Below are 230,686 nucleotides of genomic sequence, written 5' to 3' on the forward strand. Positions count from 1 at the left end.
GTCAATGACATTGCGCAGCGGGAATCTGCTGCGCACGAGCGGCCTCGGCTGAGCGAAGTCGAGAAAGTCGCGCATCAAGGTCTCGATCCGGCGAACCTCGTCGATGACATAGCCGAGCATCTTCCCCTCGGTGGCACCGAGCTTGGAGCGATTGCGCACCACCTCCGTCGATGTCTTGATGATGCCGAGCGGGTTACGGACCTCGTGCGCGATCACCATCGCCGCCTGCCCGAGCGCCGAAAGCCGGTCGCGGCGGCGCAGTTCCATTTCGAGATCCTGCAGCTTGCCCAGCTGCTCGGCCATGCCGTTGAAGCCTGCGGCGAGCTGCGCGATCTCGCGACCGCCGCCGACCGTGACGCGCTGGCCGAAATCACCCGCTGCAATTGCCCTGACGCCGCGTGTCAAAGCACGCAACGGCCGCGCGAGCAGCTCCGACATCAATATGCCGACGACGATCGCTATGCAGCTTCCGAACAGGAATATGCCGAGGAACAGCCGCTCGCGGCTGAGCTGTTCGAAGAAGCCCGCATCGCTGCGCAGGCCGATGAAGCTGATCGCCGCGAGCTTGCCGTCTATGCCACGAAAGCCGGTATAAATGGCTCTGTAGGCGCCCCTTTCGGCGTTCGGATCGAAGATTTCTTCCTCGCCGGCATCGAGCCTCGCCAGGATCGCCTTGGGCACGACGATCTCCCGATCGCTCTGCGTCTGCACGATCGGTTCGAGCTCGCCGTCGAAATCGGAGAACAAGCGCACGTCGAGCGACGTGACCACCTTGATTCCGCCCAGGTAATTGTCGTCGAGCCATGAGCCCACGAGAAGGTTGGCGGATTGCCCGTTGATCTGAATAGACTGGACGGCGCCCGCCATGATCCAGCGCCGGCCGTCGGCAACGATCTTGAACAATCCCTGCCCCGTCTTCTCGGGCAGAGACCCGACCGACGAGAAACGGCGTGAGGAGAAGATGATTTCCCCGCCGGGTCGATAGACCGCCATGAGATCGTAGCCGACCGAGCTCAGCACACCGAATTCGCGCTCGACCGTATGCTGCATCTTGATGTCGTTCGGGCTCCGTTCCAGCCGGCTCCCGATGACACCGGCAACGCGCTGCGCCTCCTGCGCGGCTTCGGCGACCTCCAGCCCGAAGAAGCGCGAAGTCTCGCCCAGCCAATGCGCGACATTGTCCTCGAACGCATTGGAGATCAGCTTCGCCGCGACAAAGGCCGATGCCAGCATCGCCGGCACGATGACCAGCAGGAAGCCGATCACCAGCCTGAGCCTGAGCGTGGTCATCCGTGTAGGCACGACAAGCCCCGGAACGCCGTTCGGCCCCCTCCCCGTTCTGCCTTTCGTGATCTCGCGGCCGTCACGGCTGCCTCGTCCAGGTATCGTCGTCGCAGATCAGGCCGCCGAGGACGCAGCCGCGCACCACCAGTGAACTCGGCGCCGCCAGCTCCAGCGTCGTGCGGTAAGTCTTGCCATCGGCGGGATTATAGCCGCTGCCTGCCAACTTCCCATTCTCGCCCGGAGCAAAGCCGCTCAGAACCTGGATGCCGAGGAGCGAGCGAGCGCGCAGCTTCGCGTCAGGATTGAATTGGTCGAATCGCGGCTCCTTCAGCCAGACGATCCGACCGCACAGCGCGGCGCCGCAGCGGGCGATCGCGATCTCCGACTCCCCGTCGGAATCGCGCCAGCGGCCGACGACATCCGCCATCGAGTCGGCGCTGGCCGGCAGAGCCCCCATGAGCGCGGCGGCGACGAGCGCGATCCCCAAGCTACGGCTGCTCATTCTCATTCTCCCCGCCGAGCAGGACCACTCCGGCGATGATCAAGGCAATGCCAACGGCGCGCAGCAGATCGATCCGTTCGCCGAAGGCCGCCCAGGCGAACAAAGGCACGGTGATATAGACCAATCCGGTCATCGGAAAGGCACGGCTGAGCGGCATGTCGCGCAGGATCGCCATCCAGACCACGAAGGTTCCGAGATAGCCGACGACGGCAAGCCAGACGCCGGGAAGCTCCATGGACCGCGTCAGCATCGCAAGGCCGAAATCCGTGTCGCCGAGCCCGTCGGCTCCCCATTTGAAGGCGAGCTGCGTTCCCGTGTCGAGCCCGATGAAGGCCAGCCAGATTGCAAGCTGGCGCCAGCGCGAGGGCGCTTCGGCAGGTGTGAGGACACTCATGCGGCTTTCTTTCCGGCGTGTTCGGCAAGATCGGGATCGAAGCGGTCGAAGCCGAGCCAGGGGCTCAAGCGACGCAGCGCCCATTGCAGGGGCGCGCGGCGATGGCGGACATGGATGGCGGAGGGAACGAGCCGGCTGCCGAAACGCAGCTTGGATGCGTAGGCAGTCTGGCCACTCTGGAACAGGCGAATGCCGCGTTCGAGACAGAAGCGCACATTCGCCATCCAGCTCACGACATAGAGATTGTGCTCGCGTGCGAGCGGGTAGCGCATCCCGAGGAACTTATCGATGACGCGTTCGGTCTCGACCAGCAGCAGGTTGAACGCCGCAAGCTCGCCTCCGATCCAGTAGAGCGCGAAAACGGCCCGCTCGCCCAGGGCCTGCGAGATCCCGGCGAAATAGCCAGGCGGCAGGAGTTCGAGCTCGCCATAGTCCAGGCCGCTCTGCGCGCGCGTGGATTCGTAGAGGGCGTCGATCTCCTGCTCGAGCCCGGCGATGTCGGTGCGGAACTCGATCCGGACATCGCCTGCCTTGGCGAGCTTGCGCCTGATGTCCTTGCGCGTCGCCGCAGACAGCGATGCCAGATAGGTGGCTTCGTCCCGGAAAGGCAGGTCGAGCACGGCGACCGGCAGGCTGGCCAAGCGCGCGAAACCTGCCCGGGAGAGGAAGGCGCCGGCCTCCCGCTCCGGCTCCGGCGCCAGATCCTTCCAGACGACGAGATGCGCACCCTCAGTCGCGGCCTGCCGCTGCAGCGTTTCAGCCAGTTTCTGAAAGGTGTCAGCACGGCCGGCGGCATCCAGCCGTGGCGAAAAGCCGAGATGGCAGCGCTCGCCATAGGGAGAGCCGACGCAGAGAGCCTTGAGGACGACAAGTCCCGGCAGATGGCGGAACAGCGCATCCCCAAGCCCGCGCAACCGGCCTTGAAGGGGCGTATCGAGCCGGTAGTCCAGCCGGAAGAAGGGCGCGACCCCGACCACCTCACCTTGCGTCTCGACGACGATCGCCGCCATGCGCAGCCCGATTCCGGAAGAAGCTGCAGCCGCCTCGCAGGCGCTGTAATAGACGTGGCACTCCGCCTCGCCGGGCAGGCACGCATCCCAAGCCGCGGGATCGATTGCGGCCACGCTTCCAACGATCCGGGCGGCAGGCGCGCTCATTCCGCTGCGACGACGCGCAGCTCCGTCGCCCTCTCCCGGACTTCCGTCTTCGCGAGCCGTGCCGCAAGGGCCAGCGAGCGCTCGACGACGATGTCGCGCTGCTGGTCGATCGTCACGAGATGATAGCTGTCATCGAGAATCACGGCATCGACCAGGCCGCCGAGCCGACGCTGGATGTAGAACGCGTTCGACAGGCTGGCGATATCGTCCTCGCGCGCATGGACGAGCAATGCCGGGCAGGTGATTGCCGGCATCTCGCGTCGCGTCCGGTCGATCAGCGCCCACATCTCCCGGAGGGCACCTGACGGCGTGCCGAGCAGGCCGGCCTCGGAACTGTCGCCGCGCGTGATCGCGGTGGTGATCACGGCGCGCGTGCGCAGATCCTTGATGCCATAGGGCTCCCGCTCGACGAAGCTGTAGCGACGCCCGAAGGGCGTGTTGATCAGCCATTTCAGCAGGAAGGCGTAGCGCGGGATCGACCAGCCATCGTACCAGAGCGTCGGCGCGTAGAGAGCCAGGCCATCGACGGCATCGGGCCGCGCGGCGGCGACATGCATCGCCAGGACGGCGCCCATCGAAAGCCCACCGACAATGACGCGATCGCAGCTCAGGCGCATCCGGTCGAGCTCGTCCATGACGCTCCGGGCCCAATCGCGCCAGCCCGTGGCCAGCAGCTCGCTTTCCCCGGCACAATGACCGGCGAGCTGCGGGCAATGCACGGTGTGGCCGGCCTGAGCGAGCGCACGCGCCACCAGGCGCATCTCGATCGGGGTTCCGCTCAGACCGTGGATCAGAAGAAAGCCGGTCCGATCACCGGGATAGCGAAGGCTGAAATCGCGCGTCGTCACGTCTCGTTCCGTCAGACTGTTCGAGCGACGATGACCACGCCGCAGGTGATGAGGAAAGCACCGAGCCATTGCCGGGGACCGACGCGCTCGCCAAGCAGAACCGCGCTGGCGAAGGTGATGGCGAGGAAGTTGAGGCTGGCGATGGGAAAGGCGATCGAGAGCGGCACCTCGGCGAGGATCCGCAGCCAGATGAAGAACTCCGCCACATAGGTCAGCACGCCGGCCATCGCCCAGCCGGAGCGGCCAAGCGCGACGGTGAGCTCGCGCAGCCCCGCCCCCTGCGGCAACCGGTCGGCACCGAGCTTCAGGCAGAGCTGGCCGACGACGTCGCAGACAATCGACAGGATGAACCAGAGGACGATGGTCAAGGTCACGGCAACACCCGCGCAAAGCAGTCGATGAGTTCGGCATTCACCCGGGCATTGACGGCAAGCTCTTCCGGAGAAGGTCGCAGCGGCGGCGGGTGGTCGAAGAAGGCGAGCGTCGCGCGGAACGGATCGGAGAAGCGCGGCTCCGACCAGTCGCCGCAGACATCGATCCCGACGATGCGGCGCGCCTCCGCCAGGCGCTCGATCGCGGAAAGCAGGTGGGCGAGCGGCAGATCGCCCTGATCCCAGTTGGTCAGCGCCTCGCCCCGCCCGAGAACGTCCTTGTCGATGCTGAGCCAGATGGCCTTGGTCGGGATCGTGGCGACGAGGTCGTCGAGGAAATCAGCCCAATCCTCATCGGCCAGGTTGCGCCAATGCAGATGATTTCCTTCCTGCCGGAAACTCGCAGCGGTGCCGTACCGGCCCCAGACGCGGGAAGGCTCGTGCCGCCAAGGGTAGAGCGCGATCCGCTCCTCCGCGACCGCCCTGAGATTGGCGAACTGCCATTCCGGGCGCACGAGATCGCCGCTGCAGGGGCCGATGGTGATGACCTTGCGGACCTGGGGTAATTCCAGCGCCCGGTTGACCCAGGCGCCGCAATTGACCGTCGCCGGAAACCGCACCCAGTCGGGATGGTTGTCAAAATGGATAACCGTCACCGGCTCGGTGACTCTTCCGAGCAGCAGCGCCGCAAGGTGATGGAAGTCGCCGGAACCGTAGAAGTAGACCGGTGGTCCGCTCCCCTCCCTGTCCTCGGCGGCCAGCTGCGCGAGCAGGCTCGTGCGCGCTGCGTGGCTCGCCACGATGCGCAGGCGCGCGGCGAGATGCGCCGCGTCGATGCAGGAAGCTTCTCCCGCATCGATGCGGCGGCGCAGCGGCTCCTGGCGCGCGACGCTGCCATCGAGATCGATCACCTGCAGGCGCAAAAGCCGTCTCCGGTCGGTTCAGGCGCCAGCCACGCGGGCAAAGAGCTGATCCAGGAGGGCGATCGCCAGATCGATCTCTTCGTAGCTCATGGTCAGAGCCGGCGCGAGCGTGATGACGTTCTTGTAGTAGCCGCCGATATCGAGCACGAGGCCGTAGCGCCGGCCATCGACCACCAGATCAGCCTTCATGCCCTCGTCGCACATCAGATCGACGAGGCGCTTAGACGGCGTGTAGCTGTCATGCGGCTCGCAGATTTCGATGCGCAAGGCCATGCCGAGGCCGTCGACCTCGCCGACGATCTTGTGCCGGCGCTTCAGCTCCTGCAGCCCGTCGAGGAAATACGCGCCCTTGGCCATGACCATGGTCTCGTAGTCTTCCTCCTGCATCATCTTCATCGCCTCGAGCGCGACGGCGGTGCCGAGCGGGTTGGCGTTGAAGGTCGAATGCGTGGAGCCCGGCGGGAAGACGGTCGGGTTGATCAGCGCTTCCTTGGCCCAGATGCCGGAGAGCGGGTTCAGCCCGTTGGTGACGGCCTTGCCGAAGACGATCACATCGGGCTGGACGCCGAAATGCTCGATCGACCAGAGCTTGCCCGTCCGGTAGAAGCCCATCTGGATCTCGTCGACGACGAGCAGGATGTCGTGATCGTCGAGCACCTTCTTCAAGCCGGTGAAGAAGTTGGGGGGCGGAATGACGTAGCCGCCCGTGCCCTGAAGCGGCTCGACATAGAAGGCGGCATATTCGGCCTGGCCGACCTTGGGGTCCCAGACGCCGTTGTATTCGCTCTCGAAGAGCCGGGCGAACTGCTGCACGCAGTGCTCGCCATACTCTTCCTTGCTCATGCCCTTCGGCCCGCGGAAATGATAGGGGAACGGGATGAAGTGAGCGCGCTCGCCGAAATGGCCGAAGCGGCGGCGATAGCGGTAGGACGAGGTGATGGCGGAGGCGCCGAGCGTGCGGCCGTGATAGCCGCCCTCGAAGGCGAACATCAGGCTCTTGCCGTTCGAGGCGTTGCGCACGAGCTTGAGTGAATCCTCGACCGCCTGGGCACCGCCGACGTTGAAATGGACGCGCCCCTTGGCGCCGAACTTGCGCTGCGCATCCTTGGCGATCATCGCCGCAAGCTCGATCTTCTCGCGATGGAGATACTGGCTCGCGACCTGCGGCAGCGTGTCGATCTGGCGCTTCAGTGCATTGTTGAGGCGCGGATTGGCGTAGCCGAAATTGACGGCCGAGTACCACATCTGCAGGTCGAGGAAGCGGTTACCGACCGCATCGAGCATGAAGGAGCCTTCACAGCCCGAGAAGATCTTCGGGAACTGCGTGTAGTGGACGGTGTCACCATGCGAGCAGAATTCGGCCTCGAGCGCGAGCAGGCGGGCCTCCTCGGCGGCAACCGAGGCCAGGTTCACCGCAGCAGAAGCGGCTGCGGTGCGGCCGTGCTGGGGAAATCCGTCATCCATTGATCAAGTCCTTGATGTGATGGCTCGCTGCGGCCGGGACGACGCCAGTCAGCATGTCGTCCAGGATAGGGGCCGCTTCCGCGAGCCGGGAGAATGGGCGGTATTCCACCCCGGCCTGGTCGCAATGGGCGATCAGGCCGTTCTTGGCGAAGACGATGTCGGCGCGTTCGGCCAGGCAGAAATCGGACCGGCCGTCGCCGACCAGGATGGTGGCGGGCCGCCCCAAGCTGCGAGCCACGCTGCATTTGCAGGTACCGCTGATGCAGCTGCCGTCACGGGCCGCGTGCGGCGAGGTCAAGCGCCAGCGATCCGCTCCAACCGGTTCGAGGTGATTGGCGATGACCGGCAGCCCGGCGAGCCCGGCCCGGCGCAGCACGGCATGGATCGTACGGTCGAGCCCGTCCGAAACCACGGTCACCGGCACGCCGTGGCGCTGGCAGACCCTGACGAAGAAGGCAAATCCCCAGTCGATCGCGAAGCTCTCGACGAAGCTGTCGAAGACATCGGGCGCGGCGCGCAGCAGCGCGACCTGCCGCTCCATGCACTCCCGCGATCCGATTCGCCCCGCGACCCAGTCCTCCTCGATCGCTTCCCAACCCGGCTCGGCGAAGCGGGCCAGGACGCAGTCCGTCGTGTCCTTCTCTGAAATCGTTCCGTCGAAATCGACGATGGCCTGCCATTGCATCTGCGCGGAAGCTCCGTTTCGCGGGGATGCCGTTGGCAAAGGCCATGCCATCATTCAGCGCATTGATTTAATTTGATTTTCTTGCGAACAGACGCGTTGGACGGCCCTCAAAATTGAGGCCACCATCAAAATTTGGAGTATTCGCACATCCTCGCCGAAGACGTTCAGCGACGAAGAAGTGATACGCCAACTCCGCAGCGACCGTTTGGGAACTCCAGCCCTCATCCTGAGGAGCGCCCCCGCCATTGCGAGCGCAGCGAAGCAATCCAGGGGGACGTAGAGCTCTGCCGCCCCTGGATTGCTTCGTCGCTTCGCTCCTCGCAATGACGGCTCCTGCGATCCAACCCGATCGGAAAACGCTAGATGTCTCCTGAGCCTTCTGGAGCATCCTTCGAGACGCCATTCCTACCGGAATGGCTCCTCAGGATGAGGGCTCAGTGAATTCTCAAGCGGTCTCTCCGCTACCGACGGGCGCCCCAAAAACCCGCTCACTCCGCGCTCAGCGTTCGCCGCACGGCGTCGCGCCAGCCCCTGACCTTGCGCTCGCGCTGGCTCGCCGCCATGGCCGGCGAGAAGCGACGCTCCAGCCGCCACTGGTCGGCAAAGCGCTCGGGCTCGGGCAGCAGCCCGGCGTCGAGCCCGGCGAGATAGGCCGCGCCCAGCGCAGTGGTCTCCAGCACCGTCGGCCGGTCGACCGGCAGATCGAGGATGTCGGCGAGACGCTGCATCGTCCAGTCCGACGCGACCATGCCGCCATCGACCCTGAGCACCGAGCGACCACCCTGCCCGGCCTCCGGCCAGTCGGCATGCATCGCCTCGATCAGATCGAGCGTCTGGTAGCAGACGCTTTCCAGGGTAGCCCGCGCGAATTCGCGCGGCCCGGAGTTGCGGGTCAGCCCGAACATCGCCCCGCGCGCATGGGCGTCCCAGTGCGGCGCTCCCAGGCCCACGAAGGCCGGGACCAGATAAACGTCCTGCTCGGGATCGGCCGCCTCGGCCAGCGGGCCGGTATCGCTCGCCTTCTCGATGATGCCGAGCCCATCGCGCAGCCATTGCACGGCGGCGCCCGCAATGAAGATCGAGCCTTCGAGCGCGTAGGTCCGCTTGCCGCCGAGCTGATAGGCGACCGTGCTGAGCAGGCGATGCTTCGAGCGGACCGGCGTGTCGCCGGTGTTGAGCAGCGCGAAACAGCCGGTGCCGTAGGTCGACTTGACCATGCCCGGCGTGAAGCAGGCCTGGCCGATGGTCGCCGCCTGCTGGTCTCCGGCGATGCCGCGCACCGCGATCGGCTTTCCGAAGAGCTCCGGCACCGTATCGCCGAAATGCGTGGCGCAGTCGCGTACCTCCGGCAGAATAGCCGCCGGGATGTCGAAGAGACTGAGGAGTTCGGGGTCCCAGATGCCACGGCCGATGTCGAACAGCATGGTACGCGCCGCATTGGTGGCATCGGTCGCGTGTACCGCTCCGCCTGTCAGCCGCCAGAGCAGGAAGGAATCGATGGTGCCGAAGGCGAGTTCGCCCGCCTCCGCCCGCCTCCGCGCGCCCGGCACGTTGTCGAGCAGCCAGGCGATCTTGGTCGCCGAGAAATAGGGGTCGATGCGCAGGCCGGTGCGTTCGGCGACCCGTCCTTCATGGCCGGCGGCGGCGAGTTCGGCGCAGGCCTGTGCCGTGCGCCTGTCCTGCCACACGATGGCGCGGTGAATCGCCTTGCCTGTCCGCCGGTCCCAGATCAGCGTCGTCTCGCGCTGGTTGGTGATTCCGATCCCCGCGATGTCGCCAGCATTCAGCCCGGCCTTGGCAATCGCTGCGCGGGCCGTCGCCAGCACGCTCTCCCAGATGTCCTCAGGCTCGTGCTCGACCCAGCCTGATGCCGGGAAATGCTGCGGAAATTCCTGCTGGGCCGAGGAAATCACCGCGAGCGAGGCGTCGAACAGGATCGCCCGCGAGGAGGTCGTGCCCTGGTCGATGGCGAGGATGTGTCTGGCAGCCATGGCGAATCCCTTGCCCTTCATGCGTCTTGCCATTCAAGCGTCTTGGCCGACATGCCGGCCGGCGGACACTGGCCGATCAGCCGCTGCTCGCGCAAGACCGGCCGACGCCTCGGCAAGGTTCCTCTTGGCATGGGGCTTGCCCTGCAGTTACCTTGACGACGAAGCAACCGGCCGCGCGACGCTGCGGCCCCTGTCCAGCCCGGTGCTGGCAGGTCGAGGGATTGGAAACGGTGGCGGTCGAGGACCGGCAGCAACGGGACGCCGCGCATGTGGCGCCGCCGCATAGGCATACCACCGATCCGCCCCGGACCGGTGGCGTATCGGTTTCCGCTGCCTTCAAGAGCTACAACCCGGCCTTGGCCCATCAGCGGCCCACGACCTATGCGGCGCTGGATCTCGGCACCAACAACTGCCGGCTCCTGATTGCGCGCCCGGCGCAGCAGGGCTTTCGGGTGGTCGATGCGTTTTCCCGGATCGTCCGCCTCGGCGAAGGGCTCGCGGCCAGCAGCCGGCTGGCCGATGCGGCGATGGACCGGGCGGTCGAGGCGCTGAAGATCTGCCGCGGCAAGATGGCGAATCGCGGCGTCACCCGCGCCCGCCTCGTCACCACCGAAGCCTGCCGTGCGGCGACCAACGGACTGGATTTCATCCGCCGCGTCGCAGCCGAGGCCGAGCTCTCGCTCGAAATCATCGACCAGCGCACCGAGGCGGCGCTCGCCGTCTCCGGCTGCGCAGCGCTGACCGACCCGGCGGCGGAGAGCATCATCGTCTTCGACATCGGCGGCGGCTCGACCGAGATCGTCTGGCTCGGCGGGCGCAGCGAGGCGCGCGACCCGGCCGCCCGCATCCGCGAATGGGCCTCGCTGCCGATCGGCGTCGTCACCGTGGCGGAACGCTATGGCGGCGTCGAAGTCGGCCGCGAGCTCTTCGAGCAGATGGTGCAGGATTGCACGCAGGCGCTTGAACCTTTTGCAAAAAAGGCTGCTGCCGCCTGCGGTTCAAAGGGCTTCCATCTGCTCGGGACCTCCGGCACGGTGACGACCGTCGCCGGCATCCATCTCGACTTGCCCCGCTATGACCGCCGCGAGGTCGACGGGTTGTGGATGCACCAACACGATGTCGCCACCGTCATCGACCGCTTGATCGATATGGACTATGCCGCCCGGGCGGCCAATGCCTGCATCGGCCGCGAACGCGCGGATCTGGTGCTGGCCGGCTGCGCGATCTTCGAGGCGATCCATCGCGCCTTCCCGAGCGAGCGCGTCCGCATCGCCGATCGCGGACTGCGCGAGGGCATCCTGCTGCGCATGATGCACGAGGACCGCGCCTGGTGGCGGCGAAAATAGGTTCGAGACTATGAGCACCGGAAGTTCGGGTGGCAAAGGGGGCGGCAAGTCCAGCGCAGGCGCGCGCGACATGCGCGTCAAGGTGAAGAAGGCCGGCAAGCTCAAGCATTCCTCGCAGCTCTGGCTCGAGCGCCAGCTCAACGACCCCTATGTGAAGCGGGCCAAGGAACTGGGCTATCGCTCCCGCGCCGCCTTCAAGCTCGAGGAGATGGACGACCGCTACAAGTTCCTGAAACCCGGCCAGCGGCTGGTCGATCTCGGCTGCGCGCCGGGCGGCTGGTGCCAGATCGCCGCCAAGCGGATCGGGCTGGAGCAGGGCAAGGGCTACATCGTCGGCATCGATCTGCTCCCGGTCGATCCCATCCCCGGCGTCGACCTGATCCAACTCGACTTCATGGCCGAGGAGGCGCCTGCCCTGCTGACCGAGCGCCTCGGCGGCCGGGCCGACGGCGTGATGTCCGACATGGCGGCCAACACCACCGGCCACAAGAAGACCGATCACCTCAAGATCATCGCGCTGGCCGAAGCGGCGGTCGAGTTCGCGCATAGCGTGCTGGCGCCGGGCGGCTTCTTCCTCGCCAAGCTGTTCCAAGGCGGCGACAGCGCCGACCTCCTCGCGGGCTTAAAGCGCGACTTCACCACGGTCCGCAACGTCAAGCCGGCCGCGAGCCGCGCCGATTCCTCGGAACTCTACGTGCTGGCGACCGGCTATCGCCGGAAGGCAGGCCCGCCGGAAGAGAACGCGTTCGGCGAATGAGGCTGGCACGGCAAGGCGCCGTTAGAGCATTGCGCGAAAAAGTGGGTACCGGTTTTTCGCTTAAAGCAATGCTCTAAACTTTTAGAATCGATCACGTTTTTCGCATTTTGACGATTCCGTCAAAATGCGACGTGATCTAGGGCTGCCGCGCTGCTACGCCCTGTTCCTGAAGCAGTTTGACCGCTTGCCTGTCGAAGGAGACGAAGACGTCGCTTCCGGACCAGGCGCCCTCATAGGCGATGATGCCGTCGGCGAAATCACCCCCAGCTTCCAGGATGGCGAGCCCTGCCTCGACGGCAGGCCGATTGGTCGAAACGGTCCCGGCTGCGACGAGCGCACGGATCGCCGCGGCTATATCCCGGATCGGAAAGTCATAGAGCCTGCGCAACACCCAGACGAACTCGCACAGAACCGGCATGGTAACGGCGATCGTCTCCGCTTCGCGCAGGCAACGTTCCGCGGCGCGGGCCTGATCCGCATCGTCGCGAACGGTGGCCCTGACGAGGACATTCGTATCGACGGTGATCTTCACCGCTTGCCTGTCCAACCTGCCGCCACGGCTTCAGCGATCTCCTCATCGGTCGCGATCTTCGCGCTCTTGCCTTCCAGCAAGCCGATGAAGCGGTCGATCGGTTCACGCGCCGGCGCAGCACGCAGGGTCGCTCGCCCATCCGGCAGCAGGTCGAGCTCGATCTTCTCACCCGGCTTGATACCGAGATGGCGCAGCACTTCCTTGCGGAATGTGACCTGGCCCCGCTCCGTGACCGTCAGGATCGTCATGGTGCACCCTACCGCCGGCATATGCCGTTCTCGTCAAAATAATGCATATTTGCATTATATTCAATCACGATCAGACGCTACTCCAGCGGCTTCTGATCAGCGAGCGCCTCGGCCGTGACCTTGCGCGCGCTGACCGGAACATGGCCCGAAACTTCGGCGCCGGCATCGGGCGCAAGCTGCGCCATCCAGAGGACCGAGGACGCCGACACCAGCCCGACGATGGCGAAGGCCGGCCAGAAATCGCCGGCAGCGAGCGCCTTGCCGCCATTGAAGGTGTTGGCGGCCTCCAGCACGAAGGCGCCGATAGTCACGCCCATGCTGAGCGAGAGCTGCTGGGCGACGCTCGACAGGCTCGTCGCGCTCGACATCTCGCGATTGGAGACGTCGGCGTAGCTCAACGCGTTGATGCCGGTGAACTGCAGCGAGCGGAAGCAGCCGCCGACCAGCAGCACGGAGAGCATGATCGCATGCGGCGTGGTCGGGGTGAACAGGCCGGAGGCCGCGAGGAAGGCCGCGCCGACCACGGCATTGACGGCAAGCACGCGGCGGAAGCCGTAGCGCGCCAGGATGGTCCTCGCCAGCGTCTTCATGATCAGTGCGCCGGCCGCCGAAACGAAGGTGATCAGGCCTGACTGCAAGGCATCGAGCCCGAAGCCGAGCTGCAGCATCAGCGGCAGCAGGAAAGGGATCGCGCCGATGCCGGTGCGGAAGATCGAGCCGCCGACAACGCCGATCCGGAAGGTCGGGATCCGGAACAGCGACAGGTTGAGCACCGGATAGGGCACCCGGCGGGCGTGGAACCAATAGGCCGCCAGCGCCGCCGCGCCGGCCAGCACACAGCCATAGGAAACGAATGTAGGCACCAGATGCCGGCCGCCGGTCGCCAGGCCCAGCATCAGGCTGGCGAAGCCGAAGGAGGACAGCAGGAAGCCCTTCACATCCAGCGGCGCGACATCCTCCTCGCGAATATCCTCGAAGAACAGGCTCGACAGCACGATGCCGACGAAGCCGATGGGAATGTTGATGAAGAAGATCCAGCGCCAGTCGAAATAGGTGGTGATGAAGCCGCCGAGCGGCGGCCCGACCACCGGCCCGACCAGGGCGGGGACCGTCAGATAGGCCAGTGCGCCAACGATCTCCGACTTGCTGACGCTGCGCAGGATGACGAGGCGCCCGACCGGGACCATCATCGCCCCGCCCATGCCCTGAACGAAGCGCGCGCCGACGAAGGCGCCGAGCGAGCTCGATACGGCACAGAGGATCGAACCGAGCATGAAGACGCAGAGCGCCGAGCGGAAGATCGTGCGGGCGCCGAACCGATCGGCCATCCAGCCCGAGATCGGGATGAAGACGGCGAGGCTCACCAGATAGGAGGTCAGAGCGAGCTTCAGCGCGATCGGATCCTCGCCCAGCGACTTCGCGATCACCGGCAGCGAGGTCGCGATCACGGTCGAGTCGGTGTTCTCCATGAACAGCGCGCAGGCGACGATGAGAGGAAGCAGTTTGGCGCGTTGCAAGGCGGTAACCTTCCGCACTCACACGGATGTGAGCGGCGTTGAAATCATAAGCTAGGTTATTAATGCGAGGGTTTCGGCGTGAGGAGAGGCGAAGTTGCGATTTCCGGCGATTTGACGCGATTGCTACGCGCTTCCGCTATGCGCTGGTCTTATGACCCATGCTCCAACACAAATCCGCCATGCGCCCGCCGCACTCCTGCGCGCGATCGGGAGCCACCATCTTGGTGCCGTCCGGCCTAGCCCGGATCGGCGTGAGGGGCGCGCGTCGTAACCTCCGGAGAAGCTGACATGACCCCAATTTTGAATATTTCCGCTCTTTCGCGCCGATTGCCTGCAAGCGTGCGGCTAGCCGGACTAGCCGTCCTCGCAGGCCTGACCTACGGCGCGGCAATGGCCCCGCCGGCTGCGGCGGCGCCGATGCCGGATTGGCGCGCGAGCTGCGAATTCAAGGCCGCTCCCCAAGGCTATGGGGAGAGCATGCGCTATACCAACTGCATGCATCAAAACGAATGCCAGCGCATGGCGAATGCGGCCGGCACGACGATCTACACGGCGGGTTGCTTCGGCGTCGCGCCGGATGCGCCTGCGGCCCCCGCCGCTCCGGCGAGCGGACGCCGCTGAGCAACAATCGCCGGAAACGGCGCCCGCCATGCGCCGACGCCGTTTCCGCACTGCAAAAGAATCCCGCCCGACGGACTAGCGGAGCCGTCGGGCGCGTGCTAACGGGCCTCGTCAACTCGGCATCGGGCTTCTCGCCCTGCCCCCCTGGAAAGCCGGTTCCACCCGGCGTCGGAGTTGACGATGACGCTTTCTCTTGACGGTCTGATTCGCGACGGTTTCACCTTCGACGACGTGCTGCTGGAGCCCGGCCCGTCCGAGGTCATGCCGGCGGATGTCGATATCCGCACCAAGCTCACCAAATCGATCTCTCTCAACCTGCCGATCATCGCCTCGGCGATGGACACCGTGACGGAAGCGCGCATGGCGATCGCCATGGCGCAGGCCGGCGGGCTGGGCGTCATTCACCGCAACCTCGAAGCCGACCAGCAGGCGGCGCAGGTGCGGCTCGTCAAGAAATTCGAGTCGGGCATGATCGCCAACCCGATCACGATCCACCCCGACGAGACGCTGGCCGATGCGCTGGCGCTGATGAAGCAGAACGGCATCTCCGGCATCCCGGTCGTCGAGCGCGGCCCGCAGGGGCACAAGGGCAAGCTCGTCGGCATCCTGACCAACCGCGATGTCCGCTTCGCCGCCAACCCGGACCAGCCCGTTGCGGAGCTGATGACCAAGGAGCGGCTGATCACGGTGCGCGAGGGCGTGAGCCAGGAGGAGGCGCGGCGCCTGCTGCACCAGTTCCGCATCGAGAAGCTGCTCGTCGTCGATGATCACTACCGCTGCATCGGCCTGATCACCGTCAAGGACATGGAGAAGCAGGTCGCCCATCCGAACGCCGCGAAGGACGCGCAGGGGCGCCTGCTCGTCGCCGCAGCGACCACGACCGGCGACCTGGGCTTCGAGCGCTCGGAGATGCTGATCGATGCCGGTGTCGACCTCATCGTCGTCGATACGGCGCATGGCCACTCGTCGAAGGTGCTCGACGCGGTCAGCCGGGTGAAGAAGCTCTCCAACGCGGTGCAGGTCATCGCCGGCAACGTCGCCACGGCCGGCGGGGCGCAGGCCCTGATCGATGCCGGCGCCGACGCGATCAAGGTCGGCATCGGCCCGGGCTCGATCTGCACCACCCGCATCGTCGCGGGCGTCGGCGTGCCGCAGCTCACCGCGATCATGGATGCGGCCTCAGCCGGCTCGAAGGCCGGCGTCCCGATCATCGCCGATGGCGGCATCAAATATTCCGGCGATCTCGCCAAGGCGCTGGCCGCCGGCGCCTCCTGCGCCATGGTCGGCTCGCTGCTCGCCGGCACCGACGAGACGCCGGGCGAGACCTTCCTGTACCAGGGCCGCTCCTACAAGGCCTATCGCGGCATGGGCTCGGTCGGCGCGATGGCGCGCGGCTCGGCCGATCGCTACTTCCAGCAGGACATCAAGGATGCGCTGAAGCTCGTGCCGGAGGGCATCGAGGGCCAGGTCGCCTATAAGGGCCCGGTCTCGAGCGTGCTCCACCAGCTCGCCGGGGGCCTGCGCGCCGCCATGGGCTATGTCGGCGGCAAGGACCTCGCCGACTACCAGACCAAGGCGCGCTTCATCCGCATCACCAGCGCCGGCCTGCGCGAGAGCCACGTCCATGACGTGACGATCGTGCGCGAGAGCCCGAACTACCCGACCCGCTCTTGAGTCGGTGCTGGCTTCGTGCAGCACTGGCCTGAATCATCCGGGCCAGCGCTGAGACGAGGCGATTGCGATCATGACCCTAAAGCTCGTCTACCCCACGCTGGCCCTGATCCTCTGGATTTTCATCGTCGGCGTCATCCTGATGCTGCGCCGGAAGGAGGCCTTTACCTCCGGCGCCGTGCGGCCGGAAGATGTGACGGTCTCGACCGAGCGCTACCCCGTCCCGGCCCGGCTCGCCTCGGCGAATTTCTCGAACCAGTTCGAGACGCCGGTCGTCTATTTCGCGCTGATCATGCTTGCGATGGAAGTCGGTGCCACCGGCTATGCGATGGCGCTCCTGGCCTGGCTCTATGTCGCGACCCGCGTCATCCACACCTTCATCCATATCGGCCCCAACAGGCTGCCCGTGCGCGGCGCGGTCTACGGGATCGGCATCATCGCCCTGTTCGGCATGTGGCTCGGCATTCTGCTCGCTGTCATCTGACCGCCCCCGCGTCCGCCACCTCCCTGCCTGTCGTTAAGCATTTCAGGCGTTTGCGGAGCGTGCCGCGGCGAAAACGTTGAATCTTAACGAAACGTAAATTACACCCAAACAGCGGCGGACGGTGAACAAGCGTAGGTTGGAGTGACGCGATGTTGCGTGTCCGTGAGGTCCCCGTGCGGGCAGTGTCCCGCAGCGGCGAGGCTGGTTACGTCGGCTCTGTCAGCAAGGCTCCGGCCCGCTCGCGTGCCGGCCGCTGGGCTGCGGCGACCGTGCTCGGCATCGCCGTCGGCTGCGGCGGCATGGTGGTGACGGCTTCGCTGGTCCAGGCGGAGGACGACGCCGGCATCCGTTCGTTCTTCCTCGAGGAGGCGGCGCGCAGGGCTGCACGCGCGCCGACGCAGAGCGCCTCCTATGCCTCGACCCGCCCGACCGCCTATGCGCCCGCGAATGGCTGGCGCCTTCCCTTGCTGCAAATGCGGCCGGACGGACGCATCGCCCACCCGCCGATCGCGCTCAACCCCTTCAAGAAAAGCCCGACGAAGGTTGCAGCCCGCCCGCACAAGCCGACTGAGGCCGGCGCCGCCGTGGTTTCCGCGAACAATGCCCAGACCTTCTGCGTGCGGCTCTGCGACGGCTTCCATGCGCCGATCGGCCATCTGCGGTCAGCTAGCGACCTGAGCGCCCACGAAGCCCTCTGCAAGGCGATGAATCCCGGCATTCCGGTCAAGGTCTTCCGCGCCTCTGCCGGCTCGACCAGCATCGATGCCGCCGTCGCCGCAGACGGCCAGCGCTATGCGGCGCTGCCGATGGCCTATAGCCACGAGAAGGCATCCGACCCCGCCTGCCGACCGGCCATCGTCCAGGCCGGCGAGCGGCGCATCTCGCTGTTGCGCGACATCACGCTGCGCCCCGGCGACAGCGTTGTCCTCGACGGCAAGGTTTCGACCTTCACCGGCGGATCGAGCTGGCCCTACAGCCGGCGCGACTTCCGCGACTTTCGCACGGCGCCGGAGCTGAGCACGGGCCAGCGCCAGCAGATCGACGAACGGGTCGGCATTTCGCGCATGGAGGCGGAGGCGCGCAGCCTGCAGCGCCAGATGCGGGTGCGGGAGGCGTATCTGCAAGACGACACAGTGGCCAGCGACGCCGTGCTGCGCGGCTCGCTCGATCCCGCCACACGCGTCGCCGTGCGCCTGATCCCGATCACGGCTGCGTCACGCTGACGCCGCGGGATAGCTCAGGCGGAAGAGGTCCGGCTCGCACGGCGCGGAATCGTCCCGCCATTCCAATGCCATGGCTAAAAGATTAGAATTCATCAAAATATGAGCCAGCCTAGAATTCATCCAAGACGCTGATTTCAAAGGATGATTCCGTTGACAGCAGTGTCAGCGGCCCTTTAACCCTCGCCCGTCGGGCCTTGGCGCCCCCCAACCGACGGAGCGGAAGAATGATCAAGAAGAAGCACCTCCACGCCCTGGCGCTGTCATCCTGCCTGCTTGCCGCGCCGGCCTTCGCCCAGGAGGTCAACCTCTACTCCACGCGCGAGCCCGCTTTGCTCAACCCGGCGCTGGAAGCCTTCACCAAGGACACCGGCATCAAGGTCAATGCGGTCTTCCTGAAGGACGGCCTGCAGGAGCGCATCCGCGCCGAGGGTGCCAACAGCCCGGCCGACGTCATGCTCGTGGTCGATGTCGGCGAGATCAATGCCGCGGTCGATGCCGGCATCACCCAGCCGATCAAGTCTGAGGCCGTGGACAAGATCGTCCCGGCGCAGCTGCGGCCGGACAATAACTGGGTCACGCTGACCAAGCGCGCCCGCATCGTCGTCGTCTCGAAGGAGCGCGTCGCGCAGGACGCGATCACCTATGAAGAGCTCGCCGATCCGAAGTGGAAGGGCAAGTTCTGCATCCGCGCCGGCCAGCACCCCTACAACAACGCGTTCTTCGCGGCCTATATCGCCCATAATGGGCCGGAAAAGGCCGAAGCCTATCTCAAGGCGCTGCGTGCCAACGCCGCCCGCAAGCCCGGCGGCGGCGACCGCGACGTGGCGCGCGACATCCAGTCCGGTCTCTGCGACGTCGCCGTGATCAACACCTATTACATCGGCCTGATGAGCCAGGCGAAGAACGAGCAGAAGGGCTGGTACGACGCGATCAAGCCGCTCAAGACGACCTTCGCCAATGGCGGCACCCATGTGAACGTCTCGGCCGCGGCGCTGGCCAAGAACGCCCCGAACAAGGACAACGCCGTCAAGTTGATCGAGTACATGCTCGGCGAGAAGGCGCAGGCCCTCTACGCCAACGGCAATTTCGAGTTCCCGGTCAACACCGCCGTCACCGACTCCGCTGCGGTGAAGCTGCTCGGCACGGTCACGCCGGACAAGCTGCCGCTCTCCGAGGTCGCCAAGCAGCGCAAGGCCGCCGCCGATCTCGTCGACAAGGTCGGTTTCGACAATTGAGCCTGAGCGCTCCGCTCACCGCTTCGCGACGGCCGCCATTCACATGGCGGCCGTCGACGCGTTTTGCACTGGCGTCGCTCGTGGGTGCCGGGCTCGTTCTGGCGCCGCTCGCAGCGCTCGTCGCGACCGCCCTGTCCTCCTCGCAGGCCGCGGAGATCTGGCCGCATCTTGCCGCCAATGTGCTTCCGACAGCACTGGTCCAGACCGGTTTGCTGCTGGCTGGGGTTGGTATCGTCAGCGCCATTCTCGGTGTCGGGACAGCCTGGCTGGTCACGCAGTTCGAGTTCCCCGGCAGGCGGCATTTCGACTGGCTGCTCGTGCTGCCACTGGCGCTGCCTACCTATCTGACGGCCTATATCTACGTCGAATTCCTTGGCTTCCAGGGGCCGCTGCAGAGCGCGCTAAGGACGCTCACCGGCTGGCGCACCCTGCGGGACTACTGGTTCCCCGATCCGCGCAACCTGCCCGGCGCGATCGCGATCATGGCGATCGTCCTCTACCCTTATGTCTATCTCAGCACGCGCGCGCTCTTCAGCATCCAGGGCGCGACCATCGTCGAGGCGGCCCGCAATCTCGGCGCCACGCCCGGCCGGTTGTTCTGGCGCATCGGCCTGCCGCTCGCCCGGCCGGCGCTCGCCGCCGGGTTGACGCTCGTCCTGCTCGAGACGCTCAACGACATCGGCGCGACCGAATATCTCGGCGTCCGCTCGCTGACCCTCTCGATCTACACCACCTGGATCAACCGGGGCTCGCTGCCCGGGGCGGCGCAGATCGCCTGCGTGATGCTGCTCGTCGTCTTCCTGCTGATCTGGACGGAAGCCCTGCTGCGCGGCCAGCGTCGCTTCGCCCTGCCCGTGCGGCAGCCGCGCCCGCTCGGACGCCGGCCTCTGCGGCCTCGCGCAGCCCTCCTGGCGGCGATCGCCTGCGCCCTGCCCGTCCTGTTCGGCGCCATCCTGCCGATCGGCTACCTCGCCGCCGAGATCCTGCGACGCGGATTGCTCGCGCAGCTCGACCCTGCCTTGCTGCGGCTGCTCGGCAACGCCCTCGTGCTCGCCGGCATGGCTTCCGCAATCGTGCTGCTGCTGGGGCTCGGTATCGCCACGGCCAACCGCGCCGGCCGTGAAACCTGGCTGAAGCCCCTCGCCCGCCTCGCTTCGCTGGGCTACGCCGTGCCCGGCACCGTGCTCGCACTCGGGCTGCTGATCCCGGTCGCCGCGCTCGACAATGTGCTGGCGAGCGCGATCACGACCCTGTTCGGGATCAAACCCGGCCTACTGCTGATCGGCTCCGGCGCGGCGCTGGTCCTCGCCTATGTCGTGCGCTTCCTCACCATCGGCATCTCCGGCGTGGAGAGCGGCCTCAGCCGCGTCTCGCCGCGGATCGACGATGCCGCGCGCGCGCTCGGCGCCGGCCAGCCCGAGATCCTGCGCCGGATCCACTGGCCGCTGATGCGCCCGGCCGTGGCGGGCGCGGCGCTGCTCGTCTTCGTCGATTGCCTGAAGGAGCTGCCCGCGACGCTGCTGCTTCGCCCCCTCAACCTCGAAACGCTGGCGACGGTGGTCTATGGCCACGCCTCGCGCGGGGTCTTCGAGGATGGGGCGCTCGCCGCCCTGCTGATCATCCTCGCCGGCCTCTATCCTGCCATGCTTCTGGCCAAAACCGGCACAAATCGTGCGGGATAGCGGGTTTCCCGGCCTCGACAAGCCATCCACATCGGCTTACACCATGCGCCGCCAGGGGGCTGGCTGACTTTCGGCCGGTGCTGATTCGGAAGTCCATGACCAGACGCGCAGCGATCCTCGCCTTCAGCCTTGTTGCCCTGATCGGCCTGCTCGGATTGCAGCCGTGGGACCTTGCGCTCGGGCGGGTGCAGCGCAGCGCCGTTGCCGCCATCGCGGAGAAGACCGGCTTCGTCGTCAAGACCGTCGAGCGCGCCGAGATCGCGCTCCTGCCCTTTCCGCGCATCAGCCTGTCCCATGTCGGCTTCAGCCAGCGCGACGGCGCGCTTTCGGGCGAAGCGGTTCGCGTACGGGCGCATCTGCGCCTCCTGCCCCTGCTGATCGGCAGGCTCAGCTTCGACAGGATCGACCTCGTCGCGCCGCAGATCGACGTGGCGGTCGCGCCCGGCAGCGACGGCGTGACGGAGTGGCTTGCTGCACCGCTGGCCGAGATCGAGCGGCTGCGCAGCCAGAGCAAGATCGTGGTCCAGGGCGGCTCGCTCTTCCTGCGCGCGAACGGCGCGATCCAGAGCGTGGTCCGCGACCTCCATCTCGTCATCGAGGAGCGCAGCCTGAACGAGCCGCTGGAACTGTCCGGCTCCCTGACCTGGCGCGGCGTCCCGACCGATGTGAGCCTGCGCTGGCCAATGGTCGGCGGCAGCGCCAAGGCCGCGCTCTCGGCCAACTCTCCGCTCTTGAAGCTCAGGTTCGACGGCACGCGGTCCGGACCGGACGAGTCGGTCATCAACGGCCTTCTCGCCTTGTCCAGCCCGTCCGTTCCGGAGCTGCTGCGCTGGTTCGGCGAAGAATCGCGCCTGGCCGCGGCGCTCGGCGCCCTGACGCTGTCGGCCGACCTCCAGCTCAAGCCGCATGAGGCCTCCTTCAACAACGCCATCGCCAGCCTCGACGGCGAGCGCCTCGACGGCGTCCTCAAGCTCTCCGAAACCGGAGCCGGACGCTTCGCGCTCTCAGGCACGCTGGCAGGGGCGACGCTCGACATCGGCCGCCTCGTCAATCGCCTGCCGATCCCGTCGATCGACGCCGGCGATATCGGCCCGCTCGACCTCGATGGTTGGACCGGGCGGGAGATCGATCTCAGAATCTCGGTCGATGCCGCCAAGCTGAACGGCGCCCGCCTCAACGACGTCGCCAGCTATCTCCTGATCAAGAAGGGGCGCTTCGAGACCGGGTTGCTCCGGGCCAGCGCCTATGGCGGCAGCGTCAAGACGCGGCTCCTGGCGGTCAGCGCGCCAGCCGGGGTCGATGTGAAGCTCCAGGCCGGCCTCGAGCGCGTGAACCTCGGGCAGGCGTCCAGCGACCTGCCGCAATTGTCGCGGCTCAGCGGCAACGGCACCTTCCAACTCGCGCTCGACGGTGCCGGCCGGACCTTCGACGAATTGCTCGGCTCTCTGGTCGGACGTGCCAATCTATCGGTCAAGCAGGGCGAGCTCGGCGGCATTGCCTTCGTCGACCTGCTGCGCCGCGCCGAGCGGGCCCCCGCCCAGGCCTTGCGCGACTGGCGCCAGGGCAAGACGCCGTTCGAAAGCCTGACGGCCAATGCCGGCGTCGCCGGTGGGCTGCTGGTCCTGACCGACGCCCAGATGAGCGGGCAAGCCTATCGCTTCATCCTGAGCGGCAACGCCTCGCTGCGCACCCGCATCCTCGACATGGCCGCCTCGCTGGCGTCCCCGACCAGCGAGCTGAAGCTGCCCTTCAGCCTCAAGGGGCCAGTGGCCTCCCCGTTCTTCGAGCTCGAGACCGAGGCCTTCCTGAGCCCGGCCAGCGGCACTTCCTTCCCGTCTCTCCTGACGCGCTAGGCTGTGTTGACAGTTGGCGCTGCGCGTTGAGGAACCTCACCGTCATTCCGGACAAGCCGCGTCAGCGGCGTAGATCCGGAATCCATCGTAAGGCCGGCGCTCTATGATGGATCCCGGGGCAAGCCCGGGATGACGGCGTGTTTCCGCGTAAAATCAGCAGGCTCCAGATCGCCGCGCGTTCTATCAGGCACAAAGTGGCGATCTATCCCTTTGTTTAAGCATCGGATCGATCCGAAAAACGGATTCCACTTTTCGGTCCGATGCGCTGAGCGAAGCCGCTTCCGCCGTGCGCGGAAATCCGCTCTGATGCGGCGGCGGCCGCCTGACGGCCGGAGGGAGGAATCGGTGATGAGGCGATGGATCACGGGCGTTCTCGCCCTTGCAGGATGGGTTGCAGCGGGAATGGCCGACGCACAGGATCTGATGACCGAGAAGAAGGTCTTCGAGCTGCCGAGCTTCACGACCCAATCGGGGCGCACGCTGAAACAGGTCCGCGTCGGCTGGGAGAGCTACGGCACGCTCAACGCCGACAAGTCCAATGCCGTGCTGATCTGCCATTTCTTCTCGGGCAATTCGCACGCCGCCGGCAAATACGCGGCCTCGGATGCTGCGCCCGGCTATTGGGACGCGATCATCGGCCCGGGCAAGGCGATCGACACCGACAAGTATTTCGTCATCTCCTCCGACACGCTGGTGAACCTCAACACCGGCGACCCGAAGACGACCACCACCGGACCCGCCTCGGTCAATCCCGATACCGGCAAGCCCTACGCACTCGACTTCCCCGTCGTCACCGTCCGCGACTTCGTCGAAGTTCAGAAGGCTTTGGTCGAAAGCCTTGGGATCAAAAAACTTGCGCTGGTTGCCGGCCCCTCCATGGGTTCGCTCCAGACCTTCGAATGGGCCGCGAGCCATCCCGAGATGGTCGCCAAGGCGATGCCGGTGATCGGCGCGGCCGAGGCCGATGCGATGCTGATCGGCTGGCTCGATGTCTGGGCCGCGCCGATCCTGGTCGACCTCAACTGGAACAACGGCGATTATTACGGCAAGACGCCCCCGCTTGCCGGCCTCGCCAAGGCGCTGACCGCGGTGACGCTGCAGGCGAACCACCAGGAATGGGCGAACGCCACCTTCGGGCGCCGCCCCGCCAAGGAAGGCGACGAACCGGGCAAGGCGCTCGCCAACAAGTTCCAGGTCCAGAGCGTGCTCGACAATGCCGGCGCGGCCCGGGCGAAAGTCTCCGACGCCAACCACTTCCTCTACCTGATCAAGGCCAATCAGCTCTTCACGGCCGGCGGCACCTCGCTCGCCGACGGCATGGCGAAGATCAGGGCGCCGATGCTCTACATCACCCAGCCGAAGGACCTCGTCTTCACGCCGGACGCGGTGGAACGCACGCTGAAGGCGGCGAAGGATGCCGGGCGCGACATCACCCATGTCACCATCGATGGCGTCCGCGGTCATCTCGACGGGGTGATATCGATGAAGCAGGCGGAAGGCGCGATCCGGGCCTTCCTGGCGAAGTAGGAGCCGGTCTCGTCAAGACGGCGCGCGGTTCCGGCCTATCCCGCGAACCGCTCGCGATAGGCTTGCGGCGTCGTGCCGAGCCGCCTGAGGAACGCGCGCCGCAGCGTTTCCTCGGAGCCGAAGCCGCAGCGGCCGGCGACGCGGGCGACGGAGTGCCCCTGATCCAGCAGGTGGCGCGCCGTCTCGATCCTGATCTCCTCCACGGCACGGGCCGGGGTCCTGCCCGTTGCCGTCCGGTAGTGGCGGGCGAAACTGCGCAGGCTCATATTCGCCCGGGCGGCCAGCCGCTCGAGCGACAGGTCGGTGCGGAGGTTCTCGACAATCCAGGCATGCAGGCTGTCGAAGCGCTCGTCCCGCCCCTGCAGGGCGAGCGTGGTGCTGAACTGGGACTGCCCGCCCGGGCGCTTCAGGAAGACAACGAGCTGGCGCGCCACCGCCAGCGCCGTTTCGCGGCCGAGATCGGCTTCGACCAGAGCGAGAGCAAGATCGATCCCCGCCGTCACCCCGGCCGAGGTCCAGACATTGCCGTCGCGGATGAAGATCGGATCCGGATCGAGGCGGACATCGGGAAAGCGCGCCGCGAACTCGGCGCAGCGCCCCCAATGGGTGACGGCGCGCCTGCCATCCAGCAATCCGGCTGTCGCCAGCAGAAACGCGCCACTGCAGACGGAAGCGACGCGCCGTGCCGCACCGGCCCGCTCGCTGAGCCATCCGACAAGGACCGGGCTGTCGCATGCGGCCTGGACGCCATAGCCGCCTGCGACGATCAGCGTGTCGACGGGTTCGTCAGCTCCGGAAAGCCGCTCCGTCACCAGCGCGAGACCCGCCGAGGTCGTCACATTGGGCTCGGCCGCCACCACCCGTGTCTCATAAGGCAAGCCCGTTCTCGCCATGGCGGCGGCGAGATCGTTGGCCGTGGCGAAGACCTGCAACGGTGCGGTGACGTCGAGAAGTTGCCCCTTCGGGAAAGTCAGGATCTCGATGCGGCGCGGCGTCTTTGGCATGAAGCGAGGGGTGTTTGACAGAACGGCCAAAGGCTGGTCCGCTACCGTCCTCCTGTCAATCAGGAGTCTCGCCATGTCATTTCGCTTCGGCCTTCTCGTCTTTCCCGGCGTTCAGCAGCTCGATCTCACGGCGCCTTACGAGGTCTTCGCCTCGCTGCCCGGAACCCGCGTCGATCTCATCTGGAAAACGCTGGCGCCGGTGCAGTCGGCGACCGGCCTGCCTCTGACACCGACGACGACGCTGGCGGACTGCCCGCCCCTCGATGTGCTCTGCATTCCGGGCGGAGGCGGCATCAACGCACTCCTTAACGACGAGGCGGTGCTCGACTTCCTGCGCCAACGGGCGCCGCAGGTGCGTTACCTCACCTCCGTCTGCACTGGCTCCCTGGTTCTCGGCGCCGCCGGCCTGCTCTCCGGCAAGCGCGCCACCACCCATTGGAACGCGCATGACTTCCTCGGCCATCTCGGCGCGATCCCCGTCAAAGAGCGCGTCGTGCAGGACGGGAACCTCATCACGGCCGGCGGCGTCACCTCCGGCATCGATTTCGGCCTGACCGTCGTGGCGGCCTTGACCAGCCAGGCCGAAGCCGAGACGATCCAGCTCGCGCTGGAATATGCCCCCTCGCCGCCGTTCCGATCCGGCACGCCGGAGGAAGCGACGCCCGCCATCGTGGCCGAAGCCCGCCGCCGCATGGCCGCGTCGCGCGCGGAGCGGGAGGCGATCCTCCTGCGGAATTGAGCTCCGGCTGGCGGCGGAGGCGTGCGCCGAGAGCCCCGTTCGGCTTCTGCCACAGGCCGATCGTCGTGAATCCGGTCAGCGCGCCAAGGACACGGCGAAACGGCCGGCCGCAAATCGGCAGGCTAGACCTGCGCGGAGGCATCTGGCGGGCCTTCCGTCTTGTGAATGATCCGGTCGATCAGGCCCCACTCCAGCGCCTGCTCGGCCGTCATGAACCGGTCGCGGTCGAGCGTCTGCTCGACCTCCTCGTAGCTGCGCCCGCAATGCTCGGCGTAGAGGCGCGTCAGCCGGCGCTTGGTCTGCTGCATCTCCTCGGCGTGGATGAGGACATCGGAGGCCTGCCCCTGAAAGCCGCCGAGCGGCTGGTGGACATGCAGGCTCGCATTGGGCAGCGCGGCGCGCTCGCCCGGCTCGCCCGCCATCAGCAGGAACGAGCCCATCGAGCGCGCCGTGCCCATGCACAGCGTGTGCACGGGCGCGCGGATGTAGCGCATCGTGTCGTACATGGCGAAGCCGCTGGTGACGACGCCGCCCGGCGAGTTGATGTAGAGGTGGATCGGCCGTTTCGGATTCTCCGCCTCGAGAAACAGGAGCTGGGCGCAGACCAGCGCGCTCATGGCGTCGTTGACCTCGCCATTGACGAAGACGATCCGCTCCCGCAGCAGCCGCGAGTAGATATCGAAGGACCGCTCGCCGCGGCTGGACTGCTCGACGACCATGGGGACGAGTTGCATCGTTTCGCGCATCGGCGAACTCCAGAGTTTCTAGATCGCTGCGCGCCCGACAGGACGCGCAGCGATCTATCTATTTGTTATCGCATCGGATTCTTCCGAAAAGTGGATTCCACTTTTCGGTCCGATGCTGTGAAGGAATGCGGTCTCGTGCCGCGTCAGGCGGCGCGCATCAGCGGCGGATCATTGCCGTTGGCCGGATGGGCGAGCCGTCCGATGCCACCCGGCCATTCGTGGATCACCTGCAGGCTGGCTCCGCCCCCCGGATTGGCCGCGATCCGGAACGTGACAATGCTTTCGAGAAAGGGCGGCTCGCCATCGCGTATCCGGTAACGAAGCGCCTCCCCCGGCGCGACGACGCTCGGCTCGGGATCGGCCAGATCCGCATCGGGCAGCCAGTTCTCGCGGATGCCGGGGGTGCTGATGGCGCGCCAGAGCTTCTCGGGCGGTTCGTCGAACTGGAATTCGAAGACGAGGTGGCCGGACGGTTCCAGGCTTTCATCGCCGTTCATTGGTCCATCTCCTTCAGCAAGCCCCTGCGAGCCTCGATGCGCGCCGGCCAGTAGGCGCGGTATTTCGCCAGCCATTGCGCGATCAGCGCCAGCCCTTCCGGGTCGACCTCGTAGTTCACGAAGCGTCCCTGCCGTTCCTCGCGAACCAGGCCGGCTCCCCGCAGGACCGAGAGATGCTGCGACATCGCCGGCTGGCTGATCGCCATGCCCTGCCGCAATGCGCTGGCGTTCATGCCGCCCGCGGCGAGCTTGTCGAAGATCGCGCGGCGGGTCGGGTCGGCCAGAGCCTTGAAGATGTCGTTCTCGACCATGTCATCACATAAGCATTCACTTATGTTTATGGCAAGCCCCTTCCTGTGAGCCCGCCTTCGCGACGGCCCGGCGCTACCGCACGCACCGAAAGCCCCGTCCGGCTTCCGCCGCGAGGTTCTCAAACTGCGATCCCGAGGGGATGCGCGGAGTCCGGGTGACGCGCGACGGAAGCCGCGTGCCGAATGTCGATGTCGAATGTCGATGTCGATGCGGCGCCGACCGGCCCCACCCGAACCCCGCGCGCGGTTCTCTTCGGTGCCTCCCGCCTCAAGCTCTCACCGGGCCTGCCTGTTCGGCCCGGCGGCGGGAAACCCCTCCGGGCCCGCCAGCCAGCAACGGCGGACGAGCCCGGACACCGCATCCCGCCCGGCCGCACGATGCCTCGCGACAGCCCCCTTGGTCGGACGGGACGGTCGGATGATAGGCTGGCGGCGATGCGGCGGGGATAAGTCGGCTGACCTATTGGGGATCGTCCAGGATGCAGCGGCCGTGTGGGGTGCCGAAGTCGACGCCGATCGCCTCTACAAGCCGGATCGCGCCGGTATGCGGATGGCGAGCACGATCGGAAGCCGACCGTCACGACGGCCGCGCGAGGACCAGCCTGCCATCGACGGGCAGAATCGACTTTCTGTCTACTGTCGCGGCAATGTTGCCGATGCTACCTTCGCCAAAAATGGGGGACTGCCGATGACACGCCTTGGGGCTCTCGGGTTTGCGCTTTCAACCATGCTGCTGGCTGAGCCTTCGGCTGCCCAGCAGATTTACAGCCGGGAACCTGCCAAGGGACAGATCCGCCCCGGCCAGAAGGTGCTGGTCGATAATGGAAGGTGTCCGCGAGGGCAAATTCTCGAGGTGACCGGCGGCACGAACCCAAGCCTCAGAGGCCGGCACGGCCAGTCGACAGAGCGCGAGCGCCGCTGCGTTCCGCGCGGGTGAGCACGCTGTCGCATTCGCGCGACAGCGTTTACATCATGGAGCTACTTGCGCCGCGCGGCGGCGCCATCGGTTCGGCGTATCGAAGCCCGCTCCCACATGGGCCCCGGGCCTTCTTTGTTTCCCTTCAGGACGAGACCGTCTTCGCAGGCCTTAACGGCGACGCGCCGACGCGATCGGAGATGGGCGGAGAGCGGGCTGAGGCTATCCCGCCTGCAGCGCCGCCTTCACCCCGTCGATCACGAACTGCACGGCAAGCGCCGCCAGGATCACGCCGAGCAGCCGGGTCAGCACGACATTGCCGGTGACGCCCAGCAGCGTCGCAATCGGCGTCGCAGCCAGGAACACGGCAAGGCAGCTCAGGATCACCAGCCCGCAGATCACCGCCAGGGCGATCAGCAGCAGCGGATCGCCGCCGGCACGGCCGGCGAGCAGGATCATGGCCGTGAGCGCTCCCGGCCCCGCCATCAGCGGGATCGCCAGCGGAAAGGCCGCGACGTTGCGGATGTGGTCCTGCGTGATCGCCGTGTCGGCGGTCTGCTGCTTGCGCTCGTTGCGGCGCTCGAACACCATCTCGAAGGCGATCCAGAACAGCAGAAGCCCGCCGGCGATGCGGAAGGCCGGCAGCGAGACGCCGAGCGCCTTCAGCACGACATCGCCAGCCACGCCGAAGAAGCCCATGATGCAGAAGGCGATGATCGAGGCGCGCACTGCCACCTGCCGCCGCTCCCCAGCCGACATGCCGCGCGTCAGCGACAGGAAGATCGGCGCCAGACCCGGCGGGTCGAGCGTCACCAGCATCGTGACGAGGGCGGATGTGACAAATTCGACGAACATGCGGAGGCGACTTCACCACGCCTTTCGCCCGCCGTCACCCGCCAAGAAAGGCGGGATTGTGGCAGCAGCTGTGGACGTCTGCAAAAATCGCCAACAACATATTGATATCGCTTGGATATTTTTTACTTGGACAGCGCCCGCTTTTGCTGGCGCGAAAGGCCGGAATCGGGTAGCCAGAAGCCTGAAAAATACTGGAGCATTGCGCGAAAAAGTGGGAACCGGTTTTTCGCGGGAGCAATGCTCCAAGATATGAGAATCGATCACGTTTTTCGCATTTTGACGATTTCGTCGAAATGCGACGAGATCTAAGAATCGGGACATTTCTCCTTGAGCGACGATACCGACGACAAGCGCGACGACGCCCCGGATTTCGGCGGCGACATCAAGCCGATCGCGATCACCGACGAGATGAAGAAGAGCTATCTCGATTACGCCATGAGCGTGATCGTGAGCCGCGCTCTGCCCGATGTCCGCGACGGCCTGAAGCCCGTGCACCGGCGCATCCTGTTCTCGATGCACGAGAACAAGAACCTGCCCGAGCGGCCCTACACCAAATGCGCCCGCATCGTCGGCGACACGATGGGTAAATACCATCCGCACGGCAACCTCGCGGTCTACGACGCGCTGGTGCGCATGGCGCAGGACTTCTCGCTGCGCCTGCCGCTGATCGACGGCCAGGGCAATTTCGGCTCGATGGACGGCGACTCACCCGCTGCCGACCGTTACACCGAGGCGCGCCTCGACAAGGCGGCGATGCCGCTGCTCGAGGATCTCGACCTCGAAACGGTCGACTTCCAGCCGAACTACGACGGCAAGGAACATGAGCCGACGGTCCTGCCGGCGCGCTATCCGAACCTGCTCGTCAACGGCGCCGGCGGCATCGCCGTCGGCATGGCGACCAACATCCCGCCGCACAATCTCGGCGAGGTCATCGACGCCTGCGTCGCCTATATCGACGACCCCGAGATCTCGATCGACAGCCTGATCGAGATCGTCCCCGGCCCCGACTTCCCGACCGGCGCCTCGATCATGGGCCGCAGCGGCATCCATTCGGCCTATCACACCGGCCGCGGCTCGATCGTGATGCGCTCGAAGACGCATATCGAGGAGCTGCGCAAGGAGCGCGAGGCGATCATCGTCACCGAGATTCCCTATCAGGTGAACAAGGCGACGATGGTCGAGAAGATCGCCGATCTCGTGCGCGAGAAGCGCATCGAGGGCATCTCGGACCTGCGTGACGAGTCGAGCCGCGAGGGCGTGCGCGTCGTCATCGAGGTCAAGCGCGACGCCGTCGCCGACGTCGTGCTGAACCAGCTCTATCGCTTCACCCCGCTGCAGACCTCCTTCGGCGCCAATATGGTGGCGCTCAATGGCGGCCGCCCGGAGGTGCTCAACCTCAAGGATTTCATCTCGGCCTTCGTCGAGTTCCGCGAGGAGGTCGTCTCGCGGCGCACGCGCTACCTGCTCAACAAGGCCCGCGAGCGCGCCCATGTGCTCTGCGGCCTCGCCACGGCGGTCGCGAACATCGACGAGGTCATCCGCCTGATCCGCACCGCGCCGACGCCGTCCGATGCGCATGAGGCGCTGATGGCGCGCGACTGGCCGGCCGAAGACATCGCCCCGCTGATCGCATTGGTCGACGATCCGCGCCATCCGATGAATGCGGACGGCACCTATCGCCTCTCAGATGCGCAGGCCAAGGCGATCCTCGAACTGCGCCTTGCCCGCCTGACCGCTCTGGGCCGCGACGAGATCGGCGACGAGCTGCAGAAGCTCGCCACCGAGATCGCCGACTATCTCGACATTCTGCGCTCGCGCGCCCGCATCCAGTCGATCGTCAAGACCGAGCTCGCCGAGGTGAAGGCCGCCTTCGCAACGCCGCGCCGCACCGAGATCCAGGACTGGGGCTCCGACCTCGACGACGAGGACCTGATCGCCCGCGAGGACATGGTCGTCACCGTCTCGCATGGCGGCTACATCAAGCGCGTGCCGCTCTCGACCTATCGGGCACAGCGGCGCGGCGGCAAGGGCCGCTCCGGCATGGCGACCAAGGACGAGGATTTCGTCGCGCGGCTGTTCGTGGCCAACACGCACACGCCCGTGCTGTTCTTCTCCTCGGAAGGCCAGGTCTACAAGGAGAAGGTCTGGCGCCTGCCGCTGGCCGCGCCGAACGCGCGCGGCAAGGCGCTGGTCAACATGCTGCCGATCGAGCAGGGCGAACGCATCACCACCATCATGCCGCTGCCGGAGGACGAGGCGAGCTGGGAGACGCTCGATGTGATGTTCGCCACCGCCTCGGGCGGGGTGCGCCGCAACAAGCTCTCCGACTTCGTCAACGTCAACCGCGCCGGCAAGATCGCGATGAAGCTCGACGAGGGCGACCATATCGTCGACGTGCAGATCTGCACCGAGAATGACGACGTGCTGCTGACCACCGCCGACGGCCAGTGCATCCGCTTCGCCGTGCCGGAGGTGCGCGTCTTCAAGGGCCGCGACTCGACCGGCGTGCGCGGCATCAACCTGGCGAAGGACGACGAGGTCATCTCGCTTGCGATCCTGCGCCATCTCGATGCCACGCCCGACGAGCGCGCCGCCTATCTCAAGCGCGCTGCGGCGGCACGGCGCGCCCTGACCGGCGAGGCCGAGGAAGGTGCGGAGGCTGCGGCTCCTGTCGAGGCCGATGCCGAGGAGAGCGCCGGCGATATCGAGCTCGGGCTCGAGAAGTACACCGCCATGGGCGCGGCCGAGCAGTTCATCCTGACCATCTCGGAGAAGGGCTACGGCAAGCGCACCTCGTCGTTCGAGTACCGGGTCACCGGGCGCGGCGGCAAGGGCATCGTCGCCATGGTGGTCAACGACCGGAACGGCAAGCTCGTCGCCTCGTTCCCGGCTGTTGATACCGACCAGCTCATGCTCGTCACCGATGGCGGCCAGGTCATCCGCGTGCCGGTCGATGCCGGCCCGGACAACCGCATCCGCATCGCCGGGCGCTCGACGCAGGGTGTGACGGTGTTCAACACCGCCAAGGACGAGAAGGTCGTCTCGGTCGAGTGCATCAACGACGACGGCGAGAGCGGTGAGGAGGCTGGCGACGAGGCTCCGGGCGAGGAGCAGGCAGAAGGCTGATTTATCAGCCTTCTAGCCGGATCTCTTCATCTTCTCTCTGAAGTTTGGCTGTTGCGTGGCCGTCATCCCGGACGACCGAAGGGAGATCCGGGATCCATGCCTGAACCATTCCTATGGACGCTCCGGCATGGATCCCGGATCGGCGCCGCTGTCGCGGCTTGTCCGGGATGACCGCGCGTCTCTCTTCTCCTCGTTCGGCGGCTCCTTGACGTCGCCGGCACCCCGCGCTCCCATGCGTCTCCATGAAGGCTCGTTCCGTGCCCGTCCGCTCGCCCGCGATCACGCCGGAGATCATGCTGCGCGCCTATGCCGCCGGCATCTTTCCGATGGCGGAAAGCGCCGATGATCCCGGCCTGTTCTGGGTGGAACCGGAACTGCGGGGCATCATCCCGCTCGAAGGCTTCCATCTCTCGTCGCGCCTCGCGCGCACCGTCCGCTCGGACCGCTTCGAGATCCGGGTCGACAGCGATTTCGAGGCCGTGATCGCAGCCTGCGGCGAGGCCCGGCCCGACCGGCCGGAGACCTGGATCAACACCCGTATCCGCGCGATCTTCGGCGAGCTCTTCGCGCTCGGCCACGTCCATACGGTCGAGTGCTGGCGCGAGGGCCGCCTCGTCGGCGGGCTCTACGGATTGTCGCTCGGCGCCGCCTTCTTCGGCGAAAGCATGTTCCACCGCGAGAGCGACGCCTCCAAGGTCGCGCTCGTCCATCTCGTGGCGCGGCTCAGGCGCGGCGGCTATCGCCTGCTCGACACCCAGTTCCAGACCGGCCATCTCGCGCAGTTCGGCACAGTCGAGATCCCGCGCGAGGCCTATCGGCTCAGGCTCGACGATGCGCTGCACCACCAGGGCAATTGGGAATCCTGGCCGGTGGACGCGGTCGTCAGCGGCAAGCAAGCGCTGGCCGAGCTTTAGGCGGCGTGGACAGTTGTCGAGCTGGATCCGCCGGAACCGCCGCCGTCATTCCGGGGCGGCCCTTTGGGCCGAGCCCGGAACCCATGGACACGACGCTCCAGATGGGGCCGGACCGGTTCGGAGCACGGCTCTTCCGGCTGAGACGGTGTTCATGGGTTCCGGGCTCAGGCCTTCGGCCTGCCCCGGAATGACGGCGGTGCCACAACAAGGCCAGCTTGGCCAAGTGCCCACGGGACCTGGAACCGTCCGTTTTGAGTCGAAAACCGGCCGTCATTCCGAGCTTGACCCGGAATCCATCGCAGAGCGCATCGCTCTATGATGGATCCCGGATCGGCGCCGCTATCGCGGCTGGTCCGGAATGACGGCGTGTTTCCGCGTAAAATCAGCAGCCTCTAACCTGAAGCGAGGACAGGCCCCGCGAAGCAATCAGCCGCCACCGGTCGGGTCGCGGCCCGGAACGGGATTGGTCGGGAAGAAGCGCTGACTCGGCCGCTGCGGCTGCACCGGCACGCCACGCGGCGGCTCGACATCGATGCGCCCGCCGGGCGGCGGTACAGGCTGCTGCAAGGGCGGCGGCTGGTTGGGATCGCGTGGCGGCGTGCGCGGACGGCGCGGATCTTCGGCAGCCGGCGGAGGCTCGGGCTCCTTCGGATCGACGACGAGCTCGGTGCCGCCTTTGCAGTCGGTCAGCCAGACGTCGTAGATCGCGTGCTCGACGCCGTGCAGGCCAGGGCTCGCCGCATACATCCAGCCGGTGAAGATGCGCCGGTACTCGTTCTTGAACGTCACCTCGTCAACCTCGACGAAAGCGTCCGTCTGCGGCGCCTCGGTCGGCGGCCGGGTCCAGCAGACGCGCGGTGTCAATTGCAGCGCGCCGAACTGCACCGTCTCGTCCACGGCCACCTCGAAGGAGATGATGCGGCCGGTGATCTTGTCGAGCCCGGCGAAGACCGCCGTCGGGTTGCGGATGCGGTCGGCCTGCGCCGGCCCCATCGCAGCGAGCAGGGCGGCTGCGCTCGTGGCGAGGCCTGCCAGGGTCGAAAGGCGGAACAAGGACGGCATGCTGGCGCGAATCTCTTCCACAGCGCGGAAAGACCGCGACGGCGCGCAGTAACACGGCAAAGGCAGCGGAAAAAGGGCGTCGCGCCCGAAACGGGCATTTCAGCTGCGGCAGCGGCCGCCTTGCCGCCCAGCAAAAAGGCCGCCCCGAAAGGAGCGGCCCCGATGTCTCAGAACTTGTCCTGCGGCCTAGATCACCGCGCGTCCGATCGGACGCGATACCGGTGATCCATGTAGACTGCTATCGCATCGGATTTTCCGAAAAGCGGACTCCACTTTTCGGTCCGATGCCTTGCCTCAGCGGCCCGGCGTCCAGGCCTGGTAGTCGCCGGTCGCGGCCGGGCGCTCGCCTTCGGCCAGGGTCGAGCCCTGCGGGCGATAGGCCAGCGCCGTGCCGGTCCAGTTCTGCTGATGCGGCTCTTGCCACTCGCGCGGCTGGTAGCTTTCCTCGGAAGGGGCGACGTCGACGGTGTGATGCAGCCAGCCATTCCAGCCGGGCGGCACCTTGGAGGCCTCGGCCTCGCCTTTGTAGATCACCCAGCGGCGCTGAAAGCCGAGCGCCTTGTCCTTCACCCCGCCCTTGGTGCGGTAATAGACATTGCCGAACTCGTCCTCGCCCACCTTCTCGCCGAAGCGCCAGGTGTGGAAGCGCGTGCCGATGGTCTGGCCGTTCCACCAGGTGAAGATCTGCAGCAGCCAGTCCTTCATTGCCTTCAGTCCATGCGCTTGCAGCGCCGTGCGGAGAGGCCGGCGCGTCTTGGCCCGACTTATGGCGGCAGGACCCTGCTCTGTCCAGTCCGGAACGCTGCGGCGGGTCTTCACGTAGCGCCGGCACCGCTGGATGCCCTCCGGCAATATCCACAATCGCGATGGCAACAATGGCTAGAGGCTGTTGACAGTTTTCGCTGCAAGCCTGCGCGGAGCTGCGGCGTCATTCCGGGGCAGCCCGGAGGGCTGAGCCCGGAACCCATGACCACGAGGATCGGGGCATGGGCGCTGCGGCAACCGCGGCGAACCTTCGGCAGAGCCGTGGTCATGGGTTCCGGGCTCGGCGCTGACGCGCCGCCCCGGAATGACGGTGAGGTGCCCCAACGCGCAGCGCCAACTGTCAACACGGCCTAGCCGGTCGCCATGTTGCCCACATGGCTCCCGGTTTGATTCCTTCCGTGGTCAACCGCTGATTCTCGCCCGCGCCGCCGCCAGAATTTCGCCGCGATTCGGCTTGCCTGCCGCCATGATTCAGCGCCGAAGCGCACCGACTTCAAGCACTTGGCGCGGTCCCCGCAACCGTCGTCTGCAAGCCCGCGGCCGTCATCCAAGATTCACATTTCATTTACCGTGAATAATGGGGATTTTAAGAACTGCGCTTCGGGCGGCGCTGTGGCAATCTTGCCGCGAGGCGGCGATTCTCCCCGCCATTTCCAAGGCTTAGCCGGGGCCTTGAAACTTATCCCCACAACCCACACATCCCTACCAGATGTCGTGTCCACAAGGATGGCGCTCCACTATTCCTTGACGCGCGGAGGCGATCGGCGCTAGATTTTGACTATCGCATGACGGCCGGCGGCGACGCCTCTGGATGACTGCGAACCCTAGTTTTCCAGAGTGCTTTCGGGCCTGCCGCCGCATCCGTTGACATCAGCGGAAGCGAACGGATTTGCGCGGGCATTTTGGGCGCGTCCGGGACCATCGGCGGGGCGACACCGCGGAGATCCCACAGGGCATCGAACCGAGTTTGGGCTGACATCTGGAGCCGGGGATCAACCGGCCGCGCGAGGCTTTCCGCCCGCGGCATTCAAGGGACGAAGATCATGCGCATCGAGCGCCGCTACACCACCGCCGGACAGTCGCCCTACGCCGCGATCCCGTTCCGATCGGCCGTCAGCGAGATCAAGAACCCGGACGGCTCGATCGTCTTCCGGCTGGAAGGCATCGAGGTTCCCGAGGCCTGGTCGCAGGTTGCGAGCGACGTGCTCGCGCAGAAGTATTTCCGCAAGGCCGGCGTGCCCGCGCGCCTGAAGAAGGTCGAGGAGAACGACGTTCCCTCCTTCCTCTGGCGCTCAGCTCCCGATGAGGCCGCGCTGGCCGAGCTGCCGGAAGGCGAGCGCTACGGCTCCGAAATCTCGTCGAAGCAGGTCTTCGATCGCCTCGCCGGCTGCTGGACCTATTGGGGCTGGAAGGGCGGCTACTTCTCCTCGGAGGAGGATGCGCAGGCCTTCCATGACGAATTGCGCTTCATGCTCGCCACTCAGCGCGTCGCGCCCAACTCGCCGCAATGGTTCAACACCGGCCTGCACTGGGCCTATGGCATCGACGGGCCGAGCCAGGGCCATTTCTACGTCGACTTCAAGACCGGCAAGCTGGTCAAGTCGAAGTCGAGCTATGAGCACCCGCAGCCGCATGCCTGCTTCATCCAGGGCGTGCAGGACGACCTCGTCAATGAGGGCGGCATCATGGACCTCTGGGTCCGTGAAGCCCGCCTGTTCAAATACGGCTCCGGCACCGGCTCGAACTTCTCGCTGCTGCGCGGCGAAGGCGAAAAGCTTGCCGGCGGCGGCAAGTCCTCCGGCCTGATGTCCTTCCTCAAGATCGGCGATCGCGCCGCCGGCGCGATCAAGTCGGGCGGCACGACGCGCCGCGCTGCCAAGATGGTGGTGGTCGATGCCGACCACCCGGATATCGAGGCCTATATCGACTGGAAGGTGAAGGAGGAACAGAAGGTCGCCGCCCTCGTCACCGGCTCCAAGACCGTCAAGAAGCACATGAAGGCCGTGCTCAAGGCCTGCGTGAACTGCGAGGGTGACGGCGACAGCTGCTTCGACCCCGAGCAGAACCCGGCCCTGAAGCGCGAGATCAAGCTCGCCCGCAAGGCGATGGTGCCGGACAACTACATCAAGCGCGTCATCCAGTTCGCCAAGCAGGGCTACAAGGACATCTCTTTCGACACCTACGACACCGACTGGGATTCCGACGCCTATCTCACCGTCTCCGGCCAGAACTCGAACAACTCGGTCTCGCTGACCGACGATTTTCTGCGCGCCGTCGAGACTGATGCCGACTGGAACCTGACCGCCCGCACCTCCGGCAAGACGCTCAAGACGCTGAAGGCCCGCGACCTCTGGGAGAAGATCGGCTACGCCGCCTGGGCCTCGGCCGATCCCGGCCTGCACTTCAACTCGACGATGAACGACTGGCACACCTGCCCGGCCTCGGGCCGGATCCGGGCGTCCAACCCGTGCTCGGAATACATGTTCCTCGACGACACGGCCTGCAATCTGGCTTCCGCCAACCTGCTGCAGTTCTACGATCGCGAGACCAAGTCCTTCGACGTTGCGGCCTATGAGCATCTCTGCCGGCTCTGGACGGTCGTGCTCGAGATTTCGGTGACGATGGCGCAGTTCCCGAGCCGCGAGATCGCCGAGCTCTCCTACGAGTACCGCACGCTCGGCCTCGGCTACGCCAATATCGGCGGCCTGCTGATGACCATGGGCCTCGGCTATGATTCCGACGAGGGCCGTGCGCTCGCCGGCGCGCTGACCGCGATCATGACCGGCGTCGCCTATGCGACCTCGGCTGAGATGGCGGGCGAGCTCGGCCCCTTCCCCGGCTACAAGAAGAACGCCAGCCACATGCTGCGCGTCATCCGCAACCACCGCACCGCCGCCCACGGTCTCGCCGATGGCTATGAGGGCCTGAGCGTCACTCCCGTGCCGCTCGATCACGCCACGCTCGCCCGCCTGGGCGGCTCGGCCGTCACCATGGCGGAGCGCTCGCGCATCGTCTGGGACGAGGCGCTGGAGCAGGGCAAGCGCTACGGCTACCGCAATGCCCAGGCGACGGTGATCGCGCCGACCGGCACGATCGGCCTCGTCATGGATTGCGACACCACCGGCATCGAGCCCGACTTCGCCCTGGTGAAGTTCAAGAAGCTCGCCGGCGGCGGCTACTTCAAGATCATTAACCGCGCCGTTCCGGACGCGCTGCGTGCGCTGGGCTACCGCGAGGCGGATATCGCCGAGATTGAGGCTTATGCGGTGGGTCACGGCTCGCTGAAGCAGGCGCCGGGCATCAACCCGGGCTCGCTCAAGGCCAAGGGCTTCACCGAGGAGAAGATCGAGGCGGTCGAGAAGGGGCTGAAGAGCGCCTTCGACATCAAGTTCGTCTTCAACAAGTGGACGCTGGGCGAGGATTTCCTCACCGGCACGCTCAAGGTTCCGGCCGAGAAGCTCAACGACATGTCGTTCGAGCTCCTGCCCTTCCTCGGCTTCACCAAGGCCGAGATCGAGGCGGCCAACGTCCATGTCTGCGGCGCGATGACGCTGGAAGGCGCCCCGCACCTGAAGACCGAGCACTACAACGTCTTCGACTGCGCCAACCCTTGCGGCCGCATCGGCAAGCGCTACCTCTCGGTTGAAAGCCACATCCGCATGATGGCGGCGGCGCAGCCCTTCATCTCGGGAGCGATCTCCAAGACCATCAACATGCCGAACGAGGCGACGGTCGAGGACTGCAAGAGCGCCTATATGCTGTCCTGGAAGCTGGCGCTGAAGGCGAACGCCCTCTACCGCGATGGTTCCAAGCTCTCGCAGCCGCTGAACGCGGCGCTGATCTCGGACGATGACGACGAGGCGGACGATGCCATCGAGGCGCTGGTCGCCGCGCCGATGGCGGCGCGCGCTGCCCAGATCTCGGAGAAGATCGTCGAGCGCATCGTCGAGCGCGTCGAGCGCAAGCGCGAGCGCGAGAAGATGCCGGACCGCCGCACCGGCTACATCCAGAAGGCGACGGTCGGCGGCCACAAGGTCTATGTCCACACCGGCGAATATTCGGACGGCCGCCTCGGCGAGATCTTCATCGACATGCACAAGGAAGGCGCGGCTTTCCGGGCGATGATGAACAACTTCGCCATCGCGGTCTCGCTCGGCCTGCAATACGGCGTGCCGCTGGAGGAGTATGTCGAGGCCTTCACCTTCACCCGGTTCGAGCCCTCGGGCTTCGTCGCCGGCAACCAGTCGATCAAGAACGCGACCTCGATCCTCGACTATGTCTTCCGCGAGCTCGCGATCTCCTATCTCGGCCGCAACGACCTCGCCCATGTCGACCCTAGCGAGATCGGCCATGACGTGATGGGTAGCGGTGTCGGCCAGGATAAGGCGCCGGATGCGGCTCCGATCGTGACGACCCCCCTCGCCTCGACCGGCTTCCGACGCGGCAAGCCGATCAACCTGCTCGCCATCCAGGGCGGCGGCGCGGCAAACGATGCGGTCGCCCGCTCGGCCTCGCCTGTGACGGCGCTGGCCACCGCCGGCGCGACCGCACTGAAGGAGGAGCCGGAGGCCTATGGCGAGGCGGAGATGGCCAAGCTCGGCTTCTCGGCCCCGGCCGCCCAGCCGACGCAGTCCGAGCGCCGCGCCGAGGCGATCATGAAGGGCTATGTCGGCGACTCCTGCGGCGAATGCGGCAACTTCACGCTGGTGCGGAACGGCACCTGCCTGAAGTGCAACACCTGCGGGTCCACAACCGGGTGCAGTTGATTATTCCGACTGCCAGGGCGCCTGCGCAGCTCGGAGAGCTTATAATTATAAGTACCACCTACAGATTATTCTGAGTTGCAGGCGCCTTGTTTAGGAGAGTTGCTATTCACCACTCAGCCTCGCGCCGAGTGGTGAATTGATTCTGACAAGAAGAAGGCATCAGCGAGTTCGCGAGGTAGCGCCTAACCGAACGTCGACGACCGGTCACGGCTTCCAACAGCATATGTTGGAGCGCCCGCTCCGCCGCCCACATTTGCCTGAGGCTGGCGAGCGCTTCCGATCGAGTTTGTCGCAGCGAAAAGGATAGCGGATTTGGTCGCGCCGCTGTCAGACCGTCTGAGTGCCGACGAAGCTAGGGCCGACGGCGCGAAGACCCCAACATCGCAGCGACGGCGGCCCTGGCGTTCCAGAGGCGTGATCTGGCGCTTCAAAAGCTCGTTCTAACTAACTACATAAACTCAAAAAAAACACTTTGTAGCCTAGTGCGCCCCCCTCTGTGTGCGTTGGTGTGGACGATGGCTACCGTGTTCCTTCCTGATAGCAGCCGGCTGACCGAGCTAGGCTATGGACGCGTTGCGCACGTTCCCGTGCTGTTTGATGCGGAGGGGCGCTACTGTCGCGAGATCAACCGGTACCTGCGCGCTCGAGCGACGCTGGACTGGCATCCGATGATGGACGCCTCAGAAGTCGGCAGAGACTTTCCGCGACAAGCGTCGCTGATAAGCATGGCTTACGAGCTGAAGAATTTTAATGATTGGTGCAGGGACCGAAAGCTCGATTGGCGCGGGCTTTCGTATGAGGACATTCGGGCGTATCAGGCAGACCTTCTAGGAGGCCGGTGGTCAGCTCGCCCCCGACACAAGCTGAAGGCTGAGACGGCGAACGCCCGAGCTGATCAAGCGACTCATTTCCTTCGTTGGGCTGCAGATCAGGGGCTGCGGTCTCCATTCACAATCCCGATGATCGAGAAAGTCCGAGCAATTCGTTCCCGAGGCTCCTCCATTGCCACGCGGGCAATAGTTCGCGTCAGAGCTGGTCGGGCGAAGCGATCAAACACCACCGAAATCGCAAAAGTCGTCATGTTGCCAACTGTGGAGGAGATCAGAGAATGGCTGACCTCGCTTCAAAAAGCTCGCGGGTATGCAAAGGCGCTTGCCTGCCGGATGATCATCGAGGTCGGACTTCGCCGGATGGAAGTATGCGGCCTCACGGTCGACATGATCCCATCAGGTGAGGCGCTGGAAGCGCTTCACCGAAAAGGAATTCCCTCCGCCCCGGTTAGTATTACGCTTACCAAGGGCGGACGACCTCGAACCGTGCAGGTCCCACTCCCTCTGGCAGGCGAACTGCGGACCTGGATCGACACCCGGAGGATGACGCTGGCCCTTCGCTTCAGGCGCCGTACCGGCTCGATGCCTTCAAATGCACTGTTCCTGTCGGATGCCTCGGGATTCGAGGGAATCCCATTGGCGGGACACACGATCTACAAGGCGTTCAAAGCCGAACCGCGCCCGGCTGCTTGGCATCCTCATTTCGGCCGACACGTCTTTGCATGCTTCTATGTGCTTCATGCGCTCAATCTCGACGCTGCGGCAGCTGGCGGAACGATAGCGGATCAGGGCGCGGACTGGCTTCAACTTCGAGGGCGCTTTTGGCTGGATATGCTGCGCCGGCAGCTTGGCCATGTCAGCGATGAAACTACCGACCTCTATTTGCGGTGGCTGGCTACGGCCACAAGTGTGGCCTCCATGGCCAATGGTTGGCACGATTTTCTTAATCTGCCTCACGCGTCCGAGGAAATCGTTTGATGACAACGCACGAAATCAACAATCCTGCGTCGGACAACTATGAACACTTGCGCTTCTGGGTGACGCCGAGTGAGTCTCGCCCCTACGAGATTGACCTCTCTGAATTTGCACGAGGCGGCCGGAAAGAAAATGTCCGCGTATCCGTACAATGGATTTGGGCGGGGGATTACGCGGGGCGCCCCCAATTCGCCGAACAGATCGCGACATACTTTCGCCTTGCCATGCCCGTCGAGCGCTTTGCAACCACCGGGCGCTCCGCGCTGCGCGCCCTATTCCGATTCTTAGATACTACAGATCCGAAGATTGCGAGCGCAACACAGCTGACTGACGCGCATGGCGTGCAGCTTAAGACTTGGCTCGAAACTCAAGGCAGCCACAGGTCCACTTACAAGGCATTAAAGGCTGTCATAGAGCGCATCCGGCAACTGGAAGGCGTTCACCAATTGTGGTGGCCCGCGACCACCAGTGCGTCAACTTCGCTTGAAGCTGACGTCGACTTGCTCGGTGTGCGAAGGCTGTTCAATGCGCTCAAAGCCGAAGGTCGCGACATTAAAGCGATGTTTCGGGAGGGAGAGCGCCTTGCAGAAGCGGGACGCGATCCGAGGGGAGAATCCATTTCGCGAGGGGTTATGGCCTCTCATTGGGAGAGCCGCGAAAACCACGCCTGGCTCATTAGGCATTTAACAGCTGAAACTCTTCCGGAGAGGAGCGGCTTCAATGCTGAAAGAAGCCTGGGGCTTATAAAGGCAAATAGTGAGGGGCAATACCACCTCGGGCCAGCCTACCTCGCGCCGGGGATGACCGAGCGTGGCAGAGAAGGAATCGTTGGCAAGCTCCGCTGGTTTCATCCGAGCTACCATGATACGGCAGTTTTCCTTTGGATTTTTTTATTGGGAACTGGATGGAATCTCGCGACTGCTCTGTCGCTTGATGTTTCATCAGACGAGCAGTGGTTTGACGATCACCCTCATAAGCCACAGTTCAGAGTCCTGCATGGCTATAAGGGGCGGGCTCACAAGCATGTCTTCGCGCTCTCATTAAATAAGCCCGAATGGCATCCGTTTCAGATTATTCGATTCATGACCGAGCAAACGCGGGTGCTGCGAGAGACGATTCGTCGTCGTCTCACCAGTCTACAAACGGATCAAAGCAAAAACCCCTCTCCGGCCATTGCTGCTGAAATCGATCGACTGCAGACAGATCTTCGCAGTCCCTGGCTTTATCATTGCGTCAACAAGACGGGAAAAGTCAGCGCTCTCAAAAATCAAGATAGTGGAAAACTCAATTCGCTCGTGAGACGAGTTGCAGAGCGTGCGGATCTTCTCGAAATGCACCCCAGCCTGGCAGAGATGACTACTTCTGTCGCTCGGGACGCTTGGATCGGATTTGCTCATACGAAGAGTGGGCATAACGCTGTGCTCACGCAGCTCGCCGCGCAGCACGAAAACCAGGCCACTCTTCGGCATTATCTTGGCCGGCGGAGATACAGAACACACTCAGAGGCGGCAATTCGGCGCGTCCAAGACGCCGTTTTCACCGAAATCGAAACGAAAAGGGCTATCGATCCTACGCGAATACGCATCCTGGTTCAGAACGGAGTCATTACACCAGAGCAGGAGAAGCGGCTGCTTGATCTTCGTCATCGAACTAGGCTCGGTATGGGATGTCTCGATCCGATGCATCCGCCGCGAGAGGTCGCGCCTGGCCACCCTCAGGGCACGATTTGCGCTGTTCAGCGCTGTACCGGATGCAGCCTCGGCGTCGTATTCGCGGAGAGTCTTAGTCCTCTCGCCCGAGCGAAGGCTGAGCTGATGCAGCTGCGTCGGCAGCTACCAATGACGAGCTGGATCGGCTCGAGTTTCGAGGAGGAGGCCGATTCGCTCGATAAGACGCTCGCGCAGTTCCCCGCCGAGAACGTTGATCTGGCCACCGCGGAATGGACCAAACGCATCCAGAATGGGGAACTTGTCATCCATGACACCTTCCCGTCCTACTAATCGCGTGGTGGAATTCGACGAATGGCGCGATGATATCGTGTCTGCTCTAGGAGATCTAACTAATCTCGCAAGCACTCCTTGGGATGTCGTCAAGCGAATCGAATGCTTTCCCGGATCGAAGCTCGGCGACGACAACATTGTTGTGCCCGAGGATTGGTTGCCAGCAGGGATAACGCGGCGGCTTTCTCACCGAACAATCAAGCTATCGCCATTGTGCGCGGTGGGCTCGCCCGCTGCTTCAGCAGCGCAGTGGGATGAAAGTTTGCGTCGTAGTATCTTGGCTCTGTGGTTGCCTCGGCTCACCAGTAACGGCATTCGAGCCTATAAGCCTTCGAGTTGGCTCTCCGCTGTGCGGCATCTCGTCCGCGCCGCGGAATGGCAGCGGCGTGAACGCCCCCACCCGGATGGACTGCTGTGGTCCCACCTCGACGCTGCCGATTTTCAGGCGATGCAGGCCGCTGTGTCCGATGGCAGAAGCGGACGAGTCTTGATCAGCCGCATAGTCCAGTGGCTGCGTGCAGCAGGTGTGAGGGGATTGCTCCAAGACGCCCCTCCGCGCGTCAGCGCGAGCGAGGCTAAATCTAGCGGTGACGTTAAAAGAGAGCGTTCACCGAAGGGGCCGGTATTGGCGCGCGTCCAAAAAAGTGAGGAACGAAACTTCCAACCATTTTCCGATGATTATGTTACGGAAATAATACTGAGAGCGCGATGGCTTCAGGAGAACCTCGCGACCCAGCTAATATCGTGTTGGAATGAACAGCGCGGAATCGCCGCGAGATTTGCCCTTCGCGGTTTAGGATCGAACGATCCCGCAGTCATAGCGGCCAGACGGGATGCTCTTGCAACAATCGAGTGGAAGGATGCGAGCGGCCACAGGATTGACCGCCTTCCGTTCAAGATAGCTCAAAAAATTGGAGTATCGTACCAGTTCACTGATGCGTGGCCGCCCACCACGGCTCGCACCGTTTCAATGATGGTAGGAACGCTTCAAGCGCTCAACCTTTGCACCACTGCATTCTGCACAGGTGCTAGGGCCGGCGAGATCGCCTCGGCTACCGACGCATCGCTGGTGTTTCCGCACAGTGGCACTGGCGGCGCTCGCTTGCTTGCGAAAACGTTCAAGCTGGAGGACTCACTGGGAGGTGCTATTCGAGATTGGCCGTTGCACCCAGTTGCGGCCCGCGCTCTCGCGACGCAACGGGATCTCGCAAAGGGTGTGAGACCGGAGGGCGACCGTCATCTTTGGGTAAATCACGCTATGGCGGGAGAAAAAGGGGTTGGTTCGCCCCTTCTCGACCTTACGAGGCTGCTGGTTGCAGCGACTGAACATCTTGGACTTACGGCTCTGGCCGAGGGTAGCCGCCCACATGCGCATCGGTGGCGGCACACGGTCGGAAGGATGGTCGCTCTATCGGTCGTTTCCGCTCCCCAAGTGTTGCTCGACCTGTTTGGGCACCGGGACCTAGAGATGACCCTGCGATACATGCTTTCGCATCCCGAGATTGCGGAGGAGGCGCAGAAGATCGCGCAGGAAACAGCGCTCGCTCTCGCTGAAGAGGCCATTGCAGAGGTTCTGGTCGGGAAAGCGGGTGGACCTGCGTCGGCGACTCTATCGAAAGGTCTAAATGACCTCCGCATGAAACGCGGCGAGGATGTGTACGGAGCTGAGAATCTGCAGGAGCTAACAGAGATTCTGACGTTCGGTGGCAAGCGGTGGGAACTCGTGCGCCCTGGTGTGATTTGCACGAAGACTCCTGGACAATTTGGCCCATGCACTCAAGGTCGAGGCCTGCCAGACGCTGGCTCGTGCCGGACCAACTGCGAGCATCGGCTGGAGACAGAGCGGACGAAAAGTCAGTGTTCCGCAACAATCGGTGCTCTCCTGATCGAACTGGAAGATGCCCTTGCCGGCGATAAGCCCATGCTGGTTGCGAACTTGAGGGGGCAGCTAATCGCGCAGTTGGAAAGATGGGCGGATGTCCGACAGCACTGGCTGGATCAAAGCCCAAGGGCGAGACAAATTTGGGAGGGGCGCAGTCAATGAAGGCAACAGAGCCTCAGGTCGCCTCGGAACTGGCAATCGCTATTGCCGGGCGCGCAGTCGCTGCGGAAAGAAAGGCCTCGACCCAGGATCGCTGTAGAGAGGCCATGTCGGCCATCGAAAGTGATGTCGCTGCTCACAGCGGCGTTTACCCTTTCAATGATGGTCGCATCACGGTGCAGGAAGTACTCCGACGCGCCAACCTCAGCAAAGCTGCTTTAGAAAAGCCTCACCATCGCGGCCTCAAGGACGCCGTGACCCAATGGGTGGCGCTTTCATCAGCAAAAATTGCGCGCGGCGCGAAAAGCATTCGGAAAGTTGTTACGCAACGGGTCGAAGATGCCAAAGACCAAGTGCATCAGATTCAGCAGGCGTGGGCCGAGGCCGAGCTCGAATACATCGACGCGCAGCATCAGATTGCGCGCCTAACGGATGAAAACGCAATCCTCCGGCGCGAGGTGGACGCGCTTCGCGAAAGGCTATCCTGCAATGCGGTCGTGCCGATTAGGGGGAAGCACCGATAATTAGCCGCATGCCGGTCGCTCACAGCCAATCCACGGATCAGGATTCCTGCTCCGGGGCAAAGAGAGGCGACTTGAAATGAGCACGCGAAACACGGGGAGCTGACATCCGTTGCCCGAGAGATCTCGGATTGCCGCGCCTCCGCTAAGGGGCCCTACTCCAATTCGCGCTCCACTGTCCGAAGTCGATCGCGTCAGCGGAGAGCCAACCGATTATTCGGAAGTCAAGAATTTTGCATAAGCGTAACACCTCCGTTTTGCCAAGGAGTTACACTATGCGAAAGATACTTGCATAAGATTGGCTTCGGGATAGTCAGCTCGCATGGCGATATATGGATACGCCCGCGTCTCGACAGACGGCCAGGCCATCGATGCGCAAAGGGTTGCTTTACTGGCCGCTCTCAAGAGGCACAGAGTTTGTCTGTGAATCAGCGCCGAAGTGGGACCCCATGGCTGATTTGGTTCAACGCGCTGATATTTCGCCGGAAATTTCGTTAGCGGCGGGGTTCCGAACGGCACCGACTGCGACCCTACCGTTGTCACTTTTCAAAGTTGTTTCAAGAAGTTGGCTCCGTCTTGGATAGGGTCCCACTTCGGTGCTGTTTCACAGCATGGCCGGCTGATGCTGACGATACTTGGCGGGTTGGCAAAGTTCGAGCGCGAGCTGATCAAGGCCCGTACCAGCGAAGGCCGCGTTCGTGCGAAAGCCCGAGGCCAGCATATGGGCAGACCGAGTGCCCTCACCCGCCATCAATGTATCGAGGCACTGCAGGCGCTGGACGCTGGGACGGCCACGCAGGCTGATTTGGCCAGGCGGTTCGACGTTAGCCAGGCGACCATTTCACGATTGGCAAGCCAGCATGGGAGGGAGAAAATTTTCGCACGAAGGTGAAGACCAAGACTGTGCGGCAGGTACCCCGCCTAGGTTGCGCGGCTACGCTCCTCTGGCTTGTAAGCGCTCGGATGTTCCGCTTTCCAGCGTTAGATTATTTGGCCGGGCTTTCATCTAGCAGCTCAGTAATTTTTACGTTTAGCGCGATTGCTGCACGCTCCACGGTCGTCAGGGTCGGGTTTCGTACTCCGCGCTCCAGACCGCTTACGTAGGTCTGCTCAACGCCCATTCTTACCGCAATCTCGTCCTGAGACAGGCCGGCTGCCATGCGGAGCTTCCGCATGTTTTTTCCAAGGATCTGCCGAACGTCCATGGGTCGAACGAACCGGAGACCCTTTGACGTTTCCAGGTATTATAGTATCTAAATCGCGATCTGCACGACTCGGCGTGCTGGCACAAAGCCGTTTCCGTTTCGGGCCCCTACGATGAATGAACCTACGCGTGGAGAGAGTGCACGCCTGAGCGGTCCTGCGATGCGGGTGTTCGACAACGTCACACGGCGTTGGGGGCTTTCCGAGCGGATGAAGCTCCAGCTGCTGGGGTGCGCAGAACACGAATTTCGCGACTGGGTTCGCGACGCGCGACGGCACAAGCCACTGATTCTGGAGGTGGCTGTCCTGATGCGAATTTCAGCTATCTTGGGCGTCTTTGGCCATTTGCGTCAGCTGACGAATGGAACTGCTGAGGAAAGGTGTTGGCTCACCCGTCAGATTGCGGCTCCGCCATTTGAAGGAAAGGCGCCGATAGAGCTTCTGGGCCACTCACTCGAAAGCCAAATGGACGTTCGGCGTCATCTAATCGCACGCGTCGTTGGCCAACATCCTCCGAACGCGGTGGATGAAGCTTTTGAGAAGTACACCGATAACGATCTCATCTGGATTTGAGCACGTGACCACCATCCGCGCAGTCTGCTTCGATGCATTCGGAACCGTTGTCGAGATAACTGATCGGCGAAATCCATTTAAAATTGTATCGGAACATCAATACCACCAGATAGCATTGTGGGCGATGACACGGCCGATTGGCATCAGACATTTAGCAAATCAGCTTGATATTCGTCTCTCGGAAGCTGAAATTTTGCATTGGCAGGCTGAAGTTGAAGCCGAGTGTGCTTCAGTAAAGTTGCGCCCGAAGATGAGATCAATCTGGAACGCACTGAAGCAGGCTCGGCTAAAAATCGCAGTCTGTTCGAACTTGGCTGCTCCCTACGCACAACCATTGATGGAGGCACTGCCAGCTACGCCTGATAGCTTGGTGATGTCCTTTCAGTTCGGTCTAATGAAGCCACACAAGGACATATATTCGATTGTGGCGTCGCAGCTTGGTTTGAGGCTCTCACAGATACTCTTTGTTGGCGATCGCTTGGAAGACGACATCGTCGGTCCTACCGCTGCAGGTGCTTCCGCCATGCCTATTGGTGAGTTTGAAACGGCCTTCGGCTCTCGGCCTTCGATTTTTGCCCCACCGCACATTGTCAGATTTTTTGAGCAGTTCGCAGCGGCAACAGCAGGCTAGGCGTCCAGCCGCCCAACTCAAATGCCGGATAACTGGATCCAGAATGCGCCTGCTAGTAATTTCCGACATCCATCTTGAGTGCGGCCCCTTCGAGTTTCCCGCCGCGATGCCGGATTTCGACGTTGTCGTTTTTGCAGGCGATGTCGGCCAGCCAATTTCGGCAGCGATATCGTGGATGGTCGATCAAAGAAAGACTGGGCCGCTGCTGGGGCGGCCGGTCGTTTATGTCCCTGGCAATCACGAGTTCTACGGAACGGTGATGCAGCACAACCTTGCTAAAGGTATGGAGGCTGCGGAGCCGACAAATATCGAGCTTCTGTCCCGCCGAACTGTCGTGATTGGCGAGGTCCGCTTTATCGGATGCATCTTATGGACGGATTATCGGCTCTACGGCGCACCGAAGCCATCAATGGTCTACGCTGGGCAAACGCTCAACGATCATCGACTGATCCGATATAAAGAGGCCAGCGGGCATTTTAGCCGGTTTATGCCATGGCATGCCGCAGCCGAGCATCGCCTAGATTTGGCGTTTATTCGGCAGGAATTCTCGACGCCTCACAGCGGTCCGACCGTCGTCGTCACGCACCACGCGCCCCATCCGAATTCGATCGAGCAACGGTACAAAGGCAGCCAACTCACTCCAGCCTTCGCCTCTGATCTGAGCAAAGTCATCGAAGAATTTCAGCCAGAGGTCTGGATCCACGGTCACGATCACGGGTCACATGACTATCGGGTCGGGCGAACGCGCGTCTTTGCGAACCAGGCGGGCTATCCAAATCTTCATGGTGATCGCGAGAATCGTGGATTTAATCCGCGTTGCGTCATCGAGGTGTAGCGAAGGTCAACGAGTAGTCCCTTCGATCATGTCAATTATGCCGCTATCCATTAACGCGGGCGCCCTATATCTCTAGTGCGGGATCGAAAGTATTGTTTCGACTGCAAGGGCCGCCTGTTTGGGAGGATAAGAAATGCCCGAGACTCCGAATCTGGATCGCGCAGGACAGCTGTTTCCCCCATGCCTGCCTCCGCCCCATGAGAAGCCCAGATGCCGCTATCGCGCCGAAATGCAGGCATGTCGGCCGCTCGAGCTCGAAATTTGGAGCGAGCAATCAGTCTTAGCTCTTCGTCAATGGCTAAAGCTCATGAAACACAAGGTCTAACGCGCCTATCGGCGAAGCGCGAAGCGTGGGTCCAGCTCTCGATCAGAATGGCTACTCGCCGAAGCGGTGCCGGCAAAGTAGCTATAGCTCGCATCGACGGAGAGTTGCCGAGATTGTATGTCCGGTCGAGGTCCCTTCGTGATGCCTGGGACCTGGGACGTCTGTTTTCAGGCAATACAATTTGGCAGCCTGTAGCCAGCCGAGTTTGGCCCATTATTTCGGACCGGCTGCGTTTCACAACGAATCCATCTCATCATGCAACCAGCGACCTGGAGTTCCGGAGTGTTGCCCCCGACTTGAGCGGCTTATGGTCGGAGTAGCCTAGCGAGCGTGCCGGCATCGGGACCTTGGCCTGTTGCTGAAACAATACCGCTCGACAGCAGCTTGCCATCAACGACCTCTTGCGCTGGGCGAGCCGGATCGTCTTGGGCCATATAGCGAGCCTTGAGATACAAAAGCCTATCTCTCTGTTTCCTTCTCTTCGTCCGCAGCGCCTTTAGGTCAACCTCGATGATCTCCGAAATGACAGGGATTGATCGAGAGCTATCCTCGCAACTGATCGCGCGGACGATCCCGTCTTCGAGACCGATCTCGACGAAATCGCTCGTTGCAATCTCAGAAGCGATCACCTCGGCGCAGCCAAGCACGATCCTGATAGGACCTGGAGCGCGGGAGATCTGATCCGTACTGCACCGATAGCAGTCAGAGACGGTTCCGATCCCTTCCGATTGCGCCTGTTCCGCGGCTTTGGCGAGAATGCCTGACTGCCCCACAGAAAACAGCGCCGCTCTTGATTGCTCCAGAGCTTGGGCATGGGATCCGAAAAACGTGCGGACATCGCGTTGAATCGACTTCGGCATAGTCGAATGTCGAGGGGCGCCGGGGAAAAGCGTCAGGGCGAAGTGCACAAGCAGATCCTCCCGACGCGCCTCTGCCGCGCGATCCAGATCGGCGTGATCAAACATCTCACAGGAAATCGACAGGGCCCGATCCACCGAGACACGGGCTCGTGCCAACCCGCCGAGCGTTTCCTCAGCAAGCTCTGCCGCCAACGGCAAGCGTCCGAGATCGAGTGCGGTTCGCCAAATGTCCTCGAGCTCTGAGGCAATCCGCTCCCTGACGAATGGGGCAACCACCCGAACCGAGCGCTCTTGCCGCGGCGGCCGGAAGCGTTCGGCGAGGACGGCGGCCTTAGACCGCCGGCGGAAACTGACCTCCTGTTCGAGGTCTTTGTCGCGAAACACCGCGACCATACCAGGGGCAAGCGATATCGGCTCCTCGCCGGTCGCAGTGGCGACCAACGACCGAAGCTCCTCTTGGGTGAAGTACTTCTGGAAGGTCCCGCGGCTTGTCAGGAAGCCATCCTTGTAAGACTTCAAGCTCACAGTCGGGGATTTGCCCCACGGCATGGCCGACACGACGAGTGTCCTGCGAGCGAACCCCCAAGCGTCACGCACAGTCTCGATCCGCTCGGCTTGGTTCTCGATCACGTTCACGACGTAGCCGAGATTGACGGCGTCGGCTTCTTTGCGTGGTCCGTCTGCCGCGAAGTGCGGATCCCAGCCAAATGCGTCATAGCCATTCTCAATCAGGGAAGCGACATCGTGGCCTTGACCGCACCCGTAGTCGAACACCGTTGTTTCTCGGTTGATCATGCCCAATCGCCGCATCAAGGCGATGGGTTGGGAGAGATCGCGACGAACGAGGGCCGTACGATAGCGCTCGACCTTGACCGCCGTTTCGTGGGCCTTTGCGAGTGAATGCCCCCTGAGAACTAGTCCGCCTTTCGCGATGAGTTCGTTCCATCGCTTTCGCGTCCCGATTGTTTTTGTATCGGCGAAGAGCCCGTGGTCTTCTGCCTGCCGGGTTAGGGCCGCAAAACGCGGAACCCTATGGTCGTCCGGACGCAATAGCGTCTCCTTCCGATGCAGGATCGGAGGATTAGCCCGCCTCCTGTAGTCGTGAACCTCGATGGCGCCAGAAGTCGGGTTGAACGTGCACGACTGCAGAAGTGCTGGGAACGCGACGTCGTCGAAGTCCTCATACAGCAACAGCGAAATCTTGGGGCCGCAAACTTTCGCAACGTTCCAATCAATGGCCGAAAGCAGCGCTGCCGCCGAGGCAATCGTTGCTCGGTCCGCTGGCTCAAGCAGATCGACGGCCGACTTATGGATGTAGAGAAAGCCGCCGACGCGTTTTCCAGGCATCCGCCGTGTCGTTTCGGAGTTGACGCCTGGCATGTGCTAGTCTGGAATCTCTCGCGCGCTGCTCATTTCCAATGCGCTTTGATCGCCATGGCAAGATCGAAGGCTTCGTCCTCATCAGCGAACGGAACTTGGCCATAGATCAGGCTACTTTGATTAGAAACGCGTTCGTTCGCCAGCTTTGCAATGAAGTGTCCGTGTCCAAGCAAATTCTCGCCACCGCTCTCATCGAGCACGATCCTGGAGTTCGACGCAGTTGACACCTTAAGGCAGATCTTGTTCCCGAGGTTGGCCTTGACCTGCCCGGGCATCGCATCTTTGTCTGGGCGCTGCGTGATCATGAAGAGGTGAATGCCGGCAGCGCGAGCCTTCGAGGCCAGCCTGACGACGTAGTTCTCGACGGCATCGCGATAGTCAGAACTAGAATCTGCCAGCCAATCGCCGATTTCGTCGTGGAACAGGAAGATGCGCGGGAGCCTGGCTTCAGGCGGGACCTTCGCGTTGAATTTGTCGATGTTCGATGCAACCTTCGTTATCTCGACGTAACGACGATCCATTTCGTCGACGAGATCCTTAAGCGTCTCGATCGCCTCGGACTGGGTCGAGACAATGCCGCCATCGAGATGCGGCATCTGATCGATCCAACGATAGTCGCCGCCGAACTTCGGATCGACGAAGCGCACCCGAGCGTTCTGAGGTGAATTCGTCGCAAGCAGATCAAGCAGCAGATTGCGGGTTAGAATGCCCTTTCCCCCGCCGGATTCACCGGCGATTAGCGTGTGCGGCCCGTGTTGGGGCTGTCCGTTAAACTCCTCGAACAGGTTGAGGTAGAGTAGCTCTCCATCTTGCTCCTTCTCGCCAATGAGGAAGCTGCCGTTCTGCATTGGCGCCGAGTTCGGCAATTTGCGCCTGCGCCATAGGTCTTCGAGCGTTAGCTTGGCTCGCTTCGGGCGCGAGATCGTCACAACGACCTCGCCGCTACCCGGGCGAATGTCGATGACGTCGAGCTGATGCGTCGTCAGAAGGACGCCTTTCCTCTTTTCAAGATCGGCAACCGTCAGGTTGTCCGATCCCTTCAGCCTGACAAGCGCTGCGTTCGGGGTCAGCCGATCTCCGATGATCTCCGCAGCGAGGCCATAACCTCGCAATGCAGTCCGAAGCTTTGTCTTCGTGGCTTCCAGCCATTGCAGCGTCGCGTGGTCATCAGTCTCGGGCTTCTTGCTCTCGATGAACTCGATGACAGAAGGCGGATAAAGCCCTGGTCCGCCTCTGACAGGTTGGGGTTGCTCATCGACGACGGGGGCATGTTTCGCCCCCTCAGCAAGTTGGGATGTCCCCTCCGGCTTCGTCGCCGTCGCGACCTCGACGACGGCAGCTTCCTGCGCTGGCACGCTCTCTTTGGCGACGCCATCGCCCGCGGGCTGGTTCGAGACCGGTACAGGTAGCGCGATCGTCAGCGGCGCAATCGTCGGGTCGGTGATCCGGCGTAGTGTGCGAGCTATCTCCGCACGGTCGAAGACATACTGCCGCTGCTCGGCACTGTCGGCTTCGAGCGGCTCGATCTTGGTATCGGTGCAATCGTGCACGAACACCATAGAGGCGCCGCGAATGCGAATGTCAGCGGATCCTGTTCTCAGAAGGCTCGCCCACTCTTTGGGACTGCGCTCGCCGACACGCTGCCTGAAAAGCCCGTGCTCGAGAAGGAGATCAGCCAGCCGGCCGCGCCAAGTCGCCTTGTTGAGATGGTCCTCGTCCTGAATGACGCGATCACGCAGATCGTTCGTGCTGGCCTGCGTTTGCTCGAGTGAGGACTTCGCCTCGGCGGCGTCTGCGTCCTTACCAACGAATTTGGCTTCGACGATGATGAGGTCGAGTACCGGCTTGCCGTTCTGCTCGCCGATGCAGAGCAACAGGATGTCGGCCTTCTTGCCCTTGTGCCCCAGCCAATCCGCGAAGTCGTCAAGCAGGAGCCAGCAAACTGGCAGCATCCCTTGTGGCAAAGAATCCGTGATGATCTGCCGGCTGAGCACCAGGCCAAGCAGTTCAAGCGCATTGCGCTCCAGCCGAGCGGCCCGCAGGACGACGCGCCCGGAAATATGGGCAGCGTGATCGATGCAGGTGTTGGAGAGCATATCAATGGGCTCACCTACTCCACCGACGATCGGGCCAATGATCCCGGTCAGGCGCTGCCGTAGGGTTTTGCTGTTCTGCTTGGTCGAGACAACTAGGTTGTGGCTGGAGCCCGGTCGCGTGATGAACCTAACGATCTGAACGCCATTGTTCCTCAGCAGTTGCAAATCAGCGATGCCATCGTAGGTAACGACCCAGGTCGCGACCGCATGCGCCTGCTCGATCGCGTTCTTAACGGTGTCCTCGTCGAAGGAGACCTCGCGGACCGGGACGAAATGGTCGAGAGAAGTGTCACGATGATCGCGATGCAGGTCGTGGATCAGGTCTACGTAATGCTGCACTTCAACCGGTCGTTCCGACGGAATGAGCAGAACCTCGGTCTTGCGAGCGCCGACCTCGAAAGACTGCCGCCTGGTCTCCGCATCGGGAACGTGATCGAGGAAGCTCGGCCATCCGCCAAGAGGGGGGACGCATTTGCGCCAGCTTGCGTGGGCGTTGCGGGCAATGACGTCGTGGAGGAATACCATGTCGGAGCTGCGCCCTTCTGGGGCGCCGCGCTTGACCGAGTCGACGTCGAGGAAGCCGACGCGTAGGCGCGACAAGAACGTCTGCGCCGCTTCGGTGGCAAGAACCCCGTCCATTTCCCGGCTAATTGTGACGTTCTGCTCCGAGTAGATCTGCCGAAGCCTGTTCTGATCCGTGTGCGTCAGGACGAGGTCGCAGCGCAGATCGGTCTCAGCTTCGATCTTGCGCGCGAGCTGATCGGCAAGGCGGGACGGAAGATCGCGATTGTCGGCGTTGTAGAGCACGATCGAGAAGTTCGCTCGCTCGTGCGGGTTGAGATCGAGATACTCCTGAGCGACGTTCAGAAACTCAGCTGTCGCCTCCTTAGAATAGCCGTCAAAGGCGCCCTCCGCTCCCTCATCTGCCGTTGGAGGCTCGAGCAGCCCGAAATCAGCGAAATTCTCGGTCTCGATGAGCAGACGCGGGCGTGGGGTATCGGGGGCAATCGACAATGCCGGATGCCAGCCGCGATCAACCGATGCGGTGACCTCCTTGGCGAAGGTGCGCAAATCGGTTCCACTGCCGCCGGCCTCAATCAGCGCCTTGAATGCGTTTGCCAGCCGCAATGCCTTTGCATGCGCTTCGGCCAGCCGGAATGGATGCCAAGGGCAGGAGATCGAGACCGATGGCTTGTCGATCGAGCGCGCCATTCCGATCGAGAGAATCGGCTCCCAAAGCTTCGAACGACACTCGTCTTTACGGGCCTTCTCCCGCAGCAGTGCGAGCAGCTTTCCATAGAGGACGGACTGCTCGATCAGCGCTGGCTCGGTGAGACCTTTGCCATCGTCCTTGATAAACGCTCGGACGGCGGCTGAGTAGGAGACGTGGAAGGCGTCGAACGCTGCCCGAATCTCCGTGACCACGGAGCTGTCGAGGAGCGTGCCGCTCAGTCCGGTGAGCGCCCCCTCGAACGAGGCGCCCATGTCGAGTTCGCGCGCGTTGACATCGACGAGACGACCGTCTGGATTGTCGAAGGCATCCTGGACCGTAGAGCGATCCTCGAGATCGATGATTCCGTCGATGGCACGTTGCGTGTTCTGCGCTCTGGAGAACCGCCCTCGAGCCAGCAGAGCCCGCGGAGCCGGGCTTTCTCCCTCCGTCCTAGCGACCTCAAGCATGTTCTCGGAATAGGCGTTGGCGAATGAGTTTGCCGGCAGAAGCCACGTCAGCTGCGTGCTGTTCGCCGGTAGTTTGCCTGGCGGATCGTCGGCCGAAACGAGCGAGATGTCGAACTTGAAGGTCCTTGCCGCTGTGGAGGACCTGTCCCTCCCCTTCGTTCTGTCGATCGAATGGGTCCAGCAGATCCCGAAATCGATCCCGACGACAGGCGCCAGCAGCTCTGAGAGTCCCCGATAGCGATCACGCAGGAACGTCACGATGTCGGTGTTCCTGGCCTTCCAGAACGCCAACTTGTCGGAACCATCGAGGCGAATGACGAGCTTGGGATTCGCAGGAAGTGACTCGGCATCACGGATGAGGTCTGCCGCCGAGAGCAACAGTCCTGAAAGCAGATCAGGGTGCGTGCCGATCTTGTTGAATACGAACGCCTCCCATTGCTTGAGGATCTTCTTGTCCTCCTGCAGCTGCTCGCGATAGCGAAAAAAGAACTCGCGCTCCTGCTCGTCCGCTTCTCCGGTCCCGGTTAACGCATCGAGCAGCGTCTTATCGGCCTGATCGAGAACTTTCGGCATATTGGTTTTGAAGAACTCGGCAGTCGCTTCTCCGAGCTTTGGCTTCTTCGTCTCGCGTGTCGCCTTTAGGATACGTTCGACAACGTCCCAACGAAGTTGGGTGGCCGCATCCTGGCTCGGGCGCCATCGGCCAGCTTGGAGGGTGGTGTCGTCCAAGAGGTCGCCAAAGATGTCGGCTTCCTCCTGGGTGATCTTGGCCTCTCCCACGAGCACTGGCAGGCGCTTGCGGATGATCTCGCGATCAAGCGGAGCGCCGCGGTCATTCCGCAGATAAAGCGCGTCTTCGGCGCGCTCGTGCAAGGTAACGAATTCACTGCTCCAGGCCTCCTTGGATTTCAGTCGTCCCTTCGCGCCAATATCCTTAAATCGCCCCGCGCCCGCCGGAATACGGAAGGCCGGCAGGGCCTCATCGAGCGCACGTTCGATCGCGACCGCTTTGTACTTCTGATTTAGCAAGAGCATGAAGCGCGCCATCATGTTGATGCCGTCAGTCAGGACCCCTGCGCTGATCGCTCCGAGCACCGCGTTGCGCACATACTGGCGCATACGAGCCTCCATCGAAGACAGCTCGGGGCAGCAATCGAACCAGAGGTCTGGCGCAGCGCAGAGGGATTCCTGCGAGATCTGCTTGATTTCTCCGACCGTAGCGCCAACTACGTCGAGGTGATCGGTTGGGACCGCAAAAACAATCAGCCCACCGCCGGCACTCCGCTCGGCGTTGCGGAAGAAGGTCGCGCTCTTTGTGGTCAGCAGTTCGGGCGGCAACGACCCATCATTCAGGTCATCGTGAACGTGCACCTCGGCGCCCTTGATCGCGGCGAACGTCTTGGCGATGCTCGACGTCACAGCCGGGTCAAATCCGACGATCCGGAACAGTGATTTTTGGGTGGTCGAATCCGCGGCTTCCGATTGAGCGCGTGCGACGGCGACCTTGGCGATGAGGTTTAGTTCGGCCGAAATGGCTGATAGCACTGGGGCATTCATCAGCTCACTCCACAAAGGGGTTAGTCACAAAGGCACAATCGTCTGAGAGGCGTTTCAGCAACCCCAAAACCCTCAACCGGTCTTCGAGGAGGCGTTGATTGGCCTTCAGATGTGCGTAGTTGGCGGTCTGAAATGCCTGGCGTCCAACGCCGCTGCCGATGACGATCCGGTACCGCTTCCAGAGCGTCTCAAGGAACGTCTCGAACTCCATCGGGTGCTTCACATTGGCAAGGACCAATGCCTCGATCAGCCCGTCGCTCGCTGCGTACCAACGCCCAGTCCCGCGCCGAGCGACAGCAAAACCGATCTGCTCGGCATAGAACCCGACGACGCGTCCCAGATGCTGATCGTGGTTTGAGATCGCCTGCTCTTTCAGTTCCGCCGGGACCCTGGCAAGCGGCGTGGAGGCGAGCCCATAGTTGAACCGTTTCTCGACGAGCTCTTTCATCGCCCGGAACGGGTTCGCTTGTTTCGCCGCATCTAGGTACTCAGGGCTTTTCGCGAACTCCTCGACGATTTTCCCGATCGCCAAGCGCGACTGGTCACGATGGCGCCGGAAACAGTCCTTCGAGATCCGCTGCACGGCCAGAGTGTCGGGACTGATCATGTCCACTGGGAACTCGGTTGGCGAAACGCCGAGGACCTCGGCCGAGCGCAGTGTCATATAATTGATCACAGCGAGCCCGGAGAGGCGCATAAGCGGCTCAGGGAGGTTGTCTTCTGGAAGTCCCCTCAGCGAAAGAAGCGCCAACCAATCCTGGGCGAGCGTGTCGTAGACCTCATGTTTAGGAAGCGGCAGATAGCCGACCTCGAATCCTGCGGTCGGCTGTTGCCCCTCGGGTTGGAGGATCTTGGCGAGTGCATTCCAGCGACTGCCAGGCGAGAGCAATCGTTCGCGCACGGCGTTTTCGAGTTTGTCCCGATGCTGGCTACGATTGAGCATCAGGTAGAGCAGTTCACCCCCGCGCGCGAAGAATCGGCGGTCCTTGTTGATGCCACCGTTCGTAGTTTCGCCGAAGTCGGCCGCAAGCATGTCGGGACCACGCGGTGCGAGATGGCGCGAGTTTGGCCTCCGCTTGCGCTCACTCTCGACTTCAGCGCCACGGAGCAGCGCGACTGCATTGCGAAAGGCTGAGAAACGCGTGAATCGGTCTTTCAGATATCCGAACTGAGGCTCTCCGCCGGGAACGAGATCAAACCAGCGCGACCACATAGAGTTGTCGGAAACGGCCTGAGAATCGGCGATCTCGTCGATATGTCGGTCCTTGAACAGCAGTATGCGTAGTGCCGGTCTCGTCGACATCGAGTAACTGAATTGCTCGTGCTTGCCGTCAGCGGGTTCCCCCGGGAAGATCCGGTCATGGTTCTTGTCCGCAGCACGTGAGGCGATGACACCGAGCGCTTCTAGCAGAAGGAACCAAGGGGTCTGATCCGAGAAGAAGCGATGCCCCCAGATCTGCTGCTCGAGCCAAATCTCGATGTTGCGGATTTCAAGTGAGCCCGGCAGCGGCTTGGCGCCGGGAAGGATGTTCGCTGGCATCTCAGATCGCCCCCGTCACGCCGATACTGTCGCGTTGCAGGCGACCTTCCGTGCCAAGCTTGACGATCGACATCTGCGTGAGGTCGTCGAGTTCGATCAGCTTGAGATGGGAGAGCTTTGCAACAACGCGCAGGCGAAATTGCCGTAACTCTTCGAAGCACTGGCGAGAGAAGCTGCCTGGAAGGCTGCCGCCTTGTACGCGCAGAAGATACTCAAAGAGAAGAGGTTGGAGCGGGTTCGACTCGATGGGATGCGAGGGGCCACCGATCTTCTCTCGCATCAGAACGACAATCTGAGGGCGATTGAAGCTTCCTTTGGCATCGAAGTTGACGGTGATTGTATCCCTGGGCGCATCCCCTAGCGGCAGATCGATATCGAGGACACGCCCAATTCTGCTTTGCGTGTTGGCAGCGGGCGCCGTAAACCAGACCCGATCATGATCATCGCACATCGCGCCGGAGTAGCTGCGATTGAGGCCGATAACGAGTCGGCCGATCGTCTTATCGGTGCGCTGCCCATTCTTCAGTGCGTCGCAAAACTCGACATAGGCGCCCCCGTGCATGAATACGGAAAGGCGCCACGGGTCCATCTCGCCGAATTTCGGGTCATTCGGGAGAACGAAAAAAAGTCTTCGGCGCTGGGCCTCTAATGCCTCCTGGAAGCGCTGAAAGCTATCGGCTTCACCCTTGCGATACTCCTGCCTGATCGCCTCGAAGCGCTTCGAACCATGCAACTCGTCGCTGCCGACAAAGCGCTGATAGAGATCGGAGGGAGCCCCGTCGATCAGGAGACTGTCGATTGCGTTGTTCGTTTCCTGCCCAATCCCGAAGTTCTGGAAGACGGTGAAGGCAAGGTAGTCGCGATTGCCGTCAAGCTTCAGATTCAGACCCAAGGCGTTGTCGTACGGGTTCGAGAGGTGGGTTTCGTCCTGATCGGCAAGATGGCCTGACAGCTTGCAGTCCATTAGCGCCGTTTTCTTCCCCGAGACCCCGAGGATGATGTTGACGATCAGGAGCAGGAGGTGGCGCATCGGTAGATGCGTGTCATTTGCCGCGGCGATCCGGATCAAATCGCGAAGGCGATCACGCATCGAGGTCTTCGCGAGAATATGAAGGTTGCGTCTGATCGGATCGCGTTCGGCGTAACTGGATGGGCAGGTGACGCAATCCTTCCAGCCAGGGTGGTTCGCGACAGCATCGACCAATTGATCAAACAACTCATCCTGCGGCCGGCGGCTGAGATTATGCATGGTCAGATGAAGCGAAGGATCGGGCTTGCCGTCTTCCTTCAGCATAGTCCGCAGCTTCTCTTCGACCGTGCTCGCATCAGGGTGCTTGCTCACATAGGTCCGAAAGAACCGCAGCAGCTGCCCGTCATTGGCACAGAGCAGGAAAACCGAGTCCGAGCTGCTCTTAAGGATCGCCTGCAGCATCTCGCTGAGGATCCCTTCCTGCCGTGGGTCCTCGTGAAACTGGCTGAGGTCCTTGATGATGACGAGCCTATGCCCGGAGGGCAGAGGGAACTCGACGATACCCTCCCCTGCATTCCACTCAGCGATCGTCCCTCCAAGTGCGGTAAAAACCTGGCGGCTATGCCAGGTTTTTCCGTCTCCGGCTGTGCCGGTCAGGATGATGTTGCGAGGGTCTAACCCCTGAAAATTAGTGATTAGCTCGCCAACGAGCGGCCGATCGACATGAATCGGATCAACACCGTGCTCAGTCGACGATTGATAAACGTGTTCGTCATAGAGCGCCTTGGACGAGGCGCTTGGACCATAGGTGCGCAGAAAATCGACGAAGGCGTTGCTAGCTGTCATCGCTCATACTCGCCGGTTAGAGGTGACAGATCACGCAGCCGTCATCGTCCGACTTCGCCTTCACCGCCCGGCGCGGCATTTTGGCCACGTCGTCGAGTGTTCTACCGTCCACCCAGGAATAGCGACGACCGTTCTTGCCTTGCTCATACGACTTAGCGATTTCATAAAGATCAGGATGCCTTTCTAGCAACCCCTGCCACTCACCTATCTGCTGATAGAAGCAAAAATAACAACCAGAGCGAGATCTCCACTCGTAATACTCCGGAAAACCTAAACCAGAGTCGTCCAGGAGCCTCTGCACGTCTCCGATTGTTATCCCCTCATCTTTAAACGGATAAACCGGCGTGATATTCGGCTCTTCCGAAAGCAGGACAGGCTTACCGTTTCCAAGGTAACCAGAGCGGTTCTCGTCAGCACGAATTGCAATGTATGAGTAGGCTCGATCGCTTCCGATGTGTCGCTCATAGGGATGAATCTTGAGCATTCTAGTACACCAACGCGAACGCGGAGAAGGCAGAAAGCCAGAGAAATGATCGTACAATACTACGTCAAACGGTGACCTGCCCGGCTTCTCTTCGACACCTAACATTTCAAGTGCAGTAATACGCGTAACCTTCTTGCCAAGGACGTGTTCCAGACGCTCGAAATACGTATAGGTCTCCGGAAGCTCGGCGCCGGTATCGGAGAAGACGTATTCGAAGTCGATTTCCGGATATTGCTTGGCGAGATAGATCGCCATCGCGGTGCTATCCTTCCCGCCCGACAGAGGAACGATGTGGCGTGACGCTCGGTCGATTGCAGCGTCCGCCATTTTGCTTGCTACGGCCGTCATTCGGTAGCTCCCCCAGAATGCTTTTGGCTACGAATACGCGCCAGTTGTCCTTGCAGATGACGAATGCGCGCCTCGATTACAGGCGCAAGTGCAGCAGGTGGGTGATCAACATCCATTGCAGCTGCTTCAATGCGGAGCTTGCATTCGCGCAACTCTTTGCGCAGCTGATCGCCGGTATCGTCTTGCCATTTTTCGATTCCGCGCTGCAACAGCACTGAACTCACAGTTCGGGCTAGCGTTTCCGGCGAGTATCGCCCGCCGAGTGTGTCCCTCGCCGTCCTGAGAATGGCCTTGTCGGTCATCTTCAGGTCGTCGCGTCGCATCAGATCAGCGACATCGAGGCAAGAAATCCAGTCTCTTATGCCGTCGACGACATCGCCAGCTGCGCCCACACGAAGAATATCGGCGAGGACCTCGACCGCATCACGTAGATAGCCATCGACCAGGCCATCAATTACGTTTCGCGCCTTTTCCAGAGCTCGGAGCGTGTTCGAATAGCGCTTGGCGCCCTTCGAGAAATCACCGAGCCGATTTGGCAGCGTATCGACAAGGAAGGTGGCGGGATCCGTCGCCTCGTTGAACGCCCGCAGAAACTGCCTCGCATCGTCAGTCATGCGTTTCGAGCGTGTGGCACCGTCGGCGATGCTCGAGCGCCAAGCCCGAAGCGCATCGCGTGCAAAACGCACCATCTCGTCGTGCGGCCCAGGTCGCTTGTGCAGGAAGATGTCAGAGACTTCGGCCAAATAGTCCAAGACAATCGGATCGTCCGTGTGAACCTCGACCATATGCCGCTCGGGTTCGACGAACATCCGGACTGGCTCGAAGCCTAAGACATCCGCGACATAGTTGCCGTCGGTCCAAAGCGATACTGCTCGACCAAACGCCCGGTAGCCGGCCAGAACAATGAGCGGGAGCACGCCTGATGGAAGCCCATATGGCGGCGCGCTGAGCACCTCGACGATCTCAGTGAGCGGTTTTCTGCCAGGCTCCGTGAAGAAGTGCTGCACCTTCTCCCAAACATCCGCGAGACCCGGATCTCGGATTTCCGCCGGCGACGCAAATCGACCGCTGTCGCCGGAGCTGCGGTGGATTCCAGTTCGCGCAAAAATGGTCCGGAAAACCGAAGCTTCGGCCGAGCTGTCGTCTTCCGCATAACCGAGGTTCGGTTTCGTCGATTGTTCCATCAGCCGCAGGACGGCCCGGACCCGCGCGGTCTGCATCTGCCTGGAGACCCGTCCCCGCATGATCTGATCGTTGACGATGCGCGGCGTCAGGGGGAACCACTCATCCATCAGATCAGAGACCATAATCCCCGCAGGACGCTCGGGCGTGATCTCGAGCCGCTTGCCGAGATGAAACCAAGTAGCAGCGTTGGGACGGTCACTCGTCAGACGGTGCAAGGCGAGCGTCAACTGCCGACGTGCGACTGCCAGCAGCTCGTCGAGCTCTTGAACGACGAGTGGATCTTCGCTGAGCAGATTCGAATCTTTGCGAAGCGCCGTGAGGCACTCGATCTCAAGCGCAGTGTCGAAGGCCGGAACGGGATCGGCAGGGACGACGAGAATGGTCCGGTCGAATTTGGCTTTTTCCGCGAAGCTGGCCGCCTTGCGGACATCGTCGCCGGAATTGCAGATGACATAGATCACCCGTCCCCAAATGCCTGAATCGATGTTCTGATCGATCGAGGCAAGGTCCACTAGCTGAACATAGCTGCCGACCATATAGCGTGACGTCCCGTGCTCGGCGTTGTGCCGAGAGGGCCGCAGGAAGGGAGCTGGGTGCTGCGCTTCCAAGAAGCCGCTGAGATCGAAGGATGTGATGCGACGAATGCGCTCGTCGCGCAGCCTCGATGCGACATCGAGATCAGCGCCGTGCCAAATCGAAATGTCGTCGTTGAGCTTGCGATAGAGCAGCAGCTTGCGCTCGATTAGCGCCTCGACTGCGGCTTCGGCCGAGTCGGAACTGTGGCCCTTTGATCGGACCGCGAGCTCAAGGATTGACCGTGGCAGATGTCGGCGCTCGCCGTGAGCGCCGATCTGAAGCATGAATGCGGCCGACAAAGCCTCGCGTTCGACCGCATCGGTCACCTTACTGCGAGCGCTTTCTGCTTCGACCCATCTGCGATGAAGCCCGCCGACGCCGACGTCGGAACGCAAAGACTCCGAGAAAGCAAGGTAAACTTCGTCCAGACCAACCGGCGCAGTTGTGTCGATCGACTCCAGAAAGGCAAACAGGCTGCGCTCGTTTTGGCCAACGCGGGCGACGAGCCGCGGCAGAACTTGCAGAGCTGCGCCGCTGATGGGGTGCGCCATGGTCAGCAGGCTGATGATCCGCTTGGGATCCTCGATGCCATCGAACCAACGCGCCTCGACGGCTCCCTGCGCGATTGGCGCAACTGCTACGAGATTTGCCTTCCGGGGAGGACGCCTGGCATCGACCACCGAGGCGACGAGCGCGTAGAGCTCGCGGCTGTCTTCGACGAAACGAACCTGGCGGAATCGCCCCTCGATCTTTCGCCACTCATTGCGGGTCGTCTGGTTCAGACTCCCCGCATAGGCGAGGAGATTTTGATGGAGAAGAATCGTCAGGCCGACTGTCGGAGATTTTGCGCGGACCGTGAACTCGGCAAGCCGCTGAATGATATCGAGGTCTCGCGACCGCCCTTCAGTCACGAGCCCTTCGAGGTGGCGCCCGAACTCGTCCCAAACGATCGCGATGTGATCGATACCCTGCAGCCTTCGCATCGCTGCGATCGCCTGCTCGATGTCGTCGACTTGACCGATGTCAAGCGAGGACGCGAGAGATCTCGCCACATCGCGAACGTAGCCCGAAAGAACGACAACCCGTCCGCGATTTCCATCTTGTGCGCGCTCTTCGTAGACCTTCGCGAATTCCGGATCGACGGGTTCGATCCGTCCAGCGATTTCAGCGAGAACTCGCTTGTTGGCCGGATCGTTGTCGACAGCCATCGCGCCGATGCCTGCGGCTAGGGATTTTCCACTACCATAGGCCGCAATCACCATGCTGGCCCCGCCAGCGAGAACAGCGGCCGCAACAGGCAGGGAACGGCTCGTCGGCTTATAGTGATCGAGTCGCGAGGGAACAAAGGCGTCTTCGCGCAGATTGACGGAGCGCAGGGTCGGTTTGCTCATGCTGCAAATCCGAGCCGGGCGAAATGCCTCTCCAGCCACTCGCTCGCATCAAACCGAGGGAGGCTAAGCGTCCGGTTGGTGCCAAGCATCGCGATGCCAACGCCGTCCTGACGATAAAGCGAGGCCGCTGCGCTTGCCATCTCGTCGATCGCATCTCCGTCCAGGCCGAACAGTCGTGCTGGTGAGTTGCGAAGTCTCATGAGATCGATGAACGCAACGCTGTCGCTGCCTGTATCGCTAGCGACGAAGCTACAGCACGCAAGGAAAGCCTCGACAGGGATCTGATCGAGCGGGCGCGTCTTTTCGAAGCGCCCGGTATCCGGGTGTTTGACGACGAGCGAAAGTGCCCTCAGCGGACAGGTCGTGGCGTCTTCCGGATCAGACCGCTCGCTGCCCGACGTCGTCGCATAGGCGTTGAGAAGACAGGCGACATCGCGCTGCGCGACCGCCGGCGTAGCGGGATTGAGCGCCCGCTCGCGAATGCTCTTCAGATAGGCTTCGGCGGCAGTGGTGCGATCAAAGATCCGCTCGGAGAAATCATTGAAGAACCAATTCCAGACCGATCCCTCCCGCCGGGCCAACAGGATATGCATCAGCCACCACGAAACCGGGAACTCGAGGTAGCCATCGCGCTGACTGACGGCTTCCCCAAATCGGGTCGTCCGGAACGCCTTCTCCTTGCCCTCGCGGGTTCCGACAGCCAGTCCAGTCGCCTCTAGCCAGTAGCTCAACGACTTCACCATGTTGCTGCCGAGCCCGAGGGCATCGGCAGCGCTCAGATCAGGCCTGAAGTGCCCGTGGAGCTTTCGTGTGAGATCGAGACCTTTGGGTATCCACCCTTCGCGAACCGCAAAGGTCTCGTGCCGCCCGAACTCAAACTTGATGCGCTCAGTCGCGCTAGAGAGCAGCTTCACTGCAATTCCCTCGCGACACGGGCGACTATCTCAGCCGCTCGTAATGCTTCGTCGATCGTGTTCATGATCGAAAACGAAAACCTAACACTCTGGAAGGCCTCGGTCTCTGAGCACCCCATCGCAAGCAGTACCTGAGAAGGCTCAGGGCGCCCGCTTGAGCAGGCGGCACCGACCGAGCAGTAAACGCCTTCCTGATCGAGACGCCCGACCAGAGCTATCCCTTCGACGCCGGGGAAATGAATGTTCGAAGTGTTCGGGACACGGGGTGATCGTGCTCCATGGGCGCTCGCGTCCTGAAATTTCTCGCATACCGCGGTCTCGAACGTGTCTCGCATTTGCTTCATGACAGAAATAGCGTCTTCGAAACCTTGAGCCCGCTCCTTAAACGCCGTCCCGAGCCCGGCGGCACCAGCAACATTCTGAGTGCCAGAACGATGTCTCCGCTCCTGCCCGCCACCCAAGATGAGCGGAGAAAGCCTATCTTCATCGGGATCGCCAAAGACAAGAATTCCAGTCCCGGGTGGTCCATGCAGTTTGTGACCTGAGCAAGTCAATGCATCGATTCCACTCATCTCGATCGGGATCCGGCCGATCGCTTGTGCAGCGTCAACATGGATGAATGCGTCGGGCCGAACACGCCTAATCGTTTCGATGATCTCATGAATCGGCTGTACCACACCTGTCTCGCTATTCGCCCACTGAATGCTAGTGACGAGCAAGCCGTCTAATGGCAGCAAGTTGCGAAGTGCCTCTTGGTCCAGAAGCCCAAAGGTGTCGACGGGAACGGTGATATGCTTCCCATTAGCCGAAGCGGGAGCGGAGACCGATGGATGCTCGACATTACTCGTCAGGATGGTAGCAGCGGTAAGGCCGCGCAGGACGGCATTATTTCCTTCTGTCCCCCCAGAATTGAAGATCACAGCTTCTGGAAAGGCCCCACGTATAAGAGCGCAGACATCATCGCGCGCCTGCTCTAATGCCTCCCTCGCCCGAGCCCCATAGCCGTGGATGCTAGATGGATTGACAGGTCCCGAAGCCAGGACAGACCTTACGGCCGCTGCGACACCGGGACTGCAAACAGTCGTTGCATTAGCATCTAGGTAGGCCATTCGAACTTCGCGAATCAGTTAATACTGCCGGAATGCTAGCATCTTCGCATACTGCCGGGCTGGCCATGAACGCCCGGTTTCGCGCATCGCCCAAAGTCCTGTTCCGGCGCGCCTACGGTTTGGTCCGGCCGTTTGCGACCGGCACGTTTTAGGCTCGCCTAACCGAATGCGTTCCCATTGCTACTGAGAAGGAAATAGCTGAGGTTGGTCGAGATGGTCGACGATAAGGAGCTTGGCTATGGCGGGCGCTCTACGAACGACTTTTGGACGAGTGTCGATCACTCTTTTAGTCATGGCTCTCGCCGCCATAGCATGGCTCCTGATTTATTCGGAAAAATACTCCGTCGACATGAAGGAAGAGGAGTGGAAATCTCTGAAGAGATCATTAGGCACATATCATGTAGATGAAGGGAACCGATCCGCGATTGTCCCGATCAAGAGCGATCCAACAGCAGAAAGCCAAGCGGTTTCGATCTTAGGATCAGACGTTGCTTTGTATGTCTCGCAGCGAGGTTTCGACCAGGCGCTTGCTTTGGCGAGAGGTACAAAAATATTTGAATCACCTAAGGTAAATTCCGGAGAGGACTTGATCGCCGAAATCGTCGATGTTGGCATATCGTTCAGCAAGGGATTCCCAACCGGACCGATCAAGATAAGAGCATCTTCAGCCAAGCGCGGGCTCGCAGTCGATTTGTCGGGTGAAGTAGCTCTTGTTTTTACCAAAATCATCGAGCTCGACGACGGCGGAAAGGCCGCAAACTTCGGTATTCGGATCCTAAAATTGAGTCCAGACTTTACTTGGAACGCACTTCGGATCGGATTTAGGGGCTTTGTTGCGGAGCTGATATCGAGAAGCACGGCTGTCGTATTTGCCGAGAAGTTGAACATTCCAATTCCGCTACCCGACGTTCACGAGACGCCTCCCGAGTTTAAACACGTAGAGAAGATCCCAGTTCGTAGCCCAAAGCAGTCAAATTGGGTTGACCTGCAATTTTTGGTGCCAACCGGTAAGCAGAAGCTTAGCCTCACGTTTGGATATCCCCTTTTTCTAGACGGAGGTATTTGGATTGCTGGGCGGGAGAGTGAGGCCGGTCAACTCAATTTTGCGGAGGTTGCGCGATCTGGAAGGTCCGATGCTCGACTGGACGAGGAAATTGCCGCCGCGAAGGCCCGCCTTGCGAGGGTTGTCCGGCCGGCTGTCGATCAATCGGACTTCTCGTTGTGGCTGAACGGGCGCACCTTTTCGAGCCTCGTCCAGAAGATCTCTACTCTCCAGCCTAATCAGCGAAAGGCGACCGTGACGTCCACTGCCGCCGAGGGGCAACTCTATTTGAGTGAGAAGACCGACCGTATTCTCGGAAAATTCAAAACGGCTGTCGTCTTGAATGGCGCCCGTGCGGTCACGGGCTCCATCTCACTCTCTTCTATCCGCGCGAACTGGACCTCGAAAGATGTGCACTTCGACGCGCAGCTGAATGCGGGCGGAAGCGCCGACATTAAAGTCCATATCGACCCTGGAGTGGGCGGAGGGATCGCGTCAGCGGTGAAGCTCGAATTCCCCGTTCGCCCTATCCCGCTTTCTGGCTCATTGCAGATTGAGGCTGTTACCCTTGAAGGTAGAACGGTGCTCGGCCTGTTTCCAAGAATTGATTGCACACCGGTTACCGTTGAAGCCAAAACCGACGGCCAGCTAGTTGTCGGATCGAAGTGGACACGCGTGCCGATCCTCGGCGCAAAACTGACCGCTCCCGGCCTGGCAGCGTTCGGCAAGCCAATGATCATTCTTTCGGACGCCCCTTTAATAGTGCCCGGACGCGCGAAGGATGGCTCGCCTCTCCCCCTCTCGAAGGAATCGACCTTTGTCGGCTTGCCTCCATGGGAGATCGCGGAGGTCACTTTGGGTGTAATGGCTACGAAACCGAGCGCTGACGGAATCGTTGTTTCCGGCACCTTGAGGGCCGTCGGAAGCAAAATCGATAAAGAGCGGATAGCTGATCAGAAAAGGCAGAGTGAAGAGCTCAAATCAAGATTTGCAGAGCGGATTCCGGCCGGAAACTGCCCGGGGGATATGGGCATTGCCGTTCTGATGGGGAACACGGAATTCGGCCCCAATAACGAAATCGTCAAATGGGCCCGGAATGCCTGGAACGATATTACAAGAGGGCTTGGGAAATCGAACGAAGCAGTGAAAATCCTGAAACGGGCCTCAGAGGGGGCTAAAGAAGCCGGCGAGGCCCTCGATGATGCGGCGAAGCAAGCCATCAAAGAAGCGGAAGAATTGACAAAACAATGGTTTGGTGATGGCAGCGTCGCTGCAACTTTGGCAGGCGAGCTAGTCCGCGGCATTTTTCCTCCTGCCCCATCTGCCCCACAGGTCGGAGGCGGGAACCTAGATCTGGGCATCCCCGGGACACCGTCCGTCCAAGGCGGGACAGTCACCATACCCGGCCCGCCCGGAACCAATCTAAACATTCGGTTCCGGTATCGCCGCTGACACCGTATCGCGTTTGGCTCTCTCCCTTCTCGCGGAGTATTAGTTGCTACGAACCTTCCGGAAAGGCTCTTGAGTGCGTGCAGGAGGAGCTCCTCATCAACGATGCAGTCTCGGGAAGCGACGCGGAAAACTCTAACCAAAGCGATCCAGTTTTAAGGGACCAGATCACTCGGGACGTAGATTGGCTGCTTGCTCGTACTTAAGCGAAAATTGACGCATGGTCGACATTCGGAACGTCCGCTGCGCGGCAGCTCATTATAGCTACTGGCTGTCGCTCCGAAAATTCCTTCGAGTGCCAATCTGAATTGGCTGCACCAAGCTAAGAATGCTCGCCTATTGCGCCTTGGGTCCATTATCGTGCCGTTGAATGAAAGAGGTCAAAGCAGTGGCTATTCTGGCACTTGAACCCGACAAGGCTTTGGTGGCACGTGAGGCGGGGTGGGCGTCGTGAATATCACCACGCCCAACGCAGTTTATGGCGGCCTTGACGGGACGCAGCTCTCTTTCGTGCAAGCGCCGGAGCGCGACATCCGCCTGCTAGCGCCGGCAGGCAGCGGCAAGACGCTGTCGCTGCTGCATCGCTGCGCCGAACTGTATCGCCGCGCACCGGATTCCAGATTCCTCATCGTATCGTTCACGCGCGCGGCGCGCGACGAGTTGAAGGCGAGGCTGAGCGGACCGGATTTTGTCGACTTTGCCTCGCGGGCCGACGTGGTGACACTGAATGGCTGGGGCCACAGGCGGCTGAAAGCCATGTCGGCGTCGCCGCGCCTGCACGTCTCCGAGTTCGAACGCGCCCTCATGATCAAGACCGTACTTGCACCAGCCTGGTCGGCCGTTCCGGCGCTCGAGCGGGGTATGAAACACCAGCCCTTCAAGTTGCCCAAGCTGCTTGCCGGGCTGCTCGATATGATGAAGACGCTCGGTTTCGACCATGAAGATGGCTCACTGCGTATGGCCGACGATCGGTTGGACGCGCTGACCGAACTCGGCCTGATGCCCCTAATGCATGAGTACATTGAGCGGCTGGAAGAGCTAGGTGTGTTGCCGAACAGGCGCCAAGAGCCCTTCCTGGAAGTGGCGTTGCCATTTTTCAATAATGCATGCGCTCAGCAGTACGCAACCGGCTCATTTACGCTCGAGGATCAGAAATACGGCGCCTGGCTCGACCAGCGGCGCCAGCTCAACGCCGGAATGGCCGTGGCGAAGGATACGTCCATCACTCAGATCCTGGTTGACGAATTCCAGGACATTAATCCGCTCGACCTCGCGCTGATCATGAGCGTTGCCGAGTTAAATCAGTCGGCGCTAACGATCGTCGGCGACGACGACCAGGCGATTTTCGAATGGCGGGGCGCGGCGCCTGACTTCATCCTTGAGCCCAACCGGCACCTAGGCCGGCACTTTGCCACCTATATCCTCGAGAAGAATTACCGCAGCCCGCGCAACATTGTACGGAAATCGGCGCGGCTGATCGCCCATAACAAGCGGCGTGTCGCTAAGACGATGCACCCGGTGTCGACCACAGATGCCGTGGTGGACATGCACAGAGGTGCGACGTTCCTGGATTCCACCGAGAATGTGCTATCCGAGATTCACGTCTTCGTCCGCAGCAAGGCGCCCGGCGCACGCATGGCGCTGCTGTCGCGCAAGCGGGCGCAGTTGATTCCCTACCAGATCCTGCTGGCGCGCGATGACATTCCGTTTTGCGCCGCCGAAGACCTGCACCTTTTCCTCTCCGAGACCTTCGATAGGCTGCTTGGAGCGCTGAGGACGCGGACCATGGCGGGGCTGGGCGTGGCGGTGCCAACTATCGTTGACGATGTGATGTCGCTCTGTAATTCGGTCCAACGCTATCCGCTGCGCAAAGCGGAAGCAGATGCGATGGCGCGCCACATCCGGCTGGCGCGACCGAAATCGTACGACGCAGCGATCGACCAGTTGGAGACCTATGGCGGCCCGATCCGTGGGCAGAGCGACGAAGGCGCGACGGCGGCCAACTTCGCCATCAAGCTGCGCCAGCTGATCCATGCGCCGACAGTACGCGCTGCGATAGAGGCACTGCAGAACCTTTATTCCGGTTTCCGGCAAGACTATGGGCGCGGCGCTGAGGACATTTTCCTAGCCGATCCGCCCTTCCTCTATCTCGTCGAATTCTCCGAGCGCTATGGGACCGACTTCCAGGCCTTCGTTGACGATCTGGAAAAGGCCAAGGACACGCTGGTCAAGCTACCCGGCATGGACAGCGACATCGATAGCGACGTCTGGAAGAAGCCTGTGCACCTGATGACGGCGCTGCGCGCCAAGGGCCGCGAGTTCGACACCGTGGTCATGCTCGACGTCGTCGACGGCATCTGGCCGCTTCGCTATGCCAATGACGAGCGCAAGCTCGAAAGCGAACGGCGGCTATTCTACGTGGCCATGACGCGGGCGCGCAAAAGGCTGATCCTTACCGCGTCGGGGCGCATCGGCGACAAGGTGACGATCCTTTCGCCCTTCCTTGCGGAGGCAGCGCTACCCTAGCCGCTTCGCACCGTCTGACCGAACAGCTGCTGGACGTCGCCATCAGCGACCGGCGGCATCAGCATGTCGCGCGACAGCTGGCGCTTATTTTCCAGGAGTTGATCCAACTTCACGTCGAAGGACGCCTCGCCATAGTGCGGATGCACCGCGATAGGCACATGCACCGTCACCGGCTTTTGTTGACCGATGCGATAGCAGCGATCGTTGCACTGGTCCTCGACCGCGGGGTTCCACCAGCGCGACAGATGGATGACATGATTGGCCGCCGTGATGGTCAGGCCGACGCCAGCTGCCTTGGGCGACAGCACGAGAAGATCGAACGGCGCCGGCGAAGCTTGGAAGCGGTCGACGATCTCCAGCCGCTTTTCGCCCGGAACCCCACCATTAATGATGGCGGGCTGTCGCTCGAGGTCGAGATGCGTTGCGATCGCAGCGGCGAACAGCGCCTGGATCTCCAGGTCTTCAATGAAGACAAGCGCTTTTTCCTTTGTTCTGTTCAGCTCTCCCAGCACGTCGACGGCGTGGTGCATGCGCGCTGACTGCGAGAACCAGCGCCGAACAGAGTCCTTGTCGAGTGGGTCGCAGTCGCGCGCGCCGCTAGGATGAAGCGACACACCGCGAAAGGCATGGATCGCCCGCAGCATGTCGCCCTGCGTCGCGCCGCCAATCTGTGCTTTGCGCACCGCGTTGCTGTAGGCCTGAGCCTGCTCGGCCGGCATCTCGACCCGCTCGTTCTTGAACTGGCGGGTGGGCAGGCCTTCGAGAATCTCGGCCTTCATGCGCCGCAACAGCACCGCAGGCGCGCGGCTTCCCTCCGGAGCTTTGTCGAGACTTTCCTTCAGCCGCATCAGCTCTTCATCGCCGCCCTGCTCGTAGGTCGAGACAAAGCCCTTCAGGTCGCCAAGATAACCAGGCACGACCCGATCCATGATGCACCACAGATCGGCGAGCCGGTTCTCGATCGGCGTGCCGGTGAGGCCGAGCACGAAGTCGGCGTTCATTGCCTTGGCGGACTGCGTGTTAATGGCACCGGGCGACTTGATCTTTTGCGCCTCGTCGAAGACGGCGACGCTGAAGGCAACACGTGCAAAGGCGCGGTGATTGTCGGCCAGCGTTTCGTACGTGGTCAGCACCCAGTTGGCCTTGCGCAGTTCGTCGACATGGATCGCTGTCTCCGGCGTCCAGTGCTCGTCCTTTGGCCCCTTGAGGTGGCGCAGCTTCGAGCCGAACGCGTCGACGCGCTCGCCAAGCGCACCGGGCCCGAGATGCCGTTCGGCCTCATCGATCCAGTTGCGCAGCAGGGCCGTCGGCGCGACGATCAGGATGGGCTTGTTCTGGGCGCCGCGATCAAGACCTGCCTTGCGGCGGTTCTTTCGCACCCAAGCCAAGAACGCCAGTGCCTGGAAGGTCTTGCCGAGACCCATGTCGTCGGCGAGCAGAACGCCGGGCCAGCCGGCCCTGTAGGCATCCACGAGCCAGGCGAAGCCGGTGGTCTGATGCAGTTTCGGATGTGTGGCAACGAGCGGTGCGGGGGGAAACGCCACGTCAGCGGCGACCACGCGCGGCGAATAGGAGACCCAGAACTCCTTGCCGTCGATGTTCTGCCGGATGACGAGGCGGTCATCGACATTGACGCTCGGCGGGGTGCCTAGATCGGGTTCAGCCTGCTGCGGCATGTCCGGACGCGCCGGCGGCTCCTCCATCTGGCCATTGCCTAATGGGTCCAGGCCGAGCTGCACAAACGCGGCCTGAACGTCGACAACATGGAAATGCTGGCCATCTACGGTGATTTCCTTCTCATCGCTGGCCGTGGCGCGGGCGACTTCGCTCTTGAGCGTCTGGAACGACTCGCGGTCGAGTTCGATGACTTCGTTGCCGATGCGACAGGGAAAGCGCTCGGGCAACCACTGGCCGGACTTAGTCATGAGCCACGGAATCGCTGGCGGCTCCCACACGCCGAGCCCCAGCACGCGCTCGGAATATTGCCAGGTCTCGACCAGCAGCGACAAAGCCGTCTCGCCGCTCTCGTCGCCAATCGCGGCGGCGATCTCGGCTCGCGGGTTCTTCAGGAAGGCAATACGCTCCGCTTTCGGCGCGGCGCGCTTGCGGCGGATGACATCGAGCGCAGTCTTCAGCGACGGATCAAGCACTAGGAAGACATTTCGGTCCAGCACATAGGCGTCGCGGCTTCTGGACTCGCCGGCAAACATCTCGCGCGAGAAACGCTGCTGCATGGCTCGCGGTAGCAGCGCGTCCGAAATGAGGTCACGCTGCGCCGGCGGCGCTTCACCATCCTCATCAGGCGCCGCTGTATTATCTGCGAGGGTAGCGGCCTTCTCGCGGCCCATGACCACCGGGAAGAAATCGGGTCCGCTCGCGGTCTCGATCACATCCAGCGCCACCGCGCCGGCTTGGTAGACGGTCAGGCTGGTAAGATAGTTGTCGTCGCTGCGCAGCTCATCCTCGGTGGTGTGTTTCAGCGCTGCCTGGACCACCCCCCATGCGGCAATACGGGTCTCAGCGTCCTTTCCCTCAGTCTTGTTGTAGCCGTCGATCGCTTCGGCAAGCTCGTAGAGAGGCCGCGACAGACGGCCTTCGATGGCGCCCCAAGTGGCGAGTGCGCCGACCCGCGTGATGCGGATCCGATTCTCCTCTTGATCGTACCAGCTGGCACGGATACGCGCCTTGGGATCGGTCATGATGCGCTCGAAGGCTAGCGTGATCGACAGCGTACCGAGCGCCGGGAGACCGGCAGCTTCGGCGACGGTCGCCGGCAGCGATGCGACCAGCAGGTGAGGCACAAAGATGCCACCATCGCGCTCGACGCTGTCGCCTGCCTCCACACCTGGAAGCAAGAAGCGAGCGGCGGCACCCTGCTTGCCGTCAGCCAGGCGCCAGTCCTTCACCGGCAACGGCTGCCAGCTGAGCAAGCGCCGCCGCTGGAGCTTCAGCAACACGCCGTCGGGCTGCACCAAATGGGTGAAGGTGGCTTTCACATGTAGTCCTTGGAATTGAAGCGTTCGCCGGTCATCGACGAAATCCGGCGAGCAGCCTTGTGCTGCCAGGCGTTTTGACCCTGATGGGGAATGTGGACGATTTCCTCGACCGGAGCGTAGCGGTTGCCGGTTCTGAGTTCGTCGGCGTCATACTGCGGCTTATAGAGCTCCGGCGCCCCTTTGCGCTGAGAATCGGCCCAGAAGCGGCATTTGCCATCGAAGCTCCACTCGGCGCACATGCCCGATCCAATCCGGAGCAGCAGCACGGCGTGGCCAGCCTGCACGCCGCTGCTGCCATAGCCAAATCGCCCGAATGGCACGTTGCGACCGAAGCGCCGATGAGCCTCCTTTGTTCCCTCACTGTCCAGCACCACCCACGCGCCGCTTATCGCGCCGGACTTGTGCATCGCCTCCCAGAACCTGCGGCGGTACGGCCAGTTCACATTCGGGTTGACCGCTGCGACAACATCGAGGAATTGCCGCAGCGCAAGCTCGGTGAGCCAGTTGATCGCGACATCACGCGCCTGCGGGATGCCAACCCAGTTGCCGCTCCTCGTACGGGGATCGCCGAGGCCCTCCAGCGACACTAAGAAGTCGAGTGTGCGATCCTTGATATTCTTTTCTACTTCGCGGTCACGGTGCGGGAGCAGCAGCGCGTTGGCCACCAAATCCTTGTGAGTTGGAAAATTCAGCTTGCCGCCTTTCACCGCAACGAGCTGGATGAAATCCAGGCGCTCCAGCGCCGGTAGGCGCAGATCCTCGGCGGCGCGCTGCAGGACGCGCCGGGCGCAGGGCTCCACATAACCGCCGGCAAGAACCTGCTGCAGCCGCAGGCCGCTCTCTTCGAGAATTGCTGCAGGCGATTTGCGTTTGGCGAATGCCGCATCGCCTATCAGGCGAGGCCCCCGTTCCTCGTCGAAGATCTGCAACTTGTGATGCAACACTTCAAACGGCTCTCCCATCACAGATGCCAGGTCTCGCAACACCGAAGCGACGGCGGCGAAACCCGGTCCGCCAGCCTGGAAGCTGATCAAGTAGGAGAATGCGAGCGCACGCGAGGATGCCTTGTGCCTGAGCGCCCGAACCTGGGCTAGGAACGCCTTGAGGAGATCAGGCTCTTCAGCGATCGCGACCTCGGTTTGCCAAAGACACCATGCACCATCGCGCGCCTGCGCTTTGGTAAGGCGCTCGCCACGCCCGAGCGCAGTCTTGAGCCGGACCGCGATCTCCTCGTAGTTCTTGGCGCCACGCAGATCACCCCTGCCCTCCGGAAGCCTGCGCGCCAGTCTCAGTACGGACGGTTCGATTGCCGGGGCTCTCGACGGACCGTGCCGTATCAACAGCTCGCTGATTGCGTCCTTCAGAAGCGTGCTCACGGAGCGACATTCGGTGCTGGTTGTTTTGAAACTGGCAATCCTGCGCGCGCCGATTCCTGCAGCGTTTCGACCTGCTGCTTCATCTGCTCAAGTAGGTTTGTTAATTCTGTCAGACGTTTCTCGCGATCGGCTTCCATGACGAAACGAAGGTCGATTCGGCGGTTTATCTTGCGACCGTCAGGGTCTTCTCTGTTGGTCGCCGGTCGCGTGTAGGCGTACCCCGAGACAGAAAGCACCTCCCGGCTTGCCGAATTCTTCAGGTTGCGAAGACCGGGGAAGTTGTCGACGATCCGCCGATACGTATTGACCGCTCGTTCGGTTGACAGTTGCCAGTTGCGGTTATCCTGTCCCGTTCGGTCGGTATGTCCTTCGATAAACACGGTCTCGACCGTGTATCCGCTGTGCTGAGGGCAAATTGCGTCTGATGCACAGGCGGAATAGGCCGGCAAGACGTCGAGAAGTACCTTCGACAGCGCGTCGACATTGGCCGAAGCGGTCCTGTCGAGCGTGGAGTTATCAGACGCGAATTCGATCGCATCCTCCGCCAAACGTAAGACGCCAGTGGCGCTGTCGATTGTCACTTTTAGCCCCACGGCCTCGAGCCGAGCCCGGATAGTTTCGAGCAGGGTAGCCCGCGCCTTGTCCGCCTTGTTGATCTCGCTTACTTCGGTATCGATGCGGGTCTGGAGGTTAGCAATTTGCCGAGCCAATTGCTGTGCTCTCTCAATTTGCTGACGCTGCTGCTTGGTGAGCATCTCTGTCTGGTCAGTCTGCTTCTGGAAATTTAGCGCAAAAACCATTAGCATGATGATGAAGATAAACAGGATTCCGACCATCATGTCGGTCATTGAGACGAAATAGTTTTCGTCATCCTCGGCATGACTTCCGGTGCTTTCGTCGGTTTCGGCTGCGATCATGTTTCCGCCCCGGTCGCTTTGACCTTATTCCGCTGCTTCCAGTGACGCAGTCTTTTCCAAGCTGTCAGCGATTGACTCTGCGCTGTCTGAAATGCTCGTCAGCATTGGCGACATTTTTTGGATGGCCTCGGTTAGCCCCTGGTCAACTTGGCGCACATGCTCCTGAAGGCGCTGCTGGTGGTCGAGTGACGTTTCCGACAGCATCTTGACTGCCTTGCCCAGCGCAGTATCGACCTCATCGAATTTCAACGAAAAGCCGTTCCAGAATTCGTTTGTCGTCGTGTTGGTCGCATCGAGGTTTGCGGCGAGCGCCGCGATCTCGTCCTTGGCGCCGTTGAGCGTCTCCAGCGCGGTCGAGACGCTAGTCGCCAGCTGTTCTGTAGCGCTAGCGAATTGCTCACCGGCCTTCGCAAGCGGGACAGCTGCTGTGCGGACGCTGCCGGCCGTTTCAGTGAACGCCTTCGCCGCGTTGTGCGCCTCCGCCGACGCGCCCTCCAGCGCGGCGCGCTGGCTGGACAACGCTCCCTCGATCGCCTTCATCGAACGCGCCAGCGCGGCGAAACTTTCGCCAACTCCAACAATCTGCTCGTCGAGCTTTCCCATGACCGTTCCCATTGCCGTCTCGAGCTTCGCCGAGGCGCCGCTGGCCGCTTTGCCCAGCGCAGCATCCATGTCGGCATTCGCCTTTTCCATGGTCTGGCGCAGCGTCTCGACGACCGAGGCCAGCGCGTCGCGGCTCTGTCCCGAGCTCGTCTCGAAGCTCTGGCCGGCGCGTTCGATCATGAGGTTGAGATTGTCGGCCGCCTTCGAGAGCTTGTCGGAGAAGGCGTCGCCGCTGCCACGGACGTTTGACTGCATCTCGGTCATCGCCATCTGCAGCTGTTTCAGGGTAGCGGCGAGCTCGCGCATCTCGGTGCCGGCACCACTCTGCAGCGAGCTGACAAAGGACTCCATCATCGTTGCAACGCCATTCTGGCTGTTCGTGGCGAGGCTGCCGACCGCGCTGCCGATCTGCTCAGTGACAGGGCCCATGGCATCGCTGATCGCCGTATTGAGGCGCGGTGCAATCTCCTCGCCCATACGTGTGAAAAAGTCGCCCTGCGTGATGTCCTTCAGCTGAACTAGCTGATCGCGCATGGTGCGATTCATCTCCATCGCGATCGATTGAGGCGCGTGGTAGAGCAAGGCGCGCTCGAGCGTGGCGTTGAAGCGATCGAAGGCGCTTTCGATCAGCACAAGGAACCAGCGAAAGACCATCGACAGGATGATTGACGCGCCAAGTCCGGCGATCGACGTCGAAAACTTGAACGTTGCGATCTGCAGCAGCTTGCCCATCTCTGCGGCCATAACATTGGCGTCACCGGCCGCGGCGGCGGTGCCCGCCTTGTAAAGTGCGAGCACCAGACCGACGAAAGTTAGGAGCAGGCCAATACCCACGAAGTAGCCGGGCACGGCGTTCATCATCTTCAGCCCTGGCAACCTTTCGCGCGCGACGCTAGCGTTAAAAAAGGCCTGTGGGCGCACCGTGTTGCCAATTGCGTCCGGACTGTCGATGTCGAAAAGGGTCTCCTCGAACTCGACCCAAGCGTGACCGATCAGCCAACGGCGCGCGAGGCGCTGTCGCAGCAGTTCAAAGCCGGATGCGAAGCTCTTGCGGACTTCCCCGCGGTTCCTGCTCGTGCCCCCAGCAGCCTGGACCATCTGCCTCGCCCGCGAAAGCGCGAGGATGACCGGGAGAACGTGAAGCAGCAGGAAGGCTGCCGCCAAGCCAATGGCGAAGACGAATAGTATTGCGGCCAGCGCATAGGCGAATTTCGGTTGGCTGATACCCTCGATATTTCCGCCTGCGGCGCTCACAATGGTGTCGTAGGCAAGCCGATAATCCACCTGTGAAAGGAGAAGCTCGGCGGTGAAAACAAAAGCAACGGGTATCGCCCAGAACAAAATTAGTCGCGTCGTCGCGACAATGAACCCGCGCATGCTTTGCCCCCCAAACCCATCTACCTTTTAGGCCTCGCGCTTTTGCTCGCGCAAGTTTTCCAAGCACTTCACCTCAGTTGGTATTGCGGGTTGCCCATATATCGATCCCCGTTCGATCGATCCGGCGTCGCCCTGCCGACTTGATGGGAAGTCTCCGAATGGCGCACGCAGTCGAGTTGGTGCGATCGCCAGTCTGGCTTCTCAAAGGTTCGCATTGTTTGCAAACCTCACCATTTCTACCCGCCCGGTGGTTGCAAATACAATCAGGCCAACGGCAACGCCGGTTGCGTTCAGGTAGTCCGTGACCTGTGCCCGATAGCCGGAGACGGTCTTCTCATCAGGAGCGACATCGCTCTTCCAGTCGATGACTAATGACGCCCCGGCATCGTTGAACCCGATTGCGTCGGCGATACCGAAAGTCACGGTGTCCGCGCCATCTCCCTCCGAGAAGGTGTAGACTTGGCACTCGGGGACGAGTGAGCCACGGACCGCAGCGACCTCTGACAGGTTCAAGGCCCTCGACACGGCGGCGGCGAGCTCAGCCGGATTGCAGCCTTGTCTGGGATGATCCGCCGACGCCCGCCCGAGTTCACGGATGAGTACTGCGGCGCGCGCTGCGAGACTGCTCTGGTCATCTGCCGTTTCGCCGGTCAGTACCTCCTCGAACAGCTTGTGCATGACGAGACCGCGCTCGCGGCCGCCACGAATGTCGATCACCACGGGCAGGTCGTCATCGTTTGAGACTTCTCCTCCGCCAATCACCGTTGGCTCGTCCGCTACGGGATCCGCCTTGTCGGCGTCACGGTGATCGCTCGGTGCCTTCCAGAACAGTCCCCTGGACGCGGTGGTGATCAAAGCCCCCTCAGATTCGAACGCCGTGCGCGTCTGACCGTTCACCGCAGTTGCGAGCGGAGCCGGAACTGCATCGGCATAGGTCGAGACATCAACACCAGGGAGATCGCCGATCGTGAGATCAACCACGCCGAGCCAGCTGCGGGCGTCAACCCCGCTGGACGAGCGCGGAAGGATTAGTAGGTCGCGTGCCCTTGTGGCCGCGACATACCAGAGCCGGACCCGCTCACGAGCGATCTCCTCTTTCTCATCGCTGGTCGCCCGGTCATGGCCGGCCGGCGCGACACCAAAAATCTTGCAGTAGAGATGCAAGGTGCCGCGCTCGATTACTGCACCAACCGAATTCATCATCCCAGTGGAGGTATTCACTGGCAGGACGATGGGCCACTCAAGCCCCTTGGCCGCGTGCATCGTGTAAAGCGAGACGGATTCCTCCTGGGCGTCCGGACGGCCTTCGCCGGCCTTGCTGTCATCCTCCCAAGCGGATGTCATCGCCTCAGCAAAGGCGCGCAAGCCTCGGATCGCATAGGGGCGGGCCATCGTCAGATAGAGATCGACGTTGGCGAGCGCGCGCTCGGCCTGGCCTTGGTGCCTGGCAAGCAGCGTGGGCCGCACCCGCATCTCGGCTATGGCCTGGGACAAGAGATCATAAGGCGTCGTCGCGTTACCACGCTTGGCGAGGCTCTGCAGGCGCGCCAGGACGTCTTTGGCGACAGGGTCAGCAACAAGGTCGAGTTCCGCCCAGAGCGTGAAGCGGCCGGGGCCTTCCTGGCCGTCGCTACGTGGCAGCGCCCAGGCGATATCAAGCAGCACCTCGTCGGTCAGTCCGACGAGCGGTCCACGCAGCAGCGCGCCGAAAGCGAGTGTATCGCGCGGGTCCGCCAGAACACGTGTCAGCGCGATCAGGTCTTGGATCTCCTGGCGCCAGAAGAAACCCTTGCCCGCCTGGGTGGCGACCGGCACGCCGCGGCGCTCCAAGGCCTCCTCGAAGCGCCAGAGCCCATTGCCCGTCGGCGCCAGCAGAGCGATATCGCCCGGCCGGCAGAGGCGGATCTCGCCGGTCTTGTGATCATGCACCTGGTGGCTGCCGATCAGACGCGCGCAGAATTCCGCGACGGCCTCCGCCTCAGCCGCCTTGCTCGCTTCCGCGTCCTTTTCCGCTGGCCCCTCGAAGTCGAGGGCCGCCACGCAAGGATGCTCGCCGCGATCGGCGTGCCAATGATCGAGTGCGGTGAAGCCTGGCTGATTGTTCTCGATCGAGAGCGGTGTTTCGAAACGCCCGTTCACGAACTCCAGGATCGACTGGCACGAGCGAAAGTTCGTGGCGATCGAAAGGACATTGGCGGGATCCTGCGCGGCGATGGCTTCGCGCGCGGCGACATAGGCGCGGACGTCGGCGCCGCGGAAGCGATAGATCGCCTGCTTGGGATCGCCGACCAGGAACAGCGCGCCCGGCCGCAAAGCACGTGCGGACCAATCACCGGAACCGTCGACATCCTCACCGCACAGACGCCAGAAGATCTCTGACTGGGCCGGATCGGTATCCTGGAACTCGTCGACAAGCACATGCGCGTAGCGGGAAGCCAGCGCCTGCCGGACAGGCTCATGATTGCGCAGCAGGCCGCGCGCGGATTCGATCAGGTCGTCAAAGTCCAGCAGGGCGGCCGCACGCTTGTAGTCGCGGAACTGGTCGAGCAGCGGCCGCAGCTCGGTCATGAGCGTCGCTAGCAAGCGGCCGGCCGCGTTCGAGACAAGCTCCGTCCAGGCGTCGCATGCAGCCTTGTAGAGGGTTTCCGCCTCGCCGAAGAGTCGATCGCCCTCAGCCTTGGAGAGCCCTGCCGCCTTAGCTGCAGCGCCCCACGCGCCCTTGCGACGATAGGCCTTGAAGCCGCCGGTGCTGGTGCAAAGCTCATCGCTGGGCACCTCGTTGACGAGGCGGACCAGGACTGCCGGCCCCTCCTCTGTGAGTGCCGGCAGCACAGTTGCCGCCATGCGTTCGAACGCAACCACAAAGTCGGCCGTGTCGGGATCCACACAGGGTGCGCCACTCATGAAAGCGCGCAGCGCGCTGACGGCCTGCCTGAAGTCGCGGGCTGTGCCCGCCACGGCCCGCGACGGCGGGGGCAGGATCTCGCGCGAGCGACGCATGCAGTCGGAGACGCGCTCGATCGCAGCAACTGTTTCGCCAGGATCGGCTGCGACCATCTCGATCAGGAGCGGGCTGCCGTTTGCCCCGAGCCGATCGCGGATCCAGGCATCCCTCAGATCCATGAAGGCGAAATCGGCGTCGTTGCGATCGGCAACAGATGCGCCGGGGTCGATGTTGGATTCGGCCGGATAGGGCTTGATCAGCTTCTGGCAGAAGCCATGGATCGTCGAGCAGGTGATCTCATCGATTTCTTGGCTGGCACGCCGAAGGTACGCCTTCTGCTGAGCGTCGGGCTCACCTTGGATGACGCTGGCGAGTTCGACCGGAACACGGCCGGCCGACAGCTCCTCGACGAAATGGCGGACGCGCGCCAGCAACTCGCTGGCCGCAAGTTCCGTGAAAGTGACGGCTGCAATGCTGCGCGGGCGGATGCCTGAGACCAGCATCATGGCGATGCGTCCGGCCATGATTGCGGTCTTGCCGGATCCTGCGCCGGCCTCGATCAAGAGGGAACGGTCATGCGCGGTCATGGCGACAATACGGTTCGCCTGGTCGGGTAGGTTTCTCGAAACGGCAGTCATCAAAGCGCCTCCCAAACAGCTGCCGCCGGTCCGAGCATTGTTGTCGACGCTCCTTGCTTTCGCGGGTGGTAGCCGTTCTTCGCATTCGCCGGCAGCGCGAAGAGAAGGTCGTTGTACTGGTCGGTGGTGTCCGGGCCCGGCAAGGCGCGCCCGGCCTTCAGGCTTTCCCGCGCTGTAGCAAGGTATTCGGTCAGGTTCCCCAGCACAGCGTTCGCGTTCTCAAGCGGGACCGTCCTGCCGAAGCGCGGATAGCGCAGCACGGCCTCGACCTGGACTTCGTCGCCAAGCAAAACCTTCACGGCAAAGGCGTAGAGGCAGCGCTGCAGCTCCTTGCCTCCGTTGATGATGAAGGGCTCGCTGGCCTTGGGCGGCTTGCCCGTCTTGTAGTCGCTGACCCTGGCGATGCTGGTGTCACCCGCGAGGTCGATCCGGTCGATGAAGCCGGAGATCAGGAAGCCGGTACCGGGAATCTTGACCGACTGTTTGGGATCCCAGGGCAGATCGGCAGAGGCCTCGTGGTCGGCTCGTGCGAACGGCACTTCCGTATAGCTCTTCTGCCCCGGCAAAGGCTCCTCGTCCTGCGGCCGCACGGCAATGCCTGCGAGATCGCGCACATCGTCGAGAGTCCGGTTCCAGATCGCTGGCGGTGGCACGGCCTGTGTCGCCTCGAACTGTGCCGCGACCTCATGGGCCGCCGCCGTGATCGCGATCCGGACCAGCTCCTGGCTGGCGCCGGCCAATCCACCCGCAGCCTCGAGGCGCTTGACGGCGCCATCGAGCGTCGCGTGCAGAATTTCACCGTAGCCTCGGTTGTCGAGGGTCAGTGGCTCGGTGCCCATGCGAGGCGCCTTGAGACCCAGGCCATAACGCCAGACGAAGCCGAGGGGATCGCGCAAAAGCTTGCGCAACGAGGTCGCCGACTGGCTGCGGGCCAGGACGAATTCGAGTGCCGGATGATCTGCTCGCACTAGGCCGTCGTGAGGTGTGATCTCAGCGACATGCCAGTCGATCCAGCAGCCCTCGGCCGAGGCTGCGAGCGGCGTGATGCGGAACTCCTCTACCCTGGCGGCCAGACGGTCGACCTCGCTCATCGCATGCGCCGGCGTCCGGTTTCGCTGGAGATAGATGTCCTCGCCACTGAGCCCATGTAGGAGCGGGCTTTTGCCGAGCATGCGGCCTTCGCCGTCGCGTCGAGGCCGCGATAGCACGACCTCCTGGCGCGTGGTTGCAAGGATGGTCTCGAAGTCGCGCCGGTCCGCCGTTCCGATCGGAAGCGGGTCGATCTCATTGCTGGGGATGATGTGGTCGGGCAGTAAGCGATCTTCTGACGCCAGCCTCGGCCAAGCGCGCGAAGTCAGCCCGAGAAGGCGAACGAAGGGCCGCGGACTTGCCGATAGTGCTGAGGCCGGCATCCAGGCGATAGAAGCGGGCGCCGGCGCGCTATCGTCGAGGCGGATCCCGCCAAGCGTGATTGGCACCGCGACCGCCGGCCCATTCTCCAGAGCCTTCAGCCAGATCCGAAGCGCCGGCTTCGGCAGGATCTCTCGCCCGATCTCCTCGGCCTTTGTCAGCCCTCCAGCGAGCGTCTGGATGATCGCCTTGAGCTTCTGACCGTGATCGACGTCATCCGGCCAGTCCTTGGCGGAGGTATGCGCCAGGAACCGGTTCCAGGCCGACACCGACGACAGCGGGGCATCCTCCGGCAGGATGCGAGACCAACCCTCAGGCAGGTCAGCAAACGGTTTAGTGTTCTTGCACAGCGATGCCAGGCGCCGGAGCCTGGCCTGCGAAAGGCCGCGCGCGAGAATGTCGGCGAGAGCGGCTGCAGCCTGTCCGTCGCGCGTTGCCATGGCGCTCGTACCGTGGACGAAGCAGATATCGAGATTGGCATCGCTGCGCAGCGTCAGCATGTGATCGTCGTAATCGGCAGGGCTTGCTGCGGCGATTGCGATCTCTGAGGGCTTGGCTCGCCCCGAGGCAACGCACTCCCGCGCCCAGCGGATCGCCTCGATCACTTCGTGAAGCGCGGTCGCGGCGCTGACGCTCGCTACCGTCGGCGATACAGGATCCGCGCGCGCGATTTCGACGCCGCCGCCATCGAGCCAGGCCGGCACATGCCGCGGCCCGGCCTTCCAGGTGACCGACACGTGCTTAGTCAGTGCTAGCAGAAGCGGGCGCCAGCACGGCGACATCTCGGTCTGGCCAATGATCTCGATCGGTCCAAGCACCGCGGGAGCGTGCTCGATCCGAGCAATCGCACGCTCTACCAGGTCTCCCGGCCGCATCATGCCGGCGGGGAGCCTGGTGATGACGGCCCGCTCAAGGGCTGCAACTGCCGCAATGCGCGCGTTCTCGCCCGCTCTTGTCTGGAGATCGATGCCGGCCCGCCAGACCTTGTGCAGGGTCTCGGCCGCAGCGCTCGTCATGCCCGGCAGCAGCTTGATCCCGTCGAGCTCGCCGAGGTCGGTGGACGGCAGAGCTTCATGGATCGCGCCGGTGAGTGTGTCGTTGTCGATGCCGCGAGAAAAGCCGCCGGCGAGGCGGGCAGCCGCCTGCTCGAAGGTCATGACGGAGGTGCCAAACGCACCGTTCTTGGCCATGTCGACGCGGATCGAGCGCGTTGCCATACGGCCACTCGTGATGACGGTCCGACGAATTGCTTTCACAGAAATCCTCACCGTCTAAAGCCTAGTCTCGTTATGCGAGTTCGGCTGGAGATTGAAATCAGCAATTGTGCGAGATGCTCGCTCGCGCACCGGATTGAAAACTGACATTGTCACGACGGTGCGTCAGAATCGGTCGTAGAGTTCTCATGGATACCTAGATGGTACCTGACCGAACGGTTTGCGCTTAAAGCGGATCGAGGGTGACCGTTGCGATTCGAAAAGACGCGAGCACTTCTTGATTTGGCCAGGGCGCTAGCCGGTTCGGCCGAGGGGCTGACCCTGGATGAAATGGCACAGATTGCCAGAGTTGGTCGACGCACCGCAGAGCGCATGCGGGACGCAATCGAGCAGATCTTCCCGCAGCTCGAAGCGGTGGACGATCCGCCCTACAAGCGTTTCCGCATCAGCAATGGGCTTGATCGGCTGTTCCAAGCTCCGACAGCCGAGGAGTTGGTTGCTCTCAACACGACAGCGCTTGCCTATCAGGCCGCTGGCAATGTCGACCGCGCCAATGCGCTTTTGTCGCTTGAAGGCAAATTGAAGGCCTCGCTGCGCTCATCAGCCTTGCGACGATTGGAACCCGACGTGGAAGCGCTGCTCCAAGCTGAAATGGTCGCCATCCAGCCGGGGCCCAGAGCCATCGAAGATGGCAGTCTGCTTCTACAGCTTCGTCACGCCTTGAAGGCATCTCGCGAAGTGCGATTCGTCTATAATGGTGGATCACGGCCGGGCGAACAACGGCACGTGGTGCCGTACGGTCTGCTCTTTGGGCGAACCAACTATCTCGTTGCGGCCGAGAGACTGCAGGTCGGGCCAAAGACCTGGCGTCTGGATCGCATTCAGGAGCTGGAGATCCAAGACACACCCGCTGTGCTGCCGCTCGACTTCAGCCTCGCTGAATTTGCCCGCCGCTCATTTGGTACTTTCCACGGGGCGCTGGAGCACGTCGTACTTAGGATCAAGCCGGATCGCGCTCAGGACGCACTGCGGTGGATTTTCCATCCAAGCCAGCAGGTGACAATGCAAAGTGACGGATCCATCCTTGTCACCTTCCAGGCCAGCGGCATGCTTGAACTGTCTTGGCACCTGTTTTCATGGAGCGATCAGATCGAAATCATCGCGCCTGAGAGCCTTCGAGCTTTGATGGTTGATGAACTGCGCCGGGCACTTGCGGTCCACGTTGCCACGGGCGACCAAAACTGACGTATCGTCGGGATAGCTTACCTGCGATGAATTGGATGCGCTTGGCTGTTGGCAGGCCTTGAATCGGCTCAGGCAAGCATGGCTGTCAGTTGCTGGAGTTTGGGAAACATGACGATTGCAGATTTAACGGCCAAGGAGCTCGGCAATCTGGAAGCCAACTACGTCCGGCTCGGCAAGACGACGGGCGGAAAGTACTCCCTCCATGAGGTCCGGCTTGAAAAGCTGCGTCGGCAACCCAATCCGTTCGGGACGCGCGAGAGTTTCATCAAGATCATCGAGCTCGCGAAAGTTTCGACCGATGCCAAGCTGACCTATGGCGACCTCTGGTCGGCTTTTCGGCCGAACGAGAAGTGGAAGGGACAGGGTACCGCGACCATCGTCAAGCAGGCCCTGGGACGTGTCGCCGCCTACTGCGTTGACCACGGTCTCCCGATCGTCACCGTGCTGGTGGTGCATTCGGCGAACCGTGAACTCTCGGCCAAGGCGAAGGAAAACATTTTCAACGCTGCGCGGGACCTGGGCGTTGACGTCGGCGCCAATCCAGAGGCGTTCGTCGAGCGGCAGATCGTCGGCGCGATGAAAATCTCGACGGACGACCTGCCGGCCCCAGAACCCAGCGCGTGATGGAATATCGCTCAGGTGCGAAAGCTGAACGGAATGTCCAGCTACCTTCTTCACCAGTGGTTCGGATTGGCTTGGTCTAGAGTAGATGTCTCGAAAGACCCGGCGGCGCGTGGAAGTGCTCATTCGTTGACCGAGCGCTCTGAAAGGCGTGGATTGCGCGGGGCGCTAGGTACCGAAGCTATCCATCCCGGGCCGTGCTGAGAGGCTGGGGTTGCGAAGCTCCAATTCCTGGACCGAATAACCCCGGATGAACGTCCATCAGAACGCCCGACTGACGCCTGGGCTGGCCGGTCACGGCTGCACGGTGGCGGCTGGCGCCCGCTGCAAGGCGCGGTGGTGTTTTGGGGCATCGTCGGAGGGTGAAGATGGGGAAAGAATGCAGCCTGGCGCGAATGCGGCGGAGGTCGGAACGACATGATGTCTTGGGGAATACTAGCGCCGGATACGGTAATCACCTCGCGGCGGCAGCAGAATCTGGGGCTGGCGGTCGCTGTGCGCCATTTCAACGACCGTGCAGTGCCGGGACTGGGTGGCATGTGGTTTCCCATGCCGGTCCTATGGTCTGTGCTCGCCGTCTCGATTGCCGAGGAACTCGGCCGGCCCGCACTTTCTGTCGGCAATGCTGTCGAAGCGCTGATGATGCGGCAAGCCATAGAGGGGCCAGCAGATCGCCGGGTGCGCGGCGCCCGCAAGATGCAGGGGCTGACCGACTGGAGTTTTCGCAACCTGACCCGGCGCGGCACCTATGTGGTGCAGCCGATCCGCATGGCTATGGTGCAGCCCCTCGTCGCCCTGAGCTTTGTGCAGGGCAGCCGCTATGGCGCATTCCGCATCCACCACGCCGGCCGGCAGATGCTGGAACTGCCGGTGATGAAGGAATACCGCCGTCTGCTGTGCGCTTGGGGGCGTGGCGTTGAGCCTCGCGGTCTTCGCGAGGTGATCTCGGGGCTTTCCCCCACTGGCAAGGTGCCGTCCGAGGTCCGCAAGCTGATCCAAGCACGGTTGATCGAAGGCGATGATCCCAACGTCATGCGGCGGCGCAATCTCGTCGCCTTGGGAACCGGCCCAAGCGCCGCGCAACTCGAGTTCGCCGAACCTCTGCCGGGCATCGACGCTGCCCATTGGACCGACCTGCGCGCCGGGGGGGCGTTCATAGCCCTGCGAGATGCCGCCCTGGCCGTGCTGGACCGGCTGGAACAGAGGCTGCTGCAATTGCGCGATGACAACCAGCCCGTGCGCCTGTCTACGGAGGATGCAATGCGCGAGGCAGCTGGTCAGATCGAAACGCTGAGTCGACTTGCTGAGGACAAGGGCGATCGGATCGATGCCGGAGGCGAGCGAATCAGCCGCGCCTTCCTAGCCGAGATCAGGAGCCTGCCGGTGCCGCAACTTCTGCAAAAACTCGCCGAACGCGACGGCACTGTGATTGCTTGGCGCGGGGATCGTCTGGGTCTCGGCCCGGCGGCGGGCGATGCCCTGACGATCGAGAATCCCGATGTGACGTCCCAACCGCTGCATGTCGACACCTTCGCGCCGCAGTTGTTCCGGCTCTACAACCTGTACTGTCTTGCAGCTGAACTCGCCGGCAGGGTCAATCCGGGCTGCAGCGATACCCGCAGTCAAGAGGCCGCCTGATGCACACAACCCTCTACACGCTGTTCATGCCGCCACAGGACTGCTTCGGCGACTTCGGCTTACTTTGCGGCTTTACTGCGACGCCACAGGTGCTCGGCCAGATCCGGCGCATCTTCACCGGTGAGATGGCGCGACCTGCACTGGCGGCCTTCATCCATCCGACGGTCAATGCCGTTTCTGACGTCCCGGGGCTGGCATGGATTTGGATGCGCTTGCGTGACCGGGGCTACAACCTGCTGCATGCCAAGGTGGCGCTGTTGGGCTTTCGCAGACGCGCGAGTGACGGCTATATCATCCGCCTCGCTGTCAGCACCGGCAACTGGACGCAAGATCCGCTCACCGACAGCATCGACCTGTTCTGGTCGATCGACGTGGATCCGGCGCGTCCCGACCTCCAGGATGTCGCCGATCTGCGCGCCGCGTGGGCAATGTTCGAATGGCTGCGCGGGCGGGCCGATTGCGCGCTGATCGACCGTGACTATGACGGCCAGCGGCCCGATACTCGGCTTGCTGCCGCCGTCGACAGCCTGCCCGCATCCACGCAGCGGCCACGCTTCATCGACAGCCGCACACAAGCACTGGCCCCGCAGGTCATCGCGAGACTCGGTTCGTCGAGGAAAGGGAATCGGCTGATCCTCGGGTCGGGCTATTTCGAGACCAAGGGCGACGGCGGTGCCGGCCTCCCCGAGCGGCTGCGACAGGCCCTGCTGCGGGACAAGGCTCTTACAAAGGATGCGGAGTTGGACCTGTTTCTCAATCCTGCGTCCTGCCAGAGCCTTGCCGCACGCGCGCAGGCCCTGACAGATGCGGGATGGAAGCTACGTCAGCCGGTTTCCATGGTGCATAGCCAGGATGCGCGACTACATGCCAAATTTGTACTGCTGGCCTCAGGCGAACAGGAGATCACGGGCCGGCTCTACCTCGGTTCAGGCAATCTCAGCCGCGCCGGATTCGAAACTGCAGCTGATGCGGGCGGCAATCTTGAAGCAGGGGTGATCTTGGACCTGCCCAAAGGGCTGACATGGCGTCGCCGAGATGGCATCCGCAGCCTGCTGCCCGTCCAGTTCAACGAAACAGTAAAACTCGGAACGCTTCTGCCAGGCGAGGATTTCGAGCGACCGGAAGAGCCCGCTTCATTGCCTCCGGTCTCGTGGTTGTTCTGGCAAGACGGCACGCTATCGGCCCCCGAAAACGCGCTCCTTGCTGTTATCGGCCCCGATGGCGCGCCCCGCAATACGCCCTGCGACTGGCCCGCCCCCGCCCCCGCAGTCGTCACGCTCGCAGTAGGTGGCTGGCGCCTGCCTGTGATCGCTGAAGGTGTTCTCGTTGTACCGCGCCAACCTGAAATGACCGTCGAGGATGTGTTGGCTGGCCTCGGCTCGTTCCCCGAGCCGCCTGATCGCGACCAGCCCGCGGACGGTCCCGAAGGCGGCGAGCCGCTGGCTGATGCCTCCGACTCGCCCGAGGCGCCGCCGGCAACCTATGCCATCCGCAGGATGATGCACCTGTTAGTCCGTCTAGGTGAAACGCAGGCTCGAATCGACCCGCGCGACTGGCAACGCTGGTGCCGCGAATTACGCCAGAACCTTGATGCAATCGCGCCGCAGGAACAGGCGATGATCGGGTTTTTTCGTCACGCCTTGGCCAATCCGCTACCCGTGCTGGCCGATCCGCGCATGTGTCCCGATGGCGCGGATGAATCGTTGCTGGAGGCCGCACTCACCGAGGCGGCCAAAGAATGGCAATTGGGCGACTGCCCTTCGCTCTGGGCTGCGACGGCTGTATGACAATGGATTGGTTGAAAGTCGCGGTTGAACTGGAAGGCTTTGCGCAGAGTCAGCCTGAGCTTCTGGACACGGGACAGCGCGCCAGCCTTGCCGAACTGGCTCGGCGCATCCGCGCGGGCCAGCGTGCCGTGCTGCTGGCCGATGAGGTCGGCATGGGCAAGACCCGCATCGCCATCGCTTTGATCGAGGCTGTCCGGCAAGCCGGAGGGCGCAGTGCAATCATCGTACCTGCAGGGCTTGGTGCGCAATGGCAGGCCGAACTGCGCCTTTTCAATCCCGATAATGCGACGTTGCTTCCCTTGCGCAGTTATGATGGCTTCATTGGGGGGTTCCTTGATGTCGACGATGCAGAGGGCAGCAACAGACGCAAGCGCAGCCATAAAAAGTGGCTGATGGACCGGCGCCAGCAGCGCGAATTGCCCGAACATGGCTGGGCGGCCGAGCCGATCCTGATGATCTCGCACACTTTCGCTGCAATGCGTTTTCCCAACCGAGGCGAAGGTCCGGCCGGTGGCTGGCGGCGTGAATTGCTGCCGAATGTTGCACGCCTGGTTGCAGGACGACGCCGCAATTTCATCCGCGAGAACTTTCGTCCGGGCGAAGTCGGCCAAGTCTATGCTAGCCGCCGTGCCGCCCACGCGATCGCCGAGGCCATCAAAGCGCACGGCCTTGATTATGATCTCGACGGCGACCCGAAATGGCTTTCGGCCGATGACTACAAGCGCAAGATTCTGCCCCTGATCGGCTACGGCCTGGGTCGGTTCGACCTCGTCGTCGTAGACGAGGCGCATAAGGCCCGAGGTGCTGATTCCAGCTTGTCGCGCATCCTTGGCCCGGTGACCTGGGAAGGCAACGATCCCTTCCGCCTCGGCTTGACCGCGACCCCGGTCGAGCTGGACGCTGCGCAGTGGATCGACACGCTGGGACGGATCAGCGGCAGGGACGATGAACGAGACGTGGCGGCTCTTGGCGGTCTCTGGGAATGGATCCGCGGTTATGTCGATGATGTCAGGCGCGCACAGACCGAGGAACTGGACGAACAGCTAACCACTGGCTTCGAGAGCTCTGCCGCCCGGTTTCGCGACGCTCTGCGCCCCTTCGTCCTCCGCCGCGACAAGCGCGACGACCCCGAATACCGTGCCTTTCGGGACCGCCACGGCGATTATCGCGTGGTGACAGATGTGCCCGTTCTGCCCGAGACCGAAGGCTTCACCCGAGACTGGCTGCGCCGCTTCTGCGCGGCCGAGGCACTATCGCTGCTGCCGCAGGATGATCCGCGCATCAAGCGGGCGCGGCTTTCGGTCGCTCAGGGTTATGGCTTCGGCCTTGCCTCGGACGACGAAGCCGAGGCCCCGCTGCCTCCGGATGATGCGGAGAGCCGGCATTCCGTCTGGCTGGATGCCTTCGAGCGTCAGCCAGCAGATCTATACAGCCATCCTGCGATCCTTGCCGCCGTCCGGCTGATCGAGGATTACACGGGAAAGGGTGAAAAGGTTCTGGTCTTTGGCCGCTTCATCAAGCCTCTCGGCGCGCTTACCCGGCTACTGGACGCGCGCGAGATGTTGCGGCGTCTCGAAAAAGGGCACCACTGGCCTGCCAGTTCGGTGCGCAAGGAGAACATCCCCGCCGTCCAGGCCGCCACGCGCGATCCTGGCCTCTGGACCAAAGACGGCGAGATTGCCGGAATTAACGCTCTGCTGGCCGAGCGCTATCGCGCATGGACCAGCCAGCGCCGCACCGATCTGACTCGGCTACGCCACGATCTGGCCAACATGCAGACGAATCCATCGGCCGTGCGGTTACTGTCGCTGTTGCAGCACGACGCCGGGGATGATTTGCAGGGGGATATCGGGACGCTTCTCGAGGCGTTGGCCGACTTACGTGATAGCCCCCACGATCAATCATGGACTGCGGAAGAAGCGGTCAAGCGGTTCAATGCGCTGCAAGCCTTGCTCATGGGCGATGACGAGGCCGATGGAGACGAAGCGTTACAAGCGCGTTTGGAAACGCATCTGCGCGATTATTCCGGTCGCGAGGGCAATTTTGCCCGCATGATGTGGGGGGCGACCGCGCCGCAGACACGGCGGTTGTTGCAGGCCTCCTTCAACCGCGCAGCAACGTGGCCCATGGTGCTGCTCGCGCAGTCCCGCGTGGGCCGCGAGGGGCTGAACCTGCATGAGGCGTGCCGCACCGTCGTCTTGCTGCATGCTGAATGGAACCCCGGCATTGTTGAGCAGCAGATCGGCCGTGTAGACCGCAAGAATAGCCGCTGGCTACGGGACCTGCGCGACTGGCAGAACAGGGGGGGTGGGGGCGATCCGCCGCGCATCCGTATCCATCCGGTCGTGGTCAGCGGGACCTACGACGACCACAACTGGCAGGTGCTGAAAGCGCGCTGGCTGGAACTGCGGGCGCAACTTCACGGTGATGTGCTGCCGCATCTGGCGGGCCGGCCCGCTGCCACGCCCGAAAAACAGGAACTGGTCGAACGCATCCTACGCGCCACGCCTAACTTTGCTCCGCCCAGCATTGGAGGAGCATCCGAAGCGTTTTCGGCGGCCATGCCCAGTGGTGCAACTCAGAGCGGTGCGAGGTCTTGAGACGTCCAAACCCCCTTGGGTGCCGCGATCGCGATCAAAGCGACACGCACGGCTGGCTTGATGGACCCAGATCACGAACGAAATCGATCGAACGCCATTCGCCATATACCGGGGGCTGCGATCGGTCATATGGCGGCGAACCATTTCGCGCCCGCGGAGCAACATCCACGAGGCGCGCCAGGCTCAGGTTGGTATCCCGTGAGAAAAGCGATGCTCGCACTAGCGCTCGGGTTGGTCATGCTGTCAGTGCTCGGCAGCGCGATGATCGTTTTGACCAGCTTCAAGTAGCGGGTAGCTGAACGACGCTGACCAGGTCGATGGCGTCAGACTGATGGCTTCTTCCAAGGGCGGCTTGAGCGTGAATATCCTGGAAGCCTCGCCGAACTCGAAGACGCGGTAGATCCGCCAGGCTTCTGGCCGCTCACCGGCAACGGCTAGTTCATTGCGGGTGAGATAGAAGGGCGTGGTTCTGGCGCCGCGAGTGGTCTTGACCTCGATCAGCGTTTCGCGGCCGTCTTCCTCGAACGACCGGATATCGAAACCCGCGCCGTCGCCGTCATCTCGAGCGATCCACCGGACCTTGCTCATCAAGTCACGACGGCCAGCGCCGAGCAGGCGCCGCTCCTCAACCTCGACAACGAACTCCTCGCCGGCCTTGCCAAGGGTTCTGTTGCGCTCATCGCGCTCGGCTGGATCGAATTTCCGCACCAGGCGCTCCAGGGGTGCGGAAGCACGCTTTCGATGGCGCTCTGGTGGTGGCACGAATAAGTCGCCCACCGGTATTGCTGGAGCTGGGCGATCTGCCGGGACCGCCTGCAGCCAGATTGCGGATGGCAGGTGCCTGCCGACCTCCGCGACAAGTGCCTCCTGGTAGTTCGCTCTGGGTTTGTAGCCGCGCAGCCAGGGCAGCCCCAGTTCGGACAGTACCGCGCTGATATTCTGGTGCTTGAACTCGATGGAGCCAGCAGAGCGGCCGGTCAGCGCCTGTAGCGCCCGATTGTGCTCGCGCTTGTTGTAGGGGCGGTCGGCGAACTCATCGGCCATCATCGCGAAGTAGTCAGCGACGACGGCGGCGACTTCGGCTGGCTCCCAGTCGGAGCCGGCGGCACGGGCTTGAGGATCGGGCATGGTCGGCGGTGAACCGCCCAGAAATCGAGAACGGGGATATCGCTTTCTCTCGGCGAATAGCCGCACGCCTCGGACGTCAGCTGTCCTGTCATCCGGGCTTCACTCAAGCACGCGTCTCCTTGAGATTGTAAGGCCCGATTAGATGTGGCCACGAGTACGAAATGAGCCCGGAAACCCCAACATCCGCATCGGCTGGCATGACACGCGAAAAGCTGTACGAGCGCGTCTGGGCCACGCCGATCAACCACCTGGCCGCGGACCTCGGCGTGAACCACCACCTCCTCGCGCGTGTCTGCGAGGCGCTCAATGTGCCCAGGCCACCAGCTGGATACTGGCAGAAAAAGGCTGTGGGTAGGGAAGAGCCCCGTCCTGAACTACCCGCCGCATCGCCTGGAGATCAGGTGCGTTGGGAAAGAAACCAACCCTTGGCAGCGCCTCGGCCGAAGCGCGTCTATCAGCGCGCGGAACGAAAAACAGCCGATCGCCCGCATAGGCCGACGCGCCATCCGATGCTGATCGGTGTCGAGGAGTCCTTCCGAAAATCGCGCTCCGACGAGAAGAATGAATTCCTCCGGCCGTACAAGTATCTCCTGCCCGACATTGTGGCTTCGGCAGACCACCTGGTCGACGCGCTCGATCTCGCGAACGAAATCTACAGCGATCTCGATCTCAAAGGGCTTCGCGTTATGTTCGCGCCTGCAGACCAGGAGATGCGGCGCATTCACGTCGACGAGCAGGAAGTCCCGCGCAAAGACCGCAAGTACGGGCGCTATCAGACAGGCAGCATCTGGTCGCCACGCCGTCCCACGATCACCCATGTCAGCTCCATCCCCGTCGGCCTGGTCCTAACCGAGATGACCGAGCGTGTGACAATGCGGTACCTCGACGGCGCTTACGTGCCCGAAGACAGCAAGCTGGCACGCTCAGCCAAGCCCTGGCAGCTCACGCACTCATGGACCAGGGAGCAAGACCTGCCGTGCGGCCGCTTTCGGTTCGTAGCGTACTCTCCTCTCGCCAATATCGACTGGTCTGTGAGCTGGCAGGACACGCAAGCGGCTGACCTCAAGTCGCTCGTTCCCTCGATAGTCGCACGGATTCAAAGCTCCGAGGCAGAGCTCCAGGCTTTGATCCTCGCCGAAGAAAAGGCGGCCGCCCAGCGGCGCAAGGAGTGGGCTGAGGCGCAAGAACGGTATCGCCGCCAAGAGGACCGTAGGTCTGTCGAGCGAGCGCTGGCAGACAGCAAAGAGCAGCTTGCTGAGATCATGGAAAAGTGGGCGGCCGCTACCGTTGTTGAGCGCTTCTTCCAGGAGGCCGAGCGGCTTCTAGAGCAGGTCGATGACGAACGCCGTGCCCATATTCGGGCGCGCTTGGTGTTGGCGAGAGCGATGCTGGGCGAGCAAGACCCGCTTGGCTTTCTCGCGGAGTGGCTCGCTCCCGAAGAAAGATACCAATCCAAGTATTCTCAGCCTTGAGCGGATTGTGTCGGGACAGCAGTGGCGATCGCCGGCATCCAATTGTCCGACGCTCTCAGAGTTCGACTATTCGGCTAGGCGCGCCCGCGCCGCAGGCCGAGGCGCCTAGCACGACGGATCGCCGCAGGATGCCCCGCCCAACTCGCTGGCGGAAAGAACCTTGCCATTCAAACCGACCGGCAGGAGCAAGCGCCATGCCTATCTGCTTTACACCCCGGCATTCTCAACCTCGGCGCAAGTGCGCCCGAGACGACGCAATGCCGTCGCTAACTTAAGGGAATGTGTTGTGTAGAGTGGCCACTTTGTAAGGCCTGATCTTGACTCTGTTCGTTTAATATCGTGAAAGTTGCATACCATGAAACTGAGAGGGTGTTTGGATGCCTTATCCCCTTCTTGGCAGCGCACCACGTGGCGGTCCTTACAAATTGTCACTTCGACGTTGATTGTCTCGCAGGATGACTGCGCATTAATTTTACGAAAATAGACGCAATTCGTGCGGATTATTTGAATATTATTTCGCTGCTGAGGCAATTATACAGAAGTAAGTGATGGATTTTCGTATAGGCGTGAACCATCGCTAATCAAATTGATTGAACTAACTTATAGTCGCGCTTGATTTATTGGGCGCGATAATCCGATCTGCGATCACTTTCGAATAAAATGAGGTAGCACAGGTATCCGATCTAACACTGGGGGGGCGAATTATGGGACTGACGCGGCGAACCGTGCTGGCTATCCCCAGCCTTGCAATAGCAAATCGCGCCTTCGCAAATTCGTTGCGCGTCGAGCGAACAGAGGACGGCGGCTTCCGAGTGCTCGGCGATACGCAAACGTGGGGCAAGACAGCGGTCCAATTGCAAAGCGCGCTAGGTGACAATGCGCGCGCAGAAGTCTTTCAAGACAGTCTGGAAATCAAACTAACTGGCACGCTCGCCGGTGAAGCCGTGCAGCTCGATTTTAAGTTCGGTCAAAGTGCGGCTGGCCTAATGGTTACCACTCAATGCCGTATTGGAGCTAAACTCATCGCAAACGGGCATCCCCGGCGTTTTCCTGCGCTGCTGGCCGAGCCTATCCCCGCCTCCCCGCTTCTCAAGGGCTTTGGCATCGCTCCAGCAGGCTCAACGTTCTGCAGACTCGATAAAGAACTGGCCTTTCACCTCGGCAGCCAGGGCGGCTTCTCGCTAGGCCATGGTTTGACCCTGGATGGCTTGCTCCAATTGCTGCCCGGAAGGCCTGACAACCCTGTGCTCGCGGCATTTGAGGAACCGCAGTTCAAAAGCAGTCGGAACCTGGGCAAGCGTGGAAAAGCAGCGATCGTCATTGCGCCGAAGCCGAAGCATTTGTCGGTTGTTCAGGCAGATGGCGGCTCTCCGCATTTGCGCCTGAAAGGTGGAGGCCAGCTCACAGTCGCTAACACGCGACTTCACTACGGTGAAAACAGCGTCATTCGCCTCTCGGCCACGGGGCCATCAGCAGGGGCATGGTGGCTCGATCTCCGGCTTCCCGAGCACGAACAACGCATTGATACACCAGAAGGTCGCGTCGAACTGTCCGCAACAGGATCCTCCGACATCGTCGGCGAGGGACGAGCGGGTAAGGTGCTCCACTTAAGTGCCAAAGCGCAGCTGCGCCACATTGGCTTGCGTTTGCCGGTCCATGCGAATGCCACCGGCTTCGCGGATCTCGGACGTCTCGACTTTCGTTCTGGAACGATTGTCTCCCTAGCGATCGCCGCTGCCCACGGCGCAAACGAGCAAACGGGTCGCATTCCCCTCGCCAAGCAGGCAGGGCCGCTGCGGGTCTCGCTCGATTCCGCTGACTTGTGGACACGTCGCGACGCCGACATGTTCCACGCCCGCTTCGGCTTCCGCGGCCTTGATCTTGTCGTAAGAAAACGAGCGGCAGTGCTGCAGCACCCTGCCGGGTTACCCGGCCAACCTACGTTGATCGTCCGACTGCCTCCGCAGCACGTCATGGAGGAAGCCTTCCCCAGACTGGCACCAACGTTACCAGGCCGCCAACTACGCCCAGAGGAACTCTCGGCGGCCTTTGATCCCCCGGCACGGGAGAAGCTTGCCAAGGAGATGACCAAGGAGTTCGGGGAGAGCTTTACGAAATTCAGCGGTGAATTTTCCACGCGGTATGCGGGGTCATTTCCTGATAAAGATAAGCGCGGCGCTGGATACCCAAGCGAAAGAACACAAAAACTCGAAAGCATCTATATCGGACAGGATGGTCTTATTACGCCTTTAGGCCGCAGGGCTGCGCGTGAGGCCGCTCAGAAGCTAGCCGAGCTTCCTCAACTCGGGGGAATCTCGCTAGGGCTCGACGAAATTCTCATTGCAGACGTACTGCGCCGGAATGGCCGATTAGAGGCTCGTCCAGTGGACGCTGCGTCCGCCCAAGCAGCGTCCAGAGCCCTTCTCGAACTTCTCGATGAAGCTGCGAAACGACAAGCGGATCTCGCCAATATCTTGCGCGTGTGGAGGGGTACCAAGGCGCAGGCCCCGCTTCTTCTCCAGACATGGCGCGACAACTGGCCGGTCGCTGTCCGGGAAGGAAAGATACGAGCTGCGCTCGCCTCGACCTTGAAAGAGGTGCCGATAACCGCGGAACCGCTTCCCTCGCTCGAAAAGGCTCTTCAAGACGGATATCGCTCGCGATCGCCGCAAGCGTTGCCGATTGCAGCCCGAGCCGCCGAGGAAACGCGGCTGGCCTTCGAAATAAAAATTGCGGCGGGAGGCACCTATCCTTGGTCGTTGGCCTCGCTGTTGGACTGGGGCGCGATGGAGCTCCGTGTCAGCAGCCGAGCTGAAACGAGTTTAGCGGCCGCCGAAACGGCGCCAGCTGAAGAACTTAGTCGCCTGCTCGCCTATCAGTTGGGCCTCAAAAGCTCGACGACAGTCGAAGAGCGTCTCCGGCGCCTAAGGGAAATTCTTCGCAAGGGGCCGGCAGATGACCAGACGGCCATTGAGCTTCCCGCGCGGCTAATTCTCTCGCCCGACAGCGGCGGCATCGCTCCCGGCAAACCCGGGCTCGCCCGTTCGGCTCGGTTTCAAGCCAGCAATGCTCATGTTGAACGGCGAGGCCGTGTGCCGCTATGGCGCGCGGACCTGCGCGAAACGCCCGGGCATGCCTTCAGCTTGCGCGCGATCCACACTCCCGATTTCGAACCACCTCGCCCCTGCAAAGATTGTGACCCGCCACACGATTGGCTCGACGAACCGCTCAAGCATCCTGAGCGGGGCCTGCAGGTTGCTCGACCACAACCACCGGTATTTGCGCTTGATGACTTTGACCGACGCCAGATAGTTGCGCTCTCCAGCCTGCATGGCTTGCCGGTACTGGCACGTCGCGGCGCAGGCGGTGTTCTTCAAACAAGTCAGATCAGCCCGCCAGAAGATTTTCGGCTCACTGAGGGACTGCAACCCCAAGACCTCGACGAGCAAGGTCTCTATGTCCCGCGTACTCTGCCAACGCGGTTGCTCCGGATCACGCCAATTGGCGGAACGCTCGACCTAGAAGCGCCCTTTGTGCCGCCCGCGGCGCTTCGCGATCTCAAAGGCAACAACATCTTCGATGCCTATAGCCTAGAGCGAATTCGCATTCTCGTTTCGCTCGGAAGAGAGGTAACAACAGAGGTCGTATACAAAGGCTTCCTCTATCCTCTAGGCTTCCGGGCAGCCTTGCTGAAGGTCACGGAGCGCCATTACCTCCCCTGGCCCGACCCGTATAATACAGCAGCCACCGCCCTGCGTGGTCCAGTTGCCTTTCAGGTACAGCGCCTTTTCATTCAAGTAGCCAATCCTGAGAAGACATTTCCCGGCGTGGCGCACCCGTTCGAAGGACGCGGTTGGCCTGCCCGCGCTCTCACGATGTTAACGCAACAAACGCCGGACCTGCTTGATCCCACGAGGACCGCGCGGGCGGGTGATTCAGAAAACTGGCGCGAAGAACTCAGCGGACGCCTCGATCAGGATGAGCGCTCGGGCCTTGTTTTCTGGCCGCGAACCGCTCCGGGAGAGAAAGGGAATGTGCGGTTCCGCTTTGCGGTCGATGGCCGACCTGAGCCGGTGTCCATGCCGCTCATTTTCGTGGACAATCAGGCGGCCCACGACGCACGAACCATGCGTCAGTTGCAGCGCTACTGGAACCACCCTGGCGCTCGCAGTTTTGTGCCCCGCGCGAGCGATCAAGAGGCGGACATGGCCGCTTGGAGCGCTCTACGGCGCATCGACCACTCTGGCGCGCTACGTCGTTATGCGGAAGAGGACGTCAGCGGCGATACTACCTTCGAAACGCTCTCTTGGGATGTAAGGGTTGATAGCCGCGAGGCCGTACAACCGCCCCGCTTCATTCTGTCTTCTCGAGGAGAAGGCGATCCCGCCAGAGAACCGTCCATCGCTTGGCAGATGAATGCCGCGATGGAGAGTGATGATCAGCCACCATTCTACCCGAGGTGCCTTGAAGCCACCATTCGACACGATGGCGTTGCCCGATTCACGGGCAATCCCCAGAAGGCAATCCACGTACAATTTCTGACGAACTACCTCGAGACGGGCTTGCCGATACTATTCAAAAGCGAGATCGAAGGAAAAAGTATCGAAGAATTTGAACAGCTTCGGACCGAGAGGTTAGCGAAACAACGCGAGATCGCGGACGCTATCCTGCGTGGCGAAACCCCTACTTCGGACCCCCGCCGGGAAGCCATTCTTCGAGTCCTAGGAGAAGAGCCGCCGAACCAGACGATGGGTCAAAACGGCGAGCGAGCAGCCGGGTTGGTCAGGCCCGAGATTGCTTACCCCTTCATCGGCCGCAAGGGCCCAATCGGAGGAAAGACACCGGCGAACCCCGAGGACGTTCCCGCGACGGTCGATAGAAACTTCGTAACACCCGACGCGCGCATCTTAGGTCTTGTTAGCCTCAGCTCGTTGCTTGAAGCAGCTAAAGGAGCTGCTGCTGCTCCGCTGCTTCGTCAGACAATTGAATTTGGCCTTGGAGACGCGAAGGGTTCGGCCGATGTTGTGGCGAAGGACTTTGCCCGGGCCATTCGCGGTTTCCTTACCCCAGTTCTGCATCGCTTCTCAGAAAGCGAAGGGGAGACCGCAGCGCTGTTGCGGTCTGCTTATCGGAGCGTTTGGTCGACGCTTTCAGCACTAAACGCCTCTCTGGAGCGAATGGAGACGACTGGCACCTCAGCATTGCCTGAAGTGGTGACAGCCGGTCGTACAGTTCGGTCGGAATTGGACCGGCTAGCTGCCAACCCGCTCGGCCCATTGACCGAGCTTGGGCAATCAGAGCTCTCTACAATTAGGGACAATATCGAGCAGGCCTCACGGGTCGCCCTCCAAAATGGCCTTGCCGATCTCCTATCTCAGGAAATACCGCAAAGAATTCGCGATGCATTTCTCCCAGTGGGTGAAGCATTCTTTGCGCTAAACGCTGCTCTTGGCGGCCTCCAGCCTCCGCCTTCATCCAAAGAGGAAAAATTGCTGGTCGACCACGTCGGCCGAGCGTTCGACGAGGCCACATCGGAAATACTCGCGCTGCGGCCGAAGGAGCTGCCGGAAAGTCTTATCGCACTTAGGCGGCGGTGGTTTGAGCTGGCGCAGGCCAAGCTTAAGGCAGACCCCGTGCCGGACGTCTCGCATGAGCGTTTGCAAGCCCTTCGCAGCGGGATTCAGCGGGCCTCTAGTGCGTTCGATCAGCTTCCGCACTCGCCACTGCTCGCTCGCTTCTACTCTGCACTGCGCTTGCTCGTGAACGCCGATTGGCGCGGAGCATTGGCTGCGCTCGAGCAGGAAGGCGTTCATCGACTACGGCGTTGGGCTAATTCCCGACTGGATGATGCTTGCACTGCTTCCGGCACAAAAATGGCCGTCGCAGCGAAGCGACTGCGCGATGCGCTATTGGCGAATGCTGTTGGAAGGCCTTGTGAGCCAGCTGTTTGCGGCGGAGGAACGCCGCCGGCTCCCGCGGCTGAGATCTGCGCGCGTCTTTGGGCGCTTTGCACAAAGGTGGATTTGAGCGAACCGGCCAAATCGACAGGCGCGGCCCTAGGACAGCTTGCCGCGGCGTTGGCAAATTTTGGAACAGGCAATCCCTGCGAGCCGACTGCTGTCGAAGGAGCGAACCGGCTAATTAAAGAGCTGCGCCGTCTGGATGCCGCGCGCGCTGCATTCGGCTCCGCTCTTGGTAGCTTGCTCCAAGCCATCACAAAATCGGCCCAGAATGCAATGGAAGCAGCGGCCGCGCGTGAGGCTGCACTCCTAGCCGCAGCTCTGCTCAGGCTCTTGCGCCCGCCGGAGGCAAATTTCAGCCAGCTTGCGTCAGCGCTCGAGCCTGCTCTTGGAACGGCGGGCGCCGCCGCGATCGTCGAGCCCATGCGGACCAGCGATAGCTTCATCGGCGCTGCCTGTGACGACCTGGAAAAGGTAACGGATACCCCTGCCCTTCTGGCGGCCCTGGCAAAGCTCGACGGCACGAAGCCTCTGATAAGGCTGGACGCTTTGATGGCTGCGGGAAGAGCTGCGGTCGATGACTTGGTGTTCGCAGCAGCGCTGCCTGCTGCGGCGGCTGCTGATGCGGCCGCCAAGAAAATCTTGAGCGCCATGAGCGCATTCTTGAGCAAAGCGCAGGAATTTAGAACAAAGGGATTGCTGAATCTGCGCCCAATTGATCAGCGTCTCGATCTTCGCGGCGAGGAGCGGCTCTCGGTACTACTGTTTTTAAATTTGACACCGCAGCTACCCAGCGCTCCTGCCGATCCGATCGTGGGTAAAGACGACCTTGATCGGGAGCGCGAACACATAGATCAGGCTTTAAACAGCAATGCGAGCGCGCGTGCGGACGAGCTTGTAGAAAGAATCGCCGCGTGGTTTCTTCCCCAAGGTGCCGGATCAAGCGTCCAAAGAATTCTGAACCAAGTAGGCGACCGGCTGCTCGCGGCTGCTAGGCACAAACTGCTAAGAACGCTCAACATCGACGCATTGCGTGAGAAACTCGAAAACGAACTGGCTCGGCTTATACCGACGCGGAAAATCCTCGACTACGCCTGGGCCGCCCCGCCACTGAAAGACGAAATAACGCTGGGTGACATCGTCTCTTTTAGAGGCGGCGGTTACGAGGTCCGCGCCGAAACTGCCCTTGATTTGCGGGATCTTACAGCACCGGTCTCGGCGCGAATAAACGGCTCAGTCGGCGATTTCGACATTAGCATTCAGCTGAAAGCGAAAAAACTGCTTACATTATTCTTCAGCGGTGTTGGATTTGAAGGAACGCCAGGCTCACCCGCTCGAATTGACGAGCCAAAGTTAAAGAGATTTGAACCAACAGGGTTTCTACTTTTCTTGGCAGGCCTTGCCGCATACTGCAAGCTCCAGGAGGGAGATGCAGGTGGCGGCGCGGCCTCTGCGGCTGATACCCCGGTCCCGAACGGCATCTACTCAATCCCTCGCCCGAACGGCAAACCTGGATTGCGGGCGGGATACGGATTGGGGTTTGGAGCTATACAACTCGGCACAATGGCAGTGCTCGATGTCACCTTCGATGCACATGTCGAATTGCCATTTAATGGTGACGCAGGGCACGCTCAGCTCTCGCTTTCCACACCTGAAAAGCCAGCAATGCTGGTGTGCGCGCCTTATGGCGGCACTGCTTATGCCAGGCTCCGAAGTATAGCGAAGGCAGGCAAAGCCGATCTCGCGACCGAATTTGATATCGCATTTCAGTTCGGCGGCGCAGTCGCGATCAGTTACGGAAGCCTCCAAGGCTCGGGCCGAGTTATGACCGGGCTAAGGGTTTTCGACGGGGGCGGCAGCCCGGGATTCTCCGCATTGTTCGTCGCGGCCTTCGAAGGACACATCGCCTGCTTTGGTATTGCGGCCAGCTTCGTGTTGGCGATGGACTACGTTAAAGAGAAACTGAAAGGAACGGCCGCTCTAACGTATAGTTTCTCGGTCGGCCCCGTTACGAAGAGCTTCACGGTTCATGCCAGTCGCGATGCGGGAAGTGGTTTAGAGAATAACGCGAGCTTGATGCGCCCGCAGCTTGGTGATCCGCTAATCATGCTTGCGGGCGGATCGACGCCACATGCATCGCTTGTTCCCGCCGGAGCGGCGGTGTTGCATTCAGATGTGCCCGGCATGATGCAAGACTGGACGGCATATTCGGCACGATACGCCAATCCCTCAAACGTGCTTGGCCGGAGGCTACGCGCATGAGCGAAACTACGCCGCTTCTTCACGTGGTTCCTAACGGAATACATGGGCGTCTCCCAAATGGTGGATATACTCTACGATTAATACTCCTTTTGCTACCGGGGCGGCGGGTGGGAAGTACCGACCAAAAAGAAGAATGCGTTAGCTGGCCGATTGAAGAGTGGCCCAAAAGAGCCCACGCATGGCTCGATGCGTTACAAGGGGCTCAACGGCCGGTGTCGCTACAAGACGCACGCTTAGGACGCGCTCTTGGAACGGGAAGGATTCAAGACACCGTTCATTCGCTCACCACTAAGGAACGCGATCGTATCGAGGTTCTGTGGGGACGAGCGTTCGGCGGTTCGTCGGGACTTGCTGATTTCCTCCGCGAAGCAACGACCTCTGATGAGCCAGGTCAAACTGCCTATGCGATACCGACGCCAACCCTGGAAGCGTCGCTGCTGCTGCCACTGGAACGCGCCCGCACGGCACTTGAAACAGTCGGAGGACAAGCGAGCCCGCTCGCGATGCGGCCACTAATCCGCCCTTCCATGCGGTCGCTCGCGGCGATCGGCAGGCCGTGGTTGGGAGCCGCGGAGCCTATGATCCAACTCGCTGCGGCGGGAGTGGGCGCGCTAGACTTGAACTTGGCACGCCAACTCATCGGTCCGCCAGATGTCGCGGAGTGGCTAGCTCAATGCGAGTGTGGTCACGCCAACGATGATCATCCCTATGCGCGCATGCTGGATTTTGAAGCAATAGTCGCGGCCGCTCTGGGACGCGGCAACGAGGATCTACTGTGGCTCAGCGACAGAATGCACGCGCTGCACCACGCCTCGTTCCATCTCGTGGCCGCCAACGACAAAGAACTCGAAAAGGAGTCTGGTCCGGGAGGCCGGCGGCTTCACCAACTTCTCGCTTCGCCTGCGCTAATGCGCCTTTTTGGATTCGCGCGCGATATGCTTCTCGATCTTCCTCCCGTGCAAGCTAAGGGTGAGACCGCGGTCCGCTGCGAGTTGCTTCCGCAAGCCGGAGATATGTCCCAGAAGCACGTTGCGACGATTTTGGACTTGGAGGCCGCATCGTTCTTCCCCGCCGTCCCAAATGACTGGGGACGCGTCCTGAAGGATCCGACAACTGCTCCATGGGGAAAGTCTGGACTGCGCGTGCTCTCGCCGAAAGGGCACCCTCACGCTCATGCGTGCTCGATAGAGCCGACGCTTTGTGTGGAATCGGATCATCAGTGCCAGGCAAATGGTCGGCCAACGCGCCTGATCACTGGTCCACTATCGCTCTACCCCCCGGAGAAGTCAGATCCCGGGACCGCTGATAATGCGATGGTTTATGCGACGGACCTTCGAGCCCCCTCGCGTCTCCTCATTGGCATCGACACCGCGAACAAAAAAACGTCCTGGTTTCCCACCTCGGTCCGGACGGTGAGCTTTCTCGACCCTTGGCTTAAAGCGGCCGATGCGAACTGGCCCCAGGCAGCGCTTCGGACCTTAACGCCAAGCTGGCTGACAGACCTCGAGAGAGATGCTGCCGGCGTAGCTGCCAAAATCCAATATCAAATGCAGGCGGGCGAGAATGCGCCTTTGCATCCCACCTACGACAAGCGGATAGCGGCATACAATGGCGACGATTTGGGCGGCGCACCCAACGAACTACCCGCAGCACCTCCTGTCGGACAGACCGCCCCTTGGAAGGTCGCCAGGGTGGAGCTCAAGCAAGCCGAAGACATTCTCGTTGGACAACGCGTTAAGGTAGCCTCGGCGGCAGAGCTGTGCCCGCTGATGTTCGGCTGGACATATCGATTGGCGCTTGACGATCGAACCATCGGCGGTGGCGGGCCGACACTCGATCACGCTCGCCAAGTGCTATCAGACCACGAAAGCCCGTTACCGTGGCCGCCATACGATAAGCCAGGCTTCCGCTACCTGCGCCACGAACCTATTGCAAAACCAATTGTTCTTTTAGCTCCCGGAACCAAACGCGAAGGCTCGCTGGAGCACAAGCTGCAAACGTCCGAGCGCATGATTATCGTTCGAGCAGCAAATCCACAGCCGGATGATGCGCGCAGCCTCAACCGAACATCGCGCATTCTTCTCGTTCCTGCAGTCGCATGCGCTTCGGCGGCGCGACATGATGTCTTTGACGCAGCAGTGGAACAGACGTTTATCCGAGTTCGAAATAAGCAGAACAAGTGGGCAAATGTGCCCGTGAAGATCCCTCGGCAGGGCTTGCGAGACGCCTACATCGAGGGTGACGAAGCGATAGTCGCAAACAGCAAGGGTGTTAAGCTTCCAACCCGATTCCGCGTTCGTGGGCAACGAGAGAAGCGCGAAATCCGCTGCACGCCCTATTATCCCGATCCGGCGGCCGCCATACTTGTCGTGCGTCTTGTTCATCCAGAACACGGGGGGTGGCTCGATGACCCCCCTTTGCTCATACGAGTTCGCCAGCCCATTGAGTCCAAAGCGCCAGATTCCTGGCCCGATGTGCTACCGGTCCGCATCGACTTGATGGCCGTCCCCAAAAGTGAAACTCGCCGACTGAGCGATGGTGGCTGGGACAAGGCATCCTCTTCTCCGGCCGCTCCCTCCGTCGATCTCCGTGTTGTCACCGTTAAGCTCGCGCCGGGTGAAACGGTGAGATTGCGCGCTTGGTTGGTCCCAGATGCCGCGGACCTCGCTGCCTGGTTCGACGCGGTAGATAAGGCGGCAACGCTTGCGCAGGCAGAAGGCCACGCTTGCGGAAGCAATGGCGCGACTGCTCCTCTGATTGGCCTTGTTTCCCTCCTTGGCGACCGGGCATGTGCCGATCGATCGGGGCTAGATGCCGTAGCCGCCTCGTTCCATTTACACATGAGAGCCGAGCCACTAGCGGAAATCGCCGATACGCTGGATCTCGATCTCATTTACGCCAGCGACAAGTCAAACTTTGCCCCGGAGTTCCTGGCCGGGTCAGCAGGATTTGCTCGCCCAAGTACTTTGGATCAGCCGGAACTTGCACGCTTCCTTAACGAGAGCGGTCCCGCCAGCGAGTGGCAGTTGGGAGATGCCGCGGAGGACGGAGCAACTGCGGTAGTGCCTGGGGGAACCATCACTTTTGACCCAGCAACGACCCACGAAATCATTATTGAGGCTGAGCTCGTTGCACCGGGGAACAGCACCCTCGATCTGGAACCAAGAGTGCTTCCGCCCCAGCTCGCGCCTTTCGCTCCGGAGTCATTACCTTTTAATCTCACCGCCGAAGATACGGCCCATTTTGGCTGGGATGATGGTTCGAAACCAGTTCCTACGTCGACAAGCGGGGCGCCGCTCCAACCCCGCTGGGTGGAGCTTCTCAAAATCTCGAATATACCTTTACCGCCCGACGCCCGAGCTGGTCTCCGCGAGTTGCGCCTTGAAACCGTGATGTCGGCTGTCGATGCGACGTTTGCCGGGGCCGCAATAGCCTTCACAACCATACTGAGCCAGTCACAAGCTCGGCGAGCTCGGCTCCGGGCACGATCCCTACCGCGTCACTCAGCTTTGATTACCTCTCCTAACAAAGCGGATGCCCCGGCCCCAGCAGATCGATCTGTGTCGGGCAAACCAACTGAGCTGCTTTGGATACCGTCGACGTCGCGACCAGCACCTGTCGCGGTCAAAGATGTGCTGCCGGAGTTTAAATGGCCGAAGCTTGTCAGGCGCCAGAGCGGCGCCCGCCTGACAATTGAAGGCGAACGTACGTCCAGTCTGCGACTGTGGCTGCACCGTCCCTGGTTCTCCAGCGGCGAAGATGAGCGTCTCGGGATTGTACTCTGGCCACCCCCAACGCTGAGTCTAGTGGACGGAGAGGCTGCTACCTTCGTTCCAAACGACAAATCACTACACGGACTTCACGAGGCTGACTTAGGTCCGTTAGGAGGCTTCGTCTCAGTTTGGGGATATGATCCTCTCGGCGCCGGCCCGGCGCCAGCGAACCCGCAGCAGTCAGACGCCGGCCGCGACTGGCGCAGCATTTTCCTAGACAACTCGCATATCGATCTAGGGACAGGCTCGCGGTTCCACCCCCATCTTCTTATGCCTGTGCCAGGTCAATTTGACGTCGAAAGCCTCACCATGCGGGAGACCATGGCGGCGGTGTCGGTTCTAAGCGCACCTGCAAAGTTCGCCCATGATCTGCCAGCAGTGACCGGCATAGGGCCAAGCGTCTACGCTGACCTCAACATGCTCCTGCCCACAGCGCACGACACGATATTCAAGTTGGGACTCGTTCGCCTGCAAGAACACGCGCGCAAGGACCACCGCGGTGCGCCACGAGCGAACAACAGGGCTGGCATACGCCTCTCCGCGCCGACCACCGTCCAGGGCCGCATCCCGCCCCCGCGTCAGTTCAGTGTCAATGTGACGCCGATCGATGCGCGGCATGGGGCGGCCGGAACGGCAAAGATGATCAGCGTGATGCTCTCCGGTCCACGCCCAGCGATAGACGGAGGTGCAAAACAACGACGAGTTCGAATTGCCGTTCGCGAGCGGCGTGGCGGCGACGAGTTCCCTATTATCGACGATTCAGGGCGCGATTGCACAAGCCTATGGGTCGGAGGAGATGCGTACCACGGCATCGACTATCGCGTATCCGGGAGCGAGGAACGATGGACTGCCACTTTCCGTGTCGCAGATGACATCCTGCAGAAGTCTCGGAACGTCGTGGCCTCCATTGAAGAGGAGGCTTGGCTGCCCCCCTCCAGCGGCGGCGTCCCAACGGTCGCCTTACCCCGCTTCTCGGTGACCGTAGCACTGCACGAGACTTGAACCTGTTACTTCACATTCTGGAGTCTGAGAACTACTAAAATCTCAGATTGGCAAGCGGAGGATGCGATGGCAAATTCTCTATTGAGCATCTCGAATATTTCTCGCGCTATCAAATTCGTCCCCACTATGTTATTACTATTATCTGGTGCTGCCTCTGCCGATGTGGCGTCGGTCCATTTATTGTGTTCAACTAATGCGACAGGCGTCGACGGCAAGAATGAGACATTCGCTCTAAACATTATATCTAACGAAGGAAGATTTAATTCGAGTGGCGCCTCGGTGTTGGGAGCCGCCAATGGAACCTGGAAGACGGACGCAAGCGGGACCGCATTGTTTCCGGCTCTTCAGAAAGATTCCGTGCGCATGAACGGGTTTTGGCCATCCAAAGCCTCCGAACGCGATATGGTCACCAATAATCGTGCCGACACGACTGGAAAGACGTTCCGGTGTCAGGTCGACAGTGTTGTTAAGGGCGTCTGGCCATTCTGATGGCCTGAGCCGACAGAGCACAGATCCGCCGTTTCTCTGTAGCAGGGCGTCGGCGAGAGCCGTTGCGTCGCGCTCAAACTCGGCCAAACCTGACGAACCTGTCAGCCTGATCCCGCATTGTGACGTCGCTGGTCTCGAAGCGTCTGGAGGATGGCGAGTTCCGCTGACTCAAGATAGAGGACGGAGCCCTACGGCTGGCGTCGGCCCAGCTTCAGGCCCTGTTCGAAGGACTGGATTGGCGCCGGGTCGAACGCAGCGGGAGGCGGCGCCGGTCGCCGCGAGCTCAAAGCGCTCGCAAGCATCTGACCCAATATGGTTGAAAACGGCCTCATGGCCTGGCTCCCGTCAGAGCTTCCCCGTGACCCCGAGACGCTTCAGGCGACGCTGATCGCGCGAGAAGCGAAGATCATGGAGCCGTGGCTGCGTGAAAAGCTCAGACTAATCAGCCAGAAGACGAAACTCGCCGAGGCGATCGTTTGGGCCCTGGCTCACGCTGTAGAAGACACGAATTTCTCCCATTCGCGGCTTCGTTGCTCTGCGGGCAATTGGATCGGTTTGATGTATTTTTTGTACGCCTCGATAACCTTCGGATTTTGCAGGATGGCTGGATCGACGCGCTGGCCGCGCTTCATCGGCCCGAGCGCTCCTAAGGATCCGAGCGTCACAATGGCTTGATTGAGCCCGTCGCATGTCTGGTAGCAAGCTGCGTTGCTTCCGACCACCTTCTGGCCCGATGCGATAACCCGGTTCACGTAGGCGTAGAAGGTGAGAACCTTGAGTTTGTCGGACTTGTTCGAGCCTTGTACGTAGCCGACAGTCGTTAGCGTGATGTCGATGCCGCTGTCGAGAAGCTGCTTCGCCAAGTCCTTCGCGCAAGTTGCTTGGCAGCTGCTATAGGCAGCAATATCCGCCTCTAGGCTAGCGTTGTCGATTTTCTCGGCTTGAGCGCGAGCTCCCGGCGACAATCCGAGACTTAAGCCAACGACAGCCACCGCGAGAAAATATCGCATAGCCCCTGCCCCTGCTTCCCTGAAGGCATGATAGGCGGACAAATTGCACCGTCAATAGATTGCATTTGACCTCGCCACTACTGGGGTGGGTTTCATATCAGGCCGCGGCCCACTGAGCCTTGGCGCGGTTCTTGTAGAAATCCTGGATCTTGTTGGCCTTCCAGGCATCGAGGCGACGCTCCTGGATCTCGCGCGCGACGTGTTCCTTGATGGTAAGCGTCGTCCTCAGGCCACGTCGCTGAGAGTGGGGTGTGCCGGATAGGCCCAGGGCAGCAGTTCATCGATGCGGCTATTCGGATGACCGTTGACGATCCTGGTCATGATGTCGGCGAGATAGGCGTGCGGCTCGACGCCGTTGAGCTTCGCGGTTTCGACGAGCGAGGCGATGACGGCCCAATGCTCTGCGCCGCCGTCGGAGCCGGCGAAGAGTGCGTTCTTGCGGGTTAGGGCCAGCGGCCGGATCGAGCGCTCGACGGTGTTGGAGTCGATCTCGACGCGGCCGTCATCGAGGAAGAGGCTCAAGCCCTCCCAGCGCGAGAGCGCGTAGCGGATAGCCTCGGCGAGCTTCGTCTTCTGGCTGATCAGGCTGAGCTTCTCCCGCAGCCATGGCTCCATGGCCTCGAGGATCGGTCTGCTTTTTTCCTGGCGCGCGGCTCGGCGTTCATCGGCGTCGAGGCCACGGATCGCGGCCTCGACGCGATAGAGCTCGGCGATGCGCTGGAGGGCTTCGCTGGCGATCGGCGCGGGGCCGGCCTGGGCGAGTTCGTAGAAGCGCCGCCGCACATGGGACCAGCAGAGGGCCAGGCGAACCTCGCCGCGTTCGGCCAGCACCTTGTAGCCACCATAGCCGTCGACCTGGAGGATGCCGCCGAAGCCGGCGAGATGAGCGATCGGTCGTTCCGCCTTGCGGTCGGGAGCATAGACATAGACGACGCCGGGCGGGTCGACGCCGCCCCAGGGCCGGTCATCGCGGGCATAAGCCCAGAGCTGGCCCGTCTTCGTCCGGCCCCGGCCAGGATCGAGCACGGGCGCGGTCGTCTCGTCGGCGAACAGCTTGGGCGAGGCTTTCAGCACCGCCAGCATCCGTTGATGCACGGGCCGCAGCAGGAAGGCCGCGCGCCCGACCCAGTCGGCCAGCGTCGAGCGGTCGAGCGCGACGCCCTGGCGCGCATAGATCTGGGCCTGACGGTAAAGCGGCAGATGATCAGCGTATTTCGAGACGAGCACCTGGGCCACTGTCGCCTCGGTCGGGATGCCGCCCTCGATCAGCCGGGCCGGTGCCGGCGCCTGCACCACGATGCCCTCGCAGGACCGGCAGGCGTATTTCGGCCGGCGCAGCACGAGCACGCGGAACTGGGTCGGCACGATGTCGAGGCGCTCAGCCACATCCTCTCCGATGCGATGGAGCTTGGCGGCACAGCAGGGGCAGATGTTGCGCTCGATATCGACCACCGTCTCGATCCGCGGCAGATGCGCCGGCAGCGCGCCGCGGTTCGCGCGGCGCTGGCGCGCCCGGGCCGCCTTCTCGGCTGGCACTGTCTCCTCAGACGCCGCGAACCCGGCGGCTTCGACCTGCTCGACCTCTTCCAGCCCCAGCAGAAGCTGATCCTCGGGCAGGCTCTCGGCCCGGCGACCGAAGCGATGCCGCTGCAGTTCCTTGATGATCTGGCGTAGACGCGCAATCTCCGCTTCCCGTGCGATCAGCATCGCCTGAAGCGTCTCGGGGTCACGGGGAAGCTCTGGCGGGAGCGAGGCCATGACGCGGATTCAATCATATTCGTCAGATGCTTGCGAGTTCTTTCAGCTCGCGGCGACCGGTGTCGCCGTCCGCTGCGGTTCATGGACCCGGCGCCAGTCCAGCCCTTCGAACAGGGCCTGAAGCTGGGCCGCCGTCAGCCGCAGGGCTCCGTCCTCGATCTTGGGCCAGCGGAACTCGCCATCCTCCAGACGCTTCGAGACGAGCACCACGCCGGTTCCGTCCCAGAACACCAGCTTCACCCGGTCCGGGCGCTTGGCGCGGAACACGTAGATCGTGCCGGAGAACGGATCGGCGCCCATCGTCTCGCGCACCAGCGCGGCCAGGCCCTCGGCGCCCTTTCGGAAGTCGACCGGCTTCGTCGCGACCATGACGCGGACCGCGCCGGTCGGGCCGATCACGACCCAGCCTTCAACGCGCCGAGCACCGCCGCGATCGTGGCCGGGGAGGCCCCGTTCTCGATCGTCACCCTGACGCCGGCGACGTCGATCTCGATGGCCGCCGCGCGGCGCTGCCGAGCGCGCCGTGATGTGGGCGCCGGCCGCTGCGGTGTAACTGCAGGTTCCGGCGCGACCACCGCCGACACGAACGCTGGCACCGCATCTGCGGCCTTGCGGATCTCGCGGCGCCAGGTGAACAGTTGCTGCGGCGACAAGGCATGGCGGCGGGCGACGGCGCTCACCGTCGCCCCAGGCTCGAAGCTCTCCGCCACGATCCGCGCCTTGTCCTCGGCAGACCAGTCCCGCCGGCGCCCCGCGCCGGTGAAGACCTCAAACCGCCGAACCGGATCGTCGATCTCGGCGCTGGTTTTAAGCGTAAGCTCTGAAATCGTCATATGTCCAAGCCCTCCAGGCTCGGAACATCAACGTTCAAATCCCCGCACGAAAGGTGGGGCCAGGATGACGCTTACCCTTGATGTGGCGCTCCCGAGCGGCGGCACGGGCTGCCGCGGCCCTCTTGAGGCCGCAGCGGTGGCTGATAGCCTTGAGCTGAGCGGGCGACCGGGCGATCTTCGTCTCAACGGTGTTGGTCATGGGAGTTCTTTCGGGACGCTTGGCTCTCAAGCAAATTCAAAGGCTTAGTCGCAGGCCATAGTTGAGTGCATGCCACCGACGTCATCAGCCGCAAGTCACAGGCCATCTCCGCAAGAAAGCAGAAGCGATGCGACTGATAGATGTTCCGGCAGAGCAATGTCGACCGCGGGGAGGGCACGAGCATGCCCTCGGAATCGATTGGATCGAAGACGGCTGACTGCCCCCTCTTGACTGTATGGTTTCAGCTGAACACCCCTTGGTATCACGAGTGCCCGGCCTTAGAGCCTTCTGGGACGGGCTCTCAGAGACAGGCTTCTACGCCTTATCGGGCGGCCGCACTCGCACCTAGCCAGGTCAACCCCTTGAACGGCTTTCGCTCACGCAACTTTCCGTTTTCAAAGAGCTCATGGTTCGCAATCTGAAGATTCCGAACCGGAAGGAACGTGACATCGCAATTGTAAGTCGAGCTTTGACCGCGAATCGGAATGTTAGCGGCAGGTACCGTGGCTGGCTCGCAGGTGGCCTGATCGATGAATTGCCCGAAGGAATGCGTCTGCTTCCCCCTAAAGGTGATGGTGGGCGTTTCCAGACGACTGGGTGTCGATAGGATAAGGCAGCCAGGCGAAGACCATGCATCGATCTCCTTCCTAAGCTCGTGAATCTCTTCTTCGGCACCCAATTTGGAGGAGCCGGGCTCAGAGACCTCCTTCGTGATACTGTAGCGCAAGATCCGCCCATCAGATACGATGGGCTCAACAATAAATCTGACCTTCATCCACTGACCGATCCGTCCATCCCCCTGCCTGAAGTTGCTGATTCCATAAAATTGCGTCTTGGGCAGCTGGATGGGCGGGCTCACACAGCTCGCTTCGAACTTAAGTGGAAGGTCGGTGTCCAATACTGAGGACGGTGGCGTGACATAACCTGCAAGTTTGCCGCAACTAGACTTCGAGCTAGGCCGCGTCGTCGGATAAATGCATTCTTCAATGTCGAGCCGCAGAGCATCGCGCACACGCTGAATTTGATCGCGCGCCGATACCAGCAAGGGGTGATCTCGCACATTGATGTCGTATTGAGTTGGATCCGAAGTAATATCGTTCAGTGTGTCGAGCTTTGAGTTGAGTGCAATGAGCTTATTGGACGCCGCATCGACCTGCGCGCTACTCGCATCCAATGGCATGTGAGGATACGGCGACACGACTATGTATAGAACCGCGGCTTTTGGATTCTTCTCGACCTGAGCTCTGAAGCCTTGAACTTCGCTTGCGAACGTATCGAGGTTATAGGCTGCCGTGTCGCCGCCTCCTGCCTTCCTGCCCTGAATCCTCAAATAGCTGTGCTTGCTGAGTTGCTCCTTCGTAGTCCTTACATCGCCAGATCCGGACATTGCCGACGACGCGGCCCTAACGTTAGCTTCGAACTGCTCTTTCCGCGCCTCATCACGCTCGGTCGCCTGAAGAGCCATGATCAGTTCGCCGCCGTATATAATTGTGCTCACAAAGTGAGTTCCGCATTCGCGCCGGAATTGCGGGGCCTTCACTTTCGGCGAATTGTAGCCAGGGAGGATGTCACCGACTGTGGAGCCGATCTCGACTGTCGAGATGACATGCCGAATAAGCATCGTAGTGTCGTTCCGCGAAATGCTGACTGAACGCGCGAAGCTCATGCGCGCAGATGCGCTCATGACCGCAAACTTTGCCTGTCCGCTTGCGCTGGCAACCAAGGTCGAAATTAGCTGTTCCTTGCTGTCAATCCTCTCGAGATGAATGCCATCATGTAAGCCAGTGCCAAGTATCCTCGTTTCGGGAAGCGCTGTGCTGCTGATGCAGGTGCGACGAACCAGATCACCGCGTGCCGCATCATATCCCATGCCGATCGAGGCCCCATTTAGCCATGGAATATGGACGTCTGCCGCTTTAATACTCAACGGCACCAGAAGAGCTCCCATCGCAGTAAATCCGAGAGCTATCCCTTTGAACAGTAACGACATGTCGATTACCCATCACATCGGTGGAGCTCTTAGGGGCTGCAGACCACCGCGCCAGCTCGGGCGGAACAGGTGATTGCCTGGCTCTTACTGAGCGATAAAGCCGGGTCCCAATCGGAGCGGTCCTCTGCCTTGGGGCGCCCACAGCAGGGCATCGCGGCACGGGAATTGAAGAGGTAGAATGCCCGCAGCTCTCCCGCCTGCAGTCCGTTCCTGGAAATGCTCTCATCGTCTTCGGTCCATTCAAGGACGATCAGATCGCCATTCCTCTTCACTGTCATTAGGCTGATGACGTCAGGCGCGCGGTCGACAGCTGCCACGCAGGAATCCGCCTTGTCGAGCAACGCGACGGCCCTCGCAGGAAAGCCGCTTTTAGCCAGTGCGGCCTTCTTCGCAGCTAGTTTCGCCGGAAATCTGGGATCACCGGTGCAGAAGTCCGGTCCGCAGGCGCATTGCGCCCAGGAAACTCCTTGAGCGGCGGCTAGCATGAAACCTGCGAGAAATGCGCGACCGTACGTCCTCATCGCCGCAATCCCCCAGTCAGGGCCACGCAAACAAAGATCAGCACACTAGGGAATATTGAGGCAAAGCCTCACAAATTGCAACTACCTCAGGACAGTTCTGATAGAGATGACGAGGGTCGAATTCTTGCAGGTGCTTGCAAGCAGCCATACGCTTGGACCCAAATTTTCGGTGACCTGGGAAATCTCGTTACAAGTCGGGTTGCGCAGGGTGCGACCGATCATTTCTAATGCAAATGGCGGAGTGTAAGCGCCCCTTATCGTACGCACACTCCAGATCCGCCCCCCCCCGAGCAGCTTTGACCGTCACAGCACAGCGCATAATGTGGCGTATTAGACACCTTGTCATATTGCGTTTAGCAAGCTTACTTCCGTGGCGCGAGTCTATAATGCCGTTCTGGAAGACGGCAATACTGTCTCACAGGCCTATGCCTGGGCCTTAGGTGAAATTTTTTACATCTCCGCATGGGGCGGAGCCTCTCCTCATCAACCTCCGTTTCGGAGAGCTTCGATGCGGATAAGGACATTACGGACTTGGCTAGAGGACCACGGCCCGCCCCTCGAGCTTTTGATGCCGCGCGCGGCTAGCTCCTGGCCGATGGAGCGAAGCGAGTATGGCCAGCGGCCTCAATCGTACGAATGGTAGGGATGAGGTCACGCGCCCGCTGGTCGGCAAGAGATCTCTGCGCGGCTCTGGCGCGCTCACAATCGGCAGAAGTGCCTGCCCTGCCCCTGAACCCGCCTAAACGCGTCCCGCGAGCCTTGGCGGCGGCTAGAGCGGCTTTGGTGCGGGCAGAGATGGCATGAGCTTCGTGCTCGGCCACGGCCGCGGGGATGTGGATGGTGAGCTTATTCGCGGTCGGGAGGTCGCAGGCTACGAAATCGACCCTGCTTTCCATAAGGGCGGACACGAAGGCGACGTTACGCGCCAGACGGTCGAGCTTGGCGATCACGAGGGCCGCTTTGTACAGCCGGCACGCCGCGAGCGCGGCTGCTAGCTGGGGAAAAGCAATCAAATCGCCTCATGATCGACTGGAGCGTCACTCGCGGCGCCGTCCTTATTTCGGGGTCCCGAACCGGTCTGGGTTCAACCAGATCGTCCCCTTTCGATCTCGGAAAGTTCTCCCTGCCGAGCTCGTTGGCATTTCGCTTTCAGGCGGCGGTCGCTGCCGTTTCGGGATGAAATTCGACAATTCGGACGCTGCGCGAGCGTCCGCGATTTCGAGTAGAACTACGCCATTGATCTACCGGATCAGCGTCAGATCGCTTGGCTTCGTCCTGAGCCATGCTTCAGCGAGCAATTGGGGCTATTCTTACGGTATTGCGAAGCGCATTATTCCGAGCGCGATACACGGCATAATCGGGTCGGCATATTCCTTCCTTCAACCCACTGATATCACGAACAAACCCCGGCACTCTGGTTTTATAACTTGGGTTCGACGACGGGTTGCTCGTAAGGCTCACTTCGCAATGTTTCTGATGCCGGACCTGTGAGTGGAACGATAGTTTGCCTTTTTGACGCATCAGCTCACCGCAAATGACGCAACTGTGAGTGAAACCAAAGTTCGCCTTTTTGACGCATCCGCGCGCCGCAAATGACGCATCAGCCTGCCGCAGTCGCAATGGCGCTAGACCTCAATACAGGCGCCTACAAGAAAGCCCGGCTTCGGCCGGGCTTTGAATTTCCAGATATGATCCGGACTAGTAGCCGGAGAATGCGGAAGGTAACTGCCATCCTGTCAGCCGGACGCTGATCGAGCGCGACTTTAGCGGCAGCGATCTTACGGTAGCCGACTGCATTGGGATGGAGCGGCCAGGCCGCGGAGATGGATGTCGCGACGTACGACAATTAATCTCAGCCGAATTTTATGTTCCTATTATGTTCCATTTTTGCCGTGACCTGATAGGCTTTCGCAGAGTCGGCGGTCGAGGGTTTCGAGTGTGCCTGTTGCGATTTTTCTCATGACGATTTCGCTCGGCGACCGTTGTCTCACCAAGTCGCGAGCCATGGGACGCATCGATGGCTGACATTTTGGATCCCGAAGCACGCAGCGTTCGCATGCGGTCAGTTCGGCGACAGCATACCACGCCGGAGCTGGTGGTCCGTAAGGTGGCGCACGCGATGGGCTTACGGTTTCGACTGCATCGTGACGACTTGCCCGGCACGCCCGATCTCGTCTTTCCGAAGCATCGGACGGTCGTCTTCGTGCACGGCTGTTTTTGGCATCGCCATGCCGATTGCCGGAAGGCGACGACGCCGAAGACCAACACCGATTTCTGGGCCAAAAAATTCAAGCGGAACCAAGAACGCGACGCTGAGAAAGTCGCAGAACTCGACGCGCTTGAATGGCGTGTCATCGTGATCTGGGAATGCCAGACCCGCCGTCCGGAGGAAATTGCGATTGCGCTCGCGCGGGCTTTTGACTTTCACGGTCCTCGGCGCGAAATGCTTGCAAATGACTAACGCTCTTCCCGCTGATTCTGCCACGCAATTCTCGGGTTCTGTCGAGACGCCGAGTTGCACCTACGCGTTCGAAGGGTCAGGACGCGTGGTGCGCCATGTGAGAGCGGGTGGTTGCACTTATCGCTCCGACATAAGCGGCTCGAGCCTAGCCGACGACGCTACCGCCGCGTTCGACGCCGCATGGCTGCGTTCCAAAGAATGGCCGGTCGTGCATCGGCCATTGGGGAAGCTCGTCGTTGCGGACCTATTCTGCGGATCGGGCGGGCTAACGCTTGGGGCCTGGGAAGCCGCGCGCGCGATGCAGCTCGAATTTCAATCGGTCCTGGCGGCGGACAATGACGAAGACGCGATGTCCGTCTATCGACGAAATTTCGCGCCGCGCGCGTCGTTCGTGGCACCGTTGGAAGAGCTCGTCGACGGCGACGTCGGATCAGCTTTGTCAACGGGCGAAAGAGCGATTCTGAAGGGAATACCGGCGGTCGACGTATTGCTCGCAGGACCGCCATGCCAAGGGCACTCCGACCTCAACAACTTCACGCGCCGCAACGACCCGCGGAACGAATTGATCTCGAAGGTCGTTCGCTTCGCCGAGATCGCCACGCCGACGCACATCGTGATCGAGAACGTCCAGGGAGTTCGTCACGACACCGGCGGCGTGTTCCAGAGGTCGATCTCGCAACTAGAGGCGATGAAGTACGAGGTCAGCAGCTTCCTTCTTGAAGGCGATGAAATCGGACTGGCTCAACGGCGGCGGCGCTGCTTCCTGGTCGCGTCGAGGTCTGGTCCGTCTTCAAGCGACCGAATCTACAAGCTCGCTTCGGCGAGGGCTAAGACGTTCGACTGGGCGTGTGCCGATCTTGAAGGAATCGACGGGCGTTCGGTCTTCGACACAGCGGCCAAGGTCTTTCCGGAAAACCAACGCCGAATGGACTTCCTCGTTGAGAACGACCTGTACGATCTTCCCGACGAAGAGCGGCCTGACTGTCATCGACTTAAACATCACGCATATAAGTCGGTCTACGGAAGGCTGTGGGCAGATCGGCCGTCTCCGACCATCACCACCGGCTTCGGTTCGCCGGGACAGGGCCGATACACGCACCCGCGCGTCGCGCGGACGATCACGCCTCACGAGGCGGCGCGCCTCCAACACATTCCCGACTTCTTCAACTTTGGCCTCTCGAAGCGGAAGCGCCTGCAAAAGCTGATCGGCAATTCCGTTCCCTCCAAACTCGCCTACGCCGTGGTATTGGACCTCTTGGTACATGAATGAGTATCGAGAAAGGAATGAGGGGGCGGTCTTGCGCGTAGCCAGTCTGTTCAGCGGGATTGGCGGTTTTGAACTCGGGTTCAGGGACGCGGGGATGACCCCCGCACTGTTCTGCGACGTCGATCCGGACGCGAAGGCCGTGATCACGGCGGCGTGGCCGGAGGTTCCGTTCTGCGACGACATCCGCGAGCTCCGATCGCTTCCCCAGGTGGAGGTGGTGACCGCCGGGTTCCCCTGTCAGGATCTCAGCCAGGCTGGAAGGAAGACGGGAATTTCCGGCGGCCGATCCGGGCTCGTAGATCATCTCTTCCGCTTGCTAGAGACGGCCTCTCCCGATCTTAAGTGGGTCGTCGTCGAGAACGTCCCTTACATGCTTGGCCTCGACAAGGGGTTCGCCATGCGGAGCCTCATCGAGCGCTTTGAGGCGCTGGGGTATCGCTGGGCGTACCGCGTGGTGGATTCCCGAGCTTTCGGCATTCCGCAGCGTCGCCCTCGCGTGCTGCTGGTCGCTTCAAGAGTCGGATTCCCGGCGCACGTCCTCGACGGAGAGGCGAACGAAGTGCCGATCGACGAAAAGCCTGCGGTCATCGACGACGAAGCGGCATACGGCTTCTATTGGACGGAGGGCAATCGCGGCCTCGGCTGGGTCAAGCACGGCGTCCCGCCTATCAAGGGCGGCTCGGGGCTTGGCATTCCTTCACCTCCGGCCGTCTGGATGGTGCCGACGGGCGAGTTGGGCAAGCCCACCATCACGGATGCCGAGCGACTTCAAGGATTTCCCGCAGGCTGGACGGAGCCCGTGATGTCGCGAAGTGGGACGCGTGTTGGCGCGCGTTGGAAGCTCGTCGGGAACGCCGTCAACGTCGCGACTGCTCGATGGCTCGGGCGAAGATTGTCCCGCCCATTGTCCGCGGTAGACGACGCCCGACTCGGCCACTTCGACGCTGGTAAGAGGTGGCCTAACGCCGCGATGGGCGAAAGAGGCAGTCGCGCGAAACTGAACTTATCGCCTTGGCCGGAACGACGAGAGCCGGTGGCTATCCGCGACTTCCTCTCCGAGCCGCTGGTGCCGCTATCGCATAAGGCCGCGCTTGGCTTTCTTAATCGAGCGCTGACGACGCCGAAACTCGTCTACTCGGACGCCTTTCTCGATTTCCTACGCGCATATTGCGGATTGGAGGCCAGCTACGATCCTCCGATACGCCTCAAGATAGCGAGTTGACGAGCCGACGCTCCCGCCCCTTCTCCGGAACCCGAACCGTGACCGACACCTCGCCGCCCGAACCGCACACGTCGACTGATCCGGAAGTTCTTTGGGCCGCCGCGCAGGCATGTGCAAAAAACGACGACCGAAGCGACGGAGCGGAGCTTCGGGAGGAAGTCGCCGAGGCGGTCTCCGATCTGGCCGGTGCAGGGCGCAAACTCACCGTGTATGTGACCAAGACTAACCATTCAGGCTATCGAAATCAGGTCTGGCAAGGCCAAGGAAACTCGCGCCGCAACGACGTCATGGTACTCATAAACACCTCCGGGAACGAGGCTGGAGTCTGCGACGAGGCCAAGGCGCGCCTGAACCCGGCTCGCAAGAACGGATTCGACGCAGTGGTCGTGTGCGAACCTGCGGACGACGGCTTCGAAGTACGAGCGGTTGTCGAATATCCCAGCGGATCGCTCGGCCGAGACCTTCGAGCCGAGCTGCGGTCGGATCTCGACCTGCGGACGGTCCGTGATCCCGCGATCGCGTCTTCACTCAAGCCGATCTTTCCCGCGGAACCCGAAGATTCCTCGGCCGACGAGCGAGTCTTCGTCGATGCGCTCAGCGCCCACCTGCTAGAGGCGAAGAACGTTATCCTCGCTGGTCCTCCGGGCACCGGGAAGACCCATCTTGCATTGGAAGCCGTGTCCATCCTCGCCGAAGGAGACATGAATGGCTGTAGATTAGAGAACATTTTGTCGGGCCGACCGGTTTCCGAGGTTGCGCTGTCGGAGGTCGGGGCGCCGCCGGTCGTCTGGGAGATCGTCCAGTTCCACCCGTCCTACGGGTACGAGGAATTCATTCGCGGGCTCCGCACCGACCCCGATTCTAAGGGGTTCAACCTCAAGAGCTTCGACGGTATCTTGCCGATCATGGCGCAAGTCGGAGCAAGACGAGGCGACAAGCCAACTGTTCTAATCATCGATGAAATCAACCGATCGAACCTCTCGCTCGCGCTCGGCGAAGCCATATTCGCGATCGATCCCAACCATCGTGGACGACCGGTGAAGTTACAGTACGCCGCGTCCGATGGTGGAGGCGACGCGCTGGTCGTGCCGCCGGCCTTGTACATCCTCGCGACGATGAACACCGCAGATCGATCAATTGCGATGATGGACTTTGCGGTGCGGCGGCGGTTTCGCTTATTGTCGATGCGGCCGTCTCGCTCGATCCTGGAGGAGTTTTACGGCCATGGACGAGCGAGGGCCGACCTCGCGTGGATCATTCTCAACACCATCAATAAGTCGATATCGGATCCCGACTATCACGTCGGGCAGTCCTACGTGATGGCTGGCGCAGATCTCTCGGACGAGGCTTGGGCTCGGGACCTGTCGCGGAAAATCATTCAGGAGGTGCGACCGCTACTTGTGGAATACGCGCACGAGAACATATCGAGCGGCGCCGTTGTGCTCGCGGCGGCCGGCGTCGACCTAGATCTGATGCACTGCTCGGCGCAGGAGCTAGCTTTCTCCTTGCTAAACATGGTCTCGCCGGATGCGTAAGGACGAAATTCTGAGCATCATCTCTAGGGTAGCGAACGTGCCGCTCGGCGAGATCGTGTCGAAGGAACGCGAAGGCCGACAGATCAAAGCGAACGCCCTGTTCGAAGGGAGCTCAAGTCCCAACAGTCCGCGCGTTTCGGTTGGCGTCTTCTTCGCCACCAAGTCTCCGGAGCTCGCCGTCGAGGGCGCGATACGCCGCATGGCGCTCGACGTCTCGTATCCCGAGGCGATCGTCGCGCTCTTCGATGTCGAGGGCGAGCAGCGTGCCAAGGTCTTCGGCTACGGCGACAGCGTTGTAGCTAAGAATTTGGCTACGGCGTTATCGGTCGATCTGGAGGTCATCGCGCGGCCCGCTGTCTCGGTAAGCAAGTCGGCGACGGGGATCGACGCGTCGGCGCTACGCGAAGCGCTTGAGACATCCCCGAACGTCATCCTGCAAGGCCCCCCCGGGACGGGCAAGACCAGCGTCGCCATCGAGTTAGCTCGCGCCATGGTCGAGACCGTGGAAGGCCTTACGCTCGATCGATGCAGGTACGGAGCCTTGGTCGATGGTGCGCGTGGGAAGGTCTCGGAAGACGACACAGCGCTGAGCGTCCCGTTGGTGTGGGAGATCGCCCAGATGCATCCGAGCTATGGTTACGACGATCTGGTGCGCCGCGTGCGTCCCACGTCCGAAGACGGCGACTTGCAGTTCGTCGTCGAAGACGGTCTCCTAATCAAGCTGTGCGCATTGGCGGAGGCACGAGGGCCGGACGCTCCAGTGCTGCTGATCCTCGACGAGATAAACCGCTGTAATCTCGCAGCGACGCTTGGGGAGTTCATCTTCGCGATAGATCCGGGTCACAGATCCCAGCCTGTGAGGCTACAATATCAGGGCGCAGGGTTGAGGCCATCAGTCGCCGTTCCGCCGAACCTCTGGATTGTCGGAACAATGAACACGGCGGATCGCTCGATCGCCTTGGTCGACCATGCGGTCAGGAGGCGTTTCCGTTTCGTCGACGTCCCGGCCGACATCAACGCGATCGACGGTTGGTACGTTTCGGATGCGACAATGCGGGAGGTGGCACGCGAACTCTTCCTCGCGGCCAATGACGGCGTCGATCCGCCGATGATGATCGGTCATTCGGCCTTTCTGGTTGATTCCTCGTCCTCGAAGGAATGGCCTGCGAAACTGGCTCGGCAGATCGTTTACAATGTGATGCCGACGTTGGCGGAGTATGAGCGAGAAGGGTTGAGACCGAGCGCCGGCATCGCCTGGATGGGAGCCGACTTCGACGGCTTCGCGCCCGTGACATGCGAACGAGCACTCAGGCGCGCGATTGCAGCGCGAACGGCCGATGGCGCCCATTGACGTCCTGGTGGCCGCCGGTGCGGCCCAGCCCGGACCGCCCGGATATTCAGCGGTAATCGAACGTTTCGAGCACCAGACGAGCGTGCACGATCTGCCGATCGACCTATCTACACGAGAGATCGTTGATCTGTACGCCGCGTTGAACGCACAGTCCCTGCAAGGCATCATCAAGGTTTCAATAGTTCACCGATCCGACGGCCGACCTCAACTGCGGATCGTTACGGACCGGCGCGTTGGTTTCGGCTCTGTCGGGCGCGGCGCTGATCGCCTGTTCGTCCGGGTGCGGCCGAAGATCGATACGCAGCGGTTTCTCGAACTGGCGTTCATCGCGGGAGTGCTCCCCAAATTCGACCTCCAGACCGACGTGTCCGTTGCCGACTTTGCGGACGTCCTTCGCTGGATGCTCGAACTCTTCGTCGGCTCGATGGAGAAGATGATCGCGACGGGCGGGCTGCGGCCGACGCACGAGCGGGTGAACCGCGTTCTTAGTAATCGCATTCGTGGCAAGCTGTCGATTCCGGGTTTCATGGCGAGCTTGGCTAAAGGGCGACCGGACCAGATTCCTTGCGAGTTCTCGGCGCTCGTGCTCGACAATGCGGCGAACCGCCTCCTCAAATGGGCACTGGCGGCGACCACGAAAATGTCGCGAGAACTCCATGACGACGCTCTCGTCCAGGCCAGGCTCGCTTTGATCGAACGCCATTTTCGCGACGTGTCGCTCGTCCGACCATCGAGAACGTCTCTTGAGCGGGACACGGTCCTGCCACCTAATCAACGACACTATGCCGGTGTAGTCCGCATTGCCAAAATGCTCCTGCTGAACTTCCATGTCGACAGTTCGCCTGGATTCTTGCCGTCACTTTCCCTGTCGATGAACATGCACGAGATATACGAACGTTCGTTCTGGAATCTCGTAGCGCGACACGAGACAGATGCTCATTCGAAGCCGGCTTGGAGGCTTGGATTCAACCCGCTCGAAGGTCGAGCCTCGCAACTGTCAGTCCAATTCGAGCCCGACATCTTTGTCCGCGGATCCACCGGACGGCATCCAATGGTGATCGACACGAAGTGGAAGAACGCAGTCCAGCCGTACCAGACAGAAAGCATGGTGCGGCCATCGACATCCGACATTTATCAGGTTGCGACCTATGCGAGCACCGTTCTGCGCGACCAGAGCACGACGAAGAAATGCCTCGCGGTACTAATGTACCCGTCGCTCGTCGACTGTACGCCGATGGAGCATCGGATTGCCGTCGGCGACTTCGAAACCGTCATCGTAGTAATGGGCTGGAATGTTTCTCGGCCGCCTCACGAAGAGATCAAAGCGATATGGGCGCGGCTGGAATCGCTTCGTTCGATCGAGCCGGCGATCATTGTTCCGCCGAAAGACGAAGGTCCCGTACGCGGGACCATGGTCGACGTCGCACGATAGTGCTCGCGGCGGCGATTTTCGATTCCACGGCCCATACGTTCTGATAAATCCCTTGAGGTCCGAGAGTTTCTCGCTGAGACGCTGCCACTGCGAGATTTAGGCTGCCGGTAACCATCTTCCCGGAACGCCTCCGGACACGCCCGAAGAAAACGGCGATTGGATCTCGCGGCTCGGCGGGAGCCTGATCGCCACTCGGCGTCAGGTGAAATCCCTCAGCCGCAAACATTCAAAGCGCCGCGGCAAACGCCGCGGAATATTCAGGCCGACGCTCGGGAAATCTTTCGAGCGAACGCGGAGATTTGCCATGGACCTTATGCCTCCAACGACGTCGAATGAACTCAACATCGCTAGACTACCAGAACCCGATGGCCAGCTCGACGACATTCTCGATGCCCGATTGCTCGCGGAGCCCAGGATTCACGATTTCCACCGGAGCGTCCGAGAGGATTCAGTCCTCCTATCTTCCGATGCCCCGCCGGGTTCGATCGCGCGTATCGCCCGATTGATCGATCGCGTTCTCACCGTCGTCGCCGTACCCGGCGGCCCGGATGATCTCCCCGCTCTTCGACGATCCCTGCGAGACCATTGGAAGCGCAAGAATGTCGTTGTGGTCAGCGAGTGCTGGCTCCGGCGCCGACCTCACCTCGACGGCTCCGCCCTGATTGCTGACAGCGCTCGATATCCGGTTTCCCCGCTGGCATACGTCCGGATTGCGGAACACCTGACGGATCATGGCGGCAGCTCATACCTGAGCGATTGCGCCGGTCACCTGCCCAGAAGCCAGGACCCCGTTCGAGCAGTTCTTTCTCTTGCTGCCACCAAGGCAACATCGATCGACATCACCCGGCCAATCGGTCCGTGGACGCGAGTGTTCCTACCGCCGTCACGCTGAAGGCATCTCCCCCAATATCTGGACCACTGTCCTCGTCCAGGAACGCCTTTCTCCTTCTTCCTCAACCCAAACAACGTCGATCTCCGCATTGCCGGGACCGCGCGCGATGGAGCACGCCCATGATCTATCCTTTCGTCGATCGGCGCCCCGTGTCCGAACTTGCCCCTGAAACCGAACGTCTGCGCAGCCTGCTGGCCGACCTTGAGCGGATACAGATAGGGCACCATCCCGATGGGATAGAACTGGCCGGCGCACCGACGATCGAGCATTGGAGCCTTGCCGAGCGCCGCACGGTGGCTCTGGTCGGCAAAGTGAATGGCCACCCCACGATCCCGAATGGCCGCTCCGCTTGCACATCGGATCTCTGGTTCATTGCTCCAGCGTTGGGATATGCGCGTACGCTCAATCGGTTCTACGCTTTGGGAGAACGGCACCATCTCTCCGACCGGTGGGATTTCCGATGAGCCCGCGTTCCGAAAAGCGCGGGCCGGGCAGGACCGCAGTTGACCGCGACGCCAGCACGGTCGTGGCCAAGTCTCTGATCACGCGGGCGCTCCGTCGCGCCAATACCTACCATCTCCTGCACGGCCAGCCCGGAATCGTCGCGTTGGTGGTTCCAGAGGCCGATGCCGACATCTATGTCGACGTGGCGCACAGCATGCTGAAGCGTAGCCTAAAGCCCTTCCATCCCGACGATTTCGAGGTGGTCCGCTGGACCGGAAAGCCGCCGAAGGCGGGGTTCCGATCGGAAGACGAGGCGCTTAAGGCACTGCTGCCGAAGACCGAGAGGATATTCGGCATCGCGTGCCGGACCGACGACATCCCCTCTCTCTTCCGCAACGTAGCCGACGCAATCATTGAGGTAGACTCTGTCGATCTGCGAGCCCTGCAAGGCGTCTTCGGTGCGATCCTAGGTCATGTTCCAGCGAAACATGACCTCGCGCCGGTGGTAGGAGCGCCACTCCACCTGCTTGGTGCGGCAATCAAAAGCGGTCGCAATCCGGGTTGGGCTTTGAGAAGGTTGCGGGGGTTCACGACTGCCGCTTCCGAGCCTACTCCCCAGAAATCACTGTCCGGGCCGTCCCTTTCCGACCTCCACGGGTATGGGGAGGCTGCGGCGTGGGGACATGCCCTCGCGATCGACATAGCAGACTACCGCGCGGGAAAAATCACCTGGGCCGATGTAGACCGAGGCATTGTCCTGAGCGGCCCCCCGGGTGTGGGCAAGACAATTTATGCGAGAGCTCTGGCGAATACGTGCAGCGTCCGGATCTTCGTGCATTCGTTGGCCCGATGGCAGAGCAAGGGCTACCTCAGTGATTTAATCAAAGCGATGCGAGCTGCATTCGACGAGGCCAAGAAGAATGCGCCGTGCATCCTTTTCCTCGACGAGCTCGATGCTTTCGGTGATCGAGAACAGCTCTCTGGTCACAACGAGAATTATTGTCGCGAAGTGATCAACGCGCTTCTCGAATGCCTGGACGGAGCAGAGTCGCGCGAGGGCGTAGTCGTCGTTGGCGCAACCAATCTGCTCCACAAGATCGACGCGGCGATCCTTCGACCCGGTCGGTTGGACAAGCATATTCGCGTTCCGTTGCCGGACACCGCAGCACGCATCGGTATCCTTCGTCACTATCTCGGTGACGCGTTTCCCGAAACCGCCCTCTCCGATATCGCGGGACGGCTCGAGGGGGCGACCGGGGCAGCGATTGAGCAACTCGTGCGCAATGCCAGGAGATCGGCGCGAGCGGCACGCCGCGCCCTTCTCGTCGAGGATGTCGTCGCAAGCCTGCCGGAGCGTATCCGCCTCTCGGAGGCTGCTTTTCGGCGCGCATCGGTGCACGAGGCCGGACATGCCGTGGTCGGCCACGTGCTACGCGAGGAGACCGGCAGCGTTCCGACGGCGGCTCGTCTTTTCCGCGAGGTCCTGCCGGACGGATCGGGCGGCCGGACCGACTTCGACCATGAACTCGGTGCCGACCGAACCCGGGCATTCTATCTGGCTCAGATCACCACGCTGCTGGCCGGACTGGCCGCCGAAGAGGTCGTCTTCGGCAACCATGGCGGTGGAGGTGGTGGAGGAGACCAGAGCGACTTGCACGTCGCGACGGTCTTGGCCGCGAGCATGGAGACGTCGCTCGGCCTGGGGCAGAGCCTCACCTACCGGTCGTCAAACCGTCCCGCGGAAATCATGGCGTCGGTCCGCGCCGATCCCGAACTCCGCCGGCGCGTCGGCGCTCGTCTCGAGGATCGCTTTCGACGCGCCCGGGACATCGTCGGCGGTCATCGCCCAGCCTTGGACTGGATAGCCAGCGCCCTGCGCGACAGCGGTCGCGTAACAACCGAGGACATCGAAAGCGCGCTGACGCGCTCAGCGATCCCGGCTGATCGATCGCATTCGCCGGACCTTCTCAAGGCCGCATCAACCATAGGCATCCCCGACGGGAAATGAGGCGAAATTGATTCCCAAAGGGATCTAGACCCGCATCGTGGGAGGCTTTACGGAGCGTGTCTCTCACGGTGTCGGTTGATGCCGCATGGGATACGTTACCTCTTCCGGCCCCGCCGTGAAGAATTCGCCAACCGAGCCGCTTCTTGCGAACCGGCCGCAGCCAGAGGAGGCAACAAGATGTCGAACGCATTCGCCCGCGCCCCTCTCGGCGCCAAGCACAACACGCTCCTCGTCATATCGGCCTGACGCCACCGGACCACGGTCCGTTTCGTCAGTTCCACCGCAGGCGTTCGCTCGCCTGCGGCGGTCAGCCCTCGACGCGTGCCGACGCGTCGGGACGATGGAGGTTGTCATGAGCGCCAGGCAGAGAAAACTGAAACGCATCACCGACGAGCGCCGCGGCGTGGTCAGCGCGGGACGGAGCTTGTCCATATAGCGCTTCGCTTGGCGCGGTCCGTCCCCTTGCGTCGGCATCGGGAGATCTCCGCGGATACAACCATGTCTCCACCTTCCCTGATCGGCGCCCTGCCCCGAAGAAGCACGGTGCGTCGATTGGCGAGTTCACCGATGCCTTCCGGGGCACCACCCACATCTTCGAAAGCGAGCCCGAGCTGTCCGTGCTGACCCTTCTCCTTTCGCTGCCGGGCGTCGGGAAGGTCCGCGAGCAGGTTTCCGTCCGCTATGGGTGGCACGGAATCGTGCGGACCTACACGATCGACGTCGTCGTCAGGCTTCGCAACGGTCGCCGCGTCGCCTATGCGGTGAAGCGGTCCGAGCGGGAATTGCTGCGTGACGACACGATCGCGATCATCGAGGCGATCGCGGCCGAGCACGGTGCCCGGGTTGCCGACGAGTATCGGACGGTGACCTACGAGACGCTGGACCCGGTCGCACTCGAGAACGCGAAGCTCATCCTTGCTTGCGGCCGGGATCACGACAGCGCCGGGCAGAGGCTGGTCAGGGAGATCCTCGCCGATCTCGGTCAGACGGTGTCGCTGCGGGAGATCGCCGAAGCCAGCGGGCTTGGCGGTCGCGGTGTCCGAGCGGCCATTGCGCTGATCCAGTCGGGCATCCTGATGCCCCCGCGCGGCCAGCATCTGGCGCTCGATCTCCCGCTGGAGAATCGCGGCATTCCGGGGTCAGCAACCGGTAACCACTCTCGTTAGCGAGATCTCCAATCCTTGGACGGGAAGTTGGCGGCCTCGCCGTCCCGTCCCAGCAAGGGCAAGCAATGCAGCCGACAAGTTACCGGCTCGGTCGACACGATCGGATCAAGATTTCGGGCGCCGCCTTTCGGCCGGTTCACAAGGTCGGCCGCGGTCATCTGCTCCAGCTCGTGAAGGACGGGGTTCTCGAGGACCATTACAGAATGGTCAGCGATGAGGAGCTCGACTCGCTCATGCGCACCCGGAAGCTGCGGATCGAGAAGGATCACTTCTCTCTCGCGCAGCAACTGCTCACGGCCCGGGGCGACGATTCCGATCTCAGCGACCTCAGGGAGGAGGAACTTCGGACGATCGCCTGGAAGGTCGAATGGTGCACCCGGTTCGAAGGGGCGCATCGCGACGGCCGATTCTCGCGAACGCCGCGAGATTTCGGGAACTTCATCGAATGGAACAAGGATTCGATCCATCGATGGTACATCGGCAAGTTCGGCGCCGCCCGCCCCCTCGGGCGTGAATTCAAGGGAGAGGAGCGCAAGACGTTCGACTTTCCCAGCCCCACGACACTGCGCAACTGGCTCGACCGCTTCGCGGCGGCGGGCCATCGACGGCAGGCCTTTCGGCCACGCTACGACGAATGCGGGAACAGGCATCAGCTAGACCCCCGCGCCTTGAAGGTCGTCGAACGGAACGTTCTCCGCTATGCGAGCCGGGCCAAGCCCACCATTGCGGACATTTACGAAGCGGTCGAAGCCGATATCGACGAGCTGAACCGCAGCCGGCCGGAAGATCCTCGGGTCTACGTGAGCGAGCGGGCGATACGACGCCGAATACGGAAGCTCGACCCGCTCTTCGTCGACCTGGGCCGCATGGGGCCCGACCGCGCTCGGAAGAAATATACGCCCGTCGGCGACGGTCTTGGCGAGCTGGCCCGGATGGAGCGCGTCGAGATGGACGACTGGGACATGGATCTCCATGCCGTCATTCACCACAAGCACGCGCGATACTATGTCACCGACCGGGCGCTGGCGAAGGCGAAGAGTCTGCGAAAGCAGAAAGTCACCGTGCGATGCACCGTGACCGCCGCGATCGACGTCGCCACGAAATGTATCGTGGGGCTGGGCGTGAGCCCATTCGCTCCCTCGACCGCGGGCTCAAAGTCCGCGCTGCGCACCATCGTCGCCGACAAGAGCTTGCTGGCAAAGTTTTCCGGGGCCACGGAGAACTGGCCCATGCTGGCCCGACCGAGGGAGATAGCGACCGACGGCGGCCCGGCATTCCAGGGCGACTTCCACCAAAGCGTCGTCGACCTTGGGATCATCCATCGCATCGGCAACGGCGATCCGCGGTCCAGGGGCACGATCGAATCCTTCTTCAGGACTTTCAAGCGCTTCTGCCGCATGTTTACGGGACAGGCCTTCTCGAACGTCGTCGAGCGGGGAGATTATCCCGCCGAACTCTTGGCCAGCCTTGTGGTCGAGGACCTCGATCGACTGCTCACCCGCTTCATCGTCGACAGCTATCATCATCGCCCGCACAGCGGTCTCGGCGGACAGCGTCCCTACGAAGCCTGGGACAAGGCGACCAACGATCTCGATCCGCCGCCGGATCATATCCAGCGGCAAATCGCCTTCGGCATTCCGTTGCACGACAGAGCCATTTCGGCGGCAGGCGTCCGCTACCTCCACGTGGACTACAAGCATCCGAAGATGGGCGTCCTCCATGGCCTCGTCGGTCGCGGCCGATTGACCGCGGTTGTCGATCCTCACGATATGGGTGCGATCCACGTCCTCGTAAGGGAGGACCATCGGTGCCATTTTTCCGGCGACGGCCACTACCTGACGTTCACGGCCGAGGGCTTCGAGGGCACCAGCGTCGCCCAGCATCTCAGTTCGAACCGGATATTGCGGGACTTCGAGCGCCAGCAGAATGAGCTGGGGAAGCCGTTTCGCCTCGGCGCTTTTCGGGCAATCCGAAAGGAGGCGGAGGAGCTGCGGATCAGGGCTGGCGTTCCCTCGGAAGAACTCGATGCGAAGGTGTTTCGGAAATTCGTTCGCGAGATCGAGGTCAGGGGCGGACTTGCCGCCGAACCGCGAATGCGGCCGACGGGCGCACCGATGAACGGAGACGACGGAACCTCCGGGATCGGCACCCTCGTCGTCGCCGTCTCCCCCGAACCAAAGGCAGCGCCTTCTCCCCATCCATCTTCCCCGAAGGCATCGCTGCCCGGTAGGTCGATCAATCTCTATGATGACGAGGAAGACGCATGAGCCAGGACACCCGGACTGGGAGACCCGGTCGCCTCGCTGCGGCGGATCCATTCACTGACGACGCCGCGTACTTCGACATGATGCGGTCGCGGATGCCGGAACGCGACCAGCGCATCATGGCTCGGCTCGAAAAGGTCAAGTCCGTCTACGTCGAGTGCGGCCGGGACAAGGCGTTGCGCGATGCGTTCGATACCTTCACGCGAAATCTTGTGCCCGGAGCCAGCGGGGGCTGGCGACGGTCAGGTTGAGGGGTGGACCAGTATCACCATTCGGGAGCGTCTGACCGGCGAGCAATGAAGGATCGCAGGCCAGAACGATGCGGCTCCTCCTGATCGAAATCAATGAATCCGCGCGCGGTCAACAATCTAATTTCGGCTAAATAATTAGGCACATCACGGCATTTGGCAGCGACATAGTCCGCGTTTATCTGGAGGCTAGGTGATATCCCCTTATTGTCAAACTCACTCTCATCGACCATCCACCCAAATAACTCGCGAGTCATTCTTGGTAAGCGAGCAATTTCGTCAATGAAACGGTCAAGTACTGATTGCGCCTCCTCTCGGTCGTTAAACAACCCGGAAACATCCTCATGGGAGGCGAAGGCGGATGCGTCAGATCGTCCAACGTTGGGATTGGCTTCAATGAAGTCGAGCATGCTCGTCTTGAAACTACCGTCTGGCAGCTCGGGCTCCAATTCGATCACGATGCGTCGCTGCTCATCGGAGAGCTTACGGTGGACAGCCTGTAGGTCCGGAAGCGAAAGGTCCATGATGTCGCGGCACAACTCGGTGATGCCCACGATGTCATCGTTCTCGTTGAATTTATACTTTGCAGTCAAAGTGGTGTCGAGCGAATAACTTCCCTGCCGTTGGCCAATTATCAAAACCTTGAATCGATCGTAAGAGACCGCATCGATCGGCGATATTTTACTCAAAGTGCCATTAATCTTAGATGAACCGGCTTGTGAGGTAACTTGATAAGCGATTTTTGCACCAATGCTCTTGTCACCCAAATCTAATCCAGGCGTATTCACTCTTTCCTTATTCAGATTTTGAAGATTGTATCCATAGACTAAATTGAGAATTTCCTTGAAAAAATCTTCAAGAACTCGATTAAGATCCATCTGATTGAGCTTGCATCGTTGACGCACTTGGCTCGCGATTGCATCAAGGTCATCGATGATCTGTCCGACGAAGTAGCCCCGACTCGACATTTCCACCCCCAAGCGTTGGAAGCGCCTTCTACTTCGCCGCAGAAGAGAGTTCCAGCACGTCCGCACCAACTTTTAGGCACACCCCCCGCGAGCACTCCCAGTGCGGAACTTTGCGTCCGTTTAGAACAAAACTTTGGGTCGGAAGGGGCCTATTTGGGGGTGTTTTGGAACAAAACTTTGGGTCGGGCCTCAGTTTCTGAAAACGAAGGCATAGTGTTGCCTCGATTTCAGGATGAGTTCCGCAATCACTAAAAGCGCCCGGTTACGGCCGGGCGCTTTTCAATAGGGCCAACGGGCCTTGATCAGTCCCCATCAGCCGCGAAACGTGTGCGCTGAGAGCGGATTTTTGGCTGCGTCCTGCACGCGTTGGTCGAATCCGCTGAAGCCGATCCGCACCTCTCCACTGCGCCGCTGCTGGCGAACGAGCAGTATCCCCGCGCGGGTCGATGGCGAGGCTAGGCAGACAATCGACGAGATGCCCGAGCTGCCGGGAGCGATGACGATCAAAATAGGAACACCAGACCTCGGGAACCGGCGCTCCTTCCTCAGCCTGGCGCAGGATGAAGGCGATCTGCGCCTTAAGTGAACTTCGACTTCTTCATGCCGAAAACTCCGTCCGCAGCCCGTGCTGCTAAACTTGAATTTTCCAGATCTGAACGGTCCAGGAAACCGAAGGCACGTCACTATCGAGGGCAGTGCTCGGCCTGGCCGGCGGCCATGATCGGCTTGCGGCAGGTGACGAGCTCGCGGAGCGTGTTATCCGTTTCCGCGGCAGGGCGGGGCTCGCGGGAAGTTCAGCTTCGGCGAAGGCCAGAAGCAGGCAAGCGTCGCGGACAGCAATCTTGGCCATCGCGCGGCACTTGCGCGCATGTTCAGCGCCGGCCAGCGCGGTTCACCGGCCCGCCCCTGTTCATCGGTGTGCCGGGACGCACGCCAACGCCGGCGGCGCCCACGCCGGGCGTGACCACCGCGCGGCGAGCGACGGGCGCCACAGGACGCGCAATGCAGCCTTTCGGGATGCCAACCGTCTTGCAGTACACCACCGCCTCGGCGGGCTGGATCGGAGCCATGACCAGAAAGCCTGAGAGAATTGCTGAACCAGACAGGATCGACAGTTTCGCTTTCATGGGGCGTCTCCCTTGCTTGCTCGGAGTTGGTCGTCCCGAGTGATTTGGCATTCGACTGCTCTCGCGTGATTCTGAATCGAACGGTCATTGCGCAATGATCTTCATCGGCAGGCCAAGGATCTGAACGGGGACTGATACGATTGCCTCTAGTGAGCCGCCCAGCGCTTCCTGTGCGGCACCGGTGCCAGGCCGCCGGTGGACGCCATGCGCCAACGTGCTCTCCAATTGAGGTGCTATTTCAGCGAGCTGGGCGAACTTGTCGTGATTGGTCGAATCCGTGGCCTTGACGTCCGACAGATCGATCACGACTGCGCCCAGCTCCGCGAGTTCGGCCGTGTGGCTCTCAGCGCCCAGACGCTCCTGGCCGCCGGCGATGAAGCGCGACGCGCCCAGCGCCTTATCGTCCTTCGATAAGACGATGTAGAACGGCTTCCTCGGCTTTCCGAAACGACGCATTTGCGACTTGAACACATCGACGTCGATATCGGGCGCGGCCAGCACGAGGTTGCCAAGCTTGCCGATCGGCGGCAGATCGCCGGAGATCTTGATCTGCCGCAGCGCCTCGACCGTGACCCAGTTGCCCATCGAATGCGCCAGAATGTTCACCTGCTCGGCGTCGCTCGCAAAGATCAGGCGAATGGTGCGTTCGAGGTCGTCGCGCGCCGTCGTCGCGCTGTTGGTGTCGTAAACATACTGCGTCAGCTCGCCGCGCGACGCCCAGGTGAACAGCACCGGCACGGCGGGCGATTTGGCGTCGTGGACCAGCTGGGCGAAGCGATAGAGCCCCTCGGCGAACATCGTGTTGTAGCCGTGGATGAACAGCAACACCTTGCGGCTGCCGCGGGGGCGCGTCGCAAGCTGGGCATTGAGCGCCCTGACGAAGGCCTTCTCCCCTTCGAGATAGCCGGCCTGACGAACGACGAAATCGGTCTTGGGATCACCGGGCGCGGTCGAGGCCCACTCGATCTCGCCGGGCTTGTGCCTGGCAGGCACCGACACCTCGATCCTGGCGAAATCGAGCGGGCTTGCGCGCTCGCCGTCGAAGAATGTCCCCGGCGGTTCGTCCCGCTTGCGCGTCGTCGCGACCAGCATCGTGTGGGCGGCCGCTCCGGCCTCGATCCCAGCACCCGGGGCGAGGAACCCTGTCTCGGGGCGCGCGGCGCAGGCGCCAGAGAGCGACGCCGCCGCGAGCGCTGCGACAGCCGACAGGCGACGCGCCAGGGACACAAGGGCTGCGGGTGTGCCTCGGATGCAGACGCAGTCTTGTGCGTCCATGAGCGAGATCGTCACCATCAGTCAGTTCCGGAAACATTCGATACGCGTTACGAGCCAGACCATGAAGATGGTGCCGTCGAGTTGGCCCTTGCTCACGGCTGCCGCCGACGCTGTGGCGGTGCGGTGGAGGTGTCGCCTTGGTACATCTGCAGGCACACAAGCAGATCGACGTAGCTCGGCGAGCCGACGAGTTGGGCGCTCGCAGTGCAGGTTTCCCGGTGGGTCGCGGCTGTGCCGCTCCAAATCGCCTGAAGCTGACGCTCTGCATTCGCCTCGTCCCGTATGCAGGCTTGAACCGGATCGCGATCCTCCGGAGTCAGTGGCTGCGCCGTCCTGCAACTCGTCGTGATGTCGAAACGAGGAAGCTGCTGTGCCACGGCGGCGAAGCCGCAGAAGGCCCCGAGCGATAGCGCATAAACCAGGGAAAGGGCCTTCATGAGAGCCTCCTAACGATTAAGGTCTAGTATCGCTTCGAGTTCGGCCACGAGATACCGCACCAGGTCTCGATACTCGGCACATCGCGCCTGCTTCACCGGCGAGGACGAGTGCTGCCATTGCGCCAGCGCCGCGTCTGCCTCGGCGAGATCCGAGCAAAGCGCCCGGAAATCTTCGTCCCTTCTGGCAAGCCCCTCGATGGCATGCCCTCGGTCCGGGAAGTGGGCGATGGCGACCGAAATGGTTTGTGCCATGATGGGACCGGGTGCGTGCGGGAAACGGCGCAGTGCGCGGTCGCACAACTGTCAGCCTTGATCCATATCAAGTATTGTGGAAGTATCTTACTGTAGGGTACTGCGGTCAAAGCGCTCTCTGACGTTATGGTAGGGGCAGACCCATGCTTGGCGGCAGTGACAGCGCGGTCGGTGAGGTGCTGCCGGGATCGCAGCCTTCGGCAGATGATGTACGTGCCGAACTCGAACGGCTCTGCGCGAGCCCCGAACTCGACATTCCGGCCCGAGCCCGCAGGTTCCTGCGCTATATTGTCGAAGAGACACTTGCCGGTCACGCGGATCGCATCAAGGCCTATACGGTCGGAATTGAGGTTTTTGAGCGCGATCCGAGCTTCGACGCGCAGAGCGATCCGGTCGTACGGATCGAGGCAGGCAGGCTGCGCCGGGCACTGGAGCGCTATTACCTCGTCGTCGGCCTCTCGGACCCGGTCATCATCTCGATCCCGAAAGGCGGATACGTGCCGCGCTTCGAACGGCGTAACGTGCCGGTCGTAGACCGTTCCACTCCGGCCAGGCCTGCCGAGAGGCCGGTCGTCGCGCCGCCTCCGTGGCGGTGGTCACGCTGGCTCGTCACAGGCACGGCTGTATTCGTCGCCGCTCTCGCCGGTATGGTCCTGTGGCACACCTTGCCTGACGTCTCGAAGTCCGCAATCCCGGCATCGGCGGCGCCTACCCTCATCGTCATGCCGTTTGCAAACCTCGGCGAGCTTCCGGAAGCGAAGGTCTATGCCGACGGGTTGACCGAGGAAATCGTGAGCCAGCTTGCCCGCTTCAGGGAGCTGATCGTCCTGGGACGGGAGACATCGCGGAGCATCCCGCCGGGCGCCGATACCGCCCGTATCCGCCGGGAACTCGGTGTCCGATACGTGCTTGAGGGAAGCGTCCGGACCGCGACAAACCACCTGCGCGTGACGGGCCGCCTACTCGACGCGCAAACGGGGGCGGTGCTGTGGTCCCACACTTACGACGATGATTTGCGGGTCCGTGACCTGTTCACCATCCAGGACGATGTCGCGCAGAAAGTTGCAACCGCCGTGGCGCAGCCCTACGGCATCATCTTCCGAGCCGATGAAAGACGCACTGCCCCAAGCCCGCCTGACGACCTCCGTGACTATGCCTGCACCGTGCAGTTCTACACGTACCGGACAGCGCTCTCAGCGGAAAGCCATGCAGCGATCCGGACCTGCCTCGAACGAGCGATCGGTGCTCACCCGAGCTACGCCACCGCCTGGGCGATGCTGTCAATCTTGTACCTCGACGAGGACCGATTTGGGTTCAATCCGAAGGTCGGCTCTCCCACAGCAATCCAGCGTTCCATCGAGGCCGCACACCGGGCGATCCGGCTCGACCCGGAGAACGTGCGAGCGCTCCAGGCCCTGATGATGGCGCTGTTTTTTGCCCAGAAGCCGGCCGAGGCGCTCGAGGTCGGTGAACGCGCGATTGCATTGAACCCGAACGACACCGAACTGCTCGCGGAGTTCGGCAGCCGCCTGGGCCAGGCCGGTGCCTGGGAGCGTGGCACCGCACTCCTGGAGCAGGCTCTTGCCCGCAATCCCGGGCACTCCGATTTCTACAACGGGTCGCTGGCTCATCACGCCTACATGCAACGCGACTACCGACGCGCCGAAGCCCTCATCCGGCAGGTCAGCTTGGAGAAGTTTCCACTCTACCATTTCGTCGCAGCGATTATTTACGCTCAGCTCGGCATGAAGCCGGAGGCGGCCGAAGCACGAGATCAGTTTCTCCGGATGCGTCCAAAATTCTTCGACAACTGGGATCAGGAGGCGGCCAAGCGCAACTACCGCCCGGAAGACACCATCCATCTCGCCCAGGGCGCGCGCAAGGCGGGCTTTCCCGTACCCAACAGAACGGCGGCGGAAGCGGCCCTCGAGGCGGGTATCCCTCAGCGCTGAACGCGCTCAACCACCCCAGCATACAGGATGTTACAGGCCATCCCACTCGGCCTTTGCTAGACGGAGACAGGTGGTCGTGCCGTTACCGCGTCCCTGCGGATGGAAAAGTGAAGGGCGAGACCATTGGCACAAAACCGGAGGCGTCGATCGTGAGTCTACGTACAGCCCTAGCCGCAGCGTGCCTGCTGGTTCCCATGGCGATCCCGCTCGGAGCATCTGCCCAGACGCTCAGCTTCGCCGAAGCCTACGACCGGATCGCAAAGTCATGCGGCTCGGACATCGACAAGTATTGCTCGAAGGTCTCGCTTGGGGGCGGCGCTATCAAGGCTTGCCTGGATCGCAACCAGGCGAAGCTTTCGGCGGGGTGCAAGTCAGCCTCGGCCGAGACGTTCCAGTCCCTCGCGAAGCGAGCCATCGCGCAGGCTACCGCTGTCAAGGTCTGCGAACGCGATGTCGGCGAATACTGCCGCGGCGTGCAACCCCATGACGGCTACCAGCTACAGTGCCTGCTGACCGCGTCGAAGGTCGTCAGCAGTGCCTGCAAGCAAGTCATCGTCGATGCCGGTTGGAACTGACAGGACAATGCATCCCATGAAGCCCATCGCCCTCGTCTTCTCCGCCGCGATCGCCCTCGCTTCCGCAAGCTCGGCCTTGCGCGCCCAAGCGCGGCTCAACGATAGCCAGCTGATCGAGACGCTGAACGTCCTCGATCAGTCTAAATCGATCGACGTCGCAGCGCTCCGGCGCCAGGCTGTCGACAGCGTCGCCGCCAATCGCGGGCCGAATGCTTCCCTGCGCGAGCCTCTATCGCAGGAACTGGACAATCTCTCGCAGTTCACTGTCGAGATTCTGTTCCGGACCGGCTCGGCGGTGATCCGCCCAGCATCCTTCCGGACTATCGGCGTCATTGCCGACTCCCTCCACCACCCGAGCTTGCGGGAGTACAAGTTCCTGATCGTCGGCCACACCGACGCGGTTGGCGACCGGAAGTCCAACCTGACGCTCAGCCAGAATCGGGCCGACGCGGTTCGCGAGGCGCTGGTCACGACGTTCGGGATCTCCCCGACCCGGATTGTCGCGGTTGGTCTCGGCGAGGAGCAGTTGCAGGACCGGAAAAACCCTGACGCGGCGGTCAACCGCCGTGTCCAGATCGTGAATGTGGGCCGGTTCCGCTAGGCGGGCCGGGACCTGATAGCCGGGAGGCAGACCAGGACTGGTCAACCCGGCGTGGTTTCATGGAGGTGAGCGCGGGGACCGTATGCGACATCGTATGATTGCCATGCCGTCCCACGACCCAGCGGACGGGGGAAGCCTGACCGAGATGGACGAGCGCGGTCTTCTTGCATCAGAACGGGGAGTTAGCCATGCAGTGCTTCAAAGTCTCTACCGCGATCGGCGCCCTGGTCGTTGGCGCATCGCTCGGTTCGCCTGCCGCCTTGTTGGCGCAAGACACCGGAATCCTGGACCGGGCCTCGGCAGAGCGGGTTTCGCAGAAGCCGGGCTATTCTCCCTATGCCGGTCGCAATTTTCCGACGCGACCGTTCTTTGGCGACACCCATCTGCATACGGCCTTCTCGATGGATGCCGGCGCCTTCGGCGCGCGGCTCGGACCGAAGGAAGCCTATCGCTTCGCCCGCGGCGAGGAGATTACGGCGTCGGCCGGCGAGCGGGCCAAGCTGTCCCGTCCGCTGGACTTCCTCGTCGTGGCCGATCACTCGGACGGGATGGGTTTCTTTCCACTGCTTGTGGGCGGCGATCCCGTGATCATGGCGAGCCAGCAAGGCAAGAAGTGGCACGACATGATCGATGGCGGCCAGGGCGCGGCGGCTGCGATCGACATCATCACGAATTTCGGCAAAGGCACGATCGATAAAGGGATCATGCCGTTGCCTGGAACCCGCACATTTCAATCGGCTTGGCAGCAGACGATCAAGGCAGCCGAGGAGGCCAACACTCCCGGTCAGTTCACGGCCTTCATCGGCTATGAATGGACCTCGAACACCGGCGGGAACAACCTGCATCGCAACGTTATCTTCCGCGACAATGCTGCGCGCGCCAGTCAGGTCGAGCCCTATACGACGCAGGCACCTCTGGGCAGCGACAATCCTCGCGAACTCTGGAAGTGGATGACCGGCTACGAGGCGAAGACCGGCGGCAGCGTTCTGGCGATTGCGCATAACGGCAATCTCAGCAACGGGCGGATGTTCCCGCTGATCGAATCCTTCACCGGCAAGCCGGTGGACAAGGAGTATGTCGAGCAGCGGGAGCGATGGGAGCGCCTGTACGAAACGACCCAGACCAAGGGCACTGGCGAAGCCCATCCCTTCCTTTCGCCCAATGACGAATTCGCCAATTTCGAAATCTGGGACAAAGGCAACCTCGACGGCAGCGCCGCCAAAACGAAGGACATGCTCGAATTCGAATATGCCCGCTCTGCGCTGAAGAACGGCCTTTTGCTGGAACAGCAACTTGGCACGAACCCCTACAAGTTCGGTCTGATTGGCAGTTCCGACGCCCATACCGGGCTCTCGGCGATGGAGGAGGACAACTTCTTCGGCAAGACGACGCCGCAGGAGCCGAGCCCAGAACGGATGACCAAGACCTTCTTCGACAATCCGCAGACGGGTGTCAAAGTCATGGACTGGGAGGTCTCGGCCTCGGGCTATGCCGCGGTCTGGGCCCAGGAGAACACGCGCGAATCCCTCTGGGACGCGATGCAGCGCAAGGAGACCTATGCGACGACCGGGCCGCGCATGGTCGTGCGTTTCTTCGGCGGCTGGGAGTTCGACGAGAACGACGCGCGTAACCGGCTGCCGGCCCATGTCGGCTATGCCAAGGGCGTACCGATGGGCGGCGACCTGAAGGGCGCGCTTGCCGGCAAGGTGCCGACCTTCCTCGTGGCCGGGCTCAAGGATGCGATCGGCGCCAACCTCGACCGGATCCAGATCATCAAGGGCTGGCTCGGCAAGGATGGAAAGCCACAGGAGAAGGTCTTTGACGTCGTATGGTCCGGCGATCGCAAGCCCGGCCCTGATGGCAAGGTGCCTTCGGTCGGCAGCACCGTGGATATCGCTAACGCGAGCTGGACGAACACGATCGGTGCGCCGGAGCTGATCGCGACGTGGAAGGACCCCGATTTTGATCCGACCCTGCGTGCCTTTTACTATGCGCGCGTGCTTGAGATCCCGACGCCACGCTGGACTGCCTATGACGCCAAGCGCTTCGGCACGAAGCCGCTTCCCGGCACGCAGATGACGATCACCGAGCGCGCCTACACCTCGCCGATCTGGTACACGCCGTGACCCGGTCGCCGCAACGTGCAGGATATCTGATTCCGGTGGCCGCTTTCGCCGCCGGGACCATGGCTGCGTCCGCTTGCGGGTTCGAGGACCCCAAGGGAGCCGATGCTGCGCGCGGCGCGCTCAACTGGATCTACCCGGAAGCGCTGCACGTGACATCCGCAGTCTGGAGGGCCCAGCTTGAGGGCACCATCCTGCGTGACGAGCGGCCGGAAGCAGCCAAAGCCCTCCTGGGTTATCGCAAGGCGGCGGCCGATCTCGCCAAGCTGCGCGACAGGCTCGTCTTGGCGATGGACGGGGAGGCTGTGCCCAGCCTTTCCATCTTGCTGATCGGGCCCATGCTCTGGACCCGGTTTGCGCCCGCGCAGGACGGGATGAGCATGGTCACGCATGTCCACGGAGCGCAGACATCCGACATCGTCATCGTGACGGACGAGCCCGTCGTCGCCGCGCTGGTTTCAGGACGGATCACGCCGCTCGCGGCACGACAGCACGGCTTGCTGCGACTCTATGGTCCTCCGGAAGGCCGAAGCCGGATTTCAGCCTGGCTTGATCGCCTATCCGCGCCAATGACGGCCAAGGCCAGTCGCGATGACAATTGATCCACTCGCAAGGCAATTCCCGATCGCGGCCAGCTAGGGTGCGGTCGCGCTGACGCCATCCAACCTCAAGATCCGAGTTCTGCGATGATCGGACGTCTGCTCAAAGAACCGCTGGCACATTTCCTGGTTCTCGCGCTGGCGATCTTCGCGCTCTATGGGGCTCTCAAGCGGAACAACGAGCCACGGGCCGACGAGATCGTCGTGACCGGGGCCAAGATCGAACAGCTTTCTGGCCTCTTCGCCAAGACATGGCAGCGCCCACCGTCCGCGAGTGAGATCAAGGGCCTTATCGACGATCATGTGAAGGAGGAGATCCTCTACCGTGAAGCGCTCGCGCTTGGGCTCGACAAGGATGACACGGTGATCCGCCGCCGCCTGCGCCTGAAGATGGAGTTTCTCAGCCAGGCGCAAGCCGAAGCGGCGACGCCGAGCGAAGCGGAATTGGAGGCCTTTCTCAAGGCGAACCCCGATCGGTTCCGGATCGACCCGACGCTGGCCTTTCGTCAGGTCTTCCTGAGCCCCGAGCGTCGTGGCGAAATGATCGAGCAGGACGTCGCGTCTGTGCTCGAAGTTCTGCGCGCGAAGCCCGATACAGATCCCGCGACGCTGGGCGACCCGACCATCCTGCCGCCCGAACTGCCGTCGACGCGGAAGTCCTCGATAGGCCAGATTTTTGGCAGGGCCTTCGCCGAGGCCGTCGCCACGACGCCGTCCGGAGCATGGGTTGGGCCGCTCAAGTCGAGCTACGGGCTCCATGTTGTTCAAGTCGACGAAAGCAAGCCGGGCAGGCCTCCCACCCTCGCAGAGGTTCGCGACAATGTCGCACAGGAATGGGCGAACGAAAGGCGGCGGCAAGCGGAGGAGGCGCAACTCGCCGAGCGGCTGAAGCGCTACCGGGTGAGGATTGAGACGCAAGCGGATAACGCAGCCCCGACGGGGCGAAGCCCGTGATCCGCCTGCTCTCTGCTCTGGTCTGTCTTTGGCAAATCCTGTCGGCCGCACCGGCGCGTGCGCATGAATTGCGCCCGGCCTATCTCGACATCCGTGAGACAGCAGCCGGCGACTTTGCCATCGTCTGGAAAACGCCCGCGCTGGGTGAGATGAGGCTCGGGCTCTATGTTCGCTTGCCGGAGACGTGCAGTTCGAAGGGGGAAGCGGTCAACTCCTTCGAGGCGGGCGCCTATTTCGAGCGCTGGACAGCACGCTGCCCTGGGGGCCTGAAAGGCCGCAGCCTAACAATCGACGGCCTGCGCACGAGCCTGACCGACGTGTTGGTGCGCCTGGCCAATGCCGATGGCTCGACCCAGGTCGCGCGCCTGACGCCCGAGACTCCGAGCCTTGCCGTCACCACGTCGCAGACCATGTTCGAGGTGGCGAAAACCTATTTCCTGCTCGGCGTCGAACATATCCTCCTCGGCTTCGACCATCTGCTATTCGTGCTGGCGCTGATGCTCCTCATCCGCGATCGCTGGATGCTGCTGACGACAATCACGGCCTTTACGCTCGCCCACAGCATCACGTTGGCGGGCGCGGCGCTCGGTTATCTCAGCCTGCCGCAAAAGCCAGTCGAGGCGACGATCGCGCTCAGCATTGCCTTCGTCGCCAGCGAACTCGCCCGGTCCAGACCGGGCCAGCGGCGCACCTCGGAGACCTATCCCTGGCTTGTTGCGTTCGCCTTCGGGCTGCTGCACGGCTTTGGCTTCGCCGGTGCATTGAAGGAGACCGGCTTGCCCCAGACGGACGTTCCGATGGCGCTGGTGACCTTCAACCTCGGCGTCGAAGCAGGGCAATTGCTGTTCGTCGCGGTCGTTCTCATCGTAGCGAAGGCCGCGACCGCGCTGGTCGCCCTCCCGATCAGGCCCACACGCATCGCGGCCGCCTACCTCGTCGGCACTGTCTCGATGGTTTGGCTCGTTGCGCGTATCGATAGCTTCTGGAGCTGACAGATGCGCTCCTTCATTCCAGGGCTCACGCCTTCGGCGGACATTCTGCCCTCAAAAGAACCGCTCGACGAGGTTGTGCGCACTAAAGCAGATCGGATCCTTGCGATTGCGTTGCGACGGAATGTTCGCCCACAGCGAATGACCCACAGCAGACCTTGGCGAAGGTTGAGGCCATGACTAGGCAAATAGCAATCGCCCATAAAAATCCCCTAGACGTTTCTAGTAGCGAAGCCTGCGCCCCTAAAAGCGCCGGATTTTTTTTATGATCAAGCGGCGTGTCAAAGAATCAAAATGAGGAAGAGCTATGTCTTAATTTGCGTAACCGAGGACGTTTACTCGATTCTACTTCGCAATTATTTCAATCATTTAACCTGCCGACTGCGGCAACCCTATGCCAGCCTCTTCAAACGTTCTGAAAACGAAGGCATAACGTTTCCTCGATTTCACAAAAAGTTCCGCAATTGACGAAGGCGCCCCGCTCATTGCCGGGCGCCTTCAAATTTGAGCCCACGCGCAAACACGGCTCCTTCTCGACGTTTCAGGCAGCTGAGCTTGAGGCCTCGAATGAATCGGTTTCTCGCCATCACATATTCACCATGTACGGCTGGCGAAGCCGACGCATGTTGAAAGCACCAAAGCAGTGCTTTATATTGAGCCTATGATTTCCAAACTCCAGAGCACCATGCTGCTCAACCTGTCGCCCTCGCAGGAGGATCTTGCGGCGCTTCAGGCGACGCTCAACGCATATCGGGCTGCCTTAGGCATTCTCGAAGGCACCAGCGGCGCTAACCTCGTCGCGTTGCACGAGGAGGCCTACGAGGAGATCCGCGCCAAGACCGGTCTGCCTTCGCGCATGGCGACCCTGGCCCTGCGCGACCACAGCCGACGTACCGCCGGCGCGCCCGTCGACGATATCCCGCTCGACTCGAAGCTCTTCTCAATCAAAGGCCCCGACAGCCTGAGCATCGCGACCACAGGCGGGCGTGTCGTCGTTCCCTACTCCGTGGGCGGCTATAGCAACGGCTGGGACGATTTTTCAGAAGCCCGGCTTTGCTTCAGCAGCTCTTCCATCAGCATCCTCGTCGGCGTGCAGGCCGGCCTCCATCCGCAAAAGGAGACCACCATGTCCAATGAAGGTATCTTGGCCCGTCTCGGACGCGTGATCGCCGGCGTCGTCAATACAGCGGTCGATGCAGCCGAGGGTGCTAATCCGGTCGCCGTCGCACAGCAGGCCGTTCGCGAGATTGGAAAGATCTCTGAGGAGGCCCGGGGGGCGCTCGGCGTCGCATTGGCTGCCGGCCATCGATTGAAAGCCAAGGCTGATGATCTCGATGCCGAAATCCGCGACCTTGACGACAAGATCAGGACTGGCCTCGAAAAGGGACGGGACGATCTGGCTCGTGCCGCAACCGGCGTGCAGATCGACCTGGAAGCCCAGCGAACGGCGCTCGCCAAGGCCATCAACGAGAACGCTCACGAGATCGGCGAGGCGGAAGCGACCCTGCGCAGCATCGCATCGGCTCGCACCGACGCGATGAAGCGGCTGGAGGATGCCAAGCGCGCCGAGCGCGCAGTACCTGCCACAGCGACACCGTCCCAGCGTAACGACCAGCGCCTTGCAGCTGCTCTCGAAGCAGTCGAGCGGGTGACAGGCGTCCCGGCAAAGCCAGTTCAGGGCGCAGCCGAGGTAGAGGAGCTCGGGCGGATCCAGCGCGAGGATGCGATCGAGGCACGCCTCAAGGCCTTCCGCGAGGGGCAGCGCTGATGACTTCCGTCATCCAGCCGGGCACCGGGCCCTTCTGGCTGGCGCTGATGGTCGTCGCCGGACTCGGCGTGGTCGAGCTCGTCTCGGTCCTACTCGGGGCTTCTGCCTCTGGCATTCTCGACGACGGCCTGGGGCATCACGGACCAGATGGACACGAGGCCGGCCTTCTCGGCGGGTGGATGTCCTGGCTGAACGCCGGCGGCGTGCCGATCCTGGTACTCGCGGTCATCCTGCTCTCGACCTTCGCCGCCTTCGGGTTTGCCATCCAGGCTCTTGCGGCCGGTTTGGCCGGCCCACTTCCCGTCGTCGTCGCCGTGCCAGCTGCGCTAGCCGCAGGCGTCCCGGCAACACGATGGCTCAGCCGGGCGATTGCCCGGATCATCCCCCGCGACGAGACCGCCGCGGTTAGCCAGGTCGACTTCATCGGTCTTGTTGGCACGGTCACGATCGGTCCGCTCGACCAAGGCAATCCCGGATCGGTCCGCGTCAAGGATCGGCACGACAACATCCATGTCCTGAGGGCGAATGCCGCGCCAGGCCATGTCATCGAAACCGGCGCGATCGTCATCGTCGCCGACGGCTCTGATGGCCTCTTCCAGGCCATTCCCGCGCCACCCGAACTTCAGCAACGCTGAGACCAACAGGGGCTGACAATGGACTTCTTCTCATTGGGTATCATCGCCGCCGTCATCGTCACGGCAATCGTCGTCATCGGCGTCATCATGACGTCGCTCTACACCCGGGCAACCGGGACAAGGCCTATGTCCGGACCGGCCTAGGCGGCAAAAAGGTCGTGCTCGACGGCGGCTCTGTCATCCTGCCGATCTTCCATTCCTATTCCTGGGTCTCGCTCAGCACGCTCAGGCTCGAGGTCAAGCGCGCCGAGAACGAGTCGCTGATCACCAAGGACCGCATGCGAGCGGACATCACCGCCGAGTTCTATGTCCGCGTGAAGCCGGACGCCGACAACATCGCGCTCGCTGCCCAGACGCTCGGTGACCGCACCAACGATGCCGATGCCCTCAAGGCGCTGGTCGAGGCCAAGTTCGTCGACGGACTGCGCTCGGTCGCCGCGACCATGTCCCTGCGTGACCTGCAAGAGCAGCGTGCCGAGTTCGTAAAGTCGGTCCAGGCCGCGGTCGCGCATGACTTGCAGTCGAATGGCCTCGAACTGGAATCGGTCTCGTTGACGCGCCTCGACCAGACCGACATCAAGCATTTCAACCCCAACAACACCTTCGATGCCGAGGGCTTGACCGCGCTCACGAAGATCACCGAGGAGCGCAAGCGCGAGCGCAACCAGATCGTCCGCGACAACGAGGTCGAGATCGCGACCAAGGATCGCGAGGCCACGCTGAAGCGCCTCACCATCGAGCGCGAGCAGCGCGACGCCGAGCTGACGCAGGAACGGGACATCGCCAACAAGACAGCGGAGACTCGCGCCGAGGCCGCCAAGGCCGAGCAGCTCGCGCGGCTTTCCGAGGAGACCGCCCGTCTGGAAACCGAGCGCGGCATCGCCGAACGGGATGCCGAGGCGCGCCAGGCACGTGAGTCCGCGCGCATCGCGGCCGAGCGCGGCATCGCAGAGCGAGAGGCTGAGGCACGGAAGATCACCGAGACGGCCCGCATCGATGCTGCCATCACCGTCGCCCAGAAGACCGAAGAGGAAGCGGCTGCCCGCGCCAAGGCTGACGCCGCCAAGGCGAGCGCAATCACCGCCGAGGAGCAGGTGACCACGGCCCGCGAGGTTGAGATCGCCGAGCGCGCCAAGCGCATTGCCGTGATCGCGGCTCGCCAAGAAGCCGAGCAGCAAGCAACCGCCATCACCGTCAAGGCCGAGGCGGAGCGTCAGGCTGCCGAGGACCTCGCCGCGGCAACAAAGATTCAGGCAGAGGCCGAGGCAGAAGCCGCCAAGGTCCGCGCCGTCGGCGTGATCGAGCTCGGCGAAGCCCAGGCGCGTGCCGAGCGGGCCAAGAACGAGGCGCGAAACGCACTGTCCTCGACCATCATCGACTTCGAGCTGGCGAAGGCCCGCGTCGACATCGTGCCGCTGGCGCTGGCCGAAGCCATGAAGCCGATCGAAAAGATTTCGGACATCCGCATCTTCAGCACAGGTGCTGTTCCTGGCCTCAACGGCAGCGCTGGTGAAGGCAACGGCAATGCACTGGACGACCTATCCGGCCAGTTGCTGAAGTTCACCGCCCAGAAGCCGATCGTCGACGAGATCCTGAGCCAGGCCGGCTTCACGGGCGCCGACCCAACGCAGGCGCTTCTCGGAGCATCCCTGCATACAGCGGCAAAGAGTGTGACCAAGCCGAACGGCGCCGGGACGGCATCGGACCAGAAATAAAGTGCGTGCCCCATCTCACCGGGCCGCTCCGCAACTGGCGGCGGCCCACGAGCGAAGAGCGACATCATCGTACTGAGGAAGATTTATGCCTGCCATTGCGGAAATCCAAAGGTGCTAATGACGAAAGCGCGCAAGGCAATTTCAAAGACTTAGTCGGCGGCCTGCGGCAATATTATGCCAGCCTCTTCAAATGTTTCTGAAAAGAGAGGCATAATGTTGCCTCGATTTTAGAAAAAGTTCCGCAATCTGACCTGCGCCGCCCGGCCACCAAGCCGGGCGGCGCTTTGCTTTTCAGCCGATCAAGACGCGAGCACTTGGAATCGTTGGCTCTTCCAACGGGCCGGAACGCGACGCGTCAGCCGGCATCTGTCAGGCCGGAACTAAATGTGCAGGTCGGAGAGGACGACGAGCTTCATCACTGACTCGTGGATGTCAGATACTCTGATCAACAAGAGCGGCAACGGGACATGAAGAACCGAGCGGTGGCGAACAACAGCATCCTCGCAATGGTGAAAAACCGCCTCGGCGACAACCTTCGTCAGCTCAATCACAAGATTCCCGAGGAGGACGCTGTTAGGTTGGCTCGATACCTGCTCGAGGACCTGGATACCGCCGGCTTGCGGCTCGTTCCAGCAGAGCCGACGCGAGATATGGTCACCGCATCGATGACCGCCATGCGCAAGCGCCGCAAACGTGAAGGCAGGGTTGCCGAGAGGCTTAAGCATGCGTGGAGGCTGGCCGGATCAGGTCTTCGGCCGTTGGTAGTGAGAGATTCCGGACCTGGCCCACTCCCGACGTCTCGAAGGTCCGGTTTCAGGCGCTTTGCTTCGGTCCCCCGACTCCAGACCAATCTCCTGCAGCTCCCGCTAGGAACGCGTTCATAAGGGTCGCCAAGCAGCGGCTGGCCAGCTCGTTTTGATCTGAATCAACGCACAGCTCCACCAGGATGGTAGCGTTTTCTAGCGATGATTTTTGAGGTCATCAGCCTAGGCTTGGCGGGTTTGGGCGGAACTGCGGAAAGTTGCAAGGCGGCCCCCGTCAAGGGACAGATGCGGAAGGAGTATGGCTATGTCCAACACCACCTTCCAGGCTGGCCAAAGGGTGGTCGAAGCAGCACCTCTGCGCTTGCCCATTGCGGTATTGGGCGCGACTCTGGCCGCCTTCGCCTTGGTTTCATTCTTGCTTTGCATGCTCTTGGGCCTGATCGCCCCGGACTGGGGGCTCCATAAGCCATGGTTGCAGTTCTATCTCGGTTTGACGGGGTTTGATCTGCGAAGCTTGCTGCTCGGAGCTATTCAAAGCGTCGTCTTTGGCGGCTATACTGGTGTGACGACCGCCTCCCTGTTCAACGTGTTCAATCGCTGGTTCGGTTGAAGGGAACAGAAGCGCCGCATGACCGGGATCCGTCATCTGACTCGCAGTGTGAGGGCCTTGCTGGCGGTGCTGGTCGCAATGGCGCTACTCGTCGCGCCGATGCCGGTCGCACAGGCTGCTCCTTGCGAGGGTCATGTCGGTCAACCGCATGAACATCGGGACCATCGGCATCCGCCCGCGCTGGAGCATTCCAGTCCAACAGCGAAGTTCCAGTCTCAATCGGTCCCGGAACACAAGACCGCCGATTCCAAGAACTGCTGCGGCACAATGTGCAGTGTCCACCTTGTGATAGTTAGCAAGGAGGATACCGCGGTTCTCGAGCACCTAACGGCGCATGCTCGGCTTGAATGGGGCAATCAGGCCGGTACCGGTATTGTCTTCCCGCCGATACTCGGTCCTCCCCGTTTCCCGGTCTGAGAGAGTCGGACCGCCGCAATCGACGGCGATCCGGCCAGGGGCTCGTAACCACGCGGCCCTGATCGGACACATCGGCTTCGCCGATAGGGATACCAGGACTGAAAGCCATGAACCGTCGTGAATTTCTTTACGGCTCGATGGCCGGCTCCGTTGGGCTCGGCACGTCAGCCACCGCTTTTCCGATCCGCGGCTGGGCGCAACCCTTAAGCGCTCCCGGATCCTCCGAGACGCCTGCGCCCCGGCGTCTCGCCATCGTGAATCGGACGATCGACGTCAACGGCAAGGCGGCGCGGGTCTTTGGCCTCGTGCAACCGGACGGAACGTCCGGTCTCACGCTCGATGCGGGAGGGAATTTCGACATCGCCTTGGCCAACGGCATCGCCGAGCCGACGCTGATCCACTGGCACGGCCTGGCCCCGCCATGGGCCATGGACGGCGTGCCAGAGAACCCGGCAGCGCTTCTGCGCCCCTCCGACGAACGGCGCTACACCTTCCCAGTCGGGAGGGGGGGCACGCATTGGATGCACGCCCACACCCTCCAGGAGCAGAACCTGCTGGCGGCGCCTCTGATCGTGCGCAGCGCCGAAGAAGCGAAGCGGGACGAGCAGGAGGTCGTGATCCTTCTGCACGACTTCTCCTTCACTCCAGCGGGGGAGCTATTGGCGAAGCTAAAGGGCAGCGCGCAGGCGACCGGTGGAATGCCCATGAACCACGGCGCCATGGGGCATGGCGAGATGACGGGACGCATGAGCCAACCGATGTCCTCCGGCGCCGTGCCGCAAGCAATGCGGGGACACCCGATGGGTCCAGGCATGGCTGGGATGGACCTCAACGACATCGACTATGATGCCTATCTTGCCAATGACCGGACCCTCAACGACCCGCAGGTCGTCACGGTCGAGAAGGGCGGGCGGGTCCGCCTGCGCATCATCAACGGCGCGACGGCGACGGCCTTCACCATCGACTGTGGCGCCCTGCCCGGGGAACTGATTGCTGTCGACGGACGAGAGGTTCAGGCGGTCTCCGGTCATTCCTTCCCGATCTCGATGGGCCAGCGCCTCGACATCCGGCTGACGCTGCCAATTGAGGGCGGGACCCATCCGATCCTGGCGCTGCGGGAAGGGGCGGTGGAGCGGGCGGGCATCATTCTGGCGAGCGCCGGAGCGCCGATCCGCCGGATCGCCGCGACGGGAGAGGCCAAGGGGCCGATCGTCGGGCTCGATCTGGAGCAGCGACTGCGTTCCCTAACGCCGCCGCAGGCGCGACCGATCGATCGCCGTTTCGCACTGACTCTGACCGGGACCATGGCGGGCTACCAGTGGGGGATCGAGGCCGGCGAGGCGATCAAGATCAAGCGCGGCGAGCGGGTCGAGATCGCGCTGGTCAACATGTCTAAGATGGCGCACCCGATGCACCTGCACGGGCATCATTTCCAGGTGACCGCAATCAACGGCGCGCCGATCAACGGGGCAGTTCGGGATACGGTGCTGGTGCCGCCGATGGCGCGCGTGAGTATCGCGTTCGATGCGGACAATCCCGGGCGCTGGCCGCTCCACTGCCATCACCTCTACCACATGGCCACGGGCATGATGGCGTACGTCGCCTATTTGTCGTGAGCGGGGGAGAGCACCATGACCGTACGGCCAAGCGTCGTCGTCAAGCTCTCTCAGGAGGCTCTACGCGCTAAGAAGCGCGCCCGAGACGCTGAGGTAGCGACCCTCACTGCTGCGCTACCGGCATCCGTGACGGGCCTGGCGATCAGGGAGCTCGGCCTGCATTCGACTCAGCCGGTCTCGAAGACTTCCTGCTTTGGACGCACAGAACCCGAGTTCTGGCGGAGGAGATTGTCGGCGACTGGTACGTCATGGGGCCCGGAAATCCATTCCGGGTGCAGGACGAACGTTTCGTCGGCAGCATTACCGATAATGGTCCAGGCCGGACGGCGTATGCGCGACTCCGACCGGGAGCGGGGCTTCGACAATACCTACGCGGGGGCCCTGCAACCTCACAACGACAGGCCAGTCCGCGACGGGCAGGCCGTTTCAGCATGACTGAAGGGAGAGGGACGATGATGACAATTCGCAATCTGATGTTCGCTGGGGCTCTGATGTTCGCCGTGGCACCGGCGCTTGCCGAGGACGCGCATCATCCGCCGCAGGGCCAAGCCTCCGCCCCTGCCGCCACACCTCAAGCCCCAGCGGCCACGCCGGGCATGGCCGGCGGCGGCATGAGGGACATGATGGGCGCCGGGCCGATGGGAATGATGCGCGGCAACGCCATGGGCATGATGGGCCTTATGATGGCACCGGAGCGCATCGAGGGGCGTATCGCCTTCCTGAGGGCCGAGCTTAAGATCACTGACGCACAACAGCCGTTGTGGAACAGCTTCGCCGAGGCTCTCCGCTCCAATGCGCGCGATATGATGGGCGGGATGCAGCAAATGATGGCATCCATGCAAGGCGGGACGGCGCCCAATTTGATGCAGCGCCTGGATGGTCACGAGCGCATGGTCGTTGCCCACCTCGAGGCTCTTCGCCGGATGAAGGCCGCGCTCAACCCGCTCTATGGCGCGCTTGACGACACGCAAAAGCGGACCGCAGACCAGCTTCTCATGCCTGGAGCGATGGGGCCGATGTGACCGGTCGTTGGAGGCGGCTCGGCCGAGTGCGCCTCCGCCATCGCGAAGATCAGGGAGTATGCCATGTCGATGCATCATGGCGCGGATCATACGCCGCAAGCCAAGAACGATAATTCGGGCGGTGCCTTTGAACAGTCGCGGCCAAGTTTTTGGCGATCGAGGGGCGGCTGGATCGCTATCGGATTCCTAGCGATCGCCGCCTTTTTGCTGTTCTCCGAGCATCGTGCTCATGCGCTCGGGTATCTCCCGCTTCTTCTGCTGCTCGCATGCCCCCTGATGCACTTGTTCATGCATCATGGACGCGACAATCACAGCGGCCATGGCCATTCGAGCCCGAGCTCCGAAGCAGCCCACTCCAATCCAACCAGGGAGCGGAGAAATGCGTGAGACCTCCGCTTACGGCCTCTGGAGTCTCGTGATCATCAATTCCGCGGTGTTCATCCTGTTCGCCGCGAGCTTCACCAGGCTCAAGACCAAACGCGATTGGCGCTCGCTTGGGGCCTTCTCAGCCTTCATCGTCGCGCTTTTCACCGAGATGTACGGCTTCCCGCTGACGATCTATCTCCTGTCGGGATGGCTTGGACGGCAGTTTCCGGGCGTCGACTTCTGGTCGCATGACGCCGGCCACCTGCTGGAGGCGATGTTCGGCCGGCGCGTCCACCCACATTTCGGCCCGTTCCACATTTTGAGCAACATCTTGATCTTCGGCGGCTTCTGGCTGCTGATCGCTAGTTGGCACCGTCTTTACCCCGCCCAGCGAGACCATCGCCTCGCAACCGATGGGCCCTACGATTACGTCCGTCATCCGCAGTATCTGGGCTTCATCATCATCATGGTCGGCTTCCTGCTACAGTGGCCGACGCTGGTGACGCTCGCCATGTTCCCAATACTGGTCTGGGTCTACGTGCGCTTGGCCAGGAAAGAGGAGGCCGCCTCCCGGGCGGAGTTCGGCGAAGCGTGGGACGCTTACGCCAACGCTGTCCCGGGCTTCATTCCCAAGTTCGGGCGCGGGCCTTCTACAACGGTTCCGCCGCAAGGAGGTCCCACCCGTGGCTGAGCAACTCAACGGTCAGTCTCCGAGCCATGCTCATCATGGCGGTCGCGCGCATCAGGGCCACACTTCCGATGGTGGGACGGATCAGGGGTATGTAGGTCATGCCAAGATGGTCGCGGCAGCGGGATCGAGCCATTCGGAGCACGCTGGTCATGGCGGGCACGATCACGCGGCAATGGTGGCGGACTTTCGGCGCCGCTTCTGGGTCACACTGACCCTGACACCGCCCGTCCTGCTGCTTTCTCCGATGATCCAGCACTGGCTGGGTCTAACTGAGGCATTGACGTTCCCGGGGGATCGCTTCGTGCTCTTCGGGCTTTCGACTTTCGCCTACCTCTATGGCGGCTGGCCCTTCTTGACAGGTTTCACCTCCGAGCTGCGCAAGGGCCAGCCCGGCATGATGACGCTGATCGCTCTCGCGATATCGGCCGCCTATGTCTTCTCGGCGGCCGTCACCTTCGGGTTTCCGGGAGAGGCCTTCTATTGGGAGCTGGTGACCCTCATCGTCATCATGCTGCTCGGACATTGGGTCGAGATGCGTTCGGTCATGGGCGCCTCGCGCGCCCTCGAGGAGTTGGTCCGGCTCTTGCCGGACAGTGCGACACGGATAGGCATCGATGGCACTGCGCATGAGGTGCCGATCTCCGAGCTCAAACCCGGCGATCACGTCATCGTCCGCCCCGGCGCCAAGGTCCCCGTCGATGGCGAGATCATCGAGGGAGCGTCCGGCTTCAACGAAGCAATGCTGACGGGCGAGTCGCGGCCCGTCTCCAAGACGGTCGGCGCAACTGCGATCGGCGGCGCGATCAACGGCGCCAATGCGGTGACCATCAAGGTGACGGCAACCGGGGACTCGACCTATCTCGCCCAGGTCATTGACCTCGTGAAGAAGGCCCAGGCGACCCGCTCGCACACTCAGGACGTTGCCAACCGGGCGGCGGCATGGCTTATCTATATCGCCCTTATCGTTGGCTTCGGCACGCTGCTCGTCTGGTGGATTGCACTCGATGCCCCGCTTGAGTTCGCGCTCGAACGTATGGTGACGGTGATGGTCGTGGCCTGTCCGCATGCGCTCGGACTCGCCGTTCCGCTGGTCGTGGCGGTAAGCACCTCTCTTAGCGCGAGCAATGGCTTACTGATCCGCGACCGCGCCGCCTTCGAGCGCGCGCGCAATCTCAACGCTGTCGTCTTCGACAAGACCGGTACGCTGACCGAAGGGCGTTTTGGCGTCAGCGACATCGTGCTGCTGGGCGGTGGTGACGAGGACGAGGAATTGGCCTTCGCTGCAGCCGCCGAGAGCCAGTCGGAACACCCGATTGCTCATGGCATCGTCGCCGAAGCAAAGCGTCGCCACATGACGGTTCCGAAGGCGAGCGGAGTCAGCAATATCACCGGCGAAGGGATTGCCGCGAAGGTCGACGGCGAGGACGTACGAATCCTCAGCCCAGGTCATCTGGCTCGACAGGGCAAGCCGATCAGCCATCCGCGGCTCAAGGAGCTGGAGACCCAGGGCAAGACCGTGGTCGTGCTCGTCCGCGATGGCGAACCGCGCGCGCTCTTTGCCCTGGCTGACATCGTACGGCCGGAATCTCGGGCAGCGATCGCGGAGCTTTCTCGCCTTGGCATCAAGTCGGTGATGCTGACGGGCGACGCCAAGGGTGTTGCCGAGACAGTGTCGAGGGAGCTCGGCATGGCCGAATTCTTCGCCGAGGTCTTGCCAGATCAGAAGTCGGACAAGATCAAGGAGCTTCAGGCACGCGGTCTTGCCGTTGCCATGGTCGGGGACGGCGTGAACGACGCTCCTGCTCTCGTGCAGGCCGATCTCGGCGTGGCGATTGGCGCAGGCACGGATGTGGCTGTGGAATCGGCCGACGTCATCTTGGTCAAGAGTGATCCTCGCGACGTCGGCGCGATCCTCGGCCTTTCACGCGCCACCTATCGCAAGATGGTGCAGAATCTCATTTGGGCGACCGCCTACAACACTGTGGCAATTCCGATGGCGGCCGGGATCACCTTTGGCACAGGCTTCCTCATGACCCCGGCCGTTGCTGCTGCCTTCATGTCGGCCAGCACCGTGATCGTCGCGATCAACGCGCAGTTCCTGCGCTTCTACAGGCGCCACGCATGAGCCCGACTGACAAGGCAGACACGGCGATCCAGCTGATGAACATGCTCGTCAGCTACGCGCCGAAGAAGCTCGGCTTCTTCTGAGAGTCCTCACCCAACTGGCACCGCGTGGCTTCGCGCCATGCGGTGCATTTTCAGAATGGAGGAAGCGTTGGAGAGAACGTCGCAGGAACTCGTTGACGCGACGCCGGCTGCGCGCGCCCTGCTCGCCGAAATCATCGCCGATCACGGTCCTGTCCTCTTCCACCAGTCCGGCCGCTGCTGCGATGGCTCGTCACCGATGTGCTACCCGGAGGGAGATTTCATTGTCGGCGATCGGGACGTGCTGCTCGGTAAGATCGGCGAGACGTCCTTTTACATCGGCGCCTTGCAATTCGAGGTCTGGAAGCGCACCGCGAGCGACGCTTCCTCGCGCGCTCTAACTTGTGCGCAATCGGCTGATACTGCGGTCGAGCTGGTCGGAAGAATGGAAGCATGCGGGCAAGATGTGACATTGGCCGCCTGCACGCATTGCTACCGCAACAGGCCCTCAGCCGACGTCGGGGATGCCTGCTCGGACGGGTTGGCTTTTCGGTCGCCAGAGGCGTCCTCTTTCCAGCATTCCAACTGCTCGGAATGATGCCGGCATTCTTCGTGTCCTGTTATCGGTCCTGTCTATTGCCAGGATGATGCATTTCCCAGTCGCGGACGGCGTCCTTGAGCGCTATCAACTCGCGGAAACTGCTTCCATCCTGTACCAAGAGCGCCTTGATACGATGCGTCGCGAGTGCATAGTCTTCGACTGTCTCGATCGTGAACCTAGGCGGGTCTGACCGGCAGGATTCCGGCCCGTGTTTGATTGCCGTTTTCATGGGCGACCTCCGCGGACGATGGAGTATTGAAGACATTGTACTCCAACTGTGAGAGCTCGCGTTTGCGTCAAATCAAACCAGTCGCTGCTGCATGAGGGTCCTGCACCGATAATGGAGCCGACGATGTACAAACAAATCCTCATCGCCACAGACGGGTCGGAGGTTGCCCAGAAGGGCGTGAATCATGGACTATCCTTGGCTAAGCGCGTTGGTGCCAAGGTCACCATCGTCACCGTGACAGAGCCATTTCCGATCTATGCAGGAGCAGCCCCCGGCGCCGGGTGGGTGCCTGGGCCGTTGGAAACGGTGGAGCATGAGGCGAGACAAAAGGAGGCGGCTGCGAAGACGCTGGCTGATGCCAAAGCCGCTGCGGATCGGCTTGGTGTTGACGCCGAGACTATCCATGTTCCCGAGGCACATCCTGCCGAGGCGATCATCGCAACCGCCAATGGCCGTCATTGCAACCTCATTGTCATGGCCTCCCACGGCCGGCGCGGGATCCGTCGTCTTCTGCTGGGCAGCCAGACCTCTGAGGTGCTCGCCAACAGTTCGGTTCCAGTCCTAGTGGTCAGGTAGGCAGGAACACGAGATCGTCGAGGCCGACAAAGAGAACCTTGCCACACCCGGCCCTGACCCTCGCCTTGATCTCGCTCAAGGCATCCTTCGCGGGCAAGGCCCAAGATCAGAACGCTCCGAATTTCGGGGACGTCGACATGCGCATCATACCAAACGCTGCTCCCCGAGCCGCCAATGATCTGGCGGATCCTCGTGGTCAACACGCCCCTGGGCTGGGTCTGCACGCTCGCGCTAGCGGCTCTTGGTATTTGCCAGTTCGCGAGCCACACGGGCCAGATCGTGGCCGCCCTGCCCTACCTTCTGCTATTGGCCTGTCCGCTGATGTACTTGTTCATGCACTGCAGTCACTGCTGCCGTTACGGAAAGCGCGAGTGCCCCCTGCCGGCCAGGCGGCCTGCGGGATGGCCGAGTTTACGTTGAGGCTCATTGCGCGCCCCGCGCTTGTGGTCGCGGCACAAAGGCCATCGGCATCATCTGATCAGCACGCCCTTCGCCCATGAAACGAAAGATGCGCTGAGATCATTTTTTACATTGGTCGACTGACGCGCAAAGGAGAGCCTGCCATGAAAACGCTTGTTCTCGCTACCGTTCTGGTTCTCGCCGGACCCGCCCTGGCTCAGGCACCAACCTCCCATGACCAACACCATCCGGGTGGTGCCGCCGCAACGCAGGCCCAATCCACAGCCCCGACACAGCCTCAGGCGACGCCCGGCCAATCCGGAATGCCAATGCCCATGGGTCAGATGATGCAGGGCCAGATGATGGGCCGGGGCATGATGCAGGGCCAAGGCATGCCCGGTGGCATGATGAGCAGAGGGAAGATGGGCCGATTCTCGGCCGAGGACATGAGCGCCTTCATCGATGCCTATGTCGCCGCAATCCATGCCGGGCTGAAGCTGTCCGCCGACCAGGAGAAGCTTTGGCCCCCCGTCGAAACTGCGATCCGCAACTTGGCCACGCTACATCTCGGCCATATGCAGGCCATGCGCCAGCCCCGCGGGATGGCAGCGAGCGATCCGGTGGGTCTGCTCCGCGCTATGGCCGACCGCATGAGCCAGGGAGCGGACGCCATGCGCAAGCTCGCGGACGCCGCGTCGCCGCTCTATGCGACGCTCGACGAGGCTCAGAAGCGGCGGCTGCAAGTGCTCGTCCGGATGGGCGGCCGCGACATGATGGGGCAAGGTATGATGGGCCGGGGAGTGATGGGCCGGGGGGTGATGGGGCCCGGCCGCGCCATGATGCCCGGCGGATCCGGGGACGATGACGACGCCTACGAGGACAACCGCTGACACTCCGACCCGGATGGTGCCGGGAATGGAACGAGTTCACCTCCTCGCTCCGAGCCGTCCGGCCGTGGTGTGAGCGAAAGCAGGCGAGCCCCCTCTCATCCATCCCAAGTTGATGGCCAATGCGCCGGCAAGTCAAATCTCGATGGATCTCGGTGAGGTGGCCGAGAATTCGACGACCTGCTCCCTTGCGAAAGCGATCGGGGCGATATCATGCCTAGACCCGCTAACCCGGTGTCCTTCAGCTTTCCGAGCCGGCGTTTTTGATTTTTCTCAAAGCGGCAGAGATCGATGCGTGTTTGAATCGTTCATCATCCCCGGCTGGCCGGATGCCGTGCGCCGGGCTTCGATCGAGCGGCGCAAGCGCGACGATCCGCGGAGTGATGCCGCCCGCCATCTCTCACAGGAGGCGATCATGGCAGAACCAGCAACCAGGCTCCCGATCAAAGGTGAAACGCACGAGCCTGGCTCCCCTCAATCCGAATTGGCCGGCTTCGATCGCTTCTGGAGCGAGATGGATCGATTGTTCGACAATTTCGGCTTCCGCTCTGGCCGGCGGCCCCTTGCAGCTCCGCTGTCCTTCGATTTGTCTCTGCCCCGCTTCGAACGCTGGGGAAGCGTCCCTGCCGTCGACGTTTCCAAGACGGACGAACTCTACAACATCACGGCGGAGCTTCCAGGGATCGCGCCGGCTGATGTGCAGGTCAAACTATCGGACGGGCTCTTGACGATCAGTGGAGAAAAGAAGAGCGAAAAGGAGCGCATGGACGAGGATGCCTATGTCTCTGAGCGGCGCTACGGCTCGTTCTTTCGCTCGTTCCGGCTGCCGGATGATATCGTCGCGGACAAGATCGAAGCTCGGTACGCCAATGGCATTCTGAGCATCACCGTACCGCGGCGGGCGAAGGCTCAGCCAAAGGAAGACATTATCCCGGTCAAAGCGGCCTGATTCACCGGAAGCGCCTGACGGCCGGCGCGACTGGAGTCTCATGACCCAGATGGCTTGCCGCGCCGGCCGTTCGAACTGAAGACGGCGGTATCGCACGACAGAGCGTCGGCCGCGGCCATCATCCGGCATCATAGCAGGACTGCTCACGCGCTTTCGTCGGCCAGCTTTTTCTCAAGACGTTCAAGAAGTTCGCCTTGCGCCGCCAGGATGCGCAGTCGGGCCTCCGGAAGCGAAAACCACGCCGCCTGGTCGATCTCGGGAAAGCGGCGGATATGACCGCTACCGCGCGGCCATTCGAGCTCAGCCTCGCTGCTGCAGCGAGCCTTTTCCGCTTCCAGTTCGCCCCTCAGCGCAAAGGCTTCGACGACCTTCCCCGCCCGTTGCCGAATGCGCCCGAGCGGTACAAGAGGGCCTGACGGTACAGCTCCCAGTTCTTCTGCGAACTCCCGTCGCGCGGTTTCCTGCGCGGTCTCGCCCGGCTGCGGCTCGCCCTTGGGGATGGACCAGACGCCGAGATCCTTGCGCCGCCAGAACGGGCCGCCCGGATGGACGAGAAGGACTTCGGCTCCTTCTTCCGCAAGGCGATACATCAAAATGCCGACACTGCAGGAAGCCATTAAAAAAAACCTCGGCCAGTGTCCGAATTTGCGATGCGTCAAGGACCGGGCGACGCGCCGCGAGGAAACTCCCACCCGTCGCAACTTAGGCGGCAGAGACAATTCAGGAGGTTCGCATGGCTACGAAGCCTGTCACCGACTCCCTTGCTGCCGACCAGACCGGGGCCACCGCCATGGTCGATGAAGGGATGCAGATCGTCAAAGCGCAGCTCGCCTCGGCAACCGTGTTGCCGCAAAAGATCTGGGAAACGCAGCTCGCGATGACTTCGGAAATCCTGGCCTTCATGGGACGCAGAATGGAGGCCCAGGCCGAACTCTGCGCCAAGCTCGGCCGCTGCAAGGAGATTTCCCAGGCGGTCGACGCCCAGCAGGATTTCGCTAAAAGCGCCGGAGGCGCTTACGCCGACGAGGCCGAGAGACTGTCCACGCTCGCCCGCAAGAATATGGATGCCTGGACCGGGATCAGCGCCGAGTATGTGTCGAACTGGACGGGCGCCCAGAAGGCTGCGGCCTGAAGGTCTGCGCGGGAGCCCGTCTGAGCTGCCGCGCTCGCCGGCCAGCTCAGGCGGCGCGTCCGGCGGCCTTTGCAGTCCGATGTCATCATGCCGGAGCGAATGAGGCGCCGCGCGTACTGGATCAACTCGATCAGGTGGTTGCGGAAGACGACCTTGCCTGGCGTGACCGCCAGGTCCCGGCCGACGACGAAGCGCTCCGTGCCGACGGGTGGCTGGCCGGCGAGCTGCCGCTGCAGGTCTTCGACCCAGTTCCTCCAGCCTTCGATAAAATTGGCCCCTCCGGTCCTGCGGGCGCGCTCGATCACCTCCGGATTGGTCAGCGGATTGTTCGAGGGGGAAAAGACGTCGAGGATCTGACGGGCGACGAAGGAGACGACCTCCTCGTGATGACGCTCGACGCCCGGCACCTCATGCGTGACGTTGTGCCACCATTGCTGATTGAGCAGGAACGCCTGCGCCAGGAAGCTGAAGGGCTGCGTGCTCCATTCCGCCGCCGCGAAGCGGCGATCGCCGGGCAGCGGCGCAATGCAGGGACCAGCATCCGCCTGGAAGAGGCCCGACGCAAGGTGAGTTCCAAAGCGAGCGGCCTTGCGTGCGGCCTTGTTGGCGAGTTCGAGCTGCTTGCCGGGCGCGGCCGCAAGATGAACGGCCCAGTCGAGATAGGCCAGTGTCAAGGCCATCGGCGAAAACCCGCCGGTGAACTTCGCGCTCCACGCCTGCCGCATGCGGTCAATGGCCGAGAAGGCCTCCGAGCCGAGCGCCTCCTCCCGGCAAGGTTGTGGTCGTTGGGCGTTTCCGGCCAAACCGGCTCGCGGCGAGGACTGCATGGCTCTTTCCCTATGGCATCGGACCGAAAAGTGGACTCCACTTTTTGGAAGAATCCGATGCGATAACAAAGATGTAGATCATCATTATCGCGTCCGATCGGACGCGCGGCGATCTAAAAACTGTTCGCCAACATGCGCCCTGAGAGCCATATACTCCTTGAGCTTGATCAAGGCCGGCTCGGTATCGCGCCGGTATCATTCCGTTGCGCGTTGGCCGGAGAAGCCGATGAAAGCGATGGTTCTGACGGTTCCGGGTCAACCGCTTGTCGAGGAGCGACGCTCCGATCCGATGCCGGGCTCCGGGGAATTGCGGATAAGGGTCGAGGCCTGCGCGATCTGTCGCACGGATCTGCACGTCGTCGACGGCGAACTGCCAAACTTGCACTATCCGCGCGTTCCCGGTCACGAAGTCGTGGGCCGTGTCGAACTGGTCGGACCGGGCGTCGCCGGTGACCTGCTCGGCCGGCGTGTCGGCCTCGGCTGGCTGGGGCACACATGCGGACATTGCCCCTATTGCCGCAGCCTTCGGGAGAATCTCTGCGATTCACCGGAGTTCACCGGCTATACGCGCGACGGCGGCTTCGCCAGCCATGTCATCGCCGACGCGGCCTATGTCTTTCCGCTGGACGATTTTCCCGATCCGGTCGCGGCCGCGCCGCTGATGTGCGCAGGACTCATTGGATGGCGCGCCTTGCGCAGCGCGGGCGCAGCCCGGCGGATCGGCCTCTACGGCTTCGGGGCAGCCGCTCATATCCTCGCGCAGATTTGCCACTGGCAAGGCCGCGAGGTCTACGCCTTCACGCGCCCGGGCGACGAGGCAGCACAGGCCCATGCCCGCTCGCTCGGCGCGCACTGGGCTGGCAGCTCCGAGGAAAAGCCGCCCGAGCCGCTCGACGCCGCGCTGATTTTCGCGCCCGTCGGCGCGCTCGTACCGCTGGCCCTGAGCGCCGTCGCCAAGGGCGGGCGCGTCGTCTGCGGCGGGATCCACATGAGCGACATTCCGAGCTTCGGCTACGACCTGCTCTGGCAGGAGCGTGAGCTGGTCTCGGTCGCCAATCTCACGCGGGCAGACGGTCATGAATTTCTGTCGGTTGCGCGGCAAGCTGGCATTGCGACCAAAACGACCGTTTACCCGCTGAGCCAGGCGAATGAGGCGCTGTCGGATCTGCGCGCCGGGCGGTTGCAAGGCGCGGCGGTGCTCATTCCATGATCTTCTCGCAATTCATCGCGTCGATCGCCGAACCCCCTCGCCCGCATGCACAGGGCTTGACCCTACCGTCCTCGTTCCTGCGCTTCGTGCTCTGGTCGGGCGGCTGGCATCAGGCGGCAGTCTGTGCCCTTTCCGTTGCCGTCTTCCTGCTCAATGCCGCTCCGATTGAAACGCAGCGGCGCATCATCGACACGGCCGTCCATGCCGGCAGCCTCTCAGCCATCCTGACGCTTGTCGCGCTGCAATTTGCCATCATCCTGACTTTCGGGTTGGCGAAGCTGGCCATGAACGTCTACCGCGCCTGGCTCGGCGAATGCGCGACACGGGATCTGCGCCTCGTGGTGACCCACAGGCTGGAGGGCATGGGCGCGGAAGACTCCGCTCTCACCAATGGGACCGGCCTCGCCATGATCCTCGGGGAAGCCGACGACATAGGCGTTTTTGTCGGCTCAAGCCTCAGCCTTCCGATCGTCGAGATCGGCTTTCTGGCGAGCGTCTTCGTCTATCTCGCCGTACTCGACCTCAAGATGATGTTCGCCAGTCTTCTGATCCTGACGCCGCAATTCGTGTTCGTGCCGCTGATGCAGCGAGCGATCAACCGCCGCGTGGCGCAGCGGACCCGCATTCTGCGGCGCTTTGGCGACGAAATCCTGTCACCATCGAAAGTGGAATCGAGCGCACGTCGCCTGGACGAGGTGTTCACGCTCAATCTCGGCATGTTCGAGATCAAATTCTCCCTCAACTTCCTGATGAATCTGACCTATTCCCTGGGCAACCTGCTCGTGCTCGGCATCGGCTGCGTGTTGGTCGTACAAGGGCAGACCGAGATCGCCACTGTCGTCACCTTTCTGTCCGCGACCGGACGGATCGTCGACCCATGGAACGACGTTGTCGACTGGGCGCGCGGCCTCGCGATGACGACCGTGAAGTACGGCCTCATCACCCGAGCGCTTGAATCCTCCCCCGGTGACATTCCTTCCGTAGCCGTGGCCGCCTGCTGAGGTCGCGACGCTCAGAACGGGCGGAAGCGGCGCGTGGTGGAGTGGTGAGCGCGCGACGCTCTCCGGCTCCCTCCCGCCCGCATCGCCTGCGGCTTCAGCATCTCGGCGAATGCGAGATAGAGGGCCGCAATCGCCAGGATGGAGAGCAAGATCGGCACTGGCAATGTAACGAAGCCAAACGGATGGCCGAGCGGCGTCAGCGCCAGGATCAGCGCGACGACGAGAGCGCCGAGCGAGGTCATGACGAGGAAGCGATGCGGCCGGCTGAGCGGGAGCGGACGCCATGCGCAAGCTCGCGGACGCCGCGTCGCCGCTCTATGCGACGCTCGACGAGGCTCAGAAGCGGCGGCTGCAAGTGCTCGTCCGGATGGGCAGCCGCGACATGATGGGGCAAGGGATGATGGGCCGGGGGGTGATGGGGCCCGGCCGCGCCATGATGCCCGGCGGATCCGGGGACGATGACGACGCCTACGAGGACAACCGCTGACACTCCAACCCGGATGGTGCCGGGAATGGAACGAGTTCACCTCCTCGCTCCGAGCATCCCTGGCTCCGGCAGTACTTCGCAGGCGAGCGTGGCCGCACCATTTTCTCGGATGAGATGCGCGGCCCTCAAAGCAGGGTCGGCGACCTGCACGGTCTCTAGGCCGACGATTGCCCTGTGAAGACGTAGCCGACTCCTCGCACAGCTTTGATCAGCGGGAGCGCATTCTTGTCAGATTCGATCTTCTTACGCAGGCGCGAGATCTGTGCGTCGATCGCTCGGTCAAATGCCTCGTAGTTGCGGCCTCGCGTCAAATTCATCAATGTATCGCGTGAGAAGACGCGCCCGGGATGCTTGGCCATCACCAGAAGAATGTTGAATTCCCCCGTCGTGAGACCCACTTCCGCTCCCTGTGGGGTCACCAATCGGCGTTGCAACGCGTCAAGCACCCATCCATTGAATCGGATTACCTCCCCCTCTTCGGTATCGATCGATTGAAGGGGCCGGGGATGGCGGCGGCGCAGCACAGTGCGCAATCTTGCCAGGACTTCCCGCAGATGAAACGGCTTTGCGATGTAATCGTCGGCTCCGATCTCCAATCCGACAATCCGATCCACAACCTCGTCGCGCCCTGTCAGCATGATGATCGGCACATCCGACCGTGAGCGGACCTCGCGTGCTAGCGTCAGACCATCCTCGCCGCCGGGCAGAACCAGGTCCAGCAGAATTATGTCGATCGCGAAACGTTGCAGCGCGTCCCGCATCCCGCGCCCGTTGGCCACCGCGCTGACGTGATAGCCTTCCTCCTCGAAGTAGCGGCTCAACATCTGGCGGATGCGCGGATCGTCGTCCACGACCAAAATATGGGCGTTGCGGGACGCCGGTTCGGCCATGGCGGGCTGTTCCGGATAGAGCCAAGGATCGGCTGTTACAATCGGTAACGAATTTATACAGACGCTAACACGCAGACCGTCGTAGCGCCATTCGGCGTCGCTTTCCTCCCTCCCGTCAGTTCGATGTGGAGGACAGAATTATGCTTGTCGCAAATGCAGCGTTCCAGCTTCCTTCCCAGCCTTCGGCTGCTGCAAACGATCAACCAAAGCCGGGCCTGCTGAGCCTCTTCAGCCAGCAGCCGCTGGAAACATTCGAGCGCGGCGAAACGGTTTACCGGGATGGCGATCCGGCGACGCATGTCTTCAAGATCGTCGCTGGCGTCCTTCGTGTCGCGAAGATCCTTAGCAACGGCAGCCGCGTCATCACCGGCTTCTTCTACCCGGGAGAAATCTTCGGCATTGCGCCGGACGAGCACTACCTCGGCGACGCCGAAGCCGTCAGCGAACTGAAACTCCGTCGGTTGAGCCAGAGCCGCTTCCGGCAGGCGGTCGATAACTCCGAGCAGTTGCGCTCTCAATTCGTCAACTGGCTGTGCCGGGAAATGGCGAGCGCTCAGGCGAGAATGGTGCTGCTCGCCCGCAAGAATGCCGAAGAGCGCGTGTGCAATCTCCTTCATACGTTGCTGCGCCGCGCCGGCAATGGAAACCCGTTCGCGAAGGCAATCGAGCTTCCGATGAGCCGCGTCGACATGGCGGATTATCTCGGCCTGACGATCGAAACAGTGTCGAGGACGATGACGAGCCTCATCAATCGAGGCATCATTCGACCGACGGCGCGCTACAATTTCATCATTCGCGAGCCGGCGTTGTTGAGCGCTCTTGCTGGTGACGCCGACGAGGACGATGATCTGGCGGGCATGCCCCTTGGCCCTGCGGGCCATGCGATCGCATTGACGGGTGGCAGGTGACCGGAGCGCACAAGCCAAGGGCTATCAGCCAGCAGAGCCTAGACGAGATCGTGCAGGTTCTCGACGACGCGAATATCGTCGTCCATGACTTTGGCGGCAAGATCAGCCGCTGGAGCAGCGGCTGTGAGGAGCTTTACGGCTGGACCGTACAGGAAGCCCTGAATCAAGACGTCCACCGCCTCCTCAGGACGGAATTTCCGCGGCCGCTCGACGAAATCCTCGTGGAGTTGCGCTGCCACGGCACCTGGAAGGGAGAGCTGACGCAACGTCGCAAGGACGGGCGGTCCATCTTCGTCGTAAGCCGCTGGGTGGCCGTGAGCAGACATCCCCCTGAAGTCTCGGTCGTCCTGACAACCAATGTCGACATCAGCGATCTGAAACATGCGCAGGCGGACCTTGCCGCTCGCCAGTCGCATCTGCTCTCAATTCTCGAGACCGTGCCTGAAGCCATGGTGGTCATCGATGAAGCTGGCGTCATGATCTTGTTTAGCAAAGCTGCGGAGAAGCTATTTGGCTATGCTGCCGATGAAGTCTGCGGGCGAAACGTCAAGATCCTCATGTCTAATCCTGATCGTGACCGGCACGATGGATACATCAGCCGCTATCTGAGGACGGGCGAGCGGCGCATCATCGGCTTCGGGCGCGTGGTGACCGGGCAGCGCAAGGACGGAACAACCTTTCCAATGGAACTGGCGGTCGGGGAAGCTGCGGCGAACGGCAAGCGCATCTTCACCGGCTTCATCCGCGATCTGACCAGCCGGCATCGCATCGAGGAGGAACTGCGCCAGTCCCAGAAAATGGAGGCCATCGGACAGCTGACTGGCGGAATCGCACATGATTTCAACAATCTGCTGACCGTGATCAGCGGAAATCTCGAAATGGTCGAACGGCGCCTCGAAGAGGGCCGGCTCAGGGATTTGCTGCGCGAAGCGCAAGGCGCGGCGGATGACGGCGCCAAGCTCACAGGGCAACTGCTGGCCTTCGGCCGACGGCAAGCGCTCGATGCGAAGCAGGAGGATATCGGGCAACTCGTCTCCAACTTCACCGAGTTGCTGAGGCGAACACTCGGCGAAAAAATCGAATTGCAAACGGTCATCACAGGTCATTCGCTCACGGCGCTTGTCGATGCGACGCAGTTGCAGAACGCACTGCTGAACCTCGCGCTGAATGCGCGTGACGCCATGCCACGCGGCGGCCGGCTCAGGGTCGAAGTCGCGCGCATCCATCTCGATGCCGACTATGTCCAGATGTATCCGCAGGCCCGGCGCGGAGACTATGTGCTCGTCAGCGTCTCCGATACCGGCGCTGGAATGACCGAAGAGGTCAAGCAACGGGCATTCGAGCCATTCTTTACCACCAAAGGGGTCGGTGCCGGCACCGGCCTCGGGCTCTCCATGGTCTATGGCTTCGCCAGGCAATCCGGCGGTCAGGTCCAGCTCTACAGCGAGCTCGGCCAGGGAACGACGGTGAGGCTGCTTCTCCCGACGGCGAGTGCTGCGGCGGCCGAACGCAGCGCCCCGGATCCTACTCCTGCGGCCAGGCCGCGCGCAGGCGAATGCATCCTCGTGGTCGAGGACGACGCGCGTGTGCGCAGGGTCGTCGTTGCCCGCCTCGAAGAGGAGGGATATCGCGTCATCCAGGCAGCTGCTGGCGCGGAAGCGCTTTCCCTGATTGCCGCCCACCCCGACATTCGGCTCCTCTTCACCGACATCATCATGCCGGGCGGCATGCTCGGCGACGATCTCGCCAGAGAGGCACGCACGCTGCGTCCTCACCTGAAGATCCTCTTCACGTCAGGTTATGCGGAGCCTAGTCTCATGGGGCGCGAGCTTGCCGACGGAAGCTGGCTGAAGAAGCCGTACACATCAGAGGAACTGGCGGCGCGTTTGCGTCTGCTCCTCGATTGAGAGCGCCCTCCTTGGCAGAAGCGATCCGAGACGGCATTCCCTGCCGCCTATTTTTCGACGGACCTCCGGCGCCGCCACGCGGAAGCTCCGGGCGCGCGGTCCCGTCCTTGAGAAAAGCGCCCGAGCGAGGCGGGCGGCGCCATTGGCCTCTCGCTCATGGCACTCCGTGGATTTCCGGCCGCGTGCACACCGGATTCGGCCAGATGGCCTGCGCGGTGGTGTGAGAGCCGATCGCGGCAAGGGCAGCGGTCGCGACGACGTCGACCTCCCCCCGCGCCGGGATCCTTGTCCATTCCGTCGCTGCCCCATGCCGGGCGATCTGCGCCATGACGACGTCCGGCGTGGCATCGGATGGATCGCCATGGCGGGCGGCCACGCGTTGAACGAGAATCTGTTCAGGCGCTTGGAGCCAGAGGCCACAGAAGGGTACACCGGCGCGCCTGGCACCCTCCTCGATCCGCTCACGCGCGGCACGACGGTCGAACACGGCGTCGGCGACGGCCGCTTGGCCCTGTGCCAGCGTGACCTCTGCGAGCTGCATCATCGCGCGATAGGTCCGGGCAGAGATCTCGTCGCTATAGGCATCCGCGGATAGCCGGGTCTCGGCGGCGACACCGCAGAGCTTCTTTCGGATCCGATCGCTGCCCGAAATGCGAGCGCCGGGCGGCGGTCCGAGCGTCGGTGCGACTTTCGCTGCAAGCGTCGACTTTCCCGAACCCGAATAGCCCCCAATGGCGACGAGCATGGGCGGCCTCGCCTTTAGGAGGCTAAGGCAAAGCTCAAGATAAGCTTGTGCTTCGGACAATCGCGAAGCCCGCGTTTTGCCGCTATCGATGGCGGTGACATGTGCGCGCACGGCAGCCCTCACCGCCATGAAGAAGGGCAGCAGGCGGATGCCGGTCTCATCCCCCGTGGCGTCGAAATAGCGATTGAAAAGGATGTTCGCGAGGGGCTCGAGCTTGCGGTGCCAGAGATCCATCAGAACGAAGGCGAGGTCATAGAGGACATCCACGGTCGCGAGGTCCTCGTCGAACTCCAGGCAATCGAAAAGCAGCGGCTTGCCCTCGACCAAGCAGATATTGCGCAAATGCAGGTCGCCATGCCCGCGCCGGACCTTTCCCTCCCGAGCCCTCTGGTCGAGCAACCCCACATGGCGCGCCAGCGCTTCGCGGCAAGCCGAGATGACGGGTTCGACCTCGCTCCGCGACAAGATATCTGCATTCGCGAAGGCTCGTTCGTTGACGGCGAGCACGCGTTCCATTCGCTTTGCTCCGTCCCCGTCCGTCGAGACGGGCGCCGTCCTGTGGAAACGTGCAACAGCTTCTGCGAGCTCGGCCATATCGGCTGCCGTGAGGCGCCCTCTCTGCGCCATCCGGTCGAACAGGAAACCGTCGTTGAAGCGTTCCATCTCCAGCACGGCGTCGACCAACTCGCCCTGACCGTTAAGCTCCAGATCGCCGTTCTGCTCACGCGTGATCCGATGAACCGCGCGATACAGATCGGGCGCAGTCCGGCGGTTCAGCATCAGCTCGTGCTCGCACATCGCCAGTCGCCGTTCCGGAGTCGACAGATCGACATAGGGCAACTTGACGGAACGTTTCAGCTTGAGGGCGCGGGAGCCGATCAGCAGAACGATCGAGATATGGGTAGAAACCATCTCGATCCAGTCGGCGCCACCACCGAAGGCGTCGGACGATCCCAGAAAGCAGATCGTCTCATTTTGGCTGGCAATTTGCATGGCGAGCCTCCGTTCGGGCGAGATATCATTCTCCAGCCGCCCGAAACGGCATTGATCTTCGTCAAGTTCAGCAGTCTGAAATCTCTTTCCCTTGGAGGAAGCCCAACACCCGAACAGCGCAAACCGAAAAAGTGTCATGGCGCAGTTCTCCAATCAGCCCGCTTGCTTGATTCGGATCAATGACAGCGGCCGGCTCTGCGCCAACTTGTAATCAGAGCCCTTTTGAAGGCCGTCGCCATGCCCGAGCGAAGCGCATCCAATCGGACTGCCAAAACTAAGCGTTCCTGGTCGGCCGATCACTGCGATCGTGCCGCAGTGATCGTGAGCGAGTTACTCCAGAAGCCCGTCTTGGCAATCGTGATGCATCTGCGAGCATTCGTGAGCCTTGTGCGGGAAATTTTGTCCCGCTAGCTAGCCTAAGTTCGGTCGCCTCTTCAGCTCAATCGGCAGCGCGTACTCTCGGTATTTCTCAGCTCTCGGGAGAGAACAAATCATCGAACTGCTTCTCGCTCATGCGTGGTTAGTAGCAACGCTCGATCAGAACTGAGGATTCCGTTTCAACGTACTAGAAGGGGTTCTGATACCCGAGGCGGACAATCGGGCTACCAGGTCACCGTGTCTTCAGGTTTGGGCAGGCTCGTTCGTGGCGCCAGTCGGCGTCGCCGTCATTACCTTGAGCGCTTGGCGCGAGTTGAGCTACGTTGCGGAACGCCGAGATCGACGTGGCCAACCTTGCAGCACGGGTACGCAGACGCTGACCGGTACCAGCAGTGGCGTCACCACGATGGTTTCGTTTCGGCCGACGAGCGGCGCGTCGACGGCGCGTTGAGCGGGCTGCGGCCATTACGGTGGCAGCCGGCGCGACGCTGTCCGACATGGGCAGCGTCGCGGGCGCCGTGACCGTCAGTGGCACCCTGTCGGTGGGGCATAGCCCTGGCACGCGGGGCCCTATCGCGCCTGACGTTTGATGTAAGCGACGAGATCCGCAATCTCGGAACGCGTGAGCGACAGGTTCGGCATGCGCGAATGATGCGGGTTCGCCAGGAAGGCTGCGAGCGTCGCTTCGGTGAAGCGCTCGGACCTACCAATCTGAGCAAAAGTCGGGACAGCGTCGGAGGCGCGCCTCTGCCCAGACGCAACAACGTGACATTCCGCGCACCAGCGCTCGGCAGTTCGCTGTCCTTTGGCACTATCGGCCGCCGCCGCCTCGCCTGCAGGTGCCATGAGCAAAGCTGCAACGACGCTCAAACACGCGCGGCGTCCACGTCCCATTCCCATAGCCATACCCTCCCCCGAGTTGGCTTCCAGCGGCTCCGGCAAGCCTCACGCTGGCAGCGAGTCTCAGCAGGCCGAGGAGACCTGCCTGGCCGCGATTGCTGCCCGGATCGATGAGGCGGTTACATGTAGCCCTACGCGCAGCCGCTCCGCGCGTCGGGATATTGGGAGGCTGCACGGCAAGTTCGCCACACTCCGCCGTGAACGCCTTCGATTGACAGTCACTGGCCACCCTTCAAGCTGAGGATGTAGGCGGCAACATTAGCGATTTCGTCTGCCTCCAAGATCAGATTCGGCATTGTAGGGTGAGATGTCCGGAGGAACGCATACAACGCCATCCCAGTCATGCCGCGCGTGTTCGCGATTGCGTCGAAAGGCGGCGCCTGCGGGTTGGGGGAAGAAGGCTGCCGGCGCTCCACTGCGTGACAAGCAGCGCAAGCCTCCCGCGCGAACGCCAAACCCTGCTGCGAGTCACCTGTCTCCTGTGCGCTCAAGGTTGCCGGCACAACGGACAGGACGGCACTAACCGCAAAGCTCCGCAGGTGTCCCATGATCAGACCCTCGCTGTCGTTCCATTTTATTGAATGGAACAGTGGATGGCCATACCAACAGCGTCGCGGCAATCTTCCACCAAGGCTCAGATCCCGTTTCCAGAGATGACGCCTTTAGCAGTTGCGCCGGGTTGGTAACTTGTAGATCGCAGCGTCCGGAAGCGGTCTTGCCAGCATCAAGAAAGACGCAACTTCGGATGAGGCAGCCCGCCTCTAGCCTGTGTCGCCGCCAAACTTTGTGAGGCGGCGCGCGCGGCTGCAAGCCTCTAGCCCGCAAGCCATTTTTTCAATTCGACAGCGGTCTAGGCTCAGGACTCGTTGATCAGATCCAGAAGATGACGGCAGCGGCGATGCATATTGCTGAGAAGAAGGTGTGTGCGCATCGATCGTAGCGTGTGGCGATGCGGCGCCAGGAGCCAGCAGACTGCGAAGAGAAGCGTGATCCGCGTGAACGATAAGGCCGGAGCAGGTCTAACCAGAGCTTGACCCTCATGCCCGATTAGAGAAGCGGAAATTAGCCTAGTGCCTGGAAGCGCACGCCCGTTCCTTTGCTGAGCAAGGCTCGCTCCACTCGGACATCAGGCCTTGCGCCCAATCTTACCAGGACAATGCGCCCTTCTGCCTGTAGCGAAGTCAGCGTCGCTTTGCTGCAATGACCTCGATCTCCACGAGCCAGCCCGGCCAGACGAGACTGGTAATCTGAGCACGCGTGCGTACCGGAATATTCAGGTTCTGGGATGTACAGAAGAATTCGAGATACGCCTTTCGTTTCGTCCCATCGGAGAGCGCCTTTGCGTATTTTGAGACGTTGGAGGGCTATCTGACGAGCAAGGGACGCCCCCTCGCCGGGCATTGTGCCGAAGGCCGGAAGCAGACCGTCACATGCAGCCTCATTGCGTGCCAACACATCGTTTCTGGCAGCGGAGGTTCGATCCGCTGCCAGCGATGTTTCAACCAGTGATCTGCTTATTTTGCCGGGGGCTTGTAGGAAGATGCGATTTTGCCCGCCTTCTCTTGCGCAGCCTTGAATTCCGCGCCCGTGTAGGCTCGCACGGTTTTAACATTCGATACGGCTCCCGATGCGCTGACGACGAGAAGTGCGGGGATCAGGTCAGCGCCATCGTCGAATTCCGTGATTGCCATCCAGTCGGTTTCGCCGGTCGTGACGTAGAATGAATGCAGTTTCCCGCCCGCTGCTTCCATGATGCCACGGGCCGCCTTTTCTCGGTTCGATGGATTGTCAATCATTCCCTTCGCTGACGTGGCTGTATAGCACCCTGTGGTTACGAACAGAGGCATAGGACATCCTCCCTCGATAATTGGGCCGATCGGGTGATCTGCCGAATACTCAATATCTCAAAAAACTTGGCGTTAGACGAGCGTCGGACCGCAGAGCGCTGGATTGGTCGCCGCCTATCTCGGCGCTCTCATGGGGACTGGCCCCGATGGCCTGCTTGGCGCAGCGATCTGCTTAGTCGCGATCTCTCTGCCTGGATTCTTGCTGCTGTTGGGCGCGTTGCCGTTCTGGGACAGCGTACGGAAGCGCCCGATGGCTTAAGCCGCCTTGCGTGGCGCGAACGCTGCCTCAGACGGCATTCTCGGCGCGCAGGTGCGTCGCGGCTCCGTCGCCCGACCAGCTCCTAAGCTAGCCTCGCTGAGCCTTGCAAACGAGATGCGGAGCACCGCGTTCGGTGACGGGATACGCTTCGAGAAGCTTGACCTTTTTTCCACCGAATGCGCGATTAAGCTCCCCATCGCAGACGTTGTGCGCGTTGGCGGCACCTTCGGGGTTATGCCAGCCATCGCGGAAAAACGTCACGACGTCCTTAACGACGCAGAGGGCATCGCTGCCTTTACGCTCACACTTCACGCCATTCTCAGCTTCGAAGGCATCGATAATGCTCTTTATTCGAGACGTAGCTACAGCCACTGCGTCGAATGCTGTCTTATCGACAAAGATTGTCGCGTTGTAGAAGCAGTCAGGCGCTTTGCCGCCCTTCGAGCCAGAGATCTCGTATCCGTGACGCTCGATTGCGTCGCCATCCTTGCGGAGAGCCTCATGCATCGTCGCGATGACGCGGCGCCGCTTGTCGGCAGGGACGCCCATAAGATCGGCGACCTCGCCAAGTGGCGAGTCAGTCGGCTTACAGGCATTGACAGCGACGGAAGCGGTCAGCGTCGGCCCATAGAGGGCGCATTTGATCGATAACTCCCCTACAGGCGTGAGCGTCGTCTTCGGCTCAACGAACACGGTGGAGGATGTCTGACGCTTGACGCGATAGCCGAGCGCGTTGATGCGATCGACAAGGGCAGGCGTACACGGTGCCAACTCTTTCGGCGCCTCACCCTTGATGGCGTAAGGGCCGCTCGCTTGGATCAGACTGCTGGCTTCGTACTCACACGTCAGCTTGCCCTCAGCGAATGCGCTGACGGGCATGCGTGAGCCCTTGAGACGGGCAAGCATTTCAGGATCGGTTTCGCGGAAGAAGCGCGCCTGCTGTGCAGCGGGATTGTCGGCATAGAGGCGGCATCCCATCTGTGCCGTCTTTGGGAGGCCAAATTTCTCAAGAACAGGCAGGACGTCGCCAGCAGTGGAGACAAGCTTGAACGTCGTAAAGTTGGCAAAGCCTGACGCCTTGACGGTATAGCAAAGCGACCCCTGCCGATCGGTTTTGCAAGACTCCTGAGCAGCAACGTTGCCACAGGTTACGGCGAGCAGGACCGCAGCAATGGAGAGGGAAGCGGCGCGGTCCATTGTCAGAACTTCCACTTGGCGATCGGCGGGGCCGCTAATAGCCGGCGTTCGCAAAACCTGGCCGGGAGCCGGAACGGCCGATCGAAAAGCAGGCGCATCACATCAACGCCGCGCCTGCCGCAGTAAAGATCGCACATGGGGGCCCCAAGTCCTCGCCAACGACGGAGCTCGATTTTGCGAGGCTCGTCAGGAAGCAAATATTCCTTCCCGCCGTCGATCACCGTCAAGCCGCTGGCTCGATCGTCCGGGCAAAATGCTCTGCATCTGAAGCCATAATAGAGTCCCAGGAGCGGACATCCGAATTGGTGCGGCAGAACTTTGCCCACTATTGCGGAAACAACCGCTGAAGAAAGCGCTGGGGACGGCGTGCAATCTCAGTGAGGTAGCGTGCCGTTTGAGGGAAACTATGCCCCGCACCAGAGTAGGCGCTCCGGAAGTTTGGTCAGTGTGAGTGGAACCATAGTTTGCCTTATTGACGCATCAGCTCCACGGAATTGACGCATCAGCCTGCCGCACCTCGCGGCAGGCTTTCATTTTGGCAGAGACGACTGGTCGGCGATCGTGCGGCCGTACTCTAGCGATAGCGGCGTTGATTGAAGCAGGAGCGCCTCTCCTCCCGGGGATGGGCGCCCTTCACGAGCAGTCAGGCGAACCGTCCCAGGGACACCAGACACCTTCAGGCGAAGGCGTCAGACCTTCGCAGGGCTATCCGCGCGGTGAAGCGGTTCGAAGCCATCATGGCTTCGGCCAGGCAAAGCCGAGGCTCGCGTCCGGCGCCTATGCCGGAGAGCGTCGACGATGACCTTGAGGGCCGGGAGGTTCTGCCGTCGGCTCGGATAGTAGAGGAAATAACCGTCGAAGAACGGAGACCAGTCGTCCATCACCCGAACCAATTCCCCCGATGCGACCTGACGCTCCACGATATCGTTCGGGACGTAGGCGATGCCGTAGCCGTTCACCGCCGCATCGATCATGGCGTAGGAGTTGTTGAAGGTGAGCTGGCCGCTCACCCGGACACGCAATTCCTTTCCATCCTTTTCGAACTCCCAAGCATAGAGTCCGCCGGCCGTCTCGTGGCGCATGTTGATGCAGACGTGTCGAATCAGATCCTTCGGATGCACCGGCACGCCATGCGCCTTCAGATATCCAGGCGATGCCACGGCAACCAGCCGCCAATCCGGGCCGATCCGCACGGCGATCATGTCCTTCTCGACGCTCTCCCCCAGCCGGACACCGGCATCGAAGCCCTCCTCGATGATGTTGCGGAAGGTGCTGTCGAGGATCAGTTCGACATGGATGTCGGGATAGTCCCGCAGGATCGGCTTCAGCTTCGGCCACACGACGCTTTCGAGCGCATGGTCCGATAGCGTCAGCCTGATCGAGCCCGACGGCTTGTCGCGCAGCGCCGTCAGCGCCGCGATCTCGTCCTCGATCTCCGCGATCCGCGGGGAGATGGTCTGGAGCAGGCGCTCGCCTGCGGTTGTGGTCGCGACATTGCGCGTGGTCCGGGTCAGAAGACGAACGCCCATGCGATCCTCGAGCTGCTTGATCGCGTAGCTGAGGGTCGATTGCGCGACGCCGATCTTTGCCGCCGCCCGGGTGAAACTGTGCTCCTCGGCGACGAGCTGGAACCACCTGAGCTGGTTGAGATCGGTTTTGTCCATGAGATCCCTCAATTCGCACGGCAGTAGATTAATCGATCGGGTCGATCAGTTCATCCTAATTCAGGCGGGTAATCGTTTTGCCGCGAGATGGCTAGTTTGCACTGCAACACCGGATGCAGGAGCGAACACCCATGGCGGTTGCCGCCGTATCGAATGAAGCAAGCAAGCCGACCGCCGCCTGGGGCGCCGTCATGTCGATGGCGCTTTGCGTGGCGATGCTGATCGCTTCCGAATTCATGCCGGTCAGCCTGCTGACGCCGATGGCGGAAGGGCTACGGGCCACCGAGGGACAGACCGGACAGGCGATCTCGATCAGCGGTCTCTTCGCGGTGGCGTCGAGCATGGTCATCACCACCGTCGCCGGGACGTTGAACCGCAAATGGGTCCTGGTTGCGATGACGGCGTTTATGCTGGTCTCGCTGGTGCTGGTCGCGGCCGCTCCGAATTTCACGGTGCTGATGCTCGGCCGCGCCCTGCTCGGCATCTGCATCGGCGGTTTCTGGGCGCTTGCGACCGCCGTCATCATGCGGCTGGTCCCCGAGAGCGAGGTGCCCCGCGCGCTGGCCCTGATGTATGGCGGCCAGGCGATCGCGGCGGCCTTCGCCGCGCCGATCGGCAGCTATCTGGGCGGCCTGTTCGGCTGGCGCGCAGTGTTCTGGGCGCTGACGCCGATCGTCGCCGTCAACCTCCTCTGGCATGTGACCGCCCTGCCATCGCTCCCGGCACGCCAGCGGCAGGATTTTCGGACGATGTTCGGCCTGCTGAAGCGCCCGTACTTCCTGCGCGGCCTGATCGCCTCGATGCTGTCCTGGGGCTCGGCCTTCACGATGTTCACCTATCTGCGCCCGTTCATGGAGCAGGTGACGAGAGCGGATGTGACGACGCTGTCGATCCTGCTGCTGGTGCTCGGCTGCGCGGGCTTCGTCGGAACCTGGGCCTCTGGCCGCTTCGTGAGCGGCAGCGTCGCGCCTCTTCTCAAGTTCCCCGCGCTGCTGATGGGCGGCTGCACGCTCGGCCTCTTGCTGCTTGGCGGTTCGGTCGTCGCGGCGGGACTTTTCCTGGCGCTCTGGGGCGCGATGAACACCGCCATGTCGGTGATCTGGATGACCTGGATGTCGCAGAACGCGGACGATGCGCCGGAGGCCGGTGGCAGCCTGATGGTCGCCGCGATCCAGGCCTCGATCCTGCTCGGCGCGGTGGTCGGCGGGCTGTTGCTCGATGCCCTGTCCATCTTCGCGACCTTCACGGGAAGCGTGGTCCTGGCCGCCATCGGCATCGCGGTGATCGGCAACGGGCAACGCCTCCTGAAGCCCGAATAATCACAGAGAATAGGGAGATCACGATGGATTCCACCAAGACAACCACCGCGCCGGCCACAGACATCGGCCGTCGCGATTTGATGAAACTGACCGGCGCCGGCGTGGCGACGCTGGCCGCCGCATCGCTCTTCAAGATTTCCAACGCAAAGGCTCAGAGCATGTCAACGGACTGGGACAAGACTTTCCCGAAGAGCGGGAAGGTCGACCACCAGAAGATCATCTTCAGGAACCGCTACGGCATCACCCTGGCGGGCGATCTCTACCTGCCCAAGGACCGGGCCGATCGGCGGCTGGCGGCGCTGGCCGTCGGCGGTCCGTTCGGCGCGGTGAAGGAGCAGTCGTCGGGCCTCTACGCCCAGACGATGGCGGAGCGCGGCTTCGTGACGCTGGCCTTCGATGCGTCCTTCACCGGCGAAAGCGGCGGAGAGCCCCGTAACGTCGCCTCGCCGGACATCAATACCGAGGATTTCAGTGCGGCGGTCGACTATCTCGGCCTGCATCCGTCCGTCGATCGCGAGCGGATTGGCGTCATCGGCATTTGCGGTTGGGGCGGCATGGCCTTGAATGCCGTCGCCGTGGACAAACGGGTCAAGGCCGTCGTCGCCAGCACCATGTATGACATGACCCGCGTTATGTCGAAGGGCTACAACGACAGCGTGACGCCCGAACAGCGCACGCAGACGCTGGAACAACTGAGCCGGCAGCGCTGGGAAGACGCGGCGAACGGAACCCCGGCCTACCAGCCGCCGTACAACGACCTGAAAGGCGGCGAGGCGCAGTTCCTGGTCGACTACCACGACTATTACCGGACACCGCGCGGCTACCATGCGCGCGCGGTCAACTCGGGCAACTCCTGGACCCGGACCACGCCGCTCTCATTCATGAACATGCCGCTCCTGACCTACATCAAGGAGATTTCGCCGCGCCCGGTCCTGCTGATCCACGGCGAAAAGGCCCACTCACGCTACTTCAGCGAAACCGCTTACGCGGCCGCCGCCGAGCCGAAGGAGCTCATGATCATCCCGGGCGCCAGCCATGTCGACCTCTACGACAAGCTGGACGTGATCCCGTTCGACAAATTGGCCAGCTTCTTCAACCGGCATCTGGCCGCGTGACGAAAGTCTGGATCGGGGGAAGCGTCACGCGCTTCCCTCCGACGGGGGGCATTGAATGAAACTCGGGCACAAGGCGTCGTCTCGCCGGACCATGCTGGCAGGCATTGCAGCCAGCCTCGCCGTTGGTTTGGCTGCCCGGGCGCAGACCAGTGCGCCATCGGATCGGAAAGGGGTCGCCATGCGCCTTCGACTTGCCTTCGCGGACCAGGAGTTCACGGCGACGCTGGAGGACAATCCCTCGGCCCGGGATCTGCTCTCCACGGTGCCGCTCGACCTGACGATTGACGACTACGCGACCAACGAGAAAATCGCCTATCTGCCGCGCAAGCTGACCGAGGAAGGCAGCGGAGCCTTCGGCAACGAACGGCCGGGTGACCTCTGCTACTATGCCCCCTGGGGCAATCTCGCCTTGTTCTACGCGGGCTATCGCTGGTCGCGGGGCTTGATCCGCCTTGGACGTCTCGACGGCGGCTTCGAGCCCTTGCTGGTAGGCGGGAAGTTTCCGCTCCGGATTGAGCGCTTGTCCTGAATCTATGGGGCCGCCTGATAGAGTTCCGCCGCGAACTCCTGTGAGTGGAACCATAGCTAACCGTTCTGACGCATCAGATCGGCGCAAGTGACGCATCAGCCTGCCGCACCCGGGGCAGGTTGATTTACGGCCCACAGGAGATGGCCATTGCAGTCGGCGTGAGGCCCCGTGAGCAACGACACGCGGAGATGCCAGAGTTCCCAGGTTCTGAGGACGATCAAGATCTGAACATGATGCCAACCTGATGGCCCAAGGTCTTGGTAGCGGGATCGCGCTCGGCATCCATAAGCTCTCGATTGACGACGGGCTCTGGAGGGAATTCGCACCTTCCGAGGGGATGAGGTCGATCATGCGGATGTGATGTCAATCCCGTTCGGACGATACTAAGCCCGATTGTCGGCTAGCGGTGAGCTTGTCCTGATCTTGCCGATTGGGTCTTAGACAGGTCCCTACCTCGTAGACGCGTGTTCGATCCCGTCTTCGATCCAAGCTCGCGTCTGTTCCAGGATTTCATCCGAAAAGGCCGGATCGTCGGTCGCTCGGGCGAGGATCATTGCTCCCACCATTGCGGCCCAGGTTCCGATCGCCACGCGGCGTCTGTCTGCCGCATTCACTTCCGGGAGCGCCTCGCTGATGCGGTCGATCTGCGATCGAAGCCCGCTCGTCATCGCCCCCTTGGCCTCTGCACTCTGATGGCGGATGTCAGAGGCCAGACCAGCGGTCGGGCAGCCGTCGGCAGCATTGTCACGATGTGCGGGCGAAAGATAAGCGTCGAGATAGCCGCGAATACCTCTCCCGTCGCCTCCGCCCCCGGATAGAACATGGGCGACAGTTTCCGCGACAAGGTCGTCCTTCGAGCTGAAATGGCCGTAGAATCCGCCATGCGTGAAGCCTGCGGCCTTCATCACTTCCGCTACGCCGACGGTGTCGAATCCCTTCTCGCGGAATAGCCGGCTGGCCGCGTCCAGTATCCGGCGACGATTCTCCGCCATCTGCTCCCGACTCACTCTCATTCCAAAAATTCTCCGCCGACGTCGTTGACATATACATGATGGCCATCATATTTAACAGCAATCATGATGACCATCATGAATATAAGGTTCGCGAGAGCGGAGAGCAATCCCATGACAGCCATTCCCTCAGTTCTGATCACCGGAGCATCCTCCGGGATCGGCGCCACCTATGCCGAGCGCTTCGCACGTCGCGGCCACGACCTCGTTCTGGTCGCCCGCGATCGAGCCCGGATGGAGGCGTCGGCGGCGCGTTTGCGCCGGGAGACAGGCGTGGCCATCGACATCATCCAGGCCGACCTCACGCAGGTTGGCGAGCTTGCGGCGGTCGAGGCCCGGCTGCGCGACGACATGCGCATCGGAATCCTCGTCAACAACGCCGGAGCAAGCGTCGGCGGAAGCTTCCTTGAACAGGCGACCGACGACGTCGCGCGCATCGTCGCGCTCAACACGACAGCGCTTCTCAGGCTCGCGAGCGCCATCGCTCCGCGTCTCGCGCAGGCCGGCGACGGGGCGATCATCAACATCGGCTCCGTGGTCGGGTTGGCGCCCGAGTTCGGCATGACCGTCTACGGTGCGACCAAAGCGTTCGTACTGTTTCTCTCGCAGGGACTCAGCCTCGAGCTCGCCCCCACGGGTGTCTACGTCCAGGCCGTGCTTCCCGCCGCAACCCGGACAGAGATCTGGGAGCGCGCCGGCACCGATATCAATACGCTGTCCGGAGTCATGGAGGTGGGCGAGTTGGTGGATGCGGCCCTCGTCGGCTTCGACCGCCGCGAGCCGGTGACCATTCCGCCGCTGCCCGACGTCGGGCAGTGGGACGCGTTGCAGGCGGTGCGTCAGGCCATGCTTCCGAACTTTCGGCAGGAGCACGCGGCCGAGCGGTACCGGACAGCCGCCTGAGCCCCGCCGCGACAATTCCGATGACCGCCTCCATCGAGGCGCGAACCACTGGTGACCTATGAACGACCGTACCCTGTTCGAGCCCTATTCCCTCGGCCCGCTCACCCTCTCCAATCGCATTGTCATGGCGCCTTTGACGCGCAATCGCGCCGGTACAGGTTTCGTACCGGGCGACCTCGCAGCGGAATATTACAGCCAGCGCGCCTCGGCCGGATTGCTGATCTCCGAAGCCGCCCAGATTTCGCGTCAGGGACAGGGCTATCAGGACACGCCCGGCATCTACACCCGGGCGCAGATCGATGGCTGGCGCCGGGCCACCGAGGCCGTGCACGCCAGGGGCGGCCGCATCTTCCTGCAACTCTGGCATGTCGGCCGCGTTTCGCATGTCGATTTGCAAGAGCACGGCACCGTGCCGGTTGCGCCCTCGGCGATCCGGGCGGCGACCAAGACGTTCGTGAACAACGGCTTCGCCGACGTATCGCAGCCGCGTGCGCTGGAGCTCGACGAGCTTCCCGGGATCGTCATTGATTTCCGGCAGGCGGCAGCGAACGCCATGGCCGCCGGTTTCGACGGCGTCGAGATCCACGGCGCCAACGGCTACCTGCTCGACCAGTTCGCCAAGGACGGCGCGAACACTCGTACGGATGCCTATGGCGGCTCCGTCGAGAACCGCGCCCGCCTGATGCTGGAGGTCACGGCCGCGGTGGCCGGCGAGATCGGAGCAGATCGTACCGGCATCCGGATATCGCCCGTCTCGCCCGCCAACGGCGTGTCGAGCAGCGCGCCCCAGGCGCAGTTCGACTATATCGTCGATCAACTGAATACCTTGGGCATCGTCTATATCCATGTCGTCGAGGGGGCGACGGGTGGACCGCGCGATGTCGCGCCGTTCGACTTCGCGTCGCTGCGCCGACGTTTCAGCAAGACCTACATCGCCAACAACGGCTATGACCTCGAACTCGCGACGTCGCGGCTTGCCGAAGGCAAAGCCGATCTGTTCGCCTTCGGACGCCCGTTCATCGCCAATCCCGACCTTGTCGAACGGCTGAAGACGCGAGCGCCTCTGGCGAACTTCAACCCAGCGACGCTCTATGGCGGCGGTTCCGCAGGCTACACCGACTACCCCCCTTTCAGCGCTTCCAGCCATGCATGACCGATCGGTGGTGACATCCGCCCCAACACCGCTCGGCGACGAAAGCCCATAACCTGGGAACCATTGCAATGCGCATCCTGAATCGATCCGCCTCCTTCGCGCTCGTCATGGCCGCGACGCTGACAGCCGCGGTCGCGTGGGCGGACAATGCCTCGCCCGTCGGCTTGTGGCGGAATATCGACGACGCCAGAGGCAAGCCCAGGGCACTGATCCGCATCACGGAAACCAACGGTGCGCTGCAAGGCAAGGTCGAGAAGGTCTTCCTCGCCCCGGGCGAAAGCCCGACCTGCGCGAAGTGCGAAGGCGCACTCAGGAATGCACCCGTCGTCGGCCTGGTCATCCTCTCCGGACTGAAGAAGGACGGCGGTGACTATACCGGCGGCCAGATTCTCGATCCCGACTGCGGCAAGATCTACAGCAGCAAGATCTCCCTCACCGACGGCGGCAGGAAGCTCGACGTGCGCGGCTTCGTCGGTGTGTCGCTGCTGGGTCGCTCGCAGACCTGGGTCCGCCAGGAATAAGGCGCCGGAATCATCGGGAAGACCACCAGTCCAGAGTAAGCCACTCGGAAAAGAAAACATCATGAAAGCCTTCATCGTCGATCGATACCGGAAGAAGGGTCCTGTGCGGTTCGGCGAGATGCCGGAACCGGCGCTGGGGCAAGACGACGTCCTGGTCGAGATTCACGCCGCCGGGCTCAATCTCCTAGATTCGAAGATTCGGGACGGCGAGTTCAAGCTCATCCTGCCCTATCGCCCGCCGTTCATCCCAGGGCACGACGTGGCCGGAATCGTCGTTCGAGTCGGGGCCGGGGTTCAGCGTTTCAAGCCGGGGGACGAAATCTACGCTCGCCCCCGTGACGGCCGGATCGGCGCCTTCGCAGAGCGCATTGCGATCAACGAAGCCGACATGGCGCTGAAGCCGAAGAACCTCTCCATGGCGGAAGCGGCGTCCATCCCCCTGGTCGGGCTGACCGCCTGGCAGGCGCTGGTCGAGCAGGCTGGTTTGCGCAAAGGGCAGAAGATCCTGATCCATGCCGGCTCGGGCGGCGTCGGTACATTCGCGATCCAGTTGGCAAAACATCTCGGCGCGACGGTCGCGACGACCACGAGCACGGCGAACGTCGAGCTGGTCAGGAGCCTCGGTGCCGATGTCGTGATCGACTACAAGAATCAGGATTTCGAGAAGGTCCTGTCAGGCTACGACGTCGTGCTCAACAGCCTGGATGGCGACACGCTCCGAAAATCCCTGGAGGTGTTGAAGCCGGGCGGCAAGCTGATCTCCATCTCCGGCCCCCCCGACTTGGCTTTTGCCAGGGAACAGGGGCTGAACTGGCTCCTGCGGCAGCTCACGCGTCTGCTGAGCTTCGGCATCCGGAGGAAGGCGAGGCGCCATTGCGTCGGCTATTCATTCTTGTTCATGCGCGCGAATGGCGAGCAGCTCGGCGAGATCACGTCGCTGATTGAAGCCGGAGCCATTCATCCTGTGATTGACCGCGCCTTCCCGTTCGAAGCGACCGCAGAAGCCTTGGCTTTCATCGAGACCGGACGCGCGAAGGGCAAGGTCGTCGTCAAGCTGAGGTGAACCCCGCACCGCCGGGCACCCGACATCACGGGCAGCGCTGCAAAAGCAGGTCGGCCTAGCAATTCGAGACATCAACATGAACATGTCCATCGCACGCACCAATCGCATAGAGTGGAAGGACGCGCCGACCAGGAGCGTCGATGCCGCCGGGACGAAGTTCGCCTACCGGCAGCTCGGGTCCGTGTCCGGTGTTCCGCTGATCCTGCTGAATCATTGGGGCGCGACGCTGGACAACTTCGATCCGCGTATCGTCGACGGGCTGGCCGCAACCAGGCCCGTGGTCGCCATCAACTCCCGCGGCGTCGGCGCATCAGGCGGCGGGGCGCCGCTTACCGTAGCCGAGATGGCGCTGGACGCGATCGCCGTGATCCGGGCACTGGGCTTCGCGGAGGTCGATCTGCTCGGCTTCTCTCTCGGCGGCTTCGTTGCGCAGGACATCGTGCTGAAACAGCCCGGTCTCGTCCGAAAGCTCATCCTGACCGGAACCGGCCCGGCCGGGGGCACAGGCATCGACAAGGTCGGGGCAGTGTCCTGGCCGCTCATCCTCAAGGGCCTGCTGACGTTCCGCGACCCGAAATTCTACCTCTTCTTCACATCGACCGCGAATGGCCGCCGCGCCGCGAAGGCCTTTCTGGAACGGCTGCGGGAGCGCCAGGCGGACCGCGACAAGCCGATCACCCTGGCCGCGTTCCTGAGGCAGCTCAAGGCGATCAAAGCCTGGGGCCGGCAACCGCGCCAGGACCTCGGCGCCATCCGGATTCCGGTCCTGGTAGCCAATGGCGACAACGACATCATGGTGCCCACCGCCAACTCGCTCGATCTTGCACGCCGCCTGCCGAATTCCGAGCTCGATCTTTACGAAGATGCCGGGCACGGCGGCATCTTCCAGCACCACGAGGCCTTCCTGCGCAAGGCTCTGGAATTCCTGGCGAGCTGATGCCGGAAGAACTCGCCAACGGACGCTCTCAGGCAGCCCGCATGATCCCCATGCAAGAGCTCGCCCGTTCGATACCGGTTCAACATTTCATCGCCAAACCAGCTCGATGCAGGAGGATGCGGACATGAAATACACGCCCTTTGGGAACACTGGCCTCCGGGTCTCGCAGATCGCGCTCGGCACTGGGAATTTCGGCACCGGCTGGGGCCATGGCGCCGACCCGGAAACGAGCAAGGCGATCTTCGACGCCTATGCCGAGGCTGGCGGCAACTTCATCGACACTGCCGACATCTATCAGTTCGGGCAGTCGGAAGAACTCCTGGGCACGCTGCTGGAGGGGCGACGTGAGAGTTTCGTACTCGCGACCAAGTTCACCAACGGGGCGGCCCCGAACTCCGATAGGCTCGTCACCGGTAACAGCCGTAAGGCCATGATCGCATCGGTGGAGGCGAGCCTCACGCGGTTGAAGACTGACCGGATCGACCTCTACTGGGTACATCATCCCGATGGCGTCACTCCGGCCGAGGAAATCGTTCGCGGCTTCGACGACCTCGCCCGCGCCGGCAAGATCCTGTATGCCGGCCTCTCGAACTTCCCTGCCTGGCGGCTTTCGCGTGCGGCAACGCTGGCGGAATTTTCTAGGGCGGTGCCGATCGCAGCCGCGCAGTTCGAGCACAGCCTGGTCCATCGCGAGCCCGAGGCCGATCTCTTCCCGGCATCCGAGGCACTCGGGCTTGGCGTCGTCACCTGGTCACCGCTCGGCGGCGGCATGCTGACCGGCAAATACAGGCAGGGTGAAAAAGGCCGGGCAGAAAGCATGGGCGGCAGGGTGTTCCAGCCGGAGAATTCACAGCAGCGCACGAAAACCCTCGATACCGTGCTCGCGGTTGCCGACGAACTCGGCGTCAGTGCCGACCAGGTCGCTATTGCCTGGGCCGGAACGCATGGAGCGATCCCCATGATCGGACCGCGCTCGTTGAAGCAACTGACCAGCAACCTGGGAGCGCTTGCGGTCAGCTTCTCCGCGGAACAACTGCATCGGCTTGACAGCGTCAGCAGTCTCGACCCCGCCTCGCCGACACGGACGGTTCGGTCTCGGGCAGGAGAGGAGCGCGCGCGGCGGATCGTTGCCTGAACGCGCCCGCATTCCAACTGGCTCGGCAAGGCGGGGGGCGCCGCGTTCTCGGTTGCGCATTGCATCGCTTCCGAAGTCATACCCGTCTGCCGGAGAGCGTCGATGATGACCTTGAAGGCCAAGAGATCCGGCTCGACCGGGGAGCCGAACCGCTGCTGATACGCGGCGAGCATCCGCTCCGCGTCGCGGCGATCGCTGAATAGCCGGAAGCTCATTCGCTCTGCGGCTATCGACGATACCACAGGGCCTCGACCAGCAGGGCGAAAGCCGGCGTTGGCTGGCGCCGGCTCGGGTAGTAGAGATGGTAGCCGGAAAAGGGCTCGCACCAATCGGCGAGAACGCGAACGAGCCGGCCATCGGCCAGATAGGGCGCGACCTGGCGTTCCGTCAGATAGACCAAGCCATGGCCATCCAGCGCTGCCTTCAGCATCAGGCTCGCGGTATTGAAGATCAGTTGGCCATCGACCCTGACGTTGAGCTCCCTGCCCTTCTTCTCGAATTCCCAAGCATAGAGACCGCCATGGATCGGCAGCCGCAGGTTGATGCAGTTGTGGTCGGTCAGGTCCTGCGGCGCGACTTTGTCTTCACGACCGACCGGATGAAGGCTGCGCGGTAACATGGCGCCCTCATCCTCATCCTTTGGCGCGGAGTGTTCGGTTGCCGTCACGCTGCTGCCGATTATGGCAGCGGTGCTCACCGGTTTCCTTGTGATCGGCATCGCCCTGCCGGTTCTGCCGAGAGCCACTCCCTGCCATCATGGAATCCGCCAAGCTGAAGCAGTGGCTCGCCTGGCATTCGGCCCCGCAAAATTGCTCTGATCGCCAACTCAAACTCGAGGCCGAGTTTCAAGCAGACCGTCTGGAAATGGCCTCGACGCGCGCAATGACGGCGGCGATTTCGTCCTCGCTGTTGTAATAGTGCGGAGATGCACGCACGACCGGTGGCAACCTGCGCGTGGTGGCGTCGATCGGCGTGCTCGCGGGTGGCGACACCGAAACGTTGATGCCAGCCTCCGACAGCTTCTGCATGACCGTCGAGGCGTCGATCCCTTCCAGCGTAAACGAGACGATCGCCGCTCTCTGTCGTCCAAGGTCATGAACCGTCACTCCTCGAATCTCTGCAAGCCCAGCTCGCAGGTTGGTCGCAAGCTCCTGACATCGCGCTTCGATAGCGCCGAGACCGACGGCAAGAGCGTATTCCGCAGCAGCGCCCAATCCGAGCTTCGTCGCGTAATTGGTTTCCCACGTCTCGAACCGACGAGCATCCGCGCGCATCTCGTAACCGCCCAACACGTCCACTCTCGCTCCGAACAGGTCGAGCATGACCGGCTCGGTGCGTTCGAGCAGGCTCCGGCGCATATACAAGAAGCCGGTTCCACGCGGGGCTCGGAGAAACTTCCGGCCGGTTGCTGTCAGAATATCGCAACCCAATGCATCGACGTCGACGGGCATCTGACCAATCGCCTGGCACGCATCAAGCAGGTATGTCACGCCGCGCGCTCGGGCCACACGACCCACCTCCGCGGCAGGGTTCGCGAGGCCGCCGTTGGTGGGTATCCAGGTGATCGCAATCAGGCGTACGCGATCGTCGATCATCCGATCCAGTGCTTCAGGATCGAGCGCCCCAAATGCATCGTCTGGGATCACCTCTACCGAGGCTCCGGTCCGCTTCGCCATTTGCAGAAATGCGATGTAGTTCGCCGCGAACTCGGCCGAGGTCGTCAAGATGCGATCACCGGCTTTGAAGTTCATCGCGTAGAACGCGCGCTGCCAAGCAATCGTGGCATTTTCGGTGACGGCGATTTCGTCGCTGTGCGCTCCGATCAAGCGAGCGATGCTGTCGTACACTGCGAGCACCCGCGCGGCCGCTTCGGCAGAAGCTTCATAGCCACCGATTTCGGCCTCGCGGCGAAGATGCCCCATTACGGTGTCGATCACCGGCACCGGCATCAGGGCCGCCCCGGCGTTGTTCATATGATTTCGGTGTTGCGTGCCCGGGGTCTCGGCACGAACGCGATGCAGGTCGATCAACATGGCGACATCCAATCGATGGTAGGCTTCAAGACTGCCTTGAAGAAAAGCATTTTCACTTTCAAGGCTGAGAAATACGAGCGCGACTTCGCTCTGCCGTCGGTGCGAAGGCCAACGCTCAGAAACTCATTTGCCGTCGGCATTCCCGGCAGAATGCCGAGCCAATGCAGCGTCATGGGCGGTCAATTGAGTGGTCGCTGAATGACGTTCGGCGCCCGGCCGGAAAACCGCCAATATGCCTCCGCCCATCAGCGCGACCGCCGCGATTGCCAGGGAAAGGTCGAAAGACTGCCAACGCGAGTAGATCGCGTCAGCCGCTAGCGGGCCTACTATCTGGCCGATGCCGTAAGCCGTCGTCATAACGGCCAATATGTTGAACCGGACCGTTTCTGCGACTTTCCGGGCCGCCGGCATGGCGATCGTCACGGTTCCCATGAAGGTTCCGCCAACCAGCAACGCGCTCAGAATATATGCCGCGGGCGTATGCAGGATCGGCAGCATGACGCCGACCGCCTGGACCAAAAGATTCGCTGTGAGGCTAAGGCGGACGCCAAATCGTTCGTGCATCGCGTGCCAAAAGAAGCACGAAGGCACGGCTCCCAGACCGAATACGGCCCAGATATGGACCGGATCGGCAGACTTAAGGACCTGACCGACGAGGAGCGGCAGATAGGTCGCCGTAACGATATACCCCAGCCCGGCCAGACCGTAGATCGCGATGAGCCGTTTGGCACCTAGTGGTTGCGACTTCGCAGGTGCGGAGTTGGAGGGCTTCTCCGACGCCGAGAGCGGAATGCGATCGGCTTGCCTCTGCATCAGGATGGCTGCGACGGAGATCACTCCCGAGGCGAGTGCCAGCATGAGCCAGATCGTTCGAGCCGCGAAACCGACGCTATGCGCAACGGCAATAATTTCTGCTGAAACCAGGATCCCGATCCCGACGCCGGCGAAAAGGGCGGGAGCCCCATGGTGGTATCGGCGATCATGAATCAGCCAATGCGAGGCGGCGACCATGGCAAGCGCGCTGGAAACACCGGAGAGCCCGCGCACCGCTACGATCGCCCATTCAGGTAATCGAAGCGCCAGAACACCAAGCAGGCCGACCGTCGAGACGACCGCAATATTGCAAAGCTGCCTGCTCGGAACGCGAGACAGAAAGGCACTCAACAACGCGCCGACCAGATATCCGGCGTAGTTGCCGGAGGCGGCATACGATCCGGCCCGCACTGAGAGATCGTGATCGGCGATCATCAGCGGGTAAAGGCCTGTGAAGGCAAATCGACCAAAGCCCATGCCAACGATCAGCACTAGCGCAGCAGCGACCGTCGCCGCGCCATCTCCCCTTCTACGCATCTGCGTTGTCCTCGATATCCGAGAACGCCGCGAGCGTGTTGCGGAACTCATTGAAAGCTGGTGTTGAAAATCCCGGCCGGCTGGCAAGGTAAGTATCCACGCGCATCAGCGCCTTCTCCGCGACGGTGCCCATGTGGCACATCAGATCGAGCACGGTGCGGGGAATGACGCTGAAGCACGAGCCCGAAGCTGTGCAGGCAAACATTGCGTGGTACGAGCGCACCTCCTGGACAGCGAAACGTCCCTTGAGCGTGCCGAAACCCGTGAGCCATTCTTCCGCGAGCATGCGGTAGGTGCACCCGGGCGCGAAGGCCGCCAGCGACTTCGGCTTGATATCGTCGGCATAACGCACCTCGGGATGCCCCGGCGGTAGAACAAGGACAAGGTCTTCCCGGAAGACTGGAACCTTGTCGAGCTCATGCGGTCCCAGCCACCAATCTCCTGAAGGGACGGCGATCAGCGCGCAGTCGATGCGATGCGCGAACAGGGAGTCGATAAGCTGCCTGGTGGGCGCCGTCGAAAGGTCGATCGTGACCTCGGGCCATTGTGAATTGAAGCGAGCGAGGGGAGCGGGCAACCGGCTCGCGACGGTACATTCCATCGAACCAATGCGAAGCACCCCCGCGGGACCAGCAGGATTGACGACCTGAACGGCCTCGTCGGCGAGGTTTAGGATGCGATCGGCATAATCGAGATAGGTCCGCCCCGCATCGGTCAGCGTCATGCCCTTCCGCTCGCGCAGGAACAGCGGCACGCCGAGCTCTTCTTCGATTTGCTGGATTCGGGTCGTGACGTTCGACGGCACGCGGCCAAGCAGCTCCGCGGCGCGCGTGATGCTCTGCTCCTTGGCGACGGTTCGGAAAACCGCAAGCGCGGCGAAGTCCATATGAATTCTCCAACAAAGAATGTTATTGACTCTGTATTCTCTTTTTGTGAATTTTAGTCAATGAATTTTGCCGAGGAGGCCGGAATGTTGGATGCACTGGGCGTCGAAGTGCCGATCGTGCAGGCGCCGATGGCGGGTGTTTCGACCCCAGCCTTGGCGGCGGCTGTGTCAAATGCCGGCGGTTTGGGTTCGATCGGAGTCGGTGCGACGGATGCCGCCGGCGCCAGAGCGGCGATTGCGGATCTGAGATCGCGCACCGATCGTGCCTTCACCGTCAACGTGTTCGTACATGGCCCGGCAAAGGCCGATCCGGCGCGCGAGGCAGCTTGGCTGGATTGGCTTTCGCCCCTGTTTGCCGAATTCGGCGCCGAGCCTCCGAAGGCGCTGCGAACGATCTACAAGAGCTTCGCCGACGACGAAGAGATGCTGGCGATGCTCATCGAGACGAAGCCGCCTGTCGTCAGCTTTCACTTTGGCGTGCCGGCGCTCGATGCGATCACGGGATTGAAGCGGGCGGGCGCAACTCTGCTCGCAACCGCAACGAGCCTTGAGGAAGCCCGCAAGATCGAGGCCGCTGGCATTGATGCGATCGTGGCGCAAGGCATTGAGGCGGGCGGGCATCGCGGCGTGTTCGACCCGTCCGCTCCAGACGATGGGTTGGGCACGATCGCTCTGACACGCCTCCTGGTGCAGAACATCAAGCTGCCCATCATTGCCGCGGGCGGCATCATGGATGGGGCGGGGATTGCCGCCGTGCTCGATCTCGGCGCGAGCGCCGCCCAACTGGGCACGGCCTTCATAGCGTGCCCGGAATCGGCGGCCGATGAGGCATACCGGGCAGCATTGACAGGTCCTGGCGCCGATCACACTCGGCTGACGACCCTCATCTCGGGCCGGCCGGCGCGGGCTCTCGCCAATCGCTTTACGGGGCTTCACAAAAGCGTGGCTGACCTCCTGCCTCCCGACTACCCGATCGCCTACGACGCCGGAAAGGCGCTCCATTCCGCGGCAAAGGGCAAAGGCGAACATGGCTTTGGCGCCCAATGGGCGGGTCAAGGAGCTCCTCTTGCCCGAGCCATGCCGGCGGCCGAGCTCGTCGCCACCTTGGTTCGCGAACTCAACGCAGCGCCTTCCGGTCCTGCCCGGAGCCTGTGACATGCCTCTGCTCAGAATTGACGTCGTGAGGGGGCGCCGCGAAGAGGAGCTAGTCCTCCTGCTTCAGGGCGGCACGACGCCATGGTCGAGGCGTTCGGCGTGCCGGTGCGAGATCGCTACCAGATCCTGACCGAGCGCGAGCCCTCGCGCCTGATACTCGAAGATACCGGGCTCGGCTTCGAACGAAGCGACAAGCGCGTCCTGATCCAGGTGACGACCCGGCCGCGCTCTCGCGAGATGAAGGAGCGCTTCTACGCTCTTGCGGTAAAGTATCTCGGCGAGCGCTGCGCTATTCGGCCTGAAGATATCGCAATCTCCTGCGTCGAAAACTCCGATGAAGATTGGAGCTTCGGCCACGGCAGGGCGCAATTCCTGACAGGCGAACTCTAATCCTTATCATCGCCGCGCGTCTTTCGCGCCAACGCGTGACCTCAACAATAAGCGCCCGGCAAACGGGCCTTTCGCAGCAACGGGAGGAAAACATGGCAATTTCGACGCGGCTGACGCGGTTTTTTGATATCGAGCACCCCATCATCCTAGCTCCGATGACCCCTGCTGCTGGTGGAGCGCTCGCTTCCGCGGTCAGCCAGGCGGGAGCGCTTGGACTGCTGGGCGGCGGATATGCCGATCGGGCCTGGTACGAGGAGGAGACCCGCAACATTACGCATCCGCGCGTCGGATGTGGCTTCATCACCTGGGCGGCCGAAAGGGATCTCGATCTTTTCGAACGCGCGCTGACGGACAGGCCGACGGCGATGATGCTGTCGTTTTCTGATCCCGCCCTTCTGGCGGCGCGGGTCAAGAAGGCAAAGGTGCCATTGATCTGCCAGGTCCATACGCCGGATCAGGCGAGGCGCGCGATCGACGTCGGAGCGGATGTTGTCGTCGCACAGGGCACGGAAGCTGGCGGCCACGGGCTCGACGAATACACGATGCTCTCGCTGCTGTCGCTCGTCATAGAGCTCGCGAGCAGGAACGCGGCTTCGCCACTGGTGGCGGCTGCCGGTGGGATTGCCGACGGTCGCGGGCTGGCGGCCGTGCTTGAGCTCGGCGCGGACGGGGTGCTCATGGGGACGCGGTTCTGGGCAACCCAGGAATCGCTCATCCATCCTGCTGCCAAGCAGAAAGTTATCGCCGCCGATGGCGATGCCACCATTCGCACGTCCGTCTATGACATCGTCAGGCAGAAGGATTGGCCGCGGGGATACACGGGCCGCCTCTTGAAGAACGCCTTCATCGAGAAGTGGCACGGCAGGGAGGCTGAACTTCGCAAGATGCGCGCGGAAGAACTCCTGAAGGTGGAGGAAGCCTGGTCTGCCGGTGACTACGACACCGCCAACGTCACCGTCGGACAGGCCATCGGACTGGTTCACGATGTGCCGCCGGCCGCCGAGGTCATCTCGCGGATAATGCAGCAAGCCGCGGATCTGGTGGGCAAATTCGCACCACAGAAGGCGAGCGCCTGATCTGCACCACCCTCGCTCTGATCCCGGCGATAGCTCCTCTAACGCCGGGATCAGAGCACCTGTCCGGGCGGCGCATGGCATGTCCGCTTGGCGGCAATGACTCAATGTCTGGAAGCTACCCTTCTGCGACCTTCGGAACGTCTGCTCGGGGGCGAGATCCCGGCGACCTTCCAGGAGCGGGTGGATGCCGGGCGAGGCGGGCACGCGTCACCGAAACTCTCGACCGCGCCGAGGAGGCGGAAACCCTTCCAAGTCAGATACTTACTGAGATATCGGTGGTCTTTGCTACCTAATGCCGGATCTATCAGGCTTGAACGCCCTCTTTGTCGTGAGCGCGGGCGTCGCACTTGCCGCAGCGATCGTTGCACTCAGGCTAGCCCGAACAAGAGACATGAAAGCACAGTCCCCGCCCTTGCGAACCGGATAGAACGACCGCCGCTCTTTAACAGAGAGTTTCACTCGGCGGCGATTGCCATCGGCGACAGCCGTTCCTCCGCCGAAGTCTCATGGAGACCATCCGCCGTCGGCTCGATCCGGAACCACGCCGTGTAGAGGGCCGGCAGGAAGAGCAGGATCAACACCGTGCCGACCGCGGTGCCCCCGATGAGCGTATAGGCCATCGATCCCCAGAACACGGAATGTGTGAGGGGTATGAACGCCAGAACGGCGGCCAATGCGGTCAAGATTACGGGCCGCGTACGCTGCACGGTCGCCTCGATCACGGCGTGGTAGTCGTCGAGTCCCGCCGCCTGGTTCTCCTTGATCTGTTCGGTCAGGATCAACGTGTTGCGCATCAGAATGCCAGCCAACCCGATCAAGCCCAAAATGGCGTTGAAGCCGAAGGGCTGATTGAAAGCGAGCAGCGTCGGCACGACGCCGACGAGTCCGAGCGGTGCGGTCAACAGCACCATGGCCATCATCGAGAATGATCGCACCTGAAGCATAAGGACGATCAGCGTTGCCGCGATCATGATCGGGAAAACCTTGCCCAGCGCGATATTGGCCTTGGCTGCCTCCTCGATCGATCCGCCCATTTCAATTCGATACCCGGCCGGAAGGGAGGCGATCACTGGCTGAAGCGCTGCCATGACCTGCTTCGATACCTCGGGAGGCTGCGTCGCCTCGTTGATGTCCGATCGGATCGTGATAACCGGCGTTCGGTCCCGACGCTTCAGGATCGGCTCTTCCAGACGGATCTCGGAATGGCCGATTTGGTCGAGCGGAACCTGTCGTCCATCCCGGCTCATCAGTGAGAAATCCGCCAGGCGCGCTGGATCGAGCCTCTCTGCCCCAGCGCTGCGCGCCACGACAGGAACATTGCGGATGTCTTCGCGGACCTGTGTGACGGCCACGCCGGTGAGGAGGAACTGGAGTTGTCTGCCGACCTCGGCTGGCGAAAGACCGATGAGGTTGAGTCGATCCTGATCCGGGACGAAACGCAGCGTGGGCGTGCGGTTCCCCCAATCGCGGTTGGCTTGCCGCACATCGGAGACGTCGCGCATGAGACCAAGCGCCGCTTCGGAGATGCCGTAGAGCTGCACAGGGTCTGGCCCCATGACACGGAATTCGACGGGGAACGGTGTGTACGGGCCGAACACAAGTTGTGTGACGCGGATATAGGCTTCCGGCGCAAGTCCTTGTGCGACCGCCTCTCGCAGCCGGTGCTTCAATGCCTCGCGTGCCTCTGCGTCCGGAGTGCGAACGACGACCTTGGCGAATGCCGGGTCCGGCAGTTCCGGCGCCATGGCAAAGAAGAAGCGCGGAGCACCCTGACCGATGTAACTCGTGATGGTCTTTGTCTCGGATTGGCGATTCAACCAGTCCTCGAGAGTCTTAACCGTAGCGGTCGTTGTCTCGATGCTGGTGCCTTCCGGCAGGCGGACCTCCACCAGCACCTCCGGACGATCGGAGGTCGGGAAGAACTGCTGCTTCACTCCGCCCATGCCGACAACGGCCAACGCAAAGGCGATGGCGACGACGGCGCAGGTCAGGAACTTGTGGCGCACGGCCAGGCTGATGACTCTCCGGAGGCGCCGATAATTCGGTGTGTCGTAGATCGCGTGGGTGCCGCCTTCGATCGGTTTGATCGCGGGCAGCATTTTGACGCCGAGATAGGGCGTGAAGACCACCGCGACGATCCAGGAGACGATGAGGGCGAAGCCCACGACCCAGAAGATGTTCCCGGCATATTCGCCGGCGGTCGAGCGGGCGAAGCCTACCGGGAGGAACCCGGCGATCGTCACGAGCGTTCCCGACAGCATCGGCGCTGCCGTGTGGCTCCAGGCATAGGCCGCAGCTTTGATGCGGTCCATGCCCTCCTCCATCTTCACCACCATCACTTCGATGGCGATAATGGCATCGTCGACGAGCAAGCCGAGCGCGAGGATAAGGGCGCCTAGCGTGATCCGATCGAAGAACCGGCCGGTTTCGAGCATGATGAGGAATACGACGGCGAGCGTCAGAGGGACCGCCGCCGCCACCACGATACCGACGCGCCAACCGAGGCTGAGCAGGCTCACGAGCAGCACGACGCCGAGCGCCATCGCGAACTTCAGCATGAACTCGTCCACGGCTGAGGCGATGTTGACGGCCTGATCCGAAACCTTGTCGAGCGTCATCCCGAGAGGCAGCGTTTGCGCGATGGCAGCGGTCTTCGCCTCCAGCGCCCTGCCCAGGGCGAGGCCATCCCAGCCTTCCTGCATCACCGCCGCGAGCATGATGGTGGGTTCGCCTTCGTGCCGAATGAGAAAGCTCGGAGGATCCTCGTAACCACGGCGGATATCGGCCACATCGCCGAGCTTCAGCGTTCTTCCCGCTGCAACGATCGGAGTGTCGGCGATCGCTTGGACGCCATCATAGGCTCCGTCAATCCGGATGAAGACCCGCGGTCCTCGCGTGTCGATCGAACCCGACGGAGTGACGGTGTTCTGTCGTTGCAGGGCGCCGACGATGTCCTGCGCCGAGACACCGAGCGTCGCCAGCTTGGCGAATGAAAACTCGACAAAGATCTGTTCGGGGAGCTCGCCCAGGATGTTGATCTTCTTGACGCCCGGCACGTGCAGAAGGTCCTGGCGGATCAACTCGGCCTGCCGGACCAGCTCGCGCATCGGCATGCCCTTCGCCTTGAGCGCATAAAGCGCGAAGCTGACATCCGAATATTCGTCGTTGACGAACGGGCCGAGTACGCCTGGCGGCAGATTGCGAGCTTCATCGCCCAGCTTCTTGCGGGCCTGGTAGAACTCCTCCTGCACCGCCGACGGCGGAGTGCTGTCCTTCAGCGTGACCGTCATATAGGCGTAGCCCGGACGCGTGGTTGTCTCGACTCTGTCGTACCAGGTCAGCTCCTGGATGCGCTTCTCCAGCGGTTCAGCGACGAGATCCTGCATCTCTCGCGCGGTCGCGCCCGGCCACGCGGTCGTGACCGTCAAGGTTTTGATGGTGAAGTTGGGGTCCTCCGCCCGGCCCAGCATGAAGAAGGCGTACGCACCGGCGGCTACGAGCAGGAGGATGGAAAACAGCGTGACGGCACGTTCGCGAACGGCAATCGCGGAAAGATTGAAACTCATCATTTGCTCCCGTCGTCAGAGCCGGTCCTGACGCGAGCCCCCTCCCGTAGGAGATGAGCTCCAAGCGAAACGATCGGATCGCCGGGATTCACTCCGGTAATCGTGGCGGTTTCCCCGCTCACCCGGGTGAGCTTGACGGGCAGGAAACGGACGGTCGAGCTGGCGCCGTCCACCACCCATACCCCGGTCTTCCTCCCGTCATCGAGAACGGCGCCGAGCGGAACCTGCACTTCGGGTCGGTTTGCCTGACTGGCAACGCGAACGGTCACGGTCGCGCCGAGTGGAGCCGCTGCGGCCTCTCCGTCCAGGACATAGCGGGCCTCGTACGTCCGGGTCAGGGCATCGGCTGAATCCGACAACTGCCGGAGATGCGCGGTATGAGGACGCCCATCGCTCCCATACACACTCGCTTCGGCTGCCGACCCGATCGCCGGCCGGATCGTTTCCGGAAGAGCGACCACGGCTTCGCGCGGACCGGCCTGGGCCAAGCGGACGACGGTCTGCCCGGCGGAAACGACCTGCCCGGGTTCTCCAAGAGCTTCGACCACGGTCCCATCCGCATCCGCTACCAGGACCGAATAGGTCGCCTCGTTCTCGGCGACCCGGGCTTCGGCTTCAGCAGCCGCGAGTTGCGCCTTGGCCGTGTCCAAGGCGGCCTTTGCCTGCTCGTAGCGTTGGCGAGAGGCCCAGCCATTGTTGACCAGATTGGCATAACGCCGCTCATCCGCGTCGGTCTGAACGACGGCGGCTCGCGCTGCGGCAACGGCGTTTCGTTTCGCCGTAAGCGCCAGGCGAAGGTCCGTTTCGTCAATCCGCATGAGCGGTTCGCCAGCCTTGACCTGCTGCCCGACATTCACGAGCCGCTCGACGATCTTGCCGGGAACGCGAAAGCCGAGATTGCTCTGCACTCTCGCTCCGATGACGCCCGTAAAGCCGCGTTCCGAGCCGGAAACGCGCATCGCTTTCGCCAACCTGACGATCGGAGGTTCCTGCCGTGGATCTCCCACGGCGGAGGCCTTCTGCGGACGCGTGGAGAGCACGATGAATGCAGCCACCGCCCCTGCTGCGACCAGGACGCTTCCGAACGCGATAACCGACCTCTTCCTCTTGCTCATCGCCTTGCACCAATTAGATTGCGTTCGCACTCTATATTCTCTATAGATGTCAAACGCAATCTAATTATGGAGGTCTCGATGCGGGTCAGTCGCGTTCAGGCGGAGGAAAATCGGCAGACGGTGATCAATGTGGCGAGCCGTCTCTTTCGGGAGCACGGGTTCGACGGCATCGGCCTCAAGGACCTGATGGAGAGCGCCGGGCTCACCCAGGGGGCCTTCTACAAGCAGTTTGCATCTAAGGACGATCTCGCGGCGCAGGCCTCGAGGCGAGCGCTGGAGAGTGCTTTCGGCCGATGGGCCGCCGCAGCCGAGACCAATCCGCAAGATCCGCTCCACGCGGTGATCGCGTTTTACCTCAGTTCGGGACATCGCGAAGAGAAGATGGATGGGTGTCCGATCGTGGCGCTCGGCTCGGATGCTGCCCGGCAAGGGAGTGAGGTGAAGGCGTCGTTCGAGGCCGGAATCCGGGAGCATCTCGAATTGCTCGGCCAATGGGTTGGCGAAGCCGATGGCGAGCAGCCGCTCGGCAAGGCCATGGCCATTCTCTCGACCATGGTCGGCGCGGTCGTCCTATCCCGGGCCATCAACGACGAGCGGCTGTCGAAGCAGTTCCTCCAAGCGGCCGCGGACAGTGTTCTGACGGAGGCACATGCGAACAACGAACCGTCTCGGTCGCATCAATGACGATGTCGTCGGCCGGAACGCTCACGCACGGCAACAGAGGACACCTTTTCAAATGATCCACTCGAATTTGCAGCGTTGTTTTCACGAACCACTTGGCGCCGATGGCTGGAGAACCTTCGGCAGTTTGAGCAAGCCATGGAGATCACTGAACTCGACTTCGTTGAGAGGCGGGTCAGGACTCTCGAAGCGCAAGTGGCTGAACTTCGTGCGCAGGTCAGGAAGCCCTGATGTCCTCGCTGCCGACCACGCCCTCGGTTGCCGAGCGCCCGCTGACGAGAGGTACCATTTTCCTCCTCGCGGGATTGGCTGCCCTTGGCTCACTCGCAACCAACATCATCCTGCCCGCCTTCCCGCGGATCGGCGCCAGCCTCGGCGTATCGTCTCAGGAACTCGGCCTGACGCTGAGCAGCTTCTTCGTCGCCTTCGCACTCGGGCAGCTTGTGGTCGGTCCCTTCTCCGATCGCTTCGGTCGCAAATGGCTGGTGCTGGGCGGCCTCGCGGTCTTCGCCGCCGGTAGCATCTTTTGTGCTCTTGCGGAAACCTTGTCCCTCCTCGTTCTCGGCCGCGTCATTCAGGCACTCGGAGCCTGCGCGGCCTCGGTCCTGTCCCGCGCGATCGCTCGTGATCTGTTCGATGGAGAAGCGCTCGCGCGGGCTTTGGCGCTGACCATGATCGCCGGAGCGGCCGCACCTGGCTTTTCGCCGCTACTCGGTGGTGCGCTCGACGGTCTGTTCGGCTGGCGGGTCACGTTCCTGGTCGTGGCGGCGTTTGGCATGATGCTTGGACTGCACTATTCCACGAGCGTCGGCGAAACCCATCCCGCAGACCGCAGAGCAACCCTTACGGCTTCAGCCGTGGCATCCGCCTACGGTCGCCTCGCCTTCGATCCGCTCTTTCTTTTCCCCGCTCTGTCGGTGGGCCTCGTCATCGGCGGACTTTACACCTTCTTCGCTGCGGCTCCGGCTATCCTGACCATCCATGGCCGGGAAGCCATAGAAGCCCTGCCGCACGCCTGTCGCCCAGATGAAGACGGGCGCGTCGTCCCAGGCGGGGTTGCAGCCGCATCCAGGCCGTACCAGTGCAGGATTTCGCGCGTGGGGCGCAGCAGGCCCTCGAAAGTGGGACCGAGCAGCTTGCCGGCCCAGGCTCCCGCGCTCACGACGAGGCGGCCGGCGCGGATCGTGTCGTGGTCGGTCCGCAGTTCGACATGATCCTCGTGCGGAACGATCTCCCGGACGTGAGTGTCAAGCGCTAGGGATGCGCCGGCCGCGACGGCGAGGCGCAGTTGCGCGGCAATACAATTCTCCGGCCGCAGATAGCCGCCTTCCGGCTCGACATAGACATGGTCGGCGGCATTCAGCCAGGGATCATTGCCCGGGATCCAGCGGTGATGCTCGACCATGGCGATCCGCAATCGCTTCGCCCGGGCCAGCGTGTGCGTGCCCTCAAAGCCTATGTCGAGCGCTATGGCCGTGGCGGTTGGCGCGGGCTGAAGACGCCTTCGATCCAGGTACGACGCTTCGCCTCGGCTGAGCTGACACAGTCAGTAAATGAGCTTTGGGCAGGCGGGGTAAGCTTCGAACTGAGAAGCAACAAAGTTCGTTCTCGTCCGCGCCATTTGCGGACTCTGCCTCGCCGCCCGTAACCGGACATTTCAGGGCTATCCGCATATCCTTGTCTCGGGCCGGGGCGACACGCGCACGCCGGTCGACGCCGAATGGGTAAGCCGTGGCCTGTCACGGCGCCGAACTTCCAGATGGTGCCGGGCTTGCTTCTGGGCTCGGACATGATCGCCCTGCTGCCCTCGCGCATCCTGCCCGACTTCGAAGGGCTCGTATCCTTCCTGCCACCTGTTCCAGTGCCCGGTTTTCTGCTGCATCTCGCTTGGCATCGCTGGCGCGCGAAGGATGCCGCGCTTCAGCACGTCGCCGTTCATGAGACGAGCCGGACCGTCCAGCAGGGATAAATGTCACCGGAAAGCGGCAAGCTAGTCCTCGATCGTATGCAGCGCGGCCGCAACCTCATCAGCGCCGCGCAGGTGGCACTGCGACTGTCGACTTTCAGTGGCGCCACCTTTTCGGTGGCACCTGCGATCTCCTGGCAGGAGGCGGACGGTTCGACCGTCGTTCACATCGACGATTTCGAAGGGGGCCGCTCAGACACGATGGCCAATCTTCGACGGCACTCCGACCGATATGTCACTGCTCCGTTCCGCGCATGTCAGTTGGATATCCGGCGATATGCAGTGCCGCGGAGAGCGTGCTTAGCTCTTCCGCGGTCGCGGAAGGCTGCGGCGGCCGCACTGTGTCGTGCGACAGACGTCCGAGAAGCTTCAGGCAGGCTTTGAGACGCGCGGTGGCGCGTCCGCCGGGTGCGTCGCGATAGACCGCGACAGACAGGGGGTAGAGCCGCTCATGCACGGCGCGTGCTTCCGTCCAATCCCCCGCCTCGGCTGCGTTCCAGAGCGCGACCACGAGCTCGGGCACCACGGCCGCCAGGCTGACCTGACTGCCGGCGCTGCCTATGATGTAGCTTGTCAGTAGATGCTCGTCGCCCGAGCCTAGCACGCTGAAATCAGGCCGAAGCCCGCGGATCAACCGCAGATTCTCCTCATAGGCGGCCACTTCCCAGCTGCCATCCTTGATCGCGACGAAGCGCGGATCCATCACCAAGTGCCGCAGCACCGACGGAGAATAGGCCATCGCGCCTGCGCCTACCGGCGCGCCATAGAGCATGAGCGGCGCGTGCGTGGCATCGCGCACGCGCTCATGGTGCTCGATCACACAGGCATCGGCATGGCCAAGCGCCCAGCTATTGGGCGGAAAGACCAGCAGGCCGTCGGCCCCGGCCTGCTGAAGCATGGCCGCCTCGCGTGCCGCTTCGAGGCTGGCTTCGTGGTTCACTCCGGCGACGATGAGACAGTCCTCTGGGGAGTGCTCGCGTGCGATCTCGACGACGCGCCGCTTCTCTGCAAGCGACAGCACGAAATTCTCGCCAGCATGGCCGTTGACCAGCAGCCCGTTGATGCCCGGCACGGCTGCGACGCGAGAGATATGTGCCGCCAGAGCATCCTCGTCGATCGAGAAATCCGGCTTCATCGGCACGATCGTCGCCGCATGGATGCCGCGCAGGCGGTCGAGAAAGGATCGGATCATGCATGGTCTCGCAGCTGTTCACCCGTCGTAAGCAGGCGATCGATCGGAAAGAGCGGAAGTTCGGGCTCGCGTCCGAGCAGGTGGTCGGCGAGCAGGCGCGCGATGTAGGGGCCGCTCGTATAGCCGGAGTGGACGCTGCCGCAGACATAGGCGCCTTCGACGCCCGGTACCGGTCCCACGGCCGGCAGCGCATCCCGGGTCTCCGCTTCGAGCCCGGCCCAAGCGCGCGCCAGCCTCGCGCTCCTCAGCGCCGGGATGGCGTGGCAGGCAAGCCGCACATTGCCGACGAGCCGCTCGGGCAGTAGTTCGACGCCGCCGCGCTCGCGATCGCCAATGCCCTGCCAGCCGCCGCCGATCACCACCGTGCCGTGTGGATATTGCTTGAGCGAAAGCAAGCCGTTGGCGATGCCGACGACCGTGCGCATGACCGGCGCGACGCGCTCGCTGACCGCGAGCTGGTTCACCAGCGTCTTGATCGGGAGCCCCACGCCGAGCCAGGCCAGCATGGGCTCGAGCCAGACACCGCCTGCAAGCACGATGCGGCGTGCGCACACCAGCCCGGTCGGCGTTTGCAACGTGAAGCTCCCCGCGTCGCGCTCGACGCCGGAAACGGGCGTGTATTCGCGCAGTGTGACGTCCGCGTCGAGAAGCGCCCGACGATAGGCGACGCCAGTCAGATAGGCATTGGCGAAGCCATCGACGCGGCAATAGCCCGCCAACCGCACCTTATCGGAGACGCCGGGCTCGACCGCTTTGGCCTGAGCGCCCGAGATCAGCTCGATCGGTGCTCCGGCCTCGCGCCGCTTGCCGGCGCGATAGGTAAGGAGCTCCTCCTCCCGCTCGGTGAAGGCAAGGGAGAGGCCGTCGCAGACGCCGACGCCGACATCGTGCCCGAGCCAATCGGGCGCCGAGGCCCACATCGCATGGGCGCGCAGCGCATAGGGGATGAGCGCGACGCGGGTCATCTGCATCGTCAGCGTGCCGGCATTGACGCCCGAGGCCTCGCGGCAGAGCGCGCCCCGCTCCAGTAGGACGACGTCCATGCCGCCGCGCGCCGCGAACAACGCGACGGTGGCGCCATGCACCCCTCCTCCGACGACGGCGAGATCGTGGATCACAGCGGTGCGGGCTCCGGTATGGGGATGTCGGAATAATCGAAGGCGCCCATCAGGGCGTCGAACGGCACGGGCCGCAGCGGCGGCCTTCCGGTCCAGTAGCCGACCTGCTCGCGCGAGCCGACCTTGCTCGCCAGCAGTTCGGCCGCGATGTCGCCGCACATACGGCCCTGGCACGGGCCCATGCCGCAACGGGTGAAATGCTTGAGCTGGTTGACGTCCTGCGCGCCCGCCCGATGAGCCGCATCAATTTCGCCGCGCGTCACGTCCTCGCAACGGCAGACTACCGTCTCCGGCGCGATCGCCGCGACCTGTGCCGGACGAAGCGCCATGATGCCGGCCATCGCGTCCGAGAACGGGCGGGCACGCGAAATCGCGGCCAGGATCGGACCTGCGACTTGAGCAAACCGGTCGTTGGGCACGACGCCAGCATCATGAGCAGCGGTGAATCCCGTCAAACGCCCGGCCTGCTCGGCAACGATGGCGCCGCGAAGACCGGCGCCGTCGCCGCAGGCATAGAGTCCGGCGATGGAGGTCCGGCCATAGGCGTCGAGCACCGGGACGAAGCCGCCCCGTAAGCGATCGAAGCGATGTTCGGCGCGCAGGAGCTTCGTGACCTCGGCGCCCGGAACGAGACCATGGCCGACACAGAGCGCGTCGGCCTCGATGGCGAGTTCCGGCCCTGCCGCATATGCCCCGTCGCGATCGACTGGGGCGATCACGACGCGCTCCAGCGCATGTTGACCCTGCGCCGCCTTCACAGCATGGCCGAAATGGACAGGAATGCGCGCCGCGCCGATCTTCAACCCCCAGCCCGCGCCGCGCCCGAGCAGCCTTGGCTGCGTGGCCAATGATGGCAGAGCCGCGAGCCAATCGCGGCGGCCGGCGAGATCGACGATTCCCGCCACGTCACCGCCAAGCTTTAGGATACCAGCCGCGACGGCGACGAGAAGTGGTCCGCAACCGGCGACGACGACCTTCCGCCCCGGTGTCACGCCCTGCGACTTGATCAGCACGGTCGCGGCGGCCAGGCCAATGATGCCCGGCAAGGTCCAGCCCGGAAATGGCACGACGCGCTCATGTGCGCCCGTCGCAGCGATCAGGCTCGGCGCCTCGACGGTCTCGTTGCCCTGTGGACCGAGCGCATCGACGCGGAACCGTCGCCCGACCGACCAGATCCTGCGGCCGAAGCGCAAATCCACATCCGCGGCGGAGAGCTGAGTCCTCAGGGCGTCGCCGCTACGTATCTCCGGCGAGACGGGCAGTCCCTCGAGGCCGGGCAGCGGCTGGCGCCAAACCTGCCCGCCGGCGCTGTCCTGCTCATCCAGCAGGATCACCTTCAGCCCGGCCCTCCGCGCCGCCATCGCGGCGTTGGCGCCGGCCGGACCGGCTCCAAGCACGATCAGGTCATGCGTCACGGGACACCCCTCAGTTCGACCGCCATGCCGGCGCGAACCGGCGTCAGGCAGGCTTGCCGCAGGGCCCCATCGACGTGGAGCACGCATTCCTGGCAGACGCCCATATGGCAGAAGGCGCCTCTCGGCGCGCCGGCATTGGGGCTCGCCCGCAGCCGCATGCGCCCAGCCAGCGCAAGCGCCGTCGCCAACGGGTCACCAGCGCGAGCGTCCACGACCTCGCCATCGACCATGATCGCGACGAGCGGTCGCCCATCCTGCACAAGACGCTTCATCACCGCGCGAACCCATCCTCGCCTGCCTGCGGATCGAGCAGGACGTGACGCCATTTGGCACTTTACAGATCGCATGAATGTATACAAACTGTCTACCGTTCATGCAATGGCGGCGGCGCTGAATCCTGCCATCGCGCAACGGCTCTTCGGGAGAATGCAAGCATGTTGAAGAAGTTGCTCGCCGCCGGCGCTGTCGCCATCGGCTTGACGGGCCTGGCTGCCCCGGCTTCCGTCGAGGCGCGGACGCTGGACGAGATCATCAAATCGGGCACGATCCGCGTCGGCGTGAACCCGACCTTGCCACCGCTCGGCAAGTTCGACGACAAGAACGAGATCGTCGGCTTCGATGTCGATTTCGCCACTGAGATCGCCAAGATACTCGGCGTGAAGCTTGAAGTGGTTCAGACCGGCTCGCCGGACCGCATCCCCTTCGTGGTGTCCGGCAAGATCGACTTCGTGATGGGCGCGATGACGCGCAATCCCGAGCGCGCCAAGGTGATCGACTTCACCGTCCCGGTCCACACCGAAGTGCTCGGAGTGCTGACCACGAAGGACAAGCCCTTCACCGACTGGAAGCAGTTCAACGATCCGGGCGTCACCTTCGTGCAGGTGCGCGGCTCGACGCCGGTCAAGTTCATCGAGGACAACCTCAAGAACGCCAAGGTCACCCTGCTCGACAACTATCCCGACGCCGTACGCGCGCTCGCGCAGGGCCGAGGCACGGCGATGATCGATGTGATTGATTTCATGGGCGAGCACATGGCCAAGCACAAGGTCGAGTGGAAGGTCGTAGAGACGCCAATCGACATCTATTATTGCGGCCTCGGCGTCTCCAAGGCTTCGACCGGCCTGAAGGATTGGCTCAACGTGGCGATCTTCGAACTGCACCGCCGCGGCAAGACCGACGAGATCTGGAAGAAGTGGTTCGGCATGGACATGCTGAAGCCCGTGGGCGTTACGCCCTACTTCTGATCGCCTTCGGAAAAGCCCATCGTCCGGCCGGTATCGCCGGCCGGACGCAGCCATTCGGGTCGCCATGAGCTACACGCTGCAATATGGCCAGATCTGGCCGTTCCTTCCGCGCCTTTTCGACGGGGCGTGGATCGCGTTGCAGATCGCGGTCCTTTCCTTCTGCGGCGGCCTCGCGATCGGGACGGCCTGCGCGGCGGTGAAGTCCTTCGGGCCGCGCTGGCTCACCCGGATCGTCAACGTCTATGTCGTGTTCTTCACCAACACGCCGCAGCTCGTGCAGATTTATTTCCTCTATTTCGCGCTGCCCGACATGGGCGTGTTGCTCTCCTCCTTCGCGGCCGTGCTCATCGGCATGACGCTGAACGCCGGCGCCTATCTCACCGAGATCCAGCGAGCGGGCTTCGAGAGCCGGCGCGTCTCCGAGATGGAGGCGGCCGAGGTGCTCGGTTTCTCGCGGCTGCAGCAGATTCGCTACGTGATCCTGCCGCATATGGCGCGCGTGCTGTTCCCGCCGCTGTCGAACCATTTCATCATCATGACATTGGGCACGTCCATGGCCGCCGTCTTCGGCGTCGAGGAATTGACCGGCCAGGCCTTCAACATCAATTCGCAGACCTTCCGATCGATCGAGATCTTTTCGGTCACTGCGCTGTTCTATGTCGCGCTGACTCTTACGGCTTCCGTGCTGCTCGCGGCCATCGGCCGCTATGCCTTCCGCGCTCGCACGGGGCTGATCTGATGCTGTCGCAGATCATCGAGGAGTGGCCGCGCTTCGCGACCTATTACAACCTCGTCTTCATCGCCAAGGCGGCCCTGACGACGCTCGCGCTCTCGGCGCTCGGTTGCGTCGTCGGCTCCCTGCTGGGCCTTGCCCTGGCCATGACGCGCCTAACTCATAGCCCGGCTCTGCTGCCGTTGCGTCTGCTTGCCATCGGCTTCACGGAGTTGTTCCGCCGCGTTCCCTTCCTGGTTACGCTGATGCTGTGCTTCTTCGCCTTCCAAGCGACGGGCGAAGATGTGCCGCTCTTCGTCGTCGCGGCCGTGACCGTGACGCTCATCGCAGGCGCCTTCTTGGGCGAGATCATTCGCGGCGGCCTGAATGCGGTCCATCGGAACCAATGGGAAGCTGCGGCGACGATGAATTTCAGCCTGTTCGAAACCATCCGCTACGTCGCGCTGCCGCAGGCCTGGCGCATCATCCTGCCGCCGGCCTTCGGCTTCTTCGTGATGTTCATCAAGGACACGGCGCTGGCTTCGCAGATCGGCGTGGTGGAGCTCACCTTCGTCGGCAAGGTCCTCAACAACAAGGGCTTTTCGGCCGCGCTCAGCTTCGGCGCGATCCTCATCGTCTATTTCGCCATTTCCTATCCGCTGGCACGGTTCGGTGCCAGGCTGGAGGCCAGACTTGCATCATCTCGACATCGCGGGGCTTGACGCCCACTACGGCAAATTGCCCGTACTCTCCGGCATCGATCTCACGGTCGGCCGGGGCGACATCATCGGGCTGATCGGGCCGTCAGGCTCCGGCAAGAGCACGATCCTGCGCGTGCTCATGGGGCTGCTGCCGCCATCGGGCGGCGCGGTCAAACTCGACGACAAGTCCGTGAACTACGCCGATCAGGCAGCGCTGCGCCGCCTGCGAGACCGCATCGCCATCGTGTTCCAGCAATACAACCTCTTCCAGAACATGACGGTTCTGGAAAACGTCACCATCGCGCCAGTGAAGATCAAGAAGCGGCCACGCGCCGAGGCCGAGGCGGAAGCCAAGGCCTTGCTGGCCAAGGTCGGCCTGGGCGACAAGCTCTCGCGCTATCCCGACGAATTGTCGGGCGGCCAGCAGCAGCGCGTCGCCATCGCCCGCGCGCTGGCGCTGAAGCCGGAGATCCTACTGCTCGACGAGGTGACGGCTGCGCTCGATCCGGAACTGGTCTCGGAAGTCCTGGACACGATCCGGGTGCTGGCGCGGGAGGGCATGACCATGCTGATCGTCTCTCATGAAATGGCCTTCATCCGCGAAGTCGCCTCGAAGGTCGTATTCATGGCTGGTGGCCGTGTCGTCGAAACCGGTGCGCCCAAGCAGATCTTCGACGCCCCGCAACAGCAGCGCACGCGCGATTTCGTGTCGAAGATCTTGCGCCACTGAGCGACGGACACACGGATGCCCGCAGTTCGCGGCAAGCACGAGGCTCAGCGAACCGTATCGAGCGCCGACTTGCCGAGGCTGCGGACATGGTTCTGCGCGGCCCGGCGCGCGGCCTTGGGATCTTCCCGCTCCAGAGCCTCGACAATCGCGAGATGCTCGACCAAATCCGGCTCCAGTCGATCGGCCAGGCGCGCGATCTCGAACAGGCGCGTCGTAACCCTGAGCTTGCGGATCACATCGGCAAGCACCTCGTTGCCGCAATGACGGGCGAAAAGCTCGTGCAGATTGTCGTCGGACGCCCAATGCGCGTCGGTATGATAAGGCACAGCCGTGCGCAGCTGATTGATCTCGGCCCGCACCTTGACCATTTCACTCGCCGGGATGCGCCCCGCCGCCAGCGATGCTGCTTCAGGCTCCAGAATCTCGCGGCATTTCAAGCTCTGCAGATATTCCCCCAGGTCGACATTGCGTACCAGATAGGAACGCCCAGTTCCCTTGATGACAAGCCCTTCGCCTTCCAGACGCTGCAAGGCCTCGCGCAGGGGTGTGCGCGAGATACCGAGGCTCTCGGCCAGGCGCGCCTCGACGATCATCTCCCCGCCGCGCAAGCGGCGGCGGCGGATCATCTCCGAGATCGCGTTGTAGGCAAGGTTCGAGAGGTTGAAGGCGCCGGAACGCACGACTTCCGCTTCTCCGGTCTCCACTGGATCGGCGTCGCTCATGACGGCGTCCGCATCGTCGCGCTGCGCGCCGCAAAGGGTGAGCGCGCCCGTGACAGGTGGATGCCGTGTCCCTTGCGGCCAACGAGGCGGCCATCCTCGACTACGACGCTGCCGCGCACCATGGTGACAACGGGCCACCCGGTGATCTCGCGCCCTTCATAGGGCGTGTAGTCGGCGCCGTCGCGGATCAGGTCGTGGGTCAGGGTCACGCGCTTGTTAGGATCCCAGATCGCGATGTCGGCGTCGGCACCGACGGCAATCACGCCTTTGCGGGGATAGAGACCATAGGTCTTGGCCGGGTTCGCCGCGGTAACCGCGACGAAGGTCTCCAGATCGATGCGCCCCTTCGAGACGCCTTCCGAGAACAGGATGGGCAAGCGGGCCCCCACGCCCGGAATACCGTTCGGCACCCAGCGGAAACTCGTTTTGCCCTTGGGGGTGAGCTTGCCCTGCGGGTCGTCATAGCGGAACGGGCAATGATCGGAGGAGAACACCGTGAAGGTCCCGTTGCGCAAACCCTCCCAGCACGCCTCCTGGCTCGCGGTGTCGCGCGGGGGCGGCGAGCAGACATATTTCGTGCCTTCCATGCCGAGCCCGTCGAGATCCTTCTCGGTCAGCACGAGATATTGCGTGCAGGTCTCGCCCAAGATGGTCAGGCCCTTGTCCTTTGCCCAGCGGATCTGTTCCATCGCCTCGCGGTTCGAGACATGGACGATCATCACCGGCACATCGACGAGTTCGGCCAGGGAGATCGCGCGGTGCGTCGCCTCGCGCTCGACCGGGATGGGGCGCGAGGTCGCGTGGTATTTCGGTGCGATCTTGCCGCCGCGCTCAAGCTGCTCGGTCATGAAGCGGATGGCGTCGTAATTCTCGGCGTGGACCATGACGAGGGCGCCGGTCTCGCGTGCGATCGACATCACGTCGAGAATCTGACGATCGTTCAGCGCAAGCCCCTCATAGGTCATGAAGATCTTGAACGAGGTGTAGCCATCCTCGACCAGCGCCGGCAGTTCCTGACCGAGAAGCTGCTCGCTCGGATCGGAGATGATCATGTGGAAGCTGACATCGACATGGCATTCGCCATCAGCCTTGGCATGATAGGCCTTGAGTGTCTCGCGCATCGAGGCGCCCTTTTCCTGCAGGGCGAACGGCATGATGGTCGTGGTGCCGCCCAGCGCCGCGGAACGCGTGCCACTCTCGAAATCATCGGCCATCACGATGCCTTCGCCGGAAGACTGCGCGATATGGACATGCGCATCAATTCCGCCCGGCAGCACGAGCTTGCCGGCCGCGTCGATCACCTGCCGAGCCTCGCCGAGGCCCTCGCCCAGCGTGACGATCCGTCCGTCGCGAATGCCGACATCGCAGATGATGCGGTCCGCAGCTGTAATCACCATTCCGCCGCGGATGATGGTATCGTAGCCTGACATCTCTGTTCCGTTCCGATCTGCCGAAGACACAACGGTATACAATTTGCACGCAATCGGTCAAACGGCCCGCAATGTTGCCTCCTGATTGGAGTGCGCCTTTGAGATCGTTCAGGAAGATGAGAGGGAGTGGCCTGCCCCATTAGGTGGCCCGGTTCGAATCTAATGCATGGTGGGCTTTGGTCCTGACCCTGTTTGTGGCCCAGGAGCTATGCAAGCGGTTCGAGGAGATGAGCATCGCTCTGATCGGGAACTGCCCTCTCAAATTCTCCGCCACGATCAAGGCGGAGCTTCCCAAATGGGCCGGTCTCACCCGAGCCGCCGGCATCAAGATCGACCCGCCCTGAGCGGCGGAACGCTATATCCGTCGCTCCCTTTCCAGCAGTAATGTCCAAAAACCGATTGGCCTAACCAAGATTGGGGGCATCGCGCCGACCTAAGACTCCGACACCGAGGCGGCGGAACGTGTCGTCGCCATCCCGGTTGCCGATGTTGATCGCGCGAAGAGCTTCTACAGCGGCCTGGGCTGGCGGTTGGACGCCGACTTCCCGGTGAGTGACGGCTTCCGGGTCGTACAGTTCACGCCTCCGAGCTCACCGGCTTCGATCCATTTCGGCACCGGGATCACCGCGGCCCCGCGCCGGGCTCGGCGAGCGGGCTCTACCTTGCTGTCTCCGACATCGAGGCGGCGCGGACACAACTCGTCAGGGGCGGCGCCAAGGTGAGCGAGGTGCTTCACCGGGCTGGCCCGGGGCAGCCGGCGATCAACGGCCGCGATCCAGAGGGGCGCAGCTACCTCTCCTATGCCACCTTCAGCGACCCGGACGGCAACAGCTGGCTCCTGCAGGAGATCACCCAGCGGTTTCCGGGGCGTGTGGACGGCGGCGATACCACTCGCATGGAAAGCCGATGACATACGATCAAAACGCCGCGACCAACGCTATTCCCTGTCCAATATAACGCCCAGAATAAATTCGCGATGCGATCTAGCAGGGCCGCTTCGCGCAACGAGGTGGCGATCATGATCACGAGACGGTTTCTTCTGGCAGCGACAGCCGCCGGCGCGGTCGGTGCCAGCCTAGCTTGGCGCCCGCGCGGGGCCCACGCGGCAGGAGAGTTTTCCGTCAGGCACAGCGACGAGGAATGGCGCAAGCTTCTGACACCGGAGCAATTTGCAGTACTGCGCCAAAGCGCGACGGAACGCCCCTATACGAGCCCACTCAACAAGGAGAAGCGCCGGGGTACCTTCGCCTGCGCCGGCTGCGACCAGGAGCTGTTCTCCTCCACGACCAAGTTCGAGAGCGGTACCGGCTGGCCGAGCTTCTGGGCGCCGATCGCAGATACCGCCGTCGGCACCGAGCGCGACACGTCACTGGGAATGGTCCGGCTCGCGGTGCATTGCAGCCGCTGTGGCGGTCATCTCGGCCATGTCTTCGATGACGGCCCCAGACCTACGGGGTTGCGCTACTGCATGAACGGGGTCGCCATGGCCTTCAAGCCTCTGGCGACCTGAGCGAAGACGCCACGCCGATGACCCTGCTTCTGCTCGCCTATCTTGGCGGCGTGCTGACCATCGTCAGCCCCTGCATCCTGCCGGTGCTGCCCTTCGTCTTCGCGCGGGCCGGCCAGTCCTTCCTGCGCAGCACGCTGCCGATGCTGCTCGGCATGGCGCTAGCCTTCGCTGGCGTCGCGACGCTGGCGGCAGTCGGCGGCGGCTGGGCCGTCGAGGCCAATCAGTACGGCCGATTGGCCGCCATGGCGCTGCTGGCGCTGTTCGGCATCGCGCTGCTGTTCCCGGGGCTGGCCGACAGCTTCGCGCGCCCGCTCGTGGCACTGGGCGGACGGCTGTCGGAGGAGGCAGAGCAAGGCGGCAGCGGCTCCGGCGCTATCCTGCCCTCGCTGCTGCTGGGCCTCGCCACCGGCCTGCTCTGGGCGCCCTGCGCCGGGCCAATCCTCGGCCTCATCCTGACGGGTGCCGCCCTGCAGGGCGCCAATGCAGGCACTTCGCTGCTGCTCCTCGCCTACGCAGCCGGTGCCGCGACCTCGCTCGCGCTGGCGCTTCTGGCCGGCGGCAGGGTTTTCGCGCTGATGAAGCGCTCGCTCGGCGCCGGCGAATGGCTGCGCCGCGGCGCAGGTGTCGCGGTTCTCGCCGCGGTGGTGGCGATCGCGCTGGGGCTCGACACCGGTTTCCTGACGCAGGTTTCGCTGGCGAGCACGAATTCGCTCGAACAGCGGTTGCTGAGCCGTTTCGACACCGCTGCCGCACCGCAGCCCTCCACGCCCGCCATGACGGCCGGCAACGGCCCGGCCATGATGACCGGCGGCCCGGCAATGATGAGTGGCAACACTGCCATGACGGGCGGCAACGCGCCCGCGATGATGAGTGCCAATCCGGCGATGATGGCGGCCAAACCTTCGGGTGCGGCGACCGACCTGCCGGTCGAAGGCGCCCTGCCGTCGCTTGCAGGCGCGGTCGAATGGCTGAATTCGCCGCCGCTCACAGCCGGCGGGCTCAAAGGCAAGGTCGTGCTGGTCGATTTCTGGACCTATTCCTGCATCAACTGCCTGCGCGCCATCCCCTATGTCCGTGCCTGGGCGGAGAAGTACAAAGATCAGGGCCTGGTCGTGATCGGTGTTCACGCGCCCGAGTTCGCCTTCGAAAAGCGGATCGGCAATGTGAAACAGGCGGCCGCCGATCTGAAGATCGCCTATCCCGTCGCGATCGACAACGATTATACGATCTGGCGCGCCTTCAAGAACCAGTACTGGCCGGCGCATTACTTCATCGATGCCGAGGGCCGCATCCGCCACCATCACTTCGGAGAAGGCGGATACGAGGAGTCGGAGAAGGTCATCCAGCAGCTTCTGGCCGAAGCCGGGCGGGCCGATGTCGCAACCGGCTCCGTTTCGGTCAGCGCATCCGGGGCGGAGATGGCCTCCAACGAGGCCGATGTCCACTCGCCCGAGACCTATCTCGGCTACGAGCGCGCCGAGAACTTCGTCTCTCCGGGCGGCGCCGTCGAGGATGCCGCTAGCCGCTACGAACCCGGCATGCCGCGCCTCAACGAGTGGGGCCTCTCCGGCCAATGGACGATCGGCAAGGAACATGCGGCGCTCGATGCGCCGGATGGCGGCATCACCTATCGCTTCCATGCGCGCGATCTACATCTCGTGCTCGGCCCCGGTGCCGATGGCAGGCCGGTGCGTTTCCGTGTCGCCATCGATGGTGCGCCGCCCGGCGCCGATCGCGGCATCGACGTCGACGCCGAGGGCAACGGCACCATCACGGGCCAGCGCCTCTACCAGCTCATCCGACAAAGCGGCCCGATCAAGGACCGCACTTTCGAGATTACCTTCCTCGATGCCGGCGCCCAGGCCTATGCCTTCACCTTCGGCTGATCACGGAGATCCCGCCATGCCCGTCAAAGCTCCTTCCTCCATGCACCGGGTCAGCCGCCGTGCCCTGATCGGCGTCGCCGCTGCCGCGCTCGGCGCCGTCGCCCTGAAACTCTCGCCGCTGGCTGCGGCCGAGGAGGCCCGCGCCATTCCAGCGCCCGTGATGGACGAGCCGGCGGCGCCCGGCGAGACGCAGAAGGTCGCGGTCCTCGCCGGCGGCTGCTTCTGGGGCGTCCAGGGCGTCTTCCAGCATGTGGAAGGCGTCAGCAGCGCCGTCTCGGGCTATGCCGGCGGCGAACGGGCCACAGCCGAATACGAAAAGGTCGGCACCGGCCGCACCGGCCATGCCGAGGCTGTCAGGATCGTCTACGATCCGCGCAAGGTCAGCTACGCGAAGCTGCTGCAGATCTATTTCTCCGTCGTCCACGATCCGACGCAACTCAACCGGCAAGGCCCGGATACCGGCACGCAGTATCGTTCGGCGATCTTCCCGGCCGATGCCGAGCAGGCGCGCATCGCCAAGGCCTACATCGCCCAGCTCAACCAGGCCCGCGCCTTCGACGCAGCGATCGTGACGAAGATCGAGCCGGAGCGTACCTTCTACCCGGCCGAGGCCTATCATCAGGATTTCCTGACGCGGCACCCCTCGCATCCCTACATCGTCATCCACGACCTTCCCAAGGTCGAGAGCCTGAAACGCTTCTTTCCGGAGATCTACAGGGCGAAGCCGGTGCTCGTTTCGCAGATGGCGAACTGAGAGGCCAACTCGGCCTGTTGAGGCTGCCGTCTCGCCAGGTATGCCTCTGTTAAGCTGTGCCCGCCAGGGCTTCGCGCCCGATATGTTGCAGCTCGCGCGAGACGGATGTCTGCTTTTAGGCAGAAGTCCAATGACCGGAATTGGCGCGAGACCGACAGCGGTCTACCGGCACTGACTTATCTGGAACGAAGGCTTGTCCGAGGCAGCAACCACTCCCGTTCTATTGCGTCGGATTTTCAACTCCACTCGCACGCCGCTCCATTCGTAGAATTGCTTCGGGCAAGTTGCGCGTGCCGTTATGAAATGCGCTTCGGCCTTTGAGCAATCGTCCCGCAGGAGATCTCGCTCGGCTGGTATAGAAGTTCGCTTCACAGACTTGCTCCCAGCCCGGACTCAGCTGCATTGACTTTGTCCACAGCGTCTCGACGGCGACGGACCGCACGTCATCGCTTCGCTCTAGTTGAAGCCCCAGCCAGCACCGCCTCCGACAAGACTCCGCCTCAACTTCCGGCGCCCACACAGGCCAGCAGGGCGAATCCAACCACCAGACCAAACTCGCCGCTGGGTAAAACTTGGGCGCGTCGTCACTACATTCTTGTAGAGCCGCATAGAGGCGTCAGTGGATGGCGCTGCGGATGATCTCGGGCCGGAGCCGCCCATGGATAGGCAAGACAAGGACTTCGTGCGCGCTGGCAGTCTTCAGGAATTGAAGGCCAAGGGACGGCTCGTCGTGCACGGCCCCCATCGCCCGATCCTTGTCGTTCACGACGGCGGGCGCGTCTTCGCACTCGACAATCGCTGCCCCCATATGGGCTTTCCGCTCGATCGCGGCAGCGTCGAGGACGGCATCCTGACCTGCCATTGGCACCACGCCCGTTTCGATCTGGCGAGCGGCTGCACCTTCGATCTGTGGGCGGACGATGTGCCGACCTGTCCCGTCGAGGTGCGCGCGGACGGAGAGATCTGGGTGAGCCCGTGTTTTGGCTATGCCGATCCCGCTGGACACTGGCGCAGCCGCCTCGAGGATGGTCTCGCCCACAATCTCAGCCTCGTCGTCGCCAAGGCCGTGCAGGGGGAACTGGCGGCGGGCGTGCCGCTGCACGACATCCTGCGGCAGGTTGCGCTGTTCGGCGCCGCCAACCGCGACGGCTGGGGCATAGGTCTGACGATCCTCACGGCCGTCGGCAACATCTTGCCGGTATTGGGCGAGGACGACGTCGACCTCGCCCTGTTCCACGGGGCCCGCCGCGTCGCCGCGGACTGCGACGGGCAAGCGCCGCGCCGGGAGCGCGCTCCGCTCGCAAGCCGGCCCGCTCGCGCCACTCTCAGGCGCTGGCTCCGGCGCTGGACGGAAGTGCGCCACCGCGAGGCAGCCGAGCGCACCGTGCTCACCGCCATCGCAGCAGGCGCGGCGCCGAACGCGCTCGCGGAGCTGTTGGTCGCGGCCGCCACGGATCGCGCCTACGCCGACGGCGGGCATTCGCTCGATTTCATCAACAAGGCGCTGGAATGCCTGGACCTGATCGGCTGGGAGCACGCAGCTGCCGTCTTGCCGACGGTGGTCGGTCAGATGGTGGCGGCGCGTGGCGCCGAAGAGGCGACCGCGTGGCGCCAGCCGGCCGATCTCGTCGCATTATGCGCTAAGACCGCCTCCGAGTTGCCGCACCTGTTCGACGCCGCCGGCAGCGCTGGCCGCTGGGCGGATCACACGGCCCTGGCTGAAAGCCTGCTGGGTGACCAGGCGGACGCAATCATGGCTGCGATCAAGACGGCGGTCCGTGCAGGAGCATCTCCCGTCGATCTCGGCCGGTCGTTGGCCTATGCGGCGGCGCTACGCGTGGCGCGTTTCGGCAGCGCCAATGAGCACGCCGACTGGGAGACCGCCCACCATGTCTTCAGCTATGCCAACGCCATTCACCAGGCGCTCAAGCGGATCGACGCCGGGGCCGCGGACCATCGCGGCCCCGGCGACGGCGTGCGGGGCATCCTGCATGGGGCCATGGCGCTTTATCTTGCGCGCTATCTCAACGTGCCGCCTGCGCGCATGCCCGGCGAGGACAGCGACAGGCTGGATGACCTGCCCGCCGATGCCGCCGAGATCAGCGCTGCCCTGCTCGATGCGTTCGACCGGCAGCGGCAGGTCGATACGGTCGGGCGCTTGATTGCGCGCCATCTGACGCGCGGTCACCCGCCCCGCGCACTGATCGCGACCCTGGCGCACGCCCTGTTACGCGAGGATGCGGGCTTCCACGCCTATCAAATGCTCGAGGCGGGCGTTCGGCAGTTCGCCGAGTGGGGCGATACCGATGAGGGCCGGCGCATTCTGATCGCGGTCGGGCGCTACCTCGCCGCCCATTCGCCGACCGAACGCGCCGCCCTGCAGACAGCCGACATCGCGCGCCGGCTCCTGCGCGGCGGCCAGCTTCATCAGGATGCCGAGACGTGATGAAGGGCGGCGGCCTGTTGCGCCCCAGGCGCAGCATGTCGCGGGCCTTAAGCCCCCCACCGCTCCCGTGGCGTGAGCTCGACCACCTGCCTGCGGCCATTGCGCAGCAGATCGAAGGCGGTGGGCCGGCCGATCTTGTCCTCGGCCAAGAGGCGCACGAGTTCGTCGGCCCCGGAGACGCGCGTGCCGTCGACCGCCACGATGATGTCTCCTGCCCGCATGCCGGCCATATCCGCCGCGCCTCCGCTCTCGACGGAGTCGACCATGACGCCCGCCGCCTGAACGACGCCCGCCGCGACCTGGATGCGGCGCGTGATCACGGCCGGGTGCGCCGCGATGCCGATCGAGGCCCGCCGGACCCGGCCGTGGCGGATGAGGCCGCCCATCACGAAGCTCGCCGTGTTCGAGGCCACCGCGAAGCTGATGCCCTGCGCCCCCATGATCATCGCGGTGTTGATGCCGACGACCTCGCCCCGCGACGACACCAAAGCCCCGCCGGAATTGCCCGGATTGAGGGCCGCGTCGGTCTGGATCACATCGTCGATCAGCCGGCCGTTCTTGGCGCGCAGCGAGCGGCCGAGCGCCGAGATCACGCCGGCCGTCACCGTCGCCTCGAAGCCGAGCGGGTTGCCGATGGCGATGGCGATCTGTCCGCGCTTCAACAGCCCGCTGTCGCCGAGCCGGGCCGCCGGCAGGCTCACGGGCTGTTCGACATGGACGAGCGCCAGATCGGTGTCCGGGTCGTCGCCGATCAGACGCGCATCGAAATGCCGCCCGTCCGGCATCTGCACGCCGACCCGCGCCGAGCCCTGCGCCACATGGCTGTTGGTGAGGATGAGCCCGTCCGGCGACAGGATCACGCCCGACCCGGAGCCGGAGCGGTACCCGTGCCTGCGGACATCAAGCCTCACGACGGCCGGGCCCACCCGCTCCACCACCTCGGTGACGGCGAGCGAATAGGCATCGAGCAGCGCGCCGTCGCCTGCGGGGGCGAGCGGGGGCGTGGACGAATCGAAGGCGTCTTCGTCGAGAACGAAGCGAGGTGTAACGTCGAGCATTGGCGGAACCGCCCTGCGTTGTTTGCCAGGATATGGCGACCCGGACCCCGCTGCAAAAGGGCTGAGCCCGGCGCGCTCCCGGTCGCACGCCCACCCGGTAAGCCGCCCGCTCCCGCCCTCGCCTGCCCATCTGGCTAGTGGACGAGATCCAGGCCCCGGCGCATCTCTACTGCATGCGTTTTCGCCAGCATTCCGGAGGCCCCATGAGCATAGACCTACAGGATGTTTCCACGGCGCTGGCAGGAATCGTCCAGAGTCTGGCGCCGAGCCTCGTTTCGGTCATATCCCATCGCATGCAGGCGTCAGGCTTCGTCTGGCGCGAGGGTCTCATCGTCACCTCGGACGAAAGCCTTGCCGAGGACGGGGACGTGAGCGTGACCTTGCCCGGTGGCGAGAGCATTGTCGCCCATCCCGTTGGGCGCGACCCGAGCACAGCCATCGCCGTGCTCAGGATCGACCGGTCTGATCTGCAGCCTGTCGCCATGGCGTCACCCCAGCTCGCGCCCGGCGCTCTCGTCCTTGCCCTGGGGGCGGAGGGCGGCGCACCGACCGCGGCCCTCGGCGTTGTCTCCGTAAGTAGGGAGCCCTGGCAGTCGATGCGCGGCGGCGACATTGACGCGCGCATCGAGCTCGATACCCGCCTGCGGTCGACGGCTGAGGGCGGCCTTGCGGTCGACGCCGCCGGGCAGGCTTTCGGCATGACGGTGTTCGGACCACGTCGGCGCGTCCTGGTGATCCCCTCGGTCACGATCGGCCGCATCGCGGCGAAGCTGGAGACCGATGGCCGGATTCCGCGCGGCTATGTGGGTCTCGGCCTGCATCCGGTCTCGGTCGAGGGCAATGGCTCAGGCGTCATGGTGATGAGTGTGGACCCCGAGGGCCCCGGAGCGGCGGCCAATATTCATCAGGGAGACGTTCTGGTGAGCTGGGACGGCAAACCCATCGGCAAGCTGCAATCCTTGCTGAGATCGCTCGGCCCCGACAGCATCGGAAAGCTCTTGGAGATCGAGCTGCGGCGCGGCGGCCAATTGCACCGGACAAAGCTTCAAATCGGTGAAAGGCCAGCGGCTTGAGAGACCCGCGCGCGAAGGATCGGTTGCGGCTGGCGGTCGACGTGGCCGACCCTGCCGTCGCTGATCGGATCGCGTCTGTTCTGGCCGATGCCGAAGAGGTCGAGCTGGTCGGCAAGGAGGATGAACCCGACGCGCTCGTCGTCGCGCCGGGAGCGGCGACGGAGCTGCAAGCCAGCATCGCACTCACCGCCCGGGAATTGGAAGTCCTCGCGCTGCTGGCGGAGGGGGCATCGAACAAGCTGATTGCCCGCCGGCTCGGCATTTCGGCGCACACCGCCAAGTATCACGTCGCATCCTTGCTGGAGAAGCTCGATGCGGTGAGCCGCACGGATGCCGTCGCCCATGCAGCAAGGATCGGTGTCCTCCACCTTTGACACGCGCTCGCCCACGGCTGCTTCGCGCCAGGCTTCCCGTTTTGCGCACTCCTCCAGCATCGCTGATCACGTCCTGATCGAGCTTGCCGTTCTCGGCGATGAGTGGCCGCTTCGAGGACACCGCTCCGCCTCAGGAATGCCTGCTCCCGTCACCATCGGCCATACGCGGAGCAACTGGCAGACGTCGGCTTGGGGTCGAGAGCGGGCTTAATTTGCGCCAGCCACTAATGTCTGTTTCCGGGCGATGTCCTAATGTCCGGTATCGGCGCTTCCACACCCTAGAGCGCCTGATTTGGGTTGTTGGCCGCACAATCGCGACGTGCCGGCCGTGCCTTCATATCTACGGCCAAAGGCCTCTTGACGTTGCTGGCGCGCGCGAACGAACGATCCCCAGGCCGTAAGTTATTACTCCTGATTAAAAATCGAGATGAAACCGGCGCTATTTTTCGATAGCGATACGCAATAGCGCGGCTTATCGCTTGTGAGGAGATGATGGCTCCGACCGTCCAGGGCAGCGAATTTGCACAACTGCGAACCTTCGTGACCGTTGCTGAGCAGTTGAGCTTTACCCGCGCCGCCGAGCGGCTCGGCATCACGCCGTCGTCCCTCAGCCAGACGATTCGTAGTCTCGAAGAACGACTGGGCATCCGTCTGCTCAATCGCACGACTCGTAGCGTCGCCTTGACCCCGGCTGGAGAGGCCCTGCTGCTTCGCCTGCGCCCGGCGATGGACGAAATCGGTGCTGCGTTGGAAAGCGCCATCCGCTTTCGCGACACCCCGTCCGGGACGGTACGTGTCCATGCCGCGCGCCAAGCCGCGCAGACATTCATCACGCCCATGCTCGGTACCTTCAGCCGGTCCTATCCCGAGATCATCGTTGATGTGACCGTTGATGACGCGGTTGTCGACATCGTTTCGGGCGGGTGGGACGTCGCCATTCGCCCGGGCGAGGTGGTCGAGCGAGACATGATTGCGGTCGAGATCGGCGGCGCGCTTTGCCAGCATCCGGTGGCGACGCCCACCTACATCGCGGAACATGGCGTGCCGGAAACGCCGGAGCAGCTCCTGGACCACAATTGCATCCGGTGGCGTTGGTCCGGCCACAGCCTTCCGTACGCCTGGGAGTTCTATCGCGACGGAAACTGGTTCGAGCTGGTGGTGAAGGGCTCGATCATCGCGAACGACCGCGGGATGATGCTGGCAGCCTGCCTGGACGATGCTGGCATCGCCTTTGCGACGAACCGGGAAACCGATCACCTGATTGCGGCTGGCCGGCTCGTCAAAATGCTCGATGCCTATTGCGAGCCGTATCCCGGGTTCTTTCTCTGTTATCCCCGGCAAAGGCAGATGGCCCCCGCTCTGCGTGCTTTCATCGATGCCGTGAGGACCACCGCTCATCACGAGTAAGAGGATTGAGAGCTGCAAGCGTTTCGTTAGCGTCGGATGAAGATCGGGGCGGCCGCTGTTCTGCGACCGTCCCGTCGCGATCGATCAGCCGATCGGAACGCTCATGCCGCCATCGGCCATGACGACCGAGCCGACGATAAAGCTCGCGCGGTCCGAGGCCAGGAAGGCGACGATCTCGGCGATTTCCACCGGATCAGCGGCACGCCCGATCGGAGCGTTCTTGCCGTGCTCGGCGAGGAACTCGCGCCCGTCATCCCTGAAATGGTTCAGCAGGTTGGTGACGACGTCGCCGACGCCGATCGCATTCACGCGGATGCCGTGCTCGATCGCTTCGAGCGCCTGCGTCCGGGTCAACTGCGCCAGCGCTCCCTTCGAAGCCGTGTAGGCCGCGATGCCGGGGAAGGCGAAGTAGGACGCATAGGAGGCGATGTTCACGATCGCACCCGCGCGGTTCGGCATCATCGCCTTGGCCGCTTCCCGGGAGTGAAGGAAGGCGCCGGTGACGTTCGTCTCCATCTGCCAGTTCCAGTCCTCGCGGCTCATGTCGACGAGGTTCTTGTAGATGATGCGGCCGGCATTGTTCACGAGGATGTCGAGCTTGCCGAACCTGTTCACTGCGAGCGCCACCGCCTTCTCGGCCGAACCGTCTGCGGTGATGTCGGCCACGAAGGCGACGAGCCCGTCCCGCTCCAGCTCCTTGACGGCCGGGTCGATGTCTTCCGCGACCACCTTCGCGCCGCGTGCATGCAGCAATTCGGCGATCGCGCGGCCGATGCCGCTCGCCGCGCCGGTGACGAGTGCAACCTTGCCCTCGACCTCGTTCACGTTCGCTACGATGTTGGTCATGGTAGCTCTCCTTGCGGGATGCGGTTGAGAACGGCCAAATTCGCCCATCCCGCAGCGATTTTGGCCCGCCGTGTTGGCGTGGAACCGATATGCCCCCGGCGGGCGTTGCCTTCTCTCGGGCCTTTGCCGGGACTGTCGGGGTTTTGCGCAAATCGGCTGGGCGGCAGGCGAGGCGTCCGCTCAGGACGGAGGTGAAGCCAGTCCGCCGAATACGGCCTCGATCAGCGCATCGATGAACGCGTCGGTGAGATCGGAGCCGAGATAGGGGATGAAAAAGCGGTGGTAGATCGGCCCGTAGAGGAGATCGAGGACGATGTCCGGATCGAGGCCGGGCCTCAGCTCTCCCGTCGCGATCCCTTCACGTATGATCTCGCGAGCGATGGCTCGGCGCGGCTCGACCCAGCGCAGCTTCATCGCGTCGAGTAGGCGTGAATCGACCTGCGCTCGTCCGAGCAATGTCCGCATGATCCTGCCTTGCTGGCCGTTATAGGCGCGTACCAGCAGCTTCATCGAAGCCCGGAAGCTCTCGCGCGCGGTGGCATTCTTTTGGATCGGTGCCGCCTTGGTAATCTCGCCGAGGAAAGCGTCCATCACGATCGCCGCGACGTTCGGCCACCGGCGATAGATCGTCGTCTTCGCGACGCCGGTGCGGCCGGCGATGCCTTCGATCGTCAGGGCTTCGAAGCCGACTTCCTCGCCGAGTTCGAGTGCGGCGCGGAGAATCGTCGCGGTGACATCGGCGCGATGAGCGCCGGGGGGCTTTGCAGTCGCTGTCACGGATCTGGCTACCATCGTGTCGTCCCTGAGCGCCGAGGCCGGGGGTGGGCGAAAGATCGATTGAGCTTGACGAGAATACGCTACGTAGCGTAGCGTGACAATGCGAAAATCGACACTGCGGTGCCGATCCGGGCATGGGTACGGCCGTTGCCGAGAGACCGAGCGAGCAATCACTGAGCATTCCGTCAGGAGAAGCGAAGTGTCACAGGTCACCAACATCGCTTTCATCCGGGCTCGAAGCGGCCGTTCAGAAGAGCTGGGCCGGCGGCTTCTCGATCTGGTCGTGCCCTCTCGACAAGAACCCGGATGCATCAACTACGACGTGCATCGGTCGGACATCGATGCCGACCTCTGGTGCGTCTACGAGAACTGGCGTTCTGCGGACGATCTCGCGGCCCATTTCGATCTGCCGCATATGCGGGCCTTCGTCGCCGACGTGCCCGAGCTCGTTGACGGGGATCTCGATCTGCGCCGCTTCCTGATGATGTCAGAGCCGGCGCCGTGGCGCCTTTGATCCTTGAGATAGACCATCGGAAGTGATCCGCGCTCAACCTGATGGCGCTGCTGCTGTCCCGGCCTCGGAGCGAAGCAGATGACACTGGAATCGATGCCCCCGAGCAAGGCCTATCGTCTGCTCGAACCTGGTCCGATTGTGCTGGTGACGACAGCGCAAGGTGGCCGCCCAAACGTGATGACCATGGGCTTCCACATGATGATCCAGCATTCTCCGCCCCTGATCGGCTGCATCATCGGCTCGTGGGATCACAGCCACCGGGCGCTGCGCAGCACCGGCGAGTGCGTGCTGGCCGTGCCGACGGTCGATCTCGCCAAGACGGTCGTGGATATCGGCAATTGTTCCGGCAGCGAGGTCGACAAGTTCGAGCGGTTCGGCCTTACGCCACGACCGGCCGAGAAGGTCGCCGCGCCACTCATCGCGGAGTGCCTCGCCAATATCGAATGCCGCGTCGCCGATGACAGCATGGTCGCGACTTATAACCTGTTCATCCTCGAGGCGGTCGCGATCTCGATCGATCCGGAACGGACCGAGCGGCGGACGCTTCACCATCGGGGCGACGGGACCTTCGCGGTCGACGGCCGGATCCTCGATCTGAGGGAGCGGATGGTGAAGTGGCGATATCTGCAGGACTGAACGAGGTCGAGGCCTGCGCCGTCGGCATTTTTTCGCCGGCTTCCGAAGTGGCGGCGCGTCTCGGTCGCTTCCCTTCGTAAGATCGAGAGCGCAGCACGCGGAAAGGCAGTCGGATGGCGTTGTTCGAGAACATGCTGATCCTGGTGCTGCTGGCCGTGGTCCTGCTCCAGTTGTCGCGGCGGCTGGGCATTCCCTACCCGACGATGCTGGCGCTGGCCGGCGTGCTGGTCGCGGCCCTGCCCTGGGCGCCGGGCGTCGCCATCGATCCACAGCTTGCGCTGGCGCTCTTCATCGCGCCGGCGCTCCTCGATGCAGCCTATGATTTCTCGCCGCGCGCCGCGCGCAGCAACTGGCTGCCCTTGCTGGCCCTGGCCGCGCTGGCCGTCATCCTGACGACGGCGGCCGTCGCTTGGGTCGGGGTTGCGCTGGCGGGGCTGCTGATCGCCGCCGCAATCGCGCTCGGGGCCATCGTCGCCCCGCCGGATGCCGCGGCGGCCGCGGCGGTTCTGGGGCGCTTCGCCCTGCCGCGCCGAACCGTCACGGTTCTCAAGGGTGAGAGCCTCTTCAATGACGCCATCGCGCTGCTGATCTTCAGCGCCGCGGTGAGCACGGTTTCCGCGCCAAACGGGTTGGGTTCGCAAATTCCTCAGTTTGCCGTCGCCGTGCCCGGCGGTGTCGCGGTCGGCATTGGGCTGGGCTTTATCCATCTGAAGCTGGCGCCCGGCTTTGCGGGCACGCTCGGAGGCCGGCTGTTCGAGTTCGTAACGACGTTCGGTGCCTGGATCATCGCGGAGCGGCTCCATCTGTCCGCGATCCTCTCCGTCGTCGCCTTTGCCATGACGGTGGCGCGCTATGTTCCCGAGCGGCAATCGGCGCGCGATCGCGTCCATTCCTACGCTGTCTGGGAAGCTGCGGTCTTCATCCTGAACGTCCTGGCCTTCCTGCTGATGGGCTTGCAGGCCCGGGGGATCGTCCTGCGCCTCGCGCCCAACGAAATCTGGCAGGCTCTCGGCTTCGCCGGAGCCGTGCTGGTCACGGTCATCGTCGTCCGGATCGCCTGGGTGCTGCTCTTCAACCGGGCCGGCTATCTGAGATCACGCCGCCGCGGCGATCATGATGCGCCCAGCCTCGCACAGGGGCTCGTCGTCTCATGGTGCGGCATGAGGGGCGTCGTCACGCTCGCCGCTGCGCTCTCGCTGCCGGCTGGGTTCCCGGGGCAGGACCTGATCGTGCTCAGCGCGCTCGCAGTGGTGCTCGGAACCCTGATCGGCCAGGGCCTCACGCTGGGCCCGTTGATCCGGCTCCTCGGCCTCGAGCCGGACGACTCCTTCGATGCCGAACTCACTGCCGCGCGCGTGACGCTGCTCGACGCTGCGATCGCGGAGCTCGGCAATGAGGCGGGCGAGGCAGCAGCCGACCTCAGGGAGACTTATCTTGCCGACAGGGCCATGGCGGCGGAAGGGCACCATCCCCGCGCGGTCGGCGAAGCGGAGCATCTGCGGCGCCTGACGCTCGAAGGCATGCGGCTGCGGCTTGCCGGGATGCGCCGCACCGGAGACGTCGAGGATGACGTGTTCCACGCTCTAGAGGAGGAGCTCGATTGGGCCGAGCTGGCGGCTTCGCCGCCGCATTGGCATCAGCTCGAAGAGGCGTGATGCCGATGTCGAAGCCAGCTCGGTCCCCAGATACCGCGATGCAGCGGACGCTTTCGGGAGGCGTCGCCAGTCGATCGCCGATTATGTCATTCTGGCTAATAGGACAGTTCAAATATGAGAAGATTATAAGCTCTTAAAACACAATCTAATCTTCCTTTCAGAGCCGGTGAGCCAGTCAGGTCTGCACCGCCGAAGACAGGAGACGATCATGGCCAACAAAGTCTGGTTCATCACCGGAATATCGCGGGGCCTGGGACATGCCCTCGCGCAAGCCGCGCTTGAACGTGGCGATCGCGTCATCGGCACGACGCGCGAGGGGCTCGCGCCGGAAGGGCTTTCGACAGAGAAACTCGACGTCCTGCCGCTCGAAGCGGGTGATGCCGCCTCGATCGAGCGGGCAATGACAGCGGCCTTCGCGCTGCATGGCCGGATCGACGTCCTGGTCAACAATGCGGGATACGGGCTGATCGGCCCGGTCGAGGCCGCCTCCGACGAAGAGGTGCGGCGGAACTTCGAGATCAATGTTTTCGGACCGCTCGCGATCCTCCGTCACGCCTTGCCCCGGATGCGGGCGCAGGGGCGCGGCCATATCGTCAATATCTCGTCGATCGCCGGCATCGCGCCCGGCGCCGGTTCGGGCATCTATGCGGGAACGAAGGCGGCGCTCTGGGCCATCTCGAGCGCCCTCTCGCAAGAGCTCGCTCCGTTCGGGCTTTGGGTGACGTCGGTCGAGCCCGGCTCGTTCCGGACCGATTTCCTGTCGGGCCGCTCGATGCTGCGGACCGCGGCTCATATCGACGGCTATGCCGCGAGCAGCGGCCGGGCGGTCGACACTCTGCTCGACAAGGACGGCAAGCAGATCGGCGCCCCGCACCGGGCCGCGCTGGCCATCCTCGCAGCCGTCGATGCCGACGAGCCTCCGCTCGACCTGCTGCTCGGCAGCGATGCGCTGCAGCGCGCCCAGATCCGCCTCGACCGCTTCGACGACGATCGCCGGCGCTGGGAGGATGTCAGCCGGGGCACGGATTTCCCGGAAACCGCCTGACCGCTCTTCCGATCAGGTCGCAGTCGACGCTGGTCCGAGCCGCGCCACGCCGCGCGGCACCACCCCACCTATCCCAACCCATCTCGCACGAAGGAACATCCCATGAGCCATCTCGCGAACAAGATCGTTCTCATCACCGGCGCCAGCAGTGGTATCGGCGAGGCGACGGCCCGCGCCCTCGCCAAGGCCGGAGCCGTCGTCGTGCTCGGCGCGCGCCGCACGGACCGCCTCGAAACCCTGGCTGCCGAGATCAACGCGGCCAGTGGCAAGGCGATCTATCGGAGCGTCGATGTCACCTCGCGCGACGATGTCCAGGCCTTCGCCGATGCCGCGCTCGCCGCCTTCGGGCGCATCGACGTCATCATCAACAATGCCGGCATCATGCCGCTTTCGCCGATGGCCTCCCTGAAGGTCGACGAATGGGATCGGATGGTCGACGTCAACATCAAGGGCGTGCTCTACGGGATCGCGGCGGTGCTGCCGGCGATGAATCGCCAAGGCTCCGGCCAGGTCATCAACGTCTCCTCCATCGGCGGCCTTGCCGTCTCGCCGGCGGCCGCGGTCTACTGCGCCACCAAATACGCGGTGCGTGCGATCTCGGATGGGCTGCGGCAGGAGAACGACAAGATCCGCGTGACGTGCGTCTATCCGGGCGTCGTGGAATCGGAACTGGCCAACTCGATTACCGATCCCACCGCAGCGGAAGCGATGGTCGCCTATCGCAGCATCGCCCTGAAGCCAGAGGCGATTGCGGATGCCATTATGCACGTGATCGGCCAGCCTGCCGATATCGACACCAACGAAATCGTCATCCGTCCCACCGCAAGCGCTTGAACGGGGGCCGCGATGTCATTCGCAAGCCGCTTTCCATTTGCGACGGCCGCTGTCGCCATCGTGCTTTTTGCCGCCGCGACGGCGGCCCCGCTCAGCAAGGACACTCGCCGATGAGCAAGGTTCGAAATGCAGTCTCCGCGCCCGGCATGACCCACCCCTATGTTGGCATGTGGATCACGAAGGACGGCCACATCCGCCACAACCTGCTGCCCAATGGCCGTTATGACGAGGCACGCGGCCGCCGCGAGAGCGCCTATCAAGGACGCTACGAAGTCCGCGGCAATCATATCGATTATTGGGACGACACCGGCTTCACCGCCGATGGCGAGTTCATCGACGGCGTGCTCCACCATGCCGGCATGATCCTGTATCGCGACGGCAAGTCTCCGCGATAATCGCAGAACCGGGGAAGAGGATCGTGCCTTGAACGAACCGTCTCCGCCGTCATCCGTCCCTGAACGGACCTCTCCGGCCGGGCTCGAAAGCTATATCAGCGGGACCACGCTGATGAGCGGCGACGGCCCGGCCTGGAAGGACGTCTTCGTCCAGATCCTGTCCCGGGACCGCGTTCAGGCGCCCTTCCTGGTTCCTGCCGTGGCGGAGCCGCTCATCGTCTGGGTCATGGCGGGCAACGCCATCGTCGAAGAGCGTGACCTCGGCGACCAATGGACGGCCAACCGGGTGAATGTCGGCGACTTCTTCCTGACGCGCTCACCGGTTCCTTATGAAATGCGGTGGCAAGCCGACGGCGATCGGCCCTTTCAGGTGATGCACCTTTATGTCTCCGTCCCGCTGTTCGAAAGGGCGGCGCGAGAGATGCTGGGCAAAGCCGTAGGCAACATCACCCTGAAGGACGTCTCCGGCGCCCGCGACGAAACGCTCTCGCATATCCTCAGCCTGCTCCACGGAGAACTGGTCGCGGAAAGCGGCGGTAGCGCGCTGTTCGTCGAAGGGCTGGCGCAGAGCCTCGCCGTGCATCTCCTGCGCCATTATGCGGTCGCAGACGCCGATACGCGCGCCCAAAATGCCTTGCCGAGCTCCAAGCTCAGGCGGGCGATCGCCTTCATGGAAGCCCGTCTGGAAGAGCCGTTCGATCTTGGCCAACTGGCGCAAGCGGCGGGAATGAGCGAATTCCATTTCAGCCGGCTGTTCAAGAAGGCGACGGGCCTGCCTCCCTCGCACCACTTCATTCGGCAGCGGGTGGCCAAGGCCCGGCAACTGCTCCAGGAAACCGACACCAGCATCATCGAGATCGGCATGGCCGTCGGCTACTCCAGCCCCAGCCATTTCGCCCAGATCTTCCGCCGCGAGACCGGCGTATCGCCAAGCGATTATCGCAGAGGCTAGGACGGGCGCGGCGGCTACGCCTTTCAGCCCACCGTGCCGGCCTCGGCGGCGACACTAGGCACCTGTCCCCGAAAGCGCTCGATCAGCCATCGGCCCGCCGGCCCTGGCGGCGTATCCGTGCGATAGATCGCATCCATGACGTAATAGCCACCGATGCTGTCGGGCATGTCGAGATGGATCAGGCGGCCGGCGGCGAGATCGTCGCGGATCATCGGCTCCGGCATGTTGCCCCAGCCGATCCCCGCCTTGAGCAGCATATGCTTGGAGCTGAGATCGGCCAGCCGCCAGGTGCTTGTCCCCACGACCGCAACATCCCTGCCTCTGGTGAGATCGGATCGATCGGTCAGGACGAGCTGGACATGCTCGCGTCCGGCGCCCGGCGGGATGTTTTCCGCACTGGCCAGCGGGTGGCCGGGCGCGGCGACCGGGATCATGCGCACGCTGCCGATGCCGACCTTCTCGATGGCATCGACCGTCACCAGCGGACCCGCGACGCCGATGGTTGCGACACGATCGAGGACCAGCCGCGTCACAGCGCCGAGGGACTCGACATAGAGGTGCAGATTGACGGTCGGGAAATGCTCCCGAAAGCTGGTCAGGGCATCGACTACGCGATGCTCGGGCAGCAGCGTGTCGAGAACGATGTGCAGTTCCGACTCCAGCCCCTGCAAAAGGCCCTTCGACTTGGCCCGCAGGTTGTCGATGCTGTTGCTGACGCGCCGCGCCTCGGCCAGAACCATGCGCCCGGCCTCCGTGAGCTGCGGCTTGCGGGTGGTCTCGCGATCGAAAAGGGTCAGGCCGAGCTGCGCCTCGAGATTCGCGATCGCATAGCTGACGACGGAGGTGGCGCGGTTCAGCTTGCGCGCCGCGCCGGCAAAACTGCCGACATCGACGACGGTCAGCAGGACCTTGAGTTGGTCGAGGGTGGGAGTGCCCGGCTCCGAGATCATGTCGATTTCCTCGAACGTAATCGTCTATCTTATGCCGGTTTTTTCGTCCGCCTCGCGAGCATAGATTTTCCTCACCGCAAAGATCACGGGCTTTCGAGCCGAGATGAGGAAAAGCCCATGAGCATCCTGATCAAGCCGGACTGAAGACAGCCGGCGCTCGGCACGAACCCATCCTTCACAACACCCAAAGAACCGCGCGATCGCGGAATGCGGTCGCTCGCCCAGGAGACAGACCATGAGCGATATCCTGAAGGACAAGACCGTCGTCGTGACCGGCGCATCGAGCGGCATCGGGCGAGCGATCGCCATCGCGGCGGCGCGCCACGGCGCCAAGGCCGTGATCGTCTCGGACATCACCGAGACCCCGCGCGAAGGCGGCGCCCCCACCACCTCCGAGATCGAAGCCCTCGGCGTAGCCGCGCGCTTCTTCAAAGCTGACGTGTCGAACCGCGCCGACAACGACGCCCTGGTCGCCGCGGCGGACGAATTCGGCGGTGCCGATGTGATGGTACTGAATGCCGGCATCTCGCTCCGCTCCGATGGTGCCGACGTCAGCGAGCAGGATTACCGCCGGCTGATGTCGATCAACCTCGACGGCACGCTGTTCGGGGCGCAGGCCGCGGCCCGGCGCATGAAGGAGCGTGGCAAGGGCGGCAGCATCGTTCTGATGGCCAGCATGGGCGGGATCGCCGGCGCCGGCATCACCGTCGCCTATTCGACGAGCAAGGGCGGCGTCGTCCTGATGGCCAAGGCCCTTGCCGATGCGCTCGGCCCAGACGGCATTCGCGTGAACGCCATCGCACCCGGCACCATCGACACCGAGTTGCTGCGCAAGACGCCGGACATCGCCGCGGCCAGCGAGGGCTTTCGCCAGCGCACGCCGCTGAGGCGCCTCGGACAGCCGTCGGAAATCGGCGATGCCGTCGCGTTCCTGGGCTCGGATCTGTCGAGCTATGTCACGGGCATCACGCTTCAGGTCGATGGCGGCCTGCTCGCCGTGATCTGAGCCGCTTGCCGAATTCATCGAACCTAACGCTCGATCGTATTCGGATTTCCAACAGGGCTGCCGAACGGCAGAAATACTCCGGCAAGCCCCAGTTCAAGACTAGTCCCTCACGAAAGGAAACTTCCATCATGGCCAAGGTTCTGGTGCTGTATTACTCGTCCTACGGGCACATCGAGACCATGGCGAACGCCATGGCCGATGGCGCCCGGGCCGCCGGCGCGACTGTCGACATCAAGCGCGTGCCGGAAACGGTGCCCGAGGAAATCGCCAAGAAGGCCCATTTCAAGCTCGACCAGGCCGCGCCGGTCGCCAGCGTGGCCGATCTCGAGCACTATGACGCCATCATCGTCGGAACCGGCACGCGCTTCGGCCGGATGTCGAGCCAGATGGCGGCCTTCCTCGACCAGGCCGGCGGGCTGTGGGTTCGCGGTGCCCTGCACGGCAAGGTCGGCGCAGCCTTCACCTCGTCGGCGACGCAGCATGGCGGCAACGAGACGACCCTCTTCTCGATCATCACCAATCTGCTGCATTTCGGCATGACGATCGTCGGCCTGCCCTACAGCCATGCCGGCCAGATGACGCTGGAAGAGATCGTCGGCGGCGCTCCCTATGGCGCGACGACCGTGGCCGGCGGCGACGGCTCGCGCCAGCCTTCGGCGATCGAGCTGGAGGGCGCCCGGCACCAGGGCGGACTCGTCGCGAAGACGGCCGCCAAGCTATTCGGCTGATCCGATAGGCCGGGCCGCATAGCCCGGCCGCTCCAACCAAAATCGACGGGTCACCTCAAGCGAAGGAAGAACCTCCCTTCGCAAGGGAGGAACTCATGCCCGAAGACTTCAAAGACAAAGTCGTGCTCGTGACCGGCACAGGCTCCGGGACGACCATCGGCGGCTTCGAACTCTAACCCAGGAAGCACAATCCCATGACACAGGACATCAGCGAACAGGCGAAAGCCATCATCCGCCGCAATACCGAAGAGGTTCAGGGCGGCGGAGACTGGGCGCTCTTCGACACGCTGTTCTCCGACGATTTCCACGATCACACCCCCCAGCCGGGCATGAACAGCGACAAGGCGAGCGTGCTCGGCCTCTACAAGCGCCTGCGCGTCGCGTTCCCCGACTTCAGGCCGGAAATCCACTGGCAGCGCGCCGATGGCGACGTCGTCACCACCTTCAAGACCTATCACGGCACGCATCAGGGCGAATTCCTCGGCATCCCCGCCACCGGCAAGACGCTGAGCTTCGAGACCGTCGACGCGATGCGCGTTGTCGACGGCAAGATCACCGATCACTGGGGCGTCGCGAACCTCTATTCGGTTCTCCAGCAGCTCGGCGTGATCGCGCCGCTGTCGAAGTAAAGGGAGAGCGTGCCATGAGCACCGTCATTCGCATGCACGAAACCGGCGCCCCGTCGGTCCTCGTCGCTGAAGACGAGAAGGTCGGGCATCCCGGTGCCGGCCAGGTCAAGCTGCGCCACGACGCCATCGGCGTGAACTTCATCGACACGATGTTCCGGTCCGGCGCATTCGGGGCGCCATTACCCTTCGTGACCGGCGTGGAAGCTGCCGGCATCGTCACCGAGACCGGCCCGGGCGTTCGCCAATTCGATATCGGCGACCGCGTCGCCTATTTCTTCGCTCCGGGCGCCTATGCGGCCGAGCGTCTGGTCGACGAGGCCGCCCTCATCAGGCTGCCCGACGATGTCGCGACCGATACCGCTGCCGGCTTCCTGACCAAGGGCATCACAGCCTGGCTCGCCGTTCGCCACCTCCACCAGGTCAGGCCGGGCGACAAGGTGCTGGTCCAGGGGGCGACCGGCGGTGTCGGCTCACTCGTCACGCGCTGGGCGAAAGCTCTGG

Annotated in this window: 185 protein-coding genes and 7 pseudogenes (2 of these 192 only partly in view); 113 read left to right on the top strand and 79 right to left on the bottom strand. The window is 62.7% G+C overall.

Annotated elements, in window-relative coordinates; genetic code table 11:
* From FQV39_RS04235 to glpK, 10 genes are all read right to left on the bottom strand, one after another.
* Positions 1 to 1,302, bottom strand: the 5' portion of a protein-coding gene (locus FQV39_RS04235; protein ID WP_149129168.1) for a sensor histidine kinase. 426 nt of this gene lie to the left of the window's left edge; 1,302 of the gene's 1,728 nt are visible here — the first part of the coding sequence; it begins with the start codon at positions 1,300 to 1,302; the stop codon falls past the left edge of the window.
* Positions 1,303 to 1,363: 61 nt separating this feature from the next.
* The gene (locus FQV39_RS04240; protein WP_187640162.1) at positions 1,364 to 1,786 is read right to left on the bottom strand and encodes a DUF2147 domain-containing protein; all 423 of its coding nucleotides are present in this window, start codon (positions 1,784 to 1,786) and stop codon (positions 1,364 to 1,366) included.
* The gene (locus FQV39_RS04245) at positions 1,773 to 2,180 is read right to left on the bottom strand and encodes a DMT family transporter (RefSeq protein WP_187640163.1); all 408 of its coding nucleotides are present in this window, start codon (positions 2,178 to 2,180) and stop codon (positions 1,773 to 1,775) included. Before FQV39_RS04245 ends, FQV39_RS04240 begins: the two co-directional genes overlap by 14 nt.
* Entirely contained in the window at positions 2,177 to 3,304 is a 1,128-nt protein-coding gene (locus FQV39_RS04250; protein ID WP_210251163.1) for a GNAT family N-acetyltransferase, read from the bottom strand. Before FQV39_RS04250 ends, FQV39_RS04245 begins: the two co-directional genes overlap by 4 nt.
* A 29-nt stretch (positions 3,305 to 3,333) precedes the next feature.
* A complete protein-coding gene (locus FQV39_RS04255; RefSeq protein ID WP_210251164.1) occupies positions 3,334 to 4,185 on the bottom strand; it encodes an alpha/beta hydrolase in 852 nt (283 codons plus the stop codon).
* Positions 4,186 to 4,196: 11 nt separating this feature from the next.
* The gene (locus FQV39_RS04260; RefSeq protein WP_149129173.1) at positions 4,197 to 4,559 is read right to left on the bottom strand and encodes an EamA family transporter; all 363 of its coding nucleotides are present in this window, start codon (positions 4,557 to 4,559) and stop codon (positions 4,197 to 4,199) included.
* Positions 4,556 to 5,479 carry an arginase family protein gene (locus FQV39_RS04265; protein WP_149129174.1) on the bottom strand — a complete coding sequence of 308 codons (924 nt, stop codon included), beginning with the start codon at positions 5,477 to 5,479 and terminating at the stop codon, positions 4,556 to 4,558. Before FQV39_RS04265 ends, FQV39_RS04260 begins: the two co-directional genes overlap by 4 nt.
* 18 nt (positions 5,480 to 5,497) lie before the next feature.
* Complete coding sequence (locus FQV39_RS04270; protein WP_149129175.1) at positions 5,498 to 6,943, bottom strand: aspartate aminotransferase family protein; 1,446 nt, start codon at positions 6,941 to 6,943, stop codon at positions 5,498 to 5,500.
* Positions 6,936 to 7,628 carry an MtnX-like HAD-IB family phosphatase gene (locus FQV39_RS04275; protein ID WP_187640164.1) on the bottom strand — a complete coding sequence of 231 codons (693 nt, stop codon included), beginning with the start codon at positions 7,626 to 7,628 and terminating at the stop codon, positions 6,936 to 6,938. Before FQV39_RS04275 ends, FQV39_RS04270 begins: the two co-directional genes overlap by 8 nt.
* Positions 7,629 to 8,116: 488 nt before the next feature.
* Positions 8,117 to 9,619, bottom strand: a complete 1,503-nt coding sequence (gene glpK, locus FQV39_RS04280; protein ID WP_149129177.1) for a glycerol kinase GlpK — start codon at positions 9,617 to 9,619, stop codon at positions 8,117 to 8,119.
* 230 nt (positions 9,620 to 9,849) lie between these two features.
* On the opposite strand from glpK, the gene FQV39_RS04285 reads away from it, so the two are divergent.
* Together FQV39_RS04285 and FQV39_RS04290 are read left to right on the top strand one after the other, a co-directional pair.
* Positions 9,850 to 10,965, top strand: coding sequence for a Ppx/GppA phosphatase family protein (locus tag FQV39_RS04285; RefSeq protein WP_187640165.1), 1,116 nt, complete (start codon positions 9,850 to 9,852; stop codon positions 10,963 to 10,965).
* 10 nt (positions 10,966 to 10,975) lie between these two features.
* Positions 10,976 to 11,722 (top strand): RlmE family RNA methyltransferase, encoded by a 747-nt coding sequence (locus FQV39_RS04290; RefSeq protein WP_149129178.1) that lies wholly within the window; start codon positions 10,976 to 10,978, stop codon positions 11,720 to 11,722.
* A gap of 136 nt (positions 11,723 to 11,858) precedes the next feature.
* On the opposite strand, the gene FQV39_RS04295 is transcribed toward FQV39_RS04290, so the two are convergent.
* The 3 genes from FQV39_RS04295 to FQV39_RS04305 all read right to left on the bottom strand — a co-directional run bounded on the left by FQV39_RS04295 (position 11,859) and on the right by FQV39_RS04305 (position 14,019).
* Entirely contained in the window at positions 11,859 to 12,254 is a 396-nt protein-coding gene (locus FQV39_RS04295) for a type II toxin-antitoxin system VapC family toxin (protein WP_149129179.1), read from the bottom strand.
* Positions 12,251 to 12,502 carry an AbrB/MazE/SpoVT family DNA-binding domain-containing protein gene (locus FQV39_RS04300; RefSeq protein ID WP_149129180.1) on the bottom strand — a complete coding sequence of 84 codons (252 nt, stop codon included), beginning with the start codon at positions 12,500 to 12,502 and terminating at the stop codon, positions 12,251 to 12,253. The genes FQV39_RS04295 and FQV39_RS04300 overlap by 4 nt, the downstream gene beginning before the upstream one ends.
* Before the next feature lie 77 nt (positions 12,503 to 12,579).
* Positions 12,580 to 14,019: an MFS transporter gene (locus FQV39_RS04305; RefSeq protein WP_149129181.1), complete on the bottom strand. Its 1,440-nt coding sequence runs from the start codon at positions 14,017 to 14,019 to the stop codon at positions 12,580 to 12,582.
* A gap of 288 nt (positions 14,020 to 14,307) precedes the next feature.
* On the opposite strand from FQV39_RS04305, the gene FQV39_RS04310 reads away from it, so the two are divergent.
* The 8 genes from FQV39_RS04310 to FQV39_RS04345 all read left to right on the top strand — a co-directional run bounded on the left by FQV39_RS04310 (position 14,308) and on the right by FQV39_RS04345 (position 24,315).
* Positions 14,308 to 14,640, top strand: coding sequence for a hypothetical protein (locus tag FQV39_RS04310; RefSeq protein ID WP_149129182.1), 333 nt, complete (start codon positions 14,308 to 14,310; stop codon positions 14,638 to 14,640).
* A 180-nt stretch (positions 14,641 to 14,820) separates the two neighbouring features.
* Positions 14,821 to 16,314 carry an IMP dehydrogenase gene (guaB, locus tag FQV39_RS04315; protein ID WP_149129183.1) on the top strand — a complete coding sequence of 498 codons (1,494 nt, stop codon included), beginning with the start codon at positions 14,821 to 14,823 and terminating at the stop codon, positions 16,312 to 16,314.
* Positions 16,315 to 16,384: 70 nt separating this feature from the next.
* Positions 16,385 to 16,795, top strand: a complete 411-nt coding sequence (locus FQV39_RS04320) for an MAPEG family protein (RefSeq protein ID WP_149129184.1) — start codon at positions 16,385 to 16,387, stop codon at positions 16,793 to 16,795.
* 149 nt (positions 16,796 to 16,944) lie between these two features.
* Positions 16,945 to 18,018 (top strand): DUF2865 domain-containing protein, encoded by a 1,074-nt coding sequence (locus FQV39_RS04325; RefSeq protein WP_149129185.1) that lies wholly within the window; start codon positions 16,945 to 16,947, stop codon positions 18,016 to 18,018.
* Between the two features lie 224 nt (positions 18,019 to 18,242).
* The gene (locus tag FQV39_RS04330) at positions 18,243 to 19,253 is read left to right on the top strand and encodes an extracellular solute-binding protein (protein WP_149129186.1); all 1,011 of its coding nucleotides are present in this window, start codon (positions 18,243 to 18,245) and stop codon (positions 19,251 to 19,253) included.
* A gap of 80 nt (positions 19,254 to 19,333) precedes the next feature.
* The gene (locus FQV39_RS04335; RefSeq protein ID WP_248313238.1) at positions 19,334 to 20,935 is read left to right on the top strand and encodes an ABC transporter permease; all 1,602 of its coding nucleotides are present in this window, start codon (positions 19,334 to 19,336) and stop codon (positions 20,933 to 20,935) included.
* A 95-nt stretch (positions 20,936 to 21,030) separates the two neighbouring features.
* The gene (locus tag FQV39_RS04340; protein ID WP_149129188.1) at positions 21,031 to 22,788 is read left to right on the top strand and encodes an AsmA family protein; all 1,758 of its coding nucleotides are present in this window, start codon (positions 21,031 to 21,033) and stop codon (positions 22,786 to 22,788) included.
* Between the two features lie 402 nt (positions 22,789 to 23,190).
* A complete protein-coding gene (locus FQV39_RS04345; RefSeq protein WP_248313239.1) occupies positions 23,191 to 24,315 on the top strand; it encodes an E22 family MetX-like putative esterase in 1,125 nt (374 codons plus the stop codon).
* 35 nt (positions 24,316 to 24,350) lie between these two features.
* Here FQV39_RS04345 and FQV39_RS04350 read toward each other — a convergent pair whose 3' ends face one another.
* Positions 24,351 to 25,319: a GlxA family transcriptional regulator gene (locus tag FQV39_RS04350; RefSeq protein WP_149133648.1), complete on the bottom strand. Its 969-nt coding sequence runs from the start codon at positions 25,317 to 25,319 to the stop codon at positions 24,351 to 24,353.
* 73 nt (positions 25,320 to 25,392) lie between these two features.
* Between FQV39_RS04350 and FQV39_RS04355 the strand changes: the two genes are divergently transcribed.
* On the top strand, positions 25,393 to 26,058 hold the full coding sequence (locus tag FQV39_RS04355; protein WP_149129190.1) for a DJ-1/PfpI family protein: 666 nt from the start codon (positions 25,393 to 25,395) through the stop codon (positions 26,056 to 26,058).
* Positions 26,059 to 26,180: 122 nt separating this feature from the next.
* Here FQV39_RS04355 and FQV39_RS04360 read toward each other — a convergent pair whose 3' ends face one another.
* The 3 genes from FQV39_RS04360 to FQV39_RS04370 all read right to left on the bottom strand — a co-directional run bounded on the left by FQV39_RS04360 (position 26,181) and on the right by FQV39_RS04370 (position 27,612).
* A complete protein-coding gene (locus FQV39_RS04360; protein WP_149129191.1) occupies positions 26,181 to 26,804 on the bottom strand; it encodes an ATP-dependent Clp protease proteolytic subunit in 624 nt (207 codons plus the stop codon).
* 143 nt (positions 26,805 to 26,947) lie between these two features.
* A complete protein-coding gene (locus tag FQV39_RS04365; RefSeq protein ID WP_149129192.1) occupies positions 26,948 to 27,301 on the bottom strand; it encodes an SRPBCC family protein in 354 nt (117 codons plus the stop codon).
* Positions 27,298 to 27,612: an ArsR/SmtB family transcription factor gene (locus tag FQV39_RS04370; protein WP_149129193.1), complete on the bottom strand. Its 315-nt coding sequence runs from the start codon at positions 27,610 to 27,612 to the stop codon at positions 27,298 to 27,300. Before FQV39_RS04370 ends, FQV39_RS04365 begins: the two co-directional genes overlap by 4 nt.
* A gap of 490 nt (positions 27,613 to 28,102) precedes the next feature.
* Between FQV39_RS04370 and FQV39_RS33025 the strand changes: the two genes are divergently transcribed.
* Positions 28,103 to 28,549: a DUF6719 family protein gene (locus tag FQV39_RS33025; protein WP_187640166.1), complete on the top strand. Its 447-nt coding sequence runs from the start codon at positions 28,103 to 28,105 to the stop codon at positions 28,547 to 28,549.
* A 201-nt stretch (positions 28,550 to 28,750) separates the two neighbouring features.
* On the opposite strand, the gene FQV39_RS04380 is transcribed toward FQV39_RS33025, so the two are convergent.
* Positions 28,751 to 29,383 carry a MarC family protein gene (locus FQV39_RS04380; RefSeq protein WP_149129194.1) on the bottom strand — a complete coding sequence of 211 codons (633 nt, stop codon included), beginning with the start codon at positions 29,381 to 29,383 and terminating at the stop codon, positions 28,751 to 28,753.
* A 327-nt stretch (positions 29,384 to 29,710) separates the two neighbouring features.
* Between FQV39_RS04380 and gyrA the strand changes: the two genes are divergently transcribed.
* Together gyrA and aat are read left to right on the top strand one after the other, a co-directional pair.
* A complete protein-coding gene (gene gyrA, locus FQV39_RS04385) occupies positions 29,711 to 32,509 on the top strand; it encodes a DNA gyrase subunit A (protein ID WP_282570196.1) in 2,799 nt (932 codons plus the stop codon).
* Positions 32,510 to 32,751: 242 nt separating this feature from the next.
* Positions 32,752 to 33,423, top strand: coding sequence for a leucyl/phenylalanyl-tRNA--protein transferase (aat, locus tag FQV39_RS04390; RefSeq protein WP_149129195.1), 672 nt, complete (start codon positions 32,752 to 32,754; stop codon positions 33,421 to 33,423).
* Positions 33,424 to 33,849: 426 nt separating this feature from the next.
* Here aat and FQV39_RS04395 read toward each other — a convergent pair whose 3' ends face one another.
* Positions 33,850 to 34,485: a DUF2155 domain-containing protein gene (locus FQV39_RS04395; protein WP_149129196.1), complete on the bottom strand. Its 636-nt coding sequence runs from the start codon at positions 34,483 to 34,485 to the stop codon at positions 33,850 to 33,852.
* A gap of 294 nt (positions 34,486 to 34,779) precedes the next feature.
* Positions 34,780 to 35,190, bottom strand: a complete 411-nt coding sequence (locus FQV39_RS04400) for an NADH:ubiquinone oxidoreductase subunit NDUFA12 (protein WP_149129197.1) — start codon at positions 35,188 to 35,190, stop codon at positions 34,780 to 34,782.
* A gap of 1,103 nt (positions 35,191 to 36,293) precedes the next feature.
* On the opposite strand from FQV39_RS04400, the gene FQV39_RS04405 reads away from it, so the two are divergent.
* The 7 genes from FQV39_RS04405 to FQV39_RS04435 all read left to right on the top strand — a co-directional run bounded on the left by FQV39_RS04405 (position 36,294) and on the right by FQV39_RS04435 (position 47,275).
* Positions 36,294 to 40,016 (top strand): vitamin B12-dependent ribonucleotide reductase, encoded by a 3,723-nt coding sequence (locus FQV39_RS04405; RefSeq protein WP_149129198.1) that lies wholly within the window; start codon positions 36,294 to 36,296, stop codon positions 40,014 to 40,016.
* A gap of 515 nt (positions 40,017 to 40,531) precedes the next feature.
* Positions 40,532 to 41,824, top strand: a complete 1,293-nt coding sequence (locus FQV39_RS04410; RefSeq protein ID WP_149129199.1) for a tyrosine-type recombinase/integrase — start codon at positions 40,532 to 40,534, stop codon at positions 41,822 to 41,824.
* Positions 41,824 to 43,821: a hypothetical protein gene (locus tag FQV39_RS04415; RefSeq protein ID WP_149129200.1), complete on the top strand. Its 1,998-nt coding sequence runs from the start codon at positions 41,824 to 41,826 to the stop codon at positions 43,819 to 43,821. Before FQV39_RS04410 ends, FQV39_RS04415 begins: the two co-directional genes overlap by 1 nt.
* A complete protein-coding gene (locus tag FQV39_RS04420; RefSeq protein ID WP_149129201.1) occupies positions 43,799 to 45,865 on the top strand; it encodes a site-specific integrase in 2,067 nt (688 codons plus the stop codon). Before FQV39_RS04415 ends, FQV39_RS04420 begins: the two co-directional genes overlap by 23 nt.
* Positions 45,862 to 46,386 carry a hypothetical protein gene (locus tag FQV39_RS04425; RefSeq protein WP_149129202.1) on the top strand — a complete coding sequence of 175 codons (525 nt, stop codon included), beginning with the start codon at positions 45,862 to 45,864 and terminating at the stop codon, positions 46,384 to 46,386. Before FQV39_RS04420 ends, FQV39_RS04425 begins: the two co-directional genes overlap by 4 nt.
* A 319-nt stretch (positions 46,387 to 46,705) precedes the next feature.
* Positions 46,706 to 46,810: a recombinase family protein gene (locus FQV39_RS34310; RefSeq protein ID WP_149129203.1), complete on the top strand. Its 105-nt coding sequence runs from the start codon at positions 46,706 to 46,708 to the stop codon at positions 46,808 to 46,810.
* Positions 46,811 to 47,005: 195 nt separating this feature from the next.
* Positions 47,006 to 47,275 (top strand): recombinase family protein, encoded by a 270-nt coding sequence (locus FQV39_RS04435; protein WP_149129204.1) that lies wholly within the window; start codon positions 47,006 to 47,008, stop codon positions 47,273 to 47,275.
* 94 nt (positions 47,276 to 47,369) lie between these two features.
* Here FQV39_RS04435 and FQV39_RS04440 read toward each other — a convergent pair whose 3' ends face one another.
* Complete coding sequence (locus FQV39_RS04440) at positions 47,370 to 47,588, bottom strand: helix-turn-helix domain-containing protein (RefSeq protein WP_149129205.1); 219 nt, start codon at positions 47,586 to 47,588, stop codon at positions 47,370 to 47,372.
* Positions 47,589 to 47,748: 160 nt separating this feature from the next.
* On the opposite strand from FQV39_RS04440, the gene FQV39_RS04445 reads away from it, so the two are divergent.
* The 3 genes from FQV39_RS04445 to FQV39_RS04455 are packed head-to-tail and all read left to right on the top strand — an operon-like array spanning position 47,749 to position 49,625.
* Positions 47,749 to 48,159, top strand: a complete 411-nt coding sequence (locus tag FQV39_RS04445; protein ID WP_187640167.1) for a DUF2384 domain-containing protein — start codon at positions 47,749 to 47,751, stop codon at positions 48,157 to 48,159.
* Positions 48,160 to 48,163: 4 nt separating this feature from the next.
* On the top strand, positions 48,164 to 48,790 hold the full coding sequence (locus FQV39_RS04450; protein WP_187640168.1) for an HAD family hydrolase: 627 nt from the start codon (positions 48,164 to 48,166) through the stop codon (positions 48,788 to 48,790).
* A 43-nt stretch (positions 48,791 to 48,833) separates the two neighbouring features.
* On the top strand, positions 48,834 to 49,625 hold the full coding sequence (locus FQV39_RS04455; RefSeq protein WP_149129208.1) for a metallophosphoesterase: 792 nt from the start codon (positions 48,834 to 48,836) through the stop codon (positions 49,623 to 49,625).
* A gap of 630 nt (positions 49,626 to 50,255) precedes the next feature.
* Here the strand turns inward: FQV39_RS04455 and FQV39_RS04460 are convergent.
* Genes FQV39_RS04460 through FQV39_RS04495 form a run of 8 tightly spaced genes read right to left on the bottom strand, consistent with a single transcriptional unit; the run spans position 50,256 to position 66,886 of the window.
* Positions 50,256 to 52,190 (bottom strand): DNA phosphorothioation-associated putative methyltransferase, encoded by a 1,935-nt coding sequence (locus FQV39_RS04460; RefSeq protein ID WP_149129209.1) that lies wholly within the window; start codon positions 52,188 to 52,190, stop codon positions 50,256 to 50,258.
* Positions 52,191 to 52,219: 29 nt separating this feature from the next.
* The gene (locus FQV39_RS04465) at positions 52,220 to 57,523 is read right to left on the bottom strand and encodes an FtsK/SpoIIIE domain-containing protein (RefSeq protein ID WP_149129210.1); all 5,304 of its coding nucleotides are present in this window, start codon (positions 57,521 to 57,523) and stop codon (positions 52,220 to 52,222) included.
* Between the two features lie 4 nt (positions 57,524 to 57,527).
* Complete coding sequence (locus tag FQV39_RS04470; protein WP_149129211.1) at positions 57,528 to 59,063, bottom strand: hypothetical protein; 1,536 nt, start codon at positions 59,061 to 59,063, stop codon at positions 57,528 to 57,530.
* 1 nt (position 59,064) lies between these two features.
* Entirely contained in the window at positions 59,065 to 60,879 is a 1,815-nt protein-coding gene (locus tag FQV39_RS04475; RefSeq protein ID WP_149129212.1) for a hypothetical protein, read from the bottom strand.
* A gap of 16 nt (positions 60,880 to 60,895) precedes the next feature.
* The gene (locus FQV39_RS04480; RefSeq protein ID WP_149129213.1) at positions 60,896 to 61,711 is read right to left on the bottom strand and encodes a phosphoadenosine phosphosulfate reductase family protein; all 816 of its coding nucleotides are present in this window, start codon (positions 61,709 to 61,711) and stop codon (positions 60,896 to 60,898) included.
* Positions 61,708 to 64,863 (bottom strand): hypothetical protein, encoded by a 3,156-nt coding sequence (locus FQV39_RS04485; RefSeq protein ID WP_149129214.1) that lies wholly within the window; start codon positions 64,861 to 64,863, stop codon positions 61,708 to 61,710. The genes FQV39_RS04480 and FQV39_RS04485 overlap by 4 nt, the downstream gene beginning before the upstream one ends.
* Complete coding sequence (locus FQV39_RS04490; protein WP_248313242.1) at positions 64,860 to 65,777, bottom strand: DUF4007 family protein; 918 nt, start codon at positions 65,775 to 65,777, stop codon at positions 64,860 to 64,862. Before FQV39_RS04490 ends, FQV39_RS04485 begins: the two co-directional genes overlap by 4 nt.
* Positions 65,774 to 66,886 carry a cysteine desulfurase family protein gene (locus tag FQV39_RS04495; RefSeq protein WP_149129215.1) on the bottom strand — a complete coding sequence of 371 codons (1,113 nt, stop codon included), beginning with the start codon at positions 66,884 to 66,886 and terminating at the stop codon, positions 65,774 to 65,776. Before FQV39_RS04495 ends, FQV39_RS04490 begins: the two co-directional genes overlap by 4 nt.
* Before the next feature lie 238 nt (positions 66,887 to 67,124).
* Here FQV39_RS04495 and FQV39_RS04500 point away from each other — a divergent pair, with 238 nt between their 5' ends.
* Both FQV39_RS04500 and FQV39_RS04505 read left to right on the top strand, forming a co-directional pair.
* Complete coding sequence (locus tag FQV39_RS04500) at positions 67,125 to 69,380, top strand: hypothetical protein (protein ID WP_149129216.1); 2,256 nt, start codon at positions 67,125 to 67,127, stop codon at positions 69,378 to 69,380.
* A 438-nt stretch (positions 69,381 to 69,818) separates the two neighbouring features.
* The gene (locus tag FQV39_RS04505; protein WP_149129217.1) at positions 69,819 to 71,903 is read left to right on the top strand and encodes a 3'-5' exonuclease; all 2,085 of its coding nucleotides are present in this window, start codon (positions 69,819 to 69,821) and stop codon (positions 71,901 to 71,903) included.
* Here the strand turns inward: FQV39_RS04505 and FQV39_RS04510 are convergent.
* The 6 genes from FQV39_RS04510 to FQV39_RS04535 form a co-directional block, all read right to left on the bottom strand.
* Complete coding sequence (locus FQV39_RS04510) at positions 71,900 to 74,899, bottom strand: DEAD/DEAH box helicase (RefSeq protein WP_149129218.1); 3,000 nt, start codon at positions 74,897 to 74,899, stop codon at positions 71,900 to 71,902. The two genes, FQV39_RS04505 and FQV39_RS04510, sit on opposite strands and share 4 nt — an antisense overlap.
* Positions 74,896 to 76,275, bottom strand: coding sequence for an EH signature domain-containing protein (locus tag FQV39_RS04515; RefSeq protein WP_187640169.1), 1,380 nt, complete (start codon positions 76,273 to 76,275; stop codon positions 74,896 to 74,898). The genes FQV39_RS04510 and FQV39_RS04515 overlap by 4 nt, the downstream gene beginning before the upstream one ends.
* Entirely contained in the window at positions 76,272 to 77,192 is a 921-nt protein-coding gene (locus FQV39_RS04520; protein WP_149129220.1) for an OmpA/MotB family protein, read from the bottom strand. The genes FQV39_RS04515 and FQV39_RS04520 overlap by 4 nt, the downstream gene beginning before the upstream one ends.
* 24 nt (positions 77,193 to 77,216) lie before the next feature.
* On the bottom strand, positions 77,217 to 79,172 hold the full coding sequence (gene zorA, locus FQV39_RS04525) for an anti-phage ZorAB system protein ZorA (protein ID WP_149129221.1): 1,956 nt from the start codon (positions 79,170 to 79,172) through the stop codon (positions 77,217 to 77,219).
* Between the two features lie 201 nt (positions 79,173 to 79,373).
* Entirely contained in the window at positions 79,374 to 82,754 is a 3,381-nt protein-coding gene (locus FQV39_RS04530; protein ID WP_149129222.1) for a UvrD-helicase domain-containing protein, read from the bottom strand.
* Positions 82,754 to 85,381: a PD-(D/E)XK nuclease family protein gene (locus tag FQV39_RS04535; RefSeq protein WP_187640170.1), complete on the bottom strand. Its 2,628-nt coding sequence runs from the start codon at positions 85,379 to 85,381 to the stop codon at positions 82,754 to 82,756. Before FQV39_RS04535 ends, FQV39_RS04530 begins: the two co-directional genes overlap by 1 nt.
* Before the next feature lie 246 nt (positions 85,382 to 85,627).
* Here FQV39_RS04535 and FQV39_RS04540 point away from each other — a divergent pair, with 246 nt between their 5' ends.
* The 5 genes from FQV39_RS04540 to FQV39_RS04560 all read left to right on the top strand — a co-directional run bounded on the left by FQV39_RS04540 (position 85,628) and on the right by FQV39_RS04560 (position 93,269).
* Entirely contained in the window at positions 85,628 to 86,623 is a 996-nt protein-coding gene (locus FQV39_RS04540) for a helix-turn-helix transcriptional regulator (RefSeq protein ID WP_149129223.1), read from the top strand.
* A 108-nt stretch (positions 86,624 to 86,731) separates the two neighbouring features.
* A complete protein-coding gene (locus FQV39_RS04545; protein WP_149129224.1) occupies positions 86,732 to 87,247 on the top strand; it encodes a hypothetical protein in 516 nt (171 codons plus the stop codon).
* Positions 87,248 to 87,661: 414 nt separating this feature from the next.
* Complete coding sequence (locus FQV39_RS04550; RefSeq protein ID WP_248313243.1) at positions 87,662 to 88,882, top strand: hypothetical protein; 1,221 nt, start codon at positions 87,662 to 87,664, stop codon at positions 88,880 to 88,882.
* Entirely contained in the window at positions 88,882 to 90,669 is a 1,788-nt protein-coding gene (locus tag FQV39_RS04555) for a hypothetical protein (RefSeq protein ID WP_149129225.1), read from the top strand. The genes FQV39_RS04550 and FQV39_RS04555 overlap by 1 nt, the downstream gene beginning before the upstream one ends.
* Before the next feature lie 2 nt (positions 90,670 to 90,671).
* A complete protein-coding gene (locus FQV39_RS04560) occupies positions 90,672 to 93,269 on the top strand; it encodes a helicase (protein ID WP_210251165.1) in 2,598 nt (865 codons plus the stop codon).
* A 243-nt stretch (positions 93,270 to 93,512) separates the two neighbouring features.
* On the opposite strand, the gene FQV39_RS04565 is transcribed toward FQV39_RS04560, so the two are convergent.
* A complete protein-coding gene (locus FQV39_RS04565) occupies positions 93,513 to 94,397 on the bottom strand; it encodes a protein NO VEIN domain-containing protein (RefSeq protein ID WP_149129226.1) in 885 nt (294 codons plus the stop codon).
* Positions 94,398 to 94,558: 161 nt separating this feature from the next.
* Here FQV39_RS04565 and FQV39_RS04570 point away from each other — a divergent pair, with 161 nt between their 5' ends.
* The 3 genes from FQV39_RS04570 to FQV39_RS04580 all read left to right on the top strand — a co-directional run bounded on the left by FQV39_RS04570 (position 94,559) and on the right by FQV39_RS04580 (position 108,866).
* Complete coding sequence (locus FQV39_RS04570; protein ID WP_248313244.1) at positions 94,559 to 95,869, top strand: hypothetical protein; 1,311 nt, start codon at positions 94,559 to 94,561, stop codon at positions 95,867 to 95,869.
* 704 nt (positions 95,870 to 96,573) lie between these two features.
* On the top strand, positions 96,574 to 104,091 hold the full coding sequence (locus FQV39_RS04575) for a hypothetical protein (protein WP_149129227.1): 7,518 nt from the start codon (positions 96,574 to 96,576) through the stop codon (positions 104,089 to 104,091).
* 107 nt (positions 104,092 to 104,198) lie between these two features.
* Positions 104,199 to 108,866 carry a hypothetical protein gene (locus FQV39_RS04580; protein WP_149129228.1) on the top strand — a complete coding sequence of 1,556 codons (4,668 nt, stop codon included), beginning with the start codon at positions 104,199 to 104,201 and terminating at the stop codon, positions 108,864 to 108,866.
* 977 nt (positions 108,867 to 109,843) lie between these two features.
* Here FQV39_RS04580 and FQV39_RS33030 read toward each other — a convergent pair.
* The 7 genes and pseudogenes from FQV39_RS33030 to FQV39_RS34320 all read right to left on the bottom strand — a co-directional run bounded on the left by FQV39_RS33030 (position 109,844) and on the right by FQV39_RS34320 (position 116,616).
* Positions 109,844 to 110,365 (bottom strand): hypothetical protein, encoded by a 522-nt coding sequence (locus FQV39_RS33030; RefSeq protein ID WP_187640171.1) that lies wholly within the window; start codon positions 110,363 to 110,365, stop codon positions 109,844 to 109,846.
* Between the two features lie 225 nt (positions 110,366 to 110,590).
* On the bottom strand, positions 110,591 to 112,123 hold the full coding sequence (tnpC, locus tag FQV39_RS04590; protein ID WP_149129230.1) for an IS66 family transposase: 1,533 nt from the start codon (positions 112,121 to 112,123) through the stop codon (positions 110,591 to 110,593).
* Between the two features lie 42 nt (positions 112,124 to 112,165).
* Entirely contained in the window at positions 112,166 to 112,522 is a 357-nt protein-coding gene (gene tnpB, locus FQV39_RS04595; protein WP_187640172.1) for an IS66 family insertion sequence element accessory protein TnpB, read from the bottom strand.
* A complete protein-coding gene (tnpA, locus tag FQV39_RS04600; RefSeq protein WP_149129231.1) occupies positions 112,519 to 112,956 on the bottom strand; it encodes an IS66-like element accessory protein TnpA in 438 nt (145 codons plus the stop codon). The genes tnpB and tnpA overlap by 4 nt, the downstream gene beginning before the upstream one ends.
* Before the next feature lie 521 nt (positions 112,957 to 113,477).
* A complete protein-coding gene (locus FQV39_RS04605) occupies positions 113,478 to 115,145 on the bottom strand; it encodes a hypothetical protein (RefSeq protein ID WP_149129232.1) in 1,668 nt (555 codons plus the stop codon).
* Between the two features lie 1,004 nt (positions 115,146 to 116,149).
* Positions 116,150 to 116,266: pseudogene (locus tag FQV39_RS34315) on the bottom strand (hypothetical protein); the annotation flags it as partial.
* The gene (locus FQV39_RS34320) at positions 116,248 to 116,616 is read right to left on the bottom strand and encodes a recombinase family protein (protein WP_472840672.1); all 369 of its coding nucleotides are present in this window, start codon (positions 116,614 to 116,616) and stop codon (positions 116,248 to 116,250) included. The gene FQV39_RS34320 and the pseudogene FQV39_RS34315, both read right to left, overlap by 19 nt.
* A 1,067-nt stretch (positions 116,617 to 117,683) precedes the next feature.
* On the opposite strand from FQV39_RS34320, the gene FQV39_RS04620 reads away from it, so the two are divergent.
* Genes FQV39_RS04620 through FQV39_RS04645 form a run of 6 tightly spaced genes read left to right on the top strand, consistent with a single transcriptional unit; the run spans position 117,684 to position 124,934 of the window.
* Positions 117,684 to 118,127 (top strand): very short patch repair endonuclease, encoded by a 444-nt coding sequence (locus FQV39_RS04620; RefSeq protein ID WP_149129234.1) that lies wholly within the window; start codon positions 117,684 to 117,686, stop codon positions 118,125 to 118,127.
* A complete protein-coding gene (locus tag FQV39_RS04625; RefSeq protein WP_149129235.1) occupies positions 118,120 to 119,397 on the top strand; it encodes a DNA cytosine methyltransferase in 1,278 nt (425 codons plus the stop codon). Before FQV39_RS04620 ends, FQV39_RS04625 begins: the two co-directional genes overlap by 8 nt.
* Positions 119,390 to 120,616 (top strand): DNA cytosine methyltransferase, encoded by a 1,227-nt coding sequence (locus FQV39_RS04630; protein WP_149129236.1) that lies wholly within the window; start codon positions 119,390 to 119,392, stop codon positions 120,614 to 120,616. Before FQV39_RS04625 ends, FQV39_RS04630 begins: the two co-directional genes overlap by 8 nt.
* Before the next feature lie 38 nt (positions 120,617 to 120,654).
* Positions 120,655 to 122,151, top strand: a complete 1,497-nt coding sequence (locus tag FQV39_RS04635) for an McrB family protein (protein WP_149129237.1) — start codon at positions 120,655 to 120,657, stop codon at positions 122,149 to 122,151.
* Complete coding sequence (locus tag FQV39_RS04640) at positions 122,144 to 123,502, top strand: McrB family protein (protein ID WP_149129238.1); 1,359 nt, start codon at positions 122,144 to 122,146, stop codon at positions 123,500 to 123,502. Before FQV39_RS04635 ends, FQV39_RS04640 begins: the two co-directional genes overlap by 8 nt.
* A complete protein-coding gene (locus tag FQV39_RS04645; RefSeq protein ID WP_149129239.1) occupies positions 123,489 to 124,934 on the top strand; it encodes a 5-methylcytosine restriction system specificity protein McrC in 1,446 nt (481 codons plus the stop codon). Before FQV39_RS04640 ends, FQV39_RS04645 begins: the two co-directional genes overlap by 14 nt.
* Before the next feature lie 457 nt (positions 124,935 to 125,391).
* On the opposite strand, the gene FQV39_RS04650 is transcribed toward FQV39_RS04645, so the two are convergent.
* The gene (locus FQV39_RS04650) at positions 125,392 to 125,667 is read right to left on the bottom strand and encodes a hypothetical protein (protein ID WP_149129240.1); all 276 of its coding nucleotides are present in this window, start codon (positions 125,665 to 125,667) and stop codon (positions 125,392 to 125,394) included.
* Positions 125,668 to 125,945: 278 nt separating this feature from the next.
* On the opposite strand from FQV39_RS04650, the gene FQV39_RS04655 reads away from it, so the two are divergent.
* From FQV39_RS04655 to FQV39_RS04675, 5 genes are all read left to right on the top strand, one after another.
* The gene (locus FQV39_RS04655; RefSeq protein WP_149129241.1) at positions 125,946 to 126,290 is read left to right on the top strand and encodes a DUF6634 family protein; all 345 of its coding nucleotides are present in this window, start codon (positions 125,946 to 125,948) and stop codon (positions 126,288 to 126,290) included.
* Positions 126,287 to 128,278 carry an AAA family ATPase gene (locus FQV39_RS04660; RefSeq protein ID WP_149129242.1) on the top strand — a complete coding sequence of 664 codons (1,992 nt, stop codon included), beginning with the start codon at positions 126,287 to 126,289 and terminating at the stop codon, positions 128,276 to 128,278. The genes FQV39_RS04655 and FQV39_RS04660 overlap by 4 nt, the downstream gene beginning before the upstream one ends.
* Before the next feature lie 617 nt (positions 128,279 to 128,895).
* A complete protein-coding gene (locus FQV39_RS04665; protein WP_149129243.1) occupies positions 128,896 to 129,444 on the top strand; it encodes a hypothetical protein in 549 nt (182 codons plus the stop codon).
* A gap of 203 nt (positions 129,445 to 129,647) precedes the next feature.
* Positions 129,648 to 131,711, top strand: coding sequence for a transposase family protein (locus tag FQV39_RS04670; RefSeq protein ID WP_149129244.1), 2,064 nt, complete (start codon positions 129,648 to 129,650; stop codon positions 131,709 to 131,711).
* Complete coding sequence (locus FQV39_RS04675; protein WP_149129245.1) at positions 131,708 to 131,959, top strand: hypothetical protein; 252 nt, start codon at positions 131,708 to 131,710, stop codon at positions 131,957 to 131,959. The genes FQV39_RS04670 and FQV39_RS04675 overlap by 4 nt, the downstream gene beginning before the upstream one ends.
* A 14-nt stretch (positions 131,960 to 131,973) precedes the next feature.
* On the opposite strand, the gene FQV39_RS04680 is transcribed toward FQV39_RS04675, so the two are convergent.
* The 5 genes from FQV39_RS04680 to FQV39_RS04700 form a co-directional block, all read right to left on the bottom strand.
* On the bottom strand, positions 131,974 to 132,924 hold the full coding sequence (locus FQV39_RS04680) for an SMEK domain-containing protein (protein WP_149129246.1): 951 nt from the start codon (positions 132,922 to 132,924) through the stop codon (positions 131,974 to 131,976).
* Positions 132,925 to 133,796: 872 nt separating this feature from the next.
* Positions 133,797 to 134,051: a hypothetical protein gene (locus FQV39_RS04685; protein ID WP_149129247.1), complete on the bottom strand. Its 255-nt coding sequence runs from the start codon at positions 134,049 to 134,051 to the stop codon at positions 133,797 to 133,799.
* 84 nt (positions 134,052 to 134,135) lie between these two features.
* The gene (locus tag FQV39_RS04690; protein WP_248313247.1) at positions 134,136 to 135,344 is read right to left on the bottom strand and encodes an alpha/beta hydrolase; all 1,209 of its coding nucleotides are present in this window, start codon (positions 135,342 to 135,344) and stop codon (positions 134,136 to 134,138) included.
* Between the two features lie 74 nt (positions 135,345 to 135,418).
* Positions 135,419 to 135,763, bottom strand: a complete 345-nt coding sequence (locus FQV39_RS04695) for a hypothetical protein (RefSeq protein ID WP_149129248.1) — start codon at positions 135,761 to 135,763, stop codon at positions 135,419 to 135,421.
* Positions 135,764 to 135,772: 9 nt separating this feature from the next.
* Entirely contained in the window at positions 135,773 to 136,015 is a 243-nt protein-coding gene (locus FQV39_RS04700; RefSeq protein WP_149129249.1) for a hypothetical protein, read from the bottom strand.
* Positions 136,016 to 136,158: 143 nt separating this feature from the next.
* Here FQV39_RS04700 and FQV39_RS04705 point away from each other — a divergent pair, with 143 nt between their 5' ends.
* The 10 genes and pseudogenes from FQV39_RS04705 to FQV39_RS04755 all read left to right on the top strand — a co-directional run bounded on the left by FQV39_RS04705 (position 136,159) and on the right by FQV39_RS04755 (position 147,926).
* Positions 136,159 to 137,967: an adenylate cyclase gene (locus FQV39_RS04705; protein ID WP_149129250.1), complete on the top strand. Its 1,809-nt coding sequence runs from the start codon at positions 136,159 to 136,161 to the stop codon at positions 137,965 to 137,967.
* Between the two features lie 107 nt (positions 137,968 to 138,074).
* Positions 138,075 to 138,542, top strand: coding sequence for a cysteine rich repeat-containing protein (locus FQV39_RS04710; protein ID WP_149129251.1), 468 nt, complete (start codon positions 138,075 to 138,077; stop codon positions 138,540 to 138,542).
* Between the two features lie 16 nt (positions 138,543 to 138,558).
* Positions 138,559 to 139,143 (top strand): OmpA family protein, encoded by a 585-nt coding sequence (locus FQV39_RS04715; RefSeq protein WP_149129252.1) that lies wholly within the window; start codon positions 138,559 to 138,561, stop codon positions 139,141 to 139,143.
* A gap of 188 nt (positions 139,144 to 139,331) precedes the next feature.
* Positions 139,332 to 141,269, top strand: coding sequence for a DUF3604 domain-containing protein (locus tag FQV39_RS04720; RefSeq protein WP_149129253.1), 1,938 nt, complete (start codon positions 139,332 to 139,334; stop codon positions 141,267 to 141,269).
* 35 nt (positions 141,270 to 141,304) lie between these two features.
* The gene (locus FQV39_RS04725) at positions 141,305 to 141,868 is read left to right on the top strand and encodes a hypothetical protein (protein WP_149129254.1); all 564 of its coding nucleotides are present in this window, start codon (positions 141,305 to 141,307) and stop codon (positions 141,866 to 141,868) included.
* 84 nt (positions 141,869 to 141,952) lie between these two features.
* Positions 141,953 to 142,819, top strand: a complete 867-nt coding sequence (locus FQV39_RS04730) for a peptidyl-prolyl cis-trans isomerase (protein WP_149129255.1) — start codon at positions 141,953 to 141,955, stop codon at positions 142,817 to 142,819.
* On the top strand, positions 142,819 to 143,811 hold the full coding sequence (locus FQV39_RS04735; protein WP_472840673.1) for a HupE/UreJ family protein: 993 nt from the start codon (positions 142,819 to 142,821) through the stop codon (positions 143,809 to 143,811). Before FQV39_RS04730 ends, FQV39_RS04735 begins: the two co-directional genes overlap by 1 nt.
* Before the next feature lie 682 nt (positions 143,812 to 144,493).
* Complete coding sequence (locus tag FQV39_RS04745) at positions 144,494 to 145,576, top strand: PspA/IM30 family protein (RefSeq protein ID WP_149129256.1); 1,083 nt, start codon at positions 144,494 to 144,496, stop codon at positions 145,574 to 145,576.
* Positions 145,576 to 146,211, top strand: a complete 636-nt coding sequence (locus tag FQV39_RS04750; protein WP_149129257.1) for an OB-fold-containig protein — start codon at positions 145,576 to 145,578, stop codon at positions 146,209 to 146,211. The genes FQV39_RS04745 and FQV39_RS04750 overlap by 1 nt, the downstream gene beginning before the upstream one ends.
* Positions 146,212 to 146,229: 18 nt before the next feature.
* Positions 146,230 to 147,926 (top strand): annotated as a pseudogene (locus FQV39_RS04755) (flotillin family protein).
* A 380-nt stretch (positions 147,927 to 148,306) separates the two neighbouring features.
* Here the strand turns inward: FQV39_RS04755 and FQV39_RS04760 are convergent.
* Positions 148,307 to 148,651, bottom strand: coding sequence for a hypothetical protein (locus FQV39_RS04760; protein ID WP_149129258.1), 345 nt, complete (start codon positions 148,649 to 148,651; stop codon positions 148,307 to 148,309).
* Between the two features lie 343 nt (positions 148,652 to 148,994).
* Between FQV39_RS04760 and FQV39_RS04765 the strand changes: the two genes are divergently transcribed.
* The 11 genes from FQV39_RS04765 to FQV39_RS33590 all read left to right on the top strand — a co-directional run bounded on the left by FQV39_RS04765 (position 148,995) and on the right by FQV39_RS33590 (position 159,198).
* Entirely contained in the window at positions 148,995 to 149,300 is a 306-nt protein-coding gene (locus tag FQV39_RS04765; RefSeq protein WP_149129259.1) for a hypothetical protein, read from the top strand.
* A gap of 524 nt (positions 149,301 to 149,824) precedes the next feature.
* Positions 149,825 to 151,333: a multicopper oxidase family protein gene (locus FQV39_RS04770; protein WP_149129260.1), complete on the top strand. Its 1,509-nt coding sequence runs from the start codon at positions 149,825 to 149,827 to the stop codon at positions 151,331 to 151,333.
* 491 nt (positions 151,334 to 151,824) lie between these two features.
* Entirely contained in the window at positions 151,825 to 152,355 is a 531-nt protein-coding gene (locus tag FQV39_RS04775) for a Spy/CpxP family protein refolding chaperone (protein ID WP_349238580.1), read from the top strand.
* Between the two features lie 69 nt (positions 152,356 to 152,424).
* Positions 152,425 to 152,742 carry a DUF2933 domain-containing protein gene (locus FQV39_RS04780; protein WP_472840674.1) on the top strand — a complete coding sequence of 106 codons (318 nt, stop codon included), beginning with the start codon at positions 152,425 to 152,427 and terminating at the stop codon, positions 152,740 to 152,742.
* Positions 152,735 to 153,412, top strand: coding sequence for a methyltransferase family protein (locus FQV39_RS04785; RefSeq protein ID WP_149129262.1), 678 nt, complete (start codon positions 152,735 to 152,737; stop codon positions 153,410 to 153,412). Before FQV39_RS04780 ends, FQV39_RS04785 begins: the two co-directional genes overlap by 8 nt.
* Positions 153,405 to 155,537 carry a heavy metal translocating P-type ATPase gene (locus tag FQV39_RS04790; protein WP_248313248.1) on the top strand — a complete coding sequence of 711 codons (2,133 nt, stop codon included), beginning with the start codon at positions 153,405 to 153,407 and terminating at the stop codon, positions 155,535 to 155,537. Before FQV39_RS04785 ends, FQV39_RS04790 begins: the two co-directional genes overlap by 8 nt.
* Before the next feature lie 138 nt (positions 155,538 to 155,675).
* A complete protein-coding gene (locus FQV39_RS34200; protein WP_349238581.1) occupies positions 155,676 to 156,155 on the top strand; it encodes a DUF779 domain-containing protein in 480 nt (159 codons plus the stop codon).
* 355 nt (positions 156,156 to 156,510) lie between these two features.
* Positions 156,511 to 156,963 (top strand): universal stress protein, encoded by a 453-nt coding sequence (locus tag FQV39_RS04800; RefSeq protein ID WP_149129263.1) that lies wholly within the window; start codon positions 156,511 to 156,513, stop codon positions 156,961 to 156,963.
* A gap of 174 nt (positions 156,964 to 157,137) precedes the next feature.
* Positions 157,138 to 157,383, top strand: coding sequence for a DUF2933 domain-containing protein (locus tag FQV39_RS34325; RefSeq protein WP_149129264.1), 246 nt, complete (start codon positions 157,138 to 157,140; stop codon positions 157,381 to 157,383).
* A gap of 314 nt (positions 157,384 to 157,697) precedes the next feature.
* On the top strand, positions 157,698 to 158,252 hold the full coding sequence (locus tag FQV39_RS04810; protein WP_187640173.1) for a Spy/CpxP family protein refolding chaperone: 555 nt from the start codon (positions 157,698 to 157,700) through the stop codon (positions 158,250 to 158,252).
* Between the two features lie 112 nt (positions 158,253 to 158,364).
* Positions 158,365 to 159,198 (top strand): Hsp20/alpha crystallin family protein, encoded by an 834-nt coding sequence (locus tag FQV39_RS33590; RefSeq protein ID WP_248313502.1) that lies wholly within the window; start codon positions 158,365 to 158,367, stop codon positions 159,196 to 159,198.
* Positions 159,199 to 159,341: 143 nt separating this feature from the next.
* On the opposite strand, the gene FQV39_RS04820 is transcribed toward FQV39_RS33590, so the two are convergent.
* Positions 159,342 to 159,815 (bottom strand): NUDIX hydrolase, encoded by a 474-nt coding sequence (locus FQV39_RS04820; protein ID WP_149129266.1) that lies wholly within the window; start codon positions 159,813 to 159,815, stop codon positions 159,342 to 159,344.
* Positions 159,816 to 159,931: 116 nt separating this feature from the next.
* Between FQV39_RS04820 and FQV39_RS04825 the strand changes: the two genes are divergently transcribed.
* Positions 159,932 to 160,330 carry a phasin family protein gene (locus FQV39_RS04825; protein WP_149129267.1) on the top strand — a complete coding sequence of 133 codons (399 nt, stop codon included), beginning with the start codon at positions 159,932 to 159,934 and terminating at the stop codon, positions 160,328 to 160,330.
* Here the strand turns inward: FQV39_RS04825 and FQV39_RS04830 are convergent.
* Positions 160,213 to 161,157, bottom strand: a complete 945-nt coding sequence (locus FQV39_RS04830) for a poly-beta-hydroxybutyrate polymerase N-terminal domain-containing protein (protein ID WP_149129268.1) — start codon at positions 161,155 to 161,157, stop codon at positions 160,213 to 160,215. The genes FQV39_RS04825 and FQV39_RS04830 overlap by 118 nt on opposite strands.
* Before the next feature lie 226 nt (positions 161,158 to 161,383).
* Here FQV39_RS04830 and FQV39_RS04835 point away from each other — a divergent pair, with 226 nt between their 5' ends.
* Complete coding sequence (locus tag FQV39_RS04835; protein WP_149133661.1) at positions 161,384 to 162,367, top strand: zinc-dependent alcohol dehydrogenase family protein; 984 nt, start codon at positions 161,384 to 161,386, stop codon at positions 162,365 to 162,367.
* Positions 162,364 to 163,368 (top strand): ABC transporter ATP-binding protein, encoded by a 1,005-nt coding sequence (locus FQV39_RS04840; protein WP_149129269.1) that lies wholly within the window; start codon positions 162,364 to 162,366, stop codon positions 163,366 to 163,368. Before FQV39_RS04835 ends, FQV39_RS04840 begins: the two co-directional genes overlap by 4 nt.
* Before the next feature lie 11 nt (positions 163,369 to 163,379).
* Here FQV39_RS04840 and FQV39_RS04845 read toward each other — a convergent pair whose 3' ends face one another.
* Positions 163,380 to 163,610 (bottom strand): hypothetical protein, encoded by a 231-nt coding sequence (locus FQV39_RS04845; protein WP_149129270.1) that lies wholly within the window; start codon positions 163,608 to 163,610, stop codon positions 163,380 to 163,382.
* Positions 163,611 to 163,651: 41 nt separating this feature from the next.
* On the opposite strand from FQV39_RS04845, the gene FQV39_RS04850 reads away from it, so the two are divergent.
* Positions 163,652 to 163,855, top strand: coding sequence for a hypothetical protein (locus FQV39_RS04850; RefSeq protein WP_149129271.1), 204 nt, complete (start codon positions 163,652 to 163,654; stop codon positions 163,853 to 163,855).
* A 155-nt stretch (positions 163,856 to 164,010) separates the two neighbouring features.
* On the opposite strand, the gene FQV39_RS04855 is transcribed toward FQV39_RS04850, so the two are convergent.
* A complete protein-coding gene (locus tag FQV39_RS04855; RefSeq protein ID WP_149129272.1) occupies positions 164,011 to 164,745 on the bottom strand; it encodes a response regulator in 735 nt (244 codons plus the stop codon).
* Positions 164,746 to 164,885: 140 nt separating this feature from the next.
* Between FQV39_RS04855 and FQV39_RS04860 the strand changes: the two genes are divergently transcribed.
* Together FQV39_RS04860 and FQV39_RS04865 are read left to right on the top strand one after the other, a co-directional pair.
* Positions 164,886 to 165,653 carry a Crp/Fnr family transcriptional regulator gene (locus FQV39_RS04860; protein ID WP_149129273.1) on the top strand — a complete coding sequence of 256 codons (768 nt, stop codon included), beginning with the start codon at positions 164,886 to 164,888 and terminating at the stop codon, positions 165,651 to 165,653.
* A 50-nt stretch (positions 165,654 to 165,703) separates the two neighbouring features.
* On the top strand, positions 165,704 to 167,560 hold the full coding sequence (locus FQV39_RS04865; RefSeq protein WP_248313249.1) for a PAS domain S-box protein: 1,857 nt from the start codon (positions 165,704 to 165,706) through the stop codon (positions 167,558 to 167,560).
* A 154-nt stretch (positions 167,561 to 167,714) separates the two neighbouring features.
* On the opposite strand, the gene FQV39_RS04870 is transcribed toward FQV39_RS04865, so the two are convergent.
* The 5 genes and pseudogenes from FQV39_RS04870 to FQV39_RS04895 form a co-directional block, all read right to left on the bottom strand.
* On the bottom strand, positions 167,715 to 169,451 hold the full coding sequence (locus FQV39_RS04870) for a bifunctional aminoglycoside phosphotransferase/ATP-binding protein (RefSeq protein ID WP_149129275.1): 1,737 nt from the start codon (positions 169,449 to 169,451) through the stop codon (positions 167,715 to 167,717).
* A 795-nt stretch (positions 169,452 to 170,246) separates the two neighbouring features.
* Positions 170,247 to 170,582 carry a c-type cytochrome gene (locus FQV39_RS04875; RefSeq protein WP_349238597.1) on the bottom strand — a complete coding sequence of 112 codons (336 nt, stop codon included), beginning with the start codon at positions 170,580 to 170,582 and terminating at the stop codon, positions 170,247 to 170,249.
* Positions 170,583 to 170,794: 212 nt separating this feature from the next.
* Positions 170,795 to 171,124 (bottom strand): c-type cytochrome, encoded by a 330-nt coding sequence (locus tag FQV39_RS34205; RefSeq protein WP_149129276.1) that lies wholly within the window; start codon positions 171,122 to 171,124, stop codon positions 170,795 to 170,797.
* 322 nt (positions 171,125 to 171,446) lie between these two features.
* A pseudogene (locus tag FQV39_RS04885) lies at positions 171,447 to 171,536 on the bottom strand (IS5/IS1182 family transposase); the annotation flags it as partial.
* A gap of 554 nt (positions 171,537 to 172,090) precedes the next feature.
* Entirely contained in the window at positions 172,091 to 172,372 is a 282-nt protein-coding gene (locus FQV39_RS04895; protein WP_248313251.1) for a GYD domain-containing protein, read from the bottom strand.
* A gap of 154 nt (positions 172,373 to 172,526) precedes the next feature.
* Here FQV39_RS04895 and FQV39_RS34330 point away from each other — a divergent pair, with 154 nt between their 5' ends.
* A complete protein-coding gene (locus tag FQV39_RS34330) occupies positions 172,527 to 172,682 on the top strand; it encodes a chromate transporter (protein ID WP_472840622.1) in 156 nt (51 codons plus the stop codon).
* An 87-nt stretch (positions 172,683 to 172,769) separates the two neighbouring features.
* Here FQV39_RS34330 and FQV39_RS04905 read toward each other — a convergent pair whose 3' ends face one another.
* Positions 172,770 to 173,879, bottom strand: a complete 1,110-nt coding sequence (locus FQV39_RS04905) for a hypothetical protein (RefSeq protein WP_149129279.1) — start codon at positions 173,877 to 173,879, stop codon at positions 172,770 to 172,772.
* 689 nt (positions 173,880 to 174,568) lie between these two features.
* Complete coding sequence (locus FQV39_RS04910; protein WP_149129280.1) at positions 174,569 to 175,543, bottom strand: LysR family transcriptional regulator; 975 nt, start codon at positions 175,541 to 175,543, stop codon at positions 174,569 to 174,571.
* Positions 175,544 to 175,674: 131 nt separating this feature from the next.
* Here FQV39_RS04910 and FQV39_RS04915 point away from each other — a divergent pair, with 131 nt between their 5' ends.
* From FQV39_RS04915 to FQV39_RS04925, 3 genes are all read left to right on the top strand, one after another.
* A complete protein-coding gene (locus FQV39_RS04915; RefSeq protein ID WP_149129281.1) occupies positions 175,675 to 176,862 on the top strand; it encodes an MFS transporter in 1,188 nt (395 codons plus the stop codon).
* 23 nt (positions 176,863 to 176,885) lie between these two features.
* Positions 176,886 to 177,977: an alpha/beta hydrolase gene (locus FQV39_RS04920; protein ID WP_149129282.1), complete on the top strand. Its 1,092-nt coding sequence runs from the start codon at positions 176,886 to 176,888 to the stop codon at positions 177,975 to 177,977.
* 91 nt (positions 177,978 to 178,068) lie between these two features.
* Positions 178,069 to 178,506 (top strand): cyclophilin-like fold protein, encoded by a 438-nt coding sequence (locus tag FQV39_RS04925; RefSeq protein WP_472840675.1) that lies wholly within the window; start codon positions 178,069 to 178,071, stop codon positions 178,504 to 178,506.
* 449 nt (positions 178,507 to 178,955) lie between these two features.
* On the opposite strand, the gene FQV39_RS04930 is transcribed toward FQV39_RS04925, so the two are convergent.
* Complete coding sequence (locus FQV39_RS04930; protein WP_149129284.1) at positions 178,956 to 179,519, bottom strand: TetR/AcrR family transcriptional regulator; 564 nt, start codon at positions 179,517 to 179,519, stop codon at positions 178,956 to 178,958.
* 111 nt (positions 179,520 to 179,630) lie between these two features.
* On the opposite strand from FQV39_RS04930, the gene FQV39_RS04935 reads away from it, so the two are divergent.
* The 6 genes from FQV39_RS04935 (at position 179,631) to FQV39_RS04960 (ending at position 185,228) form a co-directional block, all read left to right on the top strand.
* A complete protein-coding gene (locus FQV39_RS04935) occupies positions 179,631 to 180,419 on the top strand; it encodes an SDR family NAD(P)-dependent oxidoreductase (RefSeq protein WP_149129285.1) in 789 nt (262 codons plus the stop codon).
* A 58-nt stretch (positions 180,420 to 180,477) separates the two neighbouring features.
* Positions 180,478 to 181,572 carry an alkene reductase gene (locus FQV39_RS04940; RefSeq protein ID WP_149129286.1) on the top strand — a complete coding sequence of 365 codons (1,095 nt, stop codon included), beginning with the start codon at positions 180,478 to 180,480 and terminating at the stop codon, positions 181,570 to 181,572.
* Between the two features lie 68 nt (positions 181,573 to 181,640).
* On the top strand, positions 181,641 to 182,093 hold the full coding sequence (locus FQV39_RS04945; RefSeq protein ID WP_149129287.1) for a DUF2147 domain-containing protein: 453 nt from the start codon (positions 181,641 to 181,643) through the stop codon (positions 182,091 to 182,093).
* A 61-nt stretch (positions 182,094 to 182,154) separates the two neighbouring features.
* Positions 182,155 to 183,156 (top strand): NADP-dependent oxidoreductase, encoded by a 1,002-nt coding sequence (locus FQV39_RS04950; protein WP_149129288.1) that lies wholly within the window; start codon positions 182,155 to 182,157, stop codon positions 183,154 to 183,156.
* Between the two features lie 76 nt (positions 183,157 to 183,232).
* A complete protein-coding gene (locus tag FQV39_RS04955; RefSeq protein WP_149129289.1) occupies positions 183,233 to 184,093 on the top strand; it encodes an alpha/beta fold hydrolase in 861 nt (286 codons plus the stop codon).
* The gene (locus tag FQV39_RS04960; RefSeq protein ID WP_248313252.1) at positions 184,020 to 185,228 is read left to right on the top strand and encodes an aldo/keto reductase; all 1,209 of its coding nucleotides are present in this window, start codon (positions 184,020 to 184,022) and stop codon (positions 185,226 to 185,228) included. Before FQV39_RS04955 ends, FQV39_RS04960 begins: the two co-directional genes overlap by 74 nt.
* Before the next feature lie 226 nt (positions 185,229 to 185,454).
* Here FQV39_RS04960 and FQV39_RS04965 read toward each other — a convergent pair whose 3' ends face one another.
* The 4 genes from FQV39_RS04965 to FQV39_RS04980 all read right to left on the bottom strand — a co-directional run bounded on the left by FQV39_RS04965 (position 185,455) and on the right by FQV39_RS04980 (position 189,497).
* On the bottom strand, positions 185,455 to 185,847 hold the full coding sequence (locus tag FQV39_RS04965) for a LysR substrate-binding domain-containing protein (RefSeq protein WP_282570216.1): 393 nt from the start codon (positions 185,845 to 185,847) through the stop codon (positions 185,455 to 185,457).
* Positions 185,848 to 186,073: 226 nt separating this feature from the next.
* Positions 186,074 to 187,261, bottom strand: a complete 1,188-nt coding sequence (locus FQV39_RS04970; RefSeq protein ID WP_149129291.1) for an aminotransferase class V-fold PLP-dependent enzyme — start codon at positions 187,259 to 187,261, stop codon at positions 186,074 to 186,076.
* A gap of 123 nt (positions 187,262 to 187,384) precedes the next feature.
* Positions 187,385 to 188,611 (bottom strand): YbfB/YjiJ family MFS transporter, encoded by a 1,227-nt coding sequence (locus FQV39_RS04975; RefSeq protein WP_149129292.1) that lies wholly within the window; start codon positions 188,609 to 188,611, stop codon positions 187,385 to 187,387.
* On the bottom strand, positions 188,604 to 189,497 hold the full coding sequence (locus FQV39_RS04980) for a LysR family transcriptional regulator (protein WP_149129293.1): 894 nt from the start codon (positions 189,495 to 189,497) through the stop codon (positions 188,604 to 188,606). The genes FQV39_RS04975 and FQV39_RS04980 overlap by 8 nt, the downstream gene beginning before the upstream one ends.
* A gap of 84 nt (positions 189,498 to 189,581) precedes the next feature.
* Between FQV39_RS04980 and FQV39_RS04985 the strand changes: the two genes are divergently transcribed.
* The 3 genes and pseudogenes from FQV39_RS04985 to FQV39_RS04995 all read left to right on the top strand — a co-directional run bounded on the left by FQV39_RS04985 (position 189,582) and on the right by FQV39_RS04995 (position 192,118).
* Complete coding sequence (locus FQV39_RS04985; protein WP_149129294.1) at positions 189,582 to 190,652, top strand: NAD(P)H-dependent flavin oxidoreductase; 1,071 nt, start codon at positions 189,582 to 189,584, stop codon at positions 190,650 to 190,652.
* A 1-nt stretch (position 190,653) separates the two neighbouring features.
* Positions 190,654 to 191,042, top strand: a pseudogene (locus FQV39_RS04990) (tautomerase family protein).
* A gap of 92 nt (positions 191,043 to 191,134) precedes the next feature.
* Positions 191,135 to 192,118, top strand: a complete 984-nt coding sequence (locus FQV39_RS04995; protein WP_149129295.1) for an NAD(P)H-dependent flavin oxidoreductase — start codon at positions 191,135 to 191,137, stop codon at positions 192,116 to 192,118.
* Positions 192,119 to 192,573: 455 nt separating this feature from the next.
* Here FQV39_RS04995 and FQV39_RS05000 read toward each other — a convergent pair whose 3' ends face one another.
* Both FQV39_RS05000 and FQV39_RS05005 read right to left on the bottom strand, forming a co-directional pair.
* Complete coding sequence (locus tag FQV39_RS05000; protein ID WP_149133665.1) at positions 192,574 to 195,684, bottom strand: efflux RND transporter permease subunit; 3,111 nt, start codon at positions 195,682 to 195,684, stop codon at positions 192,574 to 192,576.
* On the bottom strand, positions 195,684 to 196,799 hold the full coding sequence (locus tag FQV39_RS05005) for an efflux RND transporter periplasmic adaptor subunit (protein ID WP_149129296.1): 1,116 nt from the start codon (positions 196,797 to 196,799) through the stop codon (positions 195,684 to 195,686). The genes FQV39_RS05000 and FQV39_RS05005 overlap by 1 nt, the downstream gene beginning before the upstream one ends.
* 78 nt (positions 196,800 to 196,877) lie before the next feature.
* On the opposite strand from FQV39_RS05005, the gene FQV39_RS05010 reads away from it, so the two are divergent.
* The gene (locus FQV39_RS05010; RefSeq protein WP_149133666.1) at positions 196,878 to 197,483 is read left to right on the top strand and encodes a TetR/AcrR family transcriptional regulator; all 606 of its coding nucleotides are present in this window, start codon (positions 196,878 to 196,880) and stop codon (positions 197,481 to 197,483) included.
* Positions 197,484 to 197,710: 227 nt separating this feature from the next.
* A complete protein-coding gene (locus tag FQV39_RS05015) occupies positions 197,711 to 198,694 on the top strand; it encodes an MFS transporter (protein WP_248313253.1) in 984 nt (327 codons plus the stop codon).
* Here the strand turns inward: FQV39_RS05015 and FQV39_RS34335 are convergent.
* Positions 198,634 to 198,885, bottom strand: a pseudogene (locus tag FQV39_RS34335) (hypothetical protein); the annotation flags it as partial. The gene FQV39_RS05015 and the pseudogene FQV39_RS34335 sit on opposite strands and share 61 nt — an antisense overlap.
* On the opposite strand from FQV39_RS34335, the gene FQV39_RS33595 reads away from it, so the two are divergent.
* The 3 genes and pseudogenes from FQV39_RS33595 to FQV39_RS34340 form a co-directional block, all read left to right on the top strand.
* Positions 198,769 to 199,128, top strand: a complete 360-nt coding sequence (locus FQV39_RS33595) for a hypothetical protein (RefSeq protein WP_248313254.1) — start codon at positions 198,769 to 198,771, stop codon at positions 199,126 to 199,128. The pseudogene FQV39_RS34335 and the gene FQV39_RS33595 overlap by 117 nt on opposite strands.
* A gap of 72 nt (positions 199,129 to 199,200) precedes the next feature.
* The gene (locus FQV39_RS05025) at positions 199,201 to 199,449 is read left to right on the top strand and encodes a type 2 periplasmic-binding domain-containing protein (RefSeq protein WP_248313255.1); all 249 of its coding nucleotides are present in this window, start codon (positions 199,201 to 199,203) and stop codon (positions 199,447 to 199,449) included.
* A 36-nt stretch (positions 199,450 to 199,485) separates the two neighbouring features.
* Positions 199,486 to 199,623: pseudogene (locus tag FQV39_RS34340) on the top strand (hypothetical protein); the annotation flags it as partial.
* A gap of 58 nt (positions 199,624 to 199,681) precedes the next feature.
* On the opposite strand, the gene FQV39_RS05035 reads toward FQV39_RS34340, so the two are convergent.
* The 4 genes from FQV39_RS05035 to FQV39_RS05050 are packed head-to-tail and all read right to left on the bottom strand — an operon-like array spanning position 199,682 to position 203,443.
* On the bottom strand, positions 199,682 to 200,638 hold the full coding sequence (locus FQV39_RS05035; RefSeq protein ID WP_149129298.1) for a dihydrodipicolinate synthase family protein: 957 nt from the start codon (positions 200,636 to 200,638) through the stop codon (positions 199,682 to 199,684).
* The gene (locus tag FQV39_RS05040; RefSeq protein WP_149129299.1) at positions 200,635 to 201,756 is read right to left on the bottom strand and encodes an NAD(P)/FAD-dependent oxidoreductase; all 1,122 of its coding nucleotides are present in this window, start codon (positions 201,754 to 201,756) and stop codon (positions 200,635 to 200,637) included. The genes FQV39_RS05035 and FQV39_RS05040 overlap by 4 nt, the downstream gene beginning before the upstream one ends.
* Positions 201,753 to 203,171, bottom strand: a complete 1,419-nt coding sequence (locus FQV39_RS05045; RefSeq protein WP_248313256.1) for an FAD/NAD(P)-dependent oxidoreductase — start codon at positions 203,169 to 203,171, stop codon at positions 201,753 to 201,755. Before FQV39_RS05045 ends, FQV39_RS05040 begins: the two co-directional genes overlap by 4 nt.
* Positions 203,168 to 203,443, bottom strand: a complete 276-nt coding sequence (locus FQV39_RS05050) for a (2Fe-2S)-binding protein (protein WP_149133667.1) — start codon at positions 203,441 to 203,443, stop codon at positions 203,168 to 203,170. The genes FQV39_RS05045 and FQV39_RS05050 overlap by 4 nt, the downstream gene beginning before the upstream one ends.
* A 162-nt stretch (positions 203,444 to 203,605) precedes the next feature.
* On the opposite strand from FQV39_RS05050, the gene FQV39_RS05055 reads away from it, so the two are divergent.
* The 4 genes from FQV39_RS05055 to FQV39_RS05070 all read left to right on the top strand — a co-directional run bounded on the left by FQV39_RS05055 (position 203,606) and on the right by FQV39_RS05070 (position 206,558).
* Positions 203,606 to 204,415, top strand: a complete 810-nt coding sequence (locus tag FQV39_RS05055; protein WP_149129301.1) for a transporter substrate-binding domain-containing protein — start codon at positions 203,606 to 203,608, stop codon at positions 204,413 to 204,415.
* Between the two features lie 64 nt (positions 204,416 to 204,479).
* Positions 204,480 to 205,154, top strand: a complete 675-nt coding sequence (locus FQV39_RS05060) for an amino acid ABC transporter permease (protein ID WP_149129302.1) — start codon at positions 204,480 to 204,482, stop codon at positions 205,152 to 205,154.
* Complete coding sequence (locus FQV39_RS05065) at positions 205,154 to 205,849, top strand: amino acid ABC transporter permease (protein WP_149129303.1); 696 nt, start codon at positions 205,154 to 205,156, stop codon at positions 205,847 to 205,849. The genes FQV39_RS05060 and FQV39_RS05065 overlap by 1 nt, the downstream gene beginning before the upstream one ends.
* Positions 205,821 to 206,558, top strand: coding sequence for an amino acid ABC transporter ATP-binding protein (locus FQV39_RS05070; protein ID WP_149129304.1), 738 nt, complete (start codon positions 205,821 to 205,823; stop codon positions 206,556 to 206,558). The genes FQV39_RS05065 and FQV39_RS05070 overlap by 29 nt, the downstream gene beginning before the upstream one ends.
* A 44-nt stretch (positions 206,559 to 206,602) precedes the next feature.
* On the opposite strand, the gene FQV39_RS05075 is transcribed toward FQV39_RS05070, so the two are convergent.
* Complete coding sequence (locus FQV39_RS05075) at positions 206,603 to 207,280, bottom strand: GntR family transcriptional regulator (protein WP_149129305.1); 678 nt, start codon at positions 207,278 to 207,280, stop codon at positions 206,603 to 206,605.
* A complete protein-coding gene (gene hydA, locus FQV39_RS05080) occupies positions 207,277 to 208,710 on the bottom strand; it encodes a dihydropyrimidinase (RefSeq protein WP_149129306.1) in 1,434 nt (477 codons plus the stop codon). The genes FQV39_RS05075 and hydA overlap by 4 nt, the downstream gene beginning before the upstream one ends.
* A gap of 473 nt (positions 208,711 to 209,183) precedes the next feature.
* On the opposite strand from hydA, the pseudogene FQV39_RS05085 reads away from it, so the two are divergent.
* From FQV39_RS05085 to FQV39_RS05105, 5 genes and pseudogenes are all read left to right on the top strand, one after another.
* Positions 209,184 to 209,602 (top strand): annotated as a pseudogene (locus FQV39_RS05085) (VOC family protein); the annotation flags it as partial.
* Positions 209,603 to 209,728: 126 nt separating this feature from the next.
* Positions 209,729 to 210,220, top strand: a complete 492-nt coding sequence (gene msrB, locus FQV39_RS05090; protein ID WP_149129307.1) for a peptide-methionine (R)-S-oxide reductase MsrB — start codon at positions 209,729 to 209,731, stop codon at positions 210,218 to 210,220.
* A gap of 17 nt (positions 210,221 to 210,237) precedes the next feature.
* Positions 210,238 to 212,106 (top strand): cytochrome c biogenesis protein DipZ, encoded by a 1,869-nt coding sequence (locus FQV39_RS05095; protein ID WP_149129308.1) that lies wholly within the window; start codon positions 210,238 to 210,240, stop codon positions 212,104 to 212,106.
* Between the two features lie 16 nt (positions 212,107 to 212,122).
* A complete protein-coding gene (gene msrA, locus FQV39_RS05100) occupies positions 212,123 to 212,860 on the top strand; it encodes a peptide-methionine (S)-S-oxide reductase MsrA (RefSeq protein WP_149129309.1) in 738 nt (245 codons plus the stop codon).
* 658 nt (positions 212,861 to 213,518) lie between these two features.
* Complete coding sequence (locus FQV39_RS05105; RefSeq protein WP_149129310.1) at positions 213,519 to 215,306, top strand: Rieske (2Fe-2S) protein; 1,788 nt, start codon at positions 213,519 to 213,521, stop codon at positions 215,304 to 215,306.
* Positions 215,307 to 215,353: 47 nt separating this feature from the next.
* Here the strand turns inward: FQV39_RS05105 and FQV39_RS05110 are convergent, their stop codons facing one another.
* Entirely contained in the window at positions 215,354 to 216,364 is a 1,011-nt protein-coding gene (locus tag FQV39_RS05110) for a S1C family serine protease (RefSeq protein ID WP_149129311.1), read from the bottom strand.
* Positions 216,365 to 216,567: 203 nt separating this feature from the next.
* On the opposite strand from FQV39_RS05110, the gene FQV39_RS05115 reads away from it, so the two are divergent.
* The 3 genes from FQV39_RS05115 to FQV39_RS05125 all read left to right on the top strand — a co-directional run bounded on the left by FQV39_RS05115 (position 216,568) and on the right by FQV39_RS05125 (position 219,218).
* Complete coding sequence (locus tag FQV39_RS05115; RefSeq protein WP_149129312.1) at positions 216,568 to 217,437, top strand: S1C family serine protease; 870 nt, start codon at positions 216,568 to 216,570, stop codon at positions 217,435 to 217,437.
* Positions 217,438 to 217,460: 23 nt separating this feature from the next.
* Positions 217,461 to 217,811 carry a response regulator transcription factor gene (locus tag FQV39_RS05120; protein WP_248313257.1) on the top strand — a complete coding sequence of 117 codons (351 nt, stop codon included), beginning with the start codon at positions 217,461 to 217,463 and terminating at the stop codon, positions 217,809 to 217,811.
* Positions 217,812 to 218,300: 489 nt separating this feature from the next.
* Entirely contained in the window at positions 218,301 to 219,218 is a 918-nt protein-coding gene (locus tag FQV39_RS05125) for a LysR family transcriptional regulator (protein WP_248313258.1), read from the top strand.
* An 84-nt stretch (positions 219,219 to 219,302) separates the two neighbouring features.
* On the opposite strand, the gene FQV39_RS05130 is transcribed toward FQV39_RS05125, so the two are convergent.
* Both FQV39_RS05130 and FQV39_RS05135 read right to left on the bottom strand, forming a co-directional pair.
* Positions 219,303 to 220,064: an SDR family NAD(P)-dependent oxidoreductase gene (locus FQV39_RS05130; protein WP_149129314.1), complete on the bottom strand. Its 762-nt coding sequence runs from the start codon at positions 220,062 to 220,064 to the stop codon at positions 219,303 to 219,305.
* 180 nt (positions 220,065 to 220,244) lie between these two features.
* Positions 220,245 to 220,841 carry a TetR/AcrR family transcriptional regulator gene (locus FQV39_RS05135; RefSeq protein ID WP_210251167.1) on the bottom strand — a complete coding sequence of 199 codons (597 nt, stop codon included), beginning with the start codon at positions 220,839 to 220,841 and terminating at the stop codon, positions 220,245 to 220,247.
* A 199-nt stretch (positions 220,842 to 221,040) separates the two neighbouring features.
* On the opposite strand from FQV39_RS05135, the gene FQV39_RS05140 reads away from it, so the two are divergent.
* The 7 genes from FQV39_RS05140 (at position 221,041) to FQV39_RS05170 (ending at position 226,872) form a co-directional block, all read left to right on the top strand.
* Positions 221,041 to 221,355 carry a putative quinol monooxygenase gene (locus FQV39_RS05140; protein ID WP_248313259.1) on the top strand — a complete coding sequence of 105 codons (315 nt, stop codon included), beginning with the start codon at positions 221,041 to 221,043 and terminating at the stop codon, positions 221,353 to 221,355.
* A 78-nt stretch (positions 221,356 to 221,433) separates the two neighbouring features.
* Positions 221,434 to 221,991 carry a flavin reductase family protein gene (locus FQV39_RS05145; protein ID WP_472840623.1) on the top strand — a complete coding sequence of 186 codons (558 nt, stop codon included), beginning with the start codon at positions 221,434 to 221,436 and terminating at the stop codon, positions 221,989 to 221,991.
* Positions 221,992 to 222,104: 113 nt separating this feature from the next.
* A complete protein-coding gene (locus FQV39_RS05150; RefSeq protein ID WP_149129317.1) occupies positions 222,105 to 223,646 on the top strand; it encodes a cation:proton antiporter in 1,542 nt (513 codons plus the stop codon).
* Between the two features lie 208 nt (positions 223,647 to 223,854).
* Positions 223,855 to 224,691, top strand: coding sequence for an oxidoreductase (locus FQV39_RS05155; protein WP_149129318.1), 837 nt, complete (start codon positions 223,855 to 223,857; stop codon positions 224,689 to 224,691).
* A 102-nt stretch (positions 224,692 to 224,793) separates the two neighbouring features.
* Entirely contained in the window at positions 224,794 to 225,525 is a 732-nt protein-coding gene (locus FQV39_RS05160) for an SDR family oxidoreductase (RefSeq protein ID WP_149129319.1), read from the top strand.
* Between the two features lie 110 nt (positions 225,526 to 225,635).
* Positions 225,636 to 225,920, top strand: coding sequence for an Atu4866 domain-containing protein (locus FQV39_RS05165; protein WP_149129320.1), 285 nt, complete (start codon positions 225,636 to 225,638; stop codon positions 225,918 to 225,920).
* Positions 225,921 to 225,948: 28 nt separating this feature from the next.
* Complete coding sequence (locus FQV39_RS05170; RefSeq protein WP_248313260.1) at positions 225,949 to 226,872, top strand: helix-turn-helix domain-containing protein; 924 nt, start codon at positions 225,949 to 225,951, stop codon at positions 226,870 to 226,872.
* A 23-nt stretch (positions 226,873 to 226,895) separates the two neighbouring features.
* Here the strand turns inward: FQV39_RS05170 and FQV39_RS05175 are convergent, their stop codons facing one another.
* Positions 226,896 to 227,819: a LysR family transcriptional regulator gene (locus tag FQV39_RS05175; RefSeq protein WP_210251213.1), complete on the bottom strand. Its 924-nt coding sequence runs from the start codon at positions 227,817 to 227,819 to the stop codon at positions 226,896 to 226,898.
* A gap of 238 nt (positions 227,820 to 228,057) precedes the next feature.
* On the opposite strand from FQV39_RS05175, the gene FQV39_RS05180 reads away from it, so the two are divergent.
* From FQV39_RS05180 to FQV39_RS05195, 4 genes are all read left to right on the top strand, one after another.
* On the top strand, positions 228,058 to 228,828 hold the full coding sequence (locus FQV39_RS05180) for an SDR family oxidoreductase (RefSeq protein WP_149129323.1): 771 nt from the start codon (positions 228,058 to 228,060) through the stop codon (positions 228,826 to 228,828).
* A 128-nt stretch (positions 228,829 to 228,956) separates the two neighbouring features.
* Positions 228,957 to 229,556, top strand: coding sequence for an NAD(P)H:quinone oxidoreductase (wrbA, locus tag FQV39_RS05185; protein ID WP_149129324.1), 600 nt, complete (start codon positions 228,957 to 228,959; stop codon positions 229,554 to 229,556).
* 194 nt (positions 229,557 to 229,750) lie between these two features.
* A complete protein-coding gene (locus FQV39_RS05190; protein WP_149129325.1) occupies positions 229,751 to 230,185 on the top strand; it encodes an ester cyclase in 435 nt (144 codons plus the stop codon).
* A 14-nt stretch (positions 230,186 to 230,199) separates the two neighbouring features.
* Positions 230,200 to 230,686: the 5' portion of a zinc-binding dehydrogenase gene (locus tag FQV39_RS05195; RefSeq protein ID WP_149129326.1), read on the top strand. Its footprint extends 467 nt past the window's final position; 487 of the gene's 954 nt are visible here — the first part of the coding sequence; the start codon lies at positions 230,200 to 230,202; its stop codon lies beyond the right edge, outside the window.

Source organism: Bosea sp. F3-2, assembly GCF_008253865.1.
In the GTDB taxonomy this organism is placed as follows: domain Bacteria; phylum Pseudomonadota; class Alphaproteobacteria; order Rhizobiales; family Beijerinckiaceae; genus Allobosea.

What these genes read in the sequence shown, in the direction of transcription:
- FQV39_RS04445 (WP_187640167.1), top strand. Translation starts at nt 47,749, where the DNA reads ATGCGGGTGTTCGACAACGTCACACGGCGTTGGGGGCTTTCCGAGCGG.
- FQV39_RS04785 (WP_149129262.1), top strand. Translation starts at nt 152,735, where the DNA reads ATGCGTGAGACCTCCGCTTACGGCCTCTGGAGTCTCGTGATCATCAAT.
- FQV39_RS05160 (WP_149129319.1), top strand. Translation starts at nt 224,794, where the DNA reads ATGAGCCATCTCGCGAACAAGATCGTTCTCATCACCGGCGCCAGCAGT.
- FQV39_RS04715 (WP_149129252.1), top strand. Translation starts at nt 138,559, where the DNA reads ATGAAGCCCATCGCCCTCGTCTTCTCCGCCGCGATCGCCCTCGCTTCC.
- FQV39_RS04400 (WP_149129197.1), bottom strand. Translation starts at nt 35,190, where the DNA reads ATGAAGGACTGGCTGCTGCAGATCTTCACCTGGTGGAACGGCCAGACC.
- FQV39_RS05150 (WP_149129317.1), top strand. Translation starts at nt 222,105, where the DNA reads ATGGCGTTGTTCGAGAACATGCTGATCCTGGTGCTGCTGGCCGTGGTC.
- FQV39_RS04680 (WP_149129246.1), bottom strand. Translation starts at nt 132,924, where the DNA reads ATGTCGAGTCGGGGCTACTTCGTCGGACAGATCATCGATGACCTTGAT.
- FQV39_RS04290 (WP_149129178.1), top strand. Translation starts at nt 10,976, where the DNA reads ATGAGCACCGGAAGTTCGGGTGGCAAAGGGGGCGGCAAGTCCAGCGCA.
- FQV39_RS04455 (WP_149129208.1), top strand. Translation starts at nt 48,834, where the DNA reads ATGCGCCTGCTAGTAATTTCCGACATCCATCTTGAGTGCGGCCCCTTC.
- FQV39_RS04330 (WP_149129186.1), top strand. Translation starts at nt 18,243, where the DNA reads ATGATCAAGAAGAAGCACCTCCACGCCCTGGCGCTGTCATCCTGCCTG.
- FQV39_RS05075 (WP_149129305.1), bottom strand. Translation starts at nt 207,280, where the DNA reads ATGAGCGACGCCGATCCAGTGGAGACCGGAGAAGCGGAAGTCGTGCGT.
- FQV39_RS04940 (WP_149129286.1), top strand. Translation starts at nt 180,478, where the DNA reads ATGAACGACCGTACCCTGTTCGAGCCCTATTCCCTCGGCCCGCTCACC.
- FQV39_RS04555 (WP_149129225.1), top strand. Translation starts at nt 88,882, where the DNA reads ATGCACACAACCCTCTACACGCTGTTCATGCCGCCACAGGACTGCTTC.
- FQV39_RS04630 (WP_149129236.1), top strand. Translation starts at nt 119,390, where the DNA reads ATGAATGAGTATCGAGAAAGGAATGAGGGGGCGGTCTTGCGCGTAGCC.
- FQV39_RS05055 (WP_149129301.1), top strand. Translation starts at nt 203,606, where the DNA reads ATGTTGAAGAAGTTGCTCGCCGCCGGCGCTGTCGCCATCGGCTTGACG.
- FQV39_RS05115 (WP_149129312.1), top strand. Translation starts at nt 216,568, where the DNA reads ATGAGCATAGACCTACAGGATGTTTCCACGGCGCTGGCAGGAATCGTC.
- FQV39_RS04440 (WP_149129205.1), bottom strand. Translation starts at nt 47,588, where the DNA reads ATGGACGTTCGGCAGATCCTTGGAAAAAACATGCGGAAGCTCCGCATG.
- FQV39_RS04415 (WP_149129200.1), top strand. Translation starts at nt 41,824, where the DNA reads ATGACAACGCACGAAATCAACAATCCTGCGTCGGACAACTATGAACAC.
- tnpC (WP_149129230.1), bottom strand. Translation starts at nt 112,123, where the DNA reads ATGGCCTCGCTCCCGCCAGAGCTTCCCCGTGACCCCGAGACGCTTCAG.
- FQV39_RS04570 (WP_248313244.1), top strand. Translation starts at nt 94,559, where the DNA reads ATGAGCCCGGAAACCCCAACATCCGCATCGGCTGGCATGACACGCGAA.
- FQV39_RS04700 (WP_149129249.1), bottom strand. Translation starts at nt 136,015, where the DNA reads ATGGCACAAACCATTTCGGTCGCCATCGCCCACTTCCCGGACCGAGGG.
- FQV39_RS04245 (WP_187640163.1), bottom strand. Translation starts at nt 2,180, where the DNA reads ATGAGTGTCCTCACACCTGCCGAAGCGCCCTCGCGCTGGCGCCAGCTT.
- FQV39_RS04985 (WP_149129294.1), top strand. Translation starts at nt 189,582, where the DNA reads ATGTTGGATGCACTGGGCGTCGAAGTGCCGATCGTGCAGGCGCCGATG.
- FQV39_RS04650 (WP_149129240.1), bottom strand. Translation starts at nt 125,667, where the DNA reads ATGATCCGTCAGGTGTTCCGCAATCCGGACGTATGCCAGCGGGGAAAC.
- FQV39_RS05065 (WP_149129303.1), top strand. Translation starts at nt 205,154, where the DNA reads ATGCTGTCGCAGATCATCGAGGAGTGGCCGCGCTTCGCGACCTATTAC.
- FQV39_RS04495 (WP_149129215.1), bottom strand. Translation starts at nt 66,886, where the DNA reads ATGGCCTACCTAGATGCTAATGCAACGACTGTTTGCAGTCCCGGTGTC.
- FQV39_RS04240 (WP_187640162.1), bottom strand. Translation starts at nt 1,786, where the DNA reads ATGAGCAGCCGTAGCTTGGGGATCGCGCTCGTCGCCGCCGCGCTCATG.
- FQV39_RS04560 (WP_210251165.1), top strand. Translation starts at nt 90,672, where the DNA reads ATGGATTGGTTGAAAGTCGCGGTTGAACTGGAAGGCTTTGCGCAGAGT.
- FQV39_RS04835 (WP_149133661.1), top strand. Translation starts at nt 161,384, where the DNA reads ATGAAAGCGATGGTTCTGACGGTTCCGGGTCAACCGCTTGTCGAGGAG.
- FQV39_RS04530 (WP_149129222.1), bottom strand. Translation starts at nt 82,754, where the DNA reads ATGACTGCCGTTTCGAGAAACCTACCCGACCAGGCGAACCGTATTGTC.
- FQV39_RS04370 (WP_149129193.1), bottom strand. Translation starts at nt 27,612, where the DNA reads ATGGTCGAGAACGACATCTTCAAGGCTCTGGCCGACCCGACCCGCCGC.
- FQV39_RS04760 (WP_149129258.1), bottom strand. Translation starts at nt 148,651, where the DNA reads ATGCTTAAGCCTCTCGGCAACCCTGCCTTCACGTTTGCGGCGCTTGCG.
- FQV39_RS04345 (WP_248313239.1), top strand. Translation starts at nt 23,191, where the DNA reads ATGGCCGACGCACAGGATCTGATGACCGAGAAGAAGGTCTTCGAGCTG.
- FQV39_RS04935 (WP_149129285.1), top strand. Translation starts at nt 179,631, where the DNA reads ATGACAGCCATTCCCTCAGTTCTGATCACCGGAGCATCCTCCGGGATC.
- FQV39_RS04830 (WP_149129268.1), bottom strand. Translation starts at nt 161,157, where the DNA reads ATGCAGTCCTCGCCGCGAGCCGGTTTGGCCGGAAACGCCCAACGACCA.
- FQV39_RS04270 (WP_149129175.1), bottom strand. Translation starts at nt 6,943, where the DNA reads ATGGATGACGGATTTCCCCAGCACGGCCGCACCGCAGCCGCTTCTGCT.
- FQV39_RS04355 (WP_149129190.1), top strand. Translation starts at nt 25,393, where the DNA reads ATGTCATTTCGCTTCGGCCTTCTCGTCTTTCCCGGCGTTCAGCAGCTC.
- FQV39_RS33030 (WP_187640171.1), bottom strand. Translation starts at nt 110,365, where the DNA reads ATGCGATATTTTCTCGCGGTGGCTGTCGTTGGCTTAAGTCTCGGATTG.
- FQV39_RS04470 (WP_149129211.1), bottom strand. Translation starts at nt 59,063, where the DNA reads ATGCCAGCGAACATCCTTCCCGGCGCCAAGCCGCTGCCGGGCTCACTT.
- FQV39_RS04420 (WP_149129201.1), top strand. Translation starts at nt 43,799, where the DNA reads ATGACACCTTCCCGTCCTACTAATCGCGTGGTGGAATTCGACGAATGG.
- FQV39_RS04475 (WP_149129212.1), bottom strand. Translation starts at nt 60,879, where the DNA reads ATGACAGCTAGCAACGCCTTCGTCGATTTTCTGCGCACCTATGGTCCA.
- FQV39_RS04960 (WP_248313252.1), top strand. Translation starts at nt 184,020, where the DNA reads ATGCCGGGCACGGCGGCATCTTCCAGCACCACGAGGCCTTCCTGCGCA.
- FQV39_RS04675 (WP_149129245.1), top strand. Translation starts at nt 131,708, where the DNA reads ATGAGCCAGGACACCCGGACTGGGAGACCCGGTCGCCTCGCTGCGGCG.
- FQV39_RS04975 (WP_149129292.1), bottom strand. Translation starts at nt 188,611, where the DNA reads ATGCGTAGAAGGGGAGATGGCGCGGCGACGGTCGCTGCTGCGCTAGTG.
- FQV39_RS04820 (WP_149129266.1), bottom strand. Translation starts at nt 159,815, where the DNA reads ATGGCTTCCTGCAGTGTCGGCATTTTGATGTATCGCCTTGCGGAAGAA.
- FQV39_RS04920 (WP_149129282.1), top strand. Translation starts at nt 176,886, where the DNA reads ATGGATTCCACCAAGACAACCACCGCGCCGGCCACAGACATCGGCCGT.
- FQV39_RS04365 (WP_149129192.1), bottom strand. Translation starts at nt 27,301, where the DNA reads ATGAACGGCGATGAAAGCCTGGAACCGTCCGGCCACCTCGTCTTCGAA.
- FQV39_RS04325 (WP_149129185.1), top strand. Translation starts at nt 16,945, where the DNA reads ATGTTGCGTGTCCGTGAGGTCCCCGTGCGGGCAGTGTCCCGCAGCGGC.
- FQV39_RS05010 (WP_149133666.1), top strand. Translation starts at nt 196,878, where the DNA reads ATGCGGGTCAGTCGCGTTCAGGCGGAGGAAAATCGGCAGACGGTGATC.
- FQV39_RS04690 (WP_248313247.1), bottom strand. Translation starts at nt 135,344, where the DNA reads ATGGTGACGATCTCGCTCATGGACGCACAAGACTGCGTCTGCATCCGA.
- wrbA (WP_149129324.1), top strand. Translation starts at nt 228,957, where the DNA reads ATGGCCAAGGTTCTGGTGCTGTATTACTCGTCCTACGGGCACATCGAG.
- FQV39_RS04840 (WP_149129269.1), top strand. Translation starts at nt 162,364, where the DNA reads ATGATCTTCTCGCAATTCATCGCGTCGATCGCCGAACCCCCTCGCCCG.
- FQV39_RS04340 (WP_149129188.1), top strand. Translation starts at nt 21,031, where the DNA reads ATGACCAGACGCGCAGCGATCCTCGCCTTCAGCCTTGTTGCCCTGATC.
- FQV39_RS04875 (WP_349238597.1), bottom strand. Translation starts at nt 170,582, where the DNA reads ATGGCTATGGGAATGGGACGTGGACGCCGCGCGTGTTTGAGCGTCGTT.
- FQV39_RS04730 (WP_149129255.1), top strand. Translation starts at nt 141,953, where the DNA reads ATGATCGGACGTCTGCTCAAAGAACCGCTGGCACATTTCCTGGTTCTC.
- FQV39_RS04565 (WP_149129226.1), bottom strand. Translation starts at nt 94,397, where the DNA reads ATGCCCGATCCTCAAGCCCGTGCCGCCGGCTCCGACTGGGAGCCAGCC.
- FQV39_RS04775 (WP_349238580.1), top strand. Translation starts at nt 151,825, where the DNA reads ATGTTCGCCGTGGCACCGGCGCTTGCCGAGGACGCGCATCATCCGCCG.
- FQV39_RS04360 (WP_149129191.1), bottom strand. Translation starts at nt 26,804, where the DNA reads ATGCGCGAAACGATGCAACTCGTCCCCATGGTCGTCGAGCAGTCCAGC.
- FQV39_RS04860 (WP_149129273.1), top strand. Translation starts at nt 164,886, where the DNA reads ATGCTTGTCGCAAATGCAGCGTTCCAGCTTCCTTCCCAGCCTTCGGCT.
- FQV39_RS04435 (WP_149129204.1), top strand. Translation starts at nt 47,006, where the DNA reads ATGCTGACGATACTTGGCGGGTTGGCAAAGTTCGAGCGCGAGCTGATC.
- FQV39_RS04300 (WP_149129180.1), bottom strand. Translation starts at nt 12,502, where the DNA reads ATGACGATCCTGACGGTCACGGAGCGGGGCCAGGTCACATTCCGCAAG.
- FQV39_RS34310 (WP_149129203.1), top strand. Translation starts at nt 46,706, where the DNA reads ATGGCGATATATGGATACGCCCGCGTCTCGACAGACGGCCAGGCCATC.
- FQV39_RS04685 (WP_149129247.1), bottom strand. Translation starts at nt 134,051, where the DNA reads ATGAAAGCGAAACTGTCGATCCTGTCTGGTTCAGCAATTCTCTCAGGC.
- FQV39_RS05050 (WP_149133667.1), bottom strand. Translation starts at nt 203,443, where the DNA reads ATGAAGCGTCTTGTGCAGGATGGGCGACCGCTCGTCGCGATCATGGTC.
- FQV39_RS04380 (WP_149129194.1), bottom strand. Translation starts at nt 29,383, where the DNA reads ATGTTCGTCGAATTTGTCACATCCGCCCTCGTCACGATGCTGGTGACG.
- FQV39_RS04705 (WP_149129250.1), top strand. Translation starts at nt 136,159, where the DNA reads ATGCTTGGCGGCAGTGACAGCGCGGTCGGTGAGGTGCTGCCGGGATCG.
- FQV39_RS05190 (WP_149129325.1), top strand. Translation starts at nt 229,751, where the DNA reads ATGACACAGGACATCAGCGAACAGGCGAAAGCCATCATCCGCCGCAAT.
- FQV39_RS04480 (WP_149129213.1), bottom strand. Translation starts at nt 61,711, where the DNA reads ATGACGGCCGTAGCAAGCAAAATGGCGGACGCTGCAATCGACCGAGCG.
- FQV39_RS04905 (WP_149129279.1), bottom strand. Translation starts at nt 173,879, where the DNA reads ATGGACCGCGCCGCTTCCCTCTCCATTGCTGCGGTCCTGCTCGCCGTA.
- FQV39_RS04350 (WP_149133648.1), bottom strand. Translation starts at nt 25,319, where the DNA reads ATGCCAAAGACGCCGCGCCGCATCGAGATCCTGACTTTCCCGAAGGGG.
- FQV39_RS05005 (WP_149129296.1), bottom strand. Translation starts at nt 196,799, where the DNA reads ATGAGCAAGAGGAAGAGGTCGGTTATCGCGTTCGGAAGCGTCCTGGTC.
- msrA (WP_149129309.1), top strand. Translation starts at nt 212,123, where the DNA reads ATGCCCGTCAAAGCTCCTTCCTCCATGCACCGGGTCAGCCGCCGTGCC.
- FQV39_RS04410 (WP_149129199.1), top strand. Translation starts at nt 40,532, where the DNA reads ATGGCTACCGTGTTCCTTCCTGATAGCAGCCGGCTGACCGAGCTAGGC.
- FQV39_RS04625 (WP_149129235.1), top strand. Translation starts at nt 118,120, where the DNA reads ATGACTAACGCTCTTCCCGCTGATTCTGCCACGCAATTCTCGGGTTCT.
- FQV39_RS04745 (WP_149129256.1), top strand. Translation starts at nt 144,494, where the DNA reads ATGCTGCTCAACCTGTCGCCCTCGCAGGAGGATCTTGCGGCGCTTCAG.
- FQV39_RS04855 (WP_149129272.1), bottom strand. Translation starts at nt 164,745, where the DNA reads ATGGCCGAACCGGCGTCCCGCAACGCCCATATTTTGGTCGTGGACGAC.
- FQV39_RS04930 (WP_149129284.1), bottom strand. Translation starts at nt 179,519, where the DNA reads ATGAGAGTGAGTCGGGAGCAGATGGCGGAGAATCGTCGCCGGATACTG.
- FQV39_RS34205 (WP_149129276.1), bottom strand. Translation starts at nt 171,124, where the DNA reads ATGGGACACCTGCGGAGCTTTGCGGTTAGTGCCGTCCTGTCCGTTGTG.
- FQV39_RS04620 (WP_149129234.1), top strand. Translation starts at nt 117,684, where the DNA reads ATGGCTGACATTTTGGATCCCGAAGCACGCAGCGTTCGCATGCGGTCA.
- FQV39_RS04320 (WP_149129184.1), top strand. Translation starts at nt 16,385, where the DNA reads ATGACCCTAAAGCTCGTCTACCCCACGCTGGCCCTGATCCTCTGGATT.
- FQV39_RS04770 (WP_149129260.1), top strand. Translation starts at nt 149,825, where the DNA reads ATGAACCGTCGTGAATTTCTTTACGGCTCGATGGCCGGCTCCGTTGGG.
- FQV39_RS04765 (WP_149129259.1), top strand. Translation starts at nt 148,995, where the DNA reads ATGTCCAACACCACCTTCCAGGCTGGCCAAAGGGTGGTCGAAGCAGCA.
- FQV39_RS04550 (WP_248313243.1), top strand. Translation starts at nt 87,662, where the DNA reads ATGATGTCTTGGGGAATACTAGCGCCGGATACGGTAATCACCTCGCGG.
- FQV39_RS05105 (WP_149129310.1), top strand. Translation starts at nt 213,519, where the DNA reads ATGGATAGGCAAGACAAGGACTTCGTGCGCGCTGGCAGTCTTCAGGAA.
- FQV39_RS04500 (WP_149129216.1), top strand. Translation starts at nt 67,125, where the DNA reads ATGGCGGGCGCTCTACGAACGACTTTTGGACGAGTGTCGATCACTCTT.
- FQV39_RS04825 (WP_149129267.1), top strand. Translation starts at nt 159,932, where the DNA reads ATGGCTACGAAGCCTGTCACCGACTCCCTTGCTGCCGACCAGACCGGG.
- tnpA (WP_149129231.1), bottom strand. Translation starts at nt 112,956, where the DNA reads ATGACGATTTCAGAGCTTACGCTTAAAACCAGCGCCGAGATCGACGAT.
- FQV39_RS04605 (WP_149129232.1), bottom strand. Translation starts at nt 115,145, where the DNA reads ATGTCGTTACTGTTCAAAGGGATAGCTCTCGGATTTACTGCGATGGGA.
- FQV39_RS04800 (WP_149129263.1), top strand. Translation starts at nt 156,511, where the DNA reads ATGTACAAACAAATCCTCATCGCCACAGACGGGTCGGAGGTTGCCCAG.
- FQV39_RS05025 (WP_248313255.1), top strand. Translation starts at nt 199,201, where the DNA reads ATGGGTAAGCCGTGGCCTGTCACGGCGCCGAACTTCCAGATGGTGCCG.
- FQV39_RS04275 (WP_187640164.1), bottom strand. Translation starts at nt 7,628, where the DNA reads ATGCAATGGCAGGCCATCGTCGATTTCGACGGAACGATTTCAGAGAAG.
- FQV39_RS04535 (WP_187640170.1), bottom strand. Translation starts at nt 85,381, where the DNA reads ATGGCAACGCGCTCGATCCGCGTCGACATGGCCAAGAACGGTGCGTTT.
- FQV39_RS05155 (WP_149129318.1), top strand. Translation starts at nt 223,855, where the DNA reads ATGGCCAACAAAGTCTGGTTCATCACCGGAATATCGCGGGGCCTGGGA.
- glpK (WP_149129177.1), bottom strand. Translation starts at nt 9,619, where the DNA reads ATGGCTGCCAGACACATCCTCGCCATCGACCAGGGCACGACCTCCTCG.
- FQV39_RS05125 (WP_248313258.1), top strand. Translation starts at nt 218,301, where the DNA reads ATGATGGCTCCGACCGTCCAGGGCAGCGAATTTGCACAACTGCGAACC.
- FQV39_RS04575 (WP_149129227.1), top strand. Translation starts at nt 96,574, where the DNA reads ATGGGACTGACGCGGCGAACCGTGCTGGCTATCCCCAGCCTTGCAATA.
- FQV39_RS04660 (WP_149129242.1), top strand. Translation starts at nt 126,287, where the DNA reads ATGAGCCCGCGTTCCGAAAAGCGCGGGCCGGGCAGGACCGCAGTTGAC.
- zorA (WP_149129221.1), bottom strand. Translation starts at nt 79,172, where the DNA reads ATGCGCGGGTTCATTGTCGCGACGACGCGACTAATTTTGTTCTGGGCG.
- FQV39_RS04460 (WP_149129209.1), bottom strand. Translation starts at nt 52,190, where the DNA reads ATGCCAGGCGTCAACTCCGAAACGACACGGCGGATGCCTGGAAAACGC.
- FQV39_RS04425 (WP_149129202.1), top strand. Translation starts at nt 45,862, where the DNA reads ATGAAGGCAACAGAGCCTCAGGTCGCCTCGGAACTGGCAATCGCTATT.
- FQV39_RS04520 (WP_149129220.1), bottom strand. Translation starts at nt 77,192, where the DNA reads ATGATCGCAGCCGAAACCGACGAAAGCACCGGAAGTCATGCCGAGGAT.
- FQV39_RS05165 (WP_149129320.1), top strand. Translation starts at nt 225,636, where the DNA reads ATGAGCAAGGTTCGAAATGCAGTCTCCGCGCCCGGCATGACCCACCCC.
- FQV39_RS04955 (WP_149129289.1), top strand. Translation starts at nt 183,233, where the DNA reads ATGAACATGTCCATCGCACGCACCAATCGCATAGAGTGGAAGGACGCG.
- hydA (WP_149129306.1), bottom strand. Translation starts at nt 208,710, where the DNA reads ATGTCAGGCTACGATACCATCATCCGCGGCGGAATGGTGATTACAGCT.
- FQV39_RS04945 (WP_149129287.1), top strand. Translation starts at nt 181,641, where the DNA reads ATGCGCATCCTGAATCGATCCGCCTCCTTCGCGCTCGTCATGGCCGCG.
- FQV39_RS05110 (WP_149129311.1), bottom strand. Translation starts at nt 216,364, where the DNA reads ATGCTCGACGTTACACCTCGCTTCGTTCTCGACGAAGACGCCTTCGAT.
- FQV39_RS04845 (WP_149129270.1), bottom strand. Translation starts at nt 163,610, where the DNA reads ATGACCTCGCTCGGCGCTCTCGTCGTCGCGCTGATCCTGGCGCTGACG.
- FQV39_RS05130 (WP_149129314.1), bottom strand. Translation starts at nt 220,064, where the DNA reads ATGACCAACATCGTAGCGAACGTGAACGAGGTCGAGGGCAAGGTTGCA.
- FQV39_RS04720 (WP_149129253.1), top strand. Translation starts at nt 139,332, where the DNA reads ATGCAGTGCTTCAAAGTCTCTACCGCGATCGGCGCCCTGGTCGTTGGC.
- msrB (WP_149129307.1), top strand. Translation starts at nt 209,729, where the DNA reads ATGATCACGAGACGGTTTCTTCTGGCAGCGACAGCCGCCGGCGCGGTC.
- FQV39_RS04750 (WP_149129257.1), top strand. Translation starts at nt 145,576, where the DNA reads ATGACTTCCGTCATCCAGCCGGGCACCGGGCCCTTCTGGCTGGCGCTG.
- FQV39_RS04895 (WP_248313251.1), bottom strand. Translation starts at nt 172,372, where the DNA reads ATGATTGACAATCCATCGAACCGAGAAAAGGCGGCCCGTGGCATCATG.
- FQV39_RS05060 (WP_149129302.1), top strand. Translation starts at nt 204,480, where the DNA reads ATGAGCTACACGCTGCAATATGGCCAGATCTGGCCGTTCCTTCCGCGC.
- FQV39_RS04465 (WP_149129210.1), bottom strand. Translation starts at nt 57,523, where the DNA reads ATGAATGCCCCAGTGCTATCAGCCATTTCGGCCGAACTAAACCTCATC.
- FQV39_RS04545 (WP_149129224.1), top strand. Translation starts at nt 86,732, where the DNA reads ATGACGATTGCAGATTTAACGGCCAAGGAGCTCGGCAATCTGGAAGCC.
- FQV39_RS04405 (WP_149129198.1), top strand. Translation starts at nt 36,294, where the DNA reads ATGCGCATCGAGCGCCGCTACACCACCGCCGGACAGTCGCCCTACGCC.
- FQV39_RS04810 (WP_187640173.1), top strand. Translation starts at nt 157,698, where the DNA reads ATGGGTCAGATGATGCAGGGCCAGATGATGGGCCGGGGCATGATGCAG.
- aat (WP_149129195.1), top strand. Translation starts at nt 32,752, where the DNA reads ATGAAGGCTCGTTCCGTGCCCGTCCGCTCGCCCGCGATCACGCCGGAG.
- FQV39_RS05015 (WP_248313253.1), top strand. Translation starts at nt 197,711, where the DNA reads ATGTCCTCGCTGCCGACCACGCCCTCGGTTGCCGAGCGCCCGCTGACG.
- FQV39_RS04925 (WP_472840675.1), top strand. Translation starts at nt 178,069, where the DNA reads ATGCTGGCAGGCATTGCAGCCAGCCTCGCCGTTGGTTTGGCTGCCCGG.
- FQV39_RS34200 (WP_349238581.1), top strand. Translation starts at nt 155,676, where the DNA reads ATGGAGGAAGCGTTGGAGAGAACGTCGCAGGAACTCGTTGACGCGACG.
- FQV39_RS04780 (WP_472840674.1), top strand. Translation starts at nt 152,425, where the DNA reads ATGCATCATGGCGCGGATCATACGCCGCAAGCCAAGAACGATAATTCG.
- FQV39_RS04965 (WP_282570216.1), bottom strand. Translation starts at nt 185,847, where the DNA reads ATGTTACCGCGCAGCCTTCATCCGGTCGGTCGTGAAGACAAAGTCGCG.
- FQV39_RS05180 (WP_149129323.1), top strand. Translation starts at nt 228,058, where the DNA reads ATGAGCGATATCCTGAAGGACAAGACCGTCGTCGTGACCGGCGCATCG.
- FQV39_RS04645 (WP_149129239.1), top strand. Translation starts at nt 123,489, where the DNA reads ATGGCGCCCATTGACGTCCTGGTGGCCGCCGGTGCGGCCCAGCCCGGA.
- FQV39_RS05095 (WP_149129308.1), top strand. Translation starts at nt 210,238, where the DNA reads ATGACCCTGCTTCTGCTCGCCTATCTTGGCGGCGTGCTGACCATCGTC.
- FQV39_RS05035 (WP_149129298.1), bottom strand. Translation starts at nt 200,638, where the DNA reads ATGATCCGATCCTTTCTCGACCGCCTGCGCGGCATCCATGCGGCGACG.
- FQV39_RS04695 (WP_149129248.1), bottom strand. Translation starts at nt 135,763, where the DNA reads ATGAAGGCCCTTTCCCTGGTTTATGCGCTATCGCTCGGGGCCTTCTGC.
- FQV39_RS05000 (WP_149133665.1), bottom strand. Translation starts at nt 195,684, where the DNA reads ATGAGTTTCAATCTTTCCGCGATTGCCGTTCGCGAACGTGCCGTCACG.
- FQV39_RS04980 (WP_149129293.1), bottom strand. Translation starts at nt 189,497, where the DNA reads ATGGACTTCGCCGCGCTTGCGGTTTTCCGAACCGTCGCCAAGGAGCAG.
- FQV39_RS33590 (WP_248313502.1), top strand. Translation starts at nt 158,365, where the DNA reads ATGGCCAATGCGCCGGCAAGTCAAATCTCGATGGATCTCGGTGAGGTG.
- FQV39_RS04395 (WP_149129196.1), bottom strand. Translation starts at nt 34,485, where the DNA reads ATGCCGTCCTTGTTCCGCCTTTCGACCCTGGCAGGCCTCGCCACGAGC.
- FQV39_RS34325 (WP_149129264.1), top strand. Translation starts at nt 157,138, where the DNA reads ATGATCTGGCGGATCCTCGTGGTCAACACGCCCCTGGGCTGGGTCTGC.
- FQV39_RS04910 (WP_149129280.1), bottom strand. Translation starts at nt 175,543, where the DNA reads ATGGACAAAACCGATCTCAACCAGCTCAGGTGGTTCCAGCTCGTCGCC.
- FQV39_RS04310 (WP_149129182.1), top strand. Translation starts at nt 14,308, where the DNA reads ATGACCCCAATTTTGAATATTTCCGCTCTTTCGCGCCGATTGCCTGCA.
- FQV39_RS04485 (WP_149129214.1), bottom strand. Translation starts at nt 64,863, where the DNA reads ATGAGCAAACCGACCCTGCGCTCCGTCAATCTGCGCGAAGACGCCTTT.
- FQV39_RS04655 (WP_149129241.1), top strand. Translation starts at nt 125,946, where the DNA reads ATGATCTATCCTTTCGTCGATCGGCGCCCCGTGTCCGAACTTGCCCCT.
- FQV39_RS04850 (WP_149129271.1), top strand. Translation starts at nt 163,652, where the DNA reads ATGCGCAAGCTCGCGGACGCCGCGTCGCCGCTCTATGCGACGCTCGAC.
- FQV39_RS04640 (WP_149129238.1), top strand. Translation starts at nt 122,144, where the DNA reads ATGCGTAAGGACGAAATTCTGAGCATCATCTCTAGGGTAGCGAACGTG.
- FQV39_RS04670 (WP_149129244.1), top strand. Translation starts at nt 129,648, where the DNA reads ATGGTCAGCGATGAGGAGCTCGACTCGCTCATGCGCACCCGGAAGCTG.
- FQV39_RS04970 (WP_149129291.1), bottom strand. Translation starts at nt 187,261, where the DNA reads ATGTTGATCGACCTGCATCGCGTTCGTGCCGAGACCCCGGGCACGCAA.
- guaB (WP_149129183.1), top strand. Translation starts at nt 14,821, where the DNA reads ATGACGCTTTCTCTTGACGGTCTGATTCGCGACGGTTTCACCTTCGAC.
- FQV39_RS04915 (WP_149129281.1), top strand. Translation starts at nt 175,675, where the DNA reads ATGGCGGTTGCCGCCGTATCGAATGAAGCAAGCAAGCCGACCGCCGCC.
- FQV39_RS04995 (WP_149129295.1), top strand. Translation starts at nt 191,135, where the DNA reads ATGGCAATTTCGACGCGGCTGACGCGGTTTTTTGATATCGAGCACCCC.
- FQV39_RS04950 (WP_149129288.1), top strand. Translation starts at nt 182,155, where the DNA reads ATGAAAGCCTTCATCGTCGATCGATACCGGAAGAAGGGTCCTGTGCGG.
- FQV39_RS05145 (WP_472840623.1), top strand. Translation starts at nt 221,434, where the DNA reads ATGACACTGGAATCGATGCCCCCGAGCAAGGCCTATCGTCTGCTCGAA.